The sequence below is a fragment of the Albimonas marina genome, from assembly GCF_029223255.1.
Taxonomy (GTDB): Bacteria; Pseudomonadota; Alphaproteobacteria; order Rhodobacterales; family Rhodobacteraceae; genus Albimonas.
The window spans coordinates 225,220-418,339 of sequence record NZ_JARHUC010000005.1 but is presented as its reverse complement, the minus strand read 5'-3'; the positions used below and the strand labels follow the sequence as shown (position 1 = coordinate 418,339).

Here is a 193,120-nt window from a genome sequence, read left to right as displayed (position 1 = left end):
CGCTGTCCAGCACCAAGCGAACCGCGCGATCGCGGACCTCAGGGGAGAACTTGTTCGTCGTCTTGCTCATGGGGCTCCATCCTACTCAGGAGTGGGAGCCTCCGGCAGACCCGGAGCGGTTCAATCCTCAATTTCCAGCCCAACCTGCGCGAGCAGATGCTCAAGGGCGGGCAGGTCGACGGGGTGTTCGGCTACGTCAACACCATCCGCTTCTCGGCCAAGCTCTCGGGCATGGATCCCGACAAGGAGATCCGCTTCATCAACTACGGCGACTACGGCATGGACCTCTACTCCAACGGCCTGATCGTCCCGAAGAAGATGACCGAGGAGCAGCCCGAGCTCGTCTCCGGCATGGTCGAGGCGATCAACAAGGGCGTCGCCGACACGCTGGCCGACATGGACGCGGCCATCGAGTCCGTCGCCACGCGCGAGCCCCTGATCAACAAGGCGATCGAGAAGGAGCGCCTGATCGCCACCCTGCAGGACGAGATGAACCACCCCGAGCTCGCCGAATACGGCCTGGGCGCGGTGGACCCGGAGCGCTTCGCCAAGGCCATCGAGATCGTGGTGCAGGCCAACGACCTGCCGCGCACGCCGGAGGTTTCGGAGATCTACACCGACGCCTTCCTGCCGCCCGTCTCCGAGCGGATCACCAAGCTGCTCTGATGGACCTGATGCTGACAGGCCGGCGGGTCGCGATCACCGGCCCCGCCAAGGGCATGGGCGCCGCGATCACGCTGGCCTTCGCGGAGGAGGGGGCGGACCTCGCCCTCTTCGCCCGCGACGTCGCCGCCGTGGCGCCCGTCGCCGAGGAGGCCCGCGCGAACGGCGTGCGCGCCGAGATCGTCCCCTGCGACGTCACCGACGCGGCCCGCGTCGAGGCCGCCGTGGTCGAGGCCGAGACGGCGCTGGGCGGCGCCTTCGACGTGCTGGTCAACGTCGCCGGCGGCTCCGGCCCCATCGGCAAGACGGGGGTCGAGACCACCGCCTCCGAGTTCGACGAGATCGTGCATCTCAACATGCGCGGGCCGTTCAACATGATCCACGCCGTGGCGCCGGGCATGATCGCGCGGGGCTCCGGCCGGATCGTCAACGTCGGCGGCACCTTCGGGATGCGCGGCCGGGCGATGCGGCTGGCGTATTCGTCCTCCAAGTGGGGTCTGCGGGGGATCACCAAGTCCTTCGCGCTGGAGCTGGGCCCCCACGGCATCGCGGTGAACACCGTGGCGCCGGGCATGGTCGACGGCCCCCGCTTCCGCGACAAGGTCGTGCCCGACGTGGCCGCCCGCCATGGGATCTCGGAGGAGGAGGCCTGCGCCCTCCACGCCTCCGACTACGCCCTGCGCCGGATCTCCACCGACCGCGACGTGGCCGACGCGGTGCTGTTCCTCGCCTCCGACCGGGCCCGCCAGATCACCGGCGCGGACCTCGCCGTGGACGGCGGCTGGGCGGCGCTGTGACGCCCCTCGCCCCCGACCGTCGCCCCATGACCCTCAAGGAACCCTGCAGATGACCGCAGATCTGATCCTGCGCGGCGGCCTGGTCGTGTCCGAGACCGCCGTCGACCGCGCCGACGTGGCGATCAAGGACGGCGAGATCCTCGCCGTCGGCGCCCCCGAGGCGATGCCGCCCGCCGCCGAGACGGTCGACGTCTCGGGCCTGCACCTGCTGCCCGGGGCCATCGACGTCCACGTCCACTTCCGCGACCCCGGCTACACCCACAAGGAGGACTGGGAGACCGGCGCCGCCGCCGCCGCCATGGGCGGCGTGACCACGGTGTTCGAGATGCCCAACACCGTCCCCCCGACCGCCACCCCCGAGGCGCTCTTCGACAAGGCCACCATCGCCGGCTCCAAGTCCTGCGTGGACTTCGGCCTCTACGCCCTGCTGGGCGAGGAGACGCTGGACCGCGTCCAGGCGCTGGCCGACGCCGGCGCCAACGCCTTCAAGCTCTACATGGGCAACACCTTCGGCAATCTCCCCAGCCCTTCGACAGGCGCGATGCTGGAGTGCTTCGAGAAAGCCGCCCTCACCGGCCTGCGCGTCTCGCTCCACGCCGAGACCGCCTCGATCATGGCCCGCCGCGAGGCCGCCCTCGCCGCCGCCGGCCGCACCGCCCCCCTCGACCACATCCTCGCGAGGCCGGAAGTCGTCGCCATCGAGGCCGTCGCCCGCGCCGCGATCCTCGCCGAGTGGACCGGCGCCCGCATCCACGTCCTGCACATCTCGTCGAGCGGCGAACTCCGCCCCCTGGCGGAAGCGAAAGCCCGCGGCGTCGACGTCACAGGCGAGACCTGCCCCTGCTACCTGTTCCTCGACTCCTCGGACTACGCCCGCCTCGGCGGCGTGATCCGCGTGAACCCCCCGGTGCGCGAGAAGAAGGACTCCGAGGGCATCCTCGCGGCTCTGAAATCCGGCGTCGTCGACATGATCGCCACCGACCACGCCCCGCACACGCCCGAGGAAAAGCAGCGCCCCGACATCTGGGAGGTCGACTGCGGCTTCCCGGGCGTCGAGACCCAGATGCCGCTGATGCTGACCCGGGTCGCGGCGGGCGACTATTCGATCATGGACTACGTCCGCATGTCCGCCGGCGCCCCCGCCCGCAGCTTCGGCCTGTGGCCCGTGAAGGGCCGCATCGCCCCCGGCGCCCATGCCGACATCGCCTGCGTCGACCTCGCGAGGCGCGAGACGATCCGGGCCGAGACCCTGCACTCCCGCTCCCGCATCACCCCCTTCGAGGGAACCGAGACCGTGGGCGCCCCCGTCCACACCCTCGTCCGCGGGGCCTTCGTGCAACGCGACCGCCGCCTCGTGCCGGGCATGCAGGGCCACGGCCGCCAGGTCACCGACATCCAGCGCATGCCCGCGCCCGCGCCCCGCAACGTCGAGCTCTCGCTCGCCCACCTGACCGGAGGCGCCCGATGACCCCCCTGGTGCATTTCGACGAGGTCCGCGTCGAATACGACGCGGGCAAGGAGAAGACGCTCGCCCTCCAGCCCACCACGCTCTCGGTCGCCAAGGGCGACTTCATCGCCCTCGTCGGCCCCTCCGGCTGCGGCAAGTCCACGATCCTGAAGCTCGCCTCCGAGCTGCTCGCCCCCACCTCCGGCCACATCTTCTTCGCCGGCCGAGAGCTGGGCGCCGAGCCCGTGCGCGTCGGCATGGCCTTCCAGTCGGCCTCGCTGCTGCCCTGGCTCTCGATCCGCGACAACGTCATGCTGCCGCTGAAGATCGTGCCCCCGTTCCGCGAGCACTACCGCGCCAAGCGCAAGGGCGAATACCGCGACCGCGTCGACGCGCTGCTGGCCCAGGTCGGCCTCCTGGACTTCGCCGACAAGAACCCCTGGCAGCTCTCGGGCGGCATGCAGCAGCGCGCCAATCTGTGCCGCGCGCTGGTCCACGACCCCGACCTGCTGCTGCTGGACGAGCCATTCGGGGCGCTGGACCAGTTCACCCGCGAGGAGCTGTGGTCCACCCTCCAGGACCTGTGGATGGCCCGCGGCTCGACCGTCCTGCTGGTCACCCACGACCTGCGCGAGGCGGCGTTCCTCGCCAACCGCATCTGCGTGATGTCCGCCCGGCCGGGAAAGATCATCGAGGACCGCACGGTCGCGACCCCGCGCCCCCGCCAGATCTCCCAGACCTTCCGCCCCGAGTTCGTCTCCATCGTCGAGCAGCTGCGCGAGCTGATCGTCCACGCCCCCGCCGCGCCGGCCGCGGCCATCCTGCCGGAGGCCGCCCAGTGACCGCGCTGCAGAGAAAATTCGCCTCCGCCGCCCTGATCGTGGCCGTCTTCGTGTTCTGGGAGCTGGTCTGCGTGATCTTCGGCATCTCCGACCTGGTGCTGCCGCGGCCCACGCAGATCGTGGCGACCTTCATCGAGTACGCCCCCGCCATCTGGCCCCACGCCTGGCAGACCCTCTACACCACCCTCGTCGGCTTCGCCGGCGGCGTGGTCATCGGCCTGGCGCTGGGCGTGCTGATCGGCTCCTCGAAGCTCGCCTTCGACACGGCATACCCCCTGCTGGTCGGCATCTCCTCGATCCCCAAGGTCGCCGTCGTCCCGATCTTCGTCCTGTGGTTCGGCGCGGGCACGGTGCCCGCCATCCTCACCGCGATGATCATCTGCATCTTCCCGATCGTGGTGAACGTGGCCACGGGGATCGCCACCGTCGAACCCGAGCTGGAGGACGTGATGAAGGCCATGAAGGCCTCGCGGCGCGACATCCTGTGGAACGTCGGCCTTCCGCGCTCGATGCCCTACTTCTTCGCCTCGCTGAAGGTGGCGATCACGCTCGCCTTCGTCGGTTCGGTCATCGCCGAGACGGTGGCCTCCAACAAGGGCATCGGCAACATGATGATGATCGCCTCCTCGATGTTCAACGTGCCCATGGTCTTCGCCGGCCTGCTGGTGCTGTCGGTGCTGGGCGTCGCCCTCTACGCCATCTTCTCCCTGATCGAGCGTCGCGTCGCCGGCTGGGCCATGCGCAAGGACGTCTGAGATGACCCGCCAGGCCCGCGTCCACCGCCTGCCCATGACCGGCCCCGAGGACGTCTCGGCGATCCTCGCCTGCATCGGCCGGGGCGAGATCGCCCCCGCCGCCATCCGCGCCATCCTCGGCAAGACCGAGGGCAACGGCTGCGTGAACGATTTCACCCGCGGCTACGCGGTGGCCTCCCTGAAGGCGGCGCTCGCGCCGCTCGTTCCCCCCGGCGGCCTCGAGCGCATCTCGATGGTCATGTCCGGCGGCACCGAGGGCGGCCTCTCCCCCCACTGGCTGGTCTTCGAGGAGATCGAGAGCGACGAGGCCCCCTCCGCCCCCGCCCTCGCGCTGGGCGTCGCCCGCACCCGCGACCTCGCGCCCGCGGAGATCGGCCGCTGCGCCCAGGCCGAGCTGGTCCGCGACGCCACCCTCGCCGCCATGGAAGAGGCCGGCATCGAGGACCCCGCCGACGTCCACTACGTCCAGGTCAAATGCCCCCTCCTGACCGCCGAGCGCGTGGCCCGCGCCGGCGGTCCCTCCGCCGTCGCGACGACCTCGATGATCAAGAGCATGGGCGTCTCCCGCGGCGCCTCGGCGCTGGGCATCGCCTGGGCGCTGGGCGAGGTCGAGCCGCAGGCGGTGACCGACGCCGCCATCGGCGACGACTGGTCCCTGTGGAGCGCGCGGGCCAGCTGCTCCGCCGGGGTGGAGCTGGAGGACTGCGAGGTCGCCGTCCTGGGCCTCTCGCCCGCCTGGTCCGGCCCGCTGCGCATCGGCCACACGGTGATGCAGGACGCCATCGACGCCACGTCGGTGGCCGACCTCCTCGCCCGCTTCGACCCCGCGATCCGCGCCCAGCTGACCCCCGAGGGCAAATCCCGCTTCGTCGCCCTGCTGGCCAAGGCCGAGGCCTCCACTGCGGGCGAGATCCGCGGCGCCCGCCACACCATGCTGGACGATTCCGACATCTCCTCCACCCGCCACGCCCGCGGCTTCGTGGGCGGGATGCTGGCGGGCCTGACCGGCACGGCGGCCCTCTTCGTCTCCGGCGGCGCCGAGCACCAGGGCCCCGACGGCGGCGGCCCCTGCGCGGCGATCTGGCGGGAGGGCTGAGGCTCGGCGCGCCGCCCTCCGCCGTCGGCCCTCAGCCCTCGCGCGGCACGAACACGGGCGGATCGAAGACCTCGACCCGCGGGACGGGTCCCGCGAAGGCCTCGACCTCCACCAGGCAGGACTGGGCCGAGCAGCCCTGGCCGAGGCGCGAGGTGCCCTCGTCCCGGGTCAGAACGTTGGGGTTGCCGTGGCGCTCCAGCCCGTCGGGGCCGGGATCGAACATCGCGCCGGTGGGCAGGCGCACCACCCCCTCGCGGATCTCGTCCGAGACGCGCAGCCCCGCAAGGCAGGCGCCGCGGGCGTTGAACACCCGCACCACCGCGCCGTCCTCGAGCCCCCGCGCCGCGGCGTCGGCGGGGTTCATCAGCAGCTCGGCCCGGTCATGGATCTTGGCCTTTTGCGAGACCGACGAGCCGTCGAGCTGGCTGTGCAGCTTGTCCGCCGGCTGGTTCGAGAGCATGTGCAGCGGGTAATCCGTGGCCGTGCCCAGCCACTCCTTCGGCTCGATCCACACCGGATGGCCCGGGCAGTCGTCGTAGCCGAAGCCGGCGATGGTCTCTGAGAACAGCTCGATCCGGCCCGAGGGCGTGCCCAGCTTGTTGGCGCGCGGGTTGCGGCGATAGTCGGCGTAGAGGTCGTAGAGGTCGGCGGGCTCGGGCACCTTGAAGTAGCCCATCTCCCGGAACGTGTCCCAGTCGGGGGTGTTCACCCCCCGCACGGCCAGCGCCGCCGAGGTCTGGCCCCAGAGCTTCCTCAGCCAGCCGTCGACGTCGAGCCCCTGGTGGAAGTCCTCGCCCCCGCCGAGCCGGTCGGCGAGGTCCGAGAAGATCGCGAAGTCGTCCCGCGCCTCGCCCACGGTCACGGCCTTGGCCACCGACAGGATCCACGGATCGCGGGACGAGCCGGCGTAGTCGTCCCGCTCCAGCGGCGTGGTCGCGGGCAGCACGATGTCGGCGTGGCGCGCGGTGCCGGTCCACCACGGCTCGTGCACCACGATGGTCTCGGGCCGCTGGAAGGCCTGGCGCAGGCGGTTGAGGTCCTGATGGTGGTGGAACGGGTTGCCGCCCGCCCAGTAGACCAGCCGGATGTCGGGGAAGGTCAGGGTCTTGCCGTCGTAGTCGAAGCTCTCGCCCGGGTTCAGCAGGCAGTCGGCCACCCGCGCCACGGGGATGCCGAGGCTGTCCTTCGTCTTGGGCACCGGCATCTGGAACAGCGGCGTCGAGACCTTGGGCTGCCCGAAGCCCCCGGTCGAGCCGTAGCCGAAGAACACGCCCCCGCCCGGCAGGCCGATCTGCCCCAGCACCGAGGCCAGCGCCACCAGCGCCCAGAACGGCTGCTCGCCATGGTCCTGGCGCTGCAGCGACCAGGTGGCGGTCAGCATCACCCGCTTGCCGATCAGGTCTTCTCCGAGGGCCTGGATCTCGTCCGCGGGAATGCCGGTCTTTTCGGAAGCCCACGCGGGGGTCTTCGCCACGCCGTCCACCACTCCGCGCACGTAGTCCAGCACCTTGTCCGCGCCGACGGTGTACGCGTCGAGGAAGGCCCGGTCCTCGGCCCCCTTGTCCTGCACCACCCAGATCAGCGCCAGGATCAGCGCGCTGTCGGAGTTCGGCCGCACCGGAACCCACTCCGCCTCGATCGGCGCCACGTCCGAGCGCAGGGGCGAGACGTTGATCACCTTCGTCTTCGCCTGGCCCAGGATGCGCACCACGTTCTCGAACCCGTGCGCGCCGAAGCCGCCCGACTGCACCTTCCAGTTCTTGCGGCAGAGCCCCCCGAAGGCCACCAGCCGGTCGCAGTTGGCCGCGATCGAGCGCCAGTCCGACCCCGCGCCCATGATCGCCTCGTTCGAGCCGAGCACATGGGGCATCAGCGTCATGCCCGCGCCGTAGGAGTAGTTGGTGACCTGCGTCGTGCAGCCCCCGATCGACCACATGAAGCGCCGGGTCAGGTTCTGCGCGTTGTGCAGACGCCCGCCGGAGGCCCAGCCGTAGCTGCCGCCGAACAGCGCCTCGTTGCCGTAGTCGGTGCGGATGCGGTCGATCTCGCCCGCCACCATCTCCAGCGCCTCGTCCCAGGGCACCTCGTGGAAGGCGTCCTCGCCCCGCACGCCCTCGCCGACCAGCCGCCCGCCGCTTTCCTTGCGCTTCAGCCAGCCGCGGCGGACCGAGGGGCGCATGACGCGGGATCCTGCGTGCACCATCTCCGGCCAGGCGTGGATCGACTCGTCGGGGTTGGGGTCATGCTCGAACGGGGTCACCGAGACGAGCTTGCCGTCCTCGACATGGGCGGTGAAGGCGCCGGTGTGGAAGGCGGAGCGGAAGCTCTGGCGGACGGTCATTCGTCGGCTCCATCGGGTTGGGCGGGGGGCGCGCCGGAAGGGGGCAGGTCGTGGCGGGAGATCGACTCGGCCGCCTCGGCCAGCAGCCACTCCCTTACCGTGCGGATGCCGGGCTTGTCGCCCAGCTCGGGCGAGGACAGCACGTGATAGCCCTCGTCCACCCGGATCGCGGTCGGATGGGCGCGGGCGAGCCGGCCGGAGCGGATGCCGCTCTCGGCCAGGAAATGCGAGGCGAGGCAGATGCCCTGGCCATGGGCCACCGCCTCCAACATCAGGGCGGCGTCGTTGTACAGCTGGCGCGGCCCCAGCGCGTCCATCGGCAGGCCCGCGCTCTCCAGCCAGTAGGTCATGGGGATGAACTGGCGCACATGCAGGAAGGGCAGGGCGGCGAGCGCCTTGCGCGAGATCGCCTCGCCCCCCTCCAGCACCTCCGGCGCGCAGACGAGGTAATGGGGCTCCGAGCCCAGCAGCTCCGCCCGCATCCCCGGGAACTCCGCCCCCCAGCGGATCGCGACGTCGACGTCCTGGCGTGCGAAATCCACCGGCTCGTCGGAGGCGAGGAGCGTGATCTTCACCCGCTCCTCCCGCGCCATGAAGGCGCGCAGGCGGGGCGTCAGCCAGCGCATGGCGATGGCGGGCGTGGCCGAGATCGTGACCACCGCCGGCTTGTCGGGGTCCGAGACCTGCGCGCAGGCGGAGGTGAGGATGAACAGCGCCTCGCGCACCTGCCCCGCCAGCTCCGCGCCTTCGCGGGTCAGCTCCACCCGCCGGGTCAGGCGGCGGAACAGGCGGATCTCCAGGAACTCCTCCAGGTGGCGGATCTGCTGGGAGACGGCCGAGGGGGTCACGCACAGCTCCTCCGCCGCCAGGCGGAAGCTGGCATGGCGGGCCGCGGCCTCGAACACGCGGAACAGGTTCAGCGGCGGCAGGCGCGTGCTCGGCGCGCCCCGCTCGGGAGCGCCGTCCAGGTCCGACGGGTCGCCCTTCAGTCCCGCCACGGCGCGAGGGCCGGGGCGCGGCCCGCGGCGGATCTCAGGGGGGCGGGCGCCGGCTCTCCGGCCTCGACCAGGTCCGAGAGCTGCGGCAGCACCTCGGTCCCGAACCGCTCCAGCGAGGCGAGCGTCTCCTGTCGGCCGAGACCCGCCAGCCCCATCATGCAGCACAGGTGCGTGGGGCGCAGGGCGCTCAGCTCGGCGGCCAGTCTCTCGGCGCAATGGTCGGCGGGGCCGATCACGGCTTTCTCCAGGAAGTCGTCCAGCGGCGGTTCGTCGTTCAGGGGCATGAGACGCACGAACGCCCCGTCCTTGTCCAGCGCCGCGGCGCCCAAAGTGTGGTACGCCCGCGCGAAATCGCGCACGCAGGCGGCAGCCAGCTCCGCCTGCGCCCGATCTTCGGTCACATAGACGAAGCGCTGCACCGCCAGCGGCATCGTCGCGGGGTCGCCCCCGCCCTCGGCCCACAGGCGTTCCAACGCCGCGCGGGCCGCCAGCGCGTTCTCCAGCCCCCGGTGTCCGAAGCCGATGAAGAGCGTGTGCCCGCCCCGAGCCGCCCGGCGCACAACCTCCGGCTCGCGCGAGGCCACGAACACCTCCGGCGTCGCAACCCCGAAGGGCCGCATCGACAGCTCGGTCGGCTTCACCGCGTAGAACGCGCCGGAATGCTCGACCCGGCCGCTGGAAAACCCCTGCTCGAGGATGTCCCAGATCTCCAGCATTCGTGCGTGCTTGCCGGCGGGGTCGATGCCGAAGCGATCGAACTCGTAGGGCTGGTAGCCCGCGCCCAGCCCCACCACCAGCCGGCCGGAGGTCAGCAGGTCCGCCAGCGCCAGCTCCTGCACCAGCCGCAGGGGGTTGTGGAAGGGCAGGGCCAGCACCGCCGGCCCCAGCCGGATCCGCGCCGTCTGCCCGGCGAGGTGGCTGACCATCATCAGCGCGTTGGGGCAGATCGAGTGGTTGGTGAAATGGTGCTCGGCGAACCAGGCGACGTCGAAGCCGAAATCCTCGGCCATCTTCACCGCGTCCACCGTGGTGCGCAGCACCGCCACCGGGGCCGAGGTCCGGTCCCGCAGACCCATCAGGTTGAAGAGGCCCAGTTTCGCCCGTCTCATCCGCGCCTCCGCCGCATCGCCGTTCGTCCGCTCCTCGCCGCCTGCGCCCCTCGTTTGCCCCGGAATTAATCCGGGGCCTCTCGCGGTCCGCCCCGGGCGCCGCTCGTCCGTCACGCCCGTGGCGCGGAGGCCCCGGGTCGAGCCCGGGGCCCCCGTGGGGCCGGCCACATCGCGTCGCCTCCGGCGCGGACGTCAGGCGGCGGGGGCCAGCCCCTCGGCCGCAAGCTCGTCCAGCATCGCGTCGAGCGTGCCGCGGAACAGGGCGGCCATCTCCTCGATCTGCGGCTCGGTGATGATCAGGGGCGGCGTGAAGCAGATCCGGTCGCCCGAGGCGCGCACCAGCAGGCCGTTCGCCATCGCCCGCTCCTGCACGCGCGTGCCGACCTTCGCCTCCGGCGCGAACTGGCCCCGCCTCGCCCGGTCGGCCATCAGCTCGACCCCCGCGATCAGCCCCACGCCGCGGACGTCGCCGACCAGCGGGTGGTCCATCAGCCCCTCCAGCGCGCCCAGGAAGGCGGGCGAGACGGCGGCCGCATGTTCGAAGACCCGGTCCTCCTCGTAGATCTCCAGCGTCCGCCGCGCGACCGCGCAGGCCACCGGGTGGGCCGAGAAGGTGAAGCCCATCGAGAAATTGCCCAGCCGCGCCGACTGCTCCAGCAACGCCTGGTGGATCTCCTCCGAGACCATCAGCGCCGAGATCGGCTGGTAGGAGGCCGACAGCGCCTTGCCGCACGACACCATGTCTGGCTGGATCCCATACGTGTCCGAGCCCCAGACGTTCCCCGTCCGCCCGAACCCGCAGATCACCTCGTCGGCGATGAACAGCACGTCGTGCTTGCGCAGCACGGCCTGGATCTTCTCGAAATAGGTCCGCGGCGGCGTCAGCGCCCCGCCGCCGCCCTGCACCGGCTCGGCGAAGAAGGCGGCCACCGTCTCCGGCCCCTCGGCCAGGATCAGGTCCTCGAGGTCCTGCGCCATGCGGGTCGCGAAATCCTCCTCGCTCTCGCCGTCCTCGTGGAAGCGATACCAGTGCGGGAAGGAGGTGTGCAGGAACCGGTCCGAGACCGGCAGGTCGAACTCCCGGTGCATCCCCGGCATCCCGGTCAGCGAGGCGGCGGCGATGGTGCAGCCGTGATAACCCATCTGCCGCCCGATGATCTTCTTCTTCTCCGGCCGGCCGCGCAGGTTGTTCACGTACCACGCCAGCTTGATCGCCGTGTCATTGCACTCCGACCCCGAGCAGTGGAAGAGCACCTTCGACAGCGGGTTGCCCGGCCGGCCCGCGGGGGCCATCGCCAGCAGCTTCTCCGCCAGGTCCACCGCGGCCAGGTGACCGCGCGAATGGAACGTGTGGTAGTAGGGCAGGTCCTGCATCTGGGCGTAGGCGGCCTCGGCCAGACGCTTCTCCGAGAAGCCCAGCGATGCGCTCCACATCCCCGCCATCCCCTCGAGATACCGCTTCCCGTCCTCGTCGAAGACGTAGATCCCGTCGCCGCCCGTCATCAGCGTGGCGCCCGTCTCGCGCATGCCGCTGATCTCGGTCTGCTGGTGGATGATCGTCGCCAGGTCGCGGGCGCGGTTCGAGTTGGGCAGCATGACAGGGCCTCGTTCAGTCGCCCGCCAGCGCGTCCAGCGACGGCACGGCGGCGAGAAGGGAGCGGGTGTAGGGATGCTCGGGCGCGGTGAAGAGCTTCTCCGTGGGCGCCGCCTCGACGATGCGCCCCGACTTCATCACCAGCGTGTCGGCGCACATCATGCGCACCACGTTCAGGTCGTGGGAGACGAAGAGATAGGCCATCCCCATCTCCCGCCGCAGCCGCTCCAGCAGGTGCAGCACCACCGCCTGCACCGAGACGTCGAGCGCCGCCGTCGGCTCGTCCAGCACCATCAGCTTTGGGCGCAGGCAGACCGCCCGCCCGATGCCCACGCGCGCCTTTTGCCCGCCCGAGAGCTGGTGGGGCAGCCGGTCGAGCAGCGCCTGCGGGAAGCTGACGAGGTCCGCCGTCTCGCGCACCTTCGCCTCCAGCTCGCGGCCCCGCAGCCCGCCCAGGCGGCGCAGCGGATCGGCGATGCACTCGCGCGCCGAGAACCGGGGGTTCAGGCTGTCGGTCGGGTCCTGGAAAACCAGTTGGATGTCGGTGCGCCGGGGCGAGCGATGAAAATCCCGCTCCGCCACCTGCGCCAGGTCCTGCCCGTCGAAGACGATGGCCCCCGCGTCCGCGTCCAGCAGCCGGCACACGAGGCGCGAGGTCGTGGACTTTCCCGACCCGCTCTCGCCCACCAGCCCCAGGCTCTGCCCCGCGTTCAGCGTGAACGAGACCCCGTCCACCGCCTTCGCGCCGCCGCCGAAGTCCTTCTGAAGCCCGACCACCTCGAGCAGGTGCGGCCGCCCGAGGCTCGGCGCCGGCGCCTTCGGCAGGGCCGGCAGCAGGCCCGGCGGCACCAGGTCCTCGACCTGCGCGCCGCGGGTCGGCGAGGCGGCGACGAGCCGCTGGGTATAGGCATGCTGCGGCGCCAGGAAGATCCGGCGGGGCAGGCCGGCTTCCACCAGCTTGCCCTGCTCCATCACCGCCACCCGGCCGCAGTATTCCGCGGCCATGGCGAGGTCGTGGGTGATCAGCACCATGGCCATGCCCCGCTCGGCGATCAGGCCGGCCAGCAGGTCCATCACCGACTTCTGCGTGGTGGGGTCGAGGCCGGTGGTGGGCTCGTCCGCGATCAGCAGTTTTGGATGGCAGGCCAAGGCTACGGCGATCATCGCCCGTTGGCACATGCCGCCCGAGAGCTCGTGCGGATAAGCGCGCGACTGCTCCGCCGGCCGGGGGAACTTCACGTCGGCCAGCAGGGCGATCGCCCTCGAACGCGCTTCGGCCTTCGACACCCGCTCATGCGCCCGGATCGCGTCGGCGATCTGGTCCCCGACCGCCCGGATCGGGTTCAGCGCCGACCGCGGGTTCTGGAAGATCATCGAGATCACCGCGCCCCGGATCGGCCGCAGCATCCCGCGCGAGGCCCGCGTCACGTCCTGCCCCGCGATCCGCACGCGCCCGGAGGCGATCCGCCCGTTGCGCTCCAGCAGCCCCGCGGCCGCCAGCATGGTCACGGTCTTGCCGGAGCCGCTCTCGCCCACCACCCCCAGCACCTCGCCGGGGGCGACCGAGAGCGACACGCCCTTCACCGCCTCGGTCTCTCCGCCGCGGCCCGAGAAGGCGATGCGCAGGTCCTCGATCTCGAGGATCGGCTTCACGCTCGCCTCCATGTGGATGTCCCTCGCCATCTTCACGGCCGCGTCCTCGGGTCCAGCAGGTCGCGCAGCCCGTCGCCGGCGAGGTTGAAGCACAGGACCGAGACGGTCAGGGCCAGGCCGGGGAACGCCACCAGCCACCACTTGCCCGAGGTGATGTAGCTGGCGCCCTCGGCCACCATGATCCCCCATTCGGGCGTCGGCGGCTGCACGCCCAGGCCGATGAAGCTCAGCCCCGCGGCGTTGATGATCGCCCAGCCGAGGTTCAGCGACAGCTGCACCGCCAGGATCGGCAGCACGTTGGGCAGCAGGAACCGCAGCACCGTCTGGGGATGCGAGGCGCCCGCCAGCCGCGCCGCCTCGACCCATCCCGCGCCGCGCCGGGCATTCACCTCGGCCCGCGTCACGCGGATGTAGAAGGGCAGGTTGATGACCGCCGTGGCGATCACGATGTTGACCGCCGAGTTCCCCAAGGCCGCCACCAGCGCCATCGCCAGCACGAACAGCGGGAAGGCCATCATCACGTCGACGATGCGCCCGACGACGCGGTCCAGCCGCCCCCCGGCATAGCCGGAAAACGCTCCGATCACCGCGCCCAGCGCGCCAGAGACCAGCACCGCCGACAGCGCGATCGACAGGTCCAGCCGCGAGGCCCAGATGAGGCGCGAGAACACGTCCCGCCCGATCTGGTCCGTCCCCGCCCAGTTGGTCGCAGACGGCGGCGACAGCGCCGGCCCCGCGCCCGACTCCAGCGGATCGAAGGGCGCGATCCAGGGCGCGAAGATCGCCACGCAGGCCAGCAGCAGCGCCCCGACCAGCGCGATCAGCGTCACCGGGTTCTGCCGCAGCACCCACCAGGCCGAGCCCAGCCGCGAGGGCGCGCGGGGTTCCGTCGAGACGCTCATGACAGGCTCACCCGCGGATCGATGACCGCGTAGGTCAGGTCCACCACCAGGTTCACCAGCACGAAGATCGACGCCATCAGCAGCACGAACCCCTGCACCGGCGCGTAGTCCGAGGCCATCAGCGCATCCAGCGCGTAGCGCCCCACCCCCGGCCAGGAGAACACCTTCTCCACCAGCACGTTGGCGCCCAGCATGGTCGAGAAAATCGTGCCCGAGATGGTCACAACCGGGATCAGCGCGTTGCGCAGCGCATAGGTCACGATCACCTTCCAGCGGGGCAGGCCGACCGCCTCGGCCGTTCGCACGAAGTCCGAGGTCAGCACCGCCAGCATCGAGCCGCGGGTGATCCGTGCCAGCGGCGCGATGGTGAACAGCGCCATGGTGCAGGCGGGCAGGACCAGGCGGCTCAGGGAGCTCCACCAGGTCTCCCAGTCCCCCGCAAGGATGCAGTCGATCAGCAGGAAGCCGGTCACCGTCTCGGGCGGGAAGGCGAAGACGTCGAGCCGTCCCGTGGGGTCCGGCGCCCATCCCAGCCAGTAATAGAACACGTAGACCAGCAGCAGCCCCGACACGAAGGTCGGCAGCGACACGCCGGCCGAGCACAGGACCCGCACCGCGTGATCGAAGACCGAGCCCGGCCGCATCGCCGCTAGCACGCCCGCCGGGATCGCCACCGCCAGCGCCAGCAGCAGCCCCGCCAGCGTCAGCTCCAGCGAGGCCGGCAGACGCTCCAGCAGGTCCGCGGTCACCGGGCGGCCCGTGGTCATCGCGGTGCCGAGGTCCCCCGTCGCGAGGTCGCCGAGGTAGTAGAGGAACTGCAGCGGCAGCGGCTGGTCCAGGCCCATCCGCTGCCGCACGATTTCAAGCTCCGCCTCCCCCGCCGTGGGGGAGGAGACGAAGAAGCTCGCCGGGTCGCCGGGCAGCACCCGCATCAGGATGAAGGTCAAGGCCAGCACCCCGAACAGCGCCGGCAGGGCGGAGAGCAGACGCCCCCCGACCCCCCTCATCGCCGCGAAGGCAGGTCTTCCCGGCGCGCCGCTCATGCGTGGCCCAGGGTCCGGAAGTCCGGCCCGAAGTGATACCACATGGTGTAGCCCGTCACGCCCTCGGCCATCGCCGCCTTGGTGGTAGGCTTCCACAGCATCACCATCGGCGTCTCCTCGTAGGCGAGGCTCACCAGCTTCTTGGTCATCTCCTCATAGGCCGCCGCGTCCGCCTCGTAGCGGGCGACGGGCAGGATCTCGGCCACCTCGGGGTTGGCCCAGGAGGAGAAGTTCCAGCGGCTGTCGCCGTTGAGGAAGATGCGGAAGAAGTAGTCGGGCGAGGGCAGCAGCGCCAACGAGCGCTCCAGCAGCATCGGCGCCGTCTTGGCGGTGACGATCTCGGCGTACTGGGCGTCGGGGGTCTTCTTGATCTCGACGGTGATGCCGATCTTGGCCAGCGCCTCCTGGATCAGGGCGGCGGCCGGGTCGAAGTCGCCCGCCTTGCCGACGGTGTAGTAGAGCGGAACCGTGATGCCCGCGTGCCCCGCCTCCTCGACCATCGCCTTCGCGGCCTCGATGTCGACCGTGTAGGGCATCGGCTGCGGGAACACGCCCGTCTCCGGCGTCCCGTCCCAGGTCCCGTCGAACAGCTTCATGCCCTGGCCGTTGGCCGCGGTCTCGAAGATCTTCTCGTAGGGCAGGGCCATCGAGATCGCCTTGCGCAGCTTGGGATCGTCGAACGGGGCCATCTGGGTGTTGAACACCAGCGCCGCGAAGCCCGAGGGCTGCGGGGTCTGGATCACCTTCACGCCGTCAGCGGCCTCCAGCACCTCGAGATCCGTGGGCGAGAAGTCCAGGCACAGGTCCGCGTCGCCCTTCTGCAGCAGGGTGGCGCGGGTCGCGGCCTCGGGCACGCCCTGCACGATCACGCGCTTGAAGCCGGGCAGGGGGCCGCCGGTCCAGTCGTCGTTGCGCGCCAGCACGACCTGGGCGCCGTCGGGGCTCATCCGCTCGACCTTGAAGGCGCCCGAGGCGGCGGCGTTGGTGCGCAGCCACTCGATCGCCCAGGGGTCGGCCTCGGTCGCGTTGGCCTTCGCCAGCGTCGAGTTGATCATCGGCGCCAGGTACATCGCGAGGTTCGGCAACGCGAGGCGGTCGGCCTCGGGCAGCGTCACCGTCACGGTCATGTCGTCCACCACCGCGATCTGGTCGGGCGAGGTGATCGAGCCCGAGGCGAGCTGGCTCTTCGACATCGTCTCGGCCGACACCGCGCGGTCGAGCGACCACTTCACGTCCTCGACCGTCACCGGCGAGCCGTCGTGCCACTTGGCGTCGGGCTTCATCCTGAAGGTCAGCACCTTGCCGTCCTCGGAGATCGAGAAGCTCTCGCACAGCTCGGGCTCGATCACGTCGAAGTCGAACTCGTAGCCGCCGCCCTCGGCCTCCTTGCGGCCGAAGCGGACCAGGCGGTCGTAGACGTTGGTCGACAGCGCCAGCGAGGCGCGGCTGCCGGTCAGGTCGCCGGCGGTCAGCGCGGTCCAGACGCTGCCGTGGACGAAGCGCAGCGTCTCCTCGCGCGTCTGCGCGACGGCGAATTTCGGCAGGCTGGCCGCGGCGGTCGCGGCGGCCGCGGCCATCAGCACCTGGCGTCGGTTGAAGTCGGTCATGGGGCCCCCTTCTCGTGATCCCTGTCGGCGGTGGAGGTGGTGGTGGATGCGGGTCTAGGCGCCCGCCTCATTAAGTTTCGCAAAGGCTTCCTTGTAGTCCCGGGCGGCCGCCTCTGGCGTGACGTAACCCGCGGCGAGGTCGGCGCGCAGCGCCTCCGGATCGCGTTCCGCGGGGTCGCCGTAGCCGCCCGAGCCGGGCACCTGGAAGATCAGCAGGCTGTCCTTGGGCGCGCCGAAGCCGCCCTTGCCTTCCTTGCGCTCCCGCGTGCCGTCGGGCAGGACCAGCGTGACCTCGGCGCAGGCGCCGTCCTTGCCGCCGTTCAGCCCGAAGGCCGGCGTCATGGTCCGCTCGACGCAGGTCGCGCAGTTGGCGTCCGCGCCCAGCACCCGCCAGATCCGGCGCACGCCCAGGCCGCCCCGGTACTTGCCCGCGCCCCCGGTGTCGGCGGCGAGCGTGTATTCCTCGATCCGCACCGGGAACGACATCTCCATGATCTCGACGGGGGTGTTGAGCATGTTGCCGATGCAGGTCGAGACGCCGTTCATCCCGTCCTTCATCGGCCGGGCGCCGAAGCCGCCCTTGGTCACCTCGTAGGAGATGTAGGTGTTCCCGTTGCGGTAATCCTGGCCGCCGAAGATGGTCACGCCGCCGGTCCCCTGGGAGCCCGCGGGCGTGCGCCCCGGACACAGGTCGTGCAGGCAGCGGAACACGATGTCCGAGATCCGCGCCGACATCTCGTGGTTGGCGTAGGTGACCGGCGCCGGCTCCTGCGCGTTGACCACGCAGCCCTTGGGCGCCGTCACCGTCACCGGCCGCCAGGAGCCCGAGTTCGGCGGGATCAGCGCCTTGGGATCCAGCGCCCATTTCAGCGCCGCGAAGCAGCCCGAGGCGGTCACCGTCAGCGGCGCGTTCATCGGCCCCTTCACCCGCGGATCCGAGCCGGTGAAGTCCAGCACGATCTCGTCGCCGGTCTTGGTCAGCGTCAGCGCGACCTTGAAGGTCATGTCATGCGCCTCGCCCGGCTCGACGATGCCGTCGCCGTCGATCGTGTCGACGAAGGAGGTCACGCCGTCCGGCAGCTCCCGCAGGGCCGCGCGCATCATCACCTCGGAGTAGTCGAGGATCGCGTCCATGATCCTCAGCAGCTCGTCGGTCCCGTATTTCTTCGCGAGCGCCCCCATGCGGTCCACGGCGCGCTTGTTCGCCGCCACCTGGGCGCGCAGGTCGCCCTGCCGCTCCGACGGGGCGCGGACGTTGGCGAGGATGAAGCGCTCGATGTTCTCGTCGGGCTTGCCGTCGACGTAGATCCGCGTGGGCGGCATCCGCAGCCCCTCGCCGTAGATCTCGGTCACCGCGGAATAGGACCCCGGCGCGCCCCCGCCGATGTCCGGCCAGTGCGCGCGCACGCAGCCGTAGCCCAGCAGCCGCCCTTCATAGAACGCCGGCATCACCACGTTCACGTCGGGCAGGTGGCTGCCGCCGTGATACGGGTCGTTGTGGATGTAGACCTCGCCTTCCTTGGGCTCCGGGAAGGTCTGCACGACCGAGCGCACCGCATCGGGCATCGAGCCCAGATGGATCGGCAGGTCCGGCCCCTGCGCGACCATGTCGCCGGTGCTGGAGAAGATCCCGCAGGAGTAGTCGCCCGCCATCTTCAGCAGCGGCGAATAGGCGGTCTTGGCGAGGACGATCTTCATCTCCTCGGCCGCCGAGATCAGGGCGTTCTTCACGACCTCGAAGCGGGCCGCGTCGATTCCGGCGGTCGGGTTGGACTGGTCGAAACCGGCCATGGCTCAGGCCCTCCGGGCGTGCAGGAAACCGTCGGCGTCGACCTTCACGGTCCAGCCGGGCGGAACCACGGTGGTGGCGTCGAGGGATTCCACGATCGCGGGTCCGGGGAACTCGGCGTCGGCCGCGATGCCGTCGCGCCAGATCACCGGGCAGTCGACCTCGCCCCCCTCGGGGAACCACACGGGCCGCGTCTCGCGCCGCGCCGCGGTGGGGTCGATGTCGAGGCTCAGCCGCAGGCTCGGCAGCAGGCCGAGCGCCGAGAGGCGGATGTTGACCAGCTGGATCGGCTCCGCCTCGTTGGCGTGGCCGTAGGTCTGGCGGTGCTTTTCGTGGAAGGCGGTGGCGATGGCCTGCATCGCGGCCTCGTCCAGCTCGCCCTCGGGCACGTTCACCGTCAGCTCGTAGGCCTGCCGGCGATAGCGCACGTCCGCCTGGCGGACCAGCTTGCGCCGCGCCTCGGGCACCTTGGCGCCCTCCAGCATCCGCAGCCCGTCGGCCTCCATCACCGCGTATTCCGCCATCAGCGCCGCGGGCGTCAGCGAGCCGAGGTCCGCATAGACCGTCTTCGAATAGTCCCGCTTCAGGTTCGTGGTCACCAGCCCCAGGGCCGAGAACACGCCCGGCGCCGGCGGCACCACCACCGAGGTCATGCCCAGCTCCTCCGCCAGGAAGATCGCGTGGATCGCGCCCGCGCCGCCGAAGGCCATTAGCGTGAACTCGGTCGGGTCCAGGCCGCGCTCCACCGAAACGATGCGCAGCGCCTGGGTCATGTTGGCGTTGACCACCTGAACCACCCGCTGCGCCGCCTCATGCGCCGAGAGGCCCAGGACCGAGCCGACCTCGGCCTCCATCGCCCGGATCGCCCCCTCCCGGTCGATCTTCAGGTCGCCGTCCAGCAGCGAGACCGGGTTCAGATACCCCAGGATCACGTTGGCGTCGGTCACCGTCGGCTTGGTCCCGCCGCGCCCATAGGCCACCGGCCCGGGCAGCGAGCCCGCCGAGTGCGGCCCCACCTTCAGCGCCCCGCCCAGGTCCACCCAGGCGATCGAGCCGCCCCCGGAAGACACCTCCGCCAGGTCCACCACCGGCACCCGGATGGGGTGGCCGGAGCCGTTCAGCCAGCGCTTGGCGTTCGAGGTCCCGCCGACCTCGTATTCCGCCGTCACCTGGATCTCGCCATCGACGATCACCGAGGCCTTGGCCGTGGTCCCGCCCATGTCGAAGGACATCACCCGGTCCAGCCCCAGCTGCTCGCCCGCCAGCGCCGCCGCGATCACGCCGGCAGCAGGCCCGGATTCCACCGCCTGCGCCGGCATCCGCAGGCACTCCGCGATGTCCACCACGCCGCCCGAGGAGCCCATGACGTGCAGCTCCGGCAACCCGATCCCGTTCACGGCCTCGCTGAGGCGGTTCAGGTAGGACTCCAGCAGCGGCCCGACGTAGGCGCAGACCGCGGTGGTCGAGGCGCGCTCGAACTCCCGGATCTCCGGCAGCACGTCGGAGCTGAGGAAGATCTGCACGCCGGGCAGGGCGGCGCGCAGCAGCTCGCCCACCCGCTGTTCATGCGCGGGGTTGAGGAACGAGAACAGGAAGCTCACGGCGACCGTCTGCGCTCCGCAGGCCTTGATCCGCTCCACCAGCGCCGGGATCTCGCTCTCGTCCAGCGGGGTCACCACGTCGCCCTGCGCGTCCACCCGCTCGGTGATCTCGAAGCGGTTCTGCCGGGGGATGATGACCGGCGGCGCGTCCTGCTCCAGGTCGTAGAGGTCGATGCGGACCGAGCGGCGCAGCTCCAGCACGTCCCGGTGCCCGCGGGTGCCGACGAAGGCGCAGGGCGCGCCCTTCTTCTCCAGCAGGGCGTTGGTGACGATGGTGGTCGCGTGGCTCAGCAGGGTCACGGCGTCCGGGCCCACGCCCTGCCGCTCCAGCCCCTGCGAGAGGCCCGCCAGCACGCCCTCCGCGAAGTCCAGCGGGGTCGTCGGGACCTTGGCGATGCCGATGCGCCCCGTCTCTTCCTCGACCATCGCGACGTCCGTGAAGGTGCCGCCGATGTCCACTCCGATGCGCCAGGCCACTGGGCGCCTCCTTGTTCTTGTTATGGGGTCAGACGGCGCGGGCGATGGCGCGCGGCGCCTCGCCGGCGTCGCCGAGCTCGGAAAGCGGGCCCACTTCCTTCTCCACCAGCGGGATCACCTCGGCGCCGAAACGCTCCAGGGAGGCGGCGGCCATGCGGATCGGCATGTCGCCGAACTGGAAGAAGCAGTTGTAGTGAACGGGGCCCAGGGTGCGGATGTCCGCCACGATCCGCTCGGCCACTTCATGAGAGTCGCCGATCACCATGTTGCGGGCCAGATCCTCGAGGCTGGGCTCGTCCGGCAGCTCCAGCGGCACGATCTCGCCCGACGCGGTCAGGTCGATCTTGGGCTGGCGCAGCGCCCACACCATGCGGGCGTAGGAGCGGGCGCGCTCCGCCGCCTCCAGCGCCTCGGCGTGGGAGCGGACCACGGCGATGTACTGCTGCATGGCGATGCGCATGGTCGACTCGGGCAGGCCGGAGGCGATCCAGTTCGCCCGCAGCCCCTCCTTCGACTTCACCAGCGCATCGGCCTTGCCCGACCAGGCGCCGGCGATGAAGGCGGTGGGCTCGTGCGGGCCGACGGCCTTCAGGACTTCCGGGGCCTGCGTGGTCAGGAACAGCGGCGGCAGCTTGCCGGAGGCGGGGCGCATGGCGAAGACGGTCGAGGGCGCCTCGAAGTGTTTTCCGCGAAACTCGACATGCCCCTCCTCCATCGCCTGGCGGAGCACCTCGAAATATTCGCAGAACACCTCGTTCTTCGCGGCGATGTCGATCTTGAAGCGGTCGAACTCGTAGGGCTGGTAGCCCGAGCCCAGCCCCAGCAGCGCCCGCCCCCCCGACATCTGGTCCAGCAGCGCGATCTCCTGCGCCACCCGCAGCGGGTTATGCAGCGGCAGCACCACCACCGCCGGCCCGATCTTGATGGTCGAGGTCGCGGCGGCCATGTGGCTCGCCATCATCAGCGGCGACACGGACAGCGAGTAATTCGTGAAATGGTGTTCGGCGAACCAGGCGGCGTGGAAGCCCGCCTGCTCGGCCAGCCGCACCATGGTGCGGCTGTCCTCGATCACCCCGGCGATGCCGCCGGGATTGTCGCGATAGGTCAGCAGGTTGAACAGGCCGAACTGCATGGCTCTCCCCGGAATGGCTCCCCGGACGGGCCGGGCGAGGCCGCGTCGCGCGCGGCCCGGCGCGGCCGCCGGTCGGTGTCGGGGACGCGGCGGGCCTCGGCCCCGTCGTCGTCCTGTCATCAAGCTTTCGCGGCATCGCAACATTACGCAAACGAGAAATGCTGCGATGCAAGAAAGCTGACCTAATGTCTGGACAACGGTCAAGCGCAGCTAATCCAAAGCGACGATTTTCCCGGCCGCCCGGTCAGGCATGGTGCGCTCGGAAGGGGGGAGTCCCGGCAGGCTCCCCCCGCCCGGCTGCGTGGAGGAAGGCCCGGCCCGAGATCGGCGCCGCGCCCGCGCGTCGCGGCTAATTTCGACGGGCGGAATTATATTTCGCACCTCCGTCGCTTTCGATACGCTGCCGGGCAAAGAGGAACGCCGCGGCCGACTCGCCCCGCCAAGGGGCGGCGGCCGCCAGACAACCGGAAGGACGACGCCTTGAGCCTGCCCCCGATCCTGCAGAACCTGCGGCTGCCCGTGATGGCCTCGCCGCTGTTCATCATCTCCTACCCCGAGCTGGTCATCGCCCAGTGCAAGGCCGGCGTCGTCGGCTCCTTCCCCGCGCTGAACGCGCGCGAGAAGGACGGCGAGCCCCCGATGCTCGAGACCTGGCTGAAGCGGATCACCGAGGAGCTGGACCGCCACAACCAGGCCAACCCCGACGCGCCCGCGGCCCCGTTCGCGGTCAACCAGATCGTGCACAAGTCCAACACCCGCCTCGACCGCGACGTCGAGCTCTGCGTGAAGTACAACGTGCCGCTCTGGATCACCTCGCTGGGCGCGCGGACCGAGGTCTACGACGCGGCCCACTCCTGCGGCGGCTTCGTCGTGCATGACGTGATCAACAACCACTTCGCCAAGAAGGCCATCGAGAAGGGCGCCGACGGCCTGGTGGCGGTCGCCGCCGGCGCCGGCGGCCACGCGGGCGCCCAGTCGCCGCTGGCCCTGATCTCCGAGATCCGCGAGTGGTTCGACGGCGCGCTGCTGCTCTCGGGCGCGATCGGCAAGGGCGACTCGATCCTCGCCGCCCAGGCGATGGGCGCCGACATGGCCTACATCGGCTCCGCCTTCATCGCGACCGAGGAGGCCAACGCCGTCCCCGGCTACAAGCAGATGATCACCGAGAGCGGCGCCTCGGACATCGTCTACTCCAACCTCTTCACCGGCGTGCACGGCAACTACCTCAAGCCCTCCATCGTCAACGCCGGCATGGACCCCGACAACCTCGAGACCTCCGACCCCTCGAAGATGTCCTTCAAGCTCAACGACTCGGGCGAGCGCGAGAAGCCGAAGAAGTGGAAGGAGATCTGGGGCGCCGGGCAGGGCATCGGCATGGTCAAGGACGTGGTCCCGACCGCGGCCCTGGTGGCGCGGCTGGAGCGCGAGTATTTCGCCGCCCGCGCCCGCATGGACGCGACCGGCCCCAAGGCCGCGAACCCCGGCTACGCGCGCCTCTCGACCGCGGAAGCGGCCGCCGGCTGATCGGGGCCGGGAGGGGCGGCGCCCGCCGTCCCTCCCCCCCGAACGCGGAGCCCGAATGCGCAAGCGCACCGCCATCCCCGAACATGCCGACCTGGCCGTCGGCCAGAAGCCCTTCGAGGGCGACCGGCAGTTCGTCTCGGCCCTGCACCGGGGGCTGGAGGTCCTGCGCGTGTTCCGCCCCGGCGACGACGGCCTGGGCAACCAGGAGATCTGCGTGCGCTCGGGGCTCGGCGCCTCCACCGTCTCGCGGATCACCTACACGCTCAGCCGCCTGGGCTACCTGCGCTACGACCAACGCGACGGCCGCTACCGGCTGGGCGTCGCGGTCCTCGGCCTCGGCTACGCCTGCCTCGCGGGCCTGCGGATCCGCGACACCGCCCAGGCCCACATGCACGAGCTGGCCGAGCGGGTGGGCGGCGGCGTGGTGATCGCCCTCTCGGCGCGCGACAACCTGCGCATGACCTACATCGCCTGCGCCCGCTCCGAGGGCGTGATGTCCCTCCAGCTCGACGTCGGCTCGCGCATCTCGCTCGCCCGCTCGGCCGCCGGGCGCGCCTGGCTCGCCGCCGCGCCGGAGGACGAGCGCGAGCGCCTGATCGAGGAGATGGAGGCCCAGGCCGATCCCGACACCTGGCCCGCGATCCTGACCGGCATCCGCGACGCGATCCGCATGGTGGAGGAGCGTGGCTGGTGCATGTCGCTCGGCAACTGGCGCGCCCAGGTGAACACCGCCGGCGTGCCGCTGCGCACCGAGGGCGACGGTCAGGTCTACGCCCTGACCTGCGGCGGCGCGAGCTACACGCTCCCCCGCCTGCGTCTCGAGAAGGAGGTGGCCCCCATGCTCCAGGAAATGGCCGCCCGCATCTCCCGCGGCTGAGCGCGCGAGGCGCCGCGTCCCCCGTCGCGCCGGTCGCCGCCCCCTCGCCCGCGGCGCGCCCCCGCCGTCCCGCCCGTGCCCCCCATCTCCCCGCCTGCAAACCTTGCGCCATGGCGCGACGCCCGAGCCCGGTCGCCAAGCGCCTGTTCTCCGGAGCCGTCTCTCGCGGATGCCGGAAAGAGCGAGTCGCCGGACGGGGTCAGGGATCGCGAAGCGACCCGCGCTTGCGCGGGCTTGTCCTTGACCCCGTCCGGCGACTCGCTCAGGCATCCATCAGCGAGAGACGGCTCCGGAGAACAGGCGCGGCCCTTGTTCTTGGGTGAGTCAGGAGCCCGCCGGAGGCAGCCACGCCCGCCCTTCCAGGCGCGCCCTACCCCAAGGGCCCAAGCCCGCCCGCAGGGCGCCTGTAGACCGCTCCCCCGTGTGAGGGTCGTCAGACGTCCAGCGTCCACTCCCGCTCCCAGGCCGTGAAGCTGGCCACGTAGCTTTCCCACTCCTGCCGCTTCAGCTTCAGGAACGCCGCCGAGACCTCCGCCCCCAGCGCCGCCTTCAGCGTCTCGTCCGTATCGAAGGCGCGCAGCGCGTCGAGCAGGTTCAGCGGCAGACGCTCGGCCCCCTTCGCCTTCTCGGGCTCGGCGTACATGTCGAAGTCGCAGTGCGGCCCCGGGTCGGCTTCGGTCGCGATCCCGTCGAGCCCCGCCGCGATCACCGCCGCCTGCAGCAGGTACGGGTTCGCCGCGCCGTCCGCGAGCCGCAGCTCGAACCGCCCCGGCCCCGGCACGCGCACCATGTGGGTGCGGTTGTTGCCCGACCAGGTGACGGTGTTGGGCGCCCAGGTCGCGCCGGAATGCGTCACCGGCGCGTTGAGCCGCTTGTAGGAGTTCACGGTGGGGTTGGTCAGGGCCGTCAGCGCCGCCGCGTGCTTCATGATCCCGCCCAGGAAGCGCCGCCCCTGCGCCGACAGGCCGAACTCGGCCTCGGGATCGGCGAAGGCGTTGGTCTTCCCCGCCGGATCCCACAGCGAGACGTGGATGTGGCAGCCGTTCCCCGTCAGCCCGGCGAAGGGCTTGGGCATGAAGGTGGCGCGCAGCCCGGCGGCCTCCGCCTGCGACTTCACCATGAACTTGAAGAACGAGTGCCGGTCGGCGGTGACCAGCGCGTCCGCGAAGTCCCAGTTCATCTCGAACTGCCCGTTCGCGTCCTCGTGGTCGTTCTGGTAGGGGCCCCAGCCCAGCTCCAGCATCCCGTCGCAGATCGCCGAGATCACGTCGAAGCGCCGCATCAGCGCCTGCTGGTCGTAGCAGGGCTTGTCGGCCTTGTCCTGGCCGTCCGAGATCTCGGACCCGTCGGCGGAGACCAGGAAGAACTCCGCCTCCACCCCGGTCATCACCCGCAGGCCCAGGCCCGCGGCCTTCTCCACCTGCGCCTTCAGCGCCTGGCGGGGCGACTGCGCCAGCGGCGCGTCGTCGAGGATCAGGTCGCCGGGCACCCAGGCCACCTCGGGCTTCCAGGGCAGCTGCATCACCGCGTCCGCGTCGGGCACGGCGAAGAGGTCGGGATGCGCCGGCGTCAGGTCGAGCCAGGAGGCGAAGCCCGCGAAGCCCGCGCCGTCCTCCTGCATCATGGCGATGGCCTGCAGGGGCACGAGCTTCGCCCGCTGCCCCCCGAACAGGTCCGTATAGCCGATCATGAAGTAGCGCACCCCGCGCTCCTTCCCCCAGGCGGCCAGATCCTTGGTCATGCGTCCCTCGATCCCTGTCGGTGATGTCCTGCGCGGGGTTCCCCCGTCGTTCGCGATCTCCTCCCCGGGGGCGGCTCAGAAGCCGCCGCCGCCCGGTATCCAGTCGGTCCCCGCCAGCGGCACGCGCGCCATGGCGGCGGCCTCCATCGTCAGGGCGCAGAGGTCCTCGGGCTCGAGGTTGCGCAGATCGGACTTGCCGCAGGCCCGCGCGATGGTCTGCGCCTCGAGCGCCATCACCGCGAGGTAATTGGCCAGCCTGCGCCCCGCCGCCACCGGATCCAGCCGGGTCGACAGCGCCGGGTCCTGCGTGGTGATGCCGGCCGGATCGCGCCCCTCGTGCCAGTCGTCGTAGGCGCCTGCGGTGGTCCCCAGCGCCCGGTACTCGTCTTCCCAGCGCGGATCGTTGTCCCCCAGCGCCGCCAGCGCCGCGGTCCCGATCGAGACCGCGTCCGCCCCCAGCGCCATGGCCTTCGCCACGTCCGCCCCGTTCCGGATCCCGCCCGAGACCACGAGCTGCACCTTGCGGTGCATGCCCAGGTCCTGCAGCGCCTTCACGGCGGGGCGGATGCAGGCGAGCGTGGGCAGGCCCACATGCTCGATGAACACCTCCTGCGTCGCCGCGGTGCCGCCCTGCATGCCGTCCAGCACCACCACGTCCGCGCCCGACTTCACCGCCAGCGCCACGTCGTAGTAGGGGCGCGAGCCGCCGACCTTCACGTAGATCGGCTTCTCGCCGGCCGTGATCTCGCGCAGCTCGCCGATCTTGATCTCGAGGTCGTCGGGCCCGGTCCAGTCGGGATGCCGGCAGGCGCTGCGCTGGTCGATCCCCTTGGGCAGGTTGCGCATCTCGGCCACCCGGTCGGTGATCTTCTGGCCCAGCAGCATCCCGCCCCCGCCCGGCTTCGCGCCCTGGCCCACCACCACCTCGATGGCGTCGGCGCGGCGCAGGTCGCGCGGGTTCATCCCGTAGCGGGAGGGGAGGTACTGGTAGACCAAGAGCTCCGAGTGCCCGCGCTCCTCCTCCGTCATTCCGCCGTCGCCGGTGGTCGTCGAGGTGCCGGCGAGGGTCGCCCCGCGCCCCAGCGCCTCCTTCGCCTGGCCGGAGAGGGAGCCGAAGGACATCCCCGCGATGGTGATCGGGATCTTCAGGTGGATGGGCTTCGAGGCGAAGCGGTCGCCCAGCGTGACGGCGGTGTTGCACGCCTCCCGATACCCTTCCAGCGGGTAGCGCGAGACCGAGGCCCCCAGGAACAGCAGGTCGTCGAAATGCGGAACCTTGCGCTTCGCGCCGCCGCCGCGGATGTCGTAGATCCCCGTCGCCGCCGCCCGGCGGATCTCGGACAGCGTGTAGTCGTCGAAGGTCGCCGACTTGCGCGGATGGGTGGGCGGGTTGTCGTAGGACATCAGTAGTCCCCCGCGTGATCGACGTTGAAGTTGTAGAGCTTTCGGGCCGAGCCGTAGCGGCGGAACGACGCCGGATCGGCCTCGACCCCCGCCCGCGCCAGCAGGTCCGCGAGCTGGGCCAGGTGCTCGGGCCGCATCTCCTTCTCGACGCAGTCCGCGCCCAGCGACTTGACCGAGCCGCGCACGTAGAGCCGCGCCTCGTAGAGGGAATCCCCCAGCGCCTCGCCCGCGTCGCCCAGCACCGCCATCGCGCCCGACTGGGCCATGAAGGCGCTCATGTGCCCGATCGAGCCCTTCACCACGATCTCGATCCCCTTCATCGAGATCCCGCAGCGCGAGGCCGCGTCGCCCTCGATCACCAGCAGCCCGCCGTGGCCCGTGGCCCCCGCGTACTGGCTGGCGTTGCCCTTCACGACGACCTTGCCGGACATCATGTTCTCGGCCACGCCCGGCCCGACCGAGCCGTGGACGGTGATCTCGGCGGCCTCGTTCATGCCGGCGCAGTAGTATCCCACCGACCCCCGCACATCGACGTGGACCGGCGCCATCGCGCCCACGGCGACGGAGTGCAGGCCGCGCGGGTTCAGCACCTCGAACGCCTCGTTCGAGCCTGCGGGCGCGGCGTGCAGCGCGCGGTGGAAATCGCGCAGCGGGGTCGTGGCCAGGTCGAAGACGGGCATCAGCGTTCCCAGAAGTAGACGGTGGCGGGCTCGGGCTCCCACACCTTTGCAAGATCGATGCCGGGCAGGCCGACGAGGGCGCGGTATTCCGAGCCGAAGGCGACGTAGGCCTCGGTCTCGGCCATCACCGCGGGCTTGCAGGCGATGGGGTCGCGCAGCACGCCGAAGCCGGACTTGGTCCCGACGACGAAGGTGTAGAACCCGTCCAGGTCCTCCAGCGCCCCCTCCAGCGCCTCGCCCAGGTTGCGCCCTTCGGCCATGCGCGCGGTCAGGTAGGCCGCCGCCACCTCCGAGTCGTTCTCCGTCTCGAAGCGCATCCCCTCGCGCACCAGCTCCCGGCGCAGGTTGTTGTGGTTCGAGAGCGACCCGTTGTGCACCAGGCACTGGTCCGCGCCGGTCGAGAACGGATGCGCGCCCAGCGTGGTCACCGCGCTCTCGGTCGCCATGCGGGTGTGGCCGACGCCGTGGCTGCCGGCCATCCCGCGGATGCCGAAACGGTCCACCACCGCGGCGGGCAGGCCGGTCTCCTTGTAGACCTCCATCGCCTCGCCCGCGCTCATGATCCGCAGGGCGGGGACGGCCTCGACCGCGGCGCGCAGGGCGGGCAGGGCGTCGGCCGGGCAGGTCAGGACGGCGTGGGTGTCCTTCTCGACCATCTCCGCGCCGTGCTCGGCCGCGAGGGCGGCGAGCGCGGGGAACGCCGCCCCCGGCGTCGCCGACTGCACCGTCAGCCGCGCGCGCCCCGCCGCGGGCGCGCCATAGACCGCGATGCCCGCGCTGTCGGGGCCGCGGTCGGTCATGGTCACCAGCATCTCGGACAGGAGCGCGCCCAACTGCGGCTCAAGCGCCCTGTCCTTCAGAAACAGCCCGACGATTCCGCACATCGGCCGCCCTCCTGCAAAAGTTGCGGGCAGGCTAGCGAGGCGCTTGCGACTCGACAAGATTTCAGGAAAGAAATTTTCCCCACAGGCAAACCTGTCGCATCACCCCCCCGCGCCGCGGTAGCAGATGATCGACAGGTAGCGGGCGGGCAGGGTCACCAGAACCTCCGGCCCGTGGGGGGCGTCGGCTTCGAAATAGAGGCTGTCGCCCGGCAGCATCTGGTAGAGGCGGTCGCGGTGTCGATATTGCAGCTCCCCCTCCAGCATGTAGAGGAACTCCATCCCCTCGTGCTGAAAGGTGGGGAACACGTCCGAATCGTCGGTCAGCGTGATCAGGTAGGGCTCCACCACCACCCCGGCGGAGGCGTGATCGAGATGCCCCAGCAACGTGTACTGATGCCCCGCGCGGGTGCCGCGCCGCTCGACGTCCACGCCCTCCCCGGCGCGCACGTGGACGGCGCCGCGCGCCTCCTCGAAGCGGCGGAAGAAGGCGGTCAGCGGCACGCCCAGCCCCCGCGACAGCGCCTGCAGGGTGGCGAGGCTGGGCGAGATGTTGCCGTTCTCGATCTTCGAGAGCATCCCCAGCGACATGCCGGTCGCCGCCGCGAGGTCCGCCACCGTCACGCCCATCTGCTTGCGATAGGCGCGCACCTCGTGGCCGATCGCCTGCTCGAGGCTGTTGTCCAGCGCGTCGCGCGTCGCGTGCGGGTCCTGGCTCAGTCCGCGTCGGGTCTGGGTCATCGTCGCGCCTCCCATCCTTCTCCCCTGTGGGTAATATTTCTTTCGCCCCGGTTGAAGGGGGCGCGTCGGCGCGCCGCCCGCCCGGCGCCCAGGATCGAGGCCCGAGCATGAGCCGCTATTCCGCCCTGACCCTCCTGCGCGAGGCCCTGCGCGGCGCCGATGCGCTCGCCCCCGCCTGGCGCGAGCCCGAGCCCCGGCCCGCCTACGACGTGGTGATCGTGGGCGGCGGGGGCCACGGTCTCGCCACCGCCCATCACTTGGCGCGCGATCACGGCGTGTCGAACGTGGCGGTGCTCGAGAAGGGCTACGTCGGCTCCGGCAACGTGGGGCGCAACACCACCATCATCCGCTCCAACTACCTGCTGGAGGGGAACAATCCCTTCTACGAACTCTCGATGAAGCTGTGGGAGGGGCTGGAGCAGGACCTGAACTTCAACGCCATGGTCTCCCAGCGGGGCGTGATCAACCTGTTCCACACCGACGCCCAGCGCGACGCCTATCGCAGGCGGGGCAACGCCATGCGCCTGCACGGGGTGGACGCCGAGATCCTCGACGTCCCCGCCCTGCGCCGCATGCTGCCGATGCTCGACTTCGACACGGCCCGCTTCCCGATCAAGGGCGGCCTGATCCAGCGCCGCGGCGGCACCGTGCGCCATGACGCCGTCGCCTGGGGCTACGCCCGCGCCGCGTCGGCCCGCGGCGTCGACGTCATCCCCCATTGCGAGGTCACCGCCATCCGCCGCGAGGGCGGGCGCGCCGTGGCGGTCGAGACCACCCGCGGCACGATCCGCTGCGGCAAGCTGGCGCTGGCCACCGCCGGGCATTCCTCGGTCACCGCCTCGATGCTCGGCCTCACCCTCCCCATCGAGAGCCATGTCCTGCAGGCCTTCGTGTCCGAGGGGCTGAAGCCTTTCATCGACCATGTCGTGACCTTCGGCGCCGGCCACTTCTACGTCTCCCAGTCCGACAAGGGCGGGCTGGTCTTCGGCGGCGACATCGACGGCTACAACTCCTACGCCCAGCGCGGCGGCCTCGCGGTGGTCGAGGACGTGGTCGAGGCCGGCGTCGCCATGATCCCGGCCCTGAGCCGCGCCAAGGCCCTGCGCAGCTGGGGCGGGGTGATGGACATGTCCATGGACGGCTCCCCCATCATCGACCGGGTGCTGGAGAACGTCTTCCTCAACGCCGGCTGGTGCTACGGCGGCTTCAAGGCGACCCCCGCCTCGGGCCTGTGCTTCGCCCACCTGATCGCCACCGGCGAGCCCCACCCCACCGCCCGCGCCTTCCGCCTCGACCGCTTCGCCTCCGGCGCGGTGCTGGACGAGAAGGGCGTGGGCGCCCAGCCGAACCTGCATTGAGGGCGCCATGGCCAGCCTGATCGACTGCCCCCACTGCGGCCGCCGCCCGCGCGAGGAATTTTCCATCCGCGGCGACGCGACCGTGAGCCGCCCCGACCCCGAGGCGGGGCCCGAGGCCTGGCACGCCTACCTCCACCTGCGACCCAACCCCCGCGGCCTGCACCGGGAACACTGGCGCCACGCCGGCGGCTGCCGCCGCTGGCTGGTGGTCGAGCGGGACGTGACCACCCACGCCGTCCACTCCGTGCGCGACGCCCAGGACGCGGCGCAGGAGGCCGCGGAGTGACCGGTCGCCGCCTCCCCGTCGCCGCCCGCATCGACCGCGGCCGCCCGATCCGCTTCCGCTTCGACGGCCGCGACTATACGGGCTTCGCCGGCGACACCCTCGCCTCCGCCCTCCTGGCCGAGGGCGTGACGACCTTCGGGCGCAGCTTCAAGTATCACCGCCCGCGCGGCGTGCTGGCCGCAGGCTCCGCCGAGCCCAACGCGCTCGTCACCGTCGGGACGGGCGGCCGGCAGGAGCCCAACGTCCGCGCCACCACGCTGGAGATATACGAGGGGCTCGAGGCCCGCAGCCAGAACGCCTGGCCCTCCCGCACCCTCGACGTCGGCGCCCTCAACGGCCTCCTGTCTCCCCTGCTGGGCGCCGGATTCTATTATAAAACCTTCATGTGGCCCCCGAAGGCGTGGGAGCGGGTCTACGAGCCGCTGATCCGCCGCGCCGCCGGCCTCGGCCGCGCCGGCATCCAGCCCGACCCCGACCGCTACGAGAAGACCTGGGCCCATTGCGACCTGCTGGTGATCGGCGCCGGCCCCGCGGGCCTCTCGGCCGCCGTCACCGCCGCCCGCGCCGGCGCCCGGGTGATCCTGGCCGACGAGGCGCCCGAGCCCGGCGGCTGGCTGCTCGACGACGGCGGCGACGCCTCCGCCGAGCTGCGCGAAGAGCTGCTGGCCGAACTCCACGCCTCCGCGCAGGTGCAGATCCTGCCCCGCACCACCGTCTTCGGCTGGTACGACGACAACGTCTTCGGGGCGCTGGAACGCGTGGGAAAGCACCTCCCCCCCCACCCCGACCGCCCCGCCGAGCGGCTCTGGCGCATCGTCGCCCGTTCCGCGGTGCTGGCCTCGGGCGCCGAGGAACGCCCGCTGGTATTCCCCGGCAACGACCTCCCCGGCGTCGTCATGGCGTCGGGCATCCGCCGCCGCCTCGTCGCCCAGGCCGTCGCGCCGGGCCGCCGCGTGGCGGTGCTGACCAACGGCGAGGCCGGCTATTCCCTTGCCGCCGCCCTGGAATCCCGCGAGGTCGAGGTCGCCGCCATCGTCGACTGCTCCCCCGAACGCGAGCCCGACGACGCCGACCGCTACGCCCCCACCCGCAACAACTGGCGCGGCGGCCGGGCCGAGGACTGGCGCGGCACCGCCCGCATCCTGCGGGCCCGCCCAGAGCGCGCCGTGGGAATGCGCGCGGTCGAGGCGCTCGAGGTCCGCCGCCCCGACGGCTCCCTGCGCCGCCTCTCGGTCGACGCGGTGGCCATGTCCGGCGGCTGGAGCCCCAACGGCCAGCTCGCCTGCCAGCGCGGCGCGAGGCCCCAGTGGTCCGAGGAGCGGCAGGCCTTCCTCCCCCCGCTCTCCCAGCCCGGCCTGCACGTGGCGGGCGGCGCCGCCGGCCTGCTGGGCCGCGCCGCCTGCCTCGCCGACGGCGCCCGGCAGGCCGTGACGGCGCTGGCCGAGATCGGCCTGATAGCCGCCCCCGCCTTCCCCCCGGCGCCCGAGGACGCCCCGCCCCCCCGCGCGCTGGGCGCCCTCGGCGGCCCCAAGGGCAAGCGCTTCGTCGACTTCCAGAACGACGTGACGACCGCGGACCTCGCCCGCGCGAAACAGGAGGGCTACGGCCACCCCGAGCTCGCCAAGCGCTACACCACCTCGGCCATGGCGACCGACCAGGGGCGGATGGGCGCGGTGAACGCCGCGGTGATCCTGGCGCAGGCGCAGGGCCTCGCGCCGGGCGCCGTGCCCCTGACCACCCAGCGCCCGTTCTTCTCCCCCGTCTCCTTCGGCGCGCTGGCCGGCGGCGCCCGCGGCCCGGCGTTCCGACCGGTCCGCCGCTCGCCGCTGCACGCCTGGTCCGAGGCGCAGGGCGCGGTCTTCATGGAAACCGGCGCCTGGCTCCGCCCCGCCTGGTTCCCGCGGCCCGGCGAAGACGACTGGGCGACGGCGGTGGCCCGCGAAGCCCGGACCGTGCGGGTGGCCGCCGGCCTCTGCGACGTCTCCTTCCTCGGCAAGATCGAGGTGGTCGGCCCGGACGCCGCCGAATTCATCAACCGATGTTATCTGAACGGCATGGCCAAGCTCCCCGTCGGGCGCGCCCGCTACGGGGTGATGCTGCGCGAGGACGGCTTCGTGATGGACGACGGGACCGTCGCGCGGCTGACCGAGGACCGCTTCGTCCTGACCACCACCACCGCCAAGGCCGAGGAGGTGATGGCCCACCTCGACTTCTGCGCGCAGGTGCTGTGGCCGGGGCTGGACGTGCGCCTCGCCTCCGTCTCCGACGCCTGGGCGCAGATGGCCGTCGCGGGGCCGAAGTCGCGGGAGATCCTGGCCCAGGTGCTCGACGCCGACCTCTCCGACGCCGCCATGCCCTTCATGGGCGTCGCGCAGGCGCCCCTTCGGGGCGCTTCGGGCGTGACCGCCCGGGCGTTCCGCATCTCGTTCTCCGGCGAGCTGGCCTACGAGATCGCGGTCCCCGCGGACTACGGCCCCGCCGTCGCCGAGGCGCTGATGCAGGCCGGCCGCCCCTTGGGCATGTGCTGCTACGGGGCCGAGACGCTGGCCGTCCTGCGCATCGAGAAGGGCCACATAACCCATGCCGAGATCGACGGCCGAGTCACCGCCGACGACCTCGGCATGGGCCGCATGGTCCCGAAGGCGAAACCGGATTTCATCGGCCGCGCGATGCTCTCCCGCCCCGCGCTGACCGCCCCCGGCCGCCTCCAGCTCTGCGGCCTGCAGGCCGAGGACCCGGAGGCCGTGTTCCGGGCCGGCGCCCACGTCCTCGTCCCCGACGCGGCGCCCAGCCTCGAGGCGTCGCAGGGCCATGTCTCCTCGACCTGCTGGTCGCCGCACCTGGGCCGGACGCTGGGCCTCGCGCTGGTGAAGGACGCCCGCGCCCGGCATGGCGAGGTCGTCGAGATCCGCGACGACCTGCGCGGCGAGACCTGCCGCGCCCGCATCGTCCCGCCCGTCCACTTCGACCCAGAGAACCGGAGGCTGCATGGCTGACGCCCTGACCCTGGCTCCCGTCCCGGCGCTGGCCGGGGCCCCCTCGGGCCGCTTCGGCCCCGCGCCCGCGGCGACCCTCCGGGCGCTGGACGACCGGCCGATGACCCAGCTCCTCGCCGCGCGGGGGACGGACCTGGACGCGCGCCTCGCGCCCCTCGTCCCCGCGTCCGACCTGCGCGTGCTGGGGCCTGGCCAGCGGCTGGCGCTGGGCCTCGCGCCCGGGGCCTTCGCGGCCCTCGCCCCCGCGGTGATCGCGGTGGAGCAGACCGGCTCGCGCGCCCGCATCGCGGTTGAGGGGGCGGGCGCCGCGGCGCTGCTGGCGAAGGGCGTGGGGGCGGACCTGCACCCCTCCGCCTTCCCGACCGGCGCCTCCGCCCCGATGCTGTTCGGGCGGATCTCGATCGTGCTGACCCGCACCGGGGCGGAGGCGTGGGAGGTCCTGGTCCCCCGCTCCTACGCCCTCGACCTGTGGGAGGAGCTGATCGAGGCTGGCCGCGCGTCGGGCGTCGAGGCGCTGGGCCCCTGAGGCGGGCCGGCGGGGCGGGCAGGGCGCCCGCCCCGCGGCCCCTTCGTCAGGCGAACAGGAAGTCCGAGACCGACAGGTCGTCGAGGTCCGTGTCGATCAGCTTCACCAGGCCGTCGTCCGTGGCGATCACGACGTGGCCGCCCGTCTGGCGGGCGTCCTCCATCAGCGCGGAGAAATCGGCGTAGGCGTCCGCGTCGAACACCGCCTTGTCCTTGCCGATCTGGAAATCCTTCACGATCTCCTTGCCGAAGCGGCCGTCGGCGAAGTCGAACCGGTCCTTGCCGGGCCCGCCGATCAGCACGTCCTTGCCGGCGCCGCCGGAGAGCACGTCGCGCCCCTTGCCCCCCACCAGCCGGTCGTCTCCCGGCCCGCCGTCCAGCACGTCGTTCCCCCCGCCGCCCTTCAGCACGTCGTCGCCGCGTCCGCCCGAGAGCGTGTCGTTCCCGCCGCCGCCCTTGAGCACGTCGTCCTTGCGGCCGCCCTCGAACACGTCGCGGCCGCCCTTGCCGACGAAGACGATCTTCTCGCCCGAGAGGTAGTCGCGCAGGGCCGAGGTCGCCTCCCCGTCGCCGTCCTCGTCGAAGCCCATCAGGTCCACGAGGATCGACCGCGCCAGGTCCTCGTCCGCGATGGTCCGGCCGAAGCGGATCTGGAAGTCGGCGTCGATCGACAGCGCCCCGTCGCCCGAGTCCTTGGCGACGCCGTTGCCGAAGATCACCTGGTCGATCGTCCCGCCCAGCCGGTGGGTGGTGATGTCGTAGCTCAGGTCGCCCCGCACCACGAAGCCCTGGTCCGCGGCCGAGGGCGTGTCGGTCACCGCCGACTCGGAGCCGGCGTAGTCGCCCGAATCGTCGTCGGAGAACTCCCCGAAGCCCATCAGCGCGAAGTCGGAATCGAAGGCGTCGAGATAGCGGGCGAAATTCGTCTCGGACGCGGAGCGGGAGATGATCTTGACGGTCATGGGGCCTCCGGCGCCCGCGCATCGGGGCGCAGGCGGCGTTCAAGGGGCGGACCGCGGGCCGGGCCTCGGCCTGCGCGGTCGCGCGCGGATGGGGGGAAGCTGGGACGCCCGGGCCGCGAGGCCCCGCAGGGGCCCTCCGCCGCGCCCGGGCCGGGGCCTGGCGACGCGCGCGATCCTAGATGACCCAGGAAAAGAGTCAAGAATCGCGCGCCCCCGGTTGAAACCCGGGAAAAACGGTCGGATAAGGGGCGAGCGGGCCGGTGGGCGGCCCGCCGATCCACCCATCCGGGCGGCCGGCGCGCGGGACGACCGCGCCCGGAGGCCGCGACCGGAGAGGCAGACGCTTCGATCCGGGTGGACCCATGACCAGACATTTCCGAACGGCGCCGGCCGTGGCCATGGCGCCCGCCGTGCTGATGGCGCTGGCCGCCGGCGCCGCCGCGCAGGACCTCGCCGCCGACGCGCCCGTCCGCGTCGAGGATGCCGCCGCCTCCGAGACGCCCGCGCCGGTGCTGATCGGCGACAACCCTGCCGACGACGATGAACCGGCCGCCCCCACAGGCGACGAGACCCTGGCCGCCCCCATGGGGGACGAGGCCGTGCTGCTGCGCGCCATCGACGTGCAGGCCGCGACCGCGCCGCCCTCCGCTCAACCTCGCGCCGAGATCGGGCGCGAGGCGCTGGAGCGCACGCCGATGCGCTCGGTCGGGGACGCCTTCGCCGCCACGCCCGGCGTCAACGCGGTGGACGACCGCCGCAACCCCGGCCTGACCGTCGAGGTGCGCGGCCTGCGCGACCGGGGCCGGGTGACCACCACCATCGACGGCGCCCGCCAGAACTTCCAGCAGTCGGGCCACGGCTCGGCCTCGCTGACCTATGTCGACGCGAACCTCCTGCGGGAGATCGAGGTCGACAAGTCCGTGGTCGCGGGCGTGGGCGGGGCGGGCTCGCTGGCGGGCTCGGTGGGCTTCCGCACGCTGGCCCCGCTCGACGTGCTCGAACCCGGGGAGCGCCTGGGCGCCCAGGGCAAGATCGAGCTCGGCGACAACGCCTATCGCTTCAACGGCTACGCCGCCGCCGCCTTCCGCCCGTCGGAGCGGGTCTCGGCCCTGCTCGCGCTCTCGCGCAGGGAGCTCGGCGACTACGCCATCGGGCAGGCGGGGGTGGTGAGGGCCTCCGACACCTCGGTCGTGCCCGATGCGACGCCGGTGGCGCTGACCGGCTCCGACGAGCTCTCGGTGCTGGCCAAGGCCGTGGTCTCGCTCAGCCCCTCGGCGGAGCTGACGCTGAGCTATCTCGACTACCGCGCCCAGTTCCAGACCGGTACCGGGTCGGCGGTGGACGACCAGGACACCGCCAACCGCACCGCGGTGGCGCGGCTCGACTGGGCGCCCCTGAACTCCCGCCACGACGTGACCGCCTCGGTCTACTGGAACGGGGTCGAGAACACGCAGGACCGCGAGGCGCGGGCGAGCTACGGGGCCTTCGCGCTCGACTACGCGCTCGACACCTTCGGGGCCTCGGTCGAGGACCGGCTGGAGTTGGACACGCGCGCCGGCGCCCTGGCCCTGACCTTCGGGGCGGAGGGGTTCGGGGACGCGACCTCCACCGTCTCGGTCGGCGCCGATCCCACCGACGATCCCGACGACGCCTGGTTCGGCGGCGCCAACCCCGCAGGCGACCGGCAGGTGGGGGGCATCTTCGCCCAGGCCGAGCTCGCGCCCCGCGACTGGCTGCGCCTGCGGGGGGGGCTGCGCCTCGACGGCTATGCGCTCGACGGGACGGCGAGCGTCTATGCCCGCTCCACCCTGGGGGGCACGCGCAGCGGGGGCTACGTCGACCTGCCCGTCGACCAGTCGGACTGGGCGCTGCTGCCCTCGGCCGGCGTCTCGGTGCTGCCGGCGCCGGGGTGGGAGCTGTTCGTGGACTATTCCGAGGGCTGGCGCCCGCCCACCCTGTCGGAGGCGGTCTTCGGCGGCAGCCACATCGGCTTCGACCTGTTCTTCGCCCCCAACCCGAACCTGCGGCCCGAACGCTCCCGCATGATCGAGGCGGGGGCGGGGTTCGAGCGTCACGCCCTGCTGCGCCCCGACGACGCGTTCAGCCTGCGCGCCAGCGTCTACGCGCGCCAGGTCTCGGACTACGTGACCTCGGCCACCGTCTACGGACGCCCGGGCGGGGGGACGGACGAGCTGCCCTTCATCGCCTACGTGAACGTCGACGGGACCACCCGCTTCCGCGGCGCGGAGCTGGAGGCGGCCTACGCCGTCGACCGCTTCGACCTCGCCCTGGCGCTGGAGACGCTGGACGTGAACGTGGACGGGACCATCGACCAGCGTCCCTGGAACGGCGTCCCCGACCCGGTGGCGGTCACGCGCGCCCCGTCCTCCGCCCCCTCCTGGCAGGCGAGCCTCACCGGGCGCGCGCGGCTGCTGGACGACCGGCTGGCTACGGGGCTGAGGCTGCGCTTCGCGGGCGACTCGACCGACAGCCTGTCGAGCTACAGGCTCGACGGGTTCGTCACCCTCGACGCCTGGGCGACGCTCGCCCTGACGGATCGGGTGGGGGTGCGCCTGTCGGCCACGAACCTCACCGACCAGGCCTACGTGGATCCCCGCGGCTCCACCGCCTATCCCGCGCCGGGGCGGACCTTCGCGCTCGCGCTCGAGGCGCGGTTCTGATGCGCGCTCCGGCGACGTCCCGGCGCGGCGCGCTTGACGCCGCCGGCCGATTCCGGGAATTCCTGAAACAGACGTGCGACCCCAGCCTCCGCCAGGTCCCCGCGCACTCCCTTCACCGCTGGACTGGACGCGCCCTTTGCGGCGCGCGGAGGCTGCCTTGACCGACCTGGCCGCGACGCCGCTCGACTTCGCCGCGATTCTCGCCGCGATCCCCGCCCCTTCCGACGACGCCCCGCCGCCGCGGGCCCGCGACCTGGCCGACCGGCTGGGCGTGCCCGAGGCGGCCCTGTCGGAGGCCCGCCGCGCCACCGGCGAGACCCGCCGCCTCGCGCGCGGCGACCACAAGGGCGCCTTCCGCGACCTGCTGATCGCGGTCGGCGGGGTGGGGGAGGTGATGGCGCTGACCCGCTCCGACCACTGCGTGCACGAGAAGCACGGGCAGTACCTCGCCCCCGAGATCGAGGGGCCGGTGGGCCTGTTCCTGGGCGAGATCGACCTGCGCCTGTTCCTGTTCAACTGGAGATACGCCTACGCGGTGCAGGAGCTGACCCGCTCGGGCCCGCGCCGCTCGCTTCAGTTCTTCGACGCCGCCGGCGAGGCGATGCACAAGATCTACGAGACCAAGGCCACCGACGCCGCGGCCTTCACCGCCCTGATCGAGCGCTTCGCCGAGGACGACGCCCCCGCGGCCGAGTTCGCCCCGATCCCGCCCGCGAAGGCCCCGCGCCCGGACGCCGAGATCGACGTCGCGGCCCTGCGCGCCGACTGGGCCGCGATGAAGGACACGCACGAGTTCTTCGGCATGCTGCGCGCCCATGACGTCGCGCGCGAGCAGGCGATGCGCCTGGCGGGGGAGGACTGGGCGCGCCCCGTCCCCCTCGACGCCTGCCGCCGCGTGTTCGAGCGCGCCTCGGCCACCGGCCAGCCGATCATGGTCTTCGCCTTCAACCGCGGCTGCGTGCAGATCCACACCGGCCCGGTGAAGACGATCAAGGTGATGGGCCCGTGGCTGAACGTGCTGGACCCGCGCTTCAACCTGCACCTGCGCGAGGACCGCATCGCCTCGGCCTGGATCGTGCGCAAGCCCGGCGACACCGGCGACGTCACCTCCTTGGAGCTGTTCGACAAGGACGGGGTCTGCTTCGTGCAGCTCTTCGGGGAGCGCAAGCCCGGCCAGCCCGAGCGCGAGGACTGGCGCGCCCTGCTGGCCGAGCTGGAAGGGGAGCCCGCATGAGCGCCGCCGCCCTCTCCCGCCGCGCCTGGCTCGCGCTGGGCGCGGGCGGCGCGCTGTCCCTGGCGCTGGGGCGGAGCGCCGCGGCGCACGCCCCCGACCGGCTGGTGATCGCCGGCGGCGACCTGACCGAGATCGCCTTCGCCCTGGGCGCGGGCGAGCGGATCGTCGCCGTCGACACCACCTCGATGTTCCCCGAGGCGACGGGCCCGCTGCCCAAGATCGGCTACCTGCGCCAGCTCGCGCCCGAGGGGATCCTGGCGCTGGCGCCCGACGCGGTGATCGCCTCGGCCGACGCCGGCCCGCCGCCGACGCTGGAGCGTCTGCGGGCCGCCGGCGTGCGGGTCGAGATCGCGCCCGAGGGCAAGGACGTCTCGGTGATCCCCGCCAAGATCGCCTTCATGGGCCGGGCGCTGGGGCGCGAGGCCGAGGCGCTGGCCGGGGCGTTCCGCGCCCGCATGGCCGCGCTCGAGGACGCGCTGTCGGGGGTCGAGACGCGCCCCTCGGTGATGATCCTGCTGGCGGCGGGGCGCGGCGCGCCGCTGGTCTCGGGGACCGGGACCGCGGCGGACGCGATCGTGGGGCTCGCCCGCGGGCGCAACGCGGTGACGGGCTACGCGGGCTATCGCCCGCTCTCGGCCGAGGCCGCCATCGCCGCGGCGCCCGAGGCGTTGCTGGTTCCCGACCACGCCCTGGGCATGATGGGCGGGCGCGAGGCGCTGCTCTCACGGCCCGAGATCGCGGCCACACCCGCCGGCGCCGCCGGGCGGCTGCTGGCGATGGACGGGCTGAAGCTGCTGGGCCTCGGCCCCCGCACGCCCGAGGCCATCGCCGAGCTGGCCCGCGCCCTGCACCCCGGCGCGGGGATCGTGCTGGAGGGCGACGGGTGAGCCTCGCCGGCGCCGGGAGCGAGGCCCGCGCGGCCTCCGGCGCCGCCTGGGCGGAGCTGCGTCCGGCGCTGGCCCTCGCGGCGCTGGCGCTGGCCGCGGCCGCCGCGCTGCTGGCCGAGCTGATCTACGGCCCCGTCCACATCCCCCTGTCGGACATCGTCGCGACCCTGCGCGGCGAGGCCGACCGCGCGACCGAGGCGATCCTCCTCCAGATCCGGGCGCCGCGCGCGGCGCTGGGCCTGGCGGTGGGCGCGGGGCTGGCGCTGGCCGGGACCGCGCTGCAGGGCGTGCTGCGCAACCCGTTGGCCGATCCGCAGCTGATCGGCGTGGCGGGGGGCGCCTCGGTCGGGGCGGTGGCGGTGATCGTCTTCGGGGGCGGCGCGGTCGCCGCGCTGCCCGCGGCGCTGGGCCTGTGGCTGCTGCCGGCCGCGGCCTTCCTGGGCGCCGCCGCCGTCACCGCCTTCGTCTTCGGCGTCTCCCGGCGGGCGGGCGAGACCTCGGTCGCCACGCTGATCCTCGCGGGCGTCGCCGCCAACGCCATCGCCATGGCGGGCGTGGGCGCGATGATCTTCGCCGCCGACGACCAGCAGCTGCGCGAGCTGACCTTCTGGACCATGGGCGGCCTCGGCGCGGCGAGCCCCGCGGCGGTCGCCCTGGCCGGCGGCGCGGCCCTGGCCGCGGGGCTCGCCCTGATGCGCATGGGCCGGGCGCTGGACCTGCTGCAGCTGGGCGAGCGGGCGGCCTTCCACGCGGGCCTCGACGTCGAGCGCGCCAAGTTCGCCGCCGCCGCCTGGTCGGCGCTGGCGGTGGGGGCCGTCACCGCCTTCGCGGGGCCGATCGGGTTCATCGGCCTCTGCGCGCCGCACCTGGCGCGGCTGCTGGTCGGGCCGGGCCATCGCCTCGTGCTGCCCGCGGCGACGCTGGCCGGCGTCGCCCTGACGCTGGCCGCCGATCTCGCCGTGCGCACCGCCGTGCCCCCGGCCGAGCCGCCCATCGGCATCGCCACCTCGCTGATCGGCGGGCCGTTCTTCCTGTGGCTGCTGATGTCCCGCCTGCGGAGGTCCGATGCTTGAGGCCGTCTCCCTCACCGTCCGCCGCGGCGCGCGGGAGACGCTGTCGCGCGTCTCGCTGGCGCTCGCTCCCGGCGAGGTGCTGGCCGTGTGCGGACCCAACGGCGCGGGGAAGTCGACGCTGCTCGCCGCGCTCGCCGGCGATCTGACGCCCGCGGGGGGCGAGGTGCGCCTCGACGGCGCCCCGGCCGCCGCCCTCTCGCCCCACGCGCTGGCCGTGCGCCGGGCGGTGCTGGAGCAGGCGCCGGCCCTCGCCGCGCCCTTCACCGCGCGGGAGCTGGCGGCGCTGGGGCTCGTGTCGCGCCGTCCCCGGCCGGCGGAGGCCGCGGCGATGGTCGAGCGGGCGCTGGCGGCGACGGGGCTCGCGGCGCTCGCCGGGCGCCCCGCCACGGCGCTCTCGGGGGGCGAGCGGGCGCGGGCGCACCTGGCGCGCGCGCTGGTGCAGATCGCCTGCGGGCGGGCCGAGGACCCGGTGCAAGGCGGGCGCTACCTGCTGCTGGACGAGCCGACGGCGAGCCTCGACCTCGCCCGCCAGGCGGAGGCGATGCAGGCCGCGCGCCGGGTGCGGGACGCGGGGACCGGGGTGCTGGCGGTGCTGCACGACCTCAACCTCGCCGCCGCCTTCGCCGACCGGGTGGCGCTGCTGGCGGGCGGGCGGCTGATCGCCGTGGGCCCGCCCGCCGAGGTGCTGATCGCCGAGCGTCTGGGCGAGGTCTACGGCCTGCCCATCGCGGTCGGCGTCGGCCCGCGGGGCGGAACCGCCATCGCGCCGGACTTCACGGCGCTGGCGACGGGCCGCGGGCTGGGAGCGAGTTGACAGCTGTCAACTCGGCCGGGGCCGGCGGGCGGCGTCGCGCCCGGCCCCCCAACCATGGCCCGGAATTCCGGCGCAGGAGGCCCGGGGTCGAGCACGGGGCGCCCACAGGGCCTTGGGGCGGTCGGCGGCGCGGACGGGCGCGGTCGGCGGTGGGTCAGCTTGCGCCGGCCAGCGCTTCCTCGACCTCGGCGCGCCAGGGGGCGGAGGCGGCGGCGCCGGGGCGGGTGACGGAGATGCCGGCGGCGGCGTTGGCGAAGCGCACCGCCTCGCGCGGCGAACGCCCCTCGGCCAGCGCGGTGGCGTAGGCGCCGGCGAAGACGTCGCCGGCCCCGACCGTGTCCACCACCGGCCCGCGGCCGAGCGCGGGCAGGCGATGCTCGCCCGAGGCGTCGCACAGCAGCGCCCCGCGCCCGCCCATCGTCAGCACCACCGTGCCCACGCCCATCGCCCGCAGGGCGCGGGCGGCGGCGCGGGCGTCCTCCTCGCTCGCGACCGAGAGGCCGGTCAGCGCCTCGGCCTCCGGCTCGTTGGGGGTGAGGTGGTCGCACAGCGCCAGCAGCTCGGCGGGCAGATGCGCGGCGGGGGCGGGGTTGAGGATCGTGGCCGTGCCCGCGGCCCGCGCGATCTCCAGCGCCCGCCGGGCGGCGGGGAGGGGCTGCTCGAGCTGGGTGAGGAACGCCGCCGCCCCCTCGATGGCGCCGGCATGGGCCTCGACGTCGGCGGGGGAGAGCTCGGCCGCCGCGCCGGGATGCACCGCGATGGCGTTCCGGCCGGTCTCGCGCTCGACCAGGATCAGGGCGGAGCCGGTGGGCTGGGTCGCGGACTCGGTCACGAAGGGCTCGACCCCGGCCTCGGCCCAGGTGGCGCGGGCGAGCGCCGCGCCGGCGTCGCGGCCGAGACGGGTGATCAGGCGCGCCTTCGCGCCCAGCCGCCCGGCGGCCACCGCCTGGTTCGAGCCCTTGCCCCCCGGCCCCTCGTAGACGCCGTCGGCCAGCAGGGTCTCGCCCATCTTCGGCTGGCGGGGGGCGAGGCAGGTGATGTCGCGGGCGAAGATGCCCAGCACGGCGACGACGCCCTGGCGGGCGGAAGGGACGGCGGTCACGGGGCGGGGGTCTCCTCGATGGGGGTCGGCTCGGGCGAGGGGGAGGGGATCCAGCCCTCGGCCCCCTCGGGCGCATGCGCCAGCAGGGGCGTGGTCAGGACGCGGTGGGTGCGGCCGGGGGCGAAGGGGAATGCGTCGGAGAGGGGGGCGCGCCAGCGCTCGGTCTGGAGCATGGCGCAGCCGATGGCCACGGGCTCGACCTCGATGGCGGCCAGCAGGCGCAGGCCCGCGGCGATCGAGGCGCCCGACGAGATCACGTCGTCGATCAGCGCCACCCGTCGCCCCTTCAGCAGCGGCGTCAGGCGCGGGTCGATGTAGAGGCGCTTCGTGCCGCCCGGGCTGGTGATCGAGCTGAGCGGCGTGGACAGCGCCTCCTCGTACCAGAACTTGCGCGAGGTGCCGAAGGGGGCGTAGCGGGCGTGGCCCAGCCGCTCGGCCACCGCGCGGGCCAGCGGCAGGCCCAGGGTGGGCAGGCCGGCCACGATCTCGGGCTCCGAGGGGCGCAGGAGCTCGGCCAGCGCGTCGGCCAGCGCCGCCTCCACCGCGAAGCTCGCCTGGTTGAGGATCAGCGAGGCGATGCCGTTGCGCGTGCCCGCCAGCGGCCGGATCGGCAGGAACAGGATGCGCCCGTCCGGCAGGCGGGCGGGGAAGCGGTCGCGCCAGGGGGGCGAGAGGGCGGCGTCGGCGGGTTCGATCGCCTGCCAGAAGTCGAGCGGGGTCATGGGCGGCACGTCATCCAGATCTGCGCATCCGGGGCCTTCATCCGCCGGGCGCGCAGGTTTAGCATCATGGCCATGGACCAGCCACTCCCCCCCGCCTCCGATCCGGCCCGCGCGCTCTCGCCCGAGCGGCTCGCCGACCTCGTCGCCCTGCGCCGCGACCTGCACGCCCACCCCGAGCTGGGGTTCGAGGAGCATCGCACCGCCGCGATCGTGGCCGAGCGGCTGCGGGCGCTGGGGCTGGAGGTGACCGAGGGGATCGCGGGGACCGGCGTGGTGGGCACGCTGCGGGGGGCCGCCAAGGGCCCGGGCGGCACCCGCGCCGTGGGGCTGCGCGCCGACATGGACGCGCTGGCGATGCCCGAGGCGGTGGGGCCGGACGTGCGGCCCTGGGCCTCGACCGAGCCAGGCAAGATGCACGCTTGCGGGCATGACGGGCACACGGTGATGCTGCTGGGCGCGGCCGAGCTTCTGGCCGCCGATCCGCCCGCCGGCACGGTCCACTTCATCTTCCAGCCCGCTGAGGAGGGCCGCGGCGGCGCGAAGAAGATGGTCGAGGAGGGGCTGTTCGAGCGCTTCCCCTGCGACATGGTCTTCGGCCTGCACAACATGCCCGGCCTCGCGCCCGACGAGATGGCGGTGGCGGCGGGGCCGCAGCTGGCGTCCTCGGATTCCTGGCGGGTCGCGCTGCGGGGCGTGGGGACCCACGGGGCGAAGCCGCACCTGGGGCGCGATCCGGTGACGGCGCTGGGGGCGTTCCTGAGCGGGCTGCAGAGCATCGTGGGCCGGGTGGTGGACCCGCTGCAGCCGGCGGTGGTCTCGGCCTGCTCGGTGCAGGCGGGGGACCCGCGGGCGCTGAACGTGATCCCGGACGAGGTGAAGATCGGCGGCACGGCGCGGGCCTATACGCCGGAGGTGCGCGACCAGCTGGAGGCGGAGATCGGGCGGCTGGCGGCGGGGGTGGCCGCGGCCTACGGGATCGCCGCGGACTACGAGTTCATCCGGCGCATCCCGCCGGTGGTGAACGATCCGGCGGCGACCGAGGTGGCCGCGGCGGCGGCCGAGGTCGTGGGGACGGGCGGCGTGCGGCGGGCCTTCCCGCCTTCGACCGCCGGGGACGATTTCGCCTTCTTCGGGCAGGCGGCGCCGGGGTGCTACGTCTGGCTGGGGAACGGGCCTGCGCGCGACGGGGCCCTGCACCACAACACCGGCTACGACTTCTGCGACGAGGCGATCCCCACCGGGGTGGCCTGGTGGGCGGAGGCGGCGCGGAAGGCGCTGGGCTGAGGCCTCGCGTCCGGGACTCCGGCCCGGGACGCAGGCGCCCCGGCGCGTCCGCTGCGCGGCCGCGACCGCCCCGCCCTGCGTCCCCGTCGACGGCGGGGCGCGGCGTGGGCCGGCCGGGGGCGCCCCGGGCTTGACCCGGGGCCTCTTGCGGCGGGCGCGCCCTACGCCAGGCCGTCTTCCAGGATCGGCGAGGTCAGCAGGCGGCCGCCATGCGGGTCCGCGACGCCCATGTCCGTCTGGTGGGGGCCGGCGTTGCAGGCGAGCGTGGCGCCGACCAGGGCCTTGAAGACCAGGTAGGGCGGCTGCCAGTCGACCACGGCGTCCATCGCCTCGCGCACCTGCCGGAAGGCCTTGGCGACCTCCGCAAGCGGGGCGTCGGAGACGAGGCCCGCGACGGGGAGGGGCAGGAGGGCGGTGACCTTGCCTCCCTGGGCGACGGCCATGCCGCCTCCGGCTTCGATCAGCGCGTTGGCGGCGGCGGCGAGGTCGCGCGGGTCGTGGCCGAAGACGGTCAGGTTGTGGCTGTCGTGGCTGACGGTGGTGGCGAAGGCGCCGCGCCAGGATCCCCAGTTGGTGAGGAAGCCGACGCGCGGGGTCGCGGGCGCCCGGCCGTGCCGGTGGATCACCGCGATGCGGGTCACGTCGGGCGGGGGCGCGAGGCGGCCGTCGGCGACCGGGACCTCCCGCTCGGACCACTGGGTGAAGCGGGGGCGGTCGATGGCGGCGATGCGGGCGCTGGGGCCGGCGGCCGGGGTCTCGAAGTCCGCCGGGGTGAAGCGGGGGAGGCTGGGGGCGCCGAAGTCGGGGCGCGGGGCGGCCTCGGGGGCGGCCGGGGGGCGGCCGTCGCGCAGGACGTGGGCGGCCTCGAAGGACGTCAGGTCGCGGAACAGGGCGAGGTCGGCGCGGCGGCCGGGGGCCACCAGGCCGAGGTCGGGGCGGTTCAGGCGCTGGGCGGCGTTGAAGGTGGCGGCCTGGAGGGCGCGGAGCGGCGGCAGGCCCTCGGCCACCAGGCGGCGGAGCAGGGCGTCGAGGCCGCCCGTCTCCAGCAGGTCGTCGGGGAAGACGTCGTCGGTGCAGAGCGTCAGCGTGGGCGGGCAGGCGGGCAGCGCGGCCAGCGCCTGCGCGATCTCGGGCAGCAGGTGGGGGTGGGAGCCGCGAAGCTCGATCCACAGGCCCGCGCGGAGCTTTTCCAGGAGGTCCTCGGCGGAGGTCAGCTCGTGGTCCGAGGTCACGCCGGCGGCGGCGTAGGCCTGCAGCGCCGCGCCGGTCAGGCCGCGGGCATGGCCGCAGACGGGTTTGCCCGACGCGAGGCCGGCCTGGACGATGCCGCGCATGCGGGGCGCGCGGGAGGTGACGGCCTCCATGTCCATGACCTCGGCGAGGCCGTGGATGCCGGGGCGGGCGAGGAGGGCCTCGATCTCCGCCGGGCCGAAGTCGGCGCCGGCGGTCTCGTAGCCGGGGGCGGAGGGGACGCAGGAGGGCGCGAGGGGGAGGATGCGCAGGGGGGAGCGGGCGGCCTCGGCCAGCGCCCAGTCGACGCCGGGTATGCCGGCGACGTTGCCGAACTCGTGCGGGTCCCAGACGACGGTGGTGGTGCCGCGGGGCAGGACGGCGGCGGCGTAGACGGCCGGCGTGACCATCGAGCTCTCGACATGCATGTGCGCGTCGATCAGGCCGGGGGCGATGGTGAGGCCGGCGGCGTCCAGCGTCTCGGCCGCGTCCGTGCGGGCGCCGGGGGCGTGGACGGAGGCGATGAGGGGGCCGGTGATGCCGATGTCGGCGGGGCGGACCTCCTGCATCGCGACGTCGGCGACGAGGCCGCCGCGGATCAGCAGGTCGAAGGGCGCGTCGCCGCGGGCGGCGGCGACGGCGCGGTCGCGCAGGGCGGGGTCGTTCAGGTCCCGGGGCTCGGTCATGCGGCGGCCCCCAGGGCGGTGAGGCAGAGGGATTTGACGGCGGCGGCGTCGAGGTCCTCGGCGATCTCGGCGTTGTGGGTGTGGGGATGGCGGGTCTCGACCACCGTGCGGCCGCGGGTGTGCTGGCCGGTCAGTTCGGCGTCGAGGCGCACGGAGCGGAAGCGGAACAGGTCGGGGCGGGCGTAGGCGGCGGCGGCGACGGGGTCGTAGAGGGCCATGGTCTCGCGGCCGCGTTCCAGGGCGATGTCGAGGTAGCCGCCCAGCAGGTCCGCCAGCAGGTCGGCGTTGGGGCCGGGGGCGGCGCGCAGGGCGGTGACGTCGGCCTCGGCGATCTGCACGCGGCGGCAGGCGTCGAGGTCGATCATGCGGATCGCGACGCCGCGGGCGATCAGGATGGCCAGCGCCTCGGGGTCGGCGATGGCGTTGAACTCGGCCGAGGCGGTGTGGTTGCCGGAGGTGACGCCGCCGCCCATCCAGACGATGCGCTCGATGCGGGGGAGGAGGTCGGGGCGGGCGAGGGCCAGCACGGCCAGGTTCGTGAGGGGGCCGAGGGCGAGGACGGTGGCGCGCTCCTGCGCCTCCAGCCAGGCGGTCAGGGCCGGGAGGAAGGGGGGCAGGGGCGGGGGCGCGGCCTCGGGCAGGGTCCGGCCGCGGGTGCGGATGCCGGTCTCGCCGAGGATGCGGGTGGCGTGCTCCTGCCCGCCGAGGATGGCGCGCTCGGCGCCGGCGTGGAGGGGGATCGACCAGCCGAAGGCCTGCGCGGCGCCGGCGGCGTTGCGGGCGACCTGCGTCAGGGGGGTGACGCCGAAGCCCAGCGAGATGCCGTCGATCTCCTCGCCGGCGGTCTGGAGCAGCAGGATGGCGAAGACGTCGTCCACGCTCATGTCTGTGTCGATCCACAAGCCCATCAGACGGGCCCCGGAAGCTGGGCGGCGGCTGCGCGCGGCAGGTCGAAGGCGACGGTGGCGCCGGGGGGGAGGGGGGCCTCGGTCGCCGGCGTCTCGGCCTTCACCATGCCCAGGGGGGTGTCGAGGACGTATTCGCGCGCGGCCCCGGCGAAGGAGACGCCGCGGACGGTGCCGGTATGGGGGCCGGCGCCCAGCGACACCGCGGCGGGGCGCCAGGCGAGGGCGCCGCCGGTCTCGGGGTCCGGGAGGATCGTCTCGAAGCCCACGAAGTCGGCGACGAAGGCGGAGGCGGGGGCGGTCCAGATCTGCTCGGGCGTGCCCAACTGCTCGATGGCGCCGTCGCGCATGACCACGATGCGGTCGGCCAGCGCCAGGGCCTCGGACTGGTCGTGGGTGACGAAGATCATCGTGACGCCGGTCTCCCGCTGGACCCGCTGAAGCTCGAGCCGCATTTCGAGTCGCAGGCGGGCGTCGAGGTTGGAGAGGGGCTCGTCCAGCAGCAGGACCTTGGGGTTCATCACCAGCGACCGCGCCAGGGCGACGCGCTGCTGCTGGCCGCCGGAGAGGGCGGCGGGGGCGCGGTCGGCGAAGTCGCTCAGGCCGACGGTGGCGAGGCCGGCCTGGACCTTGGCGGCGAGGTCGGGCTCGCGGCGAAGGCGCAGGCCGAAGGCGACGTTCTCGAAGACCGTCAGGTGGGGGAAGAGGGCGTACGACTGGAAGACCAGCCCGACCTCGCGCCGCGACGGCGCCACGCGGGTGATGTCGCGGCCGTCGAGGCGGATGGTCCCGCTTTTCGGGGTCAGAAGCCCGGCGATGGAGCGCATCGTGGTGGTCTTGCCGCAGCCCGAGGGGCCCAGCAGGGCGATCAGCTCGCCTTGGCGGATCGACAGGTTCAGGCGGTCGACGGCGACCGTGCCGCCGTAGGCCAGCGTCAGGTCCTGGAGGGTGAGAAAGTCAGACATACTTGGAGAACCCCAGGAATTTCTCCGCCGCGAAGACGATGGCGACGGACATGAAGGCCAGCAGGGCCGAGAGGGCGGCGACCGACGGGTCGTAGTTGATCTCCATGTAGGCGATCATGTCGACGGGCAGGGTGCGCACGCCGGGACCCGACAGGAACAGGCTGACGGGGACCTGGTTGAACGAGGTCACGAAGCCCAGGATGAAGGCGGCCAGCACGCCGCCGCGGATGTTGGGCAGCACCACCTTGCGGAAGGCGCCGAAGCGGGTGCAGCCGAGGAGGACCGCCGCCTCCTCGATGTCGGTGCGAAGGTTTTCGAGCGAGGCGGAGACCACGCGCACGGCATAGGGCAGGATCAGCGCGGTGTGGGCCAGGAACAGCGCCGCGGTGATGCCCAGGCCGGTGGGGATCACGAGATAGCGCAGCAGGCCCAGGCCCACGATGATCCCGGGCACGATGATCGGCGCGGAGACGATCAGGCGGACGGTCTCGGCCCCCGGCACCTTGTAGCGGTTCATGCCGTAGGCGGCGGGGATGCCGAGGACCAGCGCGGCCAGCGTGCCGAAGACCGCCAGGAACATCGACATCAGGAACGAGGCCTGGAAGGACTCGATCGTGAAGACCTTCAGATACCATTGCAGGGAGATCCCCTGCGGCGGGAAGGCGAGACTGTTCCCGGCCGAGAGCCCCGCCAGGATGATGATCACGAAGGGCCCGATCAGGAAGGTCAGGACCAGGCCCAGCACCAGCCAGGAGGCGACGCGCGGGCTCATGACGCGGCCCTCGAGCGGCGGGCGGTGGCCATGCGCTTCAGCAGCAGGTTCGCGGAAAAGCTCATCACGATCAGGATCATGGCGATGACGGAGGCGGAGACGAAGTCGTTGGCGACCGTCACGCGCTGGTAGAGCAGGGTCTCGAGCATCAGGACCTTGGAGCCGCCGAGGATGGCGGGCGTGATGTAGGCCGTGAGCGAGCCGGTGAAGACCAGCGTGCCGCCGATCACCAGCCCCTCGCGGGTCAGGGGGAGGATCACCTTCACGAAGACCTGCGCCCAGTTGGCGCCCAGCACGCGGGCGGCGGGGATCGCGTCGCGGGGCATGTTCTCCATCGCCGAGACCAGGGCGATGACCATCAGCGGCAGGAACAGCTGCAGGAGGCCGATGAAGACCGCGGTCTCGGTGAAGAGGATGCGCAGGGGGCTGTCGAGGATGCCCAGCCCCACCAGCGCCTCGTTCACGAAGCCGGTGCGCCCCAGGATCACCAGCCAGGCGTAGGTGCGCGCCACGGGAGAGATCATCAGCGGCAGGATCACCAGGCCGAAGACGCGGCCGCGGGCGGTCTTGGGCAGGCTGACGATGGAATAGGCGGCGGCGTAGCCGATCACGGCGGCGACCGCGGTGACCTCGGCCGCCAGCTTCAGCGAGCGTAGGAAGACGGTCTGGTTGCGGGGGGAGGAGAAGAACTCCCAGTAGCCCATCAGGGTCCATCCGCCCTCGGGCGTGCGGAACGCCTCCGACAGGAGGATGCCGACCGGCAGCAGGAACAGCGCCGCCGCGAAGACCGCGGCGGGCAGGGTCAGGGCCAGGCCTTCGGCGCGGCTGGAGAACATCGGGGGCCTTTCGCGGGGCGTCGGAGGGGCGGCGCAGGGGCCTGCGCCCTGTGGGGCGGCGCATTGAAATGCGCCCTACGCGGGGCGCGCATGTCGATGCGCTGCGGCGGGTTCCGTAGGGCGCATTTCAATGCGCCGCCGCGGGCGGGTCCGGGCGCCCCGTCCAGGGCGCCCGGGTCGCGCTTACTGGGCGACCTTGGCGTTCCACTGCTCCAGCCAGCTCTCGCGCATGTCGAGCATCACCGCGGGCGGGATCAGGTCGAGGGTCGCCACCGTATCGGCCCCGTAGGTCAGGTTCTCGGCCACCTCGTCCGAGACCACGACCTCGGCGTTGGCGGGGCTGTCGACCAGCTTCTCGGCCAGCGCCTGCTGGACCGGCGTGGACAGCCAGAAGTCCATGAACTGGAGCGCCAGCTCCTCGTTGCCGTTGCCCTTGGTCATCACCATCACGTTCAGGCCGCCGGTCTGCCCCTCCTTCGGGGTGGCCCAGGCCACGGGCAGGCCGCTGTCCTTGAAGCGGCTCCAGGCGAAGCGGCCGATGGGGGCGGCCCAGATCTCCTCCTGCTGCATCAGTTGCGCGAGCTGGGAGGAGCGGACGTAGAAGGTGACGATGTCGTCCTTGTGCTCGGCCACCTTCTCGATGGGCGCGGTCAGGGAGGGATCCGTGTCGCCCATCGCCTTGCCCAGCATGTAGAGCGCGGGCGGGCCCTGGTTGGTGGTCACGTCGGGCAGGGCGACGTTGCCGGCGAGCTCGGGGCCCAGCAGGTCGGCCCAGCTCTCCACCGTCACCTTGTCGGAGCGGTAGACGATCGAGGTGGCGTAGAACGTGTAGCCGATCGCCATGTGGTCGCCGAGCGGGTCCTTGGCGATGTCGTAGAGCTTGTCGTAGTTCGACAGCTTCCCGACCGGGATCGGGGCGATCAGGTCCTTGCGGGCCAGGGCCAGTCCGTCATGGGCCGAGAGCACCGCCATGTCGATGACGGGATCGGCGGCGTTCGCCTCGATCTTCGACATCCGCTCGACCGAGTTGCCGGTCTCGACCACCAGGGTGCAGCCGCAGATCTTCTCGAACGGGTCGTAGACGATCTCTTTGAACTCGTCCTGGGCGAAGGAATAGACCGAGATGGTCAGGGTCTTGTCCTGCGCCTGGACGGCGGAGGCGGAGGCGGCGAGGGCCAGCGCCGAGGCGCCGGCGAGGATCGCGGAGGTCGTCTTCATCTGGGAACTCCCTGTCGGATGACGGTGGTCGGCGGTGGAGGGACGGCGGGCGCGGGGCCGGTGGACTCGCGCGCGATCAGGGTCATGGGCACGATCGCCTCGGGCGGCGGCGTCGCCCCCGCGAGCCGGGCCGAAAGCGCGGCGACCGCGCCCTCGGCCACCGCCTCCAGGTCCTGGGCCATGGTGGTCAGCGCGGGCGAGACGGCCGCGGCGAAGGCGAGGTCGTCGAACCCCGCGACGCTCGCCTGCGCCGGCACCGCGAGGCCCGCGCGCTGCAGGGCGGTCAGCACGGTCAGCGCATGCAGGTCGGAGGTGGCGAGGAAGGCGGTGACGCCCGCGCGGGCGAGGGCGGGGAAGTCGGGCGTCCCGTCCTCGAGCCAGACCTCCCGCGGCTCGGCGCCGGCGGCGAGCAGGGCCGCGCGCATCCCCCCCATCCGCTCGCGCTGGACGTTGGAATCGCGGTTGGCGCCGATCAGGACGAGGCGGCGGTGGCCGAGCGACAGCAGGCGGCCGGCCAGCGCCTCGCCGCCGCCGCGGTGGTCGGCGCAGATGGTGTTGCCGGGGGTGGAGGGCGCGTCGATGACCGCCAGCGGCACGTCGAGCTCCAGCACCCGCGTGCCGCGGCGGGGGATCACCACGATGCCGTCGGCGCCCCGGCGCACCAGCCGCTGGAGGGCGGCGGTCTGGGCGCCCACGTCGCCGTGGGAATCGGCGATCAGCACGCCGTAGCCCGCCCGCTCGGCCGCCGCGTCGACGGCCCGCGCGAAGCGGGGGAAGAGGGGGTTCGACAGGTCCGCCAGCACCAGCCCGATCACTCCCGTCCGCCCGGTCCTGAGCGCCCGCGCGGGCGAGGAGGGGGCGTAGCCCATTTCCCTGGCCCGGTCGCGGATGCGGCGGGCGAGATCGGCCGACACCCGCCCCTTGCCCGACAGCGCGTTGGAGACGGTGGCCGACGAGACCCCGAATTCCTCGGCGAGGGTCTGGAGGTTCATGTCCGGCGCCTCAAGGTCGCTCCGACTCCCGGGGTTAATCGTTTAACCAGCGTGCCCACGGCCGCCGGAGAGGTCAAGTCGGGAGTGTGCGGCGCCGCGCGTGAATCCGGCGGGAACCGGCGCGCAGGCGCTTTCGCGCGCCGCCGGACGCTCGGGGAGGGGCTTTGGGGAGCGGTCGCGGCGGGTCCCCGCGCGCGTCCCGCGCGACGCCGGCCGCCCGCCGAGGGCGGGGGGCGCCCCCGGGCGCGCGGCCCGACGCGGCGCCTCCGTCAAGGGACGGGGCGCGCGGGTTGGGCGGGGCGGGTCAGAGCCCCAGGCGCTTGCGCCAGGCCTCTTCGGTGATCTGGGGGACGCTGTCGGCGCGGTAGGCCTTGCGCAGCTCGGGCAGCTTCGCGACCAGCTTGCGGAAGGCCGCGTCGAAGTTGCGGCGGTTCTCGAAGAACCGCTTGGGGTCGCGCTTCAGGCGGTAGCCGATGCCCGACTGCGCATCCACCACCAGGCAGTTCTCGCGCAGGAACACCTGGTTGGGGCGGGCGCGGGTGTCCATGTCGAAACGCGCGGTCTTGTTGTAGAAATACCGCTTCGGGATCCAGCGGTGCCCGTTGCAGGTCAGCCAGCGCAGGATCTGGAAGGGCTTCGAGGTGTGCTTGGCCGGCGCCACGCCGGTGTTGCCCGCGCGCCGCCACTTCAGCGGGCGCAGGTTCGCCTCCTCGCCGCCGAGCTCCTTGATGCGGGCGCGCTTGGCCGACATCTCGGGGTCCTCGTCGAAGAAGGAGGGGCCCTTGCAGACGTCCTCGATCGCCTCGATCACCGCGGCGGCGGAGCCATAGTGATAGCTCTCGTTCCACTGGCGATAGAGGAAGGTGAGCTGATCCTTGAACGTCGCCTCGTCCGAGGGCAGGCCGTCGTGGGCCAGCATCTGGATCACGTGGTAGCGCGCGTCCAGATAGGCGGTCAGCGGACTGCGCTTGGAGACGAAGTCGTCCTGATGCGAGCACACGCCCAGCACCGTGCGGATGTCGAAGTCGTTCGCCAGCGAGAACCACACGTCGTCGCCGCGCACGAAGAACGGGAAGGCGAGCCGCTTCACGTGGCTGAGCGGGAAGCAGAAGTACCACCAGCCCGCGTAGCGCCCCTGCACCCCGGTCAGGGGGCGGGCGAGCTCGAGCACGTTCTCGAACTTGCGCAGGTTCAGGCCCTGCAGGATCGGGCGGCACAGCTTGTCGAAGATCGCCGTGTTCTCCCACACCTGCCAGCGCTTGGAGGCGGGCAGCATGGTGCCGGCGACGGCGGTGTTCTTCGCCCGCGCCAGCCGCAGCACGGCGAGCGTGCGGCGCAGGTTCTCGGGGAAGAACTCGGCGTCGTCGTCCATGAACAGGACGTGGGTGACGTCGGGGTCCTGCTTGTGCTCCAGCAGGCCGCGGGTGAAGCCGCCGGCGCCGCCGAGGTTGCGGTTCTTGATCACCCGCGCGCCGGGGGCCGCGTCGGTGTCGCCGCCGTTGTCCACCACGATCAGCGACAGGCGGTCGGCGATGTCGGCGTTGGCCTCCATGTAGGCGGCCAGCCGCGCGGTCGAGGCCTGCACGGCGTCGTTGCGCTTGAAGGTGGTGATCACCGCGCCGATCTTGACGTGCCGCGCGCGGGGCGAGCGCACCAGCCAGTCGGCCCGGGTCAGGTTCAGCCTTGTGCGCGCGTTGAAGCGCAGGTGCATCACGCCCGCGTCGCGCACCGGCGGCAGGGTCAGGTCCACCGGCCGCCCGGGCTTGAGCGTCACCAGCGTCGAGAGCAGCGTCTCGTCCGAGCGCAGCGGCCGGGCCATGTGCACCTTGACCAGCGCCTCGCCCTCGCCCTCCAGCCGCAGCACCACCGCGTCGCGGGGGCCGAGGTCCATGGCGGAGGCGTGGAAGGCGTTGAAGTAGCTGTCCAGCTTCAGCCGCGCGCCGGGGCGGGCGAAATAGGCCTCGCCGCGGGCGTCGTGGCCGGCGCCGCGGACGCCGTGGCAGAACAGCCGGATGCGCGAGTTCACCGCCGGGTCGGGGAAGACCAGCCGCTGGGCCAGGATCCAGCCCGTCTCGGGGCCGGTTCCGGTCGGCTCGGCGGTCTCGGCCGACGGCGTCTCCTGCGGAGCCGGGTCGGCGGTGGGTGTCGCGTCCATGTGCTCGCCTGTCTCGGGCCCGCTTGGGGCCGGGGAAAAGGGGCGTCTCGTCCGGTCCGTCTGGTAGACCGCGCGCGCCGGGCGCGGCAAGCCCCCCCCGGCGCCCCGTGGACGCCCTGCCGCAGCGGCATCGCGCCCCGCGCGTGCGCGCCTGCGTCCCGCGCGGGGCGGGTTGAGCCGGCGGTCGGCTTCGCATAGCAGTCGGTCGTTCGGCCCAGCCTTCGCGCGGGCCCGCGATGCGAGGACGACCGTGACCGACCGACTGCTGATCCACCTGGGCGACTGCAAGACCGGCACGACCGCGATCCAGAACGTGCTCAAGCAGGGGGCCTGGTCGTCGGAGGGGATCGACTGGGTCTATCCGGTGGATCCCGAGCGGCTGCACAACTGCAACCTCGCGTCCTGCCTCTACAAACCCAAGATGAAGAAGTTCCGCGGGCCGCGCTGGAAGAAGGTCAACCGGCGCCTGAAGCGCTCGGAAGCCGACCTCGGCATCCTGTCGGGGGAGTGGTTCGAGTTCGTCGATCCCGAGATCCTCGACCGCATCCTGCGCCGCTGGATCCCCGACCTCGCCGAGGAGGCGCGCCTGATCGCCTACGTGCGCCCCCATGCCGAGCGGGTGCTGTCGAGCTTCCAGGAGCGGACCAAGCTGGGCCAGTACGAGGGCTCGCTGGCCGAGTTCCACGAGCGGGTGCTGGAGCACGGACGTTTCCTCTACGCGGAACGGCTGCGCAAGTGGCGGGCGGTGTTCGGCGACCGCTACGAGGTGCGCCCGATGGTGCGCGACCGGCTGAAGGACGGCGACGTGGTGCGCGACTTCCTCGACTTCGCGGTCGAGGGCGCGGCCTTCGAGCTCGACGAGACCGCCGCCGCGGGCAAGAGCGCGAACGAGAGCCTCTCGGTCCAGGACCTCGCCTGGCTGCGCGCCCTGCACCGCAACAGCAAGCTGCCGCCGCAGGTGGGCCGGCGCGCCGCGCGCGCGCTGCAGACGGACGGGCGGCGGGGCGAGAAGCTGCGCCTCGACCGCGCCTTGCTGGAGCGGATGCGCGCGGCCTACCTGGCGGATGCGAGGACCCTCGACGCCGAGTTCTTCGGCGGCGAGGCCGAGGGGCCGATGGCCGCCGCCTTCGACCGCGCCGCCGAGAGCGCGCTGGACGCGCCCCAGGACCTCTCGCCCGAGGCCTGGTTCGGCGCGGACGAGCTGCGCCGCGTGGGCGCGATCGCCGAGGCCTTCGAGGCCGGCGCCGAGGAGCTGCGGCGCGCCAAGCGCCAGGCCCGCCGCGCCGCCGGCGGCAAGGACACCGGCGAGGAGGACGGCCTGGGCGCCGACGCCGACGAGACCGAGGACTGAGGACGGCCGCCCCGGCGCCGCCGTCGCGCGGCGCCCGGGCAGGGCCTGTCGAGGCGTGCATTCGGGGGACGGACGTGGATCTCGTGATCTTCATGGGCCACCACAAGGTGGGCTCGAGCTCGTTGCAGAGCTGGCTCTCGACCAACTGGCTGAGGCTGGCGCAGGCGGGCATCCTCTACCCCGCGGTCGAGATGCAGGGGCTGGCGGCGAACCTGGCGATGGCGCTGAGCGGCAACCCGGACCCGGCGGCGACCAACCCGATCACCGCCTCGAACCCGATCAACGTGCGCGAGGCGCACAATGCGCTCGCCTTCAAGATGATGGCCGAGAGCGCCGAGAAGCGCGAGGTGCCGCCCTGGCACCAGAAGCTGCCGGGCTCGGGCCAGATGATCCGCGCGATCCGCCAGCAGGCGCTGGCGATGCAGCCCAAGGCCGTGGTGCTGTGCTCGGAGGTCTTCGCGAACTTCGGGCCGATGCCGCCGCGGCTTCTGAAGCGGCTGAAGACGCTGTTCCCCAAGGCGAACGTGCGGATCGTGTGCACGCTGCGCCGGCCGGACAGCTACGTCACGTCGTGGCACGGGCAGCGGCTGAAGTTCGGCCACCACCTGCGCGCCCTTCGCGAGGACGGGCTGGAGGAGCATTTCGGCTCGATCCACTTCAACTACCGCCGGATGCTGGCCCGCTGGGTGGAGGTGTTCCCCAAGGCCGAGTTCGCCTTCCGCGACTACGCCGAGGTGCTGGCCTCGGGCGGCTCGGTGCCGGACTTCATGGCGGCCTCGCGGCTGGACTGGCCCGAGGGGCTGGTGGAGGTCGAGAACTCCAACCCCTCGCTGCCGCTGGCGGCGATGGAGATCGCGCGGCTGGGCAACCAGGAGCTGCCGGGCGGCGCCGCGAAGGCGCTGCGCGAGCACCTGATCGGCTCGGGCAAGCGGCTGGACTACGTCTCGAATTCCGAGGTGGAGATGTTCGGGGAGGCCAACCGCGCGCTGATGCTGGAGCGGTTCCGCCCCATCGACGCCTGGCTGGGCCAGGTGGTGGGGCGCAACCGGTTCTTCGCCGATCTCGAGGAAGTGGGCGAGACGCGCCCGGTGCCGGAGCTGGAGGCCGCCCGCGCGGGGCTGGAGCTGGTGCGCGCGGACGAGGGCTTCTCCGAGCTGCGCCGGGACGCGCGCGGGTTCGTCAAGAAGCTGTCGCTGGGCTGATCGAGGGGCGGGGGGCGCGGCCTCAGCTGGTGGAGAACTGCCGGCGGATCACCGCGACCAGCAGCAGGTTCGCCAGCGGCGCGGTCATCGCCACCCAGCGCGCCTCGGCCGGCGGCACGTCGTCGAGCAGCAGCGTCCAGGGCAGGCCCAGCGGCATCAGGAACACGCCCGCGAGCGGATCGCGCTCCTGCCCGAAGAGGCCGAAGGTGCCGATCGCCAGCAGGGCCAGCGCCGCGATGTAGAGCGCCGCATAGGCCCAGACGGCGATCTGGTAGAGTCTCAGGCCCATCGGGGTCTCCCTGCTGCACGGCGCCGGTCGGTCGAGCCGGCGCTCGGGACATAGGGGGCGGAGCCTCCTGCGTCCATGGGCTGTCGACAATCAACCACGAGTTGCGACTGCGCGCAACCCGGCTCGGCGGGCCCGCGTCAGGGCGGGGGCGAGGGGTTCATGCCTCTGGTTCCTAAGGGAAATCCGGAGCGGGCGAGACGTCCCCGGGTCGGCGGGCCGGCGGCGGGCGGAGCGGCGCCGAGGACACGACGCGCGGTCGCGCGGGCGCCTTCGCGGGCGTCGCCGCCTGGGTGAGCGCATCCTCCGATCCATGAACATCCGCCCTGCCGGCCGGTCGATTCCACCCTGGCGAGGCGGCCGACGCGGCGCCGCGCCCGGCGAGGGAGGCGCCGCGTCGGGCGTCGCGCCGGCGGGACGGTCGCGCCCGCGGCGCGCGGCGGGCGGGGGCGCCGTCGGCCCGGTCTCGGGGCGGCGGGCGGAGGGAGGCGGGGCGGTCGGTCCGGGCGGCGGCGGGGCCGGGCGCCCCGCCTGCCACGCGCCGCGGGCGGGCGCGGCGTCGAAGGGCGCGACGGTCGACGCGGCGCCTCCGTCCGAGGTCGAGGCGTGCGCGGCGGGGGCGCCGGGAAAGAGCCGAGGGCGGCCCGGACCTGCCGGGGCCGCCCTCGCGCGGTCGCTTTCTGTCGCCGCTCGCGGGCGGTCGCTTTCTTGAGCCGCCCGTGGGCGGGGGCCTCAGACCTCCTGCAGGCGCAGGATCGAGGGGGCGCCGTCCATGAACGCGCCCATCTTGCGGCCCAGCGTCTTGAAGTGGTCCGAGGCGCGGTGCGCGGCCACCGCGTCGGCGTCGCGATACTGCTCGACGAAATAGTAGGTGTCGGCCTCGTCGCCCTTGCAGAGCTGGTACATCGAGCAGCCCTCCTCGTTGGCGTTCACCGCGGCGGCGAGCTCCTGGGCCACGGCCTCGAACTCGGATCCCTGGCCGGACTTCACCTTGATGGTCGCGACGATGACGGGCATGGGGTCTCCTCCTCAGCTTGTTGTCGTGAGCCGACCGGGAGGTCGGCGGGGTTTTCACCGGCCGACAGGCAGGTCGGCCGTTCGCGGGGCAGGGGACATGACCGCGCGCGGCTTGGCAAGCGGGGAATTCATCGCGCGATGAATTCGGCCCGTGCGCGGGTCCGAAGGCCGGCGCGCAGGCGATGCGATTCCGTTTTGACTAATCGGCTGATTAGCGATATGCCGGGTCCGTCGACGACCACAAGACAAAGCGGGGCGGCCGGTCGACCGAAGGGCCCTCGACGCGCGATCCGCCTGCGGCGGGGGCGCGGGGCGGCTCCGGCGGCGCGTCCCCTCACGACAGGGAAACGCCCATGGCCATCGCCGCAGACGCCGGGTCCAGGACCCTGGCCGACGAGTCCGCCTATCTCGACGCCCATCGCAAGCTGGTCGAGGCCCGCTGGCCCCAGGACCTGCCGCGCGAGCCGATCTATCCGTTCGGCGAGATCCCGCTGACCGACTATCTCCGCCGCTGGGCCGAGACCGCCCCCGACCGGGTGGCGGTCGATTTCTACGGCCACGCGATCACCTACGCCGAGCTCGACGCCCAGGCCGACCGCTTCGCGGCGATGCTCCAGCAGGCCGGCGCCGCGCCCGGCGCGCGGGTGGCGCTGTTCATGGGCAACTGCCCGCAGTTCATCGTGGGCTTCCTGGGCATCCTGCGCGCGGGCTGCGTGCATGTCCCCGTGAACCCGATGTTCCGCGAGCACGAGCTGGAATACGAGCTCAACGACGCGCAGGCGGAATACATCGTCGCCCAGGACGTGCTGGTGCCGCTGGTCGAGCAGGTGCGCCCGAAGACCTCGGTGAAGAAGGTCTGGTCCACCGGCATGGCGGACCTGATCCCCGAGGCGCCGGCCTGGCCGGTGCCGGCGAGCATCGTCTCCGACCGCGCCGCCGCCGGCGGGGCCGAGGACCTGGCCGAGGCGATGGCGAACGCGCCCGCAAAGCCCGAGCCGGTCGAGGTCGACCTCGATGCGCTGTGCAAGCTCAACTACACCGGCGGCACCACGGGCATGCCCAAGGGCTGCGTGCACACCCAGCGCGACATGATCTACACGGCCGCCACCGTGCAGGCCTGCGGCAACCGCCTGCAGCCGGGCGAGGTGATGATCAACTTCTACCCGCTGTTCTGGATGGCGGGGGAGGACGTGGGCCTGATCTTCCCGATCTTCTCGGGCGCCACCTGCGTGCTGCTGGGCCGCTGGGACCCGGTGGGCTTCATGGCGGCCGTGCAGGCGCGCAAGGCCACGGCCGTGAAGCTGCTGGTCGACAACGCGGTGGAGCTGATGGACCACCCCCGCGTGGGCGAGTTCGACCTGACCTCGATCGAGAAGACCCAGGTCTCGAGCTTCGTGAAGAAGCTCAACGGCGAGTTCCGGGCGCGCTGGAAGGCGCTGACCGGCTCGGTCATGGCCGAGGCCGCCTGGGGCATGACCGAGACCCAGACCTGCGACACCTTCACGACCGGCTTCCAGACCGACGACTACGACCTGTCGCTCCAGCCGATCTTCGTGGGCCTTCCCATGCCCGGCACCGAGTTCAAGATCTGCGATTTCGACACCGGCGCGCTGGCGCCCTTCGGCGAGGAGGGCGAGATCTGCATCCGCTCCCCCTCGATCCTGAAGGAGTACTGGAACAAGCCCGAGGCGACCGCGGCCTCGATCAAGGGCGGCTTCCTGCACACCGGCGACATCGGGGTGATCGACGAGCTGGGCTTCCTGCACTTCCTCGGCCGGCGCAAGGAGATGCTGAAGGTCCGCGGCATGTCCGTGTTCCCCGCCGAGATCGAGGCGATGCTGGGCCGCCACCCGGCGATCCTCGGCTCCGGCGTCATCGGGCGCGAGGATCCCGACAAGGGCCAGGTCCCGGTCGCCTTCGTGGTGCTGGACCGGGCCAAGGCGCAGGGCCTCGACGCGAAGGGGATCGAGGCCTGGTGCGGCGAGGCGATGGCCACCTACAAGCGCCCCGAAGTGCGCCTCGTGGACAGCCTGCCGATGACCGCGACCGGCAAGGTCAAGAAGGACGAGCTCGCCAAGCTTCTGTGAACGCTTGAGAAAACGCGGCGCGACGGGAGGGGCTCGTCGCGCCGGCGATGCGGCGAAATGGCTTGGTGGTTGACCACTTACCCATTAATCTGCCGTCACAGGAACCGGTCGAATCAAGACCGGACCAGGGAGGAGACAAGATGATGATCACCCGCCGTACCGCGGGCCGCCTCTGCGCGGCCGCCGTCTGCGCGCTGGGCGCGCTGGGCGCCCTCGCCGCCGCGCCCGCCTCCGCCAAGGAGCTGCGCATCGTGATCGGCGCGCCGGGCGAAAGCTCGTTGCAGCAGGCGATGCGCATGTTCGCCAAGAAGATCGAGGAGAACACCGGGGGCGAGTACACCGGCAAGACCTACGAGGGCACGCTGCTGTCCTATGCCGAGTCGACCGCGGGCGTGCGCGACGGCATCGCCGACGTCGCCTACACCGTGCCCGCCTACACCCGCGCCGAGTTCCCCAACACCAACCTCGTGGTCGACATGGCCACCGCCTCGGACGACCCGGTGGTGATGGCGGCCGCGGCGACCGAGTTCATGTACGGCTGCGAGCCCTGCATGAAGGAATACCGCGACCAGAACACCGTGTTCCTCGGCTTCGCGGTGATCGGCCCGTACTACCTGATGTCGGTCGACAAGATCACCGAGATGTCGGACTTCCAGGGCAAGACCCTGCGCGGCTTCGGGCCCTTCGGGCGCTGGGTGGACGCGATGGGCGCGACCTCGGTCGTGATCGGCGCCACCGACATCTTCGAGGCGATGAACCAGGGCCAGCTGCACGGCAACACCCACACGCTCGACACGCTGAAGTCGCTGTCGATCGGCGAGGTCGCCGACTACATCCTGGACGCGCCGATCGGCCTCTACATCGGCAACGCCATGTTCAACACCAACCGCGACCTGTGGGAGGAGCTGACGCCCGAGCAGAAGAAGGGCTTCATCATGGCCGCGTCGGACTCGATCGCCTGGGCGACGGTCGACTACTTCAAGGTCAACGCGGCCTATCTGGACGATCCGGCCTCGGTCGGGGTCGAGGTGGTGCAGCCCTCGGCGGAAGTGGCCGAGGCCACGGCGAAGTTCCGCAAGGAAGACCTCGAGACGGTCGCCGACCTCAACGTCCAGAAGTACGGCATCGCCGACGCCGCCGAGCAGGTCGACCGCATGAAGGCGCTGGTCAAGAAGTGGACCGACGTCTTCGCCGACGTGGACACCACGGACCCGGCGGCGGTGCAGGCCGTCTTCGCCGAAAAGCTGTTCGGCACGATCGACCCGTCCGCGATCTGAGCGACCGGACAGGGAGCGAACCATGCAGGCCATCGGCCGCGTGCTGAACTGGATCTCCCACGGCGCCGCCTTCGTCGGCGCCGTGGCGGTGGTCCTGATGATGCTCCAGATCGTTCTGGACGTCTTCATGCGCAACATCTTCCAGGCGCCGCTGCCCATGACCACCACGGTGGTGGCCAAGTGGTACATGGTCGCCTGCGCCTTCCTCCCCCTCGCGATGAGCGAGATTGTCAACCGCCACATCGCGGTGGAGGTGGTGTTCTCGACGCTGTCGAAGCATCGCAAGCGGATCGTGGGCGGCTTCGCCTGCCTGGTCGCCTTCGTGGTGGCCGCCGCGATGGTGCGCCCGTTCTGGTTCGAGGCGCTCAAGAAATACGAGGCCGGCTCGTTCATCGTCGAGAACGGCCGCCAGCTGCCGGTCTGGCAGACCTATTTCTTCCTGCCCATCGGCTTCGCGCTGTTCGCGGCCGTCCTGCTCTACCGCGTCGCGGTGCTGTGGGGCGGGGTGAAGAGCGGCCTGGGCGAGACGCCCATCGACGCCGATCCGGTGGCGGACCCCGCCTCCGAGGGGGTCTGAGGGCATGGAGAGCGAATACGTCGGCCTGATCGGCCTCGGCATCCTGGTGTTCCTGCTGCTGGCGCGCGTGCCCATCGGCCTGAGCCTGGTGCTGGTCTCCTTCGGGGGCATCTACGCCCTGATCGGCGCCCGCCCCGCCTGGGGGATGCTGGCGGCGATGCCCTACGACTTCACCTCCAAGTGGACGCTGTCGTCGGTGCCCATGTTCCTGCTGATGGGCTTCGTGTGCTACCACGCGGGCCTGACGCGAGGATTGTTCGAGGCGGCGCGAAGCTGGCTCGCGCGGCTGCCCGGCGGCCTCGCGGTGGCGTCGGTGTGCGGCTCGGCCGGCTTCGCGGCGGTGACCGGCTCCTCCATCGCCTGCTGCGCGGCGATGGGGCGGATCGCGATCCCCGAGATGATGCGGGCGCGCTACGACCCCGCGCTCGCCACCGGCGCGATCGCCGCGGCCGGCACGCTGGGCGCGCTGATCCCGCCCTCGATCCTGCTCATTCTCTTCGGCGTCTTCGCCGAGGCGCCGATCTCGAAGCTGTTCATCGGCGGCATCGGGGCCGGCTTGACCACCGCGGTGCTCTACATCGCGATGATCATGATCCGGGCGACGCTGAACCCCGCGCTCGCCCCGCGGCTCGACCACCTCCCCCCGATGGAGGAGCGGCTGCGCCACCTGCGCGAGACCTGGCCGGTGCTGGCGCTGCTGGTCGTCGTCATCGGCGGCATGTTCGTGGGCCTGTTCACCGCCACCGAGGCCGGCGCCGTGGGCGCGCTGGCGGCCATCGTCATCGCGCTCGCCAAGGGCTCGCTGACGCTGGGGGGCGTGTGGGAGTCGCTGAAAGAGACGCTGATCACGACCTCGTCGCTGTTCCTGATCGCCATCGGCGCCAACCTGCTGACGCGGTTCCTGGCGCTGTCGGGGGCGGGGGACTTCATCGCCGACGCGATCATCTCGATCCAGGCGGACCAGCTGACCCTGCTGATCGGCGTGTCGCTGATGTACCTGGTGCTGGGCATGTTCCTCGACCCGCTGGGGGCGATGCTGCTGACCCTGCCGGTGATGCTGCCGGTGCTCGATCAGGCCAACATCGACATCATCTGGTTCGGCGTCTTCCTGGCCAAGTTCCTCGAGATCGGGATGATCACGCCCCCCATCGGGCTGAACGTCTTCGTCATCAAGGGCGTGGTGGGGGACAAGGTTCCGCTGACGACGATCTTCCGCGGCATCGGCTGGTTCCTGGCCGCCGACTTCGTGGCCGTGGTCCTGTTCATCGCCTTCCCCGAGATCATCACCTGGCTGCCGCAGTTCATGGACTGAGCCGCGGCGGCTCCCCGCCTCGTGCGAAAAGGGAGACGCGACCCATGGCCTATCACCTCGATCCCCGGATGCCGGCGCCCGAGCAGGTCATCATCCGCGACCTGATCGACCGCCACGCCGCCGAGCAGCCGGCGAAGACCTACGCGGTCTTCCCCGACATGAGCGAATGGACCTACGCGCAGATGAAGGCGCAGGTGGTGCAGACCGCCATCGGCCTCCAGCGGCTGGGGGTGAAGCAGGGCGAGCACGTGCTGGTCTGGCTGCCCAACGGGCCGGACATCCTGCGGGTGTGGTACGCGCTGGCCTACATCGGCGCGGTCTTCGTGCCGATCAACACCGCCTACAAGGGCAAGCTGCTGGAGCATGTGGTCGAGAACTCGGACGCCTCGCTGATCGTGGTCCACGCCCAGCTCACCCCACGGCTGGCCGACGTCGACCGGGCGAAGCTGAAGACCGCCGTCGTGATCGGCGGCGCGCCGGAGCCGGTGGCGGACCTGGAGATGCAGCCCGCCGACGTCCTGGCGCCGGAGGGCGGCGAGCTCGCGCCGCTCGAGAGGCCCATCGCGCTGTGGGACACGCAGGCGATCATCTACACCTCGGGCACCACGGGCCCGTCCAAGGGGGTGCTGAGCAGCTACATGCAGCTCTGGGCCTGCACCACCGTGGCCGAGGCGCTGCCCTCCGACCGGCAGATGGTGAACCTGCCGATGTTCCACGTGGGCGGCACCTTCCCCAGCTACCGGATGCTGCAGATCGGCGCCTCGATCTCGATGATCGAGAGCTTCAAGACCGAGGAGTTCTGGGACGTGGTCCGGCGCACGGGCACGACCTATGTGATCCTGCTGGGGGTGATGGCGCAGTTCCTGGCCAAGCAGCCGCCGAAGCCCGACGACGCCGACAACCCGCTGCGCCGCTGCCTGATCATTCCCTACGACTTCGACACGGCGGCCTTCGCCAAGCGCTTCGGGGTCGACACCTACACCATGTTCAACATGACCGAGATCAGCTGCCCGCTGGTCTCGGAGCTGAACTCGACCGTGCTGCATGCCGCCGGCCGGCCGCGGCCGGGGGTCGAGGCGCGCGTGGTCGACGAGAACGACTGCGAGGTGGCGGTGGGCGAGGTGGGCGAGCTGGTGCTGCGCACCGACGCGCCCTGGGCGATGACGCATGGCTACTACAAGAACCCCGAGGCGACCGCGAAATCCTGGCGCAACGGCTGGTTCCACACCGGCGACGGCTTCCGGGTCGACGCGGAGGGCAATTTCTACTTCGTCGACCGCATGAAGGACGCGATCCGCCGGCGGGGGGAGAACATCTCCTCCTACGAGGTGGAGGCCGAGGTGCTGGCCCATCCCGACGTCGCCGAATGCGCCGTGGTGGCGGTGAAGTCGGAGGTCTCGGAGGACGAGGTCCTGGCCGTCGTCGCCCCCGTGGCGGGCAAGACGCTGGACCCGAAGGAGCTGCTGGAGTTCCTGCTGCCCCGCATGGCGCATTTCATGGTCCCGCGTTACGTTCGCATCGTGGATGAGCTGCCGCGCACGCCCACGGCCAAGGTCCGCAAGATCGAGCTGAGGGAGGCCGGCGTCACCCCCGACGCCTGGGACCGCGAGGCCGCAGGCATCCGCGTGCGGCGGGAGAAGATCGGTGCGTGACGATGCGCGCGCCGCGGCGAAGGAGGCGGGAGCGAACGATGGAGGACCACGGCCCCCAGGCGGAGACCGCGCCCGCGCCCGAACCCGTGATCCTGGGCCCCAAGGAGGAGCGTCGCGAGAAGTCCGACCGCAGGATGCTGCGCGCGGCGATCGCGCTGATCGCCCAGCACGGCTCGGTCGGCGCGTCGCTGGCGCAGATCGGGCTCGATGCGGGCTATTCCCGCGGCCTGCCGGCCCAGCGCTTCGGCACCAAGCTGAAGCTGCTGGAGACGGTGGCCGACGTGACGGCGGAGCATTTCGACCGGCTGGTGGCCGAGGCGACCGCCGGCAAGCGGGGCTGCGAGGCGCTGGCCGCGCGCATCCGCGCGCAGATGGAGGCGGTGCGCCGCTCGCCCGAGGCCGCGACAGCGGTCTATCACCTGATGGTCGACGCCATCGGCTCGGTCCCCGAGCTGAAGCCGCGCATCGCGATGCTGCACGAGGGCTATCGCCGCTCGATCCGCAAGCATGTTCTGGAGGCCCGCCAGATGGGCGAGCTGCGCGAGGGCGTGGACGTCGAGGAGACGGTGCGTGCGATCCAGGGCGTGATCTCGGGCCTGTGCCTTCAGGCGCTGATCGCGGGCGACGCCGAGCGGCTGAGCCGCGATGCGGAGGTGGCCGCGGGCCTGCTGATCGAAGGCATCCGAAAGACAAGCTGACCGACGCCTACGGGATCCCCCCGGCGCGGATCGGCGCAACGGGAGGAGACCGGACATGACGATGGAAATCGAGCTCGAGTCCGAGGTGGCGGGCGTGGTGCTGAGCCTGACCGCCGCCGAGGGCGCCTCGGTCGCCGAGGGCGACGAGGTGATGGTCATCGAGTCCATGAAGATGGAGATCCCGGTGCTGGCGACCTCGGGCGGCACGCTCGCGGCCGTGGCGGTGGCCGAGGGCGACGCGGTGGCCGAGGGCCAGGTCCTGGCGAGGATCCGCCCATGAGCGACCGCAAGGCCCCCGGCGCCGGCGATTCGCCGGCGCCGCGCCCGGAGATGGCGGCGCTGGTCGAGAGCCTCGCCGCCGACCGCGCGGCGACGCTCGACGCCGCCCGCCCCGCCGCGGTCGCCAAGCAGAAGACCCGCGCGCAGATGACCGCGCGCGAGCGCATCGCCCACCTGACCGACGCCGGCAGCTTCCGCGAGTTCGGCCAGCTCGCGCGCGAGGCGGACGCAGCGGCCGGCGAGCGGCCGGCGGACGGGATCGTCACCGGCTCGGCCCGCATCGACGGGCGGCCGGCGGTGGTGCTGGCCCAGGACTTCATGACCATGGGCGGCTCCTCCGGCGAGCTGGGGGGCAAGAAGCTGCACCACGCGGTGCGCCGCTCGATCCGGGAAGGCGCGCCGCTGGTGATGCTGCTCGACGGGGGCGGGCACCGCATCCAGATCGGGCAGAGCTCGCGGCGCTACGCGCCCTCGACCACCACATTCCAGGAATTCGCGCGCCTCTCGGGCTGGGCCCCGATGGCGGCCGCCATGCTGGGGGCGGGCTTCGCGGCGCCCACCAATTTCGCCGGGCTGGCGGACTTCATCTCGATGGTCCGCGGCCAGTCCACCATGGGCCTCGCCGGGCCCGCGCTGGTGAAGGCCGGCACGGGCGAGGACATCGACAAGTTCGAGCTGGGCGGCGCGCAGGCGCAGGTGGACCGCAACGGCATCGCCGACCTGGGGACCGAGGACGAGGCCTCGGCCCTCGACAGCCTGAAGCGGTTCCTGAGCTACCTGCCCTCGAACGCCCGCGCCCCCCTGCCGACGCGCCCCGCGCCGGCCGAGGATCCCGCCCGGGCCGAGGCGCTGGCCCATATCGTGCCCGCCAACACCCGCAAGGCCTACGACGTGCGCAAGGTGGTGGATCTGGCGATGGACGAGGGCTCGGTCTTCGAGCTCAAGCCCACCTACGCCAAGAACGCGGTGACCGCCTTCGCACGGCTCGCCGGGCGGCCAGTCGGGGTGATCGCCAACCAGGCGCTGTCGCTGGGCGGCATGCTGACCGGCCCCGCTTGCGACAAGGTCGCCCATTTCGTGGCGCTGTGCGACGCCTACGGGCTGCCGCTGATCTACTTCATCGACGTGCCCGGCTTCTCGATCGGCTCGCCGGCGGAGAAGGGGCAGCTCGGGCGCCGCTCGGCCAAGCTGATCTACGAGCTGGGGCACGCCACCGTGCCGCGGGTCTCGGTGGTGCTGCGCAAGGGCTACGGGCTGGGCTACGTCGCCATGGCCGGCGGGCGCAGCTTCGAGGCCGACGCCTCCCTCGCCTGGCCCACGGCCGAGATCTGCGCGATGTCGATCGAGGGCGCGGTGAACGTGGTCAACGCCCGCCGCTTCGCCCAGATGCGCGAGGCCGGCGAGGATCCCGCCCCCCTCTACGCCGAGCTGGTGGCGCAGATGCGGGCCGAGGTGACGCCCTTCGGGGGCGCCGAGTCCTTCGGCCTCGACGACGTCATCGACCCGCGCGAGACCCGGCCCCGCCTGATCGAGGCGCTGGAGCGCGCGCCCGCGCGCCGCGACCTGGCGATGCCCCCCAAGATCCGTTCGATCTGTCCGATCTGAGGCCCCGCCGCCCTCCGATCCGACCGCCAAGGAGTTTTCCCATGACCCAATCCGGCCGCCCCGGGCCGCTCGCCGGCCTGCGCGTCGTCGAAATGGCCGCCATCGGCCCGGTGCCCTTCGCGGGCACCATGCTCGCCTCGATGGGCGCCGACATCGTGCGCGTCGAGCGTCCGGGCAAACAGTTCGCCGCGGGCGACGTCACCGCGCAGGGGCGCGAGTACGTGACGCTCGACCTCAAGGACCCCGCCGACCAGGCCCGCGCGCTGGACCTGATCGCCTCGGCCGACCTGCTGCTGGAGGGGTTCCGTCCGGGGGTGATGGAGCGGCTGGGGCTCGGCCCCGACAAGGCCCATGCGCGCAACCCCGCGCTCGTCTACGGGCGCATGACCGGCTGGGGGCAGGAGGGGCCGCTCGCCTCCGCGCCCGGGCATGACATCAACTACATCGCCATCACCGGCGCCCTGCACGCCATCGGCACGGCGGCGCAGCCGGTGCAGCCGCTGAACCTGGTCGGGGACTACGGGGGCGGCGCGCTCTACCTCGTCGTGGGCGTGCTGGCCGCGCTGCGCGAGGCGGCCGCCACCGGCCGGGGGCAGGTGGTGGACGCGGCCATGTGCGACGGCGCCCTGAACCTGCTGCTGCCCTACGCCGCCGGCCGCGCCTCGGGCGCCTGGGTGGCGGAGCGGGAGCGCAACGTGCTCGACGGGGGCGCGCATTTCTACGGCGTCTTCGAGTGCGCCGACGGCAAGTTCTTCTCGCTGGGCGCGATCGAGCCGCAGTTCTACGCCGAGCTTCGCCGCCTGTGCGGGCTGGAGGGGGACGAGTGGGACGCGCAGCTCGACAAGGCCGCCTGGCCCGGGCTGCGCGAGAAGCTGCGTGCGGTGATGAAGACGAAGACGCGGGACGAGTGGACCGCGATCCTCGAAGGCTCGGACGTCTGCGCGGCGCCGATCCTCGACCTCGACGAGGCGAAGGAGCATCCGCACCTGAAGGCCCGCGGCGCCTTCGTGGACGGGCCGTTCGGGCCGCAGCCGGCCGCCGCCCCGCGCTTCTCCGCCCACCCCCGCCCCACGCCGGCGCGACCGCCCGCCGCGCCGCTCGCCGTTGACGACGCGCTCGCGCGCTGGACGGATGCCCGCAAATGACCAAGGCCGAATGACCCGAGCCGAAAAAAAGATGGGAGCTCTGTGAATGACGATCCGCCGCCTGCTGATCGCGAACCGTGGCGAGATCGCCGTCCGCATCGCCCGCACCGCCGCCGAGATGCGCATCGAGACGGTCGCCGTCTATCCTGAAGACGACGCGAAGACCCTGCACGTGCGCGCCTGCGACCAGGCCGAGCCGATCCCCGGCCGCGGCGCGCGCGCCTACCTCGACCCCGAGGCGCTGGTCGCCGCCGCGCAGCGCGCCGGCGCCGACGCGGTGCACCCGGGCTACGGCTTCCTGTCGGAGAGCGTCGCCTTCGCCAAGGCCTGCGAACATGCGGGCCTGACCTGGGTGGGGCCGACGCCGGCCTCGCTCGCGCTCTTCGGCGACAAGGTCGAGGCGCGGGCCCATGCGGCGCGCCATGACGTGCCGACGATCCCCGGCTCTCCCGGTCCGGTGGACGCGGCGGGGGCCGAGGCGGTCTTCGACCAGCTTCCCGACGGCGCGGCGCTGGTGATCAAGGCCGTGGCCGGCGGCGGCGGCCGGGGCATGCGCGTGGTGCGCACGCGCGAGGAGATCGCCGAGGCGCACGCCCGCTGCACCTCCGAGGCCAAGGCCGCCTTCGGCGACGGCGCCGTCTATGCCGAGCGCTTCCTGCCCGCCGCCCGCCATATCGAGGTGCAGGTGCTGGGCGACGGCACCGGCGAGTGCCTCCACCTGCTCGAGCGCGACTGCACCCTGCAGCGGCGTCACCAGAAGGTGCTCGAGTTCGCGCCGGCGCCGGGGCTGAGCGCCGCGCAGCGCCAGCAGCTCGTCTCCCACGCGCTGACGCTGGCGCGGGCGGGGGACTACCGCAGCCTGGGGACGTTCGAGTTCCTGACCACGCCCGACGTCTCGGAGATCTTCTTCATCGAGGCGAACCCCCGCATCCAGGTCGAGCACACGGTGACCGAGGAGATCCTCGGCCTCGACCTCGTGCGGCTGCAGCTGGAGATCGCCTCGGGCCGCACGCTGGCGGACCTGGGCCTGGCGCAGAAGACCATCCCGCAGCCCTCGGGCTACGCCATCCAGGCGCGGGTGAACGCCGAGCGGATGGACGCGACCGGGCAGGCGCGGCCCTCGGTGGGCAAGCTCACCAAGTGGGAGCCGCCGTTCGGCCCCGGCGTGCGCATCGACACGCTGGCCTATTCGGGCTGGGGGAACTCTCCGGCCTATGACTCGCTCATCGCCAAGGTGATCGTGCATTCCCGCTCGGGCGACCATGGCGACGCGTTGCGCAAGATCGACCGGGCGCTGGGCGAGCTGAAGGCGGCGGGGATCGAAACCAACGCCCGCTGGCTGCGCGCGCTGGCGCAGCGGCCGGAGGTGGCGGACTATTCCGTCACCACCCGCTTCATCGAGAGCGTGGCGGGCGAGCTCGCCGAGGCCGCCGCCGCCCTGCCGGACCCGGCCGCCGAGGAGGAGGGCGCCGTCGCCGCCGTCGCCGCGACCGCCGAGGCGCTGCCCGAGGGCGCGATCCCCATCGCCGCGCCCACCATCGGCACCGTCACCCAGGTCCCCGAGGCCGGCGCCCGCCTGCGCCGGGGCGAGGTGGCGGTTCTGATGGAATCCATGAAGATGGAGCATGCGGTGACCTCCCCCGTCTCGGGCGAGGTGCTGAAGGTCCTGGCCGCGCCCGGCGACACGCTCGACGAGGGGGCCCCGATCCTCGCCCTGATGCCCGACGCCGAGCAGGACGAGACCGAGGACGCCGCCGCCGCGGTCGACCTCGACCACATCCGCGCCGACCTGCAGGAGGTGCGCGACCGCCTCTACGCCGGCATGGACGAGAGCAAGCCCGAGAAGGTGGCCAAGCGCCATTCCCGCGGCCAGCGCACGGCGCGCGAGAATCTCGCGAGCCTCGCCGATCCGGGGTCCTTCCAGGAATACGGCGGCCTGGTGATCGCCGCTCAGGCGGCGCGGCGCTCGGAGGCGGATCTCGTCAAGAACACGACCGGCGACGGGGTGGTGACCGGGATCGGCACGATCAACGCCGACAAGTTCGGGACCGAGAAGGGGCGCTGCGCCTTCACGATCTACGACTACATGGTGCTTGCGGGCACCCAGGGGCAGCGCCACCACCGCAAGCTCGACCGCATCTTCACGATGGCGGGCGAGTACAAGATGCCGATGATCGTGCTGGCCGAGGGCGGCGGCGGACGGCCCGGGGAAACCGAGCGCCGGTCCGTGGCGGGCCTCGACGGGCCGTCCTTCGCCCGCTTCGCGGCGCTCTCGGGCAAGGCGCCGCTGGTGGGCGTGGTCTCCGGCCGCTGCTTCGCGGGCAACGCGGCGCTGCTGGGCTGCTGCGACGTGATCATCGCCGACGAGAGCTCCAACATCGGCATGGCGGGGCCGGCGATGATCGAGGGCGGGGGCCTGGGCAAGTTCGCGCCCGAGGACGTGGGCCCCATCGACGTGCAGTCGAAGAACGGCGTCGTCGACATCCGCGTGAAGGACGAGGTGGAGGCCTGCGCGGCCGCGAAGAAATACATCTCCTACTTCCAGGGCGACGAGGCGGAGTGGACCGCCCCCGACCAGCGCCTGCTGCGCCACGCGATCCCGGAGAACCGGCTGCGCGCCCACGACGTGCGCCACGTGATCGAGACCATGTCCGACGACGGCTCGGTCCTCGAGCTGCGGCGCGAGTTCGGGCTGGGGATCGTGACGGCGCTCGTGCGGATCGAGGGCAAGCCCTTCGGGCTGATGGCCAACGACAGCCGCTATCTGGGCGGCGCCATCGACGCGCCGGCGGCGGACAAGGCGGCGCGGTTCCTGCAGATCTGCGACACGTTCGGGCTGCCGGTGATCAGCCTCGTCGACACGCCGGGCTTCATGGTGGGGCCGGAGGCGGAGAAGACCGCGCTCGTGCGCCATGTCTCGCGCATGTTCGTCGCGGCCGCGGGCATCACCGTGCCGATCTTCGCCGTGGTCCTGCGCAAGGGCTACGGGCTGGGCGCGATGGCGATGACGGGGGGCGGCTTCCACGAGAGCCTGTTCACCATCTCCTGGCCCACCGGCGAGTTCGGCGGCATGGGGCTGGAGGGCGCGGTGCATCTGGGCTTCCGCAAGGAGCTGGAGGCCAAGACCGACCCGAAGGAGAAGCAGGCGCTCTTCGACGAGCTGCTGGGCAAGATGTACGCCTCGGGCAAGGCGATCCAGGCGGCGATCACCGCCGAGCTGGACGCGGTCATCGACCCGGTGGAGACGCGCCAGTGGATCCTCGCCGGCCTGCGCTCGGTCCCCGCGGACCGGCTGACGGGCGGCAAGGGGCGGACCTACATCGACGCCTGGTGATCGGCAGGGGCCGGCGCCGGGCGCGCCGGCACTGCGCCACGCCCGCCCCTCGGGCGCTCCGGGCTCGACCCGGGGCCTCTTCCGCCCCCAGGCGCGGAGCGGGTGGTCCCGGGTCAGGCCCGGGACGCGTGCGGGGCGGGGGTCACAGCCCCTCGAACGCCGCGCGCAGGGCTTCGGCCGTGTCGTGGACCTTGGGGGCCAGGTCGGCGAGGAACTCGGCCTCCGAGACCGTGTGCACCGGCACGCCGGTGTTCACCGCCAGGCACATGCCGCCCGCGAGCCGCGCCACCGGCGCGGCGGCGCCGTAGTGGCCGGGACGCCAGTCGCCGATGACCACCGTCCAGCCGCGCGCGCGGCACTCGTCCATGCCGCGGGCGATCTCGGCGGCGCGCGAGTCCCACAGGCCGGGATAGGCGGCCTCGATCGCGGCGCGGGTCTGCGCCAGCTCGTCCTCGTCCAGCATCGACAGCAGCGCCCGGCCGACGGCGGAGCGGGGCAGAGGGCCGGTCATGCCGATCTCGGGCAGGTGGGGCATCTGCTCGGATGGGCGCACGGTCTGCACGTAGATCAGGTCCGGCCCGTGGATCGTGGCCAGCGACACCGCCCCCCCGGTCAGCCGCGCATAGCCCCGCATCGGCCCCAGCGCCCGCTGGCGGAAGGTCATCGACGCGAGCACCGGGTAGGCCAGCTCCAGCACCCCCAGCCCGAGGCGGAAGGAGCCGGTCTTCACCCGCTCCAGGTACCCCGCGTGGGCCAGCGAGTTGGTCAGGCGGGAGATGGTGGGGCGCGTCATCGCCAGACGTCGGGCCAGCTCGCCGTTCGACAGCACCTCATGGGCGCCGCGGAAGGCCGAGAGGACCTTGAGGCCGCGCACGAGGGTCAGCGACATGGCGCTGGGCTCCATGCCGCTCTCCAGCCCCCGGTCCGCGGCGTCCTCGGCCACCGGCGTCCTCCCCCGTCTCAATCCTGGCGGGCAGGATCGGGCGCCGCGCGATACGGGCGCAAGACGGCCTCGGTGTCGCGTCCCAGGGCGCCGGCGGCGCGGCCGGGGCGGGCGGGGGTGCGGGAGAAGCGGGGGACCACGGCCTGCATCTTCACCTCGCCGAAGTCGTCGTCGGGGACGGGGACGATGGCCTCGCGCGCCTGGAACTGGGGGTCCTCGAAGATCTGGTCGATGCTCAGGATCGGGGCGAGGGTGCCGCCCGCCTCGCGGAAGCGGGCGATGGCGTGGTCCTGGGTGTGGGCGGCGAACCAGGCGCGGAAGATGGCGTCGATGGCCTCCACGTTCTCGACCCGCTGGGCGTTGCCGGCGAAGCGGGGGTCGCTCAGCAGGTCCTCGCGCCCGATGGCGCGCAGGTTGTTGCGGAAGGTCGCCTGGGTGGAGCCGGCGAGCGAGATGTAGCGCCCGTCCTGCGTGGGGTAGACGTCGGCGGGGGCCGAGTACTGGTTGCGGTTGCCGGTGCGCTCGACGACCTTGCCCAGCTGGTCGTAGCCGATGGTCTGGAAGTCGAGCAGGCGGAACATCGCCTCGGTCAGGCTCAGGTCCACCACCTGGCCGCGCTTCTCGGGGTCGGAGCGCACGGAAAGGAGCGCGGTGGTCACCGCCAGCGCCCCGAAGACGCCGCCGATCGAGTCGCCCATCGGGTGGCCGGCGTGCATGGGCGCGCGGTCGGGCTCTCCGGTCATGTAGGTCAGGCCGGACATCGCCTCGAACAGGCGCGCGAAGCCGGGGCGGTTGGCGGCGGGGCCGGTCTGGCCGAAGCCGGTGACGCGCAGGAGGACGAGGGAGGGGTTGATCTTCAGCAGGTCGTCGGGGCCCAGCCCCCAGCGCTCCAACGTGCCGGGGCGGAAGTTCTCGATCACCACGTCCATGTCGGGGAGCATGCGGCGGAAGAGGTCGGCGCCCTCGGGCGTGCGCAGGTCCAGCTCGATGAAGCGCTTGCCGCGGTTGGCGACCTTCCACCAGAGCGACTTGCCCTCCTTGAACGGCGGAAAGGTGCGCAGCCCGTCGCCCTCGCCCGGAAGCTCGGCCTTGACGACGTCGGCGCCGTAGTCCGCCAGCAGCGTGGCCGCGAAGGGGGCCGCGACGACGGTGGAGATGTCGAGGACGCGGAGGCCGGCGAGGGGGCCTGCGGGGGCGGTGTCGGTCATGGGGTTTCCTCCGGGGCGCGCCTTTGCGGCGTCTCAGGGCTGGGCGGGAGCGGCGAGGTACGTGTCGGCGACGCCGCCGGGGGCGGCGGGCTCGCTGCGCCAGATCTGGCGCAGGTGGACCTCGTCGGGGCCGTCGGCGATGCGGAACATGCGGGCGTAGACGAAGGCGTGGTGGATCGGCAGGTCGTCCGAGCCGCCCGCCGCCCCGAAGACCTGGATCGCCCGGTCGGCGATCTGCTGGAGCATCCGCGGGACCGTCACCTTCACCATCGAGATCTCGCGCCAGGCGGCGTCGAAGCCGGCCTCGTCGAGGCGCGCGGCGGCGCGGTGGACGAAATGGCGGTGCATCTCGACGTCGATGCGGGCCTCGGCGATCCAGTTCGCCACCGTGTCGAATTCCGAGAGCGCCCGGCCGAAGGCGCGGCGTTCGTGGACGCGGGCCTTCATCAGGTCGATCAGCGTCTCGGCCAGCCCGATGCAGCGCATGGCGTGGTGCAGGCGGGCGGGGCCGAGGCGGGTCTGCGCGGCGGCGAAGCCGCGGCCGCGCTCGCCCAGCAGGTTTTCCAGCGGCACGCGGACGTTCTCGAACACGATCTCGCCGATGGGGGCGGCGCGGTCGTCCCAGCCGAGGAAGCGCAGGGAGCGGACGACGCGGATGCCGGGGGTGTCGGCGGGGACGAGGATGCAGGAATGGCGGGCGGTGCGGCCGGCCTCGGGGTCCGAGACGCCCATGACGACGTGGAAGTCGAGCTCCGGCGCGGCGCCGCCGGTGATGAACCACTTGCGGCCGTCGATCACCCAGTGGTCGCCGTCCCGGCGGATCGTCGTGGCGATGTTGGTGGCGTCGGAGGAGGCGACGGCGGGCTCGGTCATCGCGAAGGCGGAGGCCGCGCGGCCCTCGAGCAGCGGGTCGAGGAAGCGGGCTCGCTGGGCAGGCGTCGCCAGCGCCGCGAGCATCACCATGTTGGGCAGGTCGGGCGCATGGCAGTTGAAGACCAGCGGGGCCCAGGGCAGGCGGCCGGTCAGCTCGGCGATGGGGGCGAAGTCGAGGTGGCTCAGCGGCGTGCCCTGCGCGCCCTCGGGCAGGGAGGTCAGTCCGAGGTTCCACAGGCCCTGGTCGCGGGCCTCGGCGCGCAGCTCCTCGATGAAAGCGGGGGGCGGGGCGCCCGCGGCCTGGCCGGCGGCCCATTCGGGCTGGCGGGGGAGGATGCGCGCGTCGAAGAAGCGTTGGGCGCGGGCGAGGACTTCGGGCCCGGTCATCGGGCGGCCTCCCGCTCGAAGGTGCGCTTGGCGATGTGGACCTGGTGGATCTGGCTGGTGCCTTCGTAGAGGCGGAACAGCCGGGCGTCGCGGTAGAGGCGCTCGATGCAGGAATAGTCGCCGACGTAGCCGGAGCCGCCGAAGACCTGCACCGCGCGGTCGGCCACGCGGCCGGCGGCCTCGGAGGCCATCAGCTTGCAGATCGAGGCCTCCATCGTCACGTCCTCGCCGGCGTCGCGGCGGCGGGCGGTTTCGAGGACGAGCGCGCGGGCGGCGTGGACGTCCACCTGGCTGTCGGCGATCATCGCCTGGACCAGCTGGAACTCGGCGATCGGCCGGCCGAACTGGCGGCGGGCCGCCGCGTGGCGGATGGCCTCGTCCAGCATCCGGATCGCCGAGCCGGTGCAGAGCGCGGCGAGGTTGATGCGCTGCTTGTTCAGCGCCTTCATCACCGAGCGGAAGCCCGCCCCCTCGACCCCGCCCAGCAGGTTCTCGGCCGGGACGCGGCAGTCGGAGAAGGTGATCTCGGAGACGGGCGAGCCCTCCTGCCCCATCTTGCGATAGGCGGGGCCGGGCTGGAGGCCGGGGGTCGAGCGCTCGACCAGGAAGGCGCTGAGGCCGCGGGCGCCCGTCGCCTCCGGGTCGGTGCGGGCGATCACGGTGAACAGGTCGGCGATGGGGGCGTTGGTGATGAAGGCCTTGCGGCCGTTCAGCACGTAGGCGTCGCCCTCGCGCCGGGCGGTGGTCTGGACGTTGGTCGCCTCGGACCCTGCCTCCGGCTCGGTCAGCGCGAGGCAGGAGGTCAGCTCGCCGGAGGCGAGCCGGGGCAGCCAGCGGGCCTTCTGCGCGGGCGTGCCGTCCTGGATCAGGCTCTCGGCGCCGATGCCGGTGTTGGTGCCGGCGCGGGCGCGGAAGGCGGTGGCGGCCTGGGCGATCTCGATGTTCATGCGCGCCAGCCGCTCGGTCGTCAGGCCGGCGCCGCCGTATTCGGCGGGGATCGACCAGCCGAAGAAGCCGCGGTCGCGCATCTCCTGCACCAGCGCGGGCGGGATCTCGTCGGCCTCGGCCACGGTCTCCTCGGCGGGGATCGCCGCCTCGCGCACCCAGGCGCGCAGGGCGGCGAGCTCATGCTCGAAACGGGCGTCGTCCATCGGAGCCTCCCTGATTCCCGACGCCACGTTAGCTGGCGTTTCAATAAATGGAAAACAGGGAGTCGGGTGTTCTGAAAAATAGACGAATGCGCAGGCGACCCTGCCGTCGGCGGTCGTGGCAGCGGGAGGGGCGGAGGGAGGTGGGGGGGGGCGGTAAGCCGCCGTCGCAGGCGGGGCGCATGCGCCTCCAGCGTCCGCGACGGCGGCGAGCGGCGGAACCTCCCCCATCCGGCGGGACCGCATCGCTCGCGAGCGCCTCCAGGCTCCCCAGCCGCCCGGCGCTCGACCTCCTGACTAAATCAGTCACGAAGAATGGTAAAGAATTGCGAATTGGAACTTAACTGCCTTCAGGCGCGACGTTTTTCCAACAGGCATGGCGTTTCGATGCCCTTGGGTCGTCCTGCGCCCTGCAGGACCTCACGTAGATTTGAAACGGGAGGGGCGCGGGCCTCGAATTGGCGCGCGAGGTCTTTCCATTCGGCGGGCGGCGCCGCGATTATTAACTTGGTCTGAATGATCGTCGGCGCGCCCGTCCGCTCCGCTCCGCTCCGCGGGCGGACGATCTCGGCGGTCTCGACCAAATCGCATCGGTTTCCGTCAAGCCGCGGCGACGCCCGGCGGGGGATGCTCCGCCCGTCAGCCGTCGAGGACCCCGGTCATGCGCCCGCCCCTTCCCAATCCGTCCGTCGCCGCCGCGGCGGTCCGTGCGGCCCGGGCCCCGTCGGCAAGGGCGGCCGGGAGACGCCCGTCTGCGACACGACCTTTCTCGAAATTGGATCCCCCCGCATGAGCACCTTCGTCACCTCCGACGGCGTCGAGATCTTCTTCAAGGACTTCGGCGCCGGTCGCCCGATCGTCTTCTCCCACGGCTGGCCGCTGAGCGCCGACGCCTGGGAGGCGCAGCTGCTGTTCTTCGGAAGCCGCGGCTACCGCGTCGTCGCCCATGACCGCCGCTCGCACGGCCGCTCCCAGCAGGTGTGGGAGGGCAACCACATGGATCGCTACGCCGACGACCTCCACGAGCTGATCGAGCATCTCGACCTCAGGGACGCGGTGCTGGTGGGCCATTCCACCGGCGGGGGCGAGGTGGCGCGCGTCATCGGCCGCCACGGAACCGCGCGCATCTCCGGCGCGGTGCTGGTCGGCGCGGTGCCGCCGCTGATGCTCAAGACCGAGGCCAACCCCGAGGGGCTGCCGATGGAGGTCTTCGACGGCATCCGCGACGGGGTGGCCGCCAACCGCTCCCAGTTCTTCCGCGACCTCGCCGGCCCCTTCTACGGCCACAACCGGGAGGGCGCGGCGGTCTCGAAAGGGCTCGAGGAGGGCTTCTGGCTGCAGGGCATGGCGGGCGGGCTGAAGGGCCTGCACGATTGCGTGCGCGAGTTCTCGGAGGTCGACTACACCGAGGACCTCAGGAAGATCGACGTGCCGGCGCTGTTCATCCACGGCGACGACGACCAGATCGTGCCGATCGCCGCGGCCGCCGAGAAGGCCGTGAAGCTGGCGCCGAAGGGCGTGCTGAAGGTCGTGCCCGGCGGCTCCCACGGGCTGGTCGAGACCCAGGCCGAGACCTTCAACGCCCTCCTGCTCGACTTCCTCGCCGGCTGACCGCCGGGCCTCTCCCCCCGCCGACCGCCGGGGCCCGAGAGGCCCCGGCCCGCCCTTTCCGTCCCAGCCTGAAGGAACGCCGCCCATGTCCGGCAAGCTCGACCTGCTCACCCCGCAGAACTCCCAGATCATCTTCATCGACCAGCAGCCGCAGATGGCCTTCGGCGTGCAGTCGATGGACCGCCAGGCGCTGAAGAACAACGTCGTGGCGCTGGCGAAATCCGCGAAGGTCTTCTCGATCCCCACCACCCTCACCACCGTCGAGACCGAGGGCTTCTCGGGCCACACCTACCCGGAGCTGCTGGCGGTCTTCCCCGAGGCGCCGCTGCTGGAGCGGACCTCGATGAACTCCTGGGACGACCAGAAGGTGCGCGACGCGCTGGCCGCGAACGGGCGCAAGAAGGTGGTGGTCTCGGGCCTGTGGACCGAGGTGTGCAATTGCTCCTTCGCGCTCGAGGCGATGCGCGACGGGGGATACGAGATCTATATGGTCGCCGACGCCTCGGGCGGCACCAGCCTCGCGGCGCATGACTTCGCCATGCAGCGGATGGTGCAGGCGGGCTGCGTGCCGGTCACCTGGCAGCAGGTGATGCTCGAGTGGCAGCGCGACTGGGCCCGGCGCGACAGCTACGACGCGGTGATGGACATCGTGCGGGAGCATTCGGGCGCCTACGGCATGGGCGTCGATTACGCCTACACCATGGTCCACAAGGCGCCCGAGCGCGTGGCCCATGGCGAGACGCTGGCCCCCGTCCCCGCCGCCTCCGTCGCCGCGGAGTGACGCCGCGCCGGCCGCGGCGGGCGCCTGTCCGCCGCGGCCGTCCGGCCTTCGCCCCGCCCGCTCCTCCCCGCCCGCCCCTCCCCGACCGGAGCTTCGCCGATGCGCCGAACCGCCCGCCTGCGCCTGTCGCCGCCGATCCTCCTGCTGTGCCTGGGCGCGCCGGCCCTCGCGCAGGAGCGGGTGTTCGAGGGGCGGATCGAGGCGCGCTCCAGCGCCGTGGTCGCCAGCGGGCGCGACGGCAAGGTGGTCGAGATCCTGTTCTCCGGCGGCGAGGCGGTGAAGGCGGGCGATCCGCTGATCCGCCTCGACGACGCCTTCCAGGCGCTGAACCTCGAGATCGCGGCGGCGGAGGCCCGCGCCGCCCGCGCCCGCGCCCGGCTGGCCGCCGCCGAGGCGACCCGGATGCAGGAGCTGGGGCGGCGCGACGTCGCCTCGGCCGCGCGCATCGATGCGGCGCAGGCCGAGGCCGAGGTCGCCGCCGCCCAGGCCGAGCGCGCCGCCGCCGCCGAGGCCGCCGCCCGCCTGACGCTGGAGCGCAGCGTGCTGCGCGCCCCGCTCGCCGGGCGCATCGGCCGGCCGCTCGTCGCGGTCGGCGCCTTCGTCGAGGCCGCCGCCGGCCCGCCGCTGGCCGAGATCGTGGCCCTCGATCCCGTCGTCGTCGCCTACGCGGTGCCCTACGACGCGCGCCTCGCGACCCTGAAGGAAGCGGGAAGCCGGGACCTCGCGGCGGTGCTGGCCCGCATCTCGGCGGTGGTTTCGGCCGCGGACAGGGCGCTGGTCTCGGGGCCCGTGCGCCCCGACTCGACCGAGGCGACGGTGGACCCCGCAACCGGCGCGATGACCGTGCGCGCCCTGCTGCCCAACCCCGACGAGCTGTTCCGCCCGGGGATGCGGGTCGTGGTGACCTCGACCCTCGGCCCTGCGCCGGAGGCCGCGGAATGAGCGCCCCGGCGGAGGCGGGCGGCGGGGCCTTCGCGCCGCTGCGAAGCAAGGTCTTCGCCTGGCTGTGGGCGGCGACGGTGGTGGGCAACGCCGGCAGCTTCATGCGCGACGTGGCCAGCGCCTGGACGGCGGCGGACCTCGGCGCCTCTCCCGTCGCGGTCGCGATGGTGCAGGCGGCGGCCACCGCCCCGGCCTTCCTGCTGGCGCTGCCCGCCGGCGTTCTCGCCGACATCGTCGACCGGCGCCGGCTTCTGCTCGGCATCCAGCTGCTGATGGCGGCCGCGAGCGTGGCGCTGTCGCTGCTGGCCTTCGCGGGCGCGCTGACCCTGCCGGCGCTGGTCGGCCTGACCTTCGTGGCCGGCGTCGGCGCGGCGCTGATGGGGCCGGTGTGGCAGTCGATCGTGCCCGAGCTGGTCGAGCGTCCCCAGCTCAAGAGCGCGGTGGCGCTGAACTCGCTGGGGGTGAACATCTCCCGCTCCATCGGCCCGGCGCTGGGCGGGCTGCTGCTGGCGACGGTGGGCACGGGGGCGACCTACCTCGCCGACGTCTCCTCCTATGTCTTCGTGATCGCGACGCTGTTGTGGTGGAAGCGCCCGGCCGCGGCCGACGACGGGCTGGCCGAGCGCTTTCCCGGCGCCTTCCGAGCCGGCCTTCGCTACGCCCGCGCCTCGTCCGAGCTGCGCCGGACCCTCGTGCGGGCGCTGATGTTCTTCCCTTTCGGCGCCGCGATCTGGGCGCTGATGCCGCTGGTCTCGCGCAACCTGCTGGGCGGGGACGCGGGCTTCTACGGCCTGATGCTGGGCGCGGTGGGGGCCGGGGCCATCGGCGGGGCCCTCCTGCTGCCGGGCCTTCGCGCGAAGCTCGACGGGGACGGGATAATGCTGGCCTCGGCCGTCGCGGTCGCCGGCGCCATGGCGCTGCTGGCGACGGGGCCGGGGCGCATCGCGGGGCTGGCGCTGGCGCCGGCGATCGGCGCCGCCTGGATCGCGGCGCTGACCACGCTGAGCGGCACGGCGCAGGCGGTGCTGCCCAACTGGGTGCGGGGCCGGGGCCTCGCGGTCTATCTCACGGTCTTCAACGGCGCGATGACGGCCGGCAGCCTGGGCTGGGGCCTCGTCGCCGACGGGCTGGGGCTGCGGGGCGCGCTGCTGGCCGCGGCCGCGGGCCTGTGCGTCGCCGCGTGGCTTGCGCGCCGCCTGCCGTTGCCCGAGGGGGACGAGGACCTGACCCCCTCCAACCACTGGCCCGAGCCGGCGGTCGCCGCGCCGCCCGCCCATGACCGGGGCCCGGTGCTGGTGACGGTCGAGTACCGCGTCGCGCCCGAGGACCTCGCCGCCTTCCGCGCGGCGATGGACCGGCTCGCCCCCATGCGGCGGCGCGACGGCGCCTATGCCTGGGGCCTGGCCGAGGACGCGGCCGAGCCCGAGCGCATCACCGAGTGGTTCATGGTCGAAAGCTGGGCCGAGCACCTGCGCCAGCACGCCCGCGTCTCGGGCGGGGCGGCCGACGTGCAGGTCGCCGCCCGCCGCTGGCACCGGGGCGAGGACCCGCCCCGGGTGCGCCACCTGATCGGCCTGCCGCCGCTTCCCGCCCCCTCGCGACCGGAGACCTGAGATGAAGATGTACCTGATTTCGCTGGGCTGCGGCCTGCTGGTGGGGGTGATCTACAGCCTGCTCCAGGTCCGGTCCCCCGCGCCGCCGGTGGTGGCGCTGCTGGGCCTGCTGGGGATGCTGCTGGGCGAGCAGGCGCTGCCGCTGCTGCGCTGGGCGACGGCGGAGGCGAAGACCGCCGCGGCGGCCGACGACCGCTCCCCCCGCGCGTGCCTCGAACACCTGTTCGGCGAGATGCCCAGCGTCCACGCCCGCAAGGCCCCCGCCCCCGACTGCGCGCCCGCCGAAGACGACCGCGGCTGAGCCCGAGGAGAGCCCCATGCCCCCCGACCTGATCCTCTTCAACGCCCGCGCCACCACGCTCGACCCCGCCGCGCCCGAGGTCGCCGCCGTCGCGGTGGCGGACGGCGTGGTGACCGCCACGGGCGCGGACGCCGAGATCCTCGCCCTCGCCGGGCTGGACACGACCCGCATCGACCTGCAGGGCCGGCGCCTGCTGCCGGGGCTGATCGACAACCACACCCACGTCATCCGCGGCGGGCTGAACTTCAACCTCGAGCTGCGCTGGGACGGGGTGCGCAGCCTGTCGGACGCGATGGCGATGCTGCGCGCGCAGGTGGCGATCACCCCGCCCCCGCAATGGGTGCGCGTGGTCGGCGGCTTCGCCGAGACGCAGTTCGACGAGAAGCGTCTGCCCACGCTCGACGAGATCAACGCCGCCGCCCCCGACACGCCGGTGTTCCTGCTGCACCTCTACGACCGGGCGCTGCTGAACCGCGCGGCCCTGCGCGCGGTGGGCTACGACCGGAACACCCCCAACCCGCCCGGGGGGGAGATCCAGCGCGACGCGAACGGCGACCCCACCGGCCTGCTGCTCGCGAAGCCCAACGCCGGGATCCTCTACGCGACGCTGGCCATGGGGCCGAAGCTGCCGCCGGAATACCAGCTCAACTCCACCCGCCATTTCATGCGCGAGCTGAACCGGCTGGGCGTCACCGGCGTGATCGACGCCGGCGGCGGCTTCCAGAACTACCCCGAGGACTACGAGATCGTCCGCAAGCTGCACGAGGACGGCCAGCTGACCGTGCGCCTCGCCTACAACCTCTTCACCCAGAAGCCGAAGGAGGAGAAGGCGGACTTCCTGCGCTGGACGAAGTCGGTGAGCTACCGCCAGGGCGACGACTATTTCCGCCACAACGGCGCGGGCGAGATGCTGGTGTTCTCCGCCGCCGACTTCGAGGATTTCCGCGAACCCCGCCCCGACCTCGGCCCCGAGATGGAGGGGGAGCTGGAGGAGGTGGTGCGGATCCTCGCCGAGAACCGCTGGCCCTGGCGCCTGCACGCGACCTATGACGAGACGATCTCCCGCGCGCTCGACGTGTTCGAGCGGGTGAACCGGGACATCCCCCTCTCGGGCCTCAACTGGTTCTTCGACCATGCCGAGACGATCTCCGAGCGCTCCATCGACCGCATCGCCGCGCTGGGGGGCGGGGTCGCCGTGCAGCACCGCATGGCCTACCAGGGCGAGTTCTTCGTCGAACGCTATGGCGCCAGGGCGGCCGAGGCGACGCCGCCGGTGAAGCGGATGCTCGATAGCGGCGCCCGCGTCTCCGCCGGCACCGACGCGACGCGGGTGGCGAGCTACAACCCCTGGGTCTCGCTCAGCTGGCTGGTGTCGGGGCGCACCGTCGGCGGGCTGACCCTGACGCCGGAGCGCAACCGGCTGGACCGCACCCAGGCGCTGCGGATGTGGACCGAGAACGTGGCCTGGTTCGCGGGCGACGAGGGGCGGCGCGGGCGCATCGCGCCGGGGATGCTCGCCGACATGATCGTGCCCGACCGGGACTATTTCGCCGTGCCCACGGCCGAGATCGCCGACTTGACCTCGGACCTGACGATGGTCGGGGGGCGGGTGGTGTTCGCCAAGGGCGCGTTCGCCGCGCTGGACGCGGGCGGTCCGCCGCCCGCCATGCCCGACTGGTCGCCGGTGAACGCCTGGGGCGGCTACGACGGCTGGAAGGCGCCCGGCGCCGGGCAGGCGGTGGCGCGGGCGGCCGCGGCGGGCTGCGCCTGCGGCTCGGCCTGCGCGGTGCACGGCCACGACCACGCCCGCGCCTGGAGCGGGGGCGTCCCCGCGCGGGATCTGAAAAGCTTCTGGGGCGCGCTCGGCTGCGCCTGCTGGGCGGTCTGAGCGATGGCCGCGCGCGCCGACGCCGGCGGGGCGGGCCTGCGGCGCAGCCTCGCCTGGCTCGGTCTTGCGGGGCTCTGCGCGGCCTATGTGCAGGGGCCGGTCGCGAAGCTCGCGGACTTCGCCGGCGCGCAGGCGGAGATGGCGCAGTTCGGGCTGGCGCCCGCGCCGCTCGTCGCCGCGGGGGTGATCGCCTTCGAGCTCGGCGCCTGCGCCTGCGTGCTGGGCGGCCGGCTGCGCCGCCCCGCGGCGGCGGCGCTCTGCCTCTTCACGCTCGCCGCGACGTTGCTGGCCCTGCGCTGGTGGGCGCTTCCCGCCGGACACGACCGCGCCATGGCCGCCAACGCCTTCTTCGAGCATCTCGGCCTCGCCGGCGCCTGGCTGTGGGTGGCGCTGGGGGCGCTGGACGGCCCGCTGGGCGGGGCGCGCGCTCGGCGGACCGGCGACGTCCGCGCTTCCGCCGGTCCCTGAAACGGGGTCCTATGCGCGACAGGCCCTCGCCCTCGCCGGGCGGTTCGAGAAGGAGCGGCGGACGTGATCGCCTTCGCCAGCGCAGATGCGGCCTGAGCCGGAGCCCGCCGTCTTCGTCGTCGACGACGACGCCGACCTGCGCGCGTCGCTGGACGCGCTGCTGCGCTCGGTCGGGCTGCGGGTGGAGACCTTCGCCTCGGCCAACGCCTTCCTCGCCGCCGGGCGGCAGGATGCGCCGGGGTGCCTGCTGCTCGACATGCGGCTGGCCGGGCGCAGCGGGCTGAGCCTGCACGCCCTGCTGCTGGAGGAGGGGCACGAGCCGGCGGTGGTGTTCATGAGCGGCCATGCCGACGTGCCGATGGCGGTGCAGGCGATGAAGAACGGCGCGCTCGACGTGCTGCTGAAGCCGATGCGCCCGCCGGAGCTGATCGACGCGGTCAACCTCGCGCTCGCCACCGACGAGACCCGGCGGGAGGAGCGTCGCTCGCTCGACCTTCTGGTCCTCGCTCATGCCGCGCTGAGCGCGCGGGAGCGGGAGGTGATGGCGCGCATCGTGGCCGGCCTGTCGAACCGCGAGACCGCCGAGGCGCTGGGCGTGGCCGAGGCGACGGTGAAGGCGCACCGGGCGCGGATCATGCAGAAGATGGGCGTGCGCACCCTGCCGCACCTGGTCGAGGCCGCGCGGCGCCTGCGCGAGGCGGGGCGGCCGGGGTGAGCCAGCCGCTTCCGCCCGCCGCCCCGCAGGATCGGGCCGCCTCCCAGGCCGGCCGCGCGCGCCGGTCGCCGCCGCAGGCCGGTCGGCGGCGCCGGCCCTCGTCGGACCTCTGCCGGCCGCGCCGGCCCGGCGCCTGCTGCACGGCGCTTGCGCGCGCGGGGTCGGGCGGAGAATAGTCCCGCGACGGCGACGGACGGGGAAGGGAAAGGCGGGCCATGATCGCGAACCTCCGCCGCTTCCTCGCCTCCTGGCGCGGGGAGGCGGCGCCTCCCTCGTCCTCGACGCTCCTGCTGATCTCGACGGCGCGGCCGGGGCGGGGCGACATGCTGCTGGCCGGCGGGGTCGTGGGCCTGCTGCTGGTCGCGCTGCTGGCCGTCGCGCCGGTGGCGACCCGGCCGCTGCCGGGGACCGCGTCGCTGGTGCTCGCCTACCTGGTGGCGGTGCTGCTGTGCCAGGTGCTGACGGCCGCGCTGCTGGTGGGGCTGCACGCGGCCGAGCCCTCGCGCCCGGTGCTGCCGCTGGCGGCGGGCTATCTCTTCGCCGGGCTGATGATCGTGCCCTGGGCGCTGGCCTTTCCCGACGCCTTCCCCGAGGCGGGGATAGAGACGCGGCTGAACGCGACCGCCACCATCGCCGCGGCCGCGCGGCTGGGGTTCCCGCTGTGCGTGCTGGCCTATGCGCTGTGGCCGCGCGACCGGCCCTTGCGCTCGCGTCGCGCGGCGGTGGCCGACATCGCCGTCACCTTCCTGGCGGTCGCTTGCGGGGTGGCGGCGTTCGGCTGGGCGACGCTGGCGACCGACCTGCCGCTGCCGCCCTTCATGCGCGACGCCACCCATATCGCGCCGTTGTGGCACGTGGTGCCGCCCACGGCGCTGGCGCTGTGCGCGGCGGCGGCGGCGGTCCTGGCGCGCCGCTTCGGCTCGCTGCTGGACCTGTGGGTGATCGTGGCGCTGATCTCGCTGACCATCGAGATACTTCTGCTCGCCTACCTCTCCGGCGGCACGCGGCTGACGGTGGGGTGGTGGGCCGGGCGGCTCTACGGGCTGTTCGCGGCGGGGGCGGTGCTGGTGGCGCTGCTGATCGGGACCATCTCGCTCCACGCGCGCCACGCCGCCGCGGTGCTGGCCGAGCGGCGGGCCCGCGAAAGCCGGCTGACCGCGGTCGAGGGGATCTCGGCCGTCGTCGCGCATGAGCTGCGCCAGCCGCTGTCGGGGGTGGAGCTGAGCGCCGCCGCCGGCCTGCGCTGGCTGCGCCGCGACCCCCCGAACCTCGAGGAGGTCGACGCCGCCCTGACCCGCATCGCCGCGGTCAGCGAGCGGGCGGGGCAGGTGGTGGGCGCGATCCGCAGCGCCTTCCGCGCCGAGGGGGGGGAGCGGGTCGAGGTCGACGTCAACGCCGCCCTGACCGAGGCGCTGGACCGCTGCCGCTCGGAGGCCGCCTTCGACCGGGTCGAGGTCTCGCGCCATCTCGCCCCCGATCTGCCGCCGATCCGGATCGATCCGCTGCAGCTCCAGCTCGTGCTGGTGAACCTGCTGCGCAACGCCATCGACGCGATGCGCGACGTCGGCGGGCGGCGGCGGGCGCTGGCGGCGAGCACCGCGTTCGAGGACGGCCGGGTGACGATCGCCATCCGCGACACCGGCGCGGGCCTGCCGCCCGAGGCGCGCGAGCGGCTGTTCTCGGGTTTCTTCACAACCAAGCCCGAGGGCATGGGCGTGGGGCTGATGTTCTGCCGCACGCTGGTCGAGACCCACGGCGGCCGCATCTGGTTCGAGGCCGGGGAGCCGCATGGCGCGGCCTTCCATATCGCCTTTCCGCCGGCCTGAGCGGGGCTCAGCCCGCCTCGCGCCAGGTGCGCCGCCAGGTCAGCGGCGTGGCGCCCAGGTGGCGGCGGAACAGGCGCGTCAGGTGGGCCTGGTCGCTCAGCCCGCAGCGGGCGGCCACCTGGCTCAGCGGCTCGTCGGTCTCCAGCATCAGCCGTTTCGCCCGCTCCAGGCGCCGCTCGACCACGAAGGCGTGGGGCGTGCGTCCGGTGGTGACCTTGAAGGCCCGGCAGAAATGCCCGCTGCTCAGCTTCGCCGCCGCCGCGAGGTCCGCCACCGCGATGGTCTCGCCCAGGTGCGCGTCCACATGCGCCGTCGCCCGCCGCACCTGCCAGGGCGCGAGCCCGCCGCGCACGATCGAGCGCGGGTCGGCCTCCGGCGCATCGGCCGCATCGTCGGCGTCGGGCGCGGCGGCGGCGTCGATCAGGGTGGCGAGCCGGCGGAGGCAGCGCCTGACCCGGCGCGTATCGCGGTCGAGCGAGGCCTCGGCGTCGGCGAGGAGCCGCGCGGCGACCGCCGTCTGGGCGGGGGGAAGCAGGCTCTGGCTGGGCATCGGGGGGCTCCGGAGGGGTCGTCGCCGCCAGCATAGATCCGTTGCGCGCCGGGAAAATTGGACGGAGGAACCGATCCCCAGACCGATGGGGCGATCCGGCCTATCCCAAGGTATAGGCGCCCGCCCGGCCGCGGTCTCCGGCGCCGGCGGCCGGGGGCGGGGTGGGGGCGGGTTCAGTCCCCCTGTCGCTCCAGCGTCTCGACCGCGCGGACGAGCTCGGCGACGCCGGCGACCCCCATCTTGCGGAACATGCCGGCGCGGTGGACCTTCACGGTGATCTCGGCGATGCCCAGCTCGGCGGCGATCTGCTTGTTCAGCCGGCCGCGCACGATCAGGCCCATCACCTCGCGCTCGCGCGGGGTCAGCGCGTCGTAGCGGGCCTGCAGCTCGGCGCGCCCGCGCTCGGCCTCTGCCTCGCCGGCATGGCGGGCGAAGGCGGCCTCGACCGCGTCGATCAGCTCCTGGTCGCGGAACGGCTTCACCAGCACGTCCAGCGCCCCGTTGCGCATCGCCTGCACCGCCATCGGCACGTCGCCGTAGCCGGTGACGAAGACGATGGGGATGATGCAGCCGCGCTCGGCGAGCCTGGCCTGAAGCTCCAGGCCGCTGATCCGGGGCATCAGCACGTCGACCACCAGGCAGCCCGCCTCGGGCGGCATCCCGGCGTCGAGCAGCGCCTGGGCGGAGGCGAAGAGCCGCGTCTCGATCCCGACCGAGCGCAGGAGGCCGTCGATCGAGGCGCGCATCGCCTCGTCGTCCTCGACCACCACGACCAGGCGGCGGGGCCGGGCCGGGGTCTGCTCCTGGGCTCGCGGGCTGGGCGGCACGATCGTTCCTCCGTCCTGTCGCTCGGCCGGGGCGCGCGGCGCGCCCGGGGCCCGGTCCGTTTGCGACGCGCGGCCGAGGGTCGTCAAGGCGAGGCGTCGCCTGCGCATACGCCGCCCGGCCGCGCGCGGATCTTCGCGCGGGCGGCGGGGCAGGGGGCGCGCCCGGGCGGGCTTGACCTCGCCGGACGCAGCGACGATTCATGATCCGTCGATCAGCGCCGCATCCCAAACTCCGCCGCGCCGCCGTCCCGACCCCTGCCGCCCCATCCTCCGCCGCCGTTCCGGGAGCCTGCATGTCCGTCGAAAGCCGCCGGCAAACGCGTGAAGAGACGCGCGACGCGATCATCGACGCCGCCATCGCGGTGGTCGGCCGCCATGGCTACGCCAAGGCCTCGATGGCGCGGATCGCCGAGGAGGCGGGCATCGCCTACGGCTCGATCTACCTGCATTTCGAGAACCAGCGCGACCTGTTCCTGCACCTGCTGCCGCGCACCAGCCGCGACCTGCGGCGCGAGATCCGCGACCGCGCCGCGGGCCTGCGCGACTTCATGGCGATCGAGACCGCCGGCTTCGACGCGCTGTGCGAGCTGGCGGTGCTGCACCCCGCCCGCCGCCGGGTCTTCGTCGAGGCGCCGTTCTTCGTGCCCGAGGCCTACGACGAGTACCTCGAGCGCATGGCGGGCACCTACCTGCACACGATGCGCGCCTGCAAGGCGCGGGGCGACCTGCCGGGGATCGAGGAGCCGGAGTTCGAGCCGCTGGCCTACAGCCTGATGGGGGCCAAGCAGTTCCTGTTGTACAAGTATCTCGATCCCCAGGCCGGCCAGCGCGCGATGCCGCGGGAGGTGCGCGACAGCTACCTGCGCTTCGTGGCGCGCGGGATCGGGGCGCCCGAGGCGGCGCAGACGGCCGCCGGATCGGGCGCGGCCTGACCCCGGCGCATCTGCGCGATCCGCGCCCCGGGCGAGGGGCGAGGCGGACGCCGAGGCATGTTTTACAAACCGGTTGACAGGTTGGCTGCGCGGTGGGAGGTCTTCCGCAACGAAGACGCCGCCGGGGCCGGAGCCCCGATCGGCGCCGGCTTCCGACGCCGCCCGGACCGATGGGTCCGGCGCCGCGTCGCCCAGCGAACCCCTCGATCCGCGGCCCCATGGCCGTCGCTCGAGGTGCGAAAATGATTGGTGGATCACCCATCATTTCCGGGGCGCGAGGAGCCTGGAGGAAGAGGGAGGACGCCGTGCGCTCACGGTCCGGAACGCGCCCCGCCCCGACGGCGGCGCCACGATCCACGGGTAAAAGACCCGTCGATTCGCATCCGAAAATGATTCGTGGATCATGGATCGGAATCCGCGCCGCGGCGGCGGCCTCGGCCGGCGCCGAGCCCCGCCGGGCGGGGGAGGCGGCGGCATGAGCGCGCTCGATCGCCTCTCCGCCCTCGTCGCCCGCGCGACCGCCTGGCTGGCGGCCTTCGCGGTGCTGGCGATGTGCGTCCACGTCGCCGCCGGGATCCTGACCCGCGCCATCCTCGGCGTGTCGCTGACCGGCACGGTCGAGATCGTCTCCTACTACTGGATGGTGATCATCGCCTTCGCGCCCTGGGCCTTCGCCCAGTGGACGCGCGAGCACATCGCCGTCGACGTGCTGGCCACCATGCTGCCGACGCGGGCGCGGGTGATCCTGCAGTTCGCGGCCAACCTCGCGACGCTCGCGGTCATCTGCCTGATCGCCTGGGCGATGATCGACATGGCGATCCGGGCCACGGGCCTGGGCGAGCTGGTGGAATCCGGCGCCGCCGACATCCCCGTCTGGCCCGCCCGCTGGATCGCGGTGGCGGGCGTCGCGGGGATGATCGTGGTGCTGGCGGCGCAGATCCTGCGCCCCGCCTCGGCCGTCGACCCCGCCCCCCGCCCCGAAGGCTTCCACGACGAGGAGACCGGCCTGTGAGCGTCGAGACCGGATTCTACGCCCTGGGCATCCTCGTGGTCCTGCTGGCCCTGCGCGTGCCCATCGGCATCGCGCTGGTGGCGGTGGCCTTCGGCGGCCTCTACACCCTGCGCGGCTGGGCGCCGGCCTTCGGCGCGCTGCGCTCGGTCCCGTTCGAGTTCGTGGCCCACTGGACGCTGTCGGCGGTGCCGATGTTCATCCTGATGTCGGCCATCGCCGCGCGGGCGGGCCTGACGACCGAGCTCTACAACTCCATGCGCCTGTGGTTCGGCCGCCTGCCCGGGGGGCTCGCCATCGCGACCTCCTTCGCGGGCGCGGGGTTCGCCGCGATCTGCGGCTCCTCGCTCGCCACCACCGCCGCCATGGGGCGCATCGCGGTGCCCGAGATGCTGCGCATGGGCTACGACAAGGGCCTGGCGGCGGGCTGCGCGGCGGCGGTGGGCACGGTGGGCGCGCTGATCCCGCCCTCGATCATCATGGTGATCTACGCGCTCTTCGCCGAGGTCTCGGTCTCCAAGATGCTGATCGCGGGGATCGTGCCGGGGCTGCTGACCACGGTGATCTACGCGGCGATGATCTTCCTGCGCTGCTGGGCGAAGCCCGAGCTCGCCCCCACGCTGGACATGGGCCAGGTCACGCTGGGCCAGAAGGTGCGTTCGCTGCGCAGGGTGGCGCCGGTGGGGGTGATCGCGGCGGCGATGATCGGCTCGATCTACGGCGGCTTCGCCACCGCGACCGAGGCCGGCGCCGTGGGCGCCATCGCCACCGCGCTGGTGGCCTGGTCGCAGCGCGCCTTCCGCCTGTCCGAGCTCAAGGACTGCGCCATCGAGACGGCGACGACCTCGGGCGCGCTGTTCCTGATCGCCATCGGGGCCACGCTGCTGACCCAGTTCCTGGCGCTCAGCGGGCTGCCGTTCTTCCTGTCGAACACGATCAAGGCGATGACCTCGGACCCGGTGGTCATCATCCTGATCTGCTGCGCGCTCTACCTGATCCTGGGCGCCTTCCTCGACACGCTGGGCATCCTGCTGCTGACCCTGCCGATCCTGCTGCCGATCTTCGCCAACGCGCGGATCGACGAGATCTGGGCCGGCGTGATCCTGGTGAAGATGCTCGAGATCGGCCTGCTGACGCCTCCGGTCGGCATGAACGTCTTCGTGATGAACAAGGTGGTCGGCGACACGATCCCGCTCGGCCGGATCTTCCGCGGCGTGTCGTGGTTCCTGCTGGCCGAGGTGGCGATCATGGCCCTGCTGATCGCCTTCCCCGGCCTGATCACCGCGCTGCCCGACCTGATGGTCGAATGACCCCCCGCGCCGGCCCGCCGCGCGCGGCGGGTCGGCGACGGCCTGAACCCGAAACGACCCGCAACGAAACGACCGATTTCCCGGAGGAAACGCCATGACCAGACGTCTCGACCTCGCCGCCGCGCTGGCGGCCGCCGCCCTCGCCGTCGCCGCCCCCGCGACGGCCGAAACCTCGTTCGTGCTGGGCCAGTATTCCGGCCCCAACCAGCCGCTGAACGCCCGCGGCATGATCCCCTTCCTCGAGGCGCTGCAGGAGCGGTCGGGCGGCGAGATCCAGACCACCTTCGCCGGCGGCGGCGCGGTGGTGACCGCCAAGACCACGCTCCACGCCCTGAAGGACGGGCTGGTGGACGCGGCCTTCGTGCCGACCGTCTACTACCCCGCGGAGCTTCCGGTCGGGAACATCATCGTCAACCTGGGCGCGATGCTCTCGAACGTGCCGGCCGCCATCGGGGCGATGAACGAGGTGATGCTGCTCGACTGCCCCGAGTGCGACGCCGAGGCCGCCCAGTGGAACATGCGCTACATCGGGTCCTGGTCGCTGACGCCCTATGACCTGATCTGCACCAAGCCGGTGCGCACCGCCGCCGACGTGCAGGGCCTGCGCATCCGCTCGGCCGGGCACACGGTGCCGCTGGCGACCGCGCTGGGCGCCTCGCCGATCAACGTGCCCTCCTCCGAGGTCTACGAGGTGATGGAGCGCGGGCAGGTCGACTGCGCCTTCTCCCCGCCCAACTGGCTCGACGCCAACTCGCTGGGCGAGGTCGCGAAGTTCGTCACCGACGTCAACGCCGGCTCGGTGCCCAACCCGCACTTCCTGATGATGCGCGAGGACCTGTGGCAGGACCTGACCGCCGAGCAGCAGGCCCTGGTCATGGAGCTGTCGCCCATCGCCTCGGCCGGCGGCTACTTCGGCACGCTGGAGACGGACGAGACGGCGCTCGCCGCCGAGGGGATCGAGACCATCGCCCCCGACCAGACCCTGGTCGCCGCGATGGAGGCCGCCGCGAAGGACGCGCTGCCCTCCGCCGTCGCCTCGGCCAAGGAGAAGGGCGTGGAGAACGCGCAGGAGATCGCCGAGCGCTTCCTCGCCGCCTACGAGAAGTGGAAGGGCCTGGTCGACGGCGTGGACAGCGAAGAGGCCTATGCCGAGCTGCTCCGCAAGGAGATCTTCGCCAAGTGGCAGCCCCAGGGCTGACCGACTGAGCGCCGCCTGACCGCGGCCCGACCGACCTCGCCCGCCGCCGCGCGCCCCTGGATCGCGGCGGCGGGCCTCTCACCGTTCACGGGACCCCGCGCATGTTCATCAAGACCGTCGCCCGCGACCCCTCGCTCGAAGCCTTCCGCCAGGAGGTCCGCGCCTTCTGCCGCGAGGAGATCTCGGGCGAGTTCGGCCGCAAGCTCCACCTCGGCCAGCACCTGACGAAAGAGGAGCACCACGCCTGGCTGAAGGCGCTGGCCGCCCGCGGCTGGCTGGCCGGCCACTGGCCGAAGGAGCACGGGGGGCTGGGCTGGTCGCCCCAGCAGGTCGAGATCTTCCATGACGAGACCGGCGGCGCCGGCGCGCCCTGGCTGATCCCCTTCGGCGTCACCATGGTGGGCCCGGTGATCTACACCTTCGGCACGCCCGAGCAGAAGGCCAAGCACCTGCCGGGGATCGTGGCGAACGACGTGTGGTGGTGCCAGGGCTATTCCGAGCCGGGCTCGGGCTCGGACCTCGCCTCGCTGCGCACCCGCGCGGTGCGGGGGACGGACGCCGAGGGCGACCACTACATCGTCAACGGCCAGAAGATCTGGACGACGCTCGCCCAGTGGGCCGACTGGATCTTCTGCCTGGTGCGCACCGATCCCGACGCGCCCAAGCAGAAGGGCATCTCGTTCCTGCTGATCGACATGAAGACCCCGGGCGTGACGGTGCGCAAGATCGACACCATCGACCTGGGCCACCACGTCAACGAGGTGTTCTTCGACAACGTCCGCGTCCCCGCCGAGAACCTGGTGGGCGAGGAGAACAAGGGCTGGACCTACGCCAAGTTCCTGCTGGGCTACGAGCGCGCCGCCGGCGGCGCGACGGGCAAGTACGTCCACTACCTCAACAAGCTGCGCGAGCTGCTCTCGCAGACCTGGGAGGGGGGGAAGCCGCTGTCCGAGACGCCCTCGTTCCGCAAGCGGCTGGCGCGCCACGAGGTCGACCTCGCCGCGCTGAAGGCGCTGGCCGCCGACCAGCTCGCGACCTCGGAGACGGGGGCGCCCTCGCTGACGGGCGCCGCGGCGGTGAAGCTGCGCGCCTCCAACCTCCAGCAGTCGATCCTCGAGACGATGACCGCCGCGCTGGGCCGCCACGGGCTCGCCTACCAGGCCGACGCGCTGTGGGCCGGCTGGAACGGGGAGCTGCTGGGGCCCAAGGAGTCGGCCGGCATCCTCTACGAACATCTCTATCGCCGCGCGGCCACCATCTACGGCGGCTCGTCCGAGGTGCAGCGCACCATCATCGCCAAGGGCGCCCTGGGGCTCTGAGGAGGACCGACATGCCTGCATTCGACGCCGAGGAGCGCGCGCTCCTGCACGACGCCGCGACCGCCTGGTTCGCCGGCAACTATTCCACCGACCACGCCCGCGCCCAGGCCGGGACCGACGACGGCTTCGACCGGGCGGCGTGGAAGGCCTGGGCCGAGATGGGCTGGCTCGGCCTCGCCCTGCCGGAGGCCGCCGGCGGCTCCGAGGGGGGGCTGACCGAGCTCGCCATCCTCTTCGCCGCCGCGGGCGGGAGCCTGGCGCAGGAGCCGCTGCTCCCCTGCCTCGGCCTCGCCGCCCCCGCGATCGCGGAGCTGGGAACGTCCGACCAGGTCGCCGCCCTCGACGCCGTGGCGCGGGGCGAGCGGATCCTGGGCTTCCTGCACTACGAGCCGACCTCGGGCTACGCGCGCGACCATGTCGAGACGCTGGCCGAGCGCGGCGGCGACGGCTGGGTGCTGACCGGCGCCAAGGCCTTCGCGCTGGGCGCGGGTTCGGCCGACGCGCTGCTGGTCTCGGCCCGCATCGGCTCCGCCTCCGGCCCGGTCGCCCTGTTCGAGGTTCCCGCCGACGCGCCGGGGCTGGAGCTGACGCCGGCGCCCGCGCTCGATGGCCGGCGCGGCGCGGCCGCACGGCTCGCGGCCGTGCGCCTGCCCGAGGGCGCGCTGCTGGGCGGGGTCGAGGACGACCGGCTGGCCTTCATCGACCGTCTGCTCGACCGCGCGGGCCTGCTGGTCTGCGCCGAGGCCGCGGGCGCGATGACCCGCGCCGCCGCCGCGACGACCGACTATCTCAAGCAGCGCAAGCAGTTCGGCGCGCCGCTCTCGACCTTCCAGGTGATCCAGCACCGCCTCGCCGACCTCCAGGTCCGCTGCGAGGAGGCGCGCGCCGTCACCCACTCGGCGCTCGAGGCGCAGGACGCGGGCGCCCCCAACGCCGCCGAGGCGGCGCGCCAGGCGCGCGTCACCGTGGGCGAGGACGCCCGCGTGGTCGGGGCCGAGGCGGTGCAGCTTCACGGCGGCATGGGCATGACCGAGGAGCTCGCCGCCGGGCGCTTCTACAAGCGCCTCGTCATGCTCGAGGCGCTGTTCGGCGACGGCGACTGGCACCTGGAGCGGCTGGCCGCGGACATCGACGTCTCGGCGCTGGCCGAGGCCGCGGCGCGCGCCCACCTCGCGACGGCGGAGGCCTGAGCCGATGCCCCGCTTCGCCGCAGAGCTCGCCCGCCTCCGCCCCGACGAGACGGCGCTGGCCGACCCCGCCCGCGCGCTCGGCTGGGGGGAGGTGGACGACGTCCTGAACCGGATCGCCAACGGGCTCGCCGCGCTGGAGATCCCCGACGGGCGCCGCGTCGCCGTCTTCGCCGAGAACGCCGTCGAGACCGCGCTCGCCAATCTCGGCGGGCTGATCGCGGGCCTGTCGGTCACCCCGGTCAACTTCCACCTGACCGCCGAGGAGGCCGCCTACATCCTCGAGACGGCGAAGGTCTCGGTCCTGTTCGTGGATGCCAAGACCGCCGACCGCGGGCTCGCCGCCGCGCAGATCGCGGGCGTGCCGACGGTGATCGGCTGGCACGGCGCGCCCGCGCCGGTCCTCGATTTCGAGACCTGGCTCGCCGCCCAGTCCGGGGCGCCCTGCGCCGAGGATCACCCGCCGCGGCCGAACCTGCTGTTCACCTCCGGCACCACCGGCCGCCCCAAGGCGGTGGAGCTGCCGCCCACCATGTTCGCCGGCGGCGCCACGATCTCCGACCACCTCGCGGCCCTGGGGCAGGACCCGCGGGCGCCGCTTGGCAAGCACCTGGTGGTCGGGCCGATGTATCACACCGGCCCCCTGTCGGGCGCGCGGCTGCTGGCGGCGGGCACGCCCTCGGTGATCCTGGGCCGCTTCGACGCCGAGGCGGTGCTGGCCGCGATCGAGACGCACCGGATCGGGACCACGGTGATGGTCCCCACCCATTTCGTCCGCCTGCTGGCCCTGCCCAGGGAGGTGCGCGCGAAATACGACGTCTCCTCCCTCCAGCGGGTCAACCACACCGGCGCCAAGTGCCCGGTGGAGGTGAAACGCGCGATGATCGAGTGGTGGGGCCCGGTCCTGGTCGAGGCCTACGGCGCGACCGAGATCGGCACCACCAATTCCATCGACTCCCACGAATGGCTCGCCCGCCCCGGCTCGGTCGGCAAGGCCCAGCCGCCGTTCCGCAACCTGGTGCTGGACGAGGACGGGAACGAGGTTCCCCCGGGGACCGAGGGCCGCCTGTGCTTCGTGGACGAGACCGGGCGCGGCCCGATCTACCACGACGACCCCGAGAAGACCGCGGTCGCCTACGTGAAGCCGGGCGTGTTCACCATCGGCGAGATCGCCTTCATGGACGACGACGGCTACGTGTTCATCACCGACCGCTTCTCGGACATGGTCGTCTCGGGCGGGGTGAACATCTACCCCGCCGAGGCGGAGAACGTGCTGATCGACCATCCCGGCGTCGCCGACGTGGCCTGCGTCGCCGCCCCTCACCCGGAGATGGGCGAGGAGCTGGTGGCGCTGATCGTGCCCGAGGATCCCGCCGCGCCCCCCGACCCCGACGAGGTGATCGCCTGGTGCCGCGCGCGCCTGTCGACCTTCAAGTGCCCCCGCCGCGCGATCCTGCGCGACGACCTGGGCCGCAACGCCATGGGCAAGCTGAACAAGCGCGCCCTGAAGGCCCCGTTCTGGGCCGCCGAAAAGGAGGGCGCCGCATGACCTACGAGACCCTGAGGGTCGAGACCCCGGCCGAGGGCGTGGCCCGCATCACGCTCTCGCGCGTCGAGATGCGCAACGCGCAGAACGAGACGCTGCTCTACGAGCTCAACGCCGCCTTCGACGCCGCCGCCCACGATCCGGCGGTGAAGGTGATCGTGCTGGCGGGCGACGGCCCGCACTTCTCCTCGGGCCACGACCTGCGCGGGGCGCGGGACATGACCCAGTTCACCCCCGTCACCGCCTGGGGCGGGGTCGCGGCCGAGGAGAAGGGCGTCGCCGGCCGCCAGGCGCGGGAGGAGGAGATCTACCTCGGCTTCTGCCGCCGCTGGCGGGATCTGCCGAAGCCCACGATCGCGCAGGTGCAGGGCAAGGCCATCGCCGGCGGGCTGATGCTGGTCGCCGTCTGCGACCTGGTGGTCGCCTCCGAGGACGCCCAGTTCTCCGACCCCACCGTGGCGTTCGGGGTGAACGGGGTGGAGTGGTTCTCCCACCCCTGGGACTTCGGCATCCGCAAGGCGAAGGAGATGCTGTTCACCGGCGCCGCCTTCTCCGCCGCCGAGGCGGAGCGGATGGGCTTCGTCAACAAGGTCGTCGCCCGCGACGCGCTGGAGGCGGAGACGCTGGCGCTGGCCTCGCGCATCGCCCAGCGGCCCGCCTTCGGCCTGCGGCTGGCCAAGCAGGCGATGAACCAGGCGCAGGACGCGCAGGGCTTCCAGACCGCCCAGAACGCGGCGATGTCGCTGCACCTGATGGGCCACGCCCATAACGAGATCGTCCACGGCATGCTGGTCGATCCCGCGGGGGCGGAGATCATCCGCCGCGAAGCCAAGGCGAAGTGACCGCGTCCGCCGGGCCGCGCCTGCGGCCCGGCGGCGCCCCTCCGCCCCGCTCCGGGGCGGGGGCGCTAAAAAATAAAACCGGTCAGCCGGTTTTATTATTGAAGCCCGACGCGTCCGACGGCATCTTGCGGGCCGACGAAACGACGCCGGAGGAGCGCCGCGATGGCCTTGCGCACGCGTGTGACGGAGCTGCTGGGGATCGAGCATCCCATCGTGATGGGCGGCCTGACCTTCTACGGGCGGGCGGAGCTGGCGGCCGCCGTCTCCAACGCCGGCGCGCTGGGCATGCTGACCGCGCTGACCCAGCCCTCGCCCGAGGCGCTGGCCGCCGAGATCGCCCGCTGCCGCGGGATGACCGACCGCCCCTTCGGCGTGAACCTCACGATCCTGCCCACCATCGACCCGGTCCCCTACGACGCCTACCGCCGCGCGATCATCGAGGGCGGCGTGCGCGTGGTCGAGACCGCGGGGCGCAACCCCGAGCCCCATGTCGAGGCGTTCCGCGCCGCCGGCGTGAAGGTGATCCACAAGTGCGCCAGCGTCCGCCACGCCCTGTCGGCGGAGCGGATGGGCGTCGACGTGATCTCGATCGACGGGTTCGAGTGCGCGGGGCACCCGGGGGAGGAGGACGTGGGCGGCCTGGTGCTGATCCCCGCCGCCGCCGACCGGGTGACGATCCCGATGATCGCCTCGGGCGGCTTCGCGGACGGCCGCGGCCTCGCCGCCGCGCTGGCGCTGGGGGCCGAGGGGATCAACATGGGCACCCGCTTCTGCGCCACGGCCGAGGCGCCCGCCCATCGCGCGATCAAGGATTTCCTGGTCGCCAACGACGAGCGGGCGACGAACCTGATCTTCCGCTCCCTGCGCAACACCGCGCGGGTGGCGAAGAACGCCGTCTCCGACGAGGCGGCGGCCCGGCTCTCGGTCCCCGGCGCGGGGTTCGAGACGGTGGCGGAGCTCGTCTCCGGCAAGCGCGGGCGGGAGGCGCTGGTCTCGGGCGACGTCGACGGCGGCATCATCTGGGCCGGGCAGGCGCAGGGGCTGATCCACGACGTGCCGACCTGCGCCGAGCTGATCGCGCGCATCATAGCCGAGGCCGAGGAGATCATCGACGGACGCTTCCGGAGGATGCGGGCATGAGCGGGACGAAGCCGATCGACGCGGTGAAGGCGCGGATGGAGGCGACCTTCGCCCGCTGGACCCGCGAGACGACGCTCGCCCAGATGCGCGCCGACTTCGACGACGCGCTGGGGGGGACGGAGGATGTCCCCTTCCGCGCGGTCGAGGTCGCGGGGATGCCCGGCGCCTGGTTCGGGACGGCGGGGGAGGGCGTTCCGCCGGCCGCGATCCTCTACGTGCATGGCGGCGGCTACCAGGTGGGCTCGATCCGCTCGCACCGCGGGCTGATGGGGCGGCTCAGCGCGGCGGCGGGGCTGCCGCTGCTGGCCTTCGACTACCGACTGGCGCCGGAGCATCGGCATCCCGCCGCGCTCGACGACTGCCTCGCCGCCTGGCGCTGGCTGCTGGGGCAGGGCGTGACGCCCGGGCGCGTCGCCATCGCCGGCGACAGCGCCGGCGCGGCGCTGGCGCTGGCGACGATGCTGCGGGCCAGGGCCGAGGGGACGCCCCTGCCGGGGGCGGCCGCGCTGCTCTCGCCCTGGCTGGATCTCGAGGCGACGGGGGAGTCGCTGACCACCCGCGCGGGCCTCGACCCGATGACCCCGCGCGAGAAGCTGCAGGTGATGGCGCGCCTCTACCTCGGGCGCGAGGGCGACCCGCGCCACCCGTTCGCCTCGCCGATCCATGGCGACTTCGCGGGCCTGCCGCCGACCGTGGTGCACGTGGGCGACCACGAGGCGATCCTGAGCGATTCCGAGACCTTCGCCGACCGCGCCCGCGCGGCCGGCGTGGCGGTGGAGCTCGAGGTCTGGCCGGAGATGATCCACCACTTCCAGATCTTCCCGGAACTGCCGGAGGCGGAGCGCTCGCTGGCGAAGATCGGCGCCTTCCTCAGGGCGCGGGTGGGGTAGGGCGCCGCCGGCCGAAAGGGGGGCGGCGCATTGAAATACGGCCTACGCCAGCGGCATGCCGCCCGAGACGCCCAGCGTCTCGCCCGTCACGAAGCCCGCCTCGCGCGAGGCGAGATAGGCGACGGCGGCCGCCACCTCCTCTGGCGCGCCGAGGCGGCGGAGCAGGGTCGAGCCCTCCATCGCGTGCAGCAGCTTGTCGCCGCCCGCCGCCACCGCCTGGCGCAGCAGGGGCGTGTCGACGGGGCCGGGCAGGACCGTGTTGACGGTGATCCCGTAGCGCGCGTTCTCCATCGCCAGCGACTTGCTGAAGGCCTCCAGCCCGGCCTTGGCGGCGGCGTAGACCGCCCCCCCGCGCGAGCCCAGGCGCCCGGCCTCCGAGCCGATCATCAGCAGCCGCCCGAAGCCCTGCGCCTGCATGGCGGGCAGCACGGCCTGGGTCACGCAGAAGGCGGCCTCGAGGTTGATGGCGAGCAGGCGGCGCCAGTCCTCCTCGGTCGTCCGGGTGAAGAAGGCGTGCTGGTCCACGCCGGCGTTGTTCACCGCGACGTCGAAGGGGCCGAGGCGGGCGACGGCCGCGCGCACGGCCGCGAAGTCGGTGAGGTCGACGGCGGCGAAGGCCGCGCCGGTCTCGTCGGCCAGGGCCTCGGCCGCCGCGACGTCGCGGTCGAGGATCGCGACCCGCGCGCCCTCCTCCGCCAGCCGCCGGACCACGGCCGCGCCGATGCCGGCCGCGCCCCCGGTGACGAGGGCGCGCAGGTTCTGGAGGCGGGCCTGGAACTCCACCTTCAGCGCCCCTCGAAGACCGGCTTGCGCTTCTCGATCACCGCCTTCAGCCCTTCGAGCGAGTCCGCGGTGCCCGACAGCTGCGAGGTCTCGCGCGCCTCGTCGGGAAGCGAGGCGTCGAAGCCCCGCGCGAGCCCGTTCCACATCAGCCGCTTGGTGGCCGCCTGCGCCCGCGGCGCCCCGTCGGCGAGCTGGCGGGCGAGGGCGCGGACCTCCGCGTCCAGCGCCTCGTCCGGGACCACGCGGGTGACGAGGCCGATGCGCCCGGCCTCCTCCGCCTCGACGAAGCGGTTGGTCAGCACGATGTCCATGGCTCGCCGGAAGCCCACCAGCCGCGCGAGCGTCGCCGTGGCGCCGCCGTCGGGCGCCATGCCCACGCGGGTGGCGCCGGCCATGAATCGGGTCGAGGCTCCGCAGATCGCGATGTCGGCCGCGCAGGTCAGCCCCATCCCGGCGCCGCCGGTGGCGTAGCCCTGGATCTTCGCGATGACTGGAACTTCCAGGTTGGTCAGGCCCGAGACGCAGGTTTGGAGATACGCCGTGGCCATCCGCAGGAAATTCGGCAGGTCCTCGCCCTTCGAGAAGAACTCCTTCACGTCGCCGCCCGCGCAGAAGATGCGGCCACGGCCCGAGAGGATCACGGCCCGCACCCGGCGGTCGCCGTGCACGGTCATGATCGCCTCGTGCAGGCGGCGGCCGAGCTCGAGGGAGAAGCCGTTGGCGGCCTCGGGGCGGTTGAGCTCGATCTCGGCTATGCCGTCGGCGTAATGGACCAGCACGGGGCCCTCGGCGATCAGCGCCTCGGTCCCCTGGGGGGCGTGGTCTTGCATGGGTCTCTCCTCCCGCAGGCGTTCCTCAGACGAGGAAGGACAGCGTCCAGATCGCCTTGTTGTTGTTGACCAGCACGACCTTCTTGAAGGCCATCCGCAGCTCGCCCTCGATCCGGCGCAGGGTGTATTCCGCCCGCGCGCCCCAGACGACGTCGCCGCGCAGGTTGGTCTCGAAGATCATCACGTTGGCGGCGACGCGGATGTCGTCGCGCTCGCTCTCCAGCAGCTCGACGTTGGAGATCACCCGCGCGAGCTGGCTGGGCGGGGTCTGCGAGTGCCGCCGCCCCGTCTTCAGCTGCCGGATCCGCAGCGCGATGCGGGAGCGGTTGTCGTAGATCATCGACATCTGCCGCTCGGGGTCGATGTCCGCGCCGTTGGCGGGCACCCAGTAGAGGGCGTCGTCGGTCCACAGCGCCTCCCACCCGTCGTAGTCGTGCGTGTCCTGAAGGCGGGCCTCCCGGTAGAGGAACTGGGAGACCTCGAAATGCAGGGCGGGGTCGGCGCGGACCGCGGTCTTGTCGGCGCCGGTCCATTCCTTGAGGATCTCGGGGCCGGCGATGTCTTCGGCTGCGATGGACATGGATCAGGCCTCCCGACCGGGGCGCGACATGACCGAGCGGTAGTGCTCCCAGATGTGGCGGCTGGGCAGGTCGTCGGTGGAATGGGCGATGGTGAAGCCGTCCTCGTCCTGCCGCTCCCGGTGCTCGCCGCGTTTCAGGAACAGCCACTCGGGATCCCGGATCTCGAGGCCGCGCTGGTTGCGCTCGTACATCTCGGTGTCGTCGGCGAGCAGGAAGCCCGCGGGCCCGACCGAGCCCATGGTCTGCTGGCGCAGGCGGCGGTTCATGTCGGGCGCGCCCTTGAATTGGATCGCGGTGACGTTCTGGATCGACTCGTTGGCCGAGACCGGCTGGATCACGAAAATCTGGATCTCGGCGATGAAGAGGTTGGGGAAGATCATGACGTGGGGCATGCCGTCGATCATGATCTCGCGGGCCTTCTCCGGCCCGTAGGCCGCGTTCATCTGCTCCACGTAGGCGGGCAGCTTGGCGGCGGTGGTCCCGAACCAGCTGAGCGGCTCGTCGCGGCGGCGGAACTCGGGGCGCACGTCGACCTCGGTGTGCCCGTTGCCCAGCGCGCGGGTCACGCAGACCGCGTCGTCGCCGTAGATCGAGCCTATCTGGCTGTCCGAGACCGAGAAGATCGAGGAATGCACGAAGGCGGGGTGGTAGCCGTCGCACTCGTTCTCGAGGATGAACTTCCAGTTGGCCTTGGTGCGGTGCTTGAGGAAGCCCGCGGTGACCTCGATCTCGCCGGTGGGGGAGTTGTCGCAGGCCTGGTCGATGGTGCGTTTCGCCCCCGCCAGGTGCTCCTCCAGCGGGATCACCTCGGGGTCCATGCAGCCGAAGACGAAGCCGCGGTAGGATTCGACCCGCGGCACCTGGCCGAGGCCGAGCTCGCTCTTCGGCGCGTCCTTGTAGCCCTCCGGGAAGGCGTAGCCGATCAGTCGGCCGTCGTTGGCGAAGGTCCAGGAATGGTAGGGGCAGGTGAAGCGGGCGCGGTTGCCCTTCTCCTGCACGCAGACGGCGTTGCCACGGTGGGGGCAGCGGTTCAGCAGCAGCCGGACCTCGCCCTTCATGTCGCGCACCATCAGCACCGGCATGGGCCCGAGGCTCTTGGTCACGAAGTCGTTCGCGTCCGGGATCTCGCTCTCGTGGCCGATGTAGACCCAGGTGCGGAACCAGATCTTCTCGACCTCCTCGCGGAAGATCGCCTCGTCGTAATAGAGCGAGCCGTGGACCCGGCCGGGTTCGATCAGGCCGTCCCAGCGGCCGGAGTGGGGGGAACCGTCCATGTCGGCCTCCGTGAGTGGGTGGCGGGGGCGCGGCTCGGGGCGAGGCGCGGCTGCGAGTCAATAAACCGGACAGGCGTTTTATTAATTTGCTTCGATGCAGCGGTCAACCATCGAGGCGACGATCGAAGGGTCGCGGGCGAAGCGCGTCAGGACGCTTGACCGGCGCGGTTGCAGCGGCGTAACCAACATATTAACCGGACGTCCGTCTTGAAATTGAATAGCACCTCCGCGCCGCCCCTGCAAAGGGCCGATGCCGCGGCGGCGCGCAGGGAGGCTCCCCGCCATGAACGCTTTCGCCCAGACCCCGCCCGAGAAGGGCTTCCGCCTGCCCGACCCCGACTTCGTGCCCGAGGAGCTGCAGATGCTCCGCGCCCAGGTGCGCCGCTTCGTGGAGACCGAGATCCAGCCCCATGCCGAGGCCTGGGAGGAGGCCGGCGAGATCCCGCGCGAGCTGTTCCGCAAGCTCGGCGCGCTGGGCCTGCTGGGGATGCAGCACGCCGAGGACTATGGCGGCACCCAGATGGGCGCGCTCGCCTCGGTGGTTTTCGGGGAGGAGCTCAGCCGCTCCACCTTCGGGGGCGTGACCGCGGCGATCACCGTGCACACCGACATGTCGGCGAGCCACATCTCCCGCGTCGGCACGCCCGAGCAGAAGGCCGAATGGCTGCCCCGGATCTGCGCCGGAGAGGTCGTGTGCGCCATTGCGGTGACCGAGGCGGGCGGCGGCTCGGACGTGGCGGGGCTGCGCACGCGGGCGCGCCGCGACGGGCCCGGCGAGGACGCGGACTGGATCATCGACGGCTCGAAGATGTTCATCACCAACGGCGTCTACGGCGACCTGCTGATCGTCGCCGCCCGCACGGGCGGGGAGGGCGCGCGCGGCGTGTCGCTGTTCCTCGTCCCCCGCGACACGCCGGGCGTGAGCGTGGCGCAGAAGCTGAAGAAGCACGGCTGGCTCAGCTCAGACACCGCCGAGCTCTACTTCGATTCCGTGCGCGTCCCCGCCTCCGCCCTGCTGGGCGGCGAGAACCGCGGCTTCTACGCGATCATGCAGGGCTTCGAGCATGAGCGCCTGATGATCGGCGCCTTCTCGGCCGGGGAGGGCGCCAAGGCGATCGAGCTGACGCTCGACTACGTCCGCCAGCGCCGCGCCTTCGGCAAGACCATCTGGGACCAGCAGGCCACCCGCCAGCGTCTGGCGATGCTGGCGAGCCAGGTGGCGATGGTGCGCGCGCTGACCTACCAGACGGCGGTGGCGCTGGACGCGGGCCGGCCGGTCAGCCTCGAGACCGCGATGATCAAGTCCACCGGCCCGGAGATCCTGCACGAGGTCGTGCACGGCTGCCTCCAGCTCCACGGCGGGACCGGCTACATGCGCGGAACCCCCATCGAGCGCATGGCCCGCGACGCCCGCATCCTGCGCATCGGCGGCGGCGCGACGGAGGTGATGCTGGAGGAGGTCGCCAAGCGGATCTGAGCGGGGCAGGGCGGGGGCGCGTCGACAAGCGCCCGACGCCCGCCTCGGCATGGCGGGGATGGCGCATTGAAATGCGCCCTACGGAGGCGGCCGGCGGGTGCATCCCGTCCATCCCGTAGGGCGCATTTCAATGCGCCGTCCGCGCGCGCCGCCCGTCGGACCCGACCCGACGAGCGGCCGCGCCTTATTTCTTCAACGTCGCCAGCCGGTCCTGCGTGCGGCCGGCCGCGCCGAACTCCGACGGCGCCAGGCCCTCGAAGGCGGTGATCCGCCCCCAGGCGGCGGCCACGTCCTCGACCGAGGCGGGGCCGTGGGGGTCGAACTGCACGCCCTGGCTCTCGAAATAATGCAGCCGCCCGAAGCCGCCGGCGGCCGCGGTGACGATCACGCCGGTGTCCTGGCAGGCCTCGGAGGCGAGATAGGCCACCGCCGGGGAGACATGGGCGGGGTCGAGCATCGCGAGATAGTCCTCCGGGATCCCGAGGTTCTCGGTCATGCGGCTGCGCGCGCCCGGCGAGACGGCGTTGACCAGCACGTTCTTCTTCGCGCCCTCGATCGCCAGCGTCCGCATCAGCCCCAGCAGCCCCTCCTTCGCCGAGCCGTAGTTGGCCTGCCCGAAGTTGCCGGAGGTGCCCGCCACGGATGTGGTGAAGATCACCCGCCCGTACCCCTGGTCGAGCATGTGTCCCCAGGCGGCCTTGGTGCAGAACACCCCGCCCCAGTAGTGCACGTCGAAGACCGCGCGGAAATCGTCGAGGTTCGCCTTGGCGAAGGACTTGTCGCGCAGGATGCCGGCGTTGTTCACCAGCACGTCGATCCGCCCGAAGGCGCGGAGCGCGGCGTCGACGATGGCCTCGCCGCCCTCCTTCATCGCCACGCTGTCGTAGTTGGCCACCGCCTCGCCGCCGGCGTCGCGGATCTCGTCCACCACGCGGTCGGCGGCGGCCATGTTCTCGCCCGAGCCGTCCATCGCGGAGCCGAGGTCGTTGACCACCACCTTCGCGCCCTGCTTCGCCAGCAGCAGCGCGTGGGCCCGGCCCAGCCCCGCGCCGGCCCCGGTCACCACGGCCACGCGGCCCTCCAGCCTCAACGTCATGTCGCTTCCTCCCGATCCGGATTCGAGTCCGGTTTTCCATGGCCGGGAGGAAAGCAGCCGGCGACGGCGCCGTCCACCGGCCTCGCTCGACCTCAGGCGGGCTGGCGGCGCGCCTCGAGGATGCGGTCGACGGCGATGCGGGCCGTCTCGGCGCAGGCCTGGGTGCCGCCGTTGCCGTAGGTCTTCACCGCGTCGCCCACGCACCACAGGCCCGCGATCCCCGTCTCCTGCTCCATGTCGTAGCCGGCGCCGGAGCGCTGGGCCGGCCATTCGTCGCGCATCACCCGGATGGAGAGGATCTTCGCCGCGTCGTCGAAGCCCGGGAACTGCTCGCGCAGGTCTTTCAGCCCGTTCTCGACCTCGGCCTCCGAGTCGAAGTTGCCGATGGCGGGGCGGGGCACGGCGTAGGCGACGTATTGATGCCAGCCCTCGGGCGCGAGCTCGGGGCAGGCGGCGGTCAGGTTCGCCATGTTGCACAGCCGCCCCGTCGCGGTGCGCCCGAAGGTCATGATGCCGGGGGCGGGCATGATGTCCTCGCGGGTCGCGAAGTTGTAGACGATGTTGGCGGCGGGCCTCAGCACCTCCTGCGTGCGGCGGACGTAGTCGGGCGAGAGATGCGCCCCCGCCAGCCCGACCAGCGCCCGCGGACCGCCGTTGAAGATCACCGAGGGGGCGGTCACGCGCACCGTCTCGTCCCCGCGCCGGATCAGGACGGCGCGCACGGCCCCGTCCTCGATCTCCAGGTCCACGGCCGGCGCCTCCAGCCAGACCTCGCCGCCCAGCCGCTCCACCGCCGCGGCGAGCGCCGCCCAGGCGCCGCCGGTGCCCTGCGGGTGGAAGCCGAAGCGTTTGAAGGCGCCCTTGGAGGTGAAATAGGTCAGGAAGGCGCGGGCCGGGATCTCGTCGGCGTTCATCGCGAAGATCGCGGCGCACAGGTTGCGGAAGATCGCGTGCACCGTGGCGTTCGAGGTGTAGCGCTTCAGCCAGTCCTCGGTGGACTCGCGCCCGTCGGGCAGGGAGCCGGAGCGCGCCTGCGCGAACTGGTCCAGCACGCGCGAGGCCTGCTTGGTCAGGCCGCCCAGCAGCATCCCCAGCCCGCCCTTCTGGACGTTCACCACCTTGCGGTCGAGGTAGAAGACCGTGGCGGGGTTGGGCTCGCGGATCTCCAGCTCCGCGCCGGCGAGGCGGAAGGTCTCCTCGAAGACGCCGCCGGGCTCCAGCGCGATGGCGCCCATGTTGACCCGGTGGCCGTCGATGACCTCGGTGCCCGCGCGCCCGCCCAGCCAGGCGTGGTCGTCGATCAGCAGGGTGCGCAGCCCGGCCGCGGCGGCGCGCGCCGCGGCGCAGCAGCCCCCCGCGCCGGCGCCGATCGCCACCACGTCGAAACGGTCGTCGGTCCGCATCTCCGAATCCTCCCTTTGGGTCGTTGGGACCGAATCATAATCCGTCCGGCCGTCTTGTTAATCTTTCATCGACCGGTTCGCGCCGCAACCATCCCCGTCTTGCCCGCGCCGCCCGGGTTTGCGACAACGTAAGGGCGAACGTGCAGCAGAGGACGACCGCATGGCCCGGACCCAGTCGCAGCTCTACCCCGAGATCCGGGAAAAGATTCTCCGGACCGCCGGCAAACTGTTCGCCGAGAAGGGGTTCGCGACGGCGACCATCCTCGACCTCGCCAAGGCCTGCGATTCGTCGCGCGGGGCGCTCTACCACTACTTCGGATCGAAGGAGGAGATCCTCGCCGAAATCATCGAGGGCCACGTGGCCGAGATGCTGGGCGAGCTGGAGGCGATCGAAAGCCAGCGCCTGGAGCCCGAGGCGCACCTGAGCGAGGTCGCCCGCTGCATCATGCGCCTGAACGCGGTGAACGCCCACGAGCAGGTGGTTCTTCTCAACGATTTCAACCTGCTGGAGCCCGAGCTCCAGCGCAAGATCGCCGCCGACCAGCGCAAGATCGTGGCCATCGTGCGCAACGCGCTGGCACGGCTGGACGACTCGCGCCGGCTGGCGATCAGCTCCGACAGCACCTACGCGATGATGCTGCTGGGGATCCTGAACTACACCTTCGCCTGGTACGACCGCGACGGCCCGATCTCCCCCGAGGCCTTCGCCGACCGCACCGTCGACATCTTCCTCAACGGGTTCCGCAGCGCGCCGCGGCCGGAGTAAGGGCGGGCGGCGCCCCCGCCAGCGTCGCGCGCCATTATAAAAAGCCGTCCGTTCGGATTATATCTCCCCCTGGCGATCGGTTTCGCGCATTCATCGGTTGCGCGTGGAACGATCTGTGATAGAGACTCATAAAAAAGCCGAACGTCCAGACTGCTAATTCCTGCAGCAGGCGTCGGCGACCACGACCCCAGCCGCCGCCAGGGAGGGCGACGACTTGAACCGGACCGAGACCACCGCGGCCCCCGCCCCGACGGCCGCCCCGCCGCCCCCGCTGCTCGAGATCCGAAACGCCCGGATCGTCTACGACCACGCGGTCGAGGCGGTGCGCGACGTCTCGCTCAGCGTGCCGCGGGGCTCGGTGGTGGCGCTGCTCGGCTCGAACGGGGCGGGCAAGTCGACGCTGCTCAAGGCGCTGACCGGAACGCTGGCGCTGGAGGAGGGCGAGGTCGAGAAGGGGGCGATCCTGCTCGACGGCGAGGATCTGGCCCGCACGCCGACCGACCGCATCGTCACCCGCGGCGTCTCGCTGGTCCCCGAGGGGCGGCGCCTGTTCGCGAACCTCACGGTCGAGGACAACATCACCATGGGCGGGCACCTGAAGAGCTCGGCCGACCTCGCCCGCCTGCGCGCGCAGGTCTACGACCTGTTCCCCCGCCTCGCCGAGCGTCGCCGCCAGATCGCGGGCTATCTCTCGGGCGGCGAGCAGCAGATGGTCGCCGTCGGCCGCGCCCTGATGGCCGAGCCCCGCCTGCTGGCGCTGGACGAACCCTCCCTCGGCCTCGCCCCCCTGATCGTCGACCAGATCTACGCCACGGTCGCCCGCCTGCGCGCCGAGTTCGGCATGACCATCCTGCTGGTCGAGCAGAACGCCATGCAGGCGATGGAGATCGCCGACACCGTCTACATCATGGAGAACGGCCGCGTGGTGCTCGACGGCCCCGCCGAGCAGATGCGCGGCAACCTCGACGTGCAGGAATACTACCTCGGCTTCTCCGGCGGGGGCGAACGCCGCAGTTTTAGGGACGTGAAACACTACAAGCGCCGCAAAAGGTGGCTGTCGTGAGCGCCCCCTTGCTGAAACTGACCGGCGTTACAAAACGCTTCGGCGGGCTGACCGCGGTGGACGGGGTCTCGACCCATGTCGACGCGGGCGAGATCGTCTCGATCATCGGGCCGAACGGGGCGGGCAAGACCACGCTCTTCAACATGATCTCGGGGGTGCTGCCGCCCTCCGACGGTCGCATCGAGCTCTCCGGCCGCGACCTCGCCCGCGTGGCGCCCCACGACTACGTGCGCCACGGCATCGGGCGCACCTTCCAGAACCTCGCGCTCTTCAAGCACGGCACCGTCGTCGACAACATCCTGGTCGGCCGCCACTGGCGCATGAAGACCTCGCTGGGCGAGGCCGTTTTCCACTTCGGCCGCCCGCGGCGCGAGGAGATCGCCGCCCGCGAGCGCGCCGAGGAGATCATCGAGTTCCTCGAGATCGAGACCATCCGCGACAAGGTCGTGGGAACCCTCTCCTACGGCCAGCAGAAGCGGGTCGAGCTGGGCCGCGCCCTGGCGACGGACCCGAAACTCCTGCTGCTGGACGAGATCGTCGCCGGCATGAACCAGGAGGAGACCGAGGACATCGCCCGCTTCATCCTCGACATCCGCGACGAGCTGGGCGTGTCGATCCTGATGATCGAGCACGACATGCACCTGGTGATGGACATCTCCGACCGGGTCCACGCGCTGAACTTCGGCGCGACGATCACCGAAGGGACGCCGGCCGAGGTCCAGTCCCACCCCGGCGTGATCGAGGCCTACCTCGGCGCCAAGGCCGCCGCCGAGCGCCAGCCGCAGGGGGCCGAGCCCGCGCCCCTGCTCCGCGCGAGGGCCGTCTGATGACCCTGCACACGCCCCCCCGCCTGACCGATGCGCCGGCCGAGCTCTTCGCCGCCGACCGCACGCCGCTGCCGCCCGGCCACGACCCGCTCGCCTTCGAGACCTTGCGCGCCGGGAACACCACCCTCCCGCGCCTGCTGCGCGAGCGGGCCCGGCGCACGCCCCATGAGCTGGCCCTGCGCGAGAAGGACCTCGGCGTCTGGCGGCGCTACGACTGGGCGCACTACGAGCGGCAGGCGCGGCGCTTCGCGCTCGCGCTGCTCAGCCTCGGCATCGGGCGCGGGGACCGGATCGTCATCGCCTCGGAGAACACGCCGGAGTGGTATTACGCCGACCTCGGCGCCGAGATGATCGGCGCGATCCCGGTCGGCATCTACCCCACCAACCCCTGGCCGGAGCTGCAGTACATCGCCCGCCACTCGGGCGCGCGCCTCGCGGTCTGCGGCGACCAGGAGCAGACCGACAAGGTCCTCGACGCGCAGGCGAACGGCGAGGGGCTGCCCGACCTCGCCCATGTCGTGTGCGTCGACATGAAGGGCATGCGCCTCTACGCGAACCCGCAGCTGACCTCCTTCGAGGCGCTGCTGGAGGCGGGCGATGGGTATCTGGCGGCGAACCCCGACGCGGATGCGCGCATCGACGCGATGCTTGAAGAAACCTCGCCCGACGACGCGGCGCTGATGGTGTACACCTCGGGCACCACCGGCCCGCCCAAGGGCGCGATGCTGACCCATCGCAACATCGTCTACTCGACCCACGCCTACGCCCGCACCGTCGGCGCGGACCGGCGGCGGATCGAGGCGGTGGGCTACCTCCCCCTCTGCCACGCGGCCGAGCGCTGCTACTCGATGGCCATGCTGCTGGTCACGGGCGGGACGGTGAACTTCGCCGAGTCCATCGACGCGGTGAACCTCAACGTGCGCGAGATCGCCCCGACCTTCATGGTCGGCGTCCCCCGCATCTGGGAAAAGATGAAGGAAGGCTTCGAGTTCCGCCTGCGCGAGAGCGGCGCGGCCCGCCGCCGCATCGCCGAAGCCTTCCTGCGCTGGGGCCGCCGGCTGGACGACGCGCGGCAGGCGAACAACGGGCGCCTGACCCTCTCGCAGACCCTGCAATGGCAGGCGCTCTACTGGCTGATGTTCCGCAACGTGCAGCGGCACATGGGGCTCGACCGGACTTATCACCGGCTGTGCGCCGGCGCCTCGGTCAGCCCGGAGACGCTGCGCTTCTTCTCGGTGATCGGCCTGCCGCTGGCGCAGGGCTACGGGATGACCGAGGTCGCCGGCTGCGTCTTCGTCCAGCGCCCCGGCTTCTTCCGCCTCGGCGGCTGCGGCCTGGCCGTCGAGGGCACCGACTACGAGATCGCGCCGGACGGCGAGATCCTTCTCGGCGGCCCCGCCGTCTTCAAGGGCTACTTCCGCGACCCGGAGGCGACCGCGAAGACCATGCAAGGGCCGATGCTGCTCTCGGGCGACGTGGTGGCCACGCTCGACAACGGCGAGATCTCGATCGTCGACCGCAAGAAGGCGATCATCATCACCTCGGGCGGCAAGAACATCGCCCCTTCCGAGATCGAGAACGCCCTCAAGGACCATCCCTGCATCAAGGAGGTCATCGTCACCGGCGACGGGCGCAAGTTCCTGGGCGCGCTGATCCAGCTCGACTTCGACAACGCCGGCCTCTGGGCCGCCGAGCGGGACCTGCCCTACACCACCTACAAGTCGCTGGCCCAGCTGCCGCAGATGCGCGCCCTGATCCAGAGCGTGGTCGACGAGGTGAACGGCCGCTTCGCGCGCGTCGAGAACATCCGCCGCTTCGTGATCCTGGAGAAGGAGCTCGACCACGACGACGGCGAGCTGACCGCCACCCAGAAGGTCCGCCGCTCGATCATCGAGACGAAGTTCGCCCGCGAGCTGGAACAGATCTACGGCCCCGCCCAAGGAACTCGGGGGGAGGCGACGGCATGAACTACCTGATCGAACTCCTGGTCTCCGGCCTCGCCGTCGGCGCGGTCTACGGCCTGATCGCGATGAGCTTCGCGATCATCTTCAAGGCCACGGGCCTGCTGAACTTCGCGCAGGGCGAGATGGGCATGATCACCGCCTACGTCGCCTTCTCCATCGCCTCCGCGACCGACGGCAACCCCTGGCTGACGGCGGCGGGCGCCATCGTCTTCTCGGTCCTCTTCGCGCTGGCGGTCGAGCGGATCGTGATCCGCCCCATGGTCGACGAGCCGATCCTGGCCCGCATCATGACCACCATCGGCCTCGCGGTCATCTTCCGCTCGGGGACCATGCTGGTCTGGGACGCGCTGCCCCACGACATGGGGCTGGCGGCGGGCTCGGCGCTGGTCGATCTCGGCGGCGTGCGGGTGCGCGGCGCGCAGATCGGCGTGGTCGTGGCGCTGGCCGTCGCGGTGGCCGCCATGCTCGCCTTCTTCCGCTATTCGCGCTTCGGCATCGCCATGCGCGCGGTCGCCTCCGACGACGCCACCGCCCGGCTGATGGGGGTGAAGACCGCCCGCGTCCAGCAGGCCGCCTGGGGCGCGGCGGCGGTGATGTCCGGCATCGCCGGCGCCCTCTTCGCCATCGCGTGGGAGCTCTCGCCCTCCCTCTACGCGCTGGGCCTGAAGTCCTTCCCGGCCACGATCCTCGGCGGCCTGGACTCGGTCGTCGGCTCGGCCTTCGGCGGCGTCGTCATCGGCATCACCGAGAACCTGGTCGGCGGCTACATCAGCCCCGGCCTGAAGGAGGTCGCCGGCTTCGTCATCATCATCGCCATCCTGATGGTCCGTCCCTACGGCCTGTTCGGCGAGAAGCGGATCGAGAGGCTCTGATGCGCTCCGGGTTCTACAAGCAGACCATCGCCGAACACCTGGCGCTGACCGACTCATGGCCCCAGCGGATCTGGATCGCCATCGGGCTGGCGGCGCTGGCCGCCGCGCCCTTCGTGCTGGACACCTACCTGCTGACGCTGGTCACGCTGATGATGATCACGGCCGTGGGCGGCATCGGGCTGAACATCCTGACCGGGTGGACGGGGCTGATCTCGCTCGGCCAGACCGGGTTCATGGTGCTGGGCGCCTACGGCTACGCGATCCCGGTCGAGAGCTGGGGCTGGGATCCGCTGGCGGGGTTCCTGCTGGCGGGGCTGGTGCCGGCCGCGGCCTCGGTGCTGGTGGGCATCCCCTCTCTGCGGCTGACGGGGCTGTATCTCGCGATCACCACCCTCGCCTCCGCCTTCATCGTGGTGCATCTGGTGCTGGAGTTCCCGGGGCTGACCAACGGCGCCTCGGGGATCTTCGTGAACCGCCCCACCGTGCTGGGCTGGACGGTGTTCACCGACCAGGACCTGTTCCGGCTGGTCGCGATCTTCCTGGTGCTGACCATCCTCGGCGCCATGAACCTTCGCCGCTCCCGCATCGGGCGGGCCTGGTTCGCGATCCGCGACAAGGACGATGCGGCGCGCGTCATGGGCGTCGATCTGCGGACCTACAAGCTCTACGCCTTCGTTGCGTCCTCCTTCGTCGTCGGCATCTCCGGCGCCCTCTACGGCATCTTCCTCAGCTTCGTGACGGTGGACGGCTTCCCGTTCCTGCTGTCGATCGAGGCGCTGGCGATGCTGATCGTGGGCGGCATGGGCTCGATCGCCGGGGCGGTCCTGGGGGCGGTGTTCCTGGTGGGCCTGCCCGAGGTCGTCTCGATGCTCTTCTCCGCCTTCGGCGACAGCGCCCGCGCCCTGCTCTCGACCGGCGCGCACGAGGTGAAGGGCGTCCTCTACGGGCTGGTCATCATCCTGTTCCTGCGGCTCCAGCCCGAGGGGCTGATGGGCCTGTGGCGAGACGCGCAGCGGGTCTGGACGCTCTGGCCCCTGCGCTACTGAGAAAAATCACAGGGAGGATAAACCGATGAAACCATGGAAAGGCGCGGCCGCGGCTCTGCTGGCCGCAGCCCTTGCGGGGCCGGCGATGGCCGCCGACCAGGGCGTGAGCGACACGGAGATCCTGCTGGGCGAGGTCGAGCCGCTGACCGGCCCGCCGGGCCTGCTGGGCATCGCCCACAACCTCGGCGTCCGCCTCGCCATCGCCGAGGCCAACGCGGCGGGCGGCGTCGGCGGGCGCACCCTGAAGCTGGTGGCGGAGGACGACGGCTACGTCACCTCCCGCACCATCCAGTCGCTGCGCAAGCTGATCGGCGTGGACAAGGTCTTCGCGCTGACCGCGGTCTCGGGCTCGGGGCAGGCGGTCGCCTCGATCCCGATCCTCAAGCAGTCCGGCATCCCCACGATGATCCCCATCGGCCCGCTGCCGCCCCTCTACGAGCCGCCGATGGACAACGTCTTCGTCGTCGGCCAGTCCTACACCGAGGGGATGCACCAACTCGCGCTCTACCTCGCCAAGAAGTACCCCGGCGCGAAGTGGGGCGTCATCACCCAGGACGACGACTACGGCGCCGCGCTCCGCGAGGGGATCGAGCAGGCCAAGGGCGAGGCGAAGATCGAGGTCGCGTTCGAGACCCGCTACGCCCGCGGCCTGAAGGACTTCTCCTCCGAGATGCTGCGCGTGAAGGATGCGGGCGTCGAGGTGCTGATCGCCGGCGGCATCATCTCCGAGAACATCGCCATGGTGAAGGAGGCCGAGAAGCTGGGCATCACGCCCGCGATCGCCACCTTCTGGCCCGGCCGCGTGCCGGAGGTGCTGAAGGCCATCGGCCCGGCCTCGGACGGGATCTACGCCGTCGACTACGTGGCCCCGATCCAGTCCGACGCCGGCCAGGCCTTCCTCGAGCTCGCGCGCAAGCACCTGAGCGAGGAGGAGGTGGCGCGCGTCAACCGCTACACGATGACCGGCTACACCTCGACCCGCCTGCTGATCGCCGCGATGCAGACCTGCGCCGAGGACCTGACCTGGGCCTGCACCATTCAGGCCTTGTCCGAGGGGCCGGCCATCGACACCGGCGTGATGGCCCCCGCGGCCTTCGCCGGCGGGCGGTTCACCAACTCGCCCGTCACCATCATGCAGGCGGACTACGAGACGCTGAGCTACGCCCCGGTCGAGTGACCGCAGGCGAGGCGACCCCGCGGCGGCGACCCCCGGTCGCCGCCGTTTTCATGCGCGGACGGGAGGAGCAGGCGATGGACGGCGTGGTGATCTTGGGCGGCGGGCAGGGCGGCTTCCAGGCCGCCGCAAGCCTGCGGCAGGAAGGATACGCGGGCCCGGTGCGCCTGGTGAGCGACGAGCCGGGCCTGCCCTACCAGCGCCCGCCGCTCTCGAAGGCCTATCTCAAGGACGGCGACGCCGCCCGCCTCGCCTTGCGGCCGGAGGCGTTCTTCGCCGCCTCCGCCATCGAGCTGGTCCATGACCGCGCCACGGCGCTGCTGCGCGAGACGCGGGAGGTGGCGCTCGCCTCCGGCGCGGTCCTCGCCTACGACCACCTGATCCTCGCCCCCGGCGCCCGCAACGCCCGCCCGCCGCTGCCCGGCCTCGACGCGCCCGGCGTGCTGGGCCTGCGCACGCTGGCCGACGCGCAGGCCCTGCGCGCGGCGCTGCCGGCGACGGTCGAGGACGGCGCGCGGGCGGTGGTGATCGGCGGCGGCTTCATCGGGCTCGAGTTCGCCGCCGTCGCCCGCGCCTTCGGCTGCGCCGTGACGGTGGTCGAGGCCGCGCCGCGCCTGATGGCCCGCGCCGTCTCCCCCGAAACCTCCGCCCGCTTCCGCGGCAAGCACGAAAGCCTGGGCGTCGACCTCGCCCTCGGCGTCCCCGTGGCCGAGGTGCTGACCGACGCCGCCGGCCGCGCCTGCGGCGTGGGGCTGGCCGACGGCCGCGAGATCCCGGCCGGCCTCGTCCTGCTCGCCGCCGGCGTGCGCCCGAACGTGGAGCTGGCGCAGGCCGCGGGGCTCGAGGTCGCCGACGGCATCGCCGCCGACGCGCAGCTGCTGACCTCGGACCCCGCGATCTCCGCGCTGGGCGACGCCTGCAGCTTCCCCGACCCGCGGACCGGGGCGCGGGTGCGGCTCGAATCCGTGCAGGCCGCCACCGACCACGCCCGCGCCGTCGCCCGCCGGCTCGCCGGCCGGCCCGAGCCCTACGCGGCCCTGCCGTGGTTCTGGAGCGACCAGGCCGACTGGAAGCTCCAGATCGCCGGCCTGCCGCCGCGCGGGGAGAGCGCGGCAGACGTCCACGACCTCCCCCGCGGCGGCTTCGCCGTGCGCCGCTGGGAGGGCGACGCGCTGGTCTGCGTCGAGACGGTGAACGCCCCGGCCGAGCACATGGCCGCGCGCCGCCTGCTCGCCGCCGGCGGCGTCTCGCGCGTGGCCCTCGCGGCTCAGGAGGGCAGCCTCGCGCGCCTCGCCAAATCCGGCTGACTCGTCGGCGAATGGATCGAAAGCGGACGGAGAGTCGGAGGAATCGTTGAGGAAAGAGATTGTTTTCGCTCGATTCATTCCCGTTGCATAAACCGGACAGCCGGTTAATAATTGACCCATCGCACCGCCGCCCCCTCCTCCACACGTGGGGCCGCGGGCGATGTCGAGGGACGGGCCCGCAGCGGCGACCGGCCCCGGCGGACAGGGCGCCGCAGACCAAACGACAGGCGCAGGATCAGGGAGAACGTGACATGAAGATGGATCGACGCCTGGCGGGCCTCGCGGGCCTCGCCCTGCTGGCGGCCGCCCAGACCGCGCCGGCGCAGGCCGAGACGGTGCTGCGCTACTCGAACTGGCTGCCCGCGGGCCATTCGGTCCTGGAAGGCGCCATCAAGCCCTTCATCGCCGAGGTCGAGGCGAAGACCGACGGCCGCGTGAAGATCGAGACCCTGCCCAAGGTGGTGGGCACCGTGCCCGGCCAGTACGACGTCGCCGTCGACGGGCTCGCCGACATCGCCTTCCTGGTGCTGGGCTACACCCCCGGCCGCTTCCCGCTGACCGAGGTGGCGGAGCTGCCCTTCTCCAACTTCGATCCCAGCGCGCTCAGCATCGCGCTGTGGCGGATGTTCGAGGCCGAGATCGAGCCGCGCAACGAGTTCAAGGGCGTGAAGGTGCTGACGCTGGCCGTCACCACCCCCTCCCAGATCGCCGCCCGCACCCAGCCGATCGAGCGCATCGACCAGCTCGAAGGGCTGAAGATGCGCAACCCCGTCGCCAGCTTCACCGCCGCGGCCGAGGCGCTGGGCACCGTGCCGATCAACAAGCCGGTCTCGGAGATGTACGAGCTCGCCGCCTCCGGCGTCGTCGACGGCACCTTCACGCCCCTCGACACCATGAAGAGCTTCCGGCTGATGGAGGTCATGCCCTGGATGACCAAGGTCGAGGGCGGCCTGTTCCAGCCGGCGCTGGGCCTGGTGATGAACCGCGACGCCTGGGAGGCGCTGAGCGCCGAGGACCAGGCCGTCGTGATGGCCGCCGCCGGCGAGAAGATGGCCGGGATCATCGGCGCCGGCTACGCCGCCAACGACGTCGCCGCCGAGGCCGAGATGAACGCGCTCGAGACCGGCGGCGTCATCGAGGCGAGCCCCGAGCTGATGGCGGCCCTGCACGAGCGTCTCGCCTTCGTCGAGAAGGCCTGGATCGAGAAGGCCCAGGGTCTGGGCGTCGAGAACGCCGCCGAGCTGCCCGGCCGGCTGCGCGACGAGACGGCGGCGCTGTCGAAATGAGCGCGGGGGACGGCGGACCGGGGCCGGCGCGCCGGCTCTGGTCCCGGCTGCTGCGCGGGGTGGAGGCGGTCTCGGCCGTCTCCATCCTCGTCATGACCGGCCTGATGGCGGCGGACGTGATCGGGCGGGAGGGGCTGAACAGCCCCTTGCCCGGCGCCTCGGAGCTGATCGAGTTCTGCCTGGTCGCGGCGGTGTTCACGGGCCTCGTCTTCGTCTCCTGGCGCGAGCGGCACATCACCGCCGACCTCTTCGACGCGCTGCTGGGCCGCCGCGGGCGGCTGGCCCTGCGCGCCTTCGGCTGCGCGCTGGGGGCGGGGATCTTCGGCCTCGCCGCGCCGCAGATGCTGCGGCTCGCGCGAAGGGCGGCGGACTTCGGCGACGTCTCGGCGACCTTCGGCCTCCCGATGGGGTGGCCGCTGGGATTCATGACCGCGATGTGCGCCGTCTGCGCGCTGGCCTTCGCGCTGCGCGCCGTCCTGCTGGTCGCGACGCTGCTCCGCGGCGGGGACCTCGAGGAGGGCGCGGAATGACCGTGGCGCTGCTCGGCTTCCTCGCCGCCTTCGTGCTGATCTTCGCCCGCGTGCCGGTGGCGGTGGCGCTGATGTCGGTGGGGACCGCCGGGATCTGGCTGACCTACGGGGCCAAGATGGCGCTCGCCTCCATGGCGCTGGTGGTGAAGGAGACGACGCTCGCCTACACGCTGACCGTCATCCCGCTCTTCATCCTGATGGGCGCGGCCGTCGCCCGCGGGGGGCTCGCCGAGGAGCTCTACGACGCCGCCCGCGCCCTGGTGGGGCGGTTCCGCGGCGGGCTCGCCTTCGCCACGATTCTCTCCTGCGGGGGCTTCGCCGCCGTCTCCGGCTCCTCGGTCGCGACCGCCGTCACGCTGTCGCGCATCGCGGTGCCCGAGATGCGCCGGCGCGGCTATTCCGACGGGCTCGCCACCGGCGCGGTCGCCGCCGGCGGCACGCTGGGCATCCTGATCCCGCCCAGCGTCATCATGGTCGTCTACGGCATCACCACCGAGACCCCGATCGGCGAGCTCTTCGCCGCCGGCATGATCCCGGGCCTGCTGGGCATCGCGGGCTACTGCCTCGCCATCGCCTGGATCGTCTGGCGCCGCCCCGCCAGCGCGCCGGCCGGCGAGCGCGTTCCGGGCGCCGAGGTCCGCGCCGCGCTGGGCCGGGTCTGGGCGGTGCTGCTCCTCTTCGCCGTGGTGATCGGGGGCATCTACGGGGGCCTCTTCACCCCCACCGAGGCCGCGGGCGTCGGCGCCGTGTGCAGCCTGCTGATCGTCGCCGCCCGCGGCGACCTGACCCTGCGCACGTTGTGGGAGATCCTGGTCTCCACCGCCGAGGTCACGGCCGCGATCTTCGCGATCCTGATCGGGGCCACCGTCTTCGCCGAGTTCCTCAACTTCTCCGGCGCGCATGAGGGCGTGCTGGCGGTGGTGCGGGACGCGGGCCTCGCGCCCTGGGCGGTGATCGCGGCGATCCTGGGGATCTACCTGGTGCTGGGCTGCGTGCTCGAGAGCCTGTCGATGATGCTGCTGACCGTGCCGCTGTTCTTCCCCATCGTGACGGGGCTGGGCTTCGATCCGGTGTGGTTCGGCATCGTGGTGGTGATGGCGGTCGAGATCGGGCTGATCACGCCGCCGCTGGGCATGAACCTGTTCGTGATGCGCACCGTGGTGCGCGACGTGCCGCTGGTCACCCTCTACCGGGGCGTGGCGCCCTTCGTGGCGGCGGACGTGCTGCGGCTGATCCTGCTGGCCGCGGTCCCGGGGATCTCGCTGTTCCTGCCGGACCTTCTGTTCCGGTGAGCGGAGCTAGTGTTCCGGAAAACGGCTGGCTCAGTCCTTGAAGCTCAGCCAGCCGTGCAGGAAGGCCTTGTTGACCTGGGCGGCCATCTCCTCGGCCCGGATCGGGCCGTCGGGGCGGAACCAGCGGTCGGACCAGTTCAGCACGCCCATCAGGTAGAGCGCCATCGGCCGCAGCATGGCCGTCGGCGCCTCGGGGTTGGCGGCGGCGAGCCGCTCGCCCAGCCGCTCCATCACCCGGCGCTGCAGGGCCTGCATCTCCGCCCGGCGTTCGGGCGCCAGGTAAATGACGTCGTGGATCGCCACCAGGTTGCGGTGGCGGGCCTTGGCCGAGGCTTCCAGGAAGCCGCGCACGAAATCCTCAAGCCGGGCGCGCTCGACCTCGGGGTCCGGGTCGATCTCGCCCTCCAGGCTCTGCGCCACCTGCTCCAGATGCTCGCGGATCAGGTGGTGGAGGATGTCGTCCTTGGCCGGAAAGTAGTGGTAGACCATGGCCTTGGAGACGCCGCAGGCCTTCGCGATCTCGGCGATGCGCACCGCGGGGTAGCCGGATTCGGCGAACAGCCGGGCCGAGGCGTCGACGATCGCCTGCCGCTTCTCGCCGTAGTCGGCCGCCTGAACCCGCGCCATGCCGCGCCCCCCCTCGTCTTCGTCTAGCCTACCGAGCGTCGCCGGTCCGCCCACCACGGCGCGCGCAGCTCAGCTTTCACGATCTTGCCGGCGGCCGAAAGGGGCAAGGCGTCCCGCACCTCCAGGCTGCGGGGGCACTTGTAGCCGGCGAGCCGCTCGCGGCAATGGGCGCGGATCTCCTCGAACGTGGCCGAGCGGCCGGGGCGGAACACCACCACGGCATGCACCGCCTCGCCCCATTCCTCGGAAGGCACTGCGATCACGGCGCAGTCCTGCACGGCGGGGTGGGAGAAGATCGCGTTCTCGACCTCCTTCGAATAGACGTTCTCCCCGCCCGAGACGATCATGTCCTTCACCCGGTCGGTGATGTGGACGAAGCCGTCCTCGTCCATGAAGCCGCCGTCCCCGGTGAGCAGCCAGCCGTCGTGGAAGGCGGCCGCGGTCTGCTCGGGCAGGTTCCAGTAGCCGGGCGTGATCTGGGGGCCGCGGAGCAGGATCTCTCCCGCCTCGCCGCGCGGCAGCTCTTCGCCCCCGCCCGGCGGCGCGATGCGCACGTCGATGCCGTAGGCGGCGCGCCCGGTGGCGGCGCGCTTGCTCTCGCCGTCCGCGCTCTCGAAATGGTGGCGCCAGGGCAGCGACAGGGTCAGGGCCGTCGCCTCGGTCAGGCCGTAGCCCTGGATGAACTCGCAGTCCGGCAGGCGCGCCATCGCCGCCTCCAGCACCGAGAGCGAGATCGGCGAGGCGCCGTATTCGATCCGCCGCAGGGACGAGAGGTCGAACTCGGCCGAGCGCGGATGGTTGACCAGCGTGTTGATCATCGTCGGCACGAACAGGCAGTAGGTCACCCGGCGCCGCTGGATCGTCTCCATCGCCGCCTCGGCCTCGAACTTCGGCAGCAGCACATGCGTGCCCCCCGCCATGGTCAGCGCGAAGAGGGGGATGGAGCCCGCGAGATGGAAGAACCCCGCCGAGTGCAGGAACACCGTCTCGTCCGAGAAATGCAGGCTGGCGATCCAGTTCACCGCCGCGAAGGTGAGGTTGGCGTGCGTCAGCATCACCCCCTTCGACCGCCCCGTGGTCCCGCCCGTGTAGCACAGGCTGCACAGGTCCGCGCCCGAGCCGGAGCGGTCGGGCAGGGGGGCGTGGGCCGCGATCAGCGCCTCGTGCCCCTCCATGTCGGCGGGAACCGGCCCGGGGCCCATGTGGATCGCCGCCCCGATGCCCGCGCGCCGGCGCAGCTCCGGCGCCTGGTCGCGGAAGGCCGCGTCGACGATCAGCGCCCTGGGCGTGAAGTCGAGCAGCGCCGCTACCGTTTCCTCCACCGACCAGCGCGTGTTGAGCGGGACCGAGACCGCCCCCGCCCGCGCGATCGCATAGAGCGCCTCGAGGTAGTCCGCCGAGTTCATCGCCAGGATCGCCACCCGGTCCCCCGGCGCGATCCCCATGGCGGCGAGCCCGCCGGCGAGGCGAAAGGCCCGCTCGCCGACCTCGGCCCAGGTGCGCGTGGTCTCGCCGTCGATCACGGCGGGGAAGCGGCCGCGGGTCTGCACCGCCCGCTCCAGGCTCGACATGAACCGCATCTCATCCTCCCGGAAGGGTCCCGGCGCGGGTCGCGCGCCGGGAGGCGTCGCGTCACAGCGGCTCGTGCGCCTGCGCGATCTGGTATTTCGGATAGCCCCGGGCGACGCCGTACTCGCTCATCCCCCAGCCCACGGCCCCGTCGCACTCGACGCGGGTGAAGTGGTCGCCCAGCTGGCGGACCTGGCGGCGGGTCTCGGGGTCGGAGAGGTCCCACACGTAGTGGTCCGAGTGCTCGCGCCCCATGTCGTCGCCGTGGTTCCAGCCCTTGTGCCCGCCGTAGCCGCCGCCCTTGAGGAAGAAGCGCCCCGGCTGGGGATCGAGCACGAGGCGCCGCCGGCCGCCGTCCTCGTAGGTCAGCTCGATCACGCCGCCGGTCCAGGTCTGGCCCAGCGGATCGTCGGCCCACTCGATCTCGTGCTCGATCTTCAGGACCGAGCGGACGCGGCCGTCCTTGCCGACCTCCTCCCCCGACAGGAAGAAGGGCGCCCCCGGCTCGCGCTCCTTCAGGAACAGCGACAGAGCGAAGTCCTCGAACTGGTAGGTCAGCCAGAACCAGAAGAAGTCCTTGTAGGCCGGCAGGCTGTCGTTCGAGACCATGTCCGTCTGCATGCGCGAGCGGATGCCCCAGGAATGATCCCGCTGCGACCACCAGGTCTGGGGCGTCGCCTCGAAGCGGCGGCCGTTGAGCTCGACCCAGCCCTGCAGGCGGCCGAACTGGGTCATGCGGGTCAGGTCCTCCTCGACCCGGTTGCGCTTGCGCCGGAAGCTCTGCGCCTCCTGCAGCCCGTCGAAGGTCGCCAGCCAGTCGAGCTCGAAGCTCAGGCCAGAGGCGTTCTCCCCCAGCACGAGCCGATGGCGCTTCAGCCCCTCGATCACCTGGAAGCTCAGCGGTCCGATGCGGGTGCCCAGCGGGTCGCGGCCCAGCCGGCGGGAGGCGCGGAAGGTCGTCTGCACCCCGTCCACCGTCACGCCCGCGAAGGCGTCCATCACGTTGCGGTTGGGATACCAGCCGAGCCCGAGGTCCAGCACCACGCCCGGCAGGTCGATGGGGGCGGCGGAGTACCAGTAGCGCTCGGTCCAGCGGTCGTCGCTGGAGGCGACGTGGTTGAAGGTGGTCGGCGTCTGGTGGCCGATCAGGTCGTCCTGGGGCGACAGCATCGGGCGTCCTCTCCCTGTTATGGTGTCAGCCGCGGGTCATCGACGAGAAGTCGACGGCCGCGATGCGTCTGCGCTCGGCCGCGAGCATCCCCTGCAGCGCCTCGCGCAGCAGCCGCTCGATGGTCTCGCGCCGCTCGGGCGCCAGCGCCCGGCCGGGCCCGTGCAGCCAGTCGAGCCAGGCCGAGGCCTCGGCCTGCCGCGCCGCCAGCCGGGCGCGGAGGTCCCCGCAGGGCGCGGCGAGGGCGGGCGCTCCCTCGGCCCCGGCGGCGGTCTCGGCGATCTCGTGCAGGCGCGGCTCCAGCGCGTCGAGCTGCTCGCCCAGCATCTCGCCCGACCACTCCAGCAGCGGCGCGATCTTGCCCAGCACGTCGATGGCCGCGAACAGCTGCGAGCGCGCGTGGTCGTCCGCGAGCGCCGGCGCCACGTCTCGGGCCAGCCGGTCGCGCAGCACCTCGCAGATCCGGGCGGGGGTCATGTCCATCGGATCGCCTTGATCATGCTCATCAGGCCCATCTGGGCGGCGGCGGGCTGAAGCCCCATCACCGCCAGCCGCGCGTCATGCACCGCCCCGCGGCGCACCCGCTCGCGCGCCATCAGCAGCAGGCAGGCGGCCTTGAACTGGCCCAGCACCTCGAAATAGCGGATGCGGTCGGCGTCGATGACGAGGCCGGTGCGCTCGGAATACCGGCGCAGGAACTCGGCGCGGTCGAGCCGGCCGCCCAGCGTCGTCTCGGTCCCGCCCAGGGTGCGCAGGCCGGCCCAGGCGAGGTCCTCGTGCGGGTCGCCCAGGTGGGTCAGCTCCCAGTCCAGGATCCCGCTGATCCGGCCATCCTTCACCATGTAGTTGCCGACCCGGTAGTCGCCGTGCAGCAGCGCGACCCGCACCGCGGTCGGGGCATGTTCGTGCAGCCAGGCGGCGGCGTAGCGCATCGCCGGCGCCTCGGGCCGGCCGTCGGCGCCGGGCAGGCGCGCGACCCAGCGGGCGATTTCGTCGCGCACGCAGGTCTCCGGCGCGGCCTCCGGGTCCAGCGCCGCGGCCGGCGCGTCGCGCCAGTCGCAGGCGTGAACCGCGGCCAACGCCTCGACGAAATCGTCCAGGATCCGGTCCTCGGCCGCCGGGTCCGCGGCCTCCTCCGCCCCCGGGGCGGCGCCCGGCCAGATCGGCATCGGCGTGCGCCCCTCGAGCCGGGAGGTGACGATGAAGGGCGCGCCGATCACCGCCGCGTCGTCGCTCCACCACCGCGAGGTCGCCGCCGGCAGGCCCGGCGTGCCGGCCAGCGACGACAGCGCCAGGTGCTCCGGCCGCGCCGAGTAGGGCGCGAGCAGCCCGTTCGGATCGCCGATCCGCAGGATCAGCGCCTCGTCCGCCCGCCCCTCGCGGCGGAGCGAGAAGCCGATGGTCGCCCAGGACAGCCCCGCGGTGAAGCGGTGCAGGTTCGCGACCGCGACCGGTTCGCCGACCTGCCGTTCGATGAACCCGGCCAGCCGCGGCGCCAGCGCCTCGCCCCTCCAGGCGGGATCGGCAGGGGTCACGGGCGGCCCCGGAGCGGTCTCGGCGGGCGGGAAAGGTCCTGCATGGGCTCGACGTCGCCATCCTCTGTCCTGCCGGCGCGCCCCGTCGGCGCCCGTCCCCTCCGAGCCTATAAGAAAAACCGGCCAGTCGGTCAATCTATTGCGAGCCCGACCGCGCGCCCCCCGCTCCGGGCGCCGCCCGGCGGCCGCGCCCCGGGGGCGGGACAGACGCGCCCGGGCGTGCTATGGCCGCCCGCAATGGGCCGCGCCCCCCGCAGGCCCCCCGAAACCCGAGAACACCCGACGCGTCGCCGACAGGGGCGACCCGCGCGCGAGACGCCGACACGTGATGACGAAACCAGACCGCCGCCTCTCCGTCGCGCCGATGATGGACTGGACCGACCGGCACTGCCGGGTCCTGCACCGGATGCTGTCCGCGCGCGCGCTGCTCTACACCGAGATGGTGGTGGGCTCGGCCATCGTGCGGGGCGACGCCGACCGGCTGCTGCGCTTCCGGCCCGAGCTGGAGGGGCCGGTGGCGCTGCAGCTCGGCGGCTCCGACCCCGCGACGCTGGGCGAGGCGGTGCGCCGCGCCTGCGCCTATCCCTACGTCGAGATCAACCTCAACGTCGGCTGCCCTTCGGACAAGGTGCAGACCGGGACCTTCGGCGCCTGCCTGATGCGCGAGCCGGAGACGGTCGCCGCCTGCGTCGAGGCGATGATCGCGGCCTCCGCGGCCGAGGGCGGGCCCGAGATCACCGTGAAGTGCCGCATCGGCGTCGACGACCAGGAGCCGACGCAGGTCCTGCCCGCCTTCCTCGACCGCATCGCCGACGCGGGCGTGACCAGCTTCGCCGTCCACGCCCGCAAGGCCTGGCTTCAGGGCCTGAGCCCCAAGGAGAACCGGGAGATCCCGCCGCTGGACCATAACCTCGTCGCCGCCCAGAAGGCGCGCCGCCCGGACCTGGAGATCGTGGCGAACGGCGGGCTCGCGGACCTCGAGGCGGCCGAGGACCGGCTGGCCGCCGGGCTCGACGGCGCGATGATCGGGCGCGCGGCCTATCACGAGCCGGCGAAGATCCTCGCCGCCGCCGACCGACGCATCTTCGGCGAGACGGGGCCGGACGCGGACCCCGCGGCGGTCGCGCGGGCGATGATGGACTACATCGACGACGAGATGGCGAAAGGCGAGCGCCTGCACCGCATCGCGCGCCACATGCTGGGCCTGTTCCACGGCCGCCCCGGCGCGCGCCGCTTCCGGCGGGTGATCTCCGAGGCCGCCCATCGCGACGGCGCCGACGCGCGCCTGATCGAGGAGGCCCTGGCCGAAGTGCTCCCCGCCGCCGCCTGACCCGCGCCCGGGTCGCTTCGCGCCCGGCCCGGGCGCTCAGCGCCGCCGGTCGCGGCGGCGGGCGGAGGGGCGGTTCTCGGGCGCGCGCAGGGCGGGCTCGCGCGATGACAGCTGGCCCATGATCTCGCGCCGCCGGTCGGGCGACATCCGCGACCAGCCGGCGATCTCGTCGCCGGTGCGCAGGCAGCCCACGCAGATCTTCGCCTGCGGATGCAGGATGCAGACCTTCACGCAGGGGCTCTCGATCTCGTCGCGCCGCCAGATCGGGTCGGTGGCGGCCGCGTCCAGCGCGGGGTCGTACCGTTGGGTCATTCGCTCTCCGCTTCCAGCGCGGCCAGGCGGTCCAGCGCGCCCTGGAGGATATAGGCCGCCGCCACGTGGTCGATCACCTCGGCCCGCTTGCGGCGCGAGGCGTCGCCTTCCAGCAACGCGCGCTCGGCGGCGACGGTGGACAGGCGCTCGTCCCACAGCAGGATCGGGGCGGGGGTCAGGCGGGCGAAGTTGCGCGCGAAGGCGCGGGTGGACTGGCAGCGCGGGCCCTCGTCGCCGGCCATGTTCACCGGCAGGCCCAGCACCCAGCCCCCCACCTGCCGCCCGCCCAGCGCCTCGAACATCCGCTCGACGTCGGCGCGGAACTTCTTGCGGCGCACGGTGCTCAGCGGCGTGGCGATGCGCCGCCGCCCGTCGGAAACCGCGAGCCCGATGGTCCGGTCGCCGAGGTCGAGCCCCACGAGCTGCGCGTCCCGCGGCAGCAGCGCCGGCATCTCGGCCGCCTGCGCGGATTCGAAGATCGGCGCGAAGACCGGGGCGGGCGCGCTCATGGCGCGACGCCCGCGGCCCGGGCCGCGTCCTCGATCGCGGCGAGCCCAGCTGGGTCGCTCTCGAAGGTGGCGCGGGCCTCGGCGTAGATCTCGGCGGCCTCGTCGCCCCGGCCCAGCACGCCCAGCGCGCGGATCAGGCGGGCCCATTCCTCGGGCGTCCCCCCCTCGGAGGCGAGGCGCTGGGCGAGGTTCGCGACCATGCCCTCGATCATCGCCGCGCGGTCCTCGGTCGACATCTCGCCCGCGGCCTCCATCTGCTCGCGGCTGGGGCCGGGCAGGGCGGGGGCGCCGGCGGACGCCGAGGGGCCACCGGCCTCGGCCAGCTGGCCCGACTGCGCCGCCGCCTGCTCCAGGTCCCCGATCTGGGCCCGGATCGGCGCGATCCAGGGCGCGTCGGCCGGGCCCTCGGCCAGCAGCGTGCGCCAGAAGCGCAGCGCCAGCCCGTAGCGCCCGGTCTGCGCCAGCGCCAGGCCCGCATAGTAGCGCGCCACCGAATTCTCGGGATCCGCCTGCAGCGCGCGGCCCAGCTGCGCCTCCGCCTGGGGCGAGACGTAGCCGCCGGCGGCCATGATCATCGCCTCGGCCAGCGCCACGCGATCCTCGGCCGGGGCGGAGTCGCCCTGCAGGTCCACGACCTCCTGCATCGCGTCCTTCGCCTCGGTCATGTCGCCCAGCCGCATCAGGCTGTCGGCCAGCAGCCGCCGCCCGCGCACGTCGTCGGGCCGCTCCGCCAGCGCGGTGCGCAGCTGGCCGATCAGGTCGCGCATCCGCGCCTCCTCGGCCGAGGGCTCGGGCGTCTCGGCGGCGGGCTCGGACGCGGCGAGCCGCGCCTCCGCCTCCGCCTGGGAGGGGCGATCGGCCTGGCGGGCCTGGATCTCGGCGAGCCGGGTCTGCAACGGCCGGTCGGGCAGGCCGCCCGCGCCCAGCAGCGCGTAAAGCCCCCCGCCCCCCGCCAGCACCGCCACCGCCAGCCCGACGGCGAGCCCGCGGGAGGCCGCGCGGGGCGCCGGCTGGGCGGGCGCCTGGCGCTCGGCCTGCGCGGCGGCGGCGAGCAGGCGGCGCGAGATCTCGGCCTTCGTCCCCTCCGCCTCGGCGGCGGGCAGCACGCCCCGCTCCACGTCGCGCTCCAGGGTGCGCAGCTGGTCGCGGAACACCTGCACGTCGCGCGCGGCCTCCGGCTCGGCGGGCGCTGCGCCCGAGGCGGTCAGCAGCGGGCGCGCCAGCCAGGCGGCGGCGAGCAGGGCGGCGATGAGGGCGACGATCCAGAATTCCATGGCCGAGACCCCTAGCCCCGCGCGCGCGATCCGTCCACCGACGCGCGCGTGAGCGGGCCGCTCCTCGCCCGCTCCGCGGCGTCATGTCCCGGTTTTCGCATGTGTCGCGACGGGCCCCCGCGCCGGGGCCGCGCCCGCCCGATCCGCAACCGCGGCGCGGCCCCCGGACGCCCCGGTCACGAAGGCGGGAGCACGCAGGGGGTTGCGGCGCGCCGCCGCTGTCGTTTTCCTTGGCCGAGACGGCGCATCCGCGCCCCCGGCCGTCGGCCGGTTCCGGCAGAACGGGGCCGGCGCGGCCGATCCCGCGTTCCGCCCGCGTCTCCCGGAGAGGTCCCCGCCCATGGCCCGCTACTCGGTCTTCGCCATCGCCCGGCACGCCGCCTCCTTCCACCAGGGATGGGAGAAGGCCTGGCGCTCCCCCGAGCCGAAGTCCGAATACGACGTGATCGTGATCGGCGGCGGCGGGCACGGCCTCGCGACCGCCTACTACCTCGCCAAGAACCACGGCCTGAAGAACGTCGCGGTGCTGGAGAAATCCTGGCTCGGCGGCGGCAACACCGGGCGCAACACCACCATCATCCGCTCCAACTACCTGCGCGACCCCTCGGCCGCGATCTACGAGCTGGCCCGCGGCCTCTACGAGACGCTGAGCCAGGAGCTGAACTTCAACATCATGTTCTCGCCGCGCGGCGTGCTGATGCTGGCCCAGACGGAGCATGAGCTGCGCGCCTACAAGCGCACCGAAAGCGCCAACCGCGCCCAGGGGATCGAGACCGAGATCGTCTCTCCCGACCGCTGCCGGCAGATCGTGCCGATCCTCAACGTCGACGGCCCGCGCTATCCGGTGCTGGGGGGCCTGTGGCAGGCCCGCGGCGGCACCGCGCGCCACGACGCGGTCGCCTGGGGCTACGCCCGCGCGGCCTCGGATCTCGGCGTCGACATCATCCAGGGCTGCGAGGTCACCGGCATCGACCGCGACGCGAACGGCGTGACCGGCGTGCAGACCACCCGCGGCGCGATCCGCACGAAGAAGCTGTGCATCGTGGTCGCCGGCCACTCCGGCGTGCTGGCCGAGATGGCGGGCTTCCGCCTGCCCATCGAATCCGTGGCCCTGCAGGCGCTGGTCTCCGAGCCGATCAAACCGGTGATCGACTGCGTGGTGATGGCCAACACCGTGCACGGCTACATGAGCCAGTCCGACAAGGGCGAGCTGGTGATCGGCGGCGGCGCGGACGGGTTCAACAACTACACCCAGCGCGGCTCCTTCCAGCATGTCGAGGAGACGGTGCGCGCGCTGGTCGAGACCTTCCCGATCATCTCCCGCCTGCGGATGCTGCGCCAGTGGGGCGGCATCGTGGACATGACCGGCGACCGCTCTCCGATCATCGGCAAGACCCCGGTGCCGGGCATCTGGATCAACTGCGGCTGGGGCACCGGCGGCTTCAAGGCGATCCCCGGCTCGGGCTGGGCGACGGCCTCGATGATCGCCAACGGCGAGGATCCGGTCGCCGGGCCCTTCGGCCTCGACCGCTTCCGCGAGGGACGGATGATCGACGAGTCGGTCGCCGCCGCGGTGGCGCATTGACCGCCCCCGTTCCCGCCTCCGCCCCCGAGGAGGTCCCCCCGGTGGACCCCGCCCTGATGCGCGACGCCTGCGCGCGCATGGACGGCGCGGACCTGCTGGGCGAGGGCGGGGCGCTGGGCCCGCGCACCGCGGCGCTGACCGCGGTGCTCGAGCGCGGCGGCGACCCGGTGGCCGACGCCGCCCTCGCCCGCGCGCTGGGCCGTCGGCTCGAGGCGCTGGCCGAGGCCGGCGGCCTGCACGATCCCGCCCGCCTCGCCGCCGCAGCATGCGCGCCGCTGCCGATCCTGCGCGGGCGCGCGGTCTTCGACTCGGCCGACCTGCCGAGCCCCTCGGCGGAGGCCCGCGCGTGACCCCCTCAGTCCCGACCCCCGTCGCCGCCCGGCCCCTCGCCGGGGGCGCCGTCGTTCGGCCCGCCCGCGTTCTCGTTGGGCCGGCCGCGGCGCAGGCGCGCCTCGACCGCGGCGCGCGCGGCGGCCTCGGTCGCCCGGTCGGCGCGCCCCTCGGGGCGGCGGCGCCGGCGGCGCATCAGCGCCCAGACGAACACCGCCGCGATCAGCGCGAAGGGCGCCAGCCGCACCAGGGCGTCCAGGCCCTGCGTCTCCTCTCCCGTCATGGGACCTCCGTCGTCCGTTCCGGGGGGCGTCCGGGCGCCTGCCCCGATCTCGCCCGAATTTTGGACCGGGTTTCGTCCGCTTCGCCCAGAAAAGGACGGAATAGTTGTCGGTCCGTTCCTTCAAACCGTTGTAAAAGGTGGAAAACCAGCATGAACAGTGCTTGGATTCCCGCAGACCGCCCCTATGTCGAGCCTCGGAACGTTAACCGAAACGAGGAGACGACGACATGGCCGACGGCAACCGCAACGGGACGAATCCCCTTCTGGCCTTCATCGTCGGCGCCCTCCTGGTCGTGGCCGTGGGCGGCGGGATCCTCGCCTACACCGGCAACCTCCCGACCGGGGCCGGCGACGACGGCACGTCCGTCACGGTCAAGCTGCCTGACGTGGACGTCAAGAAAAACTGATCCAGCGGCGCGGCGCGCGGCCCCCACGGGCCCGCGCGCCCGCATCCCGGCCGCGCGCCGGACGACGGAAGGGGCCCTCTGATGCTCCTCCTCACCTGCCCCCACTGCAACGTCTCCGCCGAGGAGACCGAGTTCCACCCCGGCGGCGAGGCGCATCTCAAGCGCATCGGCCCCGACGGGGACGACGACGCCTTCATGGGCTACCTGTTCGAGCGTCGGAACCCCAAGGGCGTGCATTTCGAACGCTGGCGCCACGTGTTCGGCTGCGGGAAGTGGTTCCACGTCGCCCGCTGCACCGTGACGCTGGAGGTGTTCGGCGCCTATCCCGCGAACGTCTCCGCCCCGCCCGCCGACATCATCGAGAAGATCCAGGCCCGTCGCCCCGGCTGGACGCCCGAAGGGGAGGACGCCTGATGGCCCGTCGCCTGCCGCAGGGCGGTCGCCTGATCGACCGTTTCCGCCCGCTGCCCTTCGACTGGAACGGCAAGCGGATCGAGGGGGTCGCCGGCGACACGCTCGCCTCGGCGCTGCTCGCCAACGACCAGGTCCTGATGGGCCGCTCGTTCAAGTATCACCGCCCCCGCGGCGTGGTCGGCTCCTCGTCCGAGGAGCCCAACGCCCTGGTCGCCGTCGGCGCCGGCGCCCGCCGCACGCCGAACCTGCGCGCCACCACCACCCAGCTCAAGGTCGGCATGCAGGTCGAGAGCCAGAACCACTGGCCCAGCCTCGCCTTCGACGTGGGCGAGCTGAATGCGCTCGCCGCGCCGGTCTTCCCCGCGGGCTTCTACTACAAGACCTTCATCCACCCCCGCCGGGCGTGGAAGCACGTGTTCGAGCCCTTCATCCGCCAGGCCGCCGGCCTCGGCCGCGCGCCCACCGAGGGCGACCCCGACCGCTACGAGCACTTCCACTACGAGACGGACGTGCTGGTGGTGGGCGGCGGCGTCTCGGGCCTTGCCGCCGCGCGGGCCGCGGCGGGCGCCGGCGCGCGGGTGCTGCTGGTCGAGCAGGGCGCCTTCTGGGGCGGCCGCGCGCCGACAGACGGGGTCGAGATCGACGGCCTCGCCGCCGCCGACTGGGTCGAGGCCCAGGTGGCGGAGCTGGAGGCGGCCGGTGCCGTCCTGCGCCTGCACACCCAGGCCGCCGGCGTCTACGACCACGGCTACGTCCTCGCCTCCGAACGGCTGGAGGAGGCGCCCGAGGGCGGCCCCGCCCTGCGCGAGCGCCTGTGGCGGATCCGGGCGAAGCGCATCGTGCTCGCCTCCGGCGCCATCGAGCGGCCGGTGGCCTTCGCCGGCAACGACCGTCCCGGCGTGATGCTGGCCGGCGCCGTGCGCGACTTCCTCGACCTCTACGGCGTCGCGGTCGGCGAGCGGGTGGTGGTGGCCGCCAACAACGACGACGCCTACCGCACCGCCCTGGCCCTGCACGAGGTCGGCGTGAGCGTCCCCGTCGTGCTCGACGCGCGCGAGGCGCCGATGGGCCCGCTGGTCGAGGCCGCGCGCGAGGCCGGGATCGAGGTCCGCCCCGGCTTCGGCCCGATCCGCGCCGAGGGCCACGCCCGCGTGACCGGCCTCGTCGTCGGGCGCGTGGACGGCGACGGCGTGGGGATCGAGCGGATCGCCTGCGACGCGGTCGCCGTCTCCGGCGGCTGGTCGCCCGCGGTGCACCTGTGGAGCCACTGCGGCGGCAAGCTGACCTGGGACGAGACCGCCCTCCAGTTCCGCCCCGACCCCTCGCGCCCCCCGACCGGCGTGGACGGGCAGGGCTTCGTCCTGTGCGCCGGCGCCGCGAACGGCGAGCTTCATGCCGTCGCCTCCCTGGCGGACGCCGCCGGGGCCGGCGCGAAGGCCGCCCTCGGCGCCGGCGCGCAGGGCGCGTCGCCGCCCGAGCCCGTCGCCTCGGCGCCGGACGAGGGCGCGATCGTCCCGCTGTGGACCTGCCCCGCGAAGATGCCGCCGAAGCTCGCCGCCAAGGCCTTCCTCGACTTCCAGAACGACGTGAAGGTCGCCGACGTGCAGCTCGCCTCCCGCGAGGGCTACGTCTCGGTCGAACATGCCAAGCGCTACACCACGCTGGGCATGGCGACCGACCAGGGGAAGCTGTCGAACATCCCCGGCCTCGCGGTGCTGGCCGCCGCCCGCGGCGCCCCGATCCCCGAGGTCGGCACCACCACCTTCCGCCCGCCCTACACGCCCCTGACCTTCGGGGCGATCACCGGCTCGGCCAAGGACGAGCTCTTCAAGCCCACCCGCCGCACGCCCATCGACGCCTGGCTCGACCGCCACGGCGCCCAGTGGGAGCCCGTGGGCGACTGGCGCCGCCCCTACGCGATCCGCAAGCCGGGCGAGAGCACGGAAGAGGCGGTGCACCGGGAGATCCTGGGCGTCCGCCGTTCGGTCGGCATCCTCGACGCCTCGACGCTCGGCAAGATCCTGGTGAAGGGCCCGGACGCGGCCGAGTTCCTCGACCGGCTCTACACCAACATGATGTCCACCCTGAAGCCGGGCCGCTGCCGCTACGGGCTGATGTGCACCGAGCAGGGGTTCCTGTTCGACGACGGCGTCGCCGCGCGGCTGAGCGAGGACAGCTTCCTCGTCCACACCACCACCGGCGGCGCCGACCGGGTCCACGCCTGGATGGAGGAGTGGCTGCAGACCGAGTGGTGGGACCTCAAGGTCTACGTCGCCAACGTGACCGAGCAGTGGGCCCAGATCGCCGTCGCCGGCCCCAACGCCCGCAAGGTGCTGGAGAAGGTGAACGCCGCCGGCGGCGGCGGCATGGACGTCTCGAAACAGGCGCTGCCGTTCCTCGCCTGGGCCGAGGGCAAGCTGGGCGGCTTCGACGCGCGCGTCTACCGGATCAGCTTCTCGGGCGAGCTGTCATATGAGATCGCCGTCCCCGCCTCCCAGGGCCAGGCCCTGTGGGACGCGCTGCTCGAGGCCGGCGCCGAATACGACGTCCAGCCTTACGGCACCGAGGCCCTGCACGTGCTGCGCGCCGAGAAGGGCTTCATCATGATCGGGGACGAGACCGACGGCACGGTCACGCCGCTGGACCTCAACCTCGGCTGGGCGGTGTCGAAGAAGAAGCCCGACTTCATCGGCAAGCGCGGCCTGCAACGCGCCGACCTGACCCGCCCCGACCGCCTGCGCCTGGTGGGGCTGGAGACGGAGGACCCCCAGACCGTCCTGCCCGACGGCGCCCATGCCGTCGAGGGCAAGCTGCCCGACGGGCGGGAGCGGACCATCGGCCACGTCACCTCGACCTACTGGTCCCCGACGCTCGGCCGCTCCATCGCCATGGCCATCGTCGAGAAGGGCCCCGAGCGGATGGGCGAGGTCCTGACCTTCCCCGTCCCGCACGGCCAGCCGATCCGGGCGAAGATCGTCTCGCCCGTCTTCTTCGACCCCGAGGGGGAGCGCAACGATGTCTGATCCCGCCGTCGCCTGGTCCCGCGTCCGCGACCGCGGGATGATCGGGATCCGCGCCGACCTGTCCGTGGGCGTGGCGCGCAAGGCCCTGCAGAAGGCCTGCGGCGTCCCCGTGCCCGAGGTCCGCAAGCTGTCGCTCAAGGACGGCCGGGCGCTGGCCTGGATGAGCCCGGACGAGCTGATGCTGATGCTCCCCAAGGCCGAGGTCCCCGCCGCCCTCTCCGCCCTGGCCGAGGGGCTGGAGGGCCGCCATCACCTGGCCGTCGACCTCTCCGACGCCCGCGCGGTGTTCCGGCTCGAAGGCCCGGGCGCGCGCGAGGTGCTGGCCAAGGGCGCGCCGGTGGACCTGTCGCGCGCGGCCTTCGGGCCGGGCGACTTCCGCCGCACCCGCCTGGGCCAGCTCGCCGCCGCCTTCGGCCAGGTCTCGGACGAGCCGGAGGCGTTCGAGATGGTCTGCTTCCGCTCCGTCTCCGCGCATGTCGAGCGCTGGCTCGACCTCTCCACCGCCTCCGGCAGCCTGCCCGCGGTGTTCTGAGGCCCGCCGCGGGGCGCCTGCGCGCGCGCCCCGCGATCCGGTCCCCCGCCTTGCGATTCCCGGCCCGCGGCGACCCCCGCGGCGGGCCATGCATTTTGTGAAATGCTGCATTGCGGCGAGGGAAGATCGACCCCCTCGCACCGTCCCTTCAGGACGCTCCGCCGACCGTCTCCGGCGGCCCGGCTTCCGCGCGAAACGACCAAGTCGCGCTGCTAAAGTCGTTTTTCCCCAAGGTCATGAACGGACTCGTTCAGCAATTTTCAAAGCCGTTTCAAAGGTTTGGACAATCGCCATCTGACGCGAACGTCATCGCGCCGAAGGGCGCCGTCTGGGACAACCCTGCTGACCCAGCCATGCGCCGGGCGCAGAGCGGATATCGAAAATACCGCACTGCACAAAACGGTAAGGAGTTCCGATTATAACAGCCAAGCAAACGACGCATGTCGCCCCGCATGACGCGGACCTCGGGACGGAAACGAGACCAGCGCCGGGGCGAAACAGGACCGGAGACGACCGATGACCAACACCGTGACCCACGTCGAGATCGCCAAGATCGAGAACGACGCCCGCCGCCTGCGCGCCGCCGCCATGCGCGACATGGTCCATGGCCTGGGCGCCTGGCTGCGCGGCCTGTTCGGCGGCCAGCACGCCGCCGGCGCGCACCGCGCCTGACGACCGCGGCCCCCCGGGGCCGGACGAAACATCGCCCCGAGGCCCCCGCGGCCCGGGCGAGAGAACGCACCGCCAAGGGTCCTCCCTCCTGCGGCGGTGCGGAACAGGGACGAAGGGTCCTCCCTCCCGACGTCCTTGCGAGACCTCCGGTCCCCCGCCGCTCTCCTCCCTTGCGGCCGGACCGGACGGTCCGTGCGCCCCGGCCGGTCCTCCCTCCGGTCGGGGCCCTCGAAATCCGCCGCGCCGGGACCTCCCTCCCGGTTCGGCGGCGAGACAGGGGCGAAGGGTCCTCCCTCCCGCCGCCCCTGCGAGACCTCCGGTCCCAAGCCGCGCTCCTCCCTGCGGCCGGACCGGGCGGTCCTTCGCCCCGGCCGGTCCTCCCTCCGGTCGGGGCCCTCTTCTTCCGCCGCGCCGGGACCTCCCTCCCGGTTCGGCGGCGAAACAGGGGCGAAGGGTCCTCCCTCCCGCCGCCCCTGCGAGACCTCCGGTCCCCCGCCGCGCTCCTCCCTGCGGCCCGACCGGACGGTCCTTCGCCCCGCCTGGTCCTCCCTCCAGGCGGGGCTTTTTCTTTCGACCTGTCTGCAAAGCGCGTTGGTCCGCAGCGAGCCCGGTGCGATGACTGCTGCGCCCGGCTCGCATGTCCGCTTTCGGGTGACGGGGGCGCCATGCGGGCCGATCCAAGCATTCAGGAGGGCCGATATTTTGCAGATCAGACCGGAGCCCCTTCGAAAATACTGGGAGTCCATCGCTGCGGCGATCGAAGAGCTTGGCGGCGACGTGCAAGACCTTCGCATCGGCGCCCCGGCCTCCCCGGAGGCTGTCGATGCCGTCGAGCGCCGGCTCGGCCTCGCGCTGCCGGACCCCTTCAAGACTGTCCTCATGGGTTTCTCCGGGAGCGCCGCTTTCCGTTGGTCCATGCCCAGCGAGCTCCAACTGCCCGATGAATTCAGGGAGATATTCTGCGGCGACATCAGTTGGTCGCTCGAGCGACTTGCCGACGCCGAAGAGAGCCGTCGAATCTGGGTCCGGGAGTGTTTTCCCGATCCGAGCGACGCGTATGACCGCCACTGGCACGACAAGCTGGCCTTCTACGAAGTCGGAAACGGCGATCACCTGGCCGTCGACTTATCCAGCGAGCACCTGGGAGCTATCGTCTACCTGAGCCACGATGACGGCAAGGGGCACGGTCTTGCGATGGCGGACTCCTTCGAACGCCTCATCCTGCACTGGAGCCTGATTGGAGGCGTCGGAGGCGAAGATTGGCAATGGATTCCGTTCTATGACCCCCAGTCTTCCAAGATCGACCCATACGGTGAAGCGGCTCGGCGGTTCCGAGACTTGATTGGATTCGGCTTGCCGGAGAACGTCTAGAGCATCGACCAAGCCGACGCTGGCTGAGCTTGCCCGAGCGGCCGCTTCGTCCGCATAGCGGACGAACGCGGTTGGCGGACGCGCCCTTTCGCTCTCGGGCGCCGCGACGCGCCGGCCCCTCCGCCGCCGGGCCGAGCGTCCCCCCAACCGCCCCCGCGCGACCATATGCGTCCCTACGGCGCCTCATGCCCGTGTTGCGCCGCAGCAGCGGTTTCGCTAGCCAACGTCCGACCGGTCGATGACGCGCCCCCTCCGCGCGCCGGCCCGCCCGATGACCGCGGCCCAGGCCGCCCCGCCCAGAGCCCCCCGGTCCTGCCGGACCGTCCGCCCCAAGCGCGGCGCCCCGCCCGGGCGCCCCAGGAAGCCGCCGCCCCGGGCCCCGCGCCCGCCGTCGGCCCGGCCCCCGAGCAGGAGCGCCCATGACCCGCCTCGCCGCCTATCGCGATTCCTGGATCGGCAATCCGCGCGCCGATCTCCTCTCCGGCCTGGTGGTGGCGCTCGCGCTGATCCCAGAGGCCATCGCCTTCTCGATCATCGCGGGCGTGGACCCCAAGGTCGGGCTCTACGCCTCCTTCTCCATCGCGCTGCTGACCGCCATCGCCGGCGGCCGGCCAGGGATGATCTCGGCCGCCACCGCCGCCACCGCGGTGCTGATGGTGACGCTGGTGCGCGACCACGGGCTCGAATACCTGCTCGCCGCCACCGTGCTGGCGGGGGTCCTGCAGGTGCTGGCGGGCGCCGCGCGGCTGGGGCGGCTGATGAAGTTCGTCTCCCGCTCGGTGATGACGGGCTTCGTCAACGCGCTCGCCATCCTGATCTTCATGGCCCAGCTGCCCGAGCTGACCAACGTGACCTCGATCACCTATGTCCTCGTCGCGGCGGGGCTGGGGGTGATCTACCTCTTCCCCCTGCTGACCAAGGCGATCCCCTCGCCGCTGGTGTGCATCCTGTTGCTGACCGCGGTCTCGCTGGGGCTGGGCCTCGACGTGCGCACCGTCTCCGACATGGGGGAGCTGCCCACCGCCTTCCCCGCCTTCGCGCTGCCCGACGTGCCCTTCACGCTCGAGACGCTGCAGATCATCCTGCCCTATTCGCTTGCCGTCGCCGCGGTCGGCCTGCTCGAGAGCCTGATGACCGCCAACCTGGTGGACGAGCTGACCGACACCCCCTCCAGCCGCACCCAGGAATGCGTGGGGCAGGGGATCGCCAACTTCTGCACCGGCTTCATCGGCGGCATGGCTGGCTGCGCGATGATCGGCCAGTCGATGATCAACGTGAAGTCCGGCGGGCGCGGGCGGCTGAGCTGCGCCTTCGCGGGCGTGATGCTGCTGATCTTCTGCGTGGTGCTGGGCGACTGGGTGGGGCTGATCCCGATGCCGGCGCTGGTTGCGATCATGATCATGGTCTCGGTCGGCACCTTCTCCTGGTCCTCGATCAAGGACCTGCGCAGCCATCCCCGCTCCTCCTCGGTGGTGATGCTCGCGACGGTGGCGGTGGTGGTCTACACCCACAACCTGGCGCTGGGCGTGCTGACCGGCGTGCTTCTGTCGGGCATCTTCTTCGCCGGCAAGATCGCCCAGATCTTCCGCGTCACCTCCCAGGTCTCGGCCGACGGCCGCCACCGCACCTACAAGGTCGAGGGGCAGGTGTTCTTCGCCTCCTCCGAGCGGTTCGCCGCCAGCTTCGACTTCCGCGAGGCGCTGGAAAAGGTCACCATCGACGTGACCGCGGCCCATATCTGGGACATCTCTTCGGTGGCCGCGCTCGACATGATCGTGCTGAAGTTCCGGCGCGAAGGGGCCGAGGTGGAGATCCTCGGCCTGAACGAGGCCAGCGAGACCATCGTCGACCGCCTGGCCATGCACGACAAGCCCGGCGCGCTCGACCGCCTGGCCGGACATTGATCGCCTGAAGGCGAGAGGGAGGAGAGCATGAGCGGCAAGCTGGTCGCCCTGGTCGACGGGTCCGAGTATTCGCGCAGCGTGTGCGAGCACGCCGCCTGGCTGTCGACGCGCACCGGCCGCTCGGTCGAGCTGCTGCACGTGATCGGGCGCCGCCACGCGGCGACCGGCGACTTCTCGGGCGCCATCGCGCTGGGCGCCCGCACCGCCCTGCTCGAGGAGCTCTCGGAGCTCGACGCCCGCATGGCCCGCCTCGCCCAGACCCGCGGCCGCGCGATCCTCGAGGACGCCGAGGCGATCCTGAAGGGGCAGGGGGTCGAGGTCTCGTCCCGCCTGCGCATCGGCGACCTGCTCGACGAGGTGCAGGAGGCCGCGGCCGACGCCGACATGGTGGTGATCGGCAAGCGCGGCGAGGCCGCCGACTTCGCCAAGGGCCACCTCGGCTCGAACCTCGAGCGGGTGGCGCGCGCCGCCGACCGCCCGGTCTTCGTGGCCTCGCGCGCCTTCAAGCCGATCCGCAAGGTGATCGTGGCCTTCGACGGCGGCGCCGCGGCGCTGAAGGCGGTGGACCACATGTCCCGCTCGCCCACCGCCGTCGGCCTGACCTTCCGCCTGGTGACGGCGGGCGCCGACACGCCCGAGGCGCGCCGCGCCCTCGACGGCGCCGCCGCGATCCTCGCGGGCGCCGGCCTCGCCGTCGAGACCGCGATCGTCGGGGGCCCCCCCGCCAAGGCCGTCGCCGAGGCCGCCGAGGCCTGGGGCGCCGACATGATGGTGATGGGCGCCTACGGCCACTCCCGCATCCGCTCGATGATCATCGGATCGGTGACCGAGGAGCTGCTGCGTGGCTGCCGGCTGCCGGTGTTCCTGTTCCGCTGAACGCGGGGAGGGAGCGGAGAGGAGGCGCCCTGCGGGCGGGCTTGGGCCTGCGGGTTCGGGCGCGACCGGACTTCGGGGGTCGGGAGCCTCCGGCGGGCTCCTGACTCACCAAAGAACAGGGGGCCGCGCCTGTCCTTCGGAGCCGTCTCTCGCTGAAGATGCCTGAGCGACTCGTCGGGAGGGGGCAAGGACAAGCCCCGCCCAAGGGCGGGGTCGCTTCGCGATCCCTGACCCCTCCCGCCGAGTCGCTCTGATCGGCATCAGCGAGAGACGGCTCCGAAGAACAGGCGCTTCGCGAGGACCTCCGTGCGTCGCGCCGGGCGCCTGGGGCGGGCGGCGGAGGGGGAACGGCGACCGGCGGGGCGGTCGCCGCGGCCGCGTCAGCCGGCGCGCCGGCGACGTCCGGCGGCGCCCAGCGCGCCGATCGCGCCGACCAGCAGCAGCGCCGTCGCCGGGATCGGCACGGCCGCGTCGCCGCCGTCCAGGGACGGGGCCGAGAACGAGGTGCTCGACAGCTGGATCGCCGCGCCGCCGCTGCCGTAGGGCGAGGCGAGAGTCGTGCCGGTGATCGTGTAGCTGCCGGCCGCGAGCATCGCCTCGCCCGAGCTCCAGACGTCGCTCGCCAGCGCGACGTCGAAGTCGGACGTGCTTTCGCCCAGAGCGGTCGGGACCGAGGTTTCGCCCAGCAGCTCGCCGTTGGCGTAGAAGGCGAACTGATCGCCCGAGATGTAGGCGTCGGTCACCACGAGATACGCCGGATCGACGATCGTGAAGGTGAACTCCGTGTCCCAGGCGGAGCCCGTCTGCGCGAAGCTGAACGACTGCCAGCCGCCGTCGAGGGTCAGGGTCTGGGGGAAGGCCGAAACGGGTCCGGCGACGCAGGCCAGCAGCGCGGCTGCGGCGAGAGGCTTTGCAAACATGGGATCCTTCCACGCCTCGCCGTCAGGCGAGTCCTTCGAGAACGCAAAAGCGGACGATCCGTTAATTAATATGAATGAACACGCGCGGCGCAAGCCTCTCGGCGCGCAAATCCGTGGAAACGGGGCCCCCGACGCGCGGCACGGGCGCGCGCCGGGCTCGGCCCGCCCGCTCCCTCAGCGCTTCTTGCTGCTCGAGCCCCGGTAGGCCCGCGTGCCGGGCTTGCCGGCGGTGGAGCGGCCCTTGGCCTTCGTCGCCTCCTCGGCGGCGGCGTCCACCGCGGACTGGCGGGCGAGCGGGTCGTCGGCGATGGCGAGCTCCACCGCCTCCAGCCGCTTGACCTCGTCGCGCAGGCGCGCGGCCTCCTCGAACTCCAGGTTCTCGGCGGCCTTGAGCATGTCCTTGCGCAGCGCGTCGAGATGCGCCTGCAGGTTCGCGCCGGGCTTGGGGCCCCGGTCCACCTTCGCGGTGATCCGGGCGGCGTCGGTGTCGCCCTTCCACACGCCCTCCAGCACGTCCTCGACGTTCTTGCGGATCGTCTGGGGGGTGATCCCGTGCTCTTCGTTGTAGGCCTGCTGCTTCTCGCGCCTCCGGTCCGTCTCGCGCATCGCCCGTTCCATCGAGCCGGTGATGCGGTCGGCGTACATGATCACCTTGCCGTCGGCGTTGCGCGCCGCGCGCCCGATGGTCTGGATCAGCGAGGTCTCGGAGCGCAGGAACCCCTCCTTGTCCGCATCGAGAATGGCCACCAGCCGGCACTCGGGGATGTCGAGCCCCTCGCGCAGCAGGTTGATGCCGATCAGGATGTCGAAGGCGCCCAGCCGCAGGTCGCGGATGATCTCGATCCGCTCGATCGTGTCGATGTCGGAGTGCATGTAGCGCACCCGCACGCCCTGTTCGTGGAGGTACTCGGTCAGATCCTCGGCCATGCGCTTGGTCAGCGTGGTGCACAGCACCCGGCCGCCCTCCTGCGCCACGCGCTTCACCTCGTCCAGCAGGTCGTCGACCTGCGTCTCCACGGGCCGGATCTCGACGGGCGGATCCAGCAGGCCGGTGGGGCGGATCACCTGCTCGGTGAAGACGCCGCCGGTCTGCTCCAGCTCCCACGCGCCGGGGGTGGCGGAGACGAAGACCGACTGGGGGCGCATCGCGTCCCATTCCTCGAACTTCAGGGGGCGGTTGTCCATGCAGCTGGGCAGGCGGAAGCCGTGCTCGGCGAGCGTGAACTTGCGCCGGTAGTCGCCCCGGTACATGCCGCCCAGCTGCGGCACCGTCACGTGGCTCTCGTCCGCGAAGACCAGGGCGTTGTCGGGGATGTATTCGAAGAGCGTGGGCGGCGGCTCCCCCGGCCCGCGGCCGGTGAGGTAGCGGGAGTAGTTCTCGATGCCGTTGCACACCCCCGTGGCCTCCAGCATCTCGACGTCGTGGTTGGTGCGCTGCTCCAGCCGCTGGGCCTCCAGCAGGCGGCCTTCCTTCACCAGCTGGTCGAGCCGGGTGGCGAGCTCGGCCTTTATGCCCTTCACCGCCTGCTGCATCGTCGGGCGGGGGGTGACGTAGTGGCTGTTCGCGTAGATGCGCACCTTCTGCAGGGCGGCGTTCTTCTCTCCGGTCAGGGGATCGAACTCGACGATCGACTCGAGCTCCTCCCCGAAGAAGGAGAATCGCCAGGCGCGGTCCTCGAGGTGGGCGGGCCAGACCTCGAGGGAATCGCCCCGCACCCGGAAGGTGCCGCGGGCGAAGGCGGCGTCGTTGCGGCGGTACTGCTGGGCGGTCAGCTCGCGCATCACGTCCCTAAGATTGTACTCGTTTCCCGCGATCAGATCCTGGGTCATCGCCCCGTAGGTCTCGACCGCGCCGATGCCGTAGATGCAGCTGACCGAGGCCACGATGATCACGTCGTCGCGCTCCAGCAGCGAGCGGGTGGCGGCGTGGCGCATCCGGTCGATCTGCTCGTTTATCTGCGATTCCTTGGCGATGTAGGTGTCCGAGCGCGGAACATAGGCCTCCGGCTGGTAATAGTCGTAATAGGAGACGAAATACTCCACGGCGTTGTTCGGAAAGAACCGCTTGAACTCGCCATAAAGTTGTGCGGCAAGCGTCTTGTTCGGGGCGAGGATGAGCGCGGGACGCTGCGTCTGTTCGATCACCTTGGCCATGGTGAAGGTCTTGCCGGTGCCCGTGGCGCCCAGCAGGACCTGGTCGCGCTCCCCGCTCTCGACGGCGGCCGAGATCTCGGCGATCGCCGTGGGCTGGTCGCCCGCCGGCTCGTAGTCGGTGACCATCTCCAGTCGGACCCCGCCCTCGAGCTTCTCGCGCTTGCGCGGCTCGGGGATGGTGACCATCGAATCCACCGACATCCTTAACCCTCTCTTCACCGTTTTACCCGAGATTGCCCTTGTCGCCGGGTTAATCAAGCGCCCGGCGGAAAAACGGAGGGTCAAGAGAGAACCCCACGCGATGACACGCATAGGTTGAAATTCTTGTTGTCCACGCGTCCGCAAGGGACGTATGGTTCAAGTGGAGCAACAAGAAAGATCGCCGGCCGGGCGCGGCACCACCCACCCCACCCCTCGCTCCCAAGCGTTCGGTCGGCGATCACCCCTAACCTCGGACGACACGTCCGAAGGACAATGCGCTGAGGACGTCGCCGAAAGGTGAACGTTTCGCCGGTCCCCCCAAGGGCGACCGGCTTTTTCTTTGCGCGGGCGGGTTTCGACTGCGGGGCGGAGGGGGGATAGCCGGGCGGACGGGGCGGCGGAGCGTCCGGCGAATCGCGCTCCCTTGTGAAGCGCGACGGAATGCATCGGGGCGGGAGGCCGTGCAAGCGGTCGTCGTTCGCCGCGGCGCGTCTCGGAGGGCCGCCGGCAGGCCGCCGCCCGCCAGGCTCCCTCGCCCCGAATCTCCGAGCCGGCCGCGGCGTGCCCCCATCGCGAACCCGCGACCCGGCCGACGGAGCATCGACGCCGCGCGATCCCCGGTTTCAACGACGCTTGTTCGATGGTTCGCGCCCGAAGCCCGAAGCCCGAAGCCCGAAGCCCGAAGCCCGACATCTCCCGGCGGAGTCCGGCCCCGGGCGACAGATCGTCCATGGAGCTTGCCTCGCCTGGGCGCGCCTCCCTGGGGCGTGCGCCGCCCATGGGAGCGTTGTCGAAACCACGCGGCAGGGGAGGCGCATTCCAGGGCGCTCAAGGGCGGGCGAAGACAGGTTGCCGCTCGCCGGCTGTCCGCTCGACTCCGAAGATGGTCCGGGGCAGTGGCTCGACGCGCGACGCGCGTCGAAAGCCGAGGCGCGGGTCCGCATCCGCTTGCGCCGCCCGGCGCCGGCCGGCCGTGCAAGCCCTCCGGCGTGCCACGGTCGGCCGCTCGCCGCCGTTTCCGCTGACCCGTCCAAAGAAAAACCCCGACGCCCGCGGTCGGCGGGCGCCGGGGGTGCGTCCCGCGCGTCGTCGGCCGCCTTCCTGAAGGCATGCCGGCGGCGCCGCGGATCCGTCGCGGGCCCGGGGGTTCGCCCGGTCCCCGCCACGGCGCGCGCCCGGCCCGGCGGCCGACCCGTCGGCGCCTTGCGGGGCCCGGGCGCGTCCTTCGCGGCCCGGCGTCGGGCGGAGAGGGGTCTCCGCATCGCGCCGGGCGAGGCGTCCGGCCCCCGCCGGATCCGCCTCCCGTCCATCGCGCGCCGACCGGCCGCCGCGCGCCCCGCGCCGGTCCTGCCGGCGGGGCGCGGGCGCGGCGGCTCGGCCGCGCGGCCCGAACCGCCCGCGGCGTCTGGCCTGCGGCGGTCCGTGCGTTGTCTGGACGTCGTCCGGACTTCGATCCGGGCGGCCGCGCGGCGGGGGTTCACCCCTCGTCGCGGCCCATCGTTCCATCGATCCCCCCGCGCGGTCCGCCGATCCGGCCGACCCGTCCGGTCCGCGCCGTCTCCGGTCCCGCGCGGCGCGTCCTGCGCCGGGGATGCCTCGCTCCGCCGGAGGCCCCCGCCTCCGTCGCCCAGGCCGGGTTATCGGGTGATTCCCTTTCCCAAGCCTTGCCGTCGCCGCCCCGGACGCCGCTTTTCTCCCGCCAACGCCCTGTTTCCCTTGCGCTCCCCCCTCCGCCGGCCGCCCCCGCGCGCCTGCGTCCGCTTGCCCTTCGCGCCGCGGCGCGGCATATGCGGGCGGAAGGCTTCTGGAGGGCGACCGACATGCTCGCGCGAATCTACCGTCCGGCGAAGACCGCCATGCAGTCCGGCGTGGCCCGCACCCAGACCTGGGTGCTGGAATTCGCGCCCGAACAGGCCCAGCGCATCGATCCGCTGATGGGCTGGACCGGCGGCGGCAGCACGCAGAACCAGGTGCGGATCGAATTCCCCAGCAAGGAGGCCGCGCTGGACTACGCCCAGCGTCACGGCATCCCCGCCCAGGTGACCGAGCCGAAGGAGCGCAAGCCCAACGTGCGCCCCAAGGGCTACGGCTCGAACTTCGCCTACGATCGCCGGGGCGCCTGGACGCACTGAGCCGCGCCCGCGCCCACGAAAAACGCCGCGCCCCCCAGGCGCGGCGTTTTCGTTTCAGGCGCCGGGCAGGGCCCGGCCCCTCAGCCCCGCGCGATCCAGCCGCCGCCCAGCACCCGCGTGCCCTCGGTCGCGTAGAAGACGCAGGCCTGGCCGGGGGCCACGCCCTGTTCGGCCGCCGCCAGCTCCACCTCCACGCCGCCGCCGGGCAGGGGGCGCAGGCGCGCCGGCGCCGGCGGGCGGGTGGAGCGGACGCGGGCCTCGATCTCCCAGCCGCCCTCGGGCGCGTCCTCGAGCGGCGCGTCGCCCAGCCAGTTCACCTCCCTGAGCGGGATGCGCCGCACCCCCAGCGCCTCCCGCGGGCCCACGATCACGCGCCGGGTCTCGGGGTCGAGGCGAATCACGTGCAGCGGCTCGCCGGTCGCGATCCCCAGCCCCCGCCGCTGGCCGACGGTGAAGCGCAGCAGGCCCGCGTGCTCGCCCAGCACGCGGCCGTCGAGATGCACGATCTCGCCCGGCTCCGCCGCGCCGGGGCGCAGCTTCTCGATCACCGCGGCGTAATCGCCGTTGGGCACGAAGCAGATGTCCTGCGAATCGGGTTTGTCGGCGACGCCCAGCCCGAACTCCGCCGCCAGCGCCCGGGTCTGCGCCTTCGAGCCGAAGCCCCCCAGCGGGAAGCGCAGGTACTCCAGCTGCGCGCGCGTGGTGGCGAAGAGGAAATAGCTCTGGTCGCGCGCGGGGTCCGCGCCGCGGTGCAGCTCGGGCCCGTTCGGCCCCTCGATCCGCTGCACGTAGTGGCCGGTCGCCAGGCAGTCGGCGTCGAGCTCGCGCGCCGTCTCCAGCAGGTCGCGGAACTTCACCCGCTCGTTGCAGCGCACGCAGGGAATCGGCGTCGCGCCCGCCAGGTAGCTGTCGGCGAAGTCGTCGATCACCGCCTCGCGGAAGCGCGATTCGTAGTCGAGGACGTAGTGCGGGAACCCCGTCGCCTCGGCCACGCGGCGGGCGTCGTGGATGTCGCGGCCCGCGCAGCAGGCCCCCTTCTTCGCCAGCGCCGCGCCGTGGTCGTAGAGCTGCAGGGTCACGCCCACCACGTCGAACCCGTCGCGCGCCAGCATCGCGGCGACGACCGAGCTGTCGACGCCCCCCGACATCGCCGCGACCACGCGCGTCTGCGCCGCCGGCTTGGCGAAGCCGAGCGCGTTGGGGGCGGAAACGGGGGCGGCGAGGGTCATGTCAGGGCTCCGGATCATGCGCGCAGATAGCCTCGCGCCGGGATAGGAACAACCCGAGGCATCATGGTTTCCCGGGTTTACCTTCGTGAAATCGACCTCCGCTAGCTTCGGCCCCGGGTGAGTGAACAGCTTAGTGGAGCGAGAACCATGCGTACCGAAACCAACGTCCGTCCGGAGTCCGTCGTGGGTCCCGACGGCATGCGCATCACGCGCGCCGACCTGCCCAGCCCGACCACCCGCCGCTGGGTGGCGCGGCGCAAGGCGGCCGTCGTCGCCGCGGTGAAGGGCGGCCTGATCACCGCCGAGGAGGCCCGCCGCACCTGGCAGCTGTCGGAGGAGGAGCTCGACGGCTGGCTCGAGGCGGTGTCCCAGCACGGCATCAACGCGCTGCGCACCACGGCGATCCAGCGCTATCGTTCAACCAGAAGCTGACAATCCCGCTTAACTCGCGTTAAGGTGGTAACAGACCGTTTACCTTTATGACGCAGGGTCGGAGGACGCACTCATTCCTGCACGGAGGAGCGTATATGCGCGTACTTCTGATCGAAGACGATCCGGCAACGGCGCAGAGCATCGAGTTGATGCTCCGCAACGCGAACCTGAACGTCTACGCCACCGACCTTGGCGAGGAAGGCATCGACCTCGCCAAGCTCTATGACTACGACCTGATCCTGCTGGATCTGAACCTTCCGGACATGACCGGCTACGACGTGTTGAAGAAGCTTCGCGTGGCGAAGATCAACACGCCGATCCTGATCCTGACCGGGCTCGACGACACCGAGCACAAGATCAAGGGGTTCGGATTCGGCACCGACGACTACCTGACCAAGCCCTTCAACCGGGACGAGCTGATCGCGCGGATCCACGCGATCGTGCGCCGTTCGAAAGGCCACGCCCAGTCGATCATCGAGACGGGTAAGATCAAGGTGAACCTCGACGCCAAGACGGTGGAGGTCGCGGGGCATCCCGTCCACCTCACCGGCAAGGAGTATCAGATCCTCGAGCTGCTGAGCCTGCGCAAGGGCACCACGCTGACCAAGGAGATGTTCCTCAACCATCTCTACGGCGGCATGGACGAGCCGGAGCTGAAGATCATCGACGTCTTCATCTGCAAGCTGCGCAAGAAGCTGTCGGGCGCCACCGGCGGCGACAACTACATCGAGACGGTCTGGGGCCGCGGCTACGTGCTGCGCGACCCGACGCCGATGGCCGAGCCGCTGGCCGCGGCCGAGGTCGGGTAGACCCCGGGCCGCGACCCGACGTCGGTTCCCCGGGGGCAGAAGCCCCGGCGGTGGCGGCGAAGCTTGACGGGCGGTTGGCCGGCCTACATGACGAGCGTTCCGAAATCCGGGAGGATCGCATGTCGGCCGAAAACGTGCAGGACGCCGAACCCAACCCGAAGCCCCGCACCGACGCGAGCGCCGAACCCGGCGCCGGCCCCGCGGCCGGCGCCGAAGCCGCGTCCGAAGGCTCGGAAGACGCGGCGCCCGGGCGCGAGCGGGGCGAGGGGCTCGACCTCGACGCCGGCGCCCATGGCGACACGCCCGTGGACGCGCTGGACGAGACCGCCGCGCGGGCCGAGCTCGCGCGCCTCGCCGACCTGCTCGGCCGGCTCGACAGCGCCTATCACCAGGACGACGCGCCCCTCGTCGACGACGCGGACTACGACGCGCTCAAGCGCCGCAACCGCGAGATCGAGGCCCGCTTCCCGGGCCTGAAGCGCGAGGATTCCCCCTCCGACCGCGTCGGCGCCGCCCCCTCCGAGGGCTTCGGCAAGATCCGTCACCGCGTGCGGATGATGAGCCTGTCCAACGCCTTCGACGACGCCGACGCGGCCGATTTCGTCGACCAGGTGCGCCGCTTCCTGGGCCTCTCGGCCGAGGACGAGGTGGCGCTGGTGGCCGAGCCCAAGATCGACGGCCTCTCCCTCTCGCTGCGCTACGAGAACGGCGCCCTGGTCGAGGCCGCCACCCGCGGCGACGGCGAGACCGGCGAGAACGTCACCGCCAACGCCCTCACCGTCGCCGACATCCCCGAGACGCTGACCGGCGCGCCCGAGATCCTCGAGGTCCGGGGCGAGGTCTACATGTCCCACGCCGACTTCGCCGCGCTGAACGCCCGCCAGGCGGAGGCCGGCGCCAAGACCTTCGCCAACCCGCGCAACGCCGCCGCCGGATCGCTGCGCCAGCTCGACAGCTCGATCACCGCCGCCCGCCCGCTGCGCTTCTTCGCCTATTCCTGGGGGGAGCTCTCGGAGCCGCTTTCCGACACCCAGGCGGGCGCCCTGAAGCGCCTGGAAAGCCTCGGCTTCCAGGTGAACCCGCTGGCGGAGCGCGTGACCTCGATCGACGCGGCGCTGGCGCATTACCGGCGCATCGAGGCCGACCGCGCCGGCCTCGGCTACGACATCGACGGCGTCGTCTACAAGGTCGACCGGCTGGACTGGCAGCAGCGGCTGGGCTTCCGCTCGGCCACGCCCCGCTGGGCCATCGCGCACAAGTTCCCCGCCGAGCTCGCCACCACCGTGCTCGAGGACATCGAGATCCAGGTGGGCCGCACCGGCGCCCTCTCCCCCGTCGCGCGCCTCAGGCCCGTGACGGTGGGCGGCGTCGTCGTCTCCAACGCCACGCTGCACAACGAGGACTACATCGCCGGCCGCGGCGCCAAGGGCGAGCCGATCCGCGAGGGGCGCGACCTGCGCGTGGGCGACACCGTCACCGTCTACCGCGCCGGCGACGTGATCCCCAAGGTGCTGGACGTCGACCTCTCCCGCCGCCCCGCCGACGCCCAACCCTGGACCCCGCCCGAGACCTGCCCCGCCTGCGGCTCCCCCGCGGTGCGCGAGCCGGGCGAGGCCGTGCGCCGCTGCACCGGCGGCCTGGTCTGCCCCGCCCAACAGGTCGAGCGACTGCGCCATTTCGTGTCGCGCAACGCGCTCGACATCGAGGGGCTGGGCGCCAAGCAGGTGGAGCTGTTCCACGCCCTGAACTGGATCGCCGAGCCCGCCGACATCTTCACGCTCCAGTCCCGCGACGCCTCGGGCAAGCTGCTCTCCGACGCCGCCGGGTTCATCGAGACGCTGGCCGGCCTCGAGCGTCGCGACCAGCTCGCCGACGACTACCGCGCCCTGCTGGCCCCGCTGGGGATCGAGATCCCCCAGGGCGAGACCGGCCCCGCCCTCGACGCCGTGGTCGAGGCGCTGACCGCTCTCTCCGCCACGCCGCTGGCGGAGGTGAAGAGCTTCGGCGAGACCTCGGCGCGCAACCTCTTCGCCTCCATCGAGGCGCGGCGCGAGATCGACCTCAACCGCCTGATCTTCGGCCTCGGCATCCGCCATGTCGGCGAGGTGGCGGCGATGGACCTCGCGCGGCTCTACGGCGGCTGGGACGAGATGGCCCGGGCCCTCGACCTCGCCCGTCCCGCCGCCCTCGCCCACCGCGCCGCCGACGCGGCCGAGCTGGAGGAGCGGGCCGCCGCCCAGTCCGAAGGCCGCCGCGCCGCCCTCTCCAAGGCCCGCAAGGCCGCGTGGGAGGCGGCCGAGGTCCCGCCCGAGGCCGAGGCCGCCTGGCGCCACCTGGTCGACGCCGACGGCATCGGCCCGACGCTCGCCCTCTCGCTCTCCGACGGCTTCGCGGGGACGGAGGAGCGCGCCGCCATCGACCGCCTCGCCGCCCACCTGACCCCGATCCCGCCCGAGGCGCAGGCCACCGACAGCCCCGTCGTCGGCCAGACCGTGGTCTTCACCGGCAAGCTCGAGAAGATGACCCGGCAGGAGGCCAAGGCCCGGGCGGAGTCGCTGGGCGCCAAGGTGGCGGGCTCGGTCTCCGCCAAGACCGACCTCGTCGTGGCCGGGCCGGGCGCCGGCTCCAAGCTCAAGGACGCCGAGAAGCACGGGGTGAAGGTCATCTCCGAGGACGACTGGATCGCGATGGTCGGCGCCTGATACGATCTGCGGCGCGGCCCCGGCCCCGAGAAAGCGAGAGATGACCGAGATCGAGCTCAAGTTCCTGCTGGACGCGGCGGGGGAGAAGGCGCTGCGCGCCTCCCCCGCGCTCAAGGCCCTGTCCGACGGGCCGGGGCGGCGGCGCAAGCTGCGCTCGATCTATTTCGACACGCCCGCGCGCGACCTGCGCGCCGCCGGCTTCGCCCTGCGCCTGCGCAAGGTGGGGCGGGGCTGGGTGCAGACGGTGAAGGCGGGCAGCCACGCCTCCGGCGCCGGCCTCTTCTCGATGCGCGAGGCCGAGACGCCGGCGCCGGGCGGGCGGCTCGACCTCGATCTGGTGCCCGACGCGGCCCTGCGCGAGGCGGTGCGCAGCGTGCTGGGCGACGCCCCCCTCAACCCGGTGTTCGAGACGCTGATCGACCGCACCGAGCGGGCGCTGGTCACCGCGCAGGGGGAGGTCGAGCTCGCCATCGACATCGGCGAGGTGGTGGCGGGCGAGGCGCGCGTGGCCTTCCGCGAGGCGGAGCTGGAGCTGAAGTCCGGCGCCCCCGCCGCGATCTACGAGATCGCCCGCGCCCTGTTCGAGGCCGTGCCCGCCCGTTTCTCAGAGATGTCGAAGGCCGGGCGCGGCCACGCGCTGTCCGCCGGCCTGCCCGCGCTGCCGGCGGAGGCCCCGCGGCGGGCGACGAAGCCCCGCCTCGATCCGGAGGACACGACCGAGGCCGCGGCGGCGACGATCCTGCGCGAATGCCTCGCCCAGGTGGACGCCAACGCCGCCCTCTGCCTCGCCTCCGACGATCCCGGCGGGCCGCACCAGCTGCGCGTGGGCCTGCGCCGGGCGCGCTCGGCCCTGTCGCTGTTCGGCGCCGCCCTCGACGGGCCGCAGGCTCAGGCGCTGGGGGCGGCGGCGCGCGACCTCGCGGCGGTGGCCGGGGACCTGCGCGACCTCGACGTGCTGGCGACCGAGATCCTCGCCCCCGCCGCCGCCCGCGCCCCCGCCGACGCCGAGGGCCACGCGGCGCTGGCCGAGGAGGTCGCCCGCCGCCGGGGCGAGGCGCGCGAGGCCCTGCGCGCCGCCCTCGCCGGCGCGGAGGCGCGGCGCCTGCTGATCGACCTCTCCGCCTTCATCGAGCTGCGCGGCTGGCTGCGCCCCGCCGACCACGCCCAGACCCGCCAGCTCGCCCGCCCCGCCGGCGCGACCGCCGCGGCGGCCCTGTCGAAGCGCTGGAAGAAGGTGCGCAAGACCGCGCGGGAGCTCGAGAGCCTCGACATCGAGGCGCGCCACGAGCTTCGCAAATCGCTCAAGAAGCTGCGCTACGGCGTGGATTTCTTCGGCCCCATGTGGCCCGAGGAGACGGTCGCCCCCTACGCCAAGGCCCTGCGCAAGCTGCAGAACGTCTTCGGCTCGCTCAACGACGCCGCCATGGCCGAGGCGCGGCTCGAAGGCCCGGGCGCCCCCTGCGCGGACGACCCCGCCGCCCAGCGCGCCGTCGGCCGCCTGCTCGGCCGGCTCGAGATGCAGGCCGAGGCCGACTGGTCCAAGGCCCTCGTCCGCTGGCAGGCGCTGGAGGCGCTGAAACCCTTCTGGAAATGAAAACGGGCCCCCGCGGGGGCCCGTCCGAAACCGCCGGGGCGCCGCCTCAGGCCGGATCGCCCTCGATCGAGCCCGAGTTGCCGCGATAGCGCATCGAGGCGGTGGCGGTCGCGATCAGCGCGCCCGTGTCGTCGGTCAGCCGCGCCTCGGCGAAGTAGCTCTTGCGCCCGCCGCCGGTCACCCGGCCCTCGGCGATCAGCGTCTTGCCGGCGGGCCGGCCGATGTAGTTCACCGTCAGCGACAGCGTCATCACCTTGCGCGCCCGCCCGGGGTAGGGGCACCAGCTGCCGGCGAAGCCCATGGCGGTGTCCAGCAGGGTCGCGTGCACGCCGCCGTGGGGCAGGCCCTGGCGGTTCTGGTGGCGCGTCTCCAGCGGCATCTCCACCCGGCAGAAGTCCCGCTCCCACTGCACGATCTCGTAGCCGAGAAGGTCCTGGTAGGGGTAGGTCGCCTCGGCGGCGATGGGGTCGTAGTCCTGCGGCGGCTCGCCAAGGATCTCGGCGGTCTTCATGCGGCGAAGCTCCGTCTGTTGGGGGGCGCGTGTCGCGTCCTGCCGACCGGGCGGCAGGTCGAGCGTGTCGCGCCCAGAATCCGCCGCGCGGCTGCGCCGGTCAACCCGCCCGCGCCGCGGCACGTCGTCTCGCAGGTGCAGCATCGCGGGCCGGATCGCGCCGCGCCCCGCCCGGCCCGCGCGCCATACCGCGGGGCGGAGCCCCAAGGCCCTTCCCGCGCGCCGCCCGCGCCTCCGCGTGCGCACCGGCCCATACCGGACGATTGAAAACCGCGCGGCGCGCTTCTAGCGTCGGATCGCCCGGCGCCGGCGCCCCCGCCGTCGGCTCCGCCCCCCGCACCGGGAGACCCGAGATGACCGACGTCGACGCCGCCCGTCCCCGCCACCCCTGGGAGGCGCACTATCCCCAGGGCGTCCGCTGGTCCGTCCCGCTGGTCGCGCAGACCGTGCCGCAGCTCCTGCGCGACTCCGCCGCCCTCCACGCCGGGCGCCCCGCGCTGATCCACCGGGAGACCTCGCTCACCTGGGACCAGCTCGCCGGCCGCGCCTGGCAGGTGGCCAACGCGCTGGCCCGCGACGGGCTGGGCCGCGGCGACGCGGTGGCGATCTACCTGCCCAACACGCCCTTCCATCCCGCCTTCTTCTTCGGCGCGCTGGCCGCCGACCTGCGGGTGACCATGCTCAGCCCGCTCGACCCCATACGGGTGCTGGCCCACAAGATCGAGGACTCGGGCGCCAAAACCCTCGTCACCCTCAACCTGCCCGAGATGACCGACATGGCCGTGCGCCTGCTCGACCAGGGCGCGTGCGAGCGGGTGATCCTGTGCGACGAGGACGACTGGGGCCCGTTCCCCGCCCCGCTGGCCGAGACGCCGGGCCGCGCCGACGTGATCCGCTTCGCCGACTGGACCGACGGCGTGCCCACGACCGAGCCCGACCTCGACGGCGATCCGAACGACGTGGCCCTGCTGCAATACACCGGCGGCACCACCGGCCTGCCCAAGGGCGCGATGCTCAGCCACGCCAACCTGCTCGCCGCCGTCGCCGCCGTGCGGGAGTGGTCGGACGCGACCTACGGCACGCCCGACCGGCAGGTCACGCTCTGCGTCCTGCCGCTGTTCCACATCTACGCGCTGATCGTGATCCTGCTCTCCTCCACCCGGCTGGGCGGGACGATCGTGCTGCGCATGCGCTTCGACGCCGGCCAGACCCTGCACGACATCGAGCATCACCGCGTCACCTACTTCCCCGGCGTGCCGACCATGTGGATCGCCATGGCCAACCACCCCGAGATGGAGACGCGCGACATCTCCTCGCTCAGGAACTGCGGCTCGGGCGGGGCGCCGCTGCCCGTCGAGGTGCAGATGAAGTTCGAGCGCGCCACGGGCCTGCCGATCCTCGGCGGCTGGGGGATGACCGAGACGGCGGCCGCCGGCACCTCGATCCCCCGCGGCATGCACCTCGCCAAGCCCGGCACCATCGGCGTGCCGCTGCCCAACATCGAACTCAAGGTGGTCGACGCCGACGACCCCGCCCGCGACCTGCCCCCCGGCGAGGTCGGCGAGATCGCGGTGCGCGGCCCCAACATCTCGTCGGGCTACTGGAACCGCCACGACGCCACCGCCGAGAGCCAGATCGGCGAGGGCTGGTTCCTGACCGGCGACGTGGGCCGCATGGACGCCGACGGCTTCTTCTGGCTGGTCGACCGCAAGAAGGACCTGATCCTCTCGGGCGGCTTCAACGTCTATCCCCAGATGATCGAGCAGGCGATCTACGAGCACCCCTCGGTCGCCGAGTGCATCGTGATCGGCCGCCCCGACCCCTACCGGGGCGAGAGCGCGGGCGCCTTCGTGACTCTCAAGCCGGGGCACGAGCCGTTCAGCCTCGAAAGCCTCCAGGCCTTCCTCAAGGACCGGCTGGGCCGGCATGAGATCCCGCGCACGCTGGTGTTCCGCGACGTGCTGCCCCGCACCCCGGTCGGCAAGCTCTCGCGCAAGGACCTGCGCGACGAGGTGACGGCCGAGGAGGCCGCGGCCGAGGCTCAGGCGGCCGCGTCGTAAAGCGCGCGGTAGCGCCGGGCCATCCGCTCCGGCGCGAACCGCTCCAGCGTGCGGGTCTGCAGCGGGCCGGCGAGGGCCACGCGGCGCGCCTCGTCGGTCAGCATCACCCCGATGCGCTGGGCCAGCGCGCCGGGCTCCGCCTCGGTCAGCAGCGCGTCGGCGTCGGGCTCCAGCACCCCGCGCAGGGGCGGGATGTCGAAGCCCATCACCAGGGCGCCGGCCATCGCCGCCTCGATCGCGACCGTCGGCAGCCCCTCCCAGCGGGAGGTCATCGCCAGCGCCTTGGCCCGGCCCATCATGGCCAGCGTCTCGGGCGAGGGCAGGCCGTCGTGGCGGGTGAAGTTCTCCAGCCCCAGCCGCGCGGCCATGGCGTCGACCTCCGCGGCCATCTCGCCCGCGCCGATCATCGCGACCCGCGGCGCCTGCCCGCCGATGCGGGGCAGGGCGGCGACCGTCTCGACGAAGGCCTGCGGCCATTTCTGGTAGACCAGCCGCCCCACGAACAGCACGTCCACGTCGCGCGGCGCGTCCGGGGCGGGGGCGGGCACGCGCATGCCGTTCTCGATCACCTCGGCCGGGCCGCGGTGGCGCAGGCCATGGGCCTTCGCCAGCGCCTGGTCCTCGTGGCTCACGAAGGCGGTGCCGTCCACGCGCCGGGCCAGCAGGTGCTCGATCTTCCTGCGCATCCCCAGCGGCCCGGGCTGGGCGAGGCCGTGGAACCCGTGCACCGTGTAGACGACCTTCAGCCTCGGCCGCGCCAGCTTGGCGAGGCTGGCCGCCATCGCGGCGCGGCTGCCGTGGGCATGGGCCACGTCGCCGGGCTTCGCATGACGCAGGATGTCGGCGGCCATCGCGGCGGGGGAGCCGCGGCCGGGGAACGCGCCGATCCGGTGGGGCAGGCCCGCGAAGACCTCGCGCATGCGCGCGTCGGCGTTGGCCGGCAGCAGGGCCTGGTGGCCCTCGGTCTCGCCGATCTCCGCGAACGCCTGCAGCAGGCGCGCGATCATCACGCCGCCGCCGCCCAGCTCGTGATCCGGCATGATGTGCAGCACGCCCATCTCGGCCCCTTCGCCCCGTTTCGCTCACGAAACTGGTAGCGCGACGCGGCCGCGCGCGCCACGGGCGCGACGCCGCGGCGGGCCCGGCGGCCGCGTCGGAACGGGGCGCCGCGCGCCCGCGATTCCGATACGAACCGCCGTCTCCGACCCCGACATACCCGCAAGAAGGTGCTGATTCCGGCCGAAAAGCGGCCGAATGGCGATTGTCGCAGGCGTCATGCTCTGGTTTAGTCGCCACGAACGCCGGCCAGGGGAAGGGAGCCCCGTACGTCGGCGTGAACATCGCAGGGAGGATCTCATGGAGAGACGCCAGTTTCTTAAGGGCGCCGCGCTTGGCGGCGTCGCCGCTTCCGCTTCCGCGCTCGCGGCTCCGGCCGTCGCGCAGTCGCGCAAGGAAATGATCATCGTGTCGACCTGGGGCCGGGACTTCCCCGGTCTGGGCACCTCGGCGCAGCGCCTGGCGGCGCGCATCACCGAGCTGTCCGAGGGTCGGATCGTCACCCAGTACTTCGCCGCCGGCGAGCGCGTGGGCGCCTTCGACGTGTTCGACGAGGTCGCCTCGGGGAACGCGCAGGCCTACATCGGCGCGGACTACTACTGGGTCGGCAAGCACCCGGCCTGGGCCTACTTCACCTCGGTGCCGTTCGGCATGACCAACACCGAGTGGAACGCCTGGATCAAGTTCAAGAACGGCCAGGCCCTGTGGGACGAGCTGGCCGGCGAGTTCGGCCTCAAGTGCCTGCCCTGCGGCGCCACCGGCACCCAGGCCGGCGGCTGGTTCAACAAGCTGATCGAGACCCCGGACGACCTGCGCGGCCTGAAGATGCGCATCCCCGGCCTCGGCGGCTCGGTGATGTCGAAGCTGGGCGTCTCCACCGTCTCGCTGCCCGGCGGCCAGATCTACGAGAACCTGGTCTCCGGCGCCATCGAGGCGACCGAGTGGGTCGGTCCCTACAACGACTACTTCATGAAGCTCTACGAGGCCGCCAAGTACTACTACACCGGCGGCATGCACGAGCCGGGCGGCGGCCTGTCCTTCGGCATGAACGGCCAGTTCTGGGCGGACTGCTCCGCCTGGGAGAAGGCGCTGCTGACCGCCTGCTGCTACGAGGAGCTCGCCAACCAGGCCGAGGAGGCGATCGCCAACAACGGCGTCTACCTCAACCGCCTGGTCAACGATCACGGCGTGCAGGTCGAGGCGTTCTCGGACGAGGTCTGGGACGCCTTCGGCGAGGCCTCCGAGGAGGTCTTCGAGGAGACGGCCGATCACTCGCCGCTCGCCAAGAAGATCAACGACGACTTCCAGGCGGCGCTCCGCGAGGAAGGCCGGTTCATGAAGAACTTCGAGATCACCTTCACCAACCAGCGCAACCGCGTGCTGGGGATCTGATCCCGGTCTGAACCGACGGCGCCGCCTCCGGGGCGGCGCCGCTTCCGGCGGACGTTCGCGGCCCCCGGGCCCGGCCGTCCGCCGTTCCGATTTCCCGGGGCCCCGCCCCTCGTCCGCCCCGGCGCGGACGGGGCGGAGCCTCTTCCCGAACGCGGCCCCGCGGCGCGCCCTGCGCGCCCGGTCGGGGCCGCGGACGACGGCCGTCGCGAGGCGGCCGGTCACGCAGGGCGGCGCGACGCGAAGCGCGCGATGGGCGAGGGTCAGGCCATCTCGGAGCGAGGCGACCATCACGACGGCCGCGAGGGCGGCGCGGATCCGATGCCGGGCCCTGCGGCGCAGCTTCCGCTGCGTCGAGCGCCTGCCAAGCCCCTGACGTTGCGGCAAATGTCGCGAAAAAGCACGGTCTCCTTAGAAAATTGCGCCCGGCTGCATTGCAGCGCAACGGGCGCGACGGTAACTCCGCGGCGTTCAACGGGCCGGGCGCTTGCGCCGGCCTCTCCCACGACCGCAGGAGTTCCCGATGGATCGTCGCCTGTTCCTGAAGGGCGCCGCGCTGGGCGGCGTCGCCGCCCCGGCCCTGGCCGCCCCCGCCCTCGCCCAGTCGCGCAAGGAGATGACCATCGTCTCCACCTGGCCGCGCGACTTCCCCGGCGTGGGCATGTCGGCGCAGCGCCTGGCGGAGAACATCACCCGCATCTCGAACGGCGCGATCGTCACCCAGTACTACGCCGCGGGCGAGCGGGTCGGCGCCTTCGACGCCTTCGACGAGGTCGCCTCGGGCAACGCCCAGGCCTACTCGGCGGCCGAGTACTACTGGGCCGGCAAGCACCCGGCCTTCTCCTACTTCTCCTCCGTGCCCTTCGGCATGACCAACCCGGAATGGGCCGCCTGGCTGAAGTTCCGCGGCGGGCAGGAGCTGTGGGACGAGCTCTCGGGCCAGTTCGGCATCAAGGCGGTGACGGCGGGCTCCACCGGCGCCCAGGCCGGCGGCTGGTTCAACAAGGAGATCGAGTCGGTCGACGACCTGCGCGGCCTGAAGATGCGCATCCCCGGTCTCGGCGGCTCGGTTATGTCCAAGCTCGGCGTCTCGGTGGTCGCGCTGCCCGGCGGCCAGATCTACGAGAACCTCGTCTCCGGCGCGATCGACGCGACCGAGTGGGTGGGGCCGTACAACGACTACTTCATGAAGTTCTACGACGCGGCCAAGTACTACTACACCGCCGGCATGCACGAGCCGGGCGGCGGGATGTGCATGGGCTTCAACGCGAAGTGGTGGGCCGACCTCTCGGAGGAGGAGCGCGCCATCATCACCGCGGCCTGCGAGCAGGAATTCGCGACCTCCTACAACGAGGCGACCGCGCTGAACGGCGAGTATCTGGACCGCATGGTCAACGACCACGGCGTCCAGCTGCGGACCTTCTCGGACGACGCCTGGGAGGGCTTCGGCGAGGCGGCCGAGACCGTCTTCGAGGAGACCGCGGACCACTCGGACCTGGCCGCGCGCATCAACGCCTCGTTCCAGGAGAACCTTCGCAGCCTCGCCGGCTACATGAAGGGCTTCGAGGTGTCGTTCGTGAACCAGCGGAACCGCGTGCTCGGGCTCTGACCCCGATGCATCGCTCGGCGGCCATCTTGACCGCCGGCAAGGGCTTGCGCTTGACTTCGATCGCGGGCGGGGGTTTTCCCCCGTCCGCGATTTTCTTTCCAGGGAGGTGCGGATGATCGCGGCCGACGACCCCACCCGGCGCATCGGGCGCGCGGGCGGAAACGATGGCGTGGACCGGTTGTTCCGGTGCCTCGCCTGGGCGAACCTGGCGGTGCTCGCCGCCTTCGTGATCCAGGTCTGGCTGGTCCAGATCGTCGGCGTCCCCGGTCCGGGCGAGGCGCTGGCCGGCGGGGGCGACCTGCGCTCCTGGCTGCTGGTGCTGATGTACCCGCTCGCGGCGCTGCTGGGCTGCGCGCTGGTCTTCCGCACGCCCGTCATCGGCCTGCGCGAGGACGCCGACCGCATCACCGGGTTCAACTTCTGGTTGCTGCGCGGCGCCTTCTTCGCGGTCCTCTACGTGGGCCTCGTCGACGCCGCGATCTCCTTCTTCCGGGTCGAGGGGATGCTGGCCGACCTCGTCGGCGCCGCGCTCGAGACCGAGCTCGGCCGCCCGCAGTTCCGCGGCGCCAACATCCACCTGCCGCTGATCGCGCTGGGCTTCCTGACCGCCTGCTTCACGCGCACGCTGGGCTTCACCTGGCTGGCCCTGCTGATCGTGATCGCCGAGCTGCTGATCGTGATCACGCGCTTCATCTTCTCCTACGAGCAGTCGTTCATGGGCGACCTGGTGCGCTTCTGGTACGCGTCCCTGTTCCTGTTCGCCTCCGCCTACACCCTGCTCGAAGAAGGGCACGTGCGCGTGGACGTGTTCTACGCGGGCTTCCCCCTGAAGACGCGCGGGCTGGTCAACGCGGTCGGCGCGATCCTGCTGGGCACGGTGCTGTGCTGGGTGATCCTGGTGCTGGGCATGGGCTCCAAGACCTCGATCATCATGGCGCCGCTGCTGAACTTCGAGGTCACCCAGACCAACTTCGGCATGTACGTGAAGTACCTGATGGCCGGCTTCCTGGCGGTCTTCGCGATCACCATGATGATCCAGTTCGCCGCGATGATGCTCGATGCCGTGGCCGACCGCCGCGGCGATCCGGGCCACAAGGAACACGAAGGGGCCTCCGCCTCCTGAGGCGCGACGAGGGACGAGCGACACCATGGAAATCCTTTTCATCTGCGTTCTGATCGCGCTCATGGCCTTGGCGCTGGGCTCCGGATTCCCGGTCGCCTTCGCGCTGCCGGGCTCCGCGATCCTGACCATCGCGCTGGCCGCGCTGACGGGCTACCTGCTCGACGGCTCGCCCGACGCCTACTTCGAGGTCGGGGGGCCGTCCCAGTGGCTCGCCGCGGGGGTCACCAACCTCCGAGGGGTCTACTGGGAGGTCGAACGGGACACGCTGATCGCGATCCCGCTCTTCATCTTCATGGGCATCATGCTCCAGCGCTCCAAGATCGCCGAGGATCTGCTGGTCGCCATGGCCCAGCTGTTCGGGCCGGTGCCCGGGGGCCTGGGCATCTCGGTCGTCTTCGTGGGCGCGCTGCTGGCCGCCACCACCGGCATCGTCGGCGCGACCGTGGTCGCCATGGGCCTGATCTCGCTGCCCGCGATGATGCGCAACGGCTACTCCAAGCCGCTCGCCACCGGCACCATCGCGGCCTCGGGCACGCTGGGGCAGATCATCCCGCCCTCGATCGTGCTGATCATCCTCGCCGACCAGCTGGCCTCGGCCACCGACCAGGCCTCGAACGCGCGCAAGGCGCTCTACAAGGCCTCGACCGGCGAGATCTCGATGCCCTCCGAGCTCGACGTCTCGGGCACCTCGGCGGGCGAGATGTTCCTGGGCGCCTTCGTGCCCGGCATGCTGCTCGTCGGCCTCTACATGGCCTTCATCCTGGGCTTCGCGATCCTGCGTCCGAAGCTCGCTCCGGCAGTCCCCTACGAGGGCGAGCGGAACCTGAAGTTCTGGGGCAAGATGCTCCTGATCCTGGTGCCGCCGCTGGCGCTGATCTTCCTGGTGCTGGGCTCGATCATCGCGGGCGTGGCCACCGTCAACCAGGCCGGCGCCATCGGCGCGGCCGGCGCGATGATCATGGCCTCCTACCGCCTGAAGGAGGATGAGCCCGGCGCCTACTGGCCCGCCATCATCGCCATCGGCTCGCTGATCGCGCTCTACGTCGTCGGCTCGATCTGGCCGCTCAACATCAAGGCCATCGGCCCCGAGGACGACCAGACCGGCCTGATCCTCGCCCTCATCGCCGCCGCAACGCTGCTGTTCTCGCTCGGCTGGGCCGGCGTGCGGGTGATGCGGATCGAGGACACGCTCAAGGGCGTGATGGTCGAGACCGCCAAGACCACCTCGCTGGTCTTCATCATCCTGATGGGCGCGGCCGTGCTGACCGCCGCCTTCCGCGCCTTCGGCGGCGAGGAGCTGGTGCGCCACTTCCTGCAGGGCCTGCCCGGCGGGTTCTGGTCGCAGTTCGTCATCGTCATGGCGGTGATCTTCGTCCTGGGCTTCTTCCTGGACTTCATCGAGATCGCCGTGGTCGTGGTGCCGATCGTCGCCCCGATCCTGCTCGCCGACCCGGCCGCCAACATCACCGCGGTGTGGCTGGGCGTGATGATCGGCCTCAACATCCAGACCTCGTTCCTGACCCCGCCCTTCGGCTTCGCGCTGTTCTACCTGCGCGGCGTGGCGCCCAGCTCGGTGAAGACGACCGCGATCTACAAGGGCGTGATCGCCTTCATCGCGCTCCAGCTCGGCGCGCTGGCGATCGTGGGCCTCTATCCGCCGCTGGTGAACTACCTGCCCCTGCGGGTGAACCTGACGGCCGAGACCGCGCCGCCGCCGCGCAACCCGCGCCTGCAGGCCTGCATCGAGGACTACACCCTCGACGTCCTGCGCGAGGACGGGAACGCGGTGCGCCAGGTGATCTCCAACGGGCGGGCGCTGGATCTCAGCTACCTGCCGGACTCGATCGCCAAGGGCCTCCGCTCGGGCTTCGACGACGCGCAGACGGCGCTCGAGACCCTGCCCAAGGCCGACGAGGCCGCGGCGACGGTCGCCCAGGCGGCGCAGAGCTACAAGCCGCTGCATGACGACGTCCGCCGGATCGAGCGCGACATCGGCCGCGACGAGGCCGAGATCGAGGCCCTGCAGACCAAGCTGCGCCTGAACCCGGGCAGCGAGGAGGACCAGGCCGAGGCCAGGGCCCGCATCGCCGAGATCGAGCAGGAGATCGAGGCGCTGAAGTCCCAGATCCCGGCCGAGTGGCAGCAGGCCTACAAGGACTTCGCCGCGCTCAACAAGGCCGAGCTGGACCTGCGGCGCGCCTACCGCCGGGCCGGGGACGGCGCGGCGGAGGCGGCGCTCGCGCTCTCGGCCACGCTGGCCGCGACCGACGACCTGCGCGCGATCCGCTCCGAGCTCGTGGCCTTCCGCGACCGCATCGGGCAGGAGCCCGCGGCCGACCTGGTCGAGCCGGTGAGCGAGCTGCGCTCGCGCGTCGGCGAGATCGAGGGGGCGGGCGACGTCCGCTCGGGCATCAACGACGCCCGCAAGGCGCTGCGCGACGACAGCCCCGACGAGGCCGCCGCCATCGCGGGCATGGACGAGGCGCTGGCCGCGCTCGACTCCGAGCTCGCCTGGCGCGACCGCGCCCAGACCGAGCTCGCGCCCGGCCTGCAGGCTTATGTCGACGGGATCACCGCCACGGTGGGCGCGCGCGCCCTGTCGCGGATGCCCGACGACATGGCCCTGGCCGTCGCGGCCTGCGAGGCCAACCACCGCGACCTGTCGCTCAACTTCTGATCCCCGCCCCCGCGCGAGGATCACGCCGGGCCGCCCCGCAAGGGGCGGCCCGTCCGCGTTTCGGGGTGCCGCGCGACGGCCCCACGCGACGGCCCGCGACGCCCGCCGCCCCGCTCACCGCGTCCCTCTCCCGCCCGCTCCCTTCCCCCCGTAGCCACCCGCACGCCATCAACCCCGCCGCCCGCCCCCAAAGGCGCCCCAGGCTTGACCCGGGGCCTCGGCCCCCCCCCGAGGCCGCTCCACAAGCCCCCGCAACGCAAAAGGCCCGGCGCAACGCCGGGCCTTCCGCATCTGACGCACCTCCGCGGGCCTCGCGCCCGCCCGGCCTTACTCCGCGGCCTTCGCGGCCGGGTCCGCCGGCCCGTCGCCGCAGGCGCGCCAGGCCTCCAGCAGGTCGCGGCGACCGGCGAGCGCGGTGCGCTCCTCCTTCGTCATCCAGCGCAGCGCCTCGGCGGGGGAGGAGGCGGTCTGGATCTTCGCCGCCGCCGTCACCCGGGCCAGGCGCCGGTGCTCGTCGTCGGCCTCGGCCTCCAGCGCCGCGTCCACGCCGGCGGCATGGTCGGCGAAGCGGTCGGGACGGTCGAGCAGGGCGGTCAGGTCGCCCGCCACGCCCTCGCGGATCCGCGCCTCGGCGTCCTGCGCGATCACCGCGGCGGGGAAGGGGCGCAGGTCGCCGGCGGTGTCGAGCAGCCGCATCCGGCGCAGCCAGGCGCCGGCCCGCGGATCGCCGCTGACGCGGCTGATCAGCGGCGACAGCGCCAGGCCCACCAGCACCGGCGACAGCCAGATCAGCACCTCGGGCTGGGTGAACCACAGCGCCAGCGCCAGCAGTACGCCGATCGAGACATGCCCCCAGTGCGCCGCGACCGCCATGCGCCAGGGCAGGGCCGCGCCCTCGCGCTCCTGCGGGGTCCAGCCGGCGTCGCGCCCGCACAGGATGTCGAAGACGTGCCGGCTCTGCATCATCATCATCGCCGGGGCCACCAGCGCCGACAGCAGGATCTCGGCCGTCGCGCCCCACAGGATCCGCAGCCCCCCGCCCATCGCGCGCCGACGCTCGCCCGACAGCACCGCGTTCAGGATGCCGATGATCTTGGGCGTCATCAGCAGCCCCATCGAGACCGCGAACAGCGCCAGCATCCGCTCGGAATCGAAGCGCGGCCAGGTCGGGAACAGCTGGAAGCCCGAGGGGAAGTACTCCGGCCGGAACCAGATCGCCTGGGCGGTCAGCGCCAGGCCCACGCAGATCATGATCAGCCAGATCGGCGACATCAGGTAGCTGCCGATGCCGATCGCGAAATGCACCCGGTTGGGCCAGCGCAGCCCCCGCGCGCCGATGATCTTGGCGTGCTGCAGGTTGCCCTGCGCCCAGCGCCGGTCGCGGACCGAGGCCGCCAGAAGCGAGGGCGGAGAGCCCTCCCAGCTGCCGCCCAGGTCCGGATCCATGCGCACCTCCCATCCCGCGCGGCGCAGGAGCGCGGCCTCGACGAAGTCATGGGACAGCACGTGGCCGCCGAAGGGCTTGCGCCCGATCAGCTCCGGCAGCCCGGCCGAGGCCGCGAAGGCCTGCGTGCGGATCACCGCGTTGTGGCCCCAGAAGTTGCCGTCGGTCCCCTGCCAGGCCGCGACGCCGCGCGCCACCACCGGGCCGTAGAGGGCGCCCGCGAACTGCTGCAGCCGCGCGAAGGGCGTCGTGCCGAAGGCCAGCGCCGGGTTGGACTGGAGAAGGCCGAGGCGCGGGCGCGCCTCCATCCGTCGCACCATCTCGGCGATGGTGGCGCCCTCCATCAGGCTGTCGGCGTCCAGCGCCAGGAAGAAGTCGTAGCGCCCGCCCCACTTCTCGACGAAGTCCTGCACGTTGCCGGACTTGCGCGCGGTGTTGTGGGGGCGGCGGCGGTACCAGACGGGCATGATCCCGGCCAGCTCGCGTCGCAGCGCCTCGACGGCCGTCGTCTCCTCGACCCACACGTCGGGGTCGCGGCTGTCGGAGATCACGAAGATCTCGAAGTTGCGCGCGTGGCCCAGCTCATCGAGGCCGCGGGCCATCGCCGCCAGCGCCCCGCAGGAGGCGGCGGCGTCCTCGTTGTAGACCGGCATCACGATCGCGGTGCGCGAGGTCAGCGGCCGCGAGGCGTCGGTCTTGGGCGCGCGCGGCGCGAACAGCAGCCCCGCCAGCGCCGCGCAGGCCGACAGCGCGATCCAGCCGAAGGTGATCACGAACAGCGCCCGCAGCGCGATCTGCAGGCCGTTCACCGCCTCGGGGTCGAAGGCGCGCAGCATCTGGTCGGCGCCCAGCGCGGTCAGCGCCAGCGCGCCGCCGAAGGTCAGGATCCGCGCGCCGATGGTGCGCCAGGACTGCTCCTGGAAGCGCGCGGGCGGCGCCCGGCGCAGGTCCTGCGCGGGCATCTCCAGGGGCGCGCGCGGGGGCGTCGGCCCCTCGTGCCGCGCGCCCAGCGAGGCGACGTTGGACGCGGTTGCAGGGCCGGCCGAGGCGATCTCGGGCCGGACGTCGGACGCGGTCTTGAAGGGCGTGGGAGCGTTCATGACGGGGTCCACCGGTAAAGCCAGGTCTCGGAAACGGGAGCGTGGGTCGTGGTGTCGAAAAGCTGGAGCCGGAACTCCGCGCCCGCGCCCACCGGGGGCGCGAAGCGCAGCACCACGCGGGCGCGGGTGCCGCCGGGCAGGCCGTAGAAATGCACGTTCTCGAGCGGCGCGCCCGAGGACTCGGCGCGCGGCTCCAGCCCCGCCATGCCCCGGTCGCCCAGCTCGAAGTCCACGGCCAGCAGCCGGGTGCCGTCCTCGTGGATCGAGCGGCCGCCGCGGGTCGACACGACCCGCGCGGTCGGCGCGTCATCGGGGGGCAGGTTGCACCAGTAGAGGCGGTAGTCGAAGCTATAGGTCTGTCCCGCCTCCAGCGCCTGCGCGGGGCGCCAGAAGCTGACGATGTTGTCGTTGAACTCCGACTGGGTCGGGATCTCGACCAGCATCTCGCCGCCCTTGCCCCAGCCCTGCACGGGCGCGACCCAGGCCGAGGGGCGCTTCTCGTAGCGCGCTTCGGCGTCGGAATAGGCGGCGAACTCGCGCTGGCGCTGCACCAGGCCGAAGCCCTTGGGGTTCTCGTCCTGGAAGAACGACATCTGCAGCGTCGCGGGGTTCTGAACGGGGCGCCACAGGCGCTCCCCCGCCCCGGTCAGCATCTGCAGGCCCGAGCTGTCGTGCACCGCGTCGCGATAGTCGTCCACGCGCCCCCGCTCCTTCGCCCCGAAGTAGTACATCGAGGTCAGGGGGGCGACGCCGATCTCGGCGATGTCGTCGCGCGGGATCAGGACCGAGCGGATGTCCATCGTGGTCTCGGCGCCCGGGCGCACCAGGAACTCGTAGGCGCCCGCGACCGAGGGGCTGTCGAGCAGCGCATGCACCAGGATCTCGGCCGCGTTCTCGTCGGGACGGTGGACCCAGAAGTCGGTGAAGATCGGGAACTCCTCGCCGCCGGGGGCGCCGGTCTTGATCGCCAGCGCCCGGGCCGAGAGGCCGAAGATCTGGTTGCGCGCGACGCCGCGGAAATAGCTCGCGCCCTGGAACACCGCCACCTCGTCCATCGCCTCGGGGCGGTTGATGGGGAAGCGGATGCGGAAGCCCGTCCAGCTCAGCCCCTCGCCCGCGCCCTCGGGGGCGACGCCGTCGGGCAGGCCGAAGCGCTCGGGGTCGAAATGCAGGGCGGAGGCGTCGAAGGGCAGCGGCCGCGCGGCGCCGTTCTCGATCACCGAGACGTTGACCCGGTCGGTGTAGATCGAGCCGGGCGCCATCAGGTCGAGCTCGAAGCCCCGGTTCTCGCCCCGCCAGATCCGGCGGTCCTCGCGATAGCGGATCGAGCGGTACTTGTCGTAGCCCAGGTCCGCGAAGGGCCCGCCGGGCGACTGCGTCTTGCGCTGGTAGGTCTCGCCCGCCAGCGTCCGGGCGCGGGCCACCACGTCCTCGAAGTCGAAGGCCGCGGGCGCGGTCTCCTCCGCGCGCGCGGCGGCGCTCGTCGTGCTCGCGGCGGCGGCCGAAAGCAGCGCGGTCGCCCCCGCGCCGGCGATGAAGCGGCGGCGGTCGAGCGACCAGGTTGCGGCGTGGATGACTTCCCGGGTCGTCATGGTCGTGCGGTACCCCCTCGCAGGTCGATGGCGCCGGCCGGCCCCTGGCACGTCGCGCCCCCCTCCGCCGCGCACGACGCGGTCCGCGCGCCGGGGCCGCCGGCGGAGCGGCGGTCGGCGACGGCGGGCGTCGGCAGGGCGTCGAGAGCGCAAGGGATTCGGCGATGCATCGTCATGGGGTCCATACAAGGCCTCCCAGACGGCCGCCACGGGGCACGTATCCGGCGAAATGATGGCTCGGGCCAAGGGCCTGCCGCAGTGCGGCGCCCGACGGTCGCGTCATGGTGCGTCGCGGCCGTCGTCAGGCGGCGCGGCCCGCCCGGGGCGCGCGCAGGCGCCGCGGACGGACGGCCGAGGCCTTCCCTTCGGTCAGGACGGCGCCCGTCGTCGCGGTCGGCCCCGTCCGGGTCCCCCAGGCCGTGCGGACGCGCAGGGCCGCGCCGACGCGATCGCGCGTCCGCTGCAGCCGGCGGTTCCCGACGGAGATGGGGGGCATTTCAGGCGACTCCTCACGCCCAGTCCCGGCCGGGCCGACTCGTCCCCCGAATCAGCCGCCGAGACGGTTTCCATACGCCATTCTCCGTCGTCGCGCGCGGCTCATGCGAAGATCCCCTGCACGAACCACGCCGGCTGTTCTCCCGGCGCAACGGCAGCGCGTCCAAGGGCCTGGAACAGCCACAGCCGGTCGCCCCGCTCGGTCTCCACCCGCCAGTAGTCGCGCGGCCCGGTGCGCCAGTCGGGGTCGTCCAGCCACCACTCCGGCGCGATGCGCTCGGGCCCCTCCACGAAGCTCAGCCGCCGCTCCAGCCGCCGCCAGCGGAACGCCGGCGGCGGGCGCCCGGGCTCGAGGATCCGCAGCGGCTCGGGGCGCAGCATCAGCGCCGGCCGCGGCCCCGGCGGCGCCGGCCAGGGCGTGCGCGAGGCCGGGGCGTAGGCGGCGGGAACCAGGCGGGCGGTCTTCTCGGGGATATGGGTGTCCGCGGCCTCGAACCGCAGCAGCCGGTCGAGCCCGATGCGCGAGCCGAGCCGCCCCAGCAGGTCCGCGAACTCGTCCCCGCCGCCGGGCTTGCGGCGGGCCTCGGCCTCGGCCCTCGCCTCGAAATGGCCGCGGCGCTGAACCATGTGCAACGGCTCGACCACCGTCGCCTCCAGCCGCACGGCGTCGATTCCGAATCCCGCGTCGAAGGCGTCCAGCGCCTGCTCGAACAGCCGCGCCAGCCGGTCGGGGTCGCGCCCGGGGCGCGCCAGCCCCACCTCGCGCGCCTGCTCGCCCCCGTCCACCCGCCGGATCGCCAGGCGCAGGCGACGCGCGCCCAGCCCCTCCTCCTCCAGCCGCTCGGCCAGGCGCAGCAGCAGGCGCGCCAGCGCCGCCTCCAGGTCCGCGCGCAGGCCGATCGGCTCGGGCAGGGTCAGGCGCACCGCGTGGGGGCGCGGCGGGCGCACGGGCGAGACGGGCTCGGGCGCCTGGGCCAGCGCCTGGTCCAGCCGGGTCGGCAGCTCGATCCCGAAGCGCCGCGCCAGGGTGGAGCGCGGGATGCCGTAGAGGTCCCCGATCCGCCGCAGCCCCAGCCGCGCCAGCGCCGCCGCGACCGAGGGCGGCAGCCGCAGCGCCGCCACCGGCAGCCCCGCCAGCGCCTCGCGCGAGCCGCCGGGCGGCGCGATCGCCGCCGCGCCCTGCTGCACGGCCTGCAGCGCGCCCTCCGCGCCCCGCGGCCGGCGCCCGGCCCCGCGCGGGCGCGCCCAGCTTCCCCGCGGCGCCCCGCCGGCGGGGCCGCTGCGCGAGGGCGAGCGCACCCGCGTCGCATGGGCGTCCTGGCGGATCGCGTCGCCGTCGCGGCCGGGCAGGGGGGCGTCGGCGGGGTCGTCCTGCCCGGGCGCCGCCGTCGCCAGCCCGCAGCGCGCCAGCGCCCAGGCCGCGCCGCGGCTGTCGGCCACGCCGGCCTGCGCGCTCAGCCCCAGGGCGGCCAGTTCCTCGATCATGCGCGCGGCCATCGCGGCCTCGCCCCCGAACAGGTGCGCGCAGCCCGTGACGTCGAGCGCGAGCCCCCCTTCCCCCGCCAGCTCCGGCGTGTCGGGGGGCGCCTCCGGCGCGACCCAGGGCGAGAACCGCCCCGCCCAGCGCAGCAGCCCCTCGCGGAAGCGCGCCTCGCCCAGCCGGTCGCGCATCCGGGTGGCGAGCGCGGGGTGGATCGCGCGGGCGTCGGCGAGCCCCATGCCGGGCCCCAGCCCCGCCGCCTCGGCGGCCGCGTTGCACGAGATCAGGCGCAGGCCCGCCGGCCCGTCCTCGGCCACCGCGAAGGCCTCCTCGACCTCCCCCAGCCCCAGGTGCGCCGCGCCCGCGCGCCGCAGCTCCCGCTCCGCCGCCAGCCGGGGCAGCCACAGGCACAGGATCCGCCGCCCGCCGGAGAGGCGCTGGGGCGCCTCCCTCGCCGCCCCCCCGGCCGCCGCCGGAACATCCGCGGCCCGCGCGGCCGCCCTCTGCGCGTGGACCCCTCGCGAGGCGTCCCGCGCCCCTCCCGCCCGGGAGACGTCCGCCTGGGCGGCGCCCGCTGCGCCACCGGGGGGCCGGGTGGACGCGGCCGGCATATCCGCGGCCCGCGCCGCCGCCTTCGCGCGAAACCCTCGCCCGGTCTCCTGCGCCTCTCCCGCCGGGGAGGCGTTCGCCCGGGCGGCACCCGCCGCGCCCGCGCCCCCAACCGCGGCCGGGAGATCCGCGCTCCGGGCCGTCCCCTGCGCATGGAGCCCTCGCCGGGCCTCCTGCCCCCCGCCAGCCCGGGAGACGGCCCCCCGGGAGGCGGCCGCGCCGGGGGCGGCCTCCTGCGAAGTCTCCGCCCCGAAGGGCTCCGCCCTCTCCGCGGCCGTCCGCGGCGCGGCGAGGTCCCGGGCGGCCCCCGCCGGACCTCCCGTCCCGGAGTCGCCCCTCCCCGGGGCGTCGTCGTTCAGATCGGCGAAGGGCAGCTCTGCGGGCATGGCGGCGCGGGCATCCGGGGTTGTGGAACGAGGACGGCGCGGGCGGCCCGCGGGCCGCTCCCCGTCCGTCCGGGAACGCCGGGGGCCGACCCCGCGGAGCGATGCCCCGCAGGACGACTCGGCCCCGTTCGTTCCCTTTATGTTCTCATTCTCCCCGCCCGACCCCCGCCTGTCGAGTCCCGCCTCGCGCCTCCCGGCGAGGCCCCTGTCAGGATCTGTCGGGGGGAGGGGCGGCCCCGGCCGCCCACTTCCCCGGGCCTCAGCCCTCCATCGTCACCGCGATCTTGCCCACCACGCCGCGATCCTCCAGCGCGCGCAGCGCGTCGGCGGCCTGGTCGAGGGGGAACAGGCGCGAGACATGCGGGTTCAGCTTGCCCTGCGCGTGCCATTCGCCCATCCGGGCCCAGGCCTCGGCCAGCTTCTCGGGGTGGCGGCGGCCGAACTGGCCGGCGCGCACGCCCACGATCTCGATCTCCTTGATCAGCACGATGTTCGAGGGCGCCGGCCGGATCGTCGACTTGTCGCTCTCCGCGCCTGCGCCGGTGAAGCCGATCACCGCCAGCCGCCCCTCGGGGCGCAGCACCCGCAGCCCGAGGTCGAACATCGCGCCGTTGACCGGATCGTAGACCAGGTCCACGCCCCCGCCCCCGATCTCCTTGATCTTCTCGCGCAGCTGCGGGTCGGCGGGGTCCAGCACGTGCTGCACCCCCTCGGCGCGCAGCATCTCGCGCTTGGCCTCGGTCGAGCCGGTGGCGATCACCGTGGCCCCCAGCGCCAGCCCGATCTGCACCGCGCCCAGCCCCACGCCGCCCGCCGCGCCGAAGACCACCATCGTCTCGTGCGGCTGCAGCCGCCCGCGGTCCACCACGCCGACATAGCCGGTGTAGTGCCCGACGTAGAGCGAGGCCGCGGCCGCGTCCGACATCCCCTCGGGCGTGGGCAGCAGGGACGAGGCCTTCACCGTCGTCTCCTCGGCGAAGCCCGCGCCCGCCGCGCCCACCATCGCCACCGCCCGGTCGCCTGGCGCCCAGCCCGTGACGCCCTCGCCCACGTCCAGGATCGTGCCCGCCGCCTCCAGCCCCGGCACGAAGGGCGGCTCGGCCCGGTGCTGGTAGAGGCCGCGGGTCATCAGCAGGTCGGGGTAGTTGGCCGAGGCGGCGGCGAGCTTCAGGCGCACCTCGCCCGGTCCGGGGGCGCGGCTGGTCCAGTCCTGGATGCGCACGGCGTCGGGGCCGGTCAGCGCGGTGCAGACGGCGGCGCGCACGGTTCTGTCGCTCAAGGGGGGATCCTCCATCCGGCCGTCTCGCGCGGCCGCGTCGCTGGGCGGGCAGGGGACGCGCCCGGGGCGGAGGGTCGACCGGCCGGCCGGCAGGGGTCAAGCCCCCGCGAGGGCGCGGTCCTCGCCCGGGCGCCGGCCCGTAGGGCGCATTTCAATGCGCCGCCCCCCTCACCGCCAGCGCAGCACCCGCTTCTCCAGCCGCCCGATCAGCCAGCTCACCGTCAGGCCGAGGATCGACAGCATCGCCACCCCCGCCACCAGCTGATCCGTCGCCATCAGGTTGCCGGCCAGCAGCACGTAGGCGCCGATGCCGTATTCCGCCCCGATCATCTCCGCCGCCGTCAGCAGGATGATCGCGATCGAGGCCGAGATCCGGAACCCCGACAGGATCGCGGGCATCGCGCCGGGCAGGATGATCTTGCGCACGATCGACCAGCGGCTCAGGCCGAAGCTCTGGCCCATCCTCACCAGCCCCCGGTCCACGCCGTCCACGCCTCCGTAGACCGCGATCACCGTGGGGAAGAACGTGCCGAACAGGATCGTGGCGACCTTGGATTCCTCGCCGATCCCGAACCAGATGATGAACAGCGGCAGCAGCGCGATCTTGGGGATCGGGAAGAACGCCGCCACCAGCGGCACGATCCCCGCCCGCGCCAGGCTGAACAGCCCCGCCGCGAAGCCCACCGCCACGCCCAGCAGGGTGCCGAACACCCACCCCTGCACCAGCCGCGACAGCGAGGCCTGGAGGTGCAGCACAAGCTGCCCCGAGGCCGCGAGGTTCACGAAGGCGTCCAGCGCCTCGGACGGGGCGGGCAGCACGATGGGGCTGATCCAGCCCAGCCGCGAGCCCACCTCCCACGCCGCGATCAGCAGCGCGAAGACCGCGAGGCCCACGCCCCGGCGCGGCATCGGTCGGAAGCCGCCGCCCCGGAACGGCACCGGCCGCAGCGCCTGCGCGCCGGCGGCGACCGCGGCGTCGTCCGGCGCGGCCCCGGCCGAAGGAGTCCCGGGCGCGGCCCCGGCCGCGGGGATGGTGGGACGGGCGGAGGGCGACGTGGCCTCAGACATCGGCGATCTCCTGGTCGGCGGCCATCGCCTCCTCGCGCATCAGCTCCCACAGGCGGCGCTGGTGGGCCTCCAGCTCCCCGGCGCGGGCCTTGCGCTCGGTCAGGGGCATGTCGATCTCGACCACCTCGCGCACCTGCCCGGGGCGGCGCGAGAGCACCACCACCTGGTGGCCCAGGCGCACCGCCTCGGCGAGGTTGTGGGTGACGTAGACCGCGCCGAAGCGCTCCCGCTCCCACAGCGACTGCAGGTCGTCGAGCAGCAGCTCCCGCGTCTGGCTGTCGAGCGCCGAGAGCGGCTCGTCCATCAGCAGGCAGGCGGGGCGCACGGCCAGCGCCCGGGCGATCGCCACCCGCTGCTTCATGCCCCCCGACAGCTGACGGGGCAAGGCGTCGGCGAAGTCCGAAAGCCCGGTGCGCGCCAGCACGTCGGCGATGATCGCCTCGCGCTCGCGCCGCGGCAGGCGATGGTCCTCCAGCGCCAGCGAGACGTTGCCCCGCGCCGTGCGCCAGGGCAGCAGGGCGAAATCCTGGAAGACGTAGGTCAGCGGGTTGAGGCTCCCCGGCGGCGGATCGCCCGCCTGCAGCACCTCGCCCGCGTCCGGCCGCTCCAGCCCGCCGAGGAACCGCAGAAGGGTGGACTTGCCGCAGCCCGAGGGGCCGACCAGGCACACGATGCGCCCCGCCGGCGCCTCGAAGGAGATGTCGCGCAGGACCTCCACCCCGTTGTAGCGATGCGAGACATGGCGCAGGGCGAGGTCCATCGCGGGCTCCTCCGAAAGGCCGAGGCCGGCGCGCACGCCGGCCACCGCAGGTTGGCCGAGGCCGGCGCGGGCGCCGGTCCCCTCTGGAAGATCGAGGCCGGCGCGGGCGCCGGTCCCCTCAGAAAGATCGAAGCCGGCGCGGGCGCCGGCCCGGGCGGAATGATCGAGGCCGGCGCGGGCGCCGGCCTCGGGGGCATCAGTTGGTCTGGGCGAAGCTCTGATCGACCAGGGCGTCGATCGTCAGGCTCTCGGGCGCGAGGCCATGGGCCTGGAACCAGGCGAGCTGCTTCTCCACGTCGGCCACGTCGAGGTCGGTCGACATGTAGACCGCGCCCGCCTTGATCGAGGCGGCGGCCTTCTCCAGCGGCTGGTCGGCGTAGACGTACTTGTGGATCAGCTCGACCATCGCGTCGGTGGTCGCCGGATCGGGGTTCTCCACCAGGAAGGCCTGCGCGTAGTCGTCGACTCCGCGCCGGTAGGCGCGCAGGAACCGCTCGACCATGTCGCGGTTGCCGGAGGCGTTTTCGGTCGAGGTGAAGACCGTGGTCACCTGGTAGGGGCCCATGTCCTTCAGCCAGCCGATGATGTGGGCGGCCCCGCTCGCGTCCAGCGCGGTGGCGATGTGGGGCACCATGGCGATGGCGTCCACCTGGCCCGACTTCAGGGCCCCGATCATCGAGCCGACCTTCTGCAGGGGCTTGAGATCCAGGTCCTCGACCGTGAAGCCGTTCGCCTCGGCGAAGAGCGCGGCCTGGTAGTGGAAGGACGAGCCCTGCTGCGTCATCCCGAAGGAATGCCCCTTCAGGTCCGCGGGCGACTTCAGCCCCGCCTCGAACGCCTGGTTGGAGGCGAGCAGCGCGGTGCCGTTGGCGCTCGGGTCCTCGGCGTAGACGCCCGCGATCACCTTCAGCGCGCCCTTGTCGGCGAGGTTGAAGAAGCCGCCGGTCAGCGCGGTGACGCCGAAGTCGATGTCGCCCGAGGCGATGGCGACCGCGACGGGCTGGGCCGCCTGGAAGAACTTCAGCTCGACGTCGAGGCCCTCGTCGGCGAAGTAGCCCCGCTCGACCGCGATGAAGCTCGGCGCGTGCGAGGTGAAGCGCAGCGCGCCCACGGCGACCTTGTCGGCGGCGAGCGCGGCCTGCGGCAGCCCCACGGCGCCCAGCGCGGCCGCGCCCAGGGCCGCCGCGCCGGCGAGGCGCATCCAGCCGCGGCGGCTGAGCGCCGCCCAGGTGTCGGTGGTCTTCATGGTCGTCCTCCCTGGCGCCGCCCGTTCGCCCCGCGTGCGGGCCCGGCGGCTGTCATCAACCCCGTGTTCCACCCGCCCCCGCCCGCGCCGCGGCCTGCGGCGCCCCCGGCGGGACCGGACTTGCGGAAGTAGCACCGGCGCCCGCCCTGCGCAAACCTGCCGCAGGGGCGGGAGGCCGAGGTCGGGGACAGGGCCTGTCGGCAGGGAGGCGCCGCGCCGCCCGCCCGGCGCCCGCGCCGCCCAGCCGGAGTCGGCGCCTCAGGCCGCCGACCTCGCACCCTCCGCCCCCAGGGGCCCCCGTTCCCGCCTCCCTCGCGACCGGACCGCAGGGCCGGCGCGGGCCCGGGGCAGGGCGGCCGCGCCCGGTCGGCCCGCGCCCGCAGCGCGTCCCGGCCGTTCCTCGAACCCCCGGCCCCGCCTCCCCGCCGCACGCGCCCGCTTGACGCCCCGCGCGGCGCCCGATACCGCGCGGGGCATGGCCGAACCTCCCATCCTCACGCTCTCCGGCATTTCCCTCGGTTTCGGGGGCGAGCCGCTGTTCGCCGACCTCTCCTGCGCCGTCCAGCCGGGGGATCGCATCTGCCTGGTGGGGCGCAACGGCTCGGGCAAGTCCACGCTGATGAAGGTGATGGCCGCCCTGACCGAACCCGACGCGGGCGAGCGCTTCGTGCGCCCCGGCGCCTCGGTCGGCTACCTGCCGCAGGACCCCGACTTCGCGGGCTTCGCGACGCTGGGCGACTACGTGGCCGAGCCGCTCGACGAAGCCGAGACCTGGCGCGCCGAGATGGCGATGGAGGGGCTCAAGGTCCCCGCCGGGCAGGACCCCGCCGCCGCCTCGGGCGGCGAGCGTCGCCGCGCCGCGCTCGCCCGGGTGCTGGCGCTCGAGCCCGATCTCCTGCTGCTGGACGAGCCCACCAACCACCTCGACATCGCCGCCATCGCCTGGCTGGAGGAGCGGCTCAAGCAGACCCGCGCGGCCTTCGTCCTCGTCTCCCACGACCGCGCCTTCCTGCGCGCCCTCACCCGCCAGATCCTGTGGGTCGACCGCGGCCAGGTCCGCCGGCTGGAGCGCGGCTTCGAGGCCTTCGAGGACTGGCGCGACAAGATCTTCGAGGAGGAGGAGCAGCAGCGCCACAAGCTCGACCGCCTCATCAAGTCCGAAAGCGTCTGGGCGGTCGAGGGCATCTCGGCCCGGCGCAAGCGCAACATGGGCCGGGTGCGCCGCCTCCAGGACATGAAGGCCGAGCGCTCCGGCCAGCGGATGCGCACCGGCACCGCCGCCATGGCGCTGGAAAGCGCCGCGCCCTCCGGCAAGCGGGTGGTCGAGGCCGAGGGCATCGCCAAGGCCTACGGCGCGCGCACCATCGTGCGCGACTTCTCGATCAAGGTGCAGCGCGGCGACCGCGTCGCGTTCGTCGGCCCCAACGGCGCCGGCAAGACCACGCTCATCAAGCTCCTGACCGGCGAGATCCAGCCCGACTCCGGCAAGATCCTGCTGGGCACCAACCTGCTGCCGGCGATCTTCGACCAGGCCCGCAGCGCCCTCGACCCCGAGCGGAGCCTGTGGGAGACGCTGACCCACGACCCCGACATGGCGGTCTCGGGCAACTCCGACCAGGTGATGGTCCGCGGCCGGCCCAAGCACGTGGTCGGCTACCTCAAGGAATTCCTCTTCGACGAGCGCCAGGCCCGCGGCCCGGTGAAGGCGCTGTCGGGCGGCGAGCGGGCGCGGCTGCTGCTGGCCCGCATCATGGCGCGCGAGTCGAACCTGCTGATCCTCGACGAGCCCACCAACGACCTCGACGTCGAGACGCTGGACCTGCTGCAGGAGCTGCTGGACGACTACGACGGCACCGTCCTGCTGGTCAGCCACGACCGCGACTTCCTCGACCGCGTGGCGGGAACGACGGTGGTGATGGAGGGCGACGGCCGCGCCACGGTCTACGCCGGCGGCTGGACGGACATGATCGCCCAGCGCGGCGCCCCCCCGATCCACGGCCTGACCGACGCCGCGTCCGAGCCCGCGAAGGCGCCCAAGGCCCCCGCGCCCGCCCCGGCCGCAAAGGCCCCCGCCCCGAAGCCCGCGGGCGGCGCGCGAAAAATGTCCTTCAAGCAGGCCAAGCGCCTCGACGACCTGCCGGGCGAGATCGACCGGCTCGGCGCGGACATCGCCAAGCTCGAGGGGCTGCTCGCCGACCCCGAGCTCTTCGCGAAGTCGCCCGACAAGTTCGCCAAGGCCACCGCCGCGCTGGAGCAGCGCCAGTCGGCGCTCGCCGCCGCCGAGGACGAGTGGCTGGAGCTCGAAGCCCTGCGCGAGGAGATCGAGGGCTGAGCGCCCCCGCCTGACCCCCCGCCTGATCCGCGGCCTCCCGCCCGGCCCCGCGCGCCCGCGATCCGGCGGCGCCCGCGGTCCGCGGGCATTCGCTCGTCTCGGTCCGCGCGGGCGCGCGGCCCTCGGGCGGCGGCGGGCCGGGGCCCGCCGTCCCCGCGCCCGGGGCCGGGGCCCGATTCCCGACCCCTCCCGCCCCGAGCCATGCTAGGCTCCTCCCCCGCGGACCCAGCACCGCCGGGGGGGAGAGCCTGATGACCGACTACGCCGAATTCGCGCGGCTCGAGCGCGAGGGCTGGGGCGACGCCGACATCGCGGGCAGCTACGGCGCGCGCTTCGCCGCCGCCACCGCCCAGGCCGCGCCCTCCCTCGCCGCCGCCGTGACCGCCGCCCCGGGGCGCGCGGTGCTCGACCTGTGCTGCGGGCCGGGGCCGGTCTCGGCCGTGCTGGTCGAGCAGGGGGCCCGGGTCACCGGCCTCGACTTCTCCGCCGCCATGCTCGCCCAGGCCCGGACGCGCGTCCCCGGCGCCACCTTCGTCGAGGGCGACGCCCAGGCGATGCCCTTCGCCGACGCGAGCTTCGACGCCGCCACCTGCGGCTTCGGCCTGATGCACATCCCCGACCAGGACCGGGCGCTGGCCGAGCTGCGCCGCGTCCTGCGCCCCGGCGCCCCGTTCGCCTTCACCGTCTGGGCCCCGGCCGGCGCCTCCCCCGGCTTCGAGGTGATCGCGGGGGCGCTGGCGAAGGGCGACCCCTCGGTCGCGCTGCCCCCCGCCCCCGACTTCCACCGCTTCGCCGACCCGGCGACGGCCGAGGCGCTGCTGACCGCCGCCGGCTTCCACGACGTGAGCCTGACCCCGCTAGACGTGCGCATGCCCCTCGCCCGTCCCGGCGAATTCTTCGAGATCATGCGCGAGGGCGCCGTGCGCATCGGCATGCTGATCGAGGCGCAGCCCCCTGCCGCCCGCCCCGCCGTCGAGGCCGCGTTCGAGACGGGCGTGCGCGACTGGGCGCTGGCGAACGGCGTCGACCCCTCCGCCCCCTTCGCCCTGCCGCTTCCCGCCGTGATGGTGCTCGCCCGCGCCTGAACCATCCCGCGCCGCAGCATCTGCCGCTTGCGTCCCTCCGCGGCCGCGTCTAACCTGAAATCGACCCGTTGGGAGACGCCGGCGACCCGAACCGCAAGGAACGGCCGCCGGGGCCGAAGGAGCAACCGCCCCGGAAACTCTCAGGCGAAAGGACCGGCGGGGTCGACGCGAAACGCTGGAGAGAGACGCCGAGAGGCGTCCGCCGAAGGGATAGCGATCTCAGGCGAAAGGACAGCGGGGGCGCCACGCCCGGCGAAACGATTCGCCGGCGGCGACGCCGCATCGGTCACAAGGGGGCTCCATGGCGGACGATATCGGACTGGACGGGGCGCGGCCGACGCCGCTTTTCGACCTGCATGAAAGCCTCAAGGCGCGCATGGCGCCTTTCGCGGGCTGGGCGCTGCCGATCCAGTACCCCTCCGGGATCCTGCGCGAGCATGCCGCCGCGCGCGAGGCGGCGGCGCTGTTCGACGTCTCGCACATGGGCCAGGCCTTCCTGCGCCCGAAGTCCGGCAAGCTCGAGGACGCGATGCTGGCGCTGGAGCGTCTCGCCCCCGTCTCCGTCGCGGGCCTCGCCGAGGGCCGCCAGCGCTACGGCCTGTTCACCTCGCCGGACGGCGGCATCCTCGACGACTTCATGTTCGCGAACCTGGGCGACGCGCTCTTCGTGGTGGTCAACGCCGCCCGGCGCGACCACGACTTCGCGCACCTCGAGGCGCACCTCTCCGACGTCTGCGAGCTGGAGACGCTCGACGACCGCGCCCTGATCGCCCTGCAGGGCCCGAAGGCCGAGGCGGCGATGACCGCGCTCGGCGCCGCGGTCGGGCCGATGCGCTTCATGGACGTGGCCGAGACCGCGCTCGCGGGCGTGCCCTGCCTCGTCTCCCGCTCCGGCTACACCGGCGAGGACGGGTTCGAGATCTCGCTCCCCGCCGACCGCGCCGTGGGCGTGGCCGAAGCGCTGCTCGAGCAGCCGGGCGTCGCCCCCGCGGGCCTCGGCGCCCGCGACAGCCTGCGCCTGGAAGCCGGCCTCTGCCTCTACGGCTCGGACATCGACGAGACGACCTCGCCGATCGAGGCGGGCCTCGCCTGGGCCATCCAGAAGATCCGGCGCGCCGGCGGCGCCCGCGCGGGCGGCTTCCCCGGCGCCGAGCGGATCCTCTCGGAGCTCGCCTCCGGCCCCGCCCGCCTGCGGGTGGGCCTGCTGCCCGAGGGCCGCGCCCCGATGCGCGCCCCCACCCCGATCTTCGCCGCCGAGGACGCGGCCGAGCCCGTGGGAACCGTCGTCTCGGGCGCCTTCGGCCCGACGCTGGGCGGCCCCATGGCGATGGCCTACGTGCCCGCCGCGCTCTCCGCCCCCGGAACCCGCCTCTTCGGCGAGGTCCGCGGCAAGCGCCTGCCCGCGCAGGTCGCCGAACTGCCTTTCGTCCCCCACCGGTACAAGCGCTGAGGACCGCGATGACCAAGTACACCGAAGAGCACGAGTGGCTCGACCTCGACGGCGACATCGTCACCGTCGGCATCACCGAGCACGCCGCCGAGCAGCTGGGCGACATCGTGTTCATCGAGCTGCCCGAAGTGGGCGACGAGGTCGCCTCGGGCGCCGAGGTCGCGACCATCGAGTCGGTCAAGGCCGCCTCCGACATCGCCGCCCCCGTGGACGGCGAGATCGTCGAGATCAACGACAAGATCGTCGAGAACCCCGCCCTGGTGAACGAGGATCCCTCGGGCGCGGGCTGGTTCTTCAAGATGAAGATCGCCGACGCGGGCGCGCTCGACGAGTTCATGGACGAGGACGAGTACAAGGCCTTCATCGAGTGAAGCCCCGGCCGGCGCGCCCCCGCGCCGGCCCCGCCCTCTCCCCTCAGCCTTCCCCCAGCCGCGCCGGCGCCCGCCGGCAGGGAGCTCCCATGCCCTTCGCCTTCACCGACTACGACCCCTACGACTTCGCCAACCGCCGCCACATCGGCCCCTCGCCGGCCGAGATGGAGGAGATGCTGAAGACCATCGGGGTCGAGAGCCTTGATGCGCTGATCGACGCCACCGTCCCCCAGGGCATCCGCCAGGACGCGCCGCTGGTCTTCGGCGCGCCGCTGTCGGAGCGCGAGGTGCTGTGGAAGCTGCGCCGCACGGCCGAGAAGAACCGGGTCATGGTCTCGATGATCGGCCTGGGCCACTACGGCACCGTCACGCCCCCCTGCATCCAGCGCAACATCCTGGAAAACCCCGCCTGGTACACGGCCTACACCCCCTACCAGCCCGAGATCTCCCAGGGCCGGCTCGAGGCGCTGCTGAACTTCCAGACCATGGTCTCGGACCTCACCGGCATGGACGTCGCCAACGCCTCGCTGCTGGACGAGCCGACCGCGGCCGCCGAGGCGATGGCCCTGGCGCGCCGCCAGTCGAAGTCCAAGGCCGCCGCCTTCTTCGTCGACGCCGCCTGCTTCCCCCAGACCATCAACGTGGTGAAGACCCGCGCCGAGCCGCTGGGCATCGAGGTGATCGTGGGCGACCCCTTCGCCGACCTCGACCCCGCCGCCGTCTTCGGCGCCCTCTTCCAGTATCCCGGCGCCGAGGGCGAGGTGCGCGACTTCACCCCCCTCGTCGAAAAGCTCCATGAGACCAAGGCGCTCGCCATCGTCGCCGCCGACATCCTGGCGCTGACGCTGCTGAAGTCGCCGGGCGAGATGGGCGCCGACGTCGCCGTCGGCTCCACCCAGCGCTTCGGCGTGCCGATGGGCGCGGGCGGGCCGCACGCGGCCTACATGGCCTGCGCCGACGCCCACAAGCGCGCCATGCCCGGCCGCCTCGTCGGCGTCTCGGTCGACGCGCGGGGCAACCGCGCCTACCGCCTCGCCCTCCAGACGCGCGAGCAGCACATCCGGCGCGAGAAGGCGACCTCCAACGTCTGCACCGCCCAGGCGCTGCTGGCGGTGATGGCCTCGATGTACGCCGTCTTCCACGGCCCCCAGGGCCTGAAGGCCATCGCCCAGCGGGTCCACGAGAAGGCCGTGCGCATGGCCGAGGGGCTCGAACGCCTCGGCTTCAAGGTCGGCCCCGCCGCCTTCTTCGACACGCTCTGCGTCGAGACGGGCCCCTTCCAGGGCGTGATCATGCGCGCGGCGCTCGCCGAGGGCGTGAACCTGCGCGCCGTGGGTCACGACCGCATCGCGATGTCGCTCGACGAGATGACCCGCCCCGCCGAGATCGAGGCCGTCTGGCGCGCCTTCGGCGGCGCCATGGCGCTGGAAGGGCCGTCGCCCGAGCCGCGCCTGCCCGCCGAGCTGCTGCGCGAGACCGACTACCTGACCCACCCGGTCTTCCACATGAACCGGGCCGAGGCCGAGATGACCCGCTACATGCGTCGTCTCGCCGACCGGGATCTGGCGCTCGACCGCGCCATGATCCCGCTGGGCTCGTGCACCATGAAGCTCAACGCCACGGCCGAGATGATGCCGGTCACCTGGCCCGAGTTCGCCGGCATCCACCCCTTCGCCCCCGCCGACCAGCGGCTGGGCTACGCCGAGATGGTGGCCGACCTCTCCGACAAGCTCTGCGCGATCACCGGCTACGACGCCGTCTCGATGCAGCCCAACTCCGGCGCGCAGGGCGAATACGCGGGCCTGATGACCATCCGGCGCTGGCACCTCTCCCGCGGGGAGGGGGCGCGCGACGTGTGCCTGATCCCCACCTCCGCCCACGGCACCAACCCCGCCACCGCCCAGATGGTCGGCTACAAGGTCGTGCCGGTGAAGGCGCGGGCGAACGGCGACATCGACGTCGACGACTTCCGCGCCCAGGCCGCGAAATACGAGGGCCGCGTCGCCGCCTGCATGATCACCTACCCCTCGACCCACGGCGTCTTCGAGGAGACGGTGCGCGAGGTCTGCGAGATCACCCACGAGGCCGGCGGCCAGGTCTACATGGACGGCGCCAACCTCAACGCCATGGTCGGCATCGCCCGGCCGGGGGACATCGGCTCGGACGTGAGCCACATGAACCTGCACAAGACCTTCTGCATCCCCCACGGCGGCGGCGGCCCCGGCATGGGCCCGATCGGGGTGAAGGCCCACCTCGCGCCCTTCCTGCCCGGCGACCCGGTCACGGGCGAGGGCGCGGTGGCGGGGGCCGAGTGGGGCTCGGCCTCGATCCTGCCGATCTCCTGGGCCTACATCCTGATGATGGGCGGCGAAGGCCTGACCCAGGCGACCAAGGTGGCGATCCTGAACGCCAACTACATCGCCGCCCGCCTGCAGGCCGACTACAAGATCCTCTACGCCGGCAAGGGCGGCCACGTGGCCCACGAGCTGATCCTCGACACCCGTCCCCTCGCGGACTCGGCCGGGGTCTCGGTGGACGACGTCGCCAAGCGGCTGGTCGACTGCGGCTTCCACGCGCCGACCATGTCCTTCCCCGTCGCCGGCTGCCTGATGGTCGAGCCCACCGAGTCCGAGCCCAAGGCCGAGCTCGACCGCTTCTGCGACGCGATGCTCGCCATCCGCGCCGAGGCCCAGGCGATCGAGGACGGCGAGCTTGACCGGGAGAACAACCCCCTCAAGGGCGCGCCCCACACGGTCGAGGACCTGGTCGGCGAGTGGGATCGCCCCTACTCGCGCGAGCAGGCCTGCTTCCCCCCGGGCGCCTTCCGGGTGGACAAGTACTGGCCGCCGGTGAACCGGGTCGACAACGTCTTCGGCGACCGCAACCTGGTCTGCACCTGCCCGCCGATGGACAGCTACGCCGAAGCGGCGGAGTGATCCCCCGCGCGGAGGCGCCGCGTCGGGCCCCGCGCCCGTCGCCGGCCCTCCGCCCGCGGCGCGGAACCGGCGTCGCGCCCCTGGGCGCCGTCTCCCGGGGGCGGCGTCGCGGCGACCTCGGCGGTGGGGCTTCCGGGGAGGTCTTCGCGATTTGCTGAGACGGCCGGCAGGGCCGGCCTCTGGCGAGCGTGCTGGCCGAGTCGGGCCGCGCCTCAAGGCCGAGCCCCGCTGGCGCGGGGTCGCTGCGCGAGCCTTGACCCGCGACCCGACTCGCCTCCCGTCCGCGACCGGGCGTCCCCTCTGCGGACGGTCTTCGGCACAGGCTGAGTCATGGGTCGGCGCCGGCTCGGTGCGCCGGCGGCGGCGATTGCGCCATTTCGGGACGCGTGTCTGCACAGGCGTCTGCACGTTCCGTGCACGCGGTTTCAGGTCCTTCGGGGGGCGCGGATCGGCGCGCTTGCGCGGGCGGCGAGGGGCGGGGCATGGTCCGCGCGCCGGGTCCTCCTCCGGCGCCGCAACGCCCGGGAACACCATGACCCAGCCCCCCCGCGCCCCCCGAGCCCCCCGCGCCGTCGTCTTCGACGTCGGAAACGTCCTGGTCGACTGGCAGCCCGGCCGGGTCTACGAGCGGCTGGTCCCCGACGCGGCCGAGCGCGCGGCGCTGTTCGCGCGCGTCGACTTCGCGGCCTTCAACCTCGAGGGCGACCGCGGCGACCTCGCCGAGGCGACCGAGGCCGCCGCCGCCCGCCACCCCGCCGACGCCCCCCTCGTGCGCGCCTGGCGGGAGCGGTGGGAGGAGATGTTCGGCCCCGAGATCCCCGGCTCGCCGGAGCTGTTCCAGGCCCTCAAGGCGGCCGGCATCCCCCTGGCCGCGCTCACCAATTTCGCGCGCGACACCTGGTTGATCGCGCAGCGGCGCTATCCCCTCCTGACCGGGTTCGACGTCGAGGTGGTCTCGGGCCGCGAGGGGACGCTCAAGCCGGAGCCGGAGATCTACGCCCTCGTCGAGACGCGCCTCGGCCTCTCGGGCGCGGACCTGTTCTTCACCGACGACAAGGCCGCCAACGTCGAGGCCGCCGCCGCACGCGGCTGGCGCACGCATCTCTTCGAGGGGGCGGGCAGCCTCGCCGCCGCGCTGCGCGCCGAGGGCCTGCCGGTCTGAGCCTACCGGCCCGGGCGCGGCGTCCTCAGGCGAGGACCCGCGCCTCCATCACCAGGCGCCCTTCGGGGTCGAGCAGCCACAGGTCCGCCTTCGCCCCCAGCGTCCGCCCGCAGGCGGTCAGCACCTGGCCGCAGAAGGCCGGCGAGACGGCCCGATACTCGAAGGTCCGCGGCCGCCTGCCGGTCTCGTCGCGCAGCAGGTCCGCGAGGATCTGGGCCATCATCGGACCCTGCACCACCCGCTCGGGAAAGCCTTCGATTTTTGTTGCATAGGGGTGGTCGTAGTGGATGCGGTGGCCGTTGAAGGCCAGCGCCGAATAGCGGAACAGCAGCACCGGGTCGGTGGCGATCTCCCGGCGGAAGGCGGGGCGCTCGTCCTTGCGGGGGGCCTCGCCGCGGGGCGGGTCGCCGGGGGTCCAGGCGGGGCGGTGGACCAGGTCCTCCTCCTCGCGCAGCGCCAGGGTCTCGCCCAGGAACAGCTCGTGGCGCACGGTGATGATCGCGAGCGTCCCCGAGCCGCCCTGCTTGATCGCCACGTTCTGCAGGACCGAGACGCGCTCCACCTCCGCCCCCACGGGGATCGGGGCGAAGGCCTCCAGCCGCCCGCCCGCGCGCATCCGCCGGGGCAGGCCGGTGTCGGGCAGGAAGCCGCCGGGACGGGGGTCGCCGTCCTTGCCCAGCTCCGCGGGGCCGGCGAGGTCGGGGAAGAAGGGGGAATGCCACATCGGCGGCAGCGGCTCGCCCTCCGCCGGGGGCGGGCCGTCGCGGCCGAGGGCGGCGTGCAGGGCGGCCACGCGCCAGGGCGCGATGGTCGCGCGCTGGAGGCGCGGCTCGCCCGCGCTGTCGGGGATCGGAGGACGGGCGGGAGCGGGAGAAGGGGTCTCGCTCGCCATCCTCAGAACTCGGCCAGGGCGTCCAGGTCGATCGCTTCGAAGAAGACCTGCTTGGTTTCGGCGGGGGCGGAGCCCGAGATCGACACCAGGATCCGGCGGTCGATCAGGGACTGGATCTCGCCGTCGGGGGTGACGATGGCGCGGTGCTTGCCCACCCGCATCACCTTGCCCATCGCGCCCATCGCCGCCGCGTTGCCGAACATCGCCGACATCGCGGTGACCATCGGGCTGTCGGCGGCGAAGGTGACGGTCACGTCGTCGGTCCCGTCGGTGTAGGTCGCGGCCGAGACCAGCCCGCCGCCGAACATCTGGCTGGCCGTGGCCTGGTCGCCGTCCTCCTCGCGCGTCCAGCCCTCGGGCGGCGCGGGCAGGAAGCCGCCCAGGTCCTGGGCCTTCATCTGCCCCAGCAGGGTGACGGCGAACTCGGCCTCGTCCTTGGCGGTGACGTAGTCGCCGGCGCGGTAGGCCTCCAGCGCGGCCGTCAGGCTGTCTTCGACGTCGTCGGCCCAGGCCGGCCCTGCCAGCAGGGCGATCGCGGCCGCGAGCGGGCGCAGGTAGGACATCCGGAAACCTCCCCAAGATTGCGCTCCACCGGGGGTGGAAGCGTCGTATTCCCTGTTCGCTATAAGACCGTCGGGCGAGGTCGGGTCAAGGCGCCCGGGCGGACGAGCGGGCGCGGAAGACGCCTGCGGGGCGGGGAAGCGACGGGACGTTCATCGGGTGCTAAGAAAACCGCGGGCCGGAAAAAGGGGAGCGGCGGCATGACGAAGGCGGCGGGCGCCGGGATGTTCGACGCGGTGGCGATGGTCGACTGGTCGGCCGCCAACGCGCCCTCCCCCCGGCGGGAGACGAAGGACGCGATCTGGACCGCGCTCGCCCGCGACGGCCGGGCCGAGGACCCGGTCTACCACCGCACCCGCCGCGGGGCCGAGGCGGCGCTGGGCGAGACGATCGAGGCCGAGCTCGCCGCCGGCCGTCGCCTGCTGATCGGCTTCGACTTCCCCTTCGGCTACCCGCCTGGCGTCGCGGCGCGCATCGCCGGGCGCCCCTCGGCCCTCGCGCTGTGGGAGAGGCTGGAGGCGATGGTCGAGGACGGGCCCGACAACCGCTCGAACCGCTTCGCCGTGGCCGAGGCGCTGAACGCGCTGTGGCCCGGCGTGGGCCCGTTCTGGGGCCGGCCGGCCCGCGCGCCCCACGCGGGCGTGCCCGAGCGGGGCCGCGCGCGGACGGAGCGGGAGGCGCACCCGCCCAAGCGGCGGCGGGTGGAGCGGACGATGACCCGCGCCCAGCCGGTGTGGAAGCTGTTCACCACCGGCTCGGTCGGCAGCCAGGTGCTGCTGGGCCTGCCGGTGCTGGCCCGCCTGCGCCGGCGCTTCGCGGGCCGGGTGCAGGCCTGGCCCTTCGACGCCGGCTTCGCCGCGCCGACCGCGCCGGTGGTTCTGGCCGAGATCTGGCCCTCGATGCTCTCCCCCGCCGTGGCCGCGCGGCGGGAGGCGGGGGAGATCCTCGACCGCGCGCAGGTGCGGGTGCTGGCCGAGGCCTATTCGCGGCTGGACGCCGAGGGCGGTCTGGCGGCGGCCTTCGGCCCTCCGCAGGGGCTGGACGAGACGGACCTGCGCCTCGCCGCGACCGAGGAGGCCTGGATCCTGGGAGTCGACCAGCGCGAACGGCTCGACGCGCTGGCCCGACGGTCGCCCTGACCCCGCGCCCCCGGCCCCCCGCCGGCGCCCCGCCCGCCCGCCCGCGCCGGCGAGGGGCCGGGGGCGCGGCCGGGGAGCGGGTCAGCGGGCGGCGGAGGGCGTTGGCGCGAACCTCGGACGCCAGGCTGGGAGGCGCTGGAGTGGCTGCAAGAGAAAGGCGCCCCCGCGGGGACGGGAGCGCCTGGAGCATTTCTCTTCGAGCCTGGGCGCCGCAGCCGGCGGCGGCGGCGAAGGGCAGGGCGGCGGCCGGATCAGGTCCGGCGCGCCCTCACCACCAGCGGTCGGGCCGCGCGGTGAAGCCGGCGGAGCGCTCCAGCGCATAGGCGATGTCGAGCATCTCGGCCTCGCCCCAGGGCTTGCCGATGATCTGCAGGCCCAGCGGCAGGCCGCTGGGCGAGAGGCCCGTCGGCACCGCGGCGCCGGGAAGGCCCGCGAGGTTCACCGTCACCGTGAAGACGTCGTTGAGATACATCTTCACCGGGTCCGCGTCCGCCATCTCGCCGATGCCGAAGGCGGGCGAGGGGGTGGCCGGGGTCAGGATCGCGTCCACCGTCTCGAACGCCTGCTCGAAGTCGCGCTTGATCAGGGTGCGGACCTTCTGGGCGCGCAGGTAATAGGCGTCGTAATAGCCCGCCGACAGCACGTAGGCGCCGATCATAACCCGGCGCTGCACCTCGGCGCCGAAGCCCTCGGCGCGCGACTTCTCGTAGAGGTCGACGATCCCGTCGGCCGAGGCCAGCGGCGCGCGGTGCCCGTAGCGCACGCCGTCGTAGCGCGCGAGGTTCGAGGACGCCTCCGCCGGCGCGATCACGTAGTAGGCGGGCAGGGCGTATTTCGTGTGGGGGAGGCTGATCTCCACCGTCTTCGCGCCGGCGTCGCGCAGCATCTCGGCCCCCTGCTCCCACAGGGCGTCGATCTCGGCGGGCATCCCCTCCATCCGGTATTCCTTGGGAATGCCGATGGTCTTGCCGCGGATGTCGCCGGTCAGCGCCGCCTCGAAGTCGGGCACGGCGAGCTGGGCGGAGGTCGAGTCCTTCGGATCGAAGCCGGCCATGCCCTCGAGCATGATCGCCGCGTCGCGCACGGTCTTGGCCATCGGCCCCGCCTGGTCGAGCGAGGAGGCGAAGGCCACGATCCCCCAGCGCGAGCAGCGCCCGTAGGTCGGCTTCACGCCCACGATGCCGGTGAAGGCCGCGGGCTGGCGGATCGAGCCGCCGGTGTCGGTCCCGGTCGCGCCCAGGCACAGGTCCGCCGCCACCGCCGAGGCCGAGCCGCCCGAGGAGCCGCCCGGCGTCAGGTCGCGGTTCGAGCCCTGCGCCCGCCACGGGTTCACCGCCGGGCCGTAGCAGGAGGTCTCGTTCGACGAGCCCATGGCGAACTCGTCCATGTTCAGCTTGCCGACCATCACCGCGCCGCGCTCCCACAGGCGGGAGGTGACGGTGGATTCGTAGGTCGGCTTGAAGCCCTCGAGGATGTTCGAGGCGGCCTGCGAGGCCACGCCCTCGGTGCAGAACAGGTCCTTGATGCCCAGCGGGATGCCGCAGAGCGAGGGCGCGGCCTCGCCCTCGGCGGCCAGGCGCGCGTCGGCGGCGGCGGCCATCTCGCGGGCCTTCTCGGGGGTCTTGGCGCTGACCGCGTTCAGGGCGTCGGCGGCGTCGACGGCCGAGAGGCAGGCCTCGGTCAGCTCGGCCGAGGTGATCTCCTTCGCGCGGAGCTTGGCGCGGGCCTCGGCGATGGTCAGGCGGGTCAGGTCGGACATGCGGTCTCTCGGGCGATCAGGGCGGGCAGGGGTCGGGGGCGCGTCAGCGGGGGACGCGGCTCACTCCACCACCTTGGGAACGGCGAAGAAGCCCTCGCGGGTGGCGGGGGCGTTGGCCAGCACCTTCTCGCGGATGCCGCCGTCGGTCACCGCGTCCTCGCGCCGGCGCAGGGCCATGGGGGTGACCGAGGTCATCGGCTCGACCCCCTCGACGTCCACTTCGCCCAGCTGCTCGACCCAGCCCAGGATGCCCGAGAGCTCGGCCGCGAGCGTGTCGAGGTCCTCCTCCTTCACCCGGATACGGGCGAGGTGGGCGACGCGGGCGGCGGTGGCCTTGTCGATGGACATGGAACGGGCTCCGTCGGAGGTTTTCAGGCGGGGATTTCTCGGCCCCCGCTTAGCCCGCCGCCCCGTTCCGCGCAACCCGGCCCGCATCCTCGGCGCCCTCGGGGGCATGCGCCTCGCCATGGCGCACGAAGGTGAAGATCAGCACGCCCAGCAGGGTCCCGTTCAGCAGGTGCCAGGCCCAGTGGGTGCCCGCCGGAAAGGCCTCGCACACAGCCCCGCCCTGCGCATCGAGCGTGCGCGCGGTCAGCGAGGCCGCCAGCAGGACCGCCGCCGTCGCCACGCCCTTCCAGGCGGGATGCGCGAGCAGGCCCAGCAGCGTGGCGAAGCCGACCATCACCAGGAAGGTGGGCACGTAGCTGATCGAGCCGTTCAGCGACCCCAGCGCCGGCGTCAGCCAGGCGGTCAGCGCGTAGGCCACCGGCACGTAGAGCAGCGCCTTGAGGATCCCCGCCCAGACCGGCAGCCGCAGGTAGCGCACCACGGTCAGGTGCAGGTAGAGCAGGATGAAGAGCAGGATCGGAACCACGTCCGCGACCGCCGACCAGCGGTTGGCGAGCGTGTGGAACAGGAACGATCCGATGCCGATGGCGGTCAGCACGCCGCACAGCGCCCGCACCGCCCAGTCGTCGTCGCGCCCCTCGCGGCGGGCGACGATCCAGCACGCGGCCGCGGCCAGGACGAAGGCCAGGTTCGAGACCGCGTTCAGCGGCTCGGCCCAGAATCCGGGGTCCAAACGCTCGCAATAGGCGTCGATCGCGGCCGTCCAATCGGTCATCCGCGCCTCTCCTCCTTCGTCGCGGTCAGCCGGGAAGCTGGGGCTGGCCCCGGGGTTGTCCACCAAAGGTGCGGACGTTTCAACCGGTTGAGCCTTCACGGCTTCGTTCCCGCCAGGCGGCGCGGCATCCCGGCCACGGCGCCCCGCGTCGCGGGCGCCCCCAGCACGGCCGCCCGCGGGCGGCGCCGACGGCCCCGCTAGGGCGTCCGCACGCGGGCGGACGCGGGACGGCGTCCCGCCCCGCGGACCGCCGGGCGCCCCTTTATTCCCGGCCCGGCCTGCGGCAAGACTCAGGCCCGCGCCGGCCGGCCCCCGGGCCGCGCGACGGCGCCACAGGCGAGGAGGAGTTGACGATGAAGATCACCTGGCTGGGGCATTCCGGCTTCCGCATCGAGATCGCGGACCAGGTCCTGCTGATCGACCCGTGGCTGCACGGCAACCCGATGTTCGACGAGGCCAACGCCGACGCGGCCACCAAGGGCGCCACCGCCATCCTGCTCAGCCACGGCCATTTCGACCACACCAACGACTCGGTCGAGGTCGCCAAGAAGACCGGCGCCAAGGTGGTGGGCATCTTCGAGCTGGTCGGCCACCTGGCCGAGAAGGAGGGGCTCGAGACCGTGGGCTTCAACCTGGGCGGCACCGTCTCGCTGGGCGAGGTCTCGGTGACGCTGGTGGGCGCGCGCCACTCGTCCTCGATGGCGGGGCTGGGCTACGCGGGCACCGAGGCGGGGTTCATGATCTCGGGCGAGGGGAAGACGATCTACTTCTCCGGCGACACCGACGTGATGGCCGACATGGGCGTCTACCAGGACCTGCACAAGCCGGACATCGGCATCCTGTCCTGCGGCGGCCACTTCACCATGGACATGAAGCGCGCCGCCTACGCGGCCAAGAAGTTCTTCAAGTTCAAGACCGTGATCCCCTGCCACTACAAGACCTTCCCCCTGCTCGCGCAGGACGCGAAGGAGCTTGCGGCGGGCCTGCCGGGCGTCGACGTGGTCGAGCCCGAGGTGATGAAGGCGATCGAGCTCTGATCGAGCGCCGCCCCCGGGGCGGCGACGGGCGAAGGGCCGCGCGGGAGATCCCCGCGCGGCCCTTCCGCGTTTCCGGGCGCGGCATCGGGACGGGGGACGGCGACCAACGGTCGCCTGGGCGGGATATCTGGGCACGCGGCCTTGCCCCTCGCGGGCCGGGGTCCCAGATGCCGGGCCGGCGGACGACCGCCTGATTTCTCCTGATCCGCCGGGACGACCCGGCGGTTGGGAGCAGCCCATGCACTGGGTCCTTCTGGTCGCCGCCGGCCTTCTCGAAATCGTCTGGGCCGTCGCCCTCAAGCAGTCCCACGGGCTGACGCGTCTCGCGCCCAGCCTGGTCGCGGGCGCGGCGCTGCTGGGCAGCCTCGCGCTTCTGGCGCAGGCGATGCGCGCGCTGCCGCTGGGCGTGGCCTACCCGGTCTGGACCGGCATCGGCGCCCTGGGCGCGGTGCTGGCCGGCCTGGCGCTGGGCGGCGAGGCGCCGAGCCTGCTGCGCGGGCTCGCCGCCGTGCTGATCCTGGCCGGCGTCGTGCTGATGAAGGCCTCGGCGGGGTCCTGACGAGCGCCGCGCGCCGCTCAGTCCCTGCGGCGCTCGGCGAAGAAGGCGCGCAGCAGCGCGGCGCTCTCGGCCTCGGCTATATGGCCGTAGACCTCGGGGCGGTGGTGGGCCTGGGGGTGGTCGAAGACCCGGGCCCCGTGCTCGACCCCGCCGGACTTGGGATCGGGGGCGCCGAAATAGACCCGGTCGATGCGCGCCCCGGCGATGGCGGCGGCGCACATCGCGCAGGGCTCCAGCGTCACCCACAGGTCGTGCCCGGGCAGGCGTTCGGAGCCGAGCGCCGCGCAGGCCGCGCGGATCGCGAGGATCTCGGCATGGGCGGTGGGGTCGTGCAGCTCCCGCACCCGGTTCCCGGCGAGCGCCCGGATCCGGCCCGTCGCGCGCTCGACCAGCACCGCACCCACCGGCGTCTCGCCGCGCGCGGCGGCGGCGCGGGCCTGCGCCAGCGCCTCGGCCATGCGGCTCGCGAAGGGGGAGGGCGCCGCCCTCATGCCCCGCGCCCCCCGGCGGCGGAGCGGGGCGGGGCGAGGCCCGCGCCCGCCGTGGGCCGGGCGAAGCGGCGCAGGCCGCGCAGGGTCGAGGCGCGCTCGACGAAGCCCAGCCGGCGCAGCACGGCGACGGCGGGGGCGTTGCCCTCGCGCACCACGGCCTGGACCTCGGCGCAGATCGCCTGCGCCTCGGCGAGGGAGGCGCGCATCGCCTCGGTCGCCAGCCCCTCCCCCCAGCGCTCGGGCGCGAAGGCGAAGGAGGCCTCGATCGCCGCCGCCCCCTCCAGCACGCAGAACTGCAGGCCCGCGACCCCGGCGGGGCCGCGCGCGTCGCGCCACAGGCGCAGGCCGAAGCCGTGGGCGGTCCAGTGGGCGGCGAAGGCGCGGGCGCGCTGGGCGGCGACGGCGCGTGTCCAGGGATCGCCCTCGCCCGTCCAGCGCCCGACCTCCTCGCGCCCGAAGAGCGCGGCCGCGAAGCTCGCGTCGCGCGGGCGGATCGGCCGCCCCTCCAGCCGCTGGGTGCGCAGGGTGTTCATGCCCGCCGTTATCGCAAGCCCCGGCGCCCGCGGCCAGCGGCTTGCGCGGGGCGAAGGGGACGCGGGCGGGCCCCGGCGGGCCGGGTTGCGCGCGATCCCTGCGCCTCGCCCTGCGGATGCCGCTTCCGTCCGGCCGCATCCGCTGCGATAAGCCGGCGATGACCAGCGATTCCGACAGCGACTCCGAGCGTCCGCGCCGCGGCGGCCCCGCGCGTACCTTCATCTCGCGGAAGGGCGCCGGCGACCCCGCGCCCGGCGCCGCGCGGGAGGGCGCGGGCAAGACCGCGCCCAAGGGCGCCAAGGCCGCGGGCGACAAGCGGCCCGGCGGCAAGGGCGGCGCGGCCAAGGCCCGCGGCGGCGCCAACGCGCCCGAGGCCCCCAGCGGCCCGCGGACCGAGCGGCTCGCCCGCCGCCTCGCCCGCGCCGGCGTCGCCTCGCGCCGCATGGCCGAGGAGATCATCCTCGCGGGTCGCGTGCGGGTGAACGGCAAACCCGTCGACACCCCCGCCTTCAACGTCGAGCCCGGCGACAAGGTCGAGCTCGACGGCGCCGCGCTGCCCGACGCCGAGCCGCCGCGGATGTGGCGCTATCACAAGCCCTCGGGCCTGGTGACCTCGGAGGCGGACGAGAAGGGCCGCGCCACGGTCTTCGACCGGCTGCCGGCGGACCTGCCGCGGGTGATGACGGTGGGGCGGCTGGACCTGAACTCCGAGGGTCTGCTGCTGCTGACCAACGACGGCGACCTGAAGCGCCGGCTGGAGCTGCCCTCGACCGGCTGGCTGCGCAAGTATCGCGTGCGGGTGCACGGGACCCCTGACGACAAGGCGCTGGAGCCGCTGCGCCGCGGCGTCGAGGTCGACGGCGAGCGCTTCCAGCCGATGACCGTGACGCTCGACCGCCAGCAAGGCGCGAACGCCTGGCTGACCGTCGGCCTGCGCGAGGGCCGCAACCGCGAGGTGCGCCGCGCGCTGTCGGCGGTGGGGTTCGATGTCTCCCGCCTGATCCGAGTCAGCTACGGCCCGTTCCTGCTGGGCGACCTGCCGGCCGGCGAGGTCGAGGAGATCCGCCCCAAGGTCCTGCGCGACCAGCTGGGCCTGCCCGCGGCCGAGGTCGAGCGCCCCGAGCCCCGCGCCGCTCGCCCCGCCCCCGACGAGGGCGCCCCGCGCGCGAAGGGCCCGCGCCCTGCGCCCCGCCGGGCCGAGGAGCCGGCCGGCCGCAAGCCCGGAGCGGGCAAGCCGGGCCAGGGCAAGCCGGGACAGGGCAAGCCCCGCGCTGACAAGCCGTCCTCCGGCAAGCCCGGCGCCGCCCCCGCCCGCGCCCCGCGCGGCGAGGCCGCCTCCGGCCGCGGTTCCCGCGGCGAAAGCCCCTTCGGCCGCCCGCCCCGCGGCGACGGCCCCACGCCGCGCGATCCGCGCGGGGACGGTCCCTCCGGCCGCGGTCCGCGCAGCGAGGGTTCCTCCGGCCGCGGCCCGCGCGGCGACGGTCCTTCCGGCCGCGGGCCGCGCGGCGAGGGTCCGTCGCGCGGCGGGCCTTCCGGCCGTCCCTCCAAGCCCCGCCGCGGCTGATCGCGGCGGCGGCGAGCGCGGCGCGCGGCCGGCGAGGGCGCGCCCGCGCCCGGCACGCCTCCCGCCCGCCCACCCCGGCGCGCCGGGCGCGGACGCGCTTCGCTTGAGCGGGGGCGCCGCTCG

At 72.8% G+C, this 193,120-nt stretch carries 161 protein-coding genes, 1 pseudogene and 1 riboswitch; of the genes and pseudogenes, 92 read left to right on the top strand and 70 right to left on the bottom strand.

The annotated features are described in order from the left end of the window. The first annotated feature begins 156 nt into the window (after positions 1-156). The 6 genes from P2H44_RS16540 to atzD are packed head-to-tail and all read left to right on the top strand — an operon-like array spanning position 157 to position 5,600. Positions 157-666 (top strand): ABC transporter substrate-binding protein, encoded by a 510-nt coding sequence (locus P2H44_RS16540; RefSeq protein ID WP_275765079.1) that lies wholly within the window; start codon positions 157-159, stop codon positions 664-666. After that, the gene (locus P2H44_RS16535) at positions 666-1,460 is read left to right on the top strand and encodes an SDR family NAD(P)-dependent oxidoreductase (RefSeq protein WP_275765078.1); all 795 of its coding nucleotides are present in this window, start codon (positions 666-668) and stop codon (positions 1,458-1,460) included. The genes P2H44_RS16540 and P2H44_RS16535 overlap by 1 nt, the downstream gene beginning before the upstream one ends. A gap of 49 nt (positions 1,461-1,509) precedes the next feature. Continuing rightward, entirely contained in the window at positions 1,510-2,928 is a 1,419-nt protein-coding gene (locus P2H44_RS16530; RefSeq protein WP_275765076.1) for a dihydroorotase, read from the top strand. After that, positions 2,925-3,749 carry an ABC transporter ATP-binding protein gene (locus tag P2H44_RS16525; RefSeq protein ID WP_275765074.1) on the top strand — a complete coding sequence of 275 codons (825 nt, stop codon included), beginning with the start codon at positions 2,925-2,927 and terminating at the stop codon, positions 3,747-3,749. The genes P2H44_RS16530 and P2H44_RS16525 overlap by 4 nt, the downstream gene beginning before the upstream one ends. Further along, complete coding sequence (locus tag P2H44_RS16520; protein ID WP_275765073.1) at positions 3,746-4,504, top strand: ABC transporter permease; 759 nt, start codon at positions 3,746-3,748, stop codon at positions 4,502-4,504. The genes P2H44_RS16525 and P2H44_RS16520 overlap by 4 nt, the downstream gene beginning before the upstream one ends. Before the next feature lies 1 nt (position 4,505). Continuing rightward, positions 4,506-5,600 carry a cyanuric acid amidohydrolase gene (atzD, locus tag P2H44_RS16515; protein WP_275765071.1) on the top strand — a complete coding sequence of 365 codons (1,095 nt, stop codon included), beginning with the start codon at positions 4,506-4,508 and terminating at the stop codon, positions 5,598-5,600. Positions 5,601-5,631: 31 nt separating this feature from the next. Here the strand turns inward: atzD and P2H44_RS16510 are convergent, their stop codons facing one another. From P2H44_RS16510 to P2H44_RS16460, 11 genes are all read right to left on the bottom strand, one after another. Next, entirely contained in the window at positions 5,632-7,941 is a 2,310-nt protein-coding gene (locus tag P2H44_RS16510; protein WP_275765070.1) for a molybdopterin-dependent oxidoreductase, read from the bottom strand. Then, complete coding sequence (locus tag P2H44_RS16505; protein WP_275765069.1) at positions 7,938-8,939, bottom strand: LysR substrate-binding domain-containing protein; 1,002 nt, start codon at positions 8,937-8,939, stop codon at positions 7,938-7,940. Before P2H44_RS16505 ends, P2H44_RS16510 begins: the two co-directional genes overlap by 4 nt. Then, the gene (locus P2H44_RS16500; protein ID WP_275765068.1) at positions 8,927-10,048 is read right to left on the bottom strand and encodes an LLM class flavin-dependent oxidoreductase; all 1,122 of its coding nucleotides are present in this window, start codon (positions 10,046-10,048) and stop codon (positions 8,927-8,929) included. Before P2H44_RS16500 ends, P2H44_RS16505 begins: the two co-directional genes overlap by 13 nt. A gap of 192 nt (positions 10,049-10,240) precedes the next feature. Further along, positions 10,241-11,644: an aminotransferase gene (locus P2H44_RS16495; protein WP_275765067.1), complete on the bottom strand. Its 1,404-nt coding sequence runs from the start codon at positions 11,642-11,644 to the stop codon at positions 10,241-10,243. 13 nt (positions 11,645-11,657) lie between these two features. After that, the gene (nikE, locus tag P2H44_RS16490; RefSeq protein WP_275765102.1) at positions 11,658-13,325 is read right to left on the bottom strand and encodes a nickel ABC transporter ATP-binding protein NikE; all 1,668 of its coding nucleotides are present in this window, start codon (positions 13,323-13,325) and stop codon (positions 11,658-11,660) included. A gap of 2 nt (positions 13,326-13,327) precedes the next feature. Further along, positions 13,328-14,197: an ABC transporter permease gene (locus P2H44_RS16485; protein ID WP_275765064.1), complete on the bottom strand. Its 870-nt coding sequence runs from the start codon at positions 14,195-14,197 to the stop codon at positions 13,328-13,330. Then, positions 14,194-15,204: an ABC transporter permease gene (locus P2H44_RS16480; protein ID WP_275765062.1), complete on the bottom strand. Its 1,011-nt coding sequence runs from the start codon at positions 15,202-15,204 to the stop codon at positions 14,194-14,196. The genes P2H44_RS16485 and P2H44_RS16480 overlap by 4 nt, the downstream gene beginning before the upstream one ends. Positions 15,205-15,236: 32 nt before the next feature. Next, positions 15,237-16,847: an ABC transporter substrate-binding protein gene (locus tag P2H44_RS16475; protein ID WP_275765059.1), complete on the bottom strand. Its 1,611-nt coding sequence runs from the start codon at positions 16,845-16,847 to the stop codon at positions 15,237-15,239. A gap of 54 nt (positions 16,848-16,901) precedes the next feature. Further along, a complete protein-coding gene (locus tag P2H44_RS16470; RefSeq protein ID WP_275765057.1) occupies positions 16,902-18,638 on the bottom strand; it encodes a hydantoinase B/oxoprolinase family protein in 1,737 nt (578 codons plus the stop codon). A gap of 3 nt (positions 18,639-18,641) precedes the next feature. Then, positions 18,642-20,714: a hydantoinase/oxoprolinase family protein gene (locus P2H44_RS16465; protein ID WP_275765055.1), complete on the bottom strand. Its 2,073-nt coding sequence runs from the start codon at positions 20,712-20,714 to the stop codon at positions 18,642-18,644. A 28-nt stretch (positions 20,715-20,742) separates the two neighbouring features. Then, positions 20,743-21,846, bottom strand: coding sequence for an LLM class flavin-dependent oxidoreductase (locus P2H44_RS16460; protein WP_275765053.1), 1,104 nt, complete (start codon positions 21,844-21,846; stop codon positions 20,743-20,745). A 522-nt stretch (positions 21,847-22,368) separates the two neighbouring features. Between P2H44_RS16460 and P2H44_RS16455 the strand changes: the two genes are divergently transcribed. Both P2H44_RS16455 and P2H44_RS16450 read left to right on the top strand, forming a co-directional pair. Continuing rightward, the gene (locus tag P2H44_RS16455) at positions 22,369-23,370 is read left to right on the top strand and encodes an NAD(P)H-dependent flavin oxidoreductase (RefSeq protein WP_462976303.1); all 1,002 of its coding nucleotides are present in this window, start codon (positions 22,369-22,371) and stop codon (positions 23,368-23,370) included. A 55-nt stretch (positions 23,371-23,425) separates the two neighbouring features. Beyond that, positions 23,426-24,247, top strand: a complete 822-nt coding sequence (locus P2H44_RS16450; protein ID WP_275765050.1) for an IclR family transcriptional regulator — start codon at positions 23,426-23,428, stop codon at positions 24,245-24,247. 433 nt (positions 24,248-24,680) lie between these two features. Here the strand turns inward: P2H44_RS16450 and glnT are convergent, their stop codons facing one another. The 5 genes from glnT to P2H44_RS16425 all read right to left on the bottom strand — a co-directional run bounded on the left by glnT (position 24,681) and on the right by P2H44_RS16425 (position 29,694). Next, complete coding sequence (gene glnT / locus P2H44_RS16445; RefSeq protein ID WP_275765049.1) at positions 24,681-25,988, bottom strand: type III glutamate--ammonia ligase; 1,308 nt, start codon at positions 25,986-25,988, stop codon at positions 24,681-24,683. 75 nt (positions 25,989-26,063) lie between these two features. Further along, positions 26,064-27,392 (bottom strand): FMN-binding glutamate synthase family protein, encoded by a 1,329-nt coding sequence (locus P2H44_RS16440; RefSeq protein ID WP_275765047.1) that lies wholly within the window; start codon positions 27,390-27,392, stop codon positions 26,064-26,066. After that, complete coding sequence (locus tag P2H44_RS16435; RefSeq protein ID WP_275765045.1) at positions 27,392-28,072, bottom strand: GltB/FmdC/FwdC-like GXGXG domain-containing protein; 681 nt, start codon at positions 28,070-28,072, stop codon at positions 27,392-27,394. The genes P2H44_RS16440 and P2H44_RS16435 overlap by 1 nt, the downstream gene beginning before the upstream one ends. After that, positions 28,072-28,956, bottom strand: a complete 885-nt coding sequence (locus P2H44_RS16430; protein WP_275765044.1) for a class II glutamine amidotransferase — start codon at positions 28,954-28,956, stop codon at positions 28,072-28,074. Before P2H44_RS16430 ends, P2H44_RS16435 begins: the two co-directional genes overlap by 1 nt. Before the next feature lie 99 nt (positions 28,957-29,055). Next, positions 29,056-29,694: a helix-turn-helix domain-containing protein gene (locus tag P2H44_RS16425; RefSeq protein ID WP_275765043.1), complete on the bottom strand. Its 639-nt coding sequence runs from the start codon at positions 29,692-29,694 to the stop codon at positions 29,056-29,058. A 107-nt stretch (positions 29,695-29,801) separates the two neighbouring features. On the opposite strand from P2H44_RS16425, the gene P2H44_RS16420 reads away from it, so the two are divergent. From P2H44_RS16420 to P2H44_RS16405, 4 genes are read left to right on the top strand one after another with little or no spacing between them, the layout of a single operon-like run. Further along, the gene (locus P2H44_RS16420) at positions 29,802-31,052 is read left to right on the top strand and encodes a sarcosine oxidase subunit beta family protein (RefSeq protein ID WP_275765042.1); all 1,251 of its coding nucleotides are present in this window, start codon (positions 29,802-29,804) and stop codon (positions 31,050-31,052) included. A 7-nt stretch (positions 31,053-31,059) separates the two neighbouring features. Then, entirely contained in the window at positions 31,060-31,338 is a 279-nt protein-coding gene (locus P2H44_RS16415) for a sarcosine oxidase subunit delta (protein WP_275765041.1), read from the top strand. Then, positions 31,335-34,334, top strand: coding sequence for a sarcosine oxidase subunit alpha family protein (locus P2H44_RS16410; RefSeq protein WP_275765040.1), 3,000 nt, complete (start codon positions 31,335-31,337; stop codon positions 34,332-34,334). Before P2H44_RS16415 ends, P2H44_RS16410 begins: the two co-directional genes overlap by 4 nt. After that, positions 34,327-34,860: a sarcosine oxidase subunit gamma family protein gene (locus P2H44_RS16405; RefSeq protein WP_275765039.1), complete on the top strand. Its 534-nt coding sequence runs from the start codon at positions 34,327-34,329 to the stop codon at positions 34,858-34,860. Before P2H44_RS16410 ends, P2H44_RS16405 begins: the two co-directional genes overlap by 8 nt. Positions 34,861-34,906: 46 nt before the next feature. Here the strand turns inward: P2H44_RS16405 and P2H44_RS16400 are convergent, their stop codons facing one another. Beyond that, positions 34,907-35,821: a calcium-binding protein gene (locus tag P2H44_RS16400; protein ID WP_275765038.1), complete on the bottom strand. Its 915-nt coding sequence runs from the start codon at positions 35,819-35,821 to the stop codon at positions 34,907-34,909. 362 nt (positions 35,822-36,183) lie between these two features. On the opposite strand from P2H44_RS16400, the gene P2H44_RS16395 reads away from it, so the two are divergent. From P2H44_RS16395 to P2H44_RS16375, 5 genes and pseudogenes are all read left to right on the top strand, one after another. Then, complete coding sequence (locus P2H44_RS16395; RefSeq protein WP_275765037.1) at positions 36,184-38,502, top strand: TonB-dependent receptor domain-containing protein; 2,319 nt, start codon at positions 36,184-36,186, stop codon at positions 38,500-38,502. 157 nt (positions 38,503-38,659) lie between these two features. After that, positions 38,660-39,736: a hemin-degrading factor gene (locus P2H44_RS16390; protein WP_275765036.1), complete on the top strand. Its 1,077-nt coding sequence runs from the start codon at positions 38,660-38,662 to the stop codon at positions 39,734-39,736. Then, positions 39,733-40,623: a heme/hemin ABC transporter substrate-binding protein gene (locus P2H44_RS16385; protein WP_275765035.1), complete on the top strand. Its 891-nt coding sequence runs from the start codon at positions 39,733-39,735 to the stop codon at positions 40,621-40,623. Before P2H44_RS16390 ends, P2H44_RS16385 begins: the two co-directional genes overlap by 4 nt. Further along, the gene (locus tag P2H44_RS16380; RefSeq protein WP_275765034.1) at positions 40,620-41,696 is read left to right on the top strand and encodes a FecCD family ABC transporter permease; all 1,077 of its coding nucleotides are present in this window, start codon (positions 40,620-40,622) and stop codon (positions 41,694-41,696) included. The genes P2H44_RS16385 and P2H44_RS16380 overlap by 4 nt, the downstream gene beginning before the upstream one ends. Before the next feature lie 52 nt (positions 41,697-41,748). Next, positions 41,749-42,510, top strand: a pseudogene (locus P2H44_RS16375) (ATP-binding cassette domain-containing protein); the annotation flags it as partial. Positions 42,511-42,664: 154 nt separating this feature from the next. Here P2H44_RS16375 and P2H44_RS16370 read toward each other — a convergent pair. Then, entirely contained in the window at positions 42,665-43,612 is a 948-nt protein-coding gene (locus P2H44_RS16370; protein ID WP_275765031.1) for a ribokinase, read from the bottom strand. After that, positions 43,609-44,334 carry a phosphoribosyltransferase gene (locus P2H44_RS16365; protein ID WP_275765030.1) on the bottom strand — a complete coding sequence of 242 codons (726 nt, stop codon included), beginning with the start codon at positions 44,332-44,334 and terminating at the stop codon, positions 43,609-43,611. Before P2H44_RS16365 ends, P2H44_RS16370 begins: the two co-directional genes overlap by 4 nt. A 72-nt stretch (positions 44,335-44,406) precedes the next feature. Here P2H44_RS16365 and P2H44_RS16360 point away from each other — a divergent pair, with 72 nt between their 5' ends. Beyond that, the gene (locus P2H44_RS16360; protein WP_275765028.1) at positions 44,407-45,618 is read left to right on the top strand and encodes an amidohydrolase; all 1,212 of its coding nucleotides are present in this window, start codon (positions 44,407-44,409) and stop codon (positions 45,616-45,618) included. A 161-nt stretch (positions 45,619-45,779) separates the two neighbouring features. Here P2H44_RS16360 and P2H44_RS16355 read toward each other — a convergent pair whose 3' ends face one another. The 8 genes from P2H44_RS16355 to P2H44_RS16320 form a co-directional block, all read right to left on the bottom strand. Then, positions 45,780-47,534 carry an adenine deaminase gene (locus P2H44_RS16355; RefSeq protein ID WP_275765026.1) on the bottom strand — a complete coding sequence of 585 codons (1,755 nt, stop codon included), beginning with the start codon at positions 47,532-47,534 and terminating at the stop codon, positions 45,780-45,782. Next, the gene (locus P2H44_RS16350) at positions 47,531-48,442 is read right to left on the bottom strand and encodes a nucleoside hydrolase (RefSeq protein ID WP_275765025.1); all 912 of its coding nucleotides are present in this window, start codon (positions 48,440-48,442) and stop codon (positions 47,531-47,533) included. Before P2H44_RS16350 ends, P2H44_RS16355 begins: the two co-directional genes overlap by 4 nt. Next, positions 48,442-49,404 carry an ABC transporter ATP-binding protein gene (locus P2H44_RS16345; protein WP_275765024.1) on the bottom strand — a complete coding sequence of 321 codons (963 nt, stop codon included), beginning with the start codon at positions 49,402-49,404 and terminating at the stop codon, positions 48,442-48,444. The genes P2H44_RS16350 and P2H44_RS16345 overlap by 1 nt, the downstream gene beginning before the upstream one ends. Further along, positions 49,397-50,176: an ABC transporter permease gene (locus P2H44_RS16340; protein ID WP_275765023.1), complete on the bottom strand. Its 780-nt coding sequence runs from the start codon at positions 50,174-50,176 to the stop codon at positions 49,397-49,399. Before P2H44_RS16340 ends, P2H44_RS16345 begins: the two co-directional genes overlap by 8 nt. Next, a complete protein-coding gene (locus P2H44_RS16335) occupies positions 50,173-51,012 on the bottom strand; it encodes an ABC transporter permease (protein ID WP_275765021.1) in 840 nt (279 codons plus the stop codon). Before P2H44_RS16335 ends, P2H44_RS16340 begins: the two co-directional genes overlap by 4 nt. Before the next feature lie 183 nt (positions 51,013-51,195). Further along, complete coding sequence (locus P2H44_RS16330; protein WP_275765019.1) at positions 51,196-52,230, bottom strand: ABC transporter substrate-binding protein; 1,035 nt, start codon at positions 52,228-52,230, stop codon at positions 51,196-51,198. Continuing rightward, positions 52,227-53,222 carry a LacI family DNA-binding transcriptional regulator gene (locus tag P2H44_RS16325; protein ID WP_275765018.1) on the bottom strand — a complete coding sequence of 332 codons (996 nt, stop codon included), beginning with the start codon at positions 53,220-53,222 and terminating at the stop codon, positions 52,227-52,229. The genes P2H44_RS16330 and P2H44_RS16325 overlap by 4 nt, the downstream gene beginning before the upstream one ends. Before the next feature lie 304 nt (positions 53,223-53,526). Next, entirely contained in the window at positions 53,527-55,377 is a 1,851-nt protein-coding gene (locus P2H44_RS16320; RefSeq protein WP_275765017.1) for a glycosyltransferase, read from the bottom strand. A gap of 250 nt (positions 55,378-55,627) precedes the next feature. Here P2H44_RS16320 and P2H44_RS16315 point away from each other — a divergent pair, with 250 nt between their 5' ends. Together P2H44_RS16315 and P2H44_RS16310 are read left to right on the top strand one after the other, a co-directional pair. After that, positions 55,628-56,728, top strand: coding sequence for a hypothetical protein (locus tag P2H44_RS16315; RefSeq protein ID WP_275765016.1), 1,101 nt, complete (start codon positions 55,628-55,630; stop codon positions 56,726-56,728). 74 nt (positions 56,729-56,802) lie between these two features. Next, entirely contained in the window at positions 56,803-57,930 is a 1,128-nt protein-coding gene (locus P2H44_RS16310; RefSeq protein ID WP_275765015.1) for a hypothetical protein, read from the top strand. Between the two features lie 22 nt (positions 57,931-57,952). On the opposite strand, the gene P2H44_RS16305 is transcribed toward P2H44_RS16310, so the two are convergent. Beyond that, positions 57,953-58,219, bottom strand: coding sequence for a hypothetical protein (locus tag P2H44_RS16305; protein WP_275765014.1), 267 nt, complete (start codon positions 58,217-58,219; stop codon positions 57,953-57,955). Positions 58,220-58,948: 729 nt separating this feature from the next. Continuing rightward, positions 58,949-59,233, bottom strand: a complete 285-nt coding sequence (locus P2H44_RS16300) for a putative quinol monooxygenase (protein ID WP_275765013.1) — start codon at positions 59,231-59,233, stop codon at positions 58,949-58,951. Positions 59,234-59,586: 353 nt separating this feature from the next. Here P2H44_RS16300 and P2H44_RS16295 point away from each other — a divergent pair, with 353 nt between their 5' ends. From P2H44_RS16295 to P2H44_RS16250, 10 genes are all read left to right on the top strand, one after another. Then, positions 59,587-61,320 (top strand): AMP-binding protein, encoded by a 1,734-nt coding sequence (locus P2H44_RS16295; RefSeq protein WP_275765012.1) that lies wholly within the window; start codon positions 59,587-59,589, stop codon positions 61,318-61,320. Positions 61,321-61,463: 143 nt separating this feature from the next. Continuing rightward, positions 61,464-62,597 carry a C4-dicarboxylate TRAP transporter substrate-binding protein gene (locus P2H44_RS16290; protein ID WP_275765010.1) on the top strand — a complete coding sequence of 378 codons (1,134 nt, stop codon included), beginning with the start codon at positions 61,464-61,466 and terminating at the stop codon, positions 62,595-62,597. A 22-nt stretch (positions 62,598-62,619) separates the two neighbouring features. After that, complete coding sequence (locus P2H44_RS16285; RefSeq protein ID WP_275765009.1) at positions 62,620-63,174, top strand: TRAP transporter small permease; 555 nt, start codon at positions 62,620-62,622, stop codon at positions 63,172-63,174. 4 nt (positions 63,175-63,178) lie between these two features. Then, on the top strand, positions 63,179-64,486 hold the full coding sequence (locus tag P2H44_RS16280; protein ID WP_275765008.1) for a TRAP transporter large permease: 1,308 nt from the start codon (positions 63,179-63,181) through the stop codon (positions 64,484-64,486). Positions 64,487-64,530: 44 nt separating this feature from the next. Next, positions 64,531-66,138 (top strand): AMP-binding protein, encoded by a 1,608-nt coding sequence (locus P2H44_RS16275; RefSeq protein ID WP_275765007.1) that lies wholly within the window; start codon positions 64,531-64,533, stop codon positions 66,136-66,138. 38 nt (positions 66,139-66,176) lie between these two features. Further along, positions 66,177-66,836, top strand: a complete 660-nt coding sequence (locus P2H44_RS16270) for a TetR/AcrR family transcriptional regulator (protein ID WP_275765006.1) — start codon at positions 66,177-66,179, stop codon at positions 66,834-66,836. A 55-nt stretch (positions 66,837-66,891) separates the two neighbouring features. Continuing rightward, positions 66,892-67,116: an acyl-CoA carboxylase biotin carboxyl carrier protein subunit gene (locus P2H44_RS16265; RefSeq protein ID WP_275765004.1), complete on the top strand. Its 225-nt coding sequence runs from the start codon at positions 66,892-66,894 to the stop codon at positions 67,114-67,116. Further along, complete coding sequence (locus tag P2H44_RS16260; protein WP_275765002.1) at positions 67,113-68,720, top strand: acyl-CoA carboxylase subunit beta; 1,608 nt, start codon at positions 67,113-67,115, stop codon at positions 68,718-68,720. The genes P2H44_RS16265 and P2H44_RS16260 overlap by 4 nt, the downstream gene beginning before the upstream one ends. A gap of 41 nt (positions 68,721-68,761) precedes the next feature. Beyond that, positions 68,762-69,865 (top strand): CaiB/BaiF CoA transferase family protein, encoded by a 1,104-nt coding sequence (locus tag P2H44_RS16255; protein ID WP_275765000.1) that lies wholly within the window; start codon positions 68,762-68,764, stop codon positions 69,863-69,865. A gap of 46 nt (positions 69,866-69,911) precedes the next feature. Then, a complete protein-coding gene (locus P2H44_RS16250) occupies positions 69,912-73,199 on the top strand; it encodes an acetyl-CoA carboxylase family protein (RefSeq protein WP_275764999.1) in 3,288 nt (1,095 codons plus the stop codon). A gap of 142 nt (positions 73,200-73,341) precedes the next feature. Here P2H44_RS16250 and P2H44_RS16245 read toward each other — a convergent pair whose 3' ends face one another. The 5 genes from P2H44_RS16245 to P2H44_RS16225 form a co-directional block, all read right to left on the bottom strand. Next, positions 73,342-74,142, bottom strand: coding sequence for an IclR family transcriptional regulator (locus P2H44_RS16245; protein WP_275764998.1), 801 nt, complete (start codon positions 74,140-74,142; stop codon positions 73,342-73,344). A gap of 17 nt (positions 74,143-74,159) precedes the next feature. Next, a complete protein-coding gene (locus P2H44_RS16240; RefSeq protein ID WP_275764996.1) occupies positions 74,160-75,350 on the bottom strand; it encodes a CaiB/BaiF CoA transferase family protein in 1,191 nt (396 codons plus the stop codon). 33 nt (positions 75,351-75,383) lie between these two features. Continuing rightward, positions 75,384-76,610, bottom strand: a complete 1,227-nt coding sequence (locus P2H44_RS16235; RefSeq protein ID WP_275764995.1) for an acyl-CoA dehydrogenase family protein — start codon at positions 76,608-76,610, stop codon at positions 75,384-75,386. After that, positions 76,607-77,761, bottom strand: a complete 1,155-nt coding sequence (locus P2H44_RS16230; protein ID WP_275764994.1) for an acyl-CoA dehydrogenase family protein — start codon at positions 77,759-77,761, stop codon at positions 76,607-76,609. Before P2H44_RS16230 ends, P2H44_RS16235 begins: the two co-directional genes overlap by 4 nt. Positions 77,762-78,108: 347 nt before the next feature. Further along, complete coding sequence (locus tag P2H44_RS16225; protein WP_275764993.1) at positions 78,109-78,342, bottom strand: hypothetical protein; 234 nt, start codon at positions 78,340-78,342, stop codon at positions 78,109-78,111. 205 nt (positions 78,343-78,547) lie between these two features. Here P2H44_RS16225 and P2H44_RS16220 point away from each other — a divergent pair, with 205 nt between their 5' ends. From P2H44_RS16220 to P2H44_RS16180, 9 genes are all read left to right on the top strand, one after another. Continuing rightward, on the top strand, positions 78,548-79,369 hold the full coding sequence (locus P2H44_RS16220) for an alpha/beta fold hydrolase (RefSeq protein ID WP_275764992.1): 822 nt from the start codon (positions 78,548-78,550) through the stop codon (positions 79,367-79,369). Between the two features lie 85 nt (positions 79,370-79,454). Then, on the top strand, positions 79,455-80,150 hold the full coding sequence (locus P2H44_RS16215) for a hydrolase (protein WP_275764990.1): 696 nt from the start codon (positions 79,455-79,457) through the stop codon (positions 80,148-80,150). A 99-nt stretch (positions 80,151-80,249) separates the two neighbouring features. Then, on the top strand, positions 80,250-81,092 hold the full coding sequence (locus P2H44_RS16210; RefSeq protein ID WP_275764988.1) for an efflux RND transporter periplasmic adaptor subunit: 843 nt from the start codon (positions 80,250-80,252) through the stop codon (positions 81,090-81,092). Then, positions 81,089-82,705 carry an MFS transporter gene (locus P2H44_RS16205; RefSeq protein WP_275764987.1) on the top strand — a complete coding sequence of 539 codons (1,617 nt, stop codon included), beginning with the start codon at positions 81,089-81,091 and terminating at the stop codon, positions 82,703-82,705. Before P2H44_RS16210 ends, P2H44_RS16205 begins: the two co-directional genes overlap by 4 nt. A gap of 1 nt (position 82,706) precedes the next feature. After that, entirely contained in the window at positions 82,707-83,006 is a 300-nt protein-coding gene (locus P2H44_RS16200) for a DUF1427 family protein (RefSeq protein ID WP_275764985.1), read from the top strand. 16 nt (positions 83,007-83,022) lie between these two features. Further along, a complete protein-coding gene (locus tag P2H44_RS16195) occupies positions 83,023-84,894 on the top strand; it encodes an amidohydrolase (protein ID WP_275764983.1) in 1,872 nt (623 codons plus the stop codon). Between the two features lie 3 nt (positions 84,895-84,897). After that, positions 84,898-85,362, top strand: coding sequence for a DoxX family protein (locus P2H44_RS16190; protein ID WP_275764981.1), 465 nt, complete (start codon positions 84,898-84,900; stop codon positions 85,360-85,362). A gap of 85 nt (positions 85,363-85,447) precedes the next feature. Beyond that, the gene (locus P2H44_RS16185; protein ID WP_275764980.1) at positions 85,448-86,077 is read left to right on the top strand and encodes a response regulator transcription factor; all 630 of its coding nucleotides are present in this window, start codon (positions 85,448-85,450) and stop codon (positions 86,075-86,077) included. A 215-nt stretch (positions 86,078-86,292) separates the two neighbouring features. Then, the gene (locus tag P2H44_RS16180; RefSeq protein ID WP_275764979.1) at positions 86,293-87,903 is read left to right on the top strand and encodes an ATP-binding protein; all 1,611 of its coding nucleotides are present in this window, start codon (positions 86,293-86,295) and stop codon (positions 87,901-87,903) included. Between the two features lie 7 nt (positions 87,904-87,910). Here P2H44_RS16180 and P2H44_RS16175 read toward each other — a convergent pair whose 3' ends face one another. Continuing rightward, complete coding sequence (locus P2H44_RS16175; RefSeq protein ID WP_275764977.1) at positions 87,911-88,453, bottom strand: helix-turn-helix domain-containing protein; 543 nt, start codon at positions 88,451-88,453, stop codon at positions 87,911-87,913. A 173-nt stretch (positions 88,454-88,626) separates the two neighbouring features. Beyond that, positions 88,627-89,280, bottom strand: a complete 654-nt coding sequence (locus P2H44_RS16170) for a response regulator transcription factor (RefSeq protein WP_275764975.1) — start codon at positions 89,278-89,280, stop codon at positions 88,627-88,629. A gap of 293 nt (positions 89,281-89,573) precedes the next feature. On the opposite strand from P2H44_RS16170, the gene P2H44_RS16165 reads away from it, so the two are divergent. The 10 genes from P2H44_RS16165 (at position 89,574) to P2H44_RS16120 (ending at position 100,653) form a co-directional block, all read left to right on the top strand. Then, on the top strand, positions 89,574-90,212 hold the full coding sequence (locus tag P2H44_RS16165) for a TetR/AcrR family transcriptional regulator (RefSeq protein ID WP_275764973.1): 639 nt from the start codon (positions 89,574-89,576) through the stop codon (positions 90,210-90,212). A gap of 475 nt (positions 90,213-90,687) precedes the next feature. Continuing rightward, on the top strand, positions 90,688-91,224 hold the full coding sequence (locus P2H44_RS16160; RefSeq protein ID WP_275764971.1) for a TRAP transporter small permease: 537 nt from the start codon (positions 90,688-90,690) through the stop codon (positions 91,222-91,224). Further along, a complete protein-coding gene (locus tag P2H44_RS16155; RefSeq protein ID WP_275764969.1) occupies positions 91,221-92,531 on the top strand; it encodes a TRAP transporter large permease in 1,311 nt (436 codons plus the stop codon). Before P2H44_RS16160 ends, P2H44_RS16155 begins: the two co-directional genes overlap by 4 nt. Positions 92,532-92,625: 94 nt before the next feature. Then, entirely contained in the window at positions 92,626-93,729 is a 1,104-nt protein-coding gene (locus P2H44_RS16150; RefSeq protein ID WP_275764967.1) for a C4-dicarboxylate TRAP transporter substrate-binding protein, read from the top strand. Positions 93,730-93,830: 101 nt separating this feature from the next. Beyond that, on the top strand, positions 93,831-95,048 hold the full coding sequence (locus tag P2H44_RS16145; RefSeq protein WP_275764965.1) for an acyl-CoA dehydrogenase family protein: 1,218 nt from the start codon (positions 93,831-93,833) through the stop codon (positions 95,046-95,048). A gap of 11 nt (positions 95,049-95,059) precedes the next feature. Beyond that, positions 95,060-96,238, top strand: coding sequence for an acyl-CoA dehydrogenase family protein (locus P2H44_RS16140; protein ID WP_275764964.1), 1,179 nt, complete (start codon positions 95,060-95,062; stop codon positions 96,236-96,238). A 4-nt stretch (positions 96,239-96,242) separates the two neighbouring features. Next, positions 96,243-97,784, top strand: coding sequence for an AMP-binding protein (locus P2H44_RS16135; RefSeq protein WP_275764962.1), 1,542 nt, complete (start codon positions 96,243-96,245; stop codon positions 97,782-97,784). Then, entirely contained in the window at positions 97,781-98,623 is an 843-nt protein-coding gene (locus tag P2H44_RS16130; RefSeq protein ID WP_275764960.1) for an enoyl-CoA hydratase, read from the top strand. The genes P2H44_RS16135 and P2H44_RS16130 overlap by 4 nt, the downstream gene beginning before the upstream one ends. A 162-nt stretch (positions 98,624-98,785) precedes the next feature. Next, positions 98,786-99,763: an NAD(P)H-dependent flavin oxidoreductase gene (locus tag P2H44_RS16125; RefSeq protein ID WP_275764958.1), complete on the top strand. Its 978-nt coding sequence runs from the start codon at positions 98,786-98,788 to the stop codon at positions 99,761-99,763. After that, the gene (locus tag P2H44_RS16120; protein ID WP_275764956.1) at positions 99,760-100,653 is read left to right on the top strand and encodes an alpha/beta hydrolase; all 894 of its coding nucleotides are present in this window, start codon (positions 99,760-99,762) and stop codon (positions 100,651-100,653) included. Before P2H44_RS16125 ends, P2H44_RS16120 begins: the two co-directional genes overlap by 4 nt. Before the next feature lie 42 nt (positions 100,654-100,695). On the opposite strand, the gene P2H44_RS16115 is transcribed toward P2H44_RS16120, so the two are convergent. The 4 genes from P2H44_RS16115 to P2H44_RS16100 are packed head-to-tail and all read right to left on the bottom strand — an operon-like array spanning position 100,696 to position 104,121. After that, positions 100,696-101,436: an SDR family NAD(P)-dependent oxidoreductase gene (locus P2H44_RS16115; RefSeq protein ID WP_275764954.1), complete on the bottom strand. Its 741-nt coding sequence runs from the start codon at positions 101,434-101,436 to the stop codon at positions 100,696-100,698. Positions 101,437-101,438: 2 nt separating this feature from the next. Beyond that, a complete protein-coding gene (locus tag P2H44_RS16110; protein ID WP_275764953.1) occupies positions 101,439-102,266 on the bottom strand; it encodes an enoyl-CoA hydratase/isomerase family protein in 828 nt (275 codons plus the stop codon). A gap of 25 nt (positions 102,267-102,291) precedes the next feature. Next, positions 102,292-102,846, bottom strand: a complete 555-nt coding sequence (locus tag P2H44_RS16105; protein ID WP_275764951.1) for an aromatic-ring-hydroxylating dioxygenase subunit beta — start codon at positions 102,844-102,846, stop codon at positions 102,292-102,294. A 3-nt stretch (positions 102,847-102,849) separates the two neighbouring features. Next, a complete protein-coding gene (locus P2H44_RS16100; RefSeq protein WP_275764950.1) occupies positions 102,850-104,121 on the bottom strand; it encodes an aromatic ring-hydroxylating oxygenase subunit alpha in 1,272 nt (423 codons plus the stop codon). 283 nt (positions 104,122-104,404) lie between these two features. Here P2H44_RS16100 and P2H44_RS16095 point away from each other — a divergent pair, with 283 nt between their 5' ends. Further along, a complete protein-coding gene (locus P2H44_RS16095) occupies positions 104,405-105,598 on the top strand; it encodes an acyl-CoA dehydrogenase family protein (RefSeq protein ID WP_275764948.1) in 1,194 nt (397 codons plus the stop codon). A gap of 184 nt (positions 105,599-105,782) precedes the next feature. Here P2H44_RS16095 and P2H44_RS16090 read toward each other — a convergent pair whose 3' ends face one another. Then, complete coding sequence (locus tag P2H44_RS16090) at positions 105,783-106,694, bottom strand: SDR family NAD(P)-dependent oxidoreductase (protein ID WP_275764947.1); 912 nt, start codon at positions 106,692-106,694, stop codon at positions 105,783-105,785. Positions 106,695-106,786: 92 nt separating this feature from the next. Next, positions 106,787-108,097, bottom strand: a complete 1,311-nt coding sequence (locus P2H44_RS16085; protein WP_275764946.1) for an FAD-dependent oxidoreductase — start codon at positions 108,095-108,097, stop codon at positions 106,787-106,789. Positions 108,098-108,257: 160 nt separating this feature from the next. Between P2H44_RS16085 and P2H44_RS16080 the strand changes: the two genes are divergently transcribed. From P2H44_RS16080 to P2H44_RS16030, 11 genes are all read left to right on the top strand, one after another. Continuing rightward, on the top strand, positions 108,258-108,863 hold the full coding sequence (locus P2H44_RS16080; RefSeq protein WP_275764945.1) for a TetR/AcrR family transcriptional regulator: 606 nt from the start codon (positions 108,258-108,260) through the stop codon (positions 108,861-108,863). Positions 108,864-109,077: 214 nt separating this feature from the next. Next, positions 109,078-109,926 carry an ABC transporter ATP-binding protein gene (locus P2H44_RS16075; RefSeq protein ID WP_275764944.1) on the top strand — a complete coding sequence of 283 codons (849 nt, stop codon included), beginning with the start codon at positions 109,078-109,080 and terminating at the stop codon, positions 109,924-109,926. An 8-nt stretch (positions 109,927-109,934) separates the two neighbouring features. Beyond that, entirely contained in the window at positions 109,935-110,753 is an 819-nt protein-coding gene (locus P2H44_RS16070; protein ID WP_275764943.1) for an ABC transporter ATP-binding protein, read from the top strand. Then, a complete protein-coding gene (locus P2H44_RS16065; RefSeq protein WP_275764942.1) occupies positions 110,753-112,720 on the top strand; it encodes an AMP-dependent synthetase/ligase in 1,968 nt (655 codons plus the stop codon). The genes P2H44_RS16070 and P2H44_RS16065 overlap by 1 nt, the downstream gene beginning before the upstream one ends. Next, positions 112,717-113,589 carry a branched-chain amino acid ABC transporter permease gene (locus tag P2H44_RS16060; protein WP_275764941.1) on the top strand — a complete coding sequence of 291 codons (873 nt, stop codon included), beginning with the start codon at positions 112,717-112,719 and terminating at the stop codon, positions 113,587-113,589. Before P2H44_RS16065 ends, P2H44_RS16060 begins: the two co-directional genes overlap by 4 nt. After that, positions 113,589-114,635 (top strand): branched-chain amino acid ABC transporter permease, encoded by a 1,047-nt coding sequence (locus P2H44_RS16055; RefSeq protein WP_275764940.1) that lies wholly within the window; start codon positions 113,589-113,591, stop codon positions 114,633-114,635. The genes P2H44_RS16060 and P2H44_RS16055 overlap by 1 nt, the downstream gene beginning before the upstream one ends. Positions 114,636-114,660: 25 nt before the next feature. Continuing rightward, the gene (locus P2H44_RS16050; RefSeq protein WP_275764939.1) at positions 114,661-115,812 is read left to right on the top strand and encodes an ABC transporter substrate-binding protein; all 1,152 of its coding nucleotides are present in this window, start codon (positions 114,661-114,663) and stop codon (positions 115,810-115,812) included. A gap of 74 nt (positions 115,813-115,886) precedes the next feature. After that, complete coding sequence (locus P2H44_RS16045) at positions 115,887-117,116, top strand: NAD(P)/FAD-dependent oxidoreductase (protein WP_275764938.1); 1,230 nt, start codon at positions 115,887-115,889, stop codon at positions 117,114-117,116. A 251-nt stretch (positions 117,117-117,367) separates the two neighbouring features. Beyond that, positions 117,368-118,402 (top strand): TRAP transporter substrate-binding protein, encoded by a 1,035-nt coding sequence (locus P2H44_RS16040; protein ID WP_275764937.1) that lies wholly within the window; start codon positions 117,368-117,370, stop codon positions 118,400-118,402. Further along, positions 118,399-118,932: a TRAP transporter small permease gene (locus P2H44_RS16035; protein WP_275764936.1), complete on the top strand. Its 534-nt coding sequence runs from the start codon at positions 118,399-118,401 to the stop codon at positions 118,930-118,932. Before P2H44_RS16040 ends, P2H44_RS16035 begins: the two co-directional genes overlap by 4 nt. Then, positions 118,929-120,224: a TRAP transporter large permease gene (locus tag P2H44_RS16030; protein ID WP_275764935.1), complete on the top strand. Its 1,296-nt coding sequence runs from the start codon at positions 118,929-118,931 to the stop codon at positions 120,222-120,224. Before P2H44_RS16035 ends, P2H44_RS16030 begins: the two co-directional genes overlap by 4 nt. A 30-nt stretch (positions 120,225-120,254) precedes the next feature. Here the strand turns inward: P2H44_RS16030 and P2H44_RS16025 are convergent, their stop codons facing one another. The 5 genes from P2H44_RS16025 to P2H44_RS16005 are packed head-to-tail and all read right to left on the bottom strand — an operon-like array spanning position 120,255 to position 125,123. Then, positions 120,255-120,851, bottom strand: a complete 597-nt coding sequence (locus P2H44_RS16025; protein ID WP_275764934.1) for a TetR/AcrR family transcriptional regulator — start codon at positions 120,849-120,851, stop codon at positions 120,255-120,257. Between the two features lie 23 nt (positions 120,852-120,874). Then, positions 120,875-122,431 (bottom strand): acyl-CoA synthetase, encoded by a 1,557-nt coding sequence (locus P2H44_RS16020; RefSeq protein WP_275764933.1) that lies wholly within the window; start codon positions 122,429-122,431, stop codon positions 120,875-120,877. Between the two features lie 52 nt (positions 122,432-122,483). Beyond that, on the bottom strand, positions 122,484-123,590 hold the full coding sequence (locus tag P2H44_RS16015) for a hypothetical protein (protein ID WP_275764932.1): 1,107 nt from the start codon (positions 123,588-123,590) through the stop codon (positions 122,484-122,486). Positions 123,591-123,615: 25 nt separating this feature from the next. Then, positions 123,616-124,071 (bottom strand): hypothetical protein, encoded by a 456-nt coding sequence (locus tag P2H44_RS16010; RefSeq protein ID WP_275764931.1) that lies wholly within the window; start codon positions 124,069-124,071, stop codon positions 123,616-123,618. Then, positions 124,062-125,123, bottom strand: a complete 1,062-nt coding sequence (locus P2H44_RS16005) for a phosphotransferase family protein (RefSeq protein WP_275764929.1) — start codon at positions 125,121-125,123, stop codon at positions 124,062-124,064. Before P2H44_RS16005 ends, P2H44_RS16010 begins: the two co-directional genes overlap by 10 nt. A gap of 328 nt (positions 125,124-125,451) precedes the next feature. On the opposite strand from P2H44_RS16005, the gene dusA reads away from it, so the two are divergent. Further along, positions 125,452-126,453, top strand: coding sequence for a tRNA dihydrouridine(20/20a) synthase DusA (gene dusA / locus P2H44_RS16000; RefSeq protein WP_275764927.1), 1,002 nt, complete (start codon positions 125,452-125,454; stop codon positions 126,451-126,453). A 36-nt stretch (positions 126,454-126,489) separates the two neighbouring features. Here the strand turns inward: dusA and P2H44_RS15995 are convergent, their stop codons facing one another. The 3 genes from P2H44_RS15995 to ccmI are packed head-to-tail and all read right to left on the bottom strand — an operon-like array spanning position 126,490 to position 128,548. After that, on the bottom strand, positions 126,490-126,765 hold the full coding sequence (locus tag P2H44_RS15995) for a DUF1289 domain-containing protein (protein WP_275764926.1): 276 nt from the start codon (positions 126,763-126,765) through the stop codon (positions 126,490-126,492). Beyond that, positions 126,762-127,274: a Holliday junction resolvase RuvX gene (ruvX, locus tag P2H44_RS15990; protein ID WP_462976299.1), complete on the bottom strand. Its 513-nt coding sequence runs from the start codon at positions 127,272-127,274 to the stop codon at positions 126,762-126,764. The genes P2H44_RS15995 and ruvX overlap by 4 nt, the downstream gene beginning before the upstream one ends. Then, positions 127,271-128,548, bottom strand: coding sequence for a c-type cytochrome biogenesis protein CcmI (gene ccmI / locus P2H44_RS15985; protein ID WP_275764924.1), 1,278 nt, complete (start codon positions 128,546-128,548; stop codon positions 127,271-127,273). The genes ruvX and ccmI overlap by 4 nt, the downstream gene beginning before the upstream one ends. A gap of 340 nt (positions 128,549-128,888) precedes the next feature. Here ccmI and P2H44_RS15980 point away from each other — a divergent pair, with 340 nt between their 5' ends. Then, a complete protein-coding gene (locus tag P2H44_RS15980; protein WP_275764922.1) occupies positions 128,889-130,133 on the top strand; it encodes a sarcosine oxidase subunit beta family protein in 1,245 nt (414 codons plus the stop codon). A 41-nt stretch (positions 130,134-130,174) separates the two neighbouring features. Beyond that, entirely contained in the window at positions 130,175-130,483 is a 309-nt protein-coding gene (locus tag P2H44_RS15975; protein WP_275764920.1) for a hypothetical protein, read from the top strand. A 5-nt stretch (positions 130,484-130,488) separates the two neighbouring features. Here the strand turns inward: P2H44_RS15975 and P2H44_RS15970 are convergent, their stop codons facing one another. Next, the gene (locus P2H44_RS15970; RefSeq protein ID WP_275764919.1) at positions 130,489-130,746 is read right to left on the bottom strand and encodes a hypothetical protein; all 258 of its coding nucleotides are present in this window, start codon (positions 130,744-130,746) and stop codon (positions 130,489-130,491) included. 227 nt (positions 130,747-130,973) lie between these two features. Here P2H44_RS15970 and P2H44_RS15965 point away from each other — a divergent pair, with 227 nt between their 5' ends. The 8 genes from P2H44_RS15965 (at position 130,974) to P2H44_RS15930 (ending at position 139,945) form a co-directional block, all read left to right on the top strand. Further along, complete coding sequence (locus P2H44_RS15965) at positions 130,974-131,153, top strand: hypothetical protein (protein WP_275764917.1); 180 nt, start codon at positions 130,974-130,976, stop codon at positions 131,151-131,153. A gap of 81 nt (positions 131,154-131,234) precedes the next feature. Then, positions 131,235-131,567, top strand: coding sequence for a sarcosine oxidase subunit delta (locus P2H44_RS15960; RefSeq protein ID WP_275764915.1), 333 nt, complete (start codon positions 131,235-131,237; stop codon positions 131,565-131,567). Then, positions 131,567-134,590, top strand: coding sequence for a sarcosine oxidase subunit alpha family protein (locus P2H44_RS15955; RefSeq protein ID WP_275764913.1), 3,024 nt, complete (start codon positions 131,567-131,569; stop codon positions 134,588-134,590). Before P2H44_RS15960 ends, P2H44_RS15955 begins: the two co-directional genes overlap by 1 nt. After that, on the top strand, positions 134,583-135,122 hold the full coding sequence (locus P2H44_RS15950; protein WP_275764912.1) for a sarcosine oxidase subunit gamma: 540 nt from the start codon (positions 134,583-134,585) through the stop codon (positions 135,120-135,122). Before P2H44_RS15955 ends, P2H44_RS15950 begins: the two co-directional genes overlap by 8 nt. Before the next feature lie 516 nt (positions 135,123-135,638). Beyond that, on the top strand, positions 135,639-135,794 hold the full coding sequence (locus P2H44_RS15945; protein WP_275764911.1) for an RSP_7527 family protein: 156 nt from the start codon (positions 135,639-135,641) through the stop codon (positions 135,792-135,794). Positions 135,795-136,496: 702 nt separating this feature from the next. Beyond that, positions 136,497-137,165 (top strand): SMI1/KNR4 family protein, encoded by a 669-nt coding sequence (locus tag P2H44_RS15940; RefSeq protein ID WP_275764910.1) that lies wholly within the window; start codon positions 136,497-136,499, stop codon positions 137,163-137,165. 419 nt (positions 137,166-137,584) lie between these two features. Beyond that, on the top strand, positions 137,585-139,069 hold the full coding sequence (locus P2H44_RS15935) for a SulP family inorganic anion transporter (RefSeq protein ID WP_275764909.1): 1,485 nt from the start codon (positions 137,585-137,587) through the stop codon (positions 139,067-139,069). A gap of 27 nt (positions 139,070-139,096) precedes the next feature. Further along, positions 139,097-139,945 (top strand): universal stress protein, encoded by an 849-nt coding sequence (locus tag P2H44_RS15930; RefSeq protein WP_275764908.1) that lies wholly within the window; start codon positions 139,097-139,099, stop codon positions 139,943-139,945. 380 nt (positions 139,946-140,325) lie between these two features. Here P2H44_RS15930 and P2H44_RS15925 read toward each other — a convergent pair whose 3' ends face one another. Beyond that, the gene (locus P2H44_RS15925) at positions 140,326-140,865 is read right to left on the bottom strand and encodes a VPLPA-CTERM sorting domain-containing protein (protein ID WP_275764907.1); all 540 of its coding nucleotides are present in this window, start codon (positions 140,863-140,865) and stop codon (positions 140,326-140,328) included. A 174-nt stretch (positions 140,866-141,039) separates the two neighbouring features. Beyond that, positions 141,040-143,220, bottom strand: coding sequence for an excinuclease ABC subunit UvrB (uvrB, locus tag P2H44_RS15920; RefSeq protein ID WP_275764906.1), 2,181 nt, complete (start codon positions 143,218-143,220; stop codon positions 141,040-141,042). A gap of 1,820 nt (positions 143,221-145,040) precedes the next feature. Between uvrB and P2H44_RS15915 the strand changes: the two genes are divergently transcribed. Then, entirely contained in the window at positions 145,041-145,352 is a 312-nt protein-coding gene (locus P2H44_RS15915) for an ETC complex I subunit (protein ID WP_275764905.1), read from the top strand. Between the two features lie 80 nt (positions 145,353-145,432). Here P2H44_RS15915 and mnmA read toward each other — a convergent pair whose 3' ends face one another. Continuing rightward, positions 145,433-146,581 carry a tRNA 2-thiouridine(34) synthase MnmA gene (gene mnmA / locus P2H44_RS15910; protein WP_275764903.1) on the bottom strand — a complete coding sequence of 383 codons (1,149 nt, stop codon included), beginning with the start codon at positions 146,579-146,581 and terminating at the stop codon, positions 145,433-145,435. 147 nt (positions 146,582-146,728) lie between these two features. On the opposite strand from mnmA, the gene sciP reads away from it, so the two are divergent. The 4 genes from sciP (at position 146,729) to P2H44_RS15890 (ending at position 152,118) form a co-directional block, all read left to right on the top strand. Further along, positions 146,729-147,013, top strand: a complete 285-nt coding sequence (gene sciP, locus P2H44_RS15905) for a CtrA inhibitor SciP (protein ID WP_275764902.1) — start codon at positions 146,729-146,731, stop codon at positions 147,011-147,013. 95 nt (positions 147,014-147,108) lie between these two features. Then, complete coding sequence (gene ctrA / locus P2H44_RS15900) at positions 147,109-147,822, top strand: response regulator transcription factor CtrA (protein ID WP_275764900.1); 714 nt, start codon at positions 147,109-147,111, stop codon at positions 147,820-147,822. Positions 147,823-147,941: 119 nt separating this feature from the next. Next, positions 147,942-150,524: an NAD-dependent DNA ligase LigA gene (gene ligA, locus P2H44_RS15895; protein ID WP_275764899.1), complete on the top strand. Its 2,583-nt coding sequence runs from the start codon at positions 147,942-147,944 to the stop codon at positions 150,522-150,524. A gap of 40 nt (positions 150,525-150,564) precedes the next feature. After that, entirely contained in the window at positions 150,565-152,118 is a 1,554-nt protein-coding gene (locus P2H44_RS15890; protein ID WP_275764898.1) for a CYTH and CHAD domain-containing protein, read from the top strand. Between the two features lie 46 nt (positions 152,119-152,164). Here the strand turns inward: P2H44_RS15890 and P2H44_RS15885 are convergent, their stop codons facing one another. Next, positions 152,165-152,629 carry a PaaI family thioesterase gene (locus tag P2H44_RS15885; protein WP_275764897.1) on the bottom strand — a complete coding sequence of 155 codons (465 nt, stop codon included), beginning with the start codon at positions 152,627-152,629 and terminating at the stop codon, positions 152,165-152,167. A gap of 353 nt (positions 152,630-152,982) precedes the next feature. Here P2H44_RS15885 and P2H44_RS15880 point away from each other — a divergent pair, with 353 nt between their 5' ends. Further along, the gene (locus P2H44_RS15880) at positions 152,983-154,689 is read left to right on the top strand and encodes an AMP-binding protein (RefSeq protein ID WP_275764895.1); all 1,707 of its coding nucleotides are present in this window, start codon (positions 152,983-152,985) and stop codon (positions 154,687-154,689) included. Here P2H44_RS15880 and P2H44_RS15875 read toward each other — a convergent pair. Then, positions 154,671-155,747 carry a glycosyltransferase family 4 protein gene (locus P2H44_RS15875; RefSeq protein ID WP_275764893.1) on the bottom strand — a complete coding sequence of 359 codons (1,077 nt, stop codon included), beginning with the start codon at positions 155,745-155,747 and terminating at the stop codon, positions 154,671-154,673. The two genes, P2H44_RS15880 and P2H44_RS15875, sit on opposite strands and share 19 nt — an antisense overlap. A 298-nt stretch (positions 155,748-156,045) precedes the next feature. Here P2H44_RS15875 and P2H44_RS15870 point away from each other — a divergent pair, with 298 nt between their 5' ends. From P2H44_RS15870 to P2H44_RS15855, 4 genes are all read left to right on the top strand, one after another. Beyond that, positions 156,046-157,137: a TRAP transporter substrate-binding protein gene (locus P2H44_RS15870; RefSeq protein ID WP_275764892.1), complete on the top strand. Its 1,092-nt coding sequence runs from the start codon at positions 156,046-156,048 to the stop codon at positions 157,135-157,137. Between the two features lie 520 nt (positions 157,138-157,657). Further along, positions 157,658-158,743, top strand: coding sequence for a TRAP transporter substrate-binding protein (locus P2H44_RS15865; protein ID WP_275764891.1), 1,086 nt, complete (start codon positions 157,658-157,660; stop codon positions 158,741-158,743). Positions 158,744-158,855: 112 nt separating this feature from the next. Further along, positions 158,856-159,866 (top strand): TRAP transporter small permease subunit, encoded by a 1,011-nt coding sequence (locus P2H44_RS15860; RefSeq protein ID WP_275764890.1) that lies wholly within the window; start codon positions 158,856-158,858, stop codon positions 159,864-159,866. Positions 159,867-159,891: 25 nt separating this feature from the next. Continuing rightward, positions 159,892-162,543 (top strand): TRAP transporter large permease, encoded by a 2,652-nt coding sequence (locus tag P2H44_RS15855; protein WP_275764889.1) that lies wholly within the window; start codon positions 159,892-159,894, stop codon positions 162,541-162,543. A gap of 327 nt (positions 162,544-162,870) precedes the next feature. Here P2H44_RS15855 and mdoH read toward each other — a convergent pair whose 3' ends face one another. The 7 genes from mdoH to P2H44_RS15820 form a co-directional block, all read right to left on the bottom strand. After that, entirely contained in the window at positions 162,871-165,087 is a 2,217-nt protein-coding gene (mdoH, locus tag P2H44_RS15850) for a glucans biosynthesis glucosyltransferase MdoH (RefSeq protein WP_275764888.1), read from the bottom strand. Next, positions 165,084-166,679 carry an OpgD/OpgG family glucan biosynthesis protein gene (locus P2H44_RS15845; RefSeq protein ID WP_275764887.1) on the bottom strand — a complete coding sequence of 532 codons (1,596 nt, stop codon included), beginning with the start codon at positions 166,677-166,679 and terminating at the stop codon, positions 165,084-165,086. The genes mdoH and P2H44_RS15845 overlap by 4 nt, the downstream gene beginning before the upstream one ends. A 597-nt stretch (positions 166,680-167,276) precedes the next feature. Next, entirely contained in the window at positions 167,277-169,265 is a 1,989-nt protein-coding gene (locus P2H44_RS15840; RefSeq protein ID WP_275764886.1) for a Y-family DNA polymerase, read from the bottom strand. Positions 169,266-169,908: 643 nt separating this feature from the next. Beyond that, positions 169,909-170,928, bottom strand: a complete 1,020-nt coding sequence (locus P2H44_RS15835) for an NADPH:quinone oxidoreductase family protein (protein ID WP_275764885.1) — start codon at positions 170,926-170,928, stop codon at positions 169,909-169,911. Positions 170,929-171,096: 168 nt separating this feature from the next. Beyond that, positions 171,097-171,837 (bottom strand): ABC transporter permease, encoded by a 741-nt coding sequence (locus P2H44_RS15830; RefSeq protein ID WP_275765099.1) that lies wholly within the window; start codon positions 171,835-171,837, stop codon positions 171,097-171,099. 151 nt (positions 171,838-171,988) lie between these two features. Then, on the bottom strand, positions 171,989-172,756 hold the full coding sequence (locus P2H44_RS15825) for an ABC transporter ATP-binding protein (protein ID WP_275764884.1): 768 nt from the start codon (positions 172,754-172,756) through the stop codon (positions 171,989-171,991). A gap of 196 nt (positions 172,757-172,952) precedes the next feature. Next, positions 172,953-174,002: an ABC transporter substrate-binding protein gene (locus P2H44_RS15820; protein ID WP_275764882.1), complete on the bottom strand. Its 1,050-nt coding sequence runs from the start codon at positions 174,000-174,002 to the stop codon at positions 172,953-172,955. Positions 174,003-174,477: 475 nt separating this feature from the next. Here P2H44_RS15820 and P2H44_RS15815 point away from each other — a divergent pair, with 475 nt between their 5' ends. The 6 genes from P2H44_RS15815 to P2H44_RS15790 all read left to right on the top strand — a co-directional run bounded on the left by P2H44_RS15815 (position 174,478) and on the right by P2H44_RS15790 (position 183,338). After that, entirely contained in the window at positions 174,478-176,334 is a 1,857-nt protein-coding gene (locus tag P2H44_RS15815; RefSeq protein WP_275764881.1) for an ABC-F family ATP-binding cassette domain-containing protein, read from the top strand. Between the two features lie 251 nt (positions 176,335-176,585). Next, positions 176,586-177,419, top strand: a complete 834-nt coding sequence (locus P2H44_RS15810; RefSeq protein WP_275764880.1) for a class I SAM-dependent methyltransferase — start codon at positions 176,586-176,588, stop codon at positions 177,417-177,419. A gap of 59 nt (positions 177,420-177,478) precedes the next feature. Next, positions 177,479-177,585: riboswitch (glycine riboswitch) on the top strand. Between the two features lie 135 nt (positions 177,586-177,720). Then, entirely contained in the window at positions 177,721-178,869 is a 1,149-nt protein-coding gene (gene gcvT, locus P2H44_RS15805; protein WP_275764879.1) for a glycine cleavage system aminomethyltransferase GcvT, read from the top strand. An 8-nt stretch (positions 178,870-178,877) separates the two neighbouring features. Then, entirely contained in the window at positions 178,878-179,240 is a 363-nt protein-coding gene (gene gcvH / locus P2H44_RS15800) for a glycine cleavage system protein GcvH (protein ID WP_275764878.1), read from the top strand. An 89-nt stretch (positions 179,241-179,329) separates the two neighbouring features. Continuing rightward, positions 179,330-182,176 (top strand): aminomethyl-transferring glycine dehydrogenase, encoded by a 2,847-nt coding sequence (gene gcvP / locus P2H44_RS15795; RefSeq protein ID WP_275764877.1) that lies wholly within the window; start codon positions 179,330-179,332, stop codon positions 182,174-182,176. Positions 182,177-182,708: 532 nt separating this feature from the next. Next, positions 182,709-183,338, top strand: coding sequence for an HAD-IA family hydrolase (locus tag P2H44_RS15790; protein WP_275764876.1), 630 nt, complete (start codon positions 182,709-182,711; stop codon positions 183,336-183,338). A 25-nt stretch (positions 183,339-183,363) separates the two neighbouring features. On the opposite strand, the gene P2H44_RS15785 is transcribed toward P2H44_RS15790, so the two are convergent. Together P2H44_RS15785 and P2H44_RS15780 are read right to left on the bottom strand one after the other, a co-directional pair. Continuing rightward, a complete protein-coding gene (locus tag P2H44_RS15785; protein ID WP_275764875.1) occupies positions 183,364-184,230 on the bottom strand; it encodes an HTD2 family dehydratase in 867 nt (288 codons plus the stop codon). A gap of 2 nt (positions 184,231-184,232) precedes the next feature. Further along, entirely contained in the window at positions 184,233-184,793 is a 561-nt protein-coding gene (locus tag P2H44_RS15780) for a hypothetical protein (RefSeq protein ID WP_275764874.1), read from the bottom strand. 198 nt (positions 184,794-184,991) lie between these two features. Here P2H44_RS15780 and P2H44_RS15775 point away from each other — a divergent pair, with 198 nt between their 5' ends. Further along, positions 184,992-185,930: a molybdopterin guanine dinucleotide synthesis gene (locus tag P2H44_RS15775; RefSeq protein WP_275764873.1), complete on the top strand. Its 939-nt coding sequence runs from the start codon at positions 184,992-184,994 to the stop codon at positions 185,928-185,930. A gap of 268 nt (positions 185,931-186,198) precedes the next feature. On the opposite strand, the gene gatA is transcribed toward P2H44_RS15775, so the two are convergent. Genes gatA through P2H44_RS15760 form a run of 3 tightly spaced genes read right to left on the bottom strand, consistent with a single transcriptional unit; the run spans position 186,199 to position 188,812 of the window. Beyond that, positions 186,199-187,689, bottom strand: coding sequence for an Asp-tRNA(Asn)/Glu-tRNA(Gln) amidotransferase subunit GatA (gatA, locus tag P2H44_RS15770; RefSeq protein ID WP_275764872.1), 1,491 nt, complete (start codon positions 187,687-187,689; stop codon positions 186,199-186,201). Between the two features lie 60 nt (positions 187,690-187,749). Next, entirely contained in the window at positions 187,750-188,037 is a 288-nt protein-coding gene (gene gatC / locus P2H44_RS15765) for an Asp-tRNA(Asn)/Glu-tRNA(Gln) amidotransferase subunit GatC (protein WP_275764870.1), read from the bottom strand. Positions 188,038-188,086: 49 nt separating this feature from the next. Continuing rightward, entirely contained in the window at positions 188,087-188,812 is a 726-nt protein-coding gene (locus tag P2H44_RS15760; protein WP_275764868.1) for a hypothetical protein, read from the bottom strand. Between the two features lie 353 nt (positions 188,813-189,165). Between P2H44_RS15760 and P2H44_RS15755 the strand changes: the two genes are divergently transcribed. Both P2H44_RS15755 and P2H44_RS15750 read left to right on the top strand, forming a co-directional pair. Continuing rightward, positions 189,166-189,849 carry a metal-dependent hydrolase gene (locus P2H44_RS15755; RefSeq protein ID WP_275764867.1) on the top strand — a complete coding sequence of 228 codons (684 nt, stop codon included), beginning with the start codon at positions 189,166-189,168 and terminating at the stop codon, positions 189,847-189,849. 238 nt (positions 189,850-190,087) lie between these two features. After that, positions 190,088-190,408: a DMT family transporter gene (locus tag P2H44_RS15750; RefSeq protein ID WP_275764866.1), complete on the top strand. Its 321-nt coding sequence runs from the start codon at positions 190,088-190,090 to the stop codon at positions 190,406-190,408. A gap of 17 nt (positions 190,409-190,425) precedes the next feature. Here P2H44_RS15750 and P2H44_RS15745 read toward each other — a convergent pair whose 3' ends face one another. Both P2H44_RS15745 and P2H44_RS15740 read right to left on the bottom strand, forming a co-directional pair. Beyond that, positions 190,426-190,899 carry a nucleoside deaminase gene (locus P2H44_RS15745; protein ID WP_275764864.1) on the bottom strand — a complete coding sequence of 158 codons (474 nt, stop codon included), beginning with the start codon at positions 190,897-190,899 and terminating at the stop codon, positions 190,426-190,428. Then, a complete protein-coding gene (locus P2H44_RS15740) occupies positions 190,896-191,432 on the bottom strand; it encodes a GNAT family N-acetyltransferase (RefSeq protein ID WP_275764863.1) in 537 nt (178 codons plus the stop codon). Before P2H44_RS15740 ends, P2H44_RS15745 begins: the two co-directional genes overlap by 4 nt. A gap of 158 nt (positions 191,433-191,590) precedes the next feature. Between P2H44_RS15740 and P2H44_RS15735 the strand changes: the two genes are divergently transcribed. After that, complete coding sequence (locus tag P2H44_RS15735) at positions 191,591-192,997, top strand: pseudouridine synthase (protein ID WP_275764862.1); 1,407 nt, start codon at positions 191,591-191,593, stop codon at positions 192,995-192,997. Positions 192,998-193,120: the final 123 nt, after the last annotated feature.

Excerpts from the sequence above, each read along its gene's own strand:
- P2H44_RS16030 (WP_275764935.1), top strand. The coding sequence starts at position 118,929 with ATGACCGTGGCGCTGCTCGGCTTCCTCGCCGCCTTCGTGCTGATCTTC.
- P2H44_RS16355 (WP_275765026.1), bottom strand. The coding sequence starts at position 47,534 with ATGACCGAGCCCCGGGACCTGAACGACCCCGCCCTGCGCGACCGCGCC.
- P2H44_RS16065 (WP_275764942.1), top strand. The coding sequence starts at position 110,753 with ATGACCCTGCACACGCCCCCCCGCCTGACCGATGCGCCGGCCGAGCTC.
- atzD (WP_275765071.1), top strand. The coding sequence starts at position 4,506 with ATGACCCGCCAGGCCCGCGTCCACCGCCTGCCCATGACCGGCCCCGAG.
- P2H44_RS16100 (WP_275764950.1), bottom strand. The coding sequence starts at position 104,121 with ATGGACGGTTCCCCCCACTCCGGCCGCTGGGACGGCCTGATCGAACCC.
- mdoH (WP_275764888.1), bottom strand. The coding sequence starts at position 165,087 with ATGAACGCTCCCACGCCCTTCAAGACCGCGTCCGACGTCCGGCCCGAG.
- P2H44_RS16305 (WP_275765014.1), bottom strand. The coding sequence starts at position 58,219 with ATGGGCCTGAGACTCTACCAGATCGCCGTCTGGGCCTATGCGGCGCTC.
- P2H44_RS16085 (WP_275764946.1), bottom strand. The coding sequence starts at position 108,097 with ATGCGGACCGACGACCGTTTCGACGTGGTGGCGATCGGCGCCGGCGCG.
- P2H44_RS16055 (WP_275764940.1), top strand. The coding sequence starts at position 113,589 with ATGCGCTCCGGGTTCTACAAGCAGACCATCGCCGAACACCTGGCGCTG.
- P2H44_RS16425 (WP_275765043.1), bottom strand. The coding sequence starts at position 29,694 with ATGACCCAGACCCGACGCGGACTGAGCCAGGACCCGCACGCGACGCGC.
- P2H44_RS15945 (WP_275764911.1), top strand. The coding sequence starts at position 135,639 with ATGACCAACACCGTGACCCACGTCGAGATCGCCAAGATCGAGAACGAC.
- P2H44_RS16095 (WP_275764948.1), top strand. The coding sequence starts at position 104,405 with ATGAACGCTTTCGCCCAGACCCCGCCCGAGAAGGGCTTCCGCCTGCCC.
- P2H44_RS16340 (WP_275765023.1), bottom strand. The coding sequence starts at position 50,176 with ATGAGCCCGCGCGTCGCCTCCTGGCTGGTGCTGGGCCTGGTCCTGACC.
- P2H44_RS16285 (WP_275765009.1), top strand. The coding sequence starts at position 62,620 with ATGCAGGCCATCGGCCGCGTGCTGAACTGGATCTCCCACGGCGCCGCC.
- P2H44_RS16230 (WP_275764994.1), bottom strand. The coding sequence starts at position 77,761 with ATGGACGACGCCCGTTTCGAGCATGAGCTCGCCGCCCTGCGCGCCTGG.
- P2H44_RS16510 (WP_275765070.1), bottom strand. The coding sequence starts at position 7,941 with ATGACCGTCCGCCAGAGCTTCCGCTCCGCCTTCCACACCGGCGCCTTC.
- P2H44_RS16120 (WP_275764956.1), top strand. The coding sequence starts at position 99,760 with ATGAGCGGGACGAAGCCGATCGACGCGGTGAAGGCGCGGATGGAGGCG.
- P2H44_RS15995 (WP_275764926.1), bottom strand. The coding sequence starts at position 126,765 with ATGACCCAACGGTACGACCCCGCGCTGGACGCGGCCGCCACCGACCCG.
- P2H44_RS16475 (WP_275765059.1), bottom strand. The coding sequence starts at position 16,847 with ATGACCGACTTCAACCGACGCCAGGTGCTGATGGCCGCGGCCGCCGCG.
- P2H44_RS15735 (WP_275764862.1), top strand. The coding sequence starts at position 191,591 with ATGACCAGCGATTCCGACAGCGACTCCGAGCGTCCGCGCCGCGGCGGC.
- P2H44_RS15820 (WP_275764882.1), bottom strand. The coding sequence starts at position 174,002 with ATGAAGACCACCGACACCTGGGCGGCGCTCAGCCGCCGCGGCTGGATG.
- ligA (WP_275764899.1), top strand. The coding sequence starts at position 147,942 with ATGTCGGCCGAAAACGTGCAGGACGCCGAACCCAACCCGAAGCCCCGC.
- P2H44_RS16015 (WP_275764932.1), bottom strand. The coding sequence starts at position 123,590 with ATGCTGTCGCCCCAGGACGACCTGATCGGCCACCAGACGCCGACCACC.
- P2H44_RS15860 (WP_275764890.1), top strand. The coding sequence starts at position 158,856 with ATGATCGCGGCCGACGACCCCACCCGGCGCATCGGGCGCGCGGGCGGA.
- P2H44_RS16145 (WP_275764965.1), top strand. The coding sequence starts at position 93,831 with ATGTTCATCAAGACCGTCGCCCGCGACCCCTCGCTCGAAGCCTTCCGC.
- P2H44_RS16325 (WP_275765018.1), bottom strand. The coding sequence starts at position 53,222 with ATGAACCTCCAGACCCTCGCCGAGGAATTCGGGGTCTCGTCGGCCACC.
- P2H44_RS16395 (WP_275765037.1), top strand. The coding sequence starts at position 36,184 with ATGACCAGACATTTCCGAACGGCGCCGGCCGTGGCCATGGCGCCCGCC.
- glnT (WP_275765049.1), bottom strand. The coding sequence starts at position 25,988 with ATGACCAAGGATCTGGCCGCCTGGGGGAAGGAGCGCGGGGTGCGCTAC.
- P2H44_RS16385 (WP_275765035.1), top strand. The coding sequence starts at position 39,733 with ATGAGCGCCGCCGCCCTCTCCCGCCGCGCCTGGCTCGCGCTGGGCGCG.
- P2H44_RS16530 (WP_275765076.1), top strand. The coding sequence starts at position 1,510 with ATGACCGCAGATCTGATCCTGCGCGGCGGCCTGGTCGTGTCCGAGACC.
- P2H44_RS16035 (WP_275764936.1), top strand. The coding sequence starts at position 118,399 with ATGAGCGCGGGGGACGGCGGACCGGGGCCGGCGCGCCGGCTCTGGTCC.
- P2H44_RS16535 (WP_275765078.1), top strand. The coding sequence starts at position 666 with ATGGACCTGATGCTGACAGGCCGGCGGGTCGCGATCACCGGCCCCGCC.
- P2H44_RS16365 (WP_275765030.1), bottom strand. The coding sequence starts at position 44,334 with ATGACCCCGCTCGACTTCTGGCAGGCGATCGAACCCGCCGACGCCGCC.
- P2H44_RS15840 (WP_275764886.1), bottom strand. The coding sequence starts at position 169,265 with ATGCCGGCCGCGTCCACCCGGCCCCCCGGTGGCGCAGCGGGCGCCGCC.
- P2H44_RS16105 (WP_275764951.1), bottom strand. The coding sequence starts at position 102,846 with ATGTCCATCGCAGCCGAAGACATCGCCGGCCCCGAGATCCTCAAGGAA.
- P2H44_RS15925 (WP_275764907.1), bottom strand. The coding sequence starts at position 140,865 with ATGTTTGCAAAGCCTCTCGCCGCAGCCGCGCTGCTGGCCTGCGTCGCC.
- gatC (WP_275764870.1), bottom strand. The coding sequence starts at position 188,037 with ATGTCCATCGACAAGGCCACCGCCGCCCGCGTCGCCCACCTCGCCCGT.
- sciP (WP_275764902.1), top strand. The coding sequence starts at position 146,729 with ATGCGTACCGAAACCAACGTCCGTCCGGAGTCCGTCGTGGGTCCCGAC.
- P2H44_RS16350 (WP_275765025.1), bottom strand. The coding sequence starts at position 48,442 with ATGGGCTTGTGGATCGACACAGACATGAGCGTGGACGACGTCTTCGCC.
- P2H44_RS15890 (WP_275764898.1), top strand. The coding sequence starts at position 150,565 with ATGACCGAGATCGAGCTCAAGTTCCTGCTGGACGCGGCGGGGGAGAAG.
- P2H44_RS16110 (WP_275764953.1), bottom strand. The coding sequence starts at position 102,266 with ATGCAAGACCACGCCCCCCAGGGGACCGAGGCGCTGATCGCCGAGGGC.
- nikE (WP_275765102.1), bottom strand. The coding sequence starts at position 13,325 with ATGGCGAGGGACATCCACATGGAGGCGAGCGTGAAGCCGATCCTCGAG.
- P2H44_RS15980 (WP_275764922.1), top strand. The coding sequence starts at position 128,889 with ATGGCCCGCTACTCGGTCTTCGCCATCGCCCGGCACGCCGCCTCCTTC.
- P2H44_RS16060 (WP_275764941.1), top strand. The coding sequence starts at position 112,717 with ATGAACTACCTGATCGAACTCCTGGTCTCCGGCCTCGCCGTCGGCGCG.
- P2H44_RS16415 (WP_275765041.1), top strand. The coding sequence starts at position 31,060 with ATGGCCAGCCTGATCGACTGCCCCCACTGCGGCCGCCGCCCGCGCGAG.
- P2H44_RS15970 (WP_275764919.1), bottom strand. The coding sequence starts at position 130,746 with ATGACGGGAGAGGAGACGCAGGGCCTGGACGCCCTGGTGCGGCTGGCG.
- P2H44_RS15745 (WP_275764864.1), bottom strand. The coding sequence starts at position 190,899 with ATGAGGGCGGCGCCCTCCCCCTTCGCGAGCCGCATGGCCGAGGCGCTG.
- P2H44_RS16040 (WP_275764937.1), top strand. The coding sequence starts at position 117,368 with ATGAAGATGGATCGACGCCTGGCGGGCCTCGCGGGCCTCGCCCTGCTG.
- P2H44_RS15875 (WP_275764893.1), bottom strand. The coding sequence starts at position 155,747 with ATGGGCGTGCTGCACATCATGCCGGATCACGAGCTGGGCGGCGGCGGC.
- P2H44_RS16540 (WP_275765079.1), top strand. The coding sequence starts at position 157 with ATGCTCAAGGGCGGGCAGGTCGACGGGGTGTTCGGCTACGTCAACACC.
- dusA (WP_275764927.1), top strand. The coding sequence starts at position 125,452 with ATGACGAAACCAGACCGCCGCCTCTCCGTCGCGCCGATGATGGACTGG.
- P2H44_RS16175 (WP_275764977.1), bottom strand. The coding sequence starts at position 88,453 with ATGCCCAGCCAGAGCCTGCTTCCCCCCGCCCAGACGGCGGTCGCCGCG.
- P2H44_RS15825 (WP_275764884.1), bottom strand. The coding sequence starts at position 172,756 with ATGGACCTCGCCCTGCGCCATGTCTCGCATCGCTACAACGGGGTGGAG.
- P2H44_RS16020 (WP_275764933.1), bottom strand. The coding sequence starts at position 122,431 with ATGCGGTTCATGTCGAGCCTGGAGCGGGCGGTGCAGACCCGCGGCCGC.
- P2H44_RS16500 (WP_275765068.1), bottom strand. The coding sequence starts at position 10,048 with ATGAGACGGGCGAAACTGGGCCTCTTCAACCTGATGGGTCTGCGGGAC.
- P2H44_RS15885 (WP_275764897.1), bottom strand. The coding sequence starts at position 152,629 with ATGAAGACCGCCGAGATCCTTGGCGAGCCGCCGCAGGACTACGACCCC.
- P2H44_RS16405 (WP_275765039.1), top strand. The coding sequence starts at position 34,327 with ATGGCTGACGCCCTGACCCTGGCTCCCGTCCCGGCGCTGGCCGGGGCC.
- P2H44_RS15935 (WP_275764909.1), top strand. The coding sequence starts at position 137,585 with ATGACCCGCCTCGCCGCCTATCGCGATTCCTGGATCGGCAATCCGCGC.
- P2H44_RS16295 (WP_275765012.1), top strand. The coding sequence starts at position 59,587 with ATGGCCATCGCCGCAGACGCCGGGTCCAGGACCCTGGCCGACGAGTCC.
- P2H44_RS15755 (WP_275764867.1), top strand. The coding sequence starts at position 189,166 with ATGAAGATCACCTGGCTGGGGCATTCCGGCTTCCGCATCGAGATCGCG.
- P2H44_RS16430 (WP_275765044.1), bottom strand. The coding sequence starts at position 28,956 with ATGTGCGGAATCGTCGGGCTGTTTCTGAAGGACAGGGCGCTTGAGCCG.
- P2H44_RS16050 (WP_275764939.1), top strand. The coding sequence starts at position 114,661 with ATGAAACCATGGAAAGGCGCGGCCGCGGCTCTGCTGGCCGCAGCCCTT.
- gcvH (WP_275764878.1), top strand. The coding sequence starts at position 178,878 with ATGACCAAGTACACCGAAGAGCACGAGTGGCTCGACCTCGACGGCGAC.
- P2H44_RS16025 (WP_275764934.1), bottom strand. The coding sequence starts at position 120,851 with ATGGCGCGGGTTCAGGCGGCCGACTACGGCGAGAAGCGGCAGGCGATC.
- P2H44_RS16160 (WP_275764971.1), top strand. The coding sequence starts at position 90,688 with ATGAGCGCGCTCGATCGCCTCTCCGCCCTCGTCGCCCGCGCGACCGCC.
- P2H44_RS16360 (WP_275765028.1), top strand. The coding sequence starts at position 44,407 with ATGGACCAGCCACTCCCCCCCGCCTCCGATCCGGCCCGCGCGCTCTCG.
- P2H44_RS15740 (WP_275764863.1), bottom strand. The coding sequence starts at position 191,432 with ATGAACACCCTGCGCACCCAGCGGCTGGAGGGGCGGCCGATCCGCCCG.
- P2H44_RS15965 (WP_275764917.1), top strand. The coding sequence starts at position 130,974 with ATGGCCGACGGCAACCGCAACGGGACGAATCCCCTTCTGGCCTTCATC.
- gcvP (WP_275764877.1), top strand. The coding sequence starts at position 179,330 with ATGCCCTTCGCCTTCACCGACTACGACCCCTACGACTTCGCCAACCGC.
- P2H44_RS16240 (WP_275764996.1), bottom strand. The coding sequence starts at position 75,350 with ATGACCGACACCGCCCCCGCAGGCCCCCTCGCCGGCCTCCGCGTCCTC.
- P2H44_RS16470 (WP_275765057.1), bottom strand. The coding sequence starts at position 18,638 with ATGGCCGGTTTCGACCAGTCCAACCCGACCGCCGGAATCGACGCGGCC.
- P2H44_RS16450 (WP_275765050.1), top strand. The coding sequence starts at position 23,426 with ATGCGCAAGCGCACCGCCATCCCCGAACATGCCGACCTGGCCGTCGGC.
- P2H44_RS15915 (WP_275764905.1), top strand. The coding sequence starts at position 145,041 with ATGCTCGCGCGAATCTACCGTCCGGCGAAGACCGCCATGCAGTCCGGC.
- P2H44_RS16235 (WP_275764995.1), bottom strand. The coding sequence starts at position 76,610 with ATGACCGGGCCCGAAGTCCTCGCCCGCGCCCAACGCTTCTTCGACGCG.
- P2H44_RS16270 (WP_275765006.1), top strand. The coding sequence starts at position 66,177 with ATGGAGGACCACGGCCCCCAGGCGGAGACCGCGCCCGCGCCCGAACCC.
- P2H44_RS15845 (WP_275764887.1), bottom strand. The coding sequence starts at position 166,679 with ATGACGACCCGGGAAGTCATCCACGCCGCAACCTGGTCGCTCGACCGC.
- mnmA (WP_275764903.1), bottom strand. The coding sequence starts at position 146,581 with ATGACCCTCGCCGCCCCCGTTTCCGCCCCCAACGCGCTCGGCTTCGCC.
- P2H44_RS16220 (WP_275764992.1), top strand. The coding sequence starts at position 78,548 with ATGAGCACCTTCGTCACCTCCGACGGCGTCGAGATCTTCTTCAAGGAC.
- P2H44_RS16195 (WP_275764983.1), top strand. The coding sequence starts at position 83,023 with ATGCCCCCCGACCTGATCCTCTTCAACGCCCGCGCCACCACGCTCGAC.
- P2H44_RS16420 (WP_275765042.1), top strand. The coding sequence starts at position 29,802 with ATGAGCCGCTATTCCGCCCTGACCCTCCTGCGCGAGGCCCTGCGCGGC.
- P2H44_RS16440 (WP_275765047.1), bottom strand. The coding sequence starts at position 27,392 with ATGTCCTACGACAACCCGCCCACCCATCCGCGCAAGTCGGCGACCTTC.
- P2H44_RS16335 (WP_275765021.1), bottom strand. The coding sequence starts at position 51,012 with ATGTTCTCCAGCCGCGCCGAAGGCCTGGCCCTGACCCTGCCCGCCGCG.
- P2H44_RS16045 (WP_275764938.1), top strand. The coding sequence starts at position 115,887 with ATGGACGGCGTGGTGATCTTGGGCGGCGGGCAGGGCGGCTTCCAGGCC.
- P2H44_RS16080 (WP_275764945.1), top strand. The coding sequence starts at position 108,258 with ATGGCCCGGACCCAGTCGCAGCTCTACCCCGAGATCCGGGAAAAGATT.
- P2H44_RS16485 (WP_275765064.1), bottom strand. The coding sequence starts at position 14,197 with ATGAGCGTCTCGACGGAACCCCGCGCGCCCTCGCGGCTGGGCTCGGCC.
- P2H44_RS16140 (WP_275764964.1), top strand. The coding sequence starts at position 95,060 with ATGCCTGCATTCGACGCCGAGGAGCGCGCGCTCCTGCACGACGCCGCG.
- P2H44_RS16125 (WP_275764958.1), top strand. The coding sequence starts at position 98,786 with ATGGCCTTGCGCACGCGTGTGACGGAGCTGCTGGGGATCGAGCATCCC.
- P2H44_RS16185 (WP_275764980.1), top strand. The coding sequence starts at position 85,448 with ATGCGGCCTGAGCCGGAGCCCGCCGTCTTCGTCGTCGACGACGACGCC.
- P2H44_RS16150 (WP_275764967.1), top strand. The coding sequence starts at position 92,626 with ATGACCAGACGTCTCGACCTCGCCGCCGCGCTGGCGGCCGCCGCCCTC.
- P2H44_RS16275 (WP_275765007.1), top strand. The coding sequence starts at position 64,531 with ATGGCCTATCACCTCGATCCCCGGATGCCGGCGCCCGAGCAGGTCATC.
- P2H44_RS16180 (WP_275764979.1), top strand. The coding sequence starts at position 86,293 with ATGATCGCGAACCTCCGCCGCTTCCTCGCCTCCTGGCGCGGGGAGGCG.
- gcvT (WP_275764879.1), top strand. The coding sequence starts at position 177,721 with ATGGCGGACGATATCGGACTGGACGGGGCGCGGCCGACGCCGCTTTTC.
- P2H44_RS15960 (WP_275764915.1), top strand. The coding sequence starts at position 131,235 with ATGCTCCTCCTCACCTGCCCCCACTGCAACGTCTCCGCCGAGGAGACC.
- P2H44_RS16290 (WP_275765010.1), top strand. The coding sequence starts at position 61,464 with ATGATCACCCGCCGTACCGCGGGCCGCCTCTGCGCGGCCGCCGTCTGC.
- ccmI (WP_275764924.1), bottom strand. The coding sequence starts at position 128,548 with ATGGAATTCTGGATCGTCGCCCTCATCGCCGCCCTGCTCGCCGCCGCC.
- gatA (WP_275764872.1), bottom strand. The coding sequence starts at position 187,689 with ATGTCCGACCTGACCCGCCTGACCATCGCCGAGGCCCGCGCCAAGCTC.
- P2H44_RS16280 (WP_275765008.1), top strand. The coding sequence starts at position 63,179 with ATGGAGAGCGAATACGTCGGCCTGATCGGCCTCGGCATCCTGGTGTTC.
- P2H44_RS15855 (WP_275764889.1), top strand. The coding sequence starts at position 159,892 with ATGGAAATCCTTTTCATCTGCGTTCTGATCGCGCTCATGGCCTTGGCG.
- P2H44_RS15815 (WP_275764881.1), top strand. The coding sequence starts at position 174,478 with ATGGCCGAACCTCCCATCCTCACGCTCTCCGGCATTTCCCTCGGTTTC.
- P2H44_RS15785 (WP_275764875.1), bottom strand. The coding sequence starts at position 184,230 with ATGGCGAGCGAGACCCCTTCTCCCGCTCCCGCCCGTCCTCCGATCCCC.
- P2H44_RS16135 (WP_275764962.1), top strand. The coding sequence starts at position 96,243 with ATGCCCCGCTTCGCCGCAGAGCTCGCCCGCCTCCGCCCCGACGAGACG.
- ruvX (WP_462976299.1), bottom strand. The coding sequence starts at position 127,274 with ATGAGCGCGCCCGCCCCGGTCTTCGCGCCGATCTTCGAATCCGCGCAG.
- P2H44_RS15870 (WP_275764892.1), top strand. The coding sequence starts at position 156,046 with ATGGAGAGACGCCAGTTTCTTAAGGGCGCCGCGCTTGGCGGCGTCGCC.
- P2H44_RS15790 (WP_275764876.1), top strand. The coding sequence starts at position 182,709 with ATGACCCAGCCCCCCCGCGCCCCCCGAGCCCCCCGCGCCGTCGTCTTC.
- P2H44_RS15830 (WP_275765099.1), bottom strand. The coding sequence starts at position 171,837 with ATGCCGCGCCGGGGCGTGGGCCTCGCGGTCTTCGCGCTGCTGATCGCG.
- P2H44_RS16320 (WP_275765017.1), bottom strand. The coding sequence starts at position 55,377 with ATGGACGCGACACCCACCGCCGACCCGGCTCCGCAGGAGACGCCGTCG.
- P2H44_RS15865 (WP_275764891.1), top strand. The coding sequence starts at position 157,658 with ATGGATCGTCGCCTGTTCCTGAAGGGCGCCGCGCTGGGCGGCGTCGCC.
- P2H44_RS16205 (WP_275764987.1), top strand. The coding sequence starts at position 81,089 with ATGAGCGCCCCGGCGGAGGCGGGCGGCGGGGCCTTCGCGCCGCTGCGA.
- P2H44_RS16460 (WP_275765053.1), bottom strand. The coding sequence starts at position 21,846 with ATGCAGTTCGGCCTGTTCAACCTGCTGACCTATCGCGACAATCCCGGC.
- P2H44_RS16330 (WP_275765019.1), bottom strand. The coding sequence starts at position 52,230 with ATGAAGACGACCTCCGCGATCCTCGCCGGCGCCTCGGCGCTGGCCCTC.
- P2H44_RS16300 (WP_275765013.1), bottom strand. The coding sequence starts at position 59,233 with ATGCCCGTCATCGTCGCGACCATCAAGGTGAAGTCCGGCCAGGGATCC.
- uvrB (WP_275764906.1), bottom strand. The coding sequence starts at position 143,220 with ATGTCGGTGGATTCGATGGTCACCATCCCCGAGCCGCGCAAGCGCGAG.
- P2H44_RS15930 (WP_275764908.1), top strand. The coding sequence starts at position 139,097 with ATGAGCGGCAAGCTGGTCGCCCTGGTCGACGGGTCCGAGTATTCGCGC.
- P2H44_RS16130 (WP_275764960.1), top strand. The coding sequence starts at position 97,781 with ATGACCTACGAGACCCTGAGGGTCGAGACCCCGGCCGAGGGCGTGGCC.
- P2H44_RS16265 (WP_275765004.1), top strand. The coding sequence starts at position 66,892 with ATGACGATGGAAATCGAGCTCGAGTCCGAGGTGGCGGGCGTGGTGCTG.
- P2H44_RS15955 (WP_275764913.1), top strand. The coding sequence starts at position 131,567 with ATGGCCCGTCGCCTGCCGCAGGGCGGTCGCCTGATCGACCGTTTCCGC.
- P2H44_RS16435 (WP_275765045.1), bottom strand. The coding sequence starts at position 28,072 with ATGCCCGTCTTCGACCTGGCCACGACCCCGCTGCGCGATTTCCACCGC.
- P2H44_RS16200 (WP_275764985.1), top strand. The coding sequence starts at position 82,707 with ATGAAGATGTACCTGATTTCGCTGGGCTGCGGCCTGCTGGTGGGGGTG.
- P2H44_RS16345 (WP_275765024.1), bottom strand. The coding sequence starts at position 49,404 with ATGTCTGACTTTCTCACCCTCCAGGACCTGACGCTGGCCTACGGCGGC.
- P2H44_RS16495 (WP_275765067.1), bottom strand. The coding sequence starts at position 11,644 with ATGCTGCCCAACTCGAACCGCGCCCGCGACCTGGCGACGATCATCCAC.
- P2H44_RS16010 (WP_275764931.1), bottom strand. The coding sequence starts at position 124,071 with ATGGACATGACCCCCGCCCGGATCTGCGAGGTGCTGCGCGACCGGCTG.
- P2H44_RS16400 (WP_275765038.1), bottom strand. The coding sequence starts at position 35,821 with ATGACCGTCAAGATCATCTCCCGCTCCGCGTCCGAGACGAATTTCGCC.
- P2H44_RS16525 (WP_275765074.1), top strand. The coding sequence starts at position 2,925 with ATGACCCCCCTGGTGCATTTCGACGAGGTCCGCGTCGAATACGACGCG.
- P2H44_RS15775 (WP_275764873.1), top strand. The coding sequence starts at position 184,992 with ATGACGAAGGCGGCGGGCGCCGGGATGTTCGACGCGGTGGCGATGGTC.
- ctrA (WP_275764900.1), top strand. The coding sequence starts at position 147,109 with ATGCGCGTACTTCTGATCGAAGACGATCCGGCAACGGCGCAGAGCATC.
- P2H44_RS15810 (WP_275764880.1), top strand. The coding sequence starts at position 176,586 with ATGACCGACTACGCCGAATTCGCGCGGCTCGAGCGCGAGGGCTGGGGC.
- P2H44_RS15750 (WP_275764866.1), top strand. The coding sequence starts at position 190,088 with ATGCACTGGGTCCTTCTGGTCGCCGCCGGCCTTCTCGAAATCGTCTGG.
- P2H44_RS16260 (WP_275765002.1), top strand. The coding sequence starts at position 67,113 with ATGAGCGACCGCAAGGCCCCCGGCGCCGGCGATTCGCCGGCGCCGCGC.
- P2H44_RS16165 (WP_275764973.1), top strand. The coding sequence starts at position 89,574 with ATGTCCGTCGAAAGCCGCCGGCAAACGCGTGAAGAGACGCGCGACGCG.
- P2H44_RS15760 (WP_275764868.1), bottom strand. The coding sequence starts at position 188,812 with ATGACCGATTGGACGGCCGCGATCGACGCCTATTGCGAGCGTTTGGAC.
- P2H44_RS15880 (WP_275764895.1), top strand. The coding sequence starts at position 152,983 with ATGACCGACGTCGACGCCGCCCGTCCCCGCCACCCCTGGGAGGCGCAC.
- P2H44_RS16190 (WP_275764981.1), top strand. The coding sequence starts at position 84,898 with ATGGCCGCGCGCGCCGACGCCGGCGGGGCGGGCCTGCGGCGCAGCCTC.
- P2H44_RS16210 (WP_275764988.1), top strand. The coding sequence starts at position 80,250 with ATGCGCCGAACCGCCCGCCTGCGCCTGTCGCCGCCGATCCTCCTGCTG.
- P2H44_RS16255 (WP_275765000.1), top strand. The coding sequence starts at position 68,762 with ATGACCCAATCCGGCCGCCCCGGGCCGCTCGCCGGCCTGCGCGTCGTC.
- P2H44_RS15950 (WP_275764912.1), top strand. The coding sequence starts at position 134,583 with ATGTCTGATCCCGCCGTCGCCTGGTCCCGCGTCCGCGACCGCGGGATG.
- P2H44_RS16480 (WP_275765062.1), bottom strand. The coding sequence starts at position 15,204 with ATGAGGGGGGTCGGGGGGCGTCTGCTCTCCGCCCTGCCGGCGCTGTTC.
- P2H44_RS16090 (WP_275764947.1), bottom strand. The coding sequence starts at position 106,694 with ATGACGTTGAGGCTGGAGGGCCGCGTGGCCGTGGTGACCGGGGCCGGC.
- P2H44_RS16215 (WP_275764990.1), top strand. The coding sequence starts at position 79,455 with ATGTCCGGCAAGCTCGACCTGCTCACCCCGCAGAACTCCCAGATCATC.
- P2H44_RS16455 (WP_462976303.1), top strand. The coding sequence starts at position 22,369 with ATGGCCTCGCCGCTGTTCATCATCTCCTACCCCGAGCTGGTCATCGCC.
- P2H44_RS16250 (WP_275764999.1), top strand. The coding sequence starts at position 69,912 with ATGACGATCCGCCGCCTGCTGATCGCGAACCGTGGCGAGATCGCCGTC.
- P2H44_RS15780 (WP_275764874.1), bottom strand. The coding sequence starts at position 184,793 with ATGTCCTACCTGCGCCCGCTCGCGGCCGCGATCGCCCTGCTGGCAGGG.